The 230686-nt window shown below is 42.1% G+C and carries 220 protein-coding genes, 2 tRNA genes, 1 other RNA gene, 1 riboswitch and 2 other annotated features (2 of these 226 only partly in view); of the genes, 47 read left to right on the top strand and 176 right to left on the bottom strand.

Annotation, left to right across the window (positions count from 1 at the left end; all coding sequences use genetic code 11):
• From UE46_RS08020 to UE46_RS07940, 17 genes are all read right to left on the bottom strand, one after another.
• Positions 1-283, bottom strand: partial view of a hypothetical protein gene (locus UE46_RS08020; RefSeq protein WP_036062201.1) — the 5' portion only. Its footprint begins 38 nt before the window's first position; only the first 283 of its 321 coding nucleotides appear in the window; it begins with the start codon at positions 281-283; its stop codon lies off the left edge, out of view.
• An 18-nt stretch (positions 284-301) separates the two neighbouring features.
• On the bottom strand, positions 302-721 hold the full coding sequence (locus tag UE46_RS08015; protein WP_036062198.1) for an acyl-CoA thioesterase: 420 nt from the start codon (positions 719-721) through the stop codon (positions 302-304).
• 96 nt (positions 722-817) lie between these two features.
• Positions 818-1597: a GTP-sensing pleiotropic transcriptional regulator CodY gene (codY, locus tag UE46_RS08010; protein WP_036062197.1), complete on the bottom strand. Its 780-nt coding sequence runs from the start codon at positions 1595-1597 to the stop codon at positions 818-820.
• A 21-nt stretch (positions 1598-1618) separates the two neighbouring features.
• Positions 1619-3016, bottom strand: coding sequence for an ATP-dependent protease ATPase subunit HslU (gene hslU, locus UE46_RS08005; protein ID WP_036062195.1), 1398 nt, complete (start codon positions 3014-3016; stop codon positions 1619-1621).
• A gap of 14 nt (positions 3017-3030) precedes the next feature.
• Positions 3031-3564: an HslVU peptidase proteolytic subunit gene (gene hslV, locus UE46_RS08000; RefSeq protein WP_036062193.1), complete on the bottom strand. Its 534-nt coding sequence runs from the start codon at positions 3562-3564 to the stop codon at positions 3031-3033.
• A gap of 21 nt (positions 3565-3585) precedes the next feature.
• Positions 3586-4518 carry a tyrosine recombinase XerC gene (gene xerC, locus UE46_RS07995; protein WP_051493023.1) on the bottom strand — a complete coding sequence of 311 codons (933 nt, stop codon included), beginning with the start codon at positions 4516-4518 and terminating at the stop codon, positions 3586-3588.
• Positions 4519-4742: 224 nt separating this feature from the next.
• On the bottom strand, positions 4743-6047 hold the full coding sequence (gene trmFO / locus UE46_RS07990) for an FADH(2)-oxidizing methylenetetrahydrofolate--tRNA-(uracil(54)-C(5))-methyltransferase TrmFO (RefSeq protein WP_036062189.1): 1305 nt from the start codon (positions 6045-6047) through the stop codon (positions 4743-4745).
• Between the two features lie 125 nt (positions 6048-6172).
• Positions 6173-8251: a type I DNA topoisomerase gene (topA, locus tag UE46_RS07985; RefSeq protein WP_118907526.1), complete on the bottom strand. Its 2079-nt coding sequence runs from the start codon at positions 8249-8251 to the stop codon at positions 6173-6175.
• 278 nt (positions 8252-8529) lie between these two features.
• Positions 8530-9396 (bottom strand): DNA-processing protein DprA, encoded by an 867-nt coding sequence (gene dprA / locus UE46_RS07980; protein ID WP_036062188.1) that lies wholly within the window; start codon positions 9394-9396, stop codon positions 8530-8532.
• Positions 9397-9551: 155 nt separating this feature from the next.
• Positions 9552-10328: a ribonuclease HII gene (locus UE46_RS07975; protein WP_036062187.1), complete on the bottom strand. Its 777-nt coding sequence runs from the start codon at positions 10326-10328 to the stop codon at positions 9552-9554.
• Positions 10303-11196, bottom strand: coding sequence for a ribosome biogenesis GTPase YlqF (ylqF, locus tag UE46_RS07970; RefSeq protein WP_036062186.1), 894 nt, complete (start codon positions 11194-11196; stop codon positions 10303-10305). Before ylqF ends, UE46_RS07975 begins: the two co-directional genes overlap by 26 nt.
• 11 nt (positions 11197-11207) lie before the next feature.
• Entirely contained in the window at positions 11208-11747 is a 540-nt protein-coding gene (gene sipZ, locus UE46_RS07965) for a type I signal peptidase SipZ (protein ID WP_118907525.1), read from the bottom strand.
• Positions 11748-11899: 152 nt separating this feature from the next.
• The gene (gene lepB / locus UE46_RS07960; protein WP_051493021.1) at positions 11900-12499 is read right to left on the bottom strand and encodes a signal peptidase I; all 600 of its coding nucleotides are present in this window, start codon (positions 12497-12499) and stop codon (positions 11900-11902) included.
• 206 nt (positions 12500-12705) lie between these two features.
• Positions 12706-13965 carry an ATP-dependent protease ATP-binding subunit ClpX gene (gene clpX, locus UE46_RS07955; RefSeq protein WP_036062185.1) on the bottom strand — a complete coding sequence of 420 codons (1260 nt, stop codon included), beginning with the start codon at positions 13963-13965 and terminating at the stop codon, positions 12706-12708.
• A gap of 441 nt (positions 13966-14406) precedes the next feature.
• Positions 14407-15702: a trigger factor gene (gene tig / locus UE46_RS07950; RefSeq protein ID WP_036062179.1), complete on the bottom strand. Its 1296-nt coding sequence runs from the start codon at positions 15700-15702 to the stop codon at positions 14407-14409.
• A 118-nt stretch (positions 15703-15820) separates the two neighbouring features.
• Positions 15821-16774, bottom strand: coding sequence for a tetratricopeptide repeat protein (locus tag UE46_RS07945; protein ID WP_118907524.1), 954 nt, complete (start codon positions 16772-16774; stop codon positions 15821-15823).
• A 250-nt stretch (positions 16775-17024) separates the two neighbouring features.
• On the bottom strand, positions 17025-17240 hold the full coding sequence (locus UE46_RS07940) for a helix-turn-helix domain-containing protein (RefSeq protein WP_036062176.1): 216 nt from the start codon (positions 17238-17240) through the stop codon (positions 17025-17027).
• Between the two features lie 149 nt (positions 17241-17389).
• Here UE46_RS07940 and UE46_RS07935 point away from each other — a divergent pair, with 149 nt between their 5' ends.
• The 4 genes from UE46_RS07935 to UE46_RS07920 all read left to right on the top strand — a co-directional run bounded on the left by UE46_RS07935 (position 17390) and on the right by UE46_RS07920 (position 21270).
• Positions 17390-17803: a helix-turn-helix domain-containing protein gene (locus UE46_RS07935; protein ID WP_118907523.1), complete on the top strand. Its 414-nt coding sequence runs from the start codon at positions 17390-17392 to the stop codon at positions 17801-17803.
• A 101-nt stretch (positions 17804-17904) separates the two neighbouring features.
• On the top strand, positions 17905-19095 hold the full coding sequence (locus UE46_RS07930; protein ID WP_036062173.1) for a PrsW family glutamic-type intramembrane protease: 1191 nt from the start codon (positions 17905-17907) through the stop codon (positions 19093-19095).
• Between the two features lie 103 nt (positions 19096-19198).
• A complete protein-coding gene (proB, locus tag UE46_RS07925) occupies positions 19199-20026 on the top strand; it encodes a glutamate 5-kinase (protein WP_036062172.1) in 828 nt (275 codons plus the stop codon).
• Positions 20023-21270: a glutamate-5-semialdehyde dehydrogenase gene (locus tag UE46_RS07920; RefSeq protein ID WP_036062170.1), complete on the top strand. Its 1248-nt coding sequence runs from the start codon at positions 20023-20025 to the stop codon at positions 21268-21270. Before proB ends, UE46_RS07920 begins: the two co-directional genes overlap by 4 nt.
• 62 nt (positions 21271-21332) lie before the next feature.
• Here UE46_RS07920 and UE46_RS07915 read toward each other — a convergent pair whose 3' ends face one another.
• Positions 21333-22253: an alpha/beta fold hydrolase gene (locus UE46_RS07915; protein WP_036062169.1), complete on the bottom strand. Its 921-nt coding sequence runs from the start codon at positions 22251-22253 to the stop codon at positions 21333-21335.
• A 155-nt stretch (positions 22254-22408) separates the two neighbouring features.
• On the opposite strand from UE46_RS07915, the gene UE46_RS07910 reads away from it, so the two are divergent.
• The gene (locus UE46_RS07910; protein ID WP_036062168.1) at positions 22409-22873 is read left to right on the top strand and encodes a hypothetical protein; all 465 of its coding nucleotides are present in this window, start codon (positions 22409-22411) and stop codon (positions 22871-22873) included.
• A gap of 124 nt (positions 22874-22997) precedes the next feature.
• On the top strand, positions 22998-23633 hold the full coding sequence (locus UE46_RS07905) for a DUF1361 domain-containing protein (protein WP_233231005.1): 636 nt from the start codon (positions 22998-23000) through the stop codon (positions 23631-23633).
• A gap of 237 nt (positions 23634-23870) precedes the next feature.
• Here the strand turns inward: UE46_RS07905 and UE46_RS07900 are convergent, their stop codons facing one another.
• Together UE46_RS07900 and UE46_RS07895 are read right to left on the bottom strand one after the other, a co-directional pair.
• Positions 23871-24194: an AzlD domain-containing protein gene (locus UE46_RS07900; protein ID WP_036062166.1), complete on the bottom strand. Its 324-nt coding sequence runs from the start codon at positions 24192-24194 to the stop codon at positions 23871-23873.
• The gene (locus UE46_RS07895; protein WP_036062165.1) at positions 24191-24895 is read right to left on the bottom strand and encodes an AzlC family ABC transporter permease; all 705 of its coding nucleotides are present in this window, start codon (positions 24893-24895) and stop codon (positions 24191-24193) included. The genes UE46_RS07900 and UE46_RS07895 overlap by 4 nt, the downstream gene beginning before the upstream one ends.
• 167 nt (positions 24896-25062) lie before the next feature.
• Between UE46_RS07895 and UE46_RS07890 the strand changes: the two genes are divergently transcribed.
• The 3 genes from UE46_RS07890 to UE46_RS07880 are packed head-to-tail and all read left to right on the top strand — an operon-like array spanning position 25063 to position 26726.
• Positions 25063-25638, top strand: a complete 576-nt coding sequence (locus tag UE46_RS07890; RefSeq protein WP_118907522.1) for a TetR/AcrR family transcriptional regulator — start codon at positions 25063-25065, stop codon at positions 25636-25638.
• 3 nt (positions 25639-25641) lie between these two features.
• Positions 25642-26283, top strand: coding sequence for a FusB/FusC family EF-G-binding protein (locus tag UE46_RS07885; RefSeq protein WP_118907521.1), 642 nt, complete (start codon positions 25642-25644; stop codon positions 26281-26283).
• A 44-nt stretch (positions 26284-26327) separates the two neighbouring features.
• Entirely contained in the window at positions 26328-26726 is a 399-nt protein-coding gene (locus UE46_RS07880; RefSeq protein ID WP_036062161.1) for a VOC family protein, read from the top strand.
• Between the two features lie 48 nt (positions 26727-26774).
• On the opposite strand, the gene UE46_RS07875 is transcribed toward UE46_RS07880, so the two are convergent.
• Positions 26775-27248 (bottom strand): hypothetical protein, encoded by a 474-nt coding sequence (locus UE46_RS07875; RefSeq protein ID WP_036062160.1) that lies wholly within the window; start codon positions 27246-27248, stop codon positions 26775-26777.
• Between the two features lie 257 nt (positions 27249-27505).
• On the opposite strand from UE46_RS07875, the gene UE46_RS07870 reads away from it, so the two are divergent.
• On the top strand, positions 27506-27778 hold the full coding sequence (locus UE46_RS07870; protein ID WP_036062159.1) for a zinc ribbon domain-containing protein: 273 nt from the start codon (positions 27506-27508) through the stop codon (positions 27776-27778).
• An 86-nt stretch (positions 27779-27864) separates the two neighbouring features.
• Positions 27865-27954 (top strand) — tRNA-Ser (locus UE46_RS07865).
• 59 nt (positions 27955-28013) lie between these two features.
• On the opposite strand, the gene ybaK is transcribed toward UE46_RS07865, so the two are convergent.
• Positions 28014-28493 carry a Cys-tRNA(Pro) deacylase gene (gene ybaK / locus UE46_RS07860; protein WP_036062158.1) on the bottom strand — a complete coding sequence of 160 codons (480 nt, stop codon included), beginning with the start codon at positions 28491-28493 and terminating at the stop codon, positions 28014-28016.
• Positions 28494-28558: 65 nt separating this feature from the next.
• The gene (locus UE46_RS07855; RefSeq protein WP_036062157.1) at positions 28559-29005 is read right to left on the bottom strand and encodes a YslB family protein; all 447 of its coding nucleotides are present in this window, start codon (positions 29003-29005) and stop codon (positions 28559-28561) included.
• A 203-nt stretch (positions 29006-29208) separates the two neighbouring features.
• On the opposite strand from UE46_RS07855, the gene racE reads away from it, so the two are divergent.
• The 5 genes from racE to UE46_RS07830 all read left to right on the top strand — a co-directional run bounded on the left by racE (position 29209) and on the right by UE46_RS07830 (position 32155).
• Positions 29209-30024: a glutamate racemase gene (gene racE / locus UE46_RS07850; protein WP_036062155.1), complete on the top strand. Its 816-nt coding sequence runs from the start codon at positions 29209-29211 to the stop codon at positions 30022-30024.
• Complete coding sequence (rph, locus tag UE46_RS07845; RefSeq protein WP_036062153.1) at positions 30025-30774, top strand: ribonuclease PH; 750 nt, start codon at positions 30025-30027, stop codon at positions 30772-30774.
• A complete protein-coding gene (locus tag UE46_RS07840; protein WP_118907520.1) occupies positions 30771-31376 on the top strand; it encodes an XTP/dITP diphosphatase in 606 nt (201 codons plus the stop codon). Before rph ends, UE46_RS07840 begins: the two co-directional genes overlap by 4 nt.
• Positions 31377-31408: 32 nt before the next feature.
• Positions 31409-31933 carry a metallophosphoesterase gene (locus tag UE46_RS07835; RefSeq protein ID WP_036062151.1) on the top strand — a complete coding sequence of 175 codons (525 nt, stop codon included), beginning with the start codon at positions 31409-31411 and terminating at the stop codon, positions 31931-31933.
• A 148-nt stretch (positions 31934-32081) separates the two neighbouring features.
• Positions 32082-32155, top strand: a tRNA-Arg gene (locus UE46_RS07830).
• Positions 32156-32574: 419 nt separating this feature from the next.
• Here the strand turns inward: UE46_RS07830 and UE46_RS07825 are convergent.
• The 7 genes from UE46_RS07825 to zapA form a co-directional block, all read right to left on the bottom strand.
• Positions 32575-33789, bottom strand: coding sequence for an aspartate kinase (locus UE46_RS07825; protein ID WP_036062148.1), 1215 nt, complete (start codon positions 33787-33789; stop codon positions 32575-32577).
• Positions 33790-33800: 11 nt separating this feature from the next.
• Complete coding sequence (gene uvrC / locus UE46_RS07820) at positions 33801-35600, bottom strand: excinuclease ABC subunit UvrC (RefSeq protein WP_036062146.1); 1800 nt, start codon at positions 35598-35600, stop codon at positions 33801-33803.
• A gap of 143 nt (positions 35601-35743) precedes the next feature.
• Positions 35744-36058 carry a thioredoxin gene (trxA, locus tag UE46_RS07815; protein ID WP_036062144.1) on the bottom strand — a complete coding sequence of 105 codons (315 nt, stop codon included), beginning with the start codon at positions 36056-36058 and terminating at the stop codon, positions 35744-35746.
• 81 nt (positions 36059-36139) lie between these two features.
• Positions 36140-38497, bottom strand: coding sequence for an endonuclease MutS2 (locus UE46_RS07810; protein WP_036062142.1), 2358 nt, complete (start codon positions 38495-38497; stop codon positions 36140-36142).
• A gap of 28 nt (positions 38498-38525) precedes the next feature.
• Entirely contained in the window at positions 38526-40238 is a 1713-nt protein-coding gene (polX, locus tag UE46_RS07805; RefSeq protein ID WP_118907519.1) for a DNA polymerase/3'-5' exonuclease PolX, read from the bottom strand.
• A 121-nt stretch (positions 40239-40359) separates the two neighbouring features.
• Positions 40360-40899 (bottom strand): CvpA family protein, encoded by a 540-nt coding sequence (locus UE46_RS07800; RefSeq protein ID WP_036062140.1) that lies wholly within the window; start codon positions 40897-40899, stop codon positions 40360-40362.
• The gene (zapA, locus tag UE46_RS07795) at positions 40900-41166 is read right to left on the bottom strand and encodes a cell division protein ZapA (protein ID WP_036062139.1); all 267 of its coding nucleotides are present in this window, start codon (positions 41164-41166) and stop codon (positions 40900-40902) included. It abuts the gene before it with no gap.
• Between the two features lie 186 nt (positions 41167-41352).
• Here zapA and rnhC point away from each other — a divergent pair, with 186 nt between their 5' ends.
• Positions 41353-42279 carry a ribonuclease HIII gene (gene rnhC, locus UE46_RS07790; RefSeq protein ID WP_077912581.1) on the top strand — a complete coding sequence of 309 codons (927 nt, stop codon included), beginning with the start codon at positions 41353-41355 and terminating at the stop codon, positions 42277-42279.
• Between the two features lie 16 nt (positions 42280-42295).
• On the opposite strand, the gene UE46_RS07785 is transcribed toward rnhC, so the two are convergent.
• The 7 genes from UE46_RS07785 to UE46_RS07755 all read right to left on the bottom strand — a co-directional run bounded on the left by UE46_RS07785 (position 42296) and on the right by UE46_RS07755 (position 52231).
• Positions 42296-42970, bottom strand: coding sequence for a uracil-DNA glycosylase (locus tag UE46_RS07785; RefSeq protein WP_036062137.1), 675 nt, complete (start codon positions 42968-42970; stop codon positions 42296-42298).
• 32 nt (positions 42971-43002) lie between these two features.
• Positions 43003-43977 carry an HD domain-containing protein gene (locus UE46_RS07780; RefSeq protein WP_036062135.1) on the bottom strand — a complete coding sequence of 325 codons (975 nt, stop codon included), beginning with the start codon at positions 43975-43977 and terminating at the stop codon, positions 43003-43005.
• A 121-nt stretch (positions 43978-44098) separates the two neighbouring features.
• On the bottom strand, positions 44099-47323 hold the full coding sequence (locus UE46_RS07775) for an MMPL family transporter (RefSeq protein WP_118907518.1): 3225 nt from the start codon (positions 47321-47323) through the stop codon (positions 44099-44101).
• A gap of 17 nt (positions 47324-47340) precedes the next feature.
• A complete protein-coding gene (locus tag UE46_RS07770) occupies positions 47341-47787 on the bottom strand; it encodes a MarR family winged helix-turn-helix transcriptional regulator (protein ID WP_036062133.1) in 447 nt (148 codons plus the stop codon).
• 107 nt (positions 47788-47894) lie between these two features.
• Positions 47895-50303: a phenylalanine--tRNA ligase subunit beta gene (gene pheT / locus UE46_RS07765; protein ID WP_036062131.1), complete on the bottom strand. Its 2409-nt coding sequence runs from the start codon at positions 50301-50303 to the stop codon at positions 47895-47897.
• A gap of 15 nt (positions 50304-50318) precedes the next feature.
• On the bottom strand, positions 50319-51359 hold the full coding sequence (gene pheS, locus UE46_RS07760) for a phenylalanine--tRNA ligase subunit alpha (protein WP_036062130.1): 1041 nt from the start codon (positions 51357-51359) through the stop codon (positions 50319-50321).
• Between the two features lie 45 nt (positions 51360-51404).
• Positions 51405-51637, bottom strand: a binding site (T-box leader).
• 267 nt (positions 51638-51904) lie between these two features.
• Entirely contained in the window at positions 51905-52231 is a 327-nt protein-coding gene (locus tag UE46_RS07755) for a winged helix-turn-helix transcriptional regulator (protein ID WP_036062128.1), read from the bottom strand.
• A gap of 174 nt (positions 52232-52405) precedes the next feature.
• On the opposite strand from UE46_RS07755, the gene UE46_RS07750 reads away from it, so the two are divergent.
• Positions 52406-52750 (top strand): DUF6054 family protein, encoded by a 345-nt coding sequence (locus UE46_RS07750; RefSeq protein ID WP_036062127.1) that lies wholly within the window; start codon positions 52406-52408, stop codon positions 52748-52750.
• Positions 52751-52865: 115 nt separating this feature from the next.
• Here UE46_RS07750 and UE46_RS07745 read toward each other — a convergent pair whose 3' ends face one another.
• The gene (locus tag UE46_RS07745; protein WP_036062126.1) at positions 52866-53624 is read right to left on the bottom strand and encodes a TrmH family RNA methyltransferase; all 759 of its coding nucleotides are present in this window, start codon (positions 53622-53624) and stop codon (positions 52866-52868) included.
• 154 nt (positions 53625-53778) lie between these two features.
• On the opposite strand from UE46_RS07745, the gene UE46_RS07740 reads away from it, so the two are divergent.
• Positions 53779-55125, top strand: coding sequence for a sodium-dependent transporter (locus tag UE46_RS07740; protein WP_036062125.1), 1347 nt, complete (start codon positions 53779-53781; stop codon positions 55123-55125).
• 29 nt (positions 55126-55154) lie between these two features.
• Here the strand turns inward: UE46_RS07740 and UE46_RS07735 are convergent, their stop codons facing one another.
• The 10 genes from UE46_RS07735 to rplS form a co-directional block, all read right to left on the bottom strand.
• The gene (locus UE46_RS07735; RefSeq protein WP_036062123.1) at positions 55155-56153 is read right to left on the bottom strand and encodes an NAD-dependent epimerase/dehydratase family protein; all 999 of its coding nucleotides are present in this window, start codon (positions 56151-56153) and stop codon (positions 55155-55157) included.
• Positions 56154-56187: 34 nt separating this feature from the next.
• Positions 56188-57267, bottom strand: a complete 1080-nt coding sequence (locus UE46_RS07730; protein ID WP_036062122.1) for a M42 family metallopeptidase — start codon at positions 57265-57267, stop codon at positions 56188-56190.
• A gap of 145 nt (positions 57268-57412) precedes the next feature.
• Positions 57413-57820 (bottom strand): cupin domain-containing protein, encoded by a 408-nt coding sequence (locus UE46_RS07725; protein ID WP_036062121.1) that lies wholly within the window; start codon positions 57818-57820, stop codon positions 57413-57415.
• Positions 57821-57843: 23 nt separating this feature from the next.
• Complete coding sequence (locus UE46_RS07720; protein ID WP_036062120.1) at positions 57844-58155, bottom strand: carboxymuconolactone decarboxylase family protein; 312 nt, start codon at positions 58153-58155, stop codon at positions 57844-57846.
• Between the two features lie 140 nt (positions 58156-58295).
• Complete coding sequence (gene rplT / locus UE46_RS07715; protein ID WP_036062116.1) at positions 58296-58655, bottom strand: 50S ribosomal protein L20; 360 nt, start codon at positions 58653-58655, stop codon at positions 58296-58298.
• Between the two features lie 64 nt (positions 58656-58719).
• Complete coding sequence (gene rpmI / locus UE46_RS07710; RefSeq protein ID WP_036064633.1) at positions 58720-58920, bottom strand: 50S ribosomal protein L35; 201 nt, start codon at positions 58918-58920, stop codon at positions 58720-58722.
• Between the two features lie 21 nt (positions 58921-58941).
• On the bottom strand, positions 58942-59457 hold the full coding sequence (gene infC, locus UE46_RS07705; RefSeq protein WP_077912576.1) for a translation initiation factor IF-3: 516 nt from the start codon (positions 59455-59457) through the stop codon (positions 58942-58944).
• Between the two features lie 45 nt (positions 59458-59502).
• Positions 59503-59641, bottom strand: a sequence feature (ribosomal protein L20 leader region).
• A 112-nt stretch (positions 59642-59753) separates the two neighbouring features.
• Positions 59754-60026 (bottom strand): hypothetical protein, encoded by a 273-nt coding sequence (locus UE46_RS07700; protein WP_036062112.1) that lies wholly within the window; start codon positions 60024-60026, stop codon positions 59754-59756.
• The gene (locus tag UE46_RS07695) at positions 60023-60418 is read right to left on the bottom strand and encodes a VOC family protein (RefSeq protein WP_036062110.1); all 396 of its coding nucleotides are present in this window, start codon (positions 60416-60418) and stop codon (positions 60023-60025) included. Before UE46_RS07695 ends, UE46_RS07700 begins: the two co-directional genes overlap by 4 nt.
• A gap of 110 nt (positions 60419-60528) precedes the next feature.
• Entirely contained in the window at positions 60529-60873 is a 345-nt protein-coding gene (rplS, locus tag UE46_RS07690) for a 50S ribosomal protein L19 (protein WP_036062108.1), read from the bottom strand.
• 209 nt (positions 60874-61082) lie between these two features.
• Here rplS and UE46_RS07685 point away from each other — a divergent pair, with 209 nt between their 5' ends.
• Complete coding sequence (locus UE46_RS07685) at positions 61083-61787, top strand: MBL fold metallo-hydrolase (protein WP_118907517.1); 705 nt, start codon at positions 61083-61085, stop codon at positions 61785-61787.
• A 52-nt stretch (positions 61788-61839) separates the two neighbouring features.
• Here UE46_RS07685 and UE46_RS07680 read toward each other — a convergent pair whose 3' ends face one another.
• The 10 genes from UE46_RS07680 to UE46_RS07630 all read right to left on the bottom strand — a co-directional run bounded on the left by UE46_RS07680 (position 61840) and on the right by UE46_RS07630 (position 72744).
• Entirely contained in the window at positions 61840-62184 is a 345-nt protein-coding gene (locus tag UE46_RS07680; RefSeq protein ID WP_036062105.1) for a hypothetical protein, read from the bottom strand.
• Between the two features lie 2 nt (positions 62185-62186).
• Complete coding sequence (gene trmD, locus UE46_RS07675; protein ID WP_036062103.1) at positions 62187-62927, bottom strand: tRNA (guanosine(37)-N1)-methyltransferase TrmD; 741 nt, start codon at positions 62925-62927, stop codon at positions 62187-62189.
• Entirely contained in the window at positions 62928-63437 is a 510-nt protein-coding gene (gene rimM / locus UE46_RS07670; protein ID WP_269467372.1) for a ribosome maturation factor RimM, read from the bottom strand.
• Positions 63438-63457: 20 nt separating this feature from the next.
• A complete protein-coding gene (locus UE46_RS07665) occupies positions 63458-63844 on the bottom strand; it encodes a YlqD family protein (protein ID WP_036062100.1) in 387 nt (128 codons plus the stop codon).
• A gap of 831 nt (positions 63845-64675) precedes the next feature.
• A complete protein-coding gene (locus tag UE46_RS07660; RefSeq protein WP_036062097.1) occupies positions 64676-64906 on the bottom strand; it encodes a KH domain-containing protein in 231 nt (76 codons plus the stop codon).
• A 14-nt stretch (positions 64907-64920) separates the two neighbouring features.
• Positions 64921-65193 carry a 30S ribosomal protein S16 gene (rpsP, locus tag UE46_RS07655; RefSeq protein ID WP_036062095.1) on the bottom strand — a complete coding sequence of 91 codons (273 nt, stop codon included), beginning with the start codon at positions 65191-65193 and terminating at the stop codon, positions 64921-64923.
• A 78-nt stretch (positions 65194-65271) separates the two neighbouring features.
• The gene (locus UE46_RS07650) at positions 65272-66921 is read right to left on the bottom strand and encodes a poly(glycerol-phosphate) alpha-glucosyltransferase (protein WP_118907516.1); all 1650 of its coding nucleotides are present in this window, start codon (positions 66919-66921) and stop codon (positions 65272-65274) included.
• 69 nt (positions 66922-66990) lie between these two features.
• Complete coding sequence (locus UE46_RS16295) at positions 66991-70428, bottom strand: Lmo1799 family Asp-Ala repeat surface protein (RefSeq protein ID WP_233231004.1); 3438 nt, start codon at positions 70426-70428, stop codon at positions 66991-66993.
• A gap of 612 nt (positions 70429-71040) precedes the next feature.
• Positions 71041-72399, bottom strand: a complete 1359-nt coding sequence (ffh, locus tag UE46_RS07635) for a signal recognition particle protein (RefSeq protein WP_036060167.1) — start codon at positions 72397-72399, stop codon at positions 71041-71043.
• A 12-nt stretch (positions 72400-72411) separates the two neighbouring features.
• A complete protein-coding gene (locus UE46_RS07630; RefSeq protein WP_036060166.1) occupies positions 72412-72744 on the bottom strand; it encodes a putative DNA-binding protein in 333 nt (110 codons plus the stop codon).
• Between the two features lie 442 nt (positions 72745-73186).
• Between UE46_RS07630 and UE46_RS07625 the strand changes: the two genes are divergently transcribed.
• Positions 73187-73714 carry a dihydrofolate reductase family protein gene (locus UE46_RS07625; RefSeq protein WP_036060163.1) on the top strand — a complete coding sequence of 176 codons (528 nt, stop codon included), beginning with the start codon at positions 73187-73189 and terminating at the stop codon, positions 73712-73714.
• A gap of 81 nt (positions 73715-73795) precedes the next feature.
• Here the strand turns inward: UE46_RS07625 and ftsY are convergent, their stop codons facing one another.
• The 13 genes from ftsY to UE46_RS07560 form a co-directional block, all read right to left on the bottom strand.
• Positions 73796-74785 carry a signal recognition particle-docking protein FtsY gene (gene ftsY, locus UE46_RS07620; RefSeq protein WP_036060162.1) on the bottom strand — a complete coding sequence of 330 codons (990 nt, stop codon included), beginning with the start codon at positions 74783-74785 and terminating at the stop codon, positions 73796-73798.
• A 16-nt stretch (positions 74786-74801) separates the two neighbouring features.
• Entirely contained in the window at positions 74802-78362 is a 3561-nt protein-coding gene (gene smc / locus UE46_RS07615; protein WP_118907515.1) for a chromosome segregation protein SMC, read from the bottom strand.
• Between the two features lie 19 nt (positions 78363-78381).
• Positions 78382-79071, bottom strand: a complete 690-nt coding sequence (gene rnc, locus UE46_RS07610; protein WP_036060160.1) for a ribonuclease III — start codon at positions 79069-79071, stop codon at positions 78382-78384.
• Positions 79072-79272: 201 nt separating this feature from the next.
• Positions 79273-79506: an acyl carrier protein gene (locus tag UE46_RS07605; protein WP_036060159.1), complete on the bottom strand. Its 234-nt coding sequence runs from the start codon at positions 79504-79506 to the stop codon at positions 79273-79275.
• A gap of 424 nt (positions 79507-79930) precedes the next feature.
• Complete coding sequence (gene fabG / locus UE46_RS07600; protein WP_036060145.1) at positions 79931-80674, bottom strand: 3-oxoacyl-[acyl-carrier-protein] reductase; 744 nt, start codon at positions 80672-80674, stop codon at positions 79931-79933.
• Positions 80674-81618, bottom strand: a complete 945-nt coding sequence (fabD, locus tag UE46_RS07595) for an ACP S-malonyltransferase (RefSeq protein ID WP_036060144.1) — start codon at positions 81616-81618, stop codon at positions 80674-80676. Before fabD ends, fabG begins: the two co-directional genes overlap by 1 nt.
• A complete protein-coding gene (plsX, locus tag UE46_RS07590) occupies positions 81611-82651 on the bottom strand; it encodes a phosphate acyltransferase PlsX (RefSeq protein WP_036060143.1) in 1041 nt (346 codons plus the stop codon). Before plsX ends, fabD begins: the two co-directional genes overlap by 8 nt.
• Positions 82652-82657: 6 nt before the next feature.
• Positions 82658-83239, bottom strand: a complete 582-nt coding sequence (gene fapR / locus UE46_RS07585; protein WP_036060139.1) for a transcription factor FapR — start codon at positions 83237-83239, stop codon at positions 82658-82660.
• A gap of 112 nt (positions 83240-83351) precedes the next feature.
• Positions 83352-85400 carry an ATP-dependent DNA helicase RecG gene (recG, locus tag UE46_RS07580; RefSeq protein WP_118907514.1) on the bottom strand — a complete coding sequence of 683 codons (2049 nt, stop codon included), beginning with the start codon at positions 85398-85400 and terminating at the stop codon, positions 83352-83354.
• Positions 85384-86283: an L-serine ammonia-lyase, iron-sulfur-dependent, subunit alpha gene (sdaAA, locus tag UE46_RS07575; RefSeq protein ID WP_036060135.1), complete on the bottom strand. Its 900-nt coding sequence runs from the start codon at positions 86281-86283 to the stop codon at positions 85384-85386. The genes recG and sdaAA overlap by 17 nt, the downstream gene beginning before the upstream one ends.
• A gap of 571 nt (positions 86284-86854) precedes the next feature.
• Positions 86855-87517: an L-serine ammonia-lyase, iron-sulfur-dependent subunit beta gene (sdaAB, locus tag UE46_RS07570; RefSeq protein WP_036060132.1), complete on the bottom strand. Its 663-nt coding sequence runs from the start codon at positions 87515-87517 to the stop codon at positions 86855-86857.
• A 179-nt stretch (positions 87518-87696) separates the two neighbouring features.
• Entirely contained in the window at positions 87697-89355 is a 1659-nt protein-coding gene (locus UE46_RS07565; protein WP_036060123.1) for a DAK2 domain-containing protein, read from the bottom strand.
• 16 nt (positions 89356-89371) lie between these two features.
• Positions 89372-89737 (bottom strand): Asp23/Gls24 family envelope stress response protein, encoded by a 366-nt coding sequence (locus UE46_RS07560; protein ID WP_036060119.1) that lies wholly within the window; start codon positions 89735-89737, stop codon positions 89372-89374.
• 750 nt (positions 89738-90487) lie between these two features.
• Between UE46_RS07560 and rpmB the strand changes: the two genes are divergently transcribed.
• Entirely contained in the window at positions 90488-90676 is a 189-nt protein-coding gene (rpmB, locus tag UE46_RS07555) for a 50S ribosomal protein L28 (RefSeq protein ID WP_036060116.1), read from the top strand.
• A gap of 376 nt (positions 90677-91052) precedes the next feature.
• Here rpmB and UE46_RS07550 read toward each other — a convergent pair whose 3' ends face one another.
• The 15 genes from UE46_RS07550 to UE46_RS07480 form a co-directional block, all read right to left on the bottom strand.
• The gene (locus UE46_RS07550; RefSeq protein ID WP_036060115.1) at positions 91053-91547 is read right to left on the bottom strand and encodes a hypothetical protein; all 495 of its coding nucleotides are present in this window, start codon (positions 91545-91547) and stop codon (positions 91053-91055) included.
• A complete protein-coding gene (locus UE46_RS07545) occupies positions 91547-91906 on the bottom strand; it encodes a hypothetical protein (RefSeq protein WP_036060114.1) in 360 nt (119 codons plus the stop codon). Before UE46_RS07545 ends, UE46_RS07550 begins: the two co-directional genes overlap by 1 nt.
• A 15-nt stretch (positions 91907-91921) precedes the next feature.
• Positions 91922-92557 (bottom strand): thiamine diphosphokinase, encoded by a 636-nt coding sequence (locus UE46_RS07540; RefSeq protein WP_036060107.1) that lies wholly within the window; start codon positions 92555-92557, stop codon positions 91922-91924.
• Positions 92558-93097: 540 nt separating this feature from the next.
• Entirely contained in the window at positions 93098-93754 is a 657-nt protein-coding gene (gene rpe / locus UE46_RS07535) for a ribulose-phosphate 3-epimerase (protein WP_036060098.1), read from the bottom strand.
• A 1-nt stretch (position 93755) separates the two neighbouring features.
• Positions 93756-94643, bottom strand: a complete 888-nt coding sequence (gene rsgA, locus UE46_RS07530; RefSeq protein WP_036060176.1) for a ribosome small subunit-dependent GTPase A — start codon at positions 94641-94643, stop codon at positions 93756-93758.
• Positions 94644-94651: 8 nt separating this feature from the next.
• Positions 94652-96607, bottom strand: a complete 1956-nt coding sequence (pknB, locus tag UE46_RS07525; protein WP_036060092.1) for a Stk1 family PASTA domain-containing Ser/Thr kinase — start codon at positions 96605-96607, stop codon at positions 94652-94654.
• Positions 96604-97362: a Stp1/IreP family PP2C-type Ser/Thr phosphatase gene (locus UE46_RS07520; RefSeq protein WP_036060089.1), complete on the bottom strand. Its 759-nt coding sequence runs from the start codon at positions 97360-97362 to the stop codon at positions 96604-96606. Before UE46_RS07520 ends, pknB begins: the two co-directional genes overlap by 4 nt.
• A 68-nt stretch (positions 97363-97430) precedes the next feature.
• The gene (gene rsmB, locus UE46_RS07515; RefSeq protein ID WP_036060086.1) at positions 97431-98759 is read right to left on the bottom strand and encodes a 16S rRNA (cytosine(967)-C(5))-methyltransferase RsmB; all 1329 of its coding nucleotides are present in this window, start codon (positions 98757-98759) and stop codon (positions 97431-97433) included.
• The gene (fmt, locus tag UE46_RS07510; protein WP_036060085.1) at positions 98756-99700 is read right to left on the bottom strand and encodes a methionyl-tRNA formyltransferase; all 945 of its coding nucleotides are present in this window, start codon (positions 99698-99700) and stop codon (positions 98756-98758) included. Before fmt ends, rsmB begins: the two co-directional genes overlap by 4 nt.
• Positions 99701-99712: 12 nt before the next feature.
• Complete coding sequence (gene priA, locus UE46_RS07505; protein WP_036060081.1) at positions 99713-102115, bottom strand: primosomal protein N'; 2403 nt, start codon at positions 102113-102115, stop codon at positions 99713-99715.
• Position 102116: 1 nt separating this feature from the next.
• Positions 102117-103319: a bifunctional phosphopantothenoylcysteine decarboxylase/phosphopantothenate--cysteine ligase CoaBC gene (gene coaBC / locus UE46_RS07500; protein WP_077912487.1), complete on the bottom strand. Its 1203-nt coding sequence runs from the start codon at positions 103317-103319 to the stop codon at positions 102117-102119.
• 236 nt (positions 103320-103555) lie between these two features.
• Positions 103556-104092, bottom strand: coding sequence for a hypothetical protein (locus UE46_RS07495; protein WP_036060079.1), 537 nt, complete (start codon positions 104090-104092; stop codon positions 103556-103558).
• Positions 104070-105428, bottom strand: a complete 1359-nt coding sequence (locus tag UE46_RS07490; protein ID WP_036060078.1) for an AAA family ATPase — start codon at positions 105426-105428, stop codon at positions 104070-104072. The genes UE46_RS07495 and UE46_RS07490 overlap by 23 nt, the downstream gene beginning before the upstream one ends.
• A gap of 279 nt (positions 105429-105707) precedes the next feature.
• A complete protein-coding gene (locus UE46_RS07485; RefSeq protein ID WP_036060077.1) occupies positions 105708-106337 on the bottom strand; it encodes a nitroreductase family protein in 630 nt (209 codons plus the stop codon).
• Positions 106338-106341: 4 nt separating this feature from the next.
• Positions 106342-106635 (bottom strand): putative quinol monooxygenase, encoded by a 294-nt coding sequence (locus tag UE46_RS07480; RefSeq protein ID WP_036060075.1) that lies wholly within the window; start codon positions 106633-106635, stop codon positions 106342-106344.
• Positions 106636-106745: 110 nt separating this feature from the next.
• Here UE46_RS07480 and UE46_RS07475 point away from each other — a divergent pair, with 110 nt between their 5' ends.
• Entirely contained in the window at positions 106746-107030 is a 285-nt protein-coding gene (locus UE46_RS07475; protein ID WP_036060175.1) for an ArsR/SmtB family transcription factor, read from the top strand.
• Positions 107031-107218: 188 nt separating this feature from the next.
• Here UE46_RS07475 and UE46_RS07470 read toward each other — a convergent pair whose 3' ends face one another.
• The 3 genes from UE46_RS07470 to UE46_RS07460 form a co-directional block, all read right to left on the bottom strand.
• Positions 107219-107959, bottom strand: a complete 741-nt coding sequence (locus UE46_RS07470; RefSeq protein WP_051492866.1) for a WxL domain-containing protein — start codon at positions 107957-107959, stop codon at positions 107219-107221.
• Between the two features lie 62 nt (positions 107960-108021).
• Positions 108022-108762: a WxL domain-containing protein gene (locus UE46_RS07465; RefSeq protein WP_051492865.1), complete on the bottom strand. Its 741-nt coding sequence runs from the start codon at positions 108760-108762 to the stop codon at positions 108022-108024.
• Positions 108763-108836: 74 nt separating this feature from the next.
• The gene (locus UE46_RS07460) at positions 108837-111860 is read right to left on the bottom strand and encodes a pectate lyase-like adhesive domain-containing protein (protein WP_118907512.1); all 3024 of its coding nucleotides are present in this window, start codon (positions 111858-111860) and stop codon (positions 108837-108839) included.
• Positions 111861-112319: 459 nt separating this feature from the next.
• Here UE46_RS07460 and UE46_RS07455 point away from each other — a divergent pair, with 459 nt between their 5' ends.
• The gene (locus UE46_RS07455) at positions 112320-112859 is read left to right on the top strand and encodes a Crp/Fnr family transcriptional regulator (RefSeq protein WP_233231003.1); all 540 of its coding nucleotides are present in this window, start codon (positions 112320-112322) and stop codon (positions 112857-112859) included.
• A 56-nt stretch (positions 112860-112915) separates the two neighbouring features.
• On the opposite strand, the gene rpoZ is transcribed toward UE46_RS07455, so the two are convergent.
• From rpoZ to UE46_RS07440, 3 genes are read right to left on the bottom strand one after another with little or no spacing between them, the layout of a single operon-like run.
• Entirely contained in the window at positions 112916-113119 is a 204-nt protein-coding gene (gene rpoZ, locus UE46_RS07450; RefSeq protein ID WP_036060073.1) for a DNA-directed RNA polymerase subunit omega, read from the bottom strand.
• Entirely contained in the window at positions 113120-113737 is a 618-nt protein-coding gene (gene gmk / locus UE46_RS07445) for a guanylate kinase (RefSeq protein ID WP_036060072.1), read from the bottom strand. It abuts the gene before it with no gap.
• A gap of 42 nt (positions 113738-113779) precedes the next feature.
• On the bottom strand, positions 113780-114655 hold the full coding sequence (locus tag UE46_RS07440; RefSeq protein ID WP_036060070.1) for a YicC/YloC family endoribonuclease: 876 nt from the start codon (positions 114653-114655) through the stop codon (positions 113780-113782).
• Positions 114656-114793: 138 nt separating this feature from the next.
• Between UE46_RS07440 and UE46_RS07435 the strand changes: the two genes are divergently transcribed.
• Positions 114794-115228 (top strand): hypothetical protein, encoded by a 435-nt coding sequence (locus UE46_RS07435; protein ID WP_036060069.1) that lies wholly within the window; start codon positions 114794-114796, stop codon positions 115226-115228.
• 24 nt (positions 115229-115252) lie between these two features.
• Complete coding sequence (locus UE46_RS07430) at positions 115253-116953, top strand: Rqc2 family fibronectin-binding protein (RefSeq protein ID WP_036060068.1); 1701 nt, start codon at positions 115253-115255, stop codon at positions 116951-116953.
• 59 nt (positions 116954-117012) lie between these two features.
• Here the strand turns inward: UE46_RS07430 and UE46_RS07425 are convergent, their stop codons facing one another.
• The 8 genes from UE46_RS07425 to UE46_RS07390 form a co-directional block, all read right to left on the bottom strand.
• Entirely contained in the window at positions 117013-117273 is a 261-nt protein-coding gene (locus tag UE46_RS07425) for a TfoX/Sxy family protein (RefSeq protein ID WP_036060067.1), read from the bottom strand.
• 108 nt (positions 117274-117381) lie between these two features.
• Entirely contained in the window at positions 117382-119079 is a 1698-nt protein-coding gene (locus UE46_RS07420; RefSeq protein ID WP_036060065.1) for a phospho-sugar mutase, read from the bottom strand.
• Positions 119076-120143, bottom strand: a complete 1068-nt coding sequence (locus UE46_RS07415; RefSeq protein WP_118907511.1) for a BtaManbiosPhlase — start codon at positions 120141-120143, stop codon at positions 119076-119078. Before UE46_RS07415 ends, UE46_RS07420 begins: the two co-directional genes overlap by 4 nt.
• A 14-nt stretch (positions 120144-120157) precedes the next feature.
• Positions 120158-121081, bottom strand: coding sequence for a DUF1861 family protein (locus UE46_RS07410; protein ID WP_036060063.1), 924 nt, complete (start codon positions 121079-121081; stop codon positions 120158-120160).
• An 11-nt stretch (positions 121082-121092) separates the two neighbouring features.
• A complete protein-coding gene (locus UE46_RS07405; RefSeq protein WP_036060170.1) occupies positions 121093-122616 on the bottom strand; it encodes an alpha-amylase family glycosyl hydrolase in 1524 nt (507 codons plus the stop codon).
• 16 nt (positions 122617-122632) lie between these two features.
• Positions 122633-123466, bottom strand: coding sequence for a carbohydrate ABC transporter permease (locus UE46_RS07400; RefSeq protein ID WP_036060062.1), 834 nt, complete (start codon positions 123464-123466; stop codon positions 122633-122635).
• The gene (locus tag UE46_RS07395) at positions 123453-124331 is read right to left on the bottom strand and encodes a carbohydrate ABC transporter permease (RefSeq protein WP_036060061.1); all 879 of its coding nucleotides are present in this window, start codon (positions 124329-124331) and stop codon (positions 123453-123455) included. Before UE46_RS07395 ends, UE46_RS07400 begins: the two co-directional genes overlap by 14 nt.
• Entirely contained in the window at positions 124328-125650 is a 1323-nt protein-coding gene (locus UE46_RS07390) for an ABC transporter substrate-binding protein (RefSeq protein ID WP_036060057.1), read from the bottom strand. Before UE46_RS07390 ends, UE46_RS07395 begins: the two co-directional genes overlap by 4 nt.
• A gap of 244 nt (positions 125651-125894) precedes the next feature.
• Here UE46_RS07390 and UE46_RS07385 point away from each other — a divergent pair, with 244 nt between their 5' ends.
• Positions 125895-126896, top strand: coding sequence for a LacI family DNA-binding transcriptional regulator (locus UE46_RS07385; protein ID WP_036060056.1), 1002 nt, complete (start codon positions 125895-125897; stop codon positions 126894-126896).
• A 45-nt stretch (positions 126897-126941) separates the two neighbouring features.
• On the opposite strand, the gene pyrE is transcribed toward UE46_RS07385, so the two are convergent.
• From pyrE to UE46_RS07320, 13 genes are all read right to left on the bottom strand, one after another.
• Positions 126942-127571: an orotate phosphoribosyltransferase gene (gene pyrE, locus UE46_RS07380; RefSeq protein ID WP_036060055.1), complete on the bottom strand. Its 630-nt coding sequence runs from the start codon at positions 127569-127571 to the stop codon at positions 126942-126944.
• Complete coding sequence (gene pyrF / locus UE46_RS07375; RefSeq protein ID WP_036060054.1) at positions 127568-128272, bottom strand: orotidine-5'-phosphate decarboxylase; 705 nt, start codon at positions 128270-128272, stop codon at positions 127568-127570. The genes pyrE and pyrF overlap by 4 nt, the downstream gene beginning before the upstream one ends.
• The gene (locus UE46_RS07370) at positions 128269-129183 is read right to left on the bottom strand and encodes a dihydroorotate dehydrogenase (protein ID WP_036060053.1); all 915 of its coding nucleotides are present in this window, start codon (positions 129181-129183) and stop codon (positions 128269-128271) included. The genes pyrF and UE46_RS07370 overlap by 4 nt, the downstream gene beginning before the upstream one ends.
• A complete protein-coding gene (locus UE46_RS07365) occupies positions 129180-129944 on the bottom strand; it encodes a dihydroorotate dehydrogenase electron transfer subunit (protein WP_036060169.1) in 765 nt (254 codons plus the stop codon). Before UE46_RS07365 ends, UE46_RS07370 begins: the two co-directional genes overlap by 4 nt.
• 18 nt (positions 129945-129962) lie before the next feature.
• A complete protein-coding gene (gene carB, locus UE46_RS07360; protein WP_036060052.1) occupies positions 129963-133166 on the bottom strand; it encodes a carbamoyl-phosphate synthase large subunit in 3204 nt (1067 codons plus the stop codon).
• Positions 133159-134247 carry a carbamoyl phosphate synthase small subunit gene (locus tag UE46_RS07355; protein WP_036060051.1) on the bottom strand — a complete coding sequence of 363 codons (1089 nt, stop codon included), beginning with the start codon at positions 134245-134247 and terminating at the stop codon, positions 133159-133161. The genes carB and UE46_RS07355 overlap by 8 nt, the downstream gene beginning before the upstream one ends.
• A 3-nt stretch (positions 134248-134250) precedes the next feature.
• Positions 134251-135528, bottom strand: coding sequence for a dihydroorotase (locus tag UE46_RS07350; RefSeq protein WP_036060050.1), 1278 nt, complete (start codon positions 135526-135528; stop codon positions 134251-134253).
• The gene (locus tag UE46_RS07345) at positions 135516-136427 is read right to left on the bottom strand and encodes an aspartate carbamoyltransferase catalytic subunit (RefSeq protein ID WP_036060049.1); all 912 of its coding nucleotides are present in this window, start codon (positions 136425-136427) and stop codon (positions 135516-135518) included. Before UE46_RS07345 ends, UE46_RS07350 begins: the two co-directional genes overlap by 13 nt.
• Before the next feature lie 89 nt (positions 136428-136516).
• Positions 136517-137812, bottom strand: coding sequence for a solute carrier family 23 protein (locus tag UE46_RS07340; RefSeq protein WP_036060048.1), 1296 nt, complete (start codon positions 137810-137812; stop codon positions 136517-136519).
• A gap of 322 nt (positions 137813-138134) precedes the next feature.
• The gene (pyrR, locus tag UE46_RS07335) at positions 138135-138677 is read right to left on the bottom strand and encodes a bifunctional pyr operon transcriptional regulator/uracil phosphoribosyltransferase PyrR (RefSeq protein WP_118907509.1); all 543 of its coding nucleotides are present in this window, start codon (positions 138675-138677) and stop codon (positions 138135-138137) included.
• Between the two features lie 752 nt (positions 138678-139429).
• Positions 139430-140332 carry an RluA family pseudouridine synthase gene (locus tag UE46_RS07330; protein WP_036062940.1) on the bottom strand — a complete coding sequence of 301 codons (903 nt, stop codon included), beginning with the start codon at positions 140330-140332 and terminating at the stop codon, positions 139430-139432.
• Positions 140329-140796: a signal peptidase II gene (gene lspA, locus UE46_RS07325; protein ID WP_036062947.1), complete on the bottom strand. Its 468-nt coding sequence runs from the start codon at positions 140794-140796 to the stop codon at positions 140329-140331. Before lspA ends, UE46_RS07330 begins: the two co-directional genes overlap by 4 nt.
• A gap of 77 nt (positions 140797-140873) precedes the next feature.
• On the bottom strand, positions 140874-142157 hold the full coding sequence (locus UE46_RS07320; protein WP_036062932.1) for an NCS2 family permease: 1284 nt from the start codon (positions 142155-142157) through the stop codon (positions 140874-140876).
• A 207-nt stretch (positions 142158-142364) separates the two neighbouring features.
• Here UE46_RS07320 and UE46_RS07315 point away from each other — a divergent pair, with 207 nt between their 5' ends.
• From UE46_RS07315 to UE46_RS07305, 3 genes are all read left to right on the top strand, one after another.
• On the top strand, positions 142365-143717 hold the full coding sequence (locus UE46_RS07315; protein WP_036062929.1) for an MATE family efflux transporter: 1353 nt from the start codon (positions 142365-142367) through the stop codon (positions 143715-143717).
• A gap of 73 nt (positions 143718-143790) precedes the next feature.
• Complete coding sequence (locus tag UE46_RS07310) at positions 143791-144303, top strand: hypothetical protein (protein ID WP_036062926.1); 513 nt, start codon at positions 143791-143793, stop codon at positions 144301-144303.
• Positions 144300-145601, top strand: a complete 1302-nt coding sequence (locus UE46_RS07305) for a glycosyltransferase family 2 protein (RefSeq protein WP_036062923.1) — start codon at positions 144300-144302, stop codon at positions 145599-145601. Before UE46_RS07310 ends, UE46_RS07305 begins: the two co-directional genes overlap by 4 nt.
• 81 nt (positions 145602-145682) lie before the next feature.
• Here the strand turns inward: UE46_RS07305 and UE46_RS07300 are convergent, their stop codons facing one another.
• From UE46_RS07300 to UE46_RS07205, 20 genes are all read right to left on the bottom strand, one after another.
• Positions 145683-146591, bottom strand: a complete 909-nt coding sequence (locus UE46_RS07300) for a metal ABC transporter substrate-binding protein (RefSeq protein WP_036062921.1) — start codon at positions 146589-146591, stop codon at positions 145683-145685.
• Complete coding sequence (locus UE46_RS07295) at positions 146588-147427, bottom strand: metal ABC transporter permease (RefSeq protein ID WP_036062919.1); 840 nt, start codon at positions 147425-147427, stop codon at positions 146588-146590. Before UE46_RS07295 ends, UE46_RS07300 begins: the two co-directional genes overlap by 4 nt.
• Positions 147427-148146 carry a metal ABC transporter ATP-binding protein gene (locus UE46_RS07290; protein WP_118907508.1) on the bottom strand — a complete coding sequence of 240 codons (720 nt, stop codon included), beginning with the start codon at positions 148144-148146 and terminating at the stop codon, positions 147427-147429. Before UE46_RS07290 ends, UE46_RS07295 begins: the two co-directional genes overlap by 1 nt.
• Positions 148147-148668: 522 nt before the next feature.
• Positions 148669-149076 (bottom strand): MarR family winged helix-turn-helix transcriptional regulator, encoded by a 408-nt coding sequence (locus UE46_RS07285; RefSeq protein ID WP_118907507.1) that lies wholly within the window; start codon positions 149074-149076, stop codon positions 148669-148671.
• 12 nt (positions 149077-149088) lie between these two features.
• A complete protein-coding gene (locus UE46_RS07280) occupies positions 149089-150588 on the bottom strand; it encodes a lmo1851 family serine protease (RefSeq protein ID WP_036062917.1) in 1500 nt (499 codons plus the stop codon).
• A 177-nt stretch (positions 150589-150765) separates the two neighbouring features.
• Positions 150766-150975 carry a heavy-metal-associated domain-containing protein gene (locus UE46_RS07275; protein ID WP_036062915.1) on the bottom strand — a complete coding sequence of 70 codons (210 nt, stop codon included), beginning with the start codon at positions 150973-150975 and terminating at the stop codon, positions 150766-150768.
• A 54-nt stretch (positions 150976-151029) separates the two neighbouring features.
• Positions 151030-151725 carry a nicotinamide riboside transporter PnuC gene (gene pnuC, locus UE46_RS07270; protein ID WP_036062913.1) on the bottom strand — a complete coding sequence of 232 codons (696 nt, stop codon included), beginning with the start codon at positions 151723-151725 and terminating at the stop codon, positions 151030-151032.
• Positions 151691-152965 (bottom strand): multifunctional transcriptional regulator/nicotinamide-nucleotide adenylyltransferase/ribosylnicotinamide kinase NadR, encoded by a 1275-nt coding sequence (gene nadR / locus UE46_RS07265; RefSeq protein ID WP_051493059.1) that lies wholly within the window; start codon positions 152963-152965, stop codon positions 151691-151693. Before nadR ends, pnuC begins: the two co-directional genes overlap by 35 nt.
• Before the next feature lie 128 nt (positions 152966-153093).
• Positions 153094-155292: a heavy metal translocating P-type ATPase gene (locus tag UE46_RS07260; protein ID WP_036062911.1), complete on the bottom strand. Its 2199-nt coding sequence runs from the start codon at positions 155290-155292 to the stop codon at positions 153094-153096.
• A 24-nt stretch (positions 155293-155316) separates the two neighbouring features.
• Positions 155317-155613, bottom strand: a complete 297-nt coding sequence (locus UE46_RS07255) for a metal-sensing transcriptional repressor (RefSeq protein ID WP_036062908.1) — start codon at positions 155611-155613, stop codon at positions 155317-155319.
• A 121-nt stretch (positions 155614-155734) separates the two neighbouring features.
• Positions 155735-160246: an immunoglobulin-like domain-containing protein gene (locus tag UE46_RS07250; protein ID WP_051493058.1), complete on the bottom strand. Its 4512-nt coding sequence runs from the start codon at positions 160244-160246 to the stop codon at positions 155735-155737.
• A gap of 175 nt (positions 160247-160421) precedes the next feature.
• Positions 160422-161243 carry a M15 family metallopeptidase gene (locus tag UE46_RS07245; RefSeq protein ID WP_036062905.1) on the bottom strand — a complete coding sequence of 274 codons (822 nt, stop codon included), beginning with the start codon at positions 161241-161243 and terminating at the stop codon, positions 160422-160424.
• Positions 161244-161294: 51 nt separating this feature from the next.
• On the bottom strand, positions 161295-161996 hold the full coding sequence (gene deoD, locus UE46_RS07240) for a purine-nucleoside phosphorylase (protein ID WP_036062904.1): 702 nt from the start codon (positions 161994-161996) through the stop codon (positions 161295-161297).
• 2 nt (positions 161997-161998) lie between these two features.
• Positions 161999-162235: a YozE family protein gene (locus UE46_RS07235; RefSeq protein WP_036062943.1), complete on the bottom strand. Its 237-nt coding sequence runs from the start codon at positions 162233-162235 to the stop codon at positions 161999-162001.
• 22 nt (positions 162236-162257) lie between these two features.
• Complete coding sequence (locus UE46_RS07230; protein ID WP_077912598.1) at positions 162258-163166, bottom strand: Gfo/Idh/MocA family protein; 909 nt, start codon at positions 163164-163166, stop codon at positions 162258-162260.
• 96 nt (positions 163167-163262) lie between these two features.
• Positions 163263-163706: a peptide-methionine (R)-S-oxide reductase MsrB gene (gene msrB / locus UE46_RS07225; RefSeq protein ID WP_036062900.1), complete on the bottom strand. Its 444-nt coding sequence runs from the start codon at positions 163704-163706 to the stop codon at positions 163263-163265.
• Positions 163707-163712: 6 nt separating this feature from the next.
• The gene (gene msrA / locus UE46_RS07220; protein ID WP_036062898.1) at positions 163713-164234 is read right to left on the bottom strand and encodes a peptide-methionine (S)-S-oxide reductase MsrA; all 522 of its coding nucleotides are present in this window, start codon (positions 164232-164234) and stop codon (positions 163713-163715) included.
• A gap of 18 nt (positions 164235-164252) precedes the next feature.
• Positions 164253-164858 (bottom strand): YpmS family protein, encoded by a 606-nt coding sequence (locus UE46_RS07215; RefSeq protein ID WP_233231002.1) that lies wholly within the window; start codon positions 164856-164858, stop codon positions 164253-164255.
• 15 nt (positions 164859-164873) lie between these two features.
• Entirely contained in the window at positions 164874-165665 is a 792-nt protein-coding gene (locus UE46_RS07210) for an SGNH/GDSL hydrolase family protein (protein WP_036062894.1), read from the bottom strand.
• A gap of 16 nt (positions 165666-165681) precedes the next feature.
• Positions 165682-166518: a DegV family protein gene (locus tag UE46_RS07205; RefSeq protein WP_036062892.1), complete on the bottom strand. Its 837-nt coding sequence runs from the start codon at positions 166516-166518 to the stop codon at positions 165682-165684.
• A 355-nt stretch (positions 166519-166873) separates the two neighbouring features.
• Here UE46_RS07205 and trhA point away from each other — a divergent pair, with 355 nt between their 5' ends.
• Positions 166874-167503 carry a PAQR family membrane homeostasis protein TrhA gene (gene trhA / locus UE46_RS07200; protein WP_036062889.1) on the top strand — a complete coding sequence of 210 codons (630 nt, stop codon included), beginning with the start codon at positions 166874-166876 and terminating at the stop codon, positions 167501-167503.
• Positions 167504-167554: 51 nt separating this feature from the next.
• On the opposite strand, the gene UE46_RS07195 is transcribed toward trhA, so the two are convergent.
• Positions 167555-168643, bottom strand: a complete 1089-nt coding sequence (locus UE46_RS07195; RefSeq protein WP_036062886.1) for a low temperature requirement protein A — start codon at positions 168641-168643, stop codon at positions 167555-167557.
• A 160-nt stretch (positions 168644-168803) separates the two neighbouring features.
• On the opposite strand from UE46_RS07195, the gene UE46_RS07190 reads away from it, so the two are divergent.
• From UE46_RS07190 to UE46_RS07175, 4 genes are all read left to right on the top strand, one after another.
• Positions 168804-169421 (top strand): helix-turn-helix transcriptional regulator, encoded by a 618-nt coding sequence (locus UE46_RS07190; RefSeq protein WP_118907505.1) that lies wholly within the window; start codon positions 168804-168806, stop codon positions 169419-169421.
• A gap of 13 nt (positions 169422-169434) precedes the next feature.
• Positions 169435-170238, top strand: a complete 804-nt coding sequence (locus UE46_RS07185; protein ID WP_036062884.1) for a pyruvate, water dikinase regulatory protein — start codon at positions 169435-169437, stop codon at positions 170236-170238.
• A gap of 48 nt (positions 170239-170286) precedes the next feature.
• Complete coding sequence (gene ppdK / locus UE46_RS07180) at positions 170287-172926, top strand: pyruvate, phosphate dikinase (RefSeq protein ID WP_036062882.1); 2640 nt, start codon at positions 170287-170289, stop codon at positions 172924-172926.
• Positions 172927-173374: 448 nt separating this feature from the next.
• Complete coding sequence (locus UE46_RS07175) at positions 173375-174748, top strand: L-cystine transporter (protein ID WP_036063246.1); 1374 nt, start codon at positions 173375-173377, stop codon at positions 174746-174748.
• Positions 174749-174808: 60 nt separating this feature from the next.
• Here the strand turns inward: UE46_RS07175 and UE46_RS07170 are convergent, their stop codons facing one another.
• The 7 genes from UE46_RS07170 to mntR all read right to left on the bottom strand — a co-directional run bounded on the left by UE46_RS07170 (position 174809) and on the right by mntR (position 182382).
• On the bottom strand, positions 174809-176059 hold the full coding sequence (locus tag UE46_RS07170; protein WP_233231001.1) for an MFS transporter: 1251 nt from the start codon (positions 176057-176059) through the stop codon (positions 174809-174811).
• Between the two features lie 139 nt (positions 176060-176198).
• Positions 176199-176492, bottom strand: coding sequence for a hypothetical protein (locus tag UE46_RS07165; RefSeq protein WP_118907503.1), 294 nt, complete (start codon positions 176490-176492; stop codon positions 176199-176201).
• Entirely contained in the window at positions 176492-176977 is a 486-nt protein-coding gene (locus tag UE46_RS07160) for a dihydrofolate reductase (protein ID WP_036063241.1), read from the bottom strand. The genes UE46_RS07165 and UE46_RS07160 overlap by 1 nt, the downstream gene beginning before the upstream one ends.
• A gap of 11 nt (positions 176978-176988) precedes the next feature.
• On the bottom strand, positions 176989-177933 hold the full coding sequence (locus tag UE46_RS07155) for a thymidylate synthase (RefSeq protein WP_036063238.1): 945 nt from the start codon (positions 177931-177933) through the stop codon (positions 176989-176991).
• 20 nt (positions 177934-177953) lie between these two features.
• Complete coding sequence (locus UE46_RS07150) at positions 177954-179843, bottom strand: ABC-F family ATP-binding cassette domain-containing protein (protein ID WP_036063236.1); 1890 nt, start codon at positions 179841-179843, stop codon at positions 177954-177956.
• Between the two features lie 140 nt (positions 179844-179983).
• The gene (locus tag UE46_RS07145) at positions 179984-181666 is read right to left on the bottom strand and encodes a formate--tetrahydrofolate ligase (RefSeq protein ID WP_036063234.1); all 1683 of its coding nucleotides are present in this window, start codon (positions 181664-181666) and stop codon (positions 179984-179986) included.
• 287 nt (positions 181667-181953) lie between these two features.
• Complete coding sequence (mntR, locus tag UE46_RS07140; protein WP_036063231.1) at positions 181954-182382, bottom strand: transcriptional regulator MntR; 429 nt, start codon at positions 182380-182382, stop codon at positions 181954-181956.
• A gap of 256 nt (positions 182383-182638) precedes the next feature.
• On the opposite strand from mntR, the gene UE46_RS07135 reads away from it, so the two are divergent.
• On the top strand, positions 182639-182839 hold the full coding sequence (locus tag UE46_RS07135) for a cold-shock protein (RefSeq protein ID WP_036063228.1): 201 nt from the start codon (positions 182639-182641) through the stop codon (positions 182837-182839).
• Positions 182840-182867: 28 nt separating this feature from the next.
• Positions 182868-183254: a ribonuclease HI family protein gene (locus tag UE46_RS07130; RefSeq protein WP_036063226.1), complete on the top strand. Its 387-nt coding sequence runs from the start codon at positions 182868-182870 to the stop codon at positions 183252-183254.
• A gap of 66 nt (positions 183255-183320) precedes the next feature.
• On the opposite strand, the gene UE46_RS07125 is transcribed toward UE46_RS07130, so the two are convergent.
• The 10 genes from UE46_RS07125 to UE46_RS07080 form a co-directional block, all read right to left on the bottom strand.
• Positions 183321-185867 (bottom strand): MSCRAMM family protein, encoded by a 2547-nt coding sequence (locus UE46_RS07125; RefSeq protein WP_118907502.1) that lies wholly within the window; start codon positions 185865-185867, stop codon positions 183321-183323.
• Positions 185868-186289: 422 nt separating this feature from the next.
• On the bottom strand, positions 186290-187168 hold the full coding sequence (locus UE46_RS07120) for a 5'-3' exonuclease (protein WP_036063222.1): 879 nt from the start codon (positions 187166-187168) through the stop codon (positions 186290-186292).
• Positions 187169-187235: 67 nt separating this feature from the next.
• Complete coding sequence (locus UE46_RS07115; protein ID WP_036063219.1) at positions 187236-188540, bottom strand: nucleobase:cation symporter-2 family protein; 1305 nt, start codon at positions 188538-188540, stop codon at positions 187236-187238.
• A gap of 4 nt (positions 188541-188544) precedes the next feature.
• On the bottom strand, positions 188545-189123 hold the full coding sequence (locus UE46_RS07110) for a xanthine phosphoribosyltransferase (RefSeq protein WP_036063217.1): 579 nt from the start codon (positions 189121-189123) through the stop codon (positions 188545-188547).
• A gap of 170 nt (positions 189124-189293) precedes the next feature.
• Positions 189294-189395, bottom strand: a riboswitch (purine riboswitch).
• Positions 189396-189451: 56 nt separating this feature from the next.
• Positions 189452-190972 (bottom strand): carboxypeptidase M32, encoded by a 1521-nt coding sequence (locus tag UE46_RS07105; protein WP_118907501.1) that lies wholly within the window; start codon positions 190970-190972, stop codon positions 189452-189454.
• Positions 190973-190996: 24 nt separating this feature from the next.
• Positions 190997-192136, bottom strand: coding sequence for a THUMP domain-containing class I SAM-dependent RNA methyltransferase (locus UE46_RS07100; protein WP_036063215.1), 1140 nt, complete (start codon positions 192134-192136; stop codon positions 190997-190999).
• Between the two features lie 172 nt (positions 192137-192308).
• Positions 192309-192693: RNase P RNA component class B (rnpB, locus tag UE46_RS07095), an RNA gene on the bottom strand.
• Positions 192694-192715: 22 nt separating this feature from the next.
• Positions 192716-193048, bottom strand: coding sequence for a cell division regulator GpsB (gpsB, locus tag UE46_RS07090; protein ID WP_036063213.1), 333 nt, complete (start codon positions 193046-193048; stop codon positions 192716-192718).
• Positions 193049-193159: 111 nt separating this feature from the next.
• Positions 193160-193708: an SLOG family protein gene (locus tag UE46_RS07085; protein WP_036063211.1), complete on the bottom strand. Its 549-nt coding sequence runs from the start codon at positions 193706-193708 to the stop codon at positions 193160-193162.
• Positions 193705-194055 (bottom strand): YppE family protein, encoded by a 351-nt coding sequence (locus tag UE46_RS07080; protein ID WP_036063208.1) that lies wholly within the window; start codon positions 194053-194055, stop codon positions 193705-193707. Before UE46_RS07080 ends, UE46_RS07085 begins: the two co-directional genes overlap by 4 nt.
• A 317-nt stretch (positions 194056-194372) precedes the next feature.
• Here UE46_RS07080 and recU point away from each other — a divergent pair, with 317 nt between their 5' ends.
• Both recU and UE46_RS07070 read left to right on the top strand, forming a co-directional pair.
• Positions 194373-194975 (top strand): Holliday junction resolvase RecU, encoded by a 603-nt coding sequence (gene recU, locus UE46_RS07075; protein WP_036063206.1) that lies wholly within the window; start codon positions 194373-194375, stop codon positions 194973-194975.
• A gap of 39 nt (positions 194976-195014) precedes the next feature.
• Positions 195015-197600: a transglycosylase domain-containing protein gene (locus UE46_RS07070; protein WP_051493071.1), complete on the top strand. Its 2586-nt coding sequence runs from the start codon at positions 195015-195017 to the stop codon at positions 197598-197600.
• 62 nt (positions 197601-197662) lie between these two features.
• Here UE46_RS07070 and UE46_RS07065 read toward each other — a convergent pair whose 3' ends face one another.
• The 17 genes from UE46_RS07065 to UE46_RS06985 form a co-directional block, all read right to left on the bottom strand.
• A complete protein-coding gene (locus UE46_RS07065; protein WP_036063205.1) occupies positions 197663-198154 on the bottom strand; it encodes a YpoC family protein in 492 nt (163 codons plus the stop codon).
• Positions 198147-198806, bottom strand: a complete 660-nt coding sequence (gene nth, locus UE46_RS07060) for an endonuclease III (RefSeq protein ID WP_036063204.1) — start codon at positions 198804-198806, stop codon at positions 198147-198149. The genes UE46_RS07065 and nth overlap by 8 nt, the downstream gene beginning before the upstream one ends.
• Before the next feature lie 4 nt (positions 198807-198810).
• On the bottom strand, positions 198811-199536 hold the full coding sequence (locus UE46_RS07055) for a DnaD domain-containing protein (protein ID WP_036063203.1): 726 nt from the start codon (positions 199534-199536) through the stop codon (positions 198811-198813).
• A 420-nt stretch (positions 199537-199956) separates the two neighbouring features.
• A complete protein-coding gene (gene asnS / locus UE46_RS07050) occupies positions 199957-201249 on the bottom strand; it encodes an asparagine--tRNA ligase (protein ID WP_036063202.1) in 1293 nt (430 codons plus the stop codon).
• 11 nt (positions 201250-201260) lie between these two features.
• Positions 201261-202445 carry a pyridoxal phosphate-dependent aminotransferase gene (locus UE46_RS07045; protein ID WP_036063201.1) on the bottom strand — a complete coding sequence of 395 codons (1185 nt, stop codon included), beginning with the start codon at positions 202443-202445 and terminating at the stop codon, positions 201261-201263.
• Positions 202446-202473: 28 nt separating this feature from the next.
• Positions 202474-202998, bottom strand: coding sequence for a cell wall elongation regulator TseB-like domain-containing protein (locus UE46_RS07040; RefSeq protein WP_233231000.1), 525 nt, complete (start codon positions 202996-202998; stop codon positions 202474-202476).
• A gap of 80 nt (positions 202999-203078) precedes the next feature.
• The gene (dinG, locus tag UE46_RS07035; protein ID WP_118907500.1) at positions 203079-205856 is read right to left on the bottom strand and encodes an ATP-dependent DNA helicase DinG; all 2778 of its coding nucleotides are present in this window, start codon (positions 205854-205856) and stop codon (positions 203079-203081) included.
• Positions 205857-205912: 56 nt separating this feature from the next.
• Positions 205913-206296, bottom strand: coding sequence for an aspartate 1-decarboxylase (gene panD, locus UE46_RS07030; protein WP_036063200.1), 384 nt, complete (start codon positions 206294-206296; stop codon positions 205913-205915).
• On the bottom strand, positions 206293-207147 hold the full coding sequence (gene panC / locus UE46_RS07025) for a pantoate--beta-alanine ligase (protein ID WP_036063199.1): 855 nt from the start codon (positions 207145-207147) through the stop codon (positions 206293-206295). Before panC ends, panD begins: the two co-directional genes overlap by 4 nt.
• 1 nt (position 207148) lies before the next feature.
• Positions 207149-207982: a 3-methyl-2-oxobutanoate hydroxymethyltransferase gene (panB, locus tag UE46_RS07020; RefSeq protein WP_036063198.1), complete on the bottom strand. Its 834-nt coding sequence runs from the start codon at positions 207980-207982 to the stop codon at positions 207149-207151.
• A 236-nt stretch (positions 207983-208218) separates the two neighbouring features.
• On the bottom strand, positions 208219-208641 hold the full coding sequence (locus tag UE46_RS07015) for a thioredoxin family protein (RefSeq protein ID WP_036063197.1): 423 nt from the start codon (positions 208639-208641) through the stop codon (positions 208219-208221).
• A gap of 18 nt (positions 208642-208659) precedes the next feature.
• Complete coding sequence (locus tag UE46_RS07010; RefSeq protein ID WP_036063196.1) at positions 208660-209178, bottom strand: GNAT family N-acetyltransferase; 519 nt, start codon at positions 209176-209178, stop codon at positions 208660-208662.
• 184 nt (positions 209179-209362) lie between these two features.
• Positions 209363-210337 carry a biotin--[acetyl-CoA-carboxylase] ligase gene (locus tag UE46_RS07005; RefSeq protein WP_036063195.1) on the bottom strand — a complete coding sequence of 325 codons (975 nt, stop codon included), beginning with the start codon at positions 210335-210337 and terminating at the stop codon, positions 209363-209365.
• Positions 210324-211499 carry a CCA tRNA nucleotidyltransferase gene (locus UE46_RS07000; RefSeq protein ID WP_036063194.1) on the bottom strand — a complete coding sequence of 392 codons (1176 nt, stop codon included), beginning with the start codon at positions 211497-211499 and terminating at the stop codon, positions 210324-210326. Before UE46_RS07000 ends, UE46_RS07005 begins: the two co-directional genes overlap by 14 nt.
• A 10-nt stretch (positions 211500-211509) precedes the next feature.
• Positions 211510-211914 carry a methylglyoxal synthase gene (gene mgsA, locus UE46_RS06995; protein ID WP_036063192.1) on the bottom strand — a complete coding sequence of 135 codons (405 nt, stop codon included), beginning with the start codon at positions 211912-211914 and terminating at the stop codon, positions 211510-211512.
• A gap of 15 nt (positions 211915-211929) precedes the next feature.
• Complete coding sequence (dapB, locus tag UE46_RS06990) at positions 211930-212718, bottom strand: 4-hydroxy-tetrahydrodipicolinate reductase (RefSeq protein ID WP_118907499.1); 789 nt, start codon at positions 212716-212718, stop codon at positions 211930-211932.
• A complete protein-coding gene (locus tag UE46_RS06985) occupies positions 212719-213048 on the bottom strand; it encodes a nucleotide pyrophosphohydrolase (RefSeq protein ID WP_036063616.1) in 330 nt (109 codons plus the stop codon).
• 194 nt (positions 213049-213242) lie between these two features.
• On the opposite strand from UE46_RS06985, the gene UE46_RS06980 reads away from it, so the two are divergent.
• The 5 genes from UE46_RS06980 to UE46_RS06960 all read left to right on the top strand — a co-directional run bounded on the left by UE46_RS06980 (position 213243) and on the right by UE46_RS06960 (position 219321).
• Positions 213243-214109, top strand: coding sequence for a YitT family protein (locus UE46_RS06980; RefSeq protein WP_036063614.1), 867 nt, complete (start codon positions 213243-213245; stop codon positions 214107-214109).
• A 703-nt stretch (positions 214110-214812) separates the two neighbouring features.
• Entirely contained in the window at positions 214813-215508 is a 696-nt protein-coding gene (locus tag UE46_RS06975; RefSeq protein WP_036061261.1) for a response regulator transcription factor, read from the top strand.
• Positions 215508-216488 carry a sensor histidine kinase gene (locus UE46_RS06970; protein ID WP_036061262.1) on the top strand — a complete coding sequence of 327 codons (981 nt, stop codon included), beginning with the start codon at positions 215508-215510 and terminating at the stop codon, positions 216486-216488. Before UE46_RS06975 ends, UE46_RS06970 begins: the two co-directional genes overlap by 1 nt.
• Before the next feature lie 99 nt (positions 216489-216587).
• Positions 216588-217358 (top strand): ABC transporter ATP-binding protein, encoded by a 771-nt coding sequence (locus tag UE46_RS06965; RefSeq protein WP_036061263.1) that lies wholly within the window; start codon positions 216588-216590, stop codon positions 217356-217358.
• Positions 217333-219321, top strand: coding sequence for an ABC transporter permease (locus UE46_RS06960; protein ID WP_036061264.1), 1989 nt, complete (start codon positions 217333-217335; stop codon positions 219319-219321). Before UE46_RS06965 ends, UE46_RS06960 begins: the two co-directional genes overlap by 26 nt.
• A 49-nt stretch (positions 219322-219370) precedes the next feature.
• Here UE46_RS06960 and UE46_RS06955 read toward each other — a convergent pair whose 3' ends face one another.
• Entirely contained in the window at positions 219371-220486 is a 1116-nt protein-coding gene (locus UE46_RS06955; RefSeq protein WP_233230999.1) for an NAD(P)/FAD-dependent oxidoreductase, read from the bottom strand.
• A gap of 133 nt (positions 220487-220619) precedes the next feature.
• Between UE46_RS06955 and UE46_RS06950 the strand changes: the two genes are divergently transcribed.
• From UE46_RS06950 to UE46_RS06940, 3 genes are read left to right on the top strand one after another with little or no spacing between them, the layout of a single operon-like run.
• On the top strand, positions 220620-222248 hold the full coding sequence (locus UE46_RS06950; RefSeq protein WP_118907496.1) for an NAD-dependent malic enzyme: 1629 nt from the start codon (positions 220620-220622) through the stop codon (positions 222246-222248).
• Between the two features lie 16 nt (positions 222249-222264).
• Positions 222265-223257, top strand: a complete 993-nt coding sequence (locus UE46_RS06945) for a serine hydrolase domain-containing protein (RefSeq protein ID WP_036061266.1) — start codon at positions 222265-222267, stop codon at positions 223255-223257.
• Positions 223254-223706, top strand: coding sequence for a DUF1801 domain-containing protein (locus UE46_RS06940; RefSeq protein WP_036061268.1), 453 nt, complete (start codon positions 223254-223256; stop codon positions 223704-223706). Before UE46_RS06945 ends, UE46_RS06940 begins: the two co-directional genes overlap by 4 nt.
• A 28-nt stretch (positions 223707-223734) precedes the next feature.
• Here the strand turns inward: UE46_RS06940 and UE46_RS06935 are convergent, their stop codons facing one another.
• The 7 genes from UE46_RS06935 to aroA form a co-directional block, all read right to left on the bottom strand.
• Entirely contained in the window at positions 223735-224991 is a 1257-nt protein-coding gene (locus tag UE46_RS06935) for a BaiN/RdsA family NAD(P)/FAD-dependent oxidoreductase (RefSeq protein ID WP_118907816.1), read from the bottom strand.
• A gap of 60 nt (positions 224992-225051) precedes the next feature.
• Positions 225052-225735 (bottom strand): zinc metallopeptidase, encoded by a 684-nt coding sequence (locus UE46_RS06930; RefSeq protein WP_036061269.1) that lies wholly within the window; start codon positions 225733-225735, stop codon positions 225052-225054.
• A 69-nt stretch (positions 225736-225804) separates the two neighbouring features.
• A complete protein-coding gene (gene lhaT, locus UE46_RS06925; protein WP_118907495.1) occupies positions 225805-226401 on the bottom strand; it encodes a lipoprotein heptaprenylglyceryl N-acetyltransferase LhaT in 597 nt (198 codons plus the stop codon).
• Between the two features lie 629 nt (positions 226402-227030).
• Positions 227031-227558: a ReoY family proteolytic degradation factor gene (locus UE46_RS06920; protein WP_036061275.1), complete on the bottom strand. Its 528-nt coding sequence runs from the start codon at positions 227556-227558 to the stop codon at positions 227031-227033.
• Between the two features lie 31 nt (positions 227559-227589).
• Positions 227590-228840, bottom strand: a complete 1251-nt coding sequence (locus UE46_RS06915; protein WP_036061276.1) for a tetratricopeptide repeat protein — start codon at positions 228838-228840, stop codon at positions 227590-227592.
• An 88-nt stretch (positions 228841-228928) separates the two neighbouring features.
• Positions 228929-229993, bottom strand: a complete 1065-nt coding sequence (locus UE46_RS06910; protein WP_036061278.1) for a Fic family protein — start codon at positions 229991-229993, stop codon at positions 228929-228931.
• A 119-nt stretch (positions 229994-230112) separates the two neighbouring features.
• Positions 230113-230686: the 3' end of a 3-phosphoshikimate 1-carboxyvinyltransferase gene (aroA, locus tag UE46_RS06905; protein WP_036061279.1), read on the bottom strand. It continues 701 nt past the right edge of the window; the window shows 574 of its 1275 coding nt (coding positions 702-1275); the start codon falls outside the window, past its right edge; the stop codon is at positions 230113-230115.

Genomic DNA, 230686 nt, shown 5'->3' with positions numbered 1-230686 from the left:
TTTGGTCCCATATACCCTCTTTTTTTAGTACGTTCCATTGTATTTCTCCAAATAAATCATAGTGAGGATAGCCTTCATGGCGCTTATCAATCCATTCCGGTTTGAAGCCATAGGACGCGCCCCAAGCCTCGAGTTTCTCTAGATTTGCACAAGCAACCTTTGTCACCGTTTTTGAGTCAGGAAAGCGCTCATCAAGCCAGTAATGCGTTAAAAAAGCTATTTCACCACTATCTGCTCGCTTTTTCCACGCTTCGAGCTCTGCACGTTTCACGCCAAAAGCCATATCTCATCACCACCACTCTTATTTCATCGCCTCTAAATACGCCTCATGCCATGCAGGGAAAGTACGCCTTGTACTTACTGGCTTAAAATCTTCTTTTCGAACAGCGATATGCTCCGTCTCACCAGAAATATGTATACGCTCGCCGCCTTCTTCCCTAATTTCATAACCATAAATGATTCGAAAACCATCATACGACTTAATCCACGTCCTCACAACTGCTTTTTGACCATATTTCATCGCTTGTTTATACGAAATATGCACATCCAGCACCGGTGAAATATAACCCTCTTGCTCCATATCGAAATAGCGCAGTCCGATACTTTCCAGAAAATCAGTACGTCCAATCTCCATCCACACGAGGTAGTTCGCATGATACACAATCCCCATTTGATCTGTCTCGGCATAACGCACAACAATGGTTGACTCATGATACTTCATTTTACTTCCCCTCCTTATCACATTCCCATTCTACCACGCAAAAAAGACTTCCACAATTATAATAATCGCAGAAGTCTCTATATTTATTTTTTCAGATCAATGGTTTTTTAATTTTTCTAATTCTACTAAGAATTTATCATTTAGCACACGGATAAATGTACCTTTCATTCCTAGAGAACGAGAATCAATAACGCCAGCACTCTCTAATTTACGAAGTGCATTTACGATAACAGAACGGGTAATACCGACACGATCCGCAATTTTAGACGCTACAAGAAGTCCTTCTTTTCCGTTTAATTCATCAAAGATATGCTCAATCGCTTCCAGTTCACTATAGGATAACGAGCTGATCGCCATTTGAACAACCGCACGACTACGCGCTTCTTCTTCAATCTCTTCTGCTTTCTCATGTAAGATTTCCATTCCAACAACCGTTCCGCCATATTCAGCAAGTAACAAATCGTCATCTGTGAAATCATTTTCTAAACGAGAAAGAATCAATGTACCAAGACGTTCTCCGCCACCAACGATAGGAACGATTGTCGTTAAACCTTTGACAAAAAGATCACTATTTTCGATTGGGAAAGCGGTGTATTGGCTAGAAACCTCTAAGTTAGAAGACGTTTCATTTACATTGAAAAGACTGTTCGTATATTCTTCTGGGAATTGGCGCTCTACTAACATTTGTTTCATACGTGCGTTTTCAATTGGTAAAACTTCAGAATAACCTAAAAGTTTACCTTTACGGCTGACAACATATGTGTTTGCTTCGATAACGTCTGCTAACGTGTCCGCCATTTCTTTAAAGTTTACCGTTTTTCCTGCTGCATTTTGTAACATTGAGTTAATCTTTCTTGTTTTTGCTAATAAATTCATTATTAGTCCTCCTAAAAATTTTTATAAAATGAATTGCGTCAAATCTTTATCCATCATAATTGTAGCTAATTTATCATTCACATAACTTTCTGTTACAGTTATTGATTCGAGTGTAATCTCAGGCGCTTCAAAAAGCAAATCTTCTAGTAGTTTTTCTAGAATCGTATGCAACCTTCTGGCACCGATATTGTCCGTCTCTTGGTTGACGTGAAAAGCGATCTCAGCTAACCGCTCTACGGCTTCCTTCGTAAAAATAAGTTCAATATCCTCTGTCTTCAGCAATGCTTTATATTGTTTAATTAGCGCATTATCCGGCTCCGTTAAAATTTTAACGAAATCTTCTTGGGATAATTTATCTAACTCAATCCTAATTGGGAAACGCCCTTGTAGCTCTGGAATAAGATCCGATGGTTTAGACATATGAAACGCCCCAGCCGCTATGAAAAGAATATACTCCGTGTTCACCGTTCCGTATTTAGTCGTCACTTGCGACCCTTCTACGATCGGTAAAATATCACGCTGCACGCCTTCTCGAGAAACTTGCGCATTGCCCCCACCTTGACCACTTGCTATTTTATCCATCTCATCGATGAAAATAATACCCATTTGTTCTGCCCGTAAAATACCCTCCGAAGATACTTCGTCTTGATCGATCAGCTTCGAAGCCTCATCTTCAAACAAAATTTTGCGGGCTTCTTTCACCGTAACTTTACGCTTCTTCATTTTCGCAGGAAAAAGTCCCGAAAAAGCATCTTGCATTCCGCTCATTTGATCCATGCCACTGCCTTGGAACATACCTGCCATCGGACTTTGCTGTTCTTTGACTTCTACGGTCACGATATCATTGTCCAGATCACCATTCTTCAATTGCCATTCAATCTGACTTCTTTTAGAGCGTACTGTATCATCTTCTGGTTCCGTTTCTTCCTCTTGTTGCTGATTTCCACCACCAAAAAGCATCTCTAGCGGATTTTGCGTCGCTTGTTTTTCTTTTTTCTTGCTTGGAGCTAGCAACTTGACGAGACGTTTCTCTGCGTTTTGCTCAGCTTTCACTCGAACCAGTTGCATTTTCTCCTCTTTAACAAGGCGAACCGAAACCTCTACAAGATCGCGTACCATTGATTCAACATCACGGCCCACATAACCAACCTCTGTAAATTTAGTCGCCTCTACTTTTGAAAAAGGCGCGCGGACAATCTTCGCGATTCGGCGGGCAATCTCTGTTTTCCCGACACCAGTCGGCCCAATCATCAAAATATTCTTAGGAATAACTTCATCTCGTATATCATCAGCCATTAAAGAACGACGATAGCGGTTCCTTAAAGCAACAGCAACAGATTTCTTTGCACCAGTTTGTCCGATAATGTATTGATCTAGTTTCTCAACGATTTGGCGCGGTGTTAAATTAGTGTTTGACAAATTGAGTCCCTCCTCTACACTTCTTCTACAATAATGTTATCGTTCGTGAACACACAGATTTCCGATGCAATATCAAGTGCATTCCGAGCGATGTCTTTTGCCTCGAACTGATTGCCATTAAATCGCACCATCGCACGACCTGCTGCTAACGCATAATTCCCACCAGATCCTATTGCTAAAATACCATCATCTGGTTCGATCACTTCTCCTGTACCTGAAACCAAGAGTAATTTCTCGTCATTCATCACAATAAGCATGGCTTCTAATTTACGCAACACGTTGTCACTGCGCCATTGCTTAGCAAGCTCGACCGCCGCACGTTCTAAGTTCCCATTATATTCATTTAATTTACCCTCAAATTTCTCGAAAAGTGTAAATGCGTCGGCAACAGAACCCGCAAAGCCTGCCACGACTTTATCATGAAAAAGACGTCTTACTTTCTTGGCTGTATGTTTCATCACGACTGAATTTCCGAGAGTCACCTGACCGTCTCCTGCCATAGCAGAGTGGCCATTATGACGAATTGCAAATATAGTTGTCAAAGTCAATACGCCTCCGTTTCTAATATACTAAGCTCGGGGATGATGCTTCATGTAAGTTTCCTTCAAATGTTCTTTCGTAACATGTGTATAAATTTGCGTTGAAGAAAGGCTGGCATGTCCCAAAAGTTCTTGCACCGTTCGCATATCGGCACCATTATTAAGCAAGTCCGTCGCAAAAGTGTGACGCAACATGTGCGGGTGAATTTTTCTCGTTAATGCCGCTTTTTCAATCACTCTACTTAAACAATAACGAATTCCTCTCGCCGTCAATGGATCACCATAATGATTAATAAGTAGCGATTGATGATCCTTACCAAAATGAGACATCAGAATCTCTCTACTATCTTTTGTATAATCATTCACAGCGTCTAGCGCAAACGCACCGAACGGAACGTACCTCTCCTTGTTTCCTTTTCCCCTAATTAAAATGGCTTGATAGGTTTGATCAATGTCAGGCAATAGAATTCCAGCACATTCACTCACACGAATTCCAGTAGCGTATAATAACTCAAGCAAAGCTCGATCTCGCAATGTAAGCGGCTCATTATTCTGATAAACTACATCAAATAATGCTTCCATCTCTTGCGAATAAAAAAACTTTGGCAAGCGTAATTGCTTCTTCGCATGTGTTACCGATGCAAAGGGATTCTCATCTATAACTTTTTCTCGCAATAAAAAGGCATAGAAACTGCGCAAACTTGAAATTTTCCTAGCGACTGTTGTGCGAGCAAATTCCTGTTTGCGTAGGCGCGTGAGATAAAGCCTAACGTCCATATATTTCACATCTGTAAAGTTTTTAATAGCTTCTTCCACCATGAAAAGAGAAAATTCATGAATGTCATGAAGATAATTAATATTGGTATGTTCTGAATAATTGCGCTCAGTGCTTAAGTAATCGCTAAATTCCTGCTCCCAATTTCGCCCTGTCGTCACATTTATACACCTCTCAAACAAGTCCATCGTATCACACATGGTGTGATGTTGCAATAATTTTATACATTTTTCGCAACCTTTCGAATTGAACCTAGAAAGTGTAAATTAAAGGATAGAACCTATAGGTATGCGCTTCTGTAAAATATCCCATTATTTAGTTTGTTCATAATATATCAGTAATTATTTCCCTTAACTGCCAAAAACAAGACGATATGGCTTTATTATACCAGAAAGCCATATCATCTATTTTATTAAATATTGGGAATAACTTTCTTCACTGCCTCGATAGCGCGATTCGCATGTTGCTCATTTCTTTCTTGTTTAGCACGAATTTTCGTAGGCAAATCTGGAAACAGTCCAAAATTAACATTCATCGGTTGGAATGTTTTTGTATTCGTGTTCGTAATGTAATATGCCATGCTTCCAATCGCTGTTTCTGGAGGAAACACGACCAAATCTTGCTCAAGAACGAAACGTGCTGCATTTATCCCTGCAGTTAGACCACTTGCCGCTGACTCAACATAACCTTCTACCCCTGTCATTTGACCAGCGAAGAATAAATCAGGACGTGCTTTTAACTGATAGGTTGGCAGGAGCACTTTTGGCGAATTAATAAATGTATTACGATGCATCACGCCATAACGTACAATTTCAGCGTTTTCAAGACCTGGGATCATTTGGAACACACGCTTTTGATCGCCCCATTTTAAGTGTGTTTGAAACCCAACCATATTATAGAGCGTTCCAGCCGCATCATCTTGGCGTAATTGCAAGACAGCATACGGACGTTTACCAGTTTTAGGATCTTCTAAGCCTACTGGTTTCATAGGTCCGAATAGCATCGTTTTAAAACCGCGTTTCGCCATAACTTCAATCGGCATACATCCCTCAAAGAAAATTTCTTTTTCGAATTCTTTAAGCTCTGCCGTTTCAGCAGTCACAAGCGCCTCGTGAAAAGCATAAAATTCATCTTCCGTCATCGGGCAATTAAGATAGGCCGCTTCTCCTTTATCATAGCGAGATTTCAAATATACCTTGTCCATATCAATACTATCTTGCTCAATAATCGGTGCTGCAGCATCATAAAAATACAAGTATTCTTCACCAGTTAACTCTTTTATTTTATTAGCTAAAGCTTCACTAGTCAAGGGGCCCGTAGCAATAATTGTTGGCCCTTCAGGTATTTCCGTAATTTCTTCATGATGAACCGTTACATTTGGATGTTCCTTCACTTTTTCTGTCACATAGCTTGAAAACTCATGACGATCAACTGCTAATGCCCCACCCGCAGGAACCGAAGCTTGATCCGCCGCCTCGATAATAATGGAATCCAGTAAACGCATCTCTTCTTTAATAACCCCGACAGCATTTGTCATTGTATTGGCTCTTAGCGAATTACTACAAACCAATTCTGCAAATTTATCTGTATGATGTGCTGGCGTTTGCTTTACAGGACGCATTTCATATAAATCTACCTTAATTCCACGTTTTGCTAGTTGCCATGCCGCCTCACTACCTGCAAGTCCTGCTCCAATTACATTTACTTTTTTCTCCATATTATCCTCCCAGCAGAACAATAGAGTCTGGGACATACCCAACCAAATAGGCGAAAAATACGCACATTCGGAAAAAAAGTATAGCCCAGCCTCCATTGACTCTATCTATTTATAATTTTTTGTTTCTATTGTTGTGGCTGTTCCTTGTAATCACAGTTTGTACATTGAATCTGAACACCTTTTTTGAGTTTTTTCTCAACAAGGGCCTTCTCATTACATTTCGGACAAGGACGAGCAATTGGTTTATCCCATGACACATAATCACATGCAGGGTAACGATCACAACCGTAGAAAATACGTTTTTTCTTACTCTTACGTTCGATGACCTGCCCTTCATTACATTTCGGACAAGTAACCCCAATTTCTTTGACGATTGGTTTTGTATTACGACAATCTGGGAATCGACTACATGCTAAGAATTTACCGTATTTGCCCATTTTAAAGACCATTGGCGCACCACAAAGATCACAATCAATACCCGCAGGCTCATCTTTAATTTCAATTTTTTCCATTTCTTTGTCTGCGCGTTCTACATTCTTCTCAAAACCCTGATAGAATTGGTCAATAACCTGAACCCACTGCATATCACCATGTTCTACTTCATCCAATTCTGCTTCCATATTAGCTGTAAACTTCACATCTAATATTTCTGGGAAATAATCACGAATCAATTCATGGACAATTTCACCGAGCTCTGTTGGTATGAAACGCTTATTATCTAAAGAAACATAGTTACGACGCTGAATCGTATCCAAAGTAGGTGAATACGTAGAAGGTCTTCCGATGCCTACTTCTTCTAGCGTTTTAACTAAACGAGCCTCCGTGAAACGTGGTGGTGGCTGTGTGAAATGTTGGCGCTGTTCGAGTGATTGTGATTCCACTTTATCGCCTTTTTTCAAATCTGGTAAAATATTTTCTTTCTCTTCTTTATTATCATCATTACTTTCAACGTAAACTTTCATAAATCCGGCAAATTTAATCTTTGAACCATTTGCTCGGAACATCACGCCATTGTTATCTAGATCGACACGCATTGTATCTAAAACAGCTGGTGCCATTTGGCTCGCTATAAACCTTTCCCAGATCAAACGGTATAACCTTAGTTGATCACGTCCAAGGTATTCCTTCACTTCTTGAGGCGTTCTCATGGCACTTGTAGGACGTACAGCTTCATGGGCATCTTGAGAGCCTTTTGCTTTTTTATCATTTCGTTTTTGTGTTCTGCCAAACTCTTTACCATAAGTTTCGGTAATAAAATTAGAAGCTTCCTGTACTGCAGTATCAGAAATACGCGTGGAATCTGTACGCATATACGTTATTAAACCTACAGTTCCTTGTCGGCCTAAAGCAATACCTTCATACAATTGTTGCGCCAACATCATCGTTTTACGTGTACGGAAATTCAGTTTACGAGCAGCTTCTTGTTGTAAGGATGAAGTTGTAAAGGGAGCAGCTGGATTTCGTAGTCGTTCCTTTTTCACAACATCGATAACTTCGAATTCTTTGCCTTTAATGGTTGACATCACTTCTTTGACATCATCCACATTCGATAATTTTTTCTTCTTGCCATTCACACCATAAAAATTGGCTTGGAATTCTTTCTTGCCTTTTTTAAAATTGCCATCAATTGTCCAATATTCTTCTGGTATAAAGGCTTTAATTTCATTTTCACGATCAATGACTAGCTTTAAAGCAACGGATTGAACTCTGCCTGCGCTTAGTCCTTTTTTAACTTTCTTCCATAGAATAGGACTAATATTATACCCAACAAGACGATCTAATATACGACGGGCTTGTTGCGCATCTACTAAGTCCATATCAATTTTCCGCGGATGTTTGAAGGATTCTTTTACAGCATCCTTGGTGATTTCATTAAAGACAACACGTAGTTCTTCTGTTTGGTCGAGTCCAAGGCTATTCGCAAGGTGCCAAGCAATTGCTTCACCCTCGCGATCTGGATCGGCTGCGAGATAAACTTTTTTCGCTTTTTTTGCCGCTTGTTTAAGTTCCTTTAAGACAGGACCTTTACCACGAATCGTAATGTAGCGCGGTTCATAATTGTTTTCTGTATCGACACCCATTTGACTCTTCGGTAAATCACGAATATGTCCCATCGATGCTTTCACTTTGTATTTCTTACCTAGATATTTCTCGATTGTCTTTGCTTTTGCTGGTGACTCTACTATTACTAAATAATCAGCCATTGTTAATTCCTCCCTCATTTGGGATACGCATTTAAGACAGCGGAGCGCGTCAGAACATTTCTTTTCCGACATTCAGCTTCCGATTTTAAATAGTCTCCAACTCCAATTACAAAAATAGAACATGTAATCAGTAGTAAATGTTATCCTTAGTTGTGCTATTTGTCAATCCATTTTTATTCCAACTTGTTTTTTTATATCTTTGGAATAATGTTGATTCTTTAGCCAACTTATCTCAAATACGGGAGAAATGCAAGTCTAATCACTTAAAAAACAGAATTTTATCCATATTGACGCAGTTCTTCCATTATATCCGTTACTTCTGTTACCAATTTTGCTCCTTGTTGAATAAGATTATTTGTTCCCATAGACACAGGTTCAAAAATATTTCCTGGTACAGCAAAAACTTCACGATTTTGATTAAGTGCAGCATCTGCTGTAATCAGCGAGCCACTTCTTTTCTCCGCTTGAATAATTAATGTCCCAACAGAAAGTCCACTAATAATACGATTTCTCTCGGGAAAGTGCCATTTTCTTGCCGTTATATGTGGTGCATATTCACTAAGAATTAAGCCGTTTGCTGCAATATTTGCGAAAAGCGCTGTATTCTCGAGTGGGTAAAATTGAAGGAATCCACTCCCAATAACAGCTATTGTTCTACCACCAGTTCGAATTGCTTCCTTGTGAGCTTGTGCGTCAACGCCTAATGCTAAACCGCTCACGATGACAAAAGCGTTCTGACATAACGGACCAACTAATTTTGAAATTATTTCTTTTCCATGTTCATTCATTTTACGTGTTCCTACTACCGCAAGCATTTCATATGCTAATAAATCTAGATCTCCTTTCGTAAACAGCAGTAACGGCGGATCATATATCTCGCGTAATAACGAAGGATAGCAAGTATCTTCAATAGAAAGAAGTCCAATTTGATGTTGTTCTAGTTCTTTGATTACAGTGGCCAAATCAAAGAGCGCAAATTCTCTTTGAAAGCGTTCATGTTGATCCGTTTTCATTTCTAAAAAAGCCGCTATATCATGAGCAGATAATCGTTTCAACCTATCTTTTTCGATTTCACGCCACAGTTTTCCCAACTGTTTTACTGATAGGGAAGGGCAATATTTCATGTGCAATAACCAGTTTTTCATATGCTGTTATCTCCTTTATTTTTAACTTATCGTACCCCTCCATCTCCTTTTTGTAAATTGTATCAAAAAAACAAAAAAAGCCGTACTACATATGAAAATTGACTTTTCTTCTTGGGAAAAGGAAAATTCATAGGCTACTACTGCTTTTTCAACTACTATTTAGTTGCTAAAAAAATATTTTTAACTGGGGCAAAAGTGAGTCGGTGAATAGGACAAACGCCCTGTTTTTCTAAGCCTTCAAGATGAATTTTGGTGCCATAACCCATATTTTTAGCAAATCCATAACCTGGGAAAGCAGCATCAAAATCTACCATCATGCGATCACGTGTCACTTTTGCAATGATAGAGGCCGCCGCAATCGACACGCTCTTACTATCGCCTCTTATCAAGGAAAGTTCGTTTTCACAATGCTTTAAGGGCATGGCATCGATTAAACAAAAATCTGGTGTCACCGGAAGCGCATCGATAGCCTCTGCCATAGCCAATTTTGTCGCCTCATAAATGTTAACATCATCAATTACTTCATGCGATTTAATCCCGATTCCGACCGCAATCGCTTCCGCCATAATCGCATCAAATAACCGGTCCCGATTCGCCTCATTTAGCTGTTTCGAATCATTAACACCAATTATATTAAAATTCTCTGGCAACACCACGGCTGCAGCGACTACCGGCCCAGCAAGCGGCCCACGACCGACTTCATCAATACCGGCAATCACTTTAAAACCGTTTACTCTAGCTTCATTTTCGTACTGTTTCATTGTTTTTAATTGCTCATATAGCATCTCTTTTTTCGCCTGTTCTCTGCGAAAAGATGCAATTAATTTTGCAACACCTTTGCGTTCATCTAATAAACAAGCTTGGAAAAAAGGATCATTTTCAGACTCAATATGTTGCAACTTTTCTTTAATTATTGCTATCTTTTCCGTCATCTGCTTCATCCTCCACTAACAAATCACTTGGAAAATCAAACGAGACTCGCCCCATTTTTTCCTGCCGCATCTCCCTGACTAACAATTCTGCAGCTCTTGAATAATCTGGATCACGATAACGATCAAATATACCTCTGCGCTCGGCAATCATCGCTAAAACTTCTGTTGTTTCTTCAGGTAAAGCTTCAATTTGTAGCCAGTGATGTAATTTTTCGGGATAAAATTCTTCTAGAAAACGTAAACCGTATCCTGCAACATCCTCCATGTGTAGCAAATCATCTTTGATTGCTCCTGTAAGTGCTAATTTATATCCAACGCGCTGATCTTCAAACTTTGGCCATAAAATCCCAGGGGTGTCCAAAAGTTCTAATGTCTTACCAACTTTGATCCATTGTTGCGCTTTCGTTACGCCTGGCTTATTCCCAGTTTTAGCGATATTTTTCTTAACCAAACGATTAATTAATGTCGATTTTCCAACGTTTGGAATGCCTAAAATCATTGCTCGAATGGCTCTTGGTTTCATACCACGACTGCGTTGCCGTTCAAATTTCTCTGCCATTAGTGCCTCTGCGGCGCGTTCAATTTTGTGCATTCCTTTACCTTCTTGAGCATTAACCGCAACAGCAGGTAAACCACGCTCAGCAAAATGATCGATCCACTCCTGCGTTATTTTTTCATCTGCTGTATCTGCTTTATTTAAGATAATCACCCGTCTCTTTTGATGAATAATTTCTTCTAACATGGGATTAGATGAGGAATACGGAATACGCGCATCCACTAATTCAAATATCACATCTACCAATTTTAATTTCTCTGTTACCTCACGACGGGCCTTTGCCATGTGACCCGGAAACCATTGTATTGTCATAATTAACTCCTTCATTTAATAAACTTTGCATGTTCAAGTGGCCAATAACATATCGGGGTTGTTCCAAGTATTTTTGACTCTGGAATTGGCCCCATAATACGGCTATCCTTGCTAGCTCGACGATTATCTCCTAATACAAAAACAGTTCCTTTGGGTACAACACCACTTGGAATGAGATCTTTTGTACTAAAATCATCGGTTAGCAAACCATTCCCCAACTGCTTTTTATACGTATCTAAATATGATTCATTCTGCTTCTTCCCGTTAACGTATAGCTCATCATTTTTGTAGGTTATCTCATCACCAGGCAAACCAATAACGCGCTTCACGTATTCCCTGCCTTCATCTTTAAATATAACCACGTCAAAACGATCCACGTTGCCAAATCGATTTATAATGACGCGATCCCCGTCATGCAATGTGGGCATCATCGACGAACCATCCACCATGACTGGTACAAATAAGTAAAACCGGATAAGCAACGTAATAAATAGCCCTAGTACAATAGCCCAAGTCCAGCTCCATACTAATTTTAATTTTTTTTCATTCAATATACCATCTCCCTTAAGCCTCTTGTTGGTCTTATCACCCTCTGCTTTTCATTTTCGCTATTTTTAAGTATACACTACTCCAACGCAAAAAGCTTGCACATATTGTACAAGCTTCCTGATAAAATCACACTATTAAAGAAACAATTGCGTCCTTATTTTTGTAGCGATTTTCCGAACGAAATAACTTTTCCAAGTACCTTATCCTCGTCTATAAAGCCTATATAACGGCTATCTTTACTAATTGGACGATTATCACCTAAAACAAATAATTTGCCTTCAGGAACCTTTGTTGCCCCTCCGCACGCTGGAATCGTTGCTAAGGAGAAGTTAGGATTACCTTGTGCGCCATCATTTAGTGTCGTTAAGTATCCATTAGTTAAGTCTTTCTTTTCTTCATCCAAATACGGTTCATCATATTTTTTACCATTGATATACAGTTGATCTTGCTTATACTCTACTGTATCACCTGGCAAACCGATAACGCGTTTAATATATTCGGTATCTTTTTCATCTGGTGCAGGGAATACAATAATGTCAAATCGATTTGGACCTGTTACTTTATTAATAAATAAGTGCTCTCCATCACGGAGTGTTGGGTACATTGAATCTCCAAATACTGTAACCGGTGAAATCACAAAATAGCGAAGTCCCATAGAAAGAATAACAGCGACCAGGATTACTTGCACCCATCCCCATATCGCCTTACCCTTGCCACGACCAGTTTTTTTAGTCTCATTAGTCTCACTATCCATATCCTCTAGTTCCTCTCTACAATTACTACTAAATACTAATTGAGTATAGCACGAAAAGCTTTAGAAAAAACAGCAAAATATACTGATTAGTAGCAATTCTAATCTATTTCTAATAAATTTGGTTTAACTTACATACTATTTACCCCATTTACAAAAAGAAAAACGCTAAGATCCAAATTCTGGACTTAGCGTTTTTATGCATTCCATCATGCGGATGTTTTTATTGGTATAACGGATCCATCTTCTAGTTGTAATTGTGGCTCTGCCTCGCCCGTAACCGCTTCTTTTGTAATGATACATTTCTTGATATCATCGCGAGAAGGTATCTCAAACATCACTTCTAGCATAATATGTTCAATGATAGAACGAAGTCCACGTGCCCCTGTTTTACGAGCAATCGCTTCTTTCGCAATTTCAGATAACGCTTCAGCCTCAAATTCGAGCTCTACATCATCTAATTCTAGCATTTTCTGATATTGCTTCACAAGTGCATTTTTTGGCTCTGTTAAAATGGAAACTAATGTCTCTTCATCTAACTGCTCCAACGTTGCGATAACTGGTAAACGTCCTATGAATTCAGGAATTAGACCAAATTTCAACAAATCTTCTGGAACAACTTTAGAAAGATACGTTTCATCTTCTTTTAACTGTTCGTTTTCCGTACCAAAACCGATGACTTTTTCGCCTAGACGGTTTTTGACGATTTGCTCCACACCGTCAAATGCTCCACCAACGATAAACAGAATATTTCCTGTATCGATTTGGATGAATTCTTGATGAGGATGTTTACGCCCACCTTGTGGAGGAACGCTAGCAACAGTACCTTCTAAAATTTTGAGTAAGGCTTGTTGCACTCCTTCCCCAGAAACATCACGAGTGATAGAAGGATTCTCAGATTTACGCGCAACTTTATCAATTTCATCAATGTAGATAATACCTTTTTCAGCACGCTCTACATCAAAATCAGCCGCTTGAATGAGTTTCAAAAGAATATTCTCAACATCTTCCCCGACATAGCCCGCTTCTGTTAAACTTGTAGCGTCTGCAATAGCAAACGGAACATTTAAAAGTCGTGCCAATGTTTGAGCAAGCAATGTTTTACCACTACCTGTTGGTCCGATTAGACAGATATTACTTTTAGAAAGCTCTACCGCATCATCAGATTTTTCATTGGAATTGATACGCTTATAGTGATTATAAACCGCTACTGCTAAAGCTTTTTTAGCACGATCTTGCCCAATAACATAATCACTTAAAATACGACGAATCTCTTGAGGTTTTGGCACATCACCAAAGTCAACAAATTCAGACACATTTAATTCTTCTTCGATAATTTCGTTGCATAATTCGATACACTCGTCACAAATATATACGCCAGGTCCTGCAACTAATTTGCGAACTTGGTCTTGCGTTTTGCCACAAAAGGAACATTTCAAAGATCCCTTTTCTTCATTGAATTTGAACAAGGTTTTCACCCCTTCTAATTAAGTGTTTTCATAAGCGTTATGCCTTTAAAAGTCCAAGCTTATGTCTGTTTATCATATCACTAGTTTGTGAGAATTGCCAACAGAAAAGCTGAAACAGCCCGTTAGATCCGAAAAAATTTGTTAGAGGGCGCAGACAAATCCCTCTTTTGGATTTTTCGGAGGCCACGAAAATTTCGAGGGGCTGGCTGTTGAAGCTGGATCCGAAGGCAGTAAGCGCCAATAAACGCAAGAATTAGAGATCACATTATCTATATATTCCATACTTCACGAAGAAACAAAGCAATAATTCCAAAACCGGCAGATAAGCTCCATTGATGGGTTACATGATTACTTATCTCACATGATAATCCCAGCGAAAAGGAGCATAAGTTAAACTCATGCTCCTCCCAAACATACTAGTAAACTGTAAAACTGCTCTTATTACTCTGCTGCTTTGACTTCTTTAGCATTTTCTACTAAAAGATCAATGGCTTTACGGATTTTAAGATCAGATTTCAATTCGTTCATATCGCCTAATGCTGCACGAACTGCATCTACTTCCATGCTGTACTTGTCAGCAAGTGTTTTAACTTCTTCGTCAATGTCTGCTTCTGTTGGCGTAATGCCTTCAGCTTCAGCAACTGCTTCTAAAACTAAGTTTGTTTTAACGCGTTTTTCTGCGTCTTTTTCCATTTGCGAGTGCATCGCTTCTTCTGTTTGACCAGTGAATTGATAGTAAAGCTCAGGAGTTAATCCTTGTGCTTGTAGATCTTGCGCGAAATGTTCCATCATGTGGTCCGCTTCGTGATGTACCATTGAATGTGGAATGTCCACTTCTGCATTTTCTACAGCTTTTTCAATCGCTTCGTTTTGTTTTGCTTGCGCTACGCTATCTTCTTTTGCTTCTTGTAAACGTTTTGCAACTTTTTCTTTTAGTTCAGCAAGAGTTTCCACTTCTTCGTCGATGTCTTTTGCAAGCTCATCATCAAGTTCTGGAACTTCTTTTGTTTTAACTTCGTGTACTTTGATTTTGAATACTACCGCTTGACCAGCAAGATCTTCTGCGTGATATTCTTCTGGGAAAGTTAACTCGATGTCTTTTTCGTCGCCAGCTTTAAGACCAACAACTTGCTCTTCGAAACCTGGAATAAACGATCCAGATCCTAATTCAAGTGAGTGGTTATCTGCTTGGCCGCCTTCAAAAGCAACACCGTCTTTAAATCCTTCAAAATCAAGAACAACTGTATCGCCATCCTCAGCTGGAGCATCTTCGCGAACGACTAATTCAGCTTGACGTTCTTGCATGCTCTTAAGTTCAGCATCCACTTCTTCGTCTGTTAATTTAGAATCACGCGCTTCGATTTCAACGCCTTTATAGTCGCCTAATTTCACTTCAGGTTTCACAGTAACTTCTGCTGTTAATACCCAAGCAGCGTCTTTTTCCATTGATTCGACATTGATTTGTGGGTTATCCACTGGATCGATGCCAGATTCTTCAATCGCCGCAGCATAAACTTCTGGCAACATGATGTCCAAAGCATCTTGATAAAGCGCTTCTTCACCAAAACGTTGGTTGAAAATTTGACGAGGAACTTTCCCTTTACGGAAGCCCGGTACGTTTAGATTTTTGCGAACTTTTTGGAACGCTTTGTCCATTCCTACTTTAATTTGATCTTGATTGATTTCGAAAGTTAATGTACCAACATTACCTTCTTGTTTTTCCCATTTCACTGACATGGTATTCCCTCCATACATCTATTTACTGGTTAATAGTCTTGATTACTCAATACTTATTTCAGTCACACTCATACATAATAACATAAAACTTATCTACTTGAAAACAACAATCCTCTTCTTAAAGCAGATAATTTTGCTGCACCTTCTCCATTTTCTCGATAAAGCGCTTAGCTTCTAATAATTCATCTGGGTTTATCGCTACATTCTCACTGGGTTCTTCACCATACAATTGTGATAACCAACTGCTATACGCCTCACTCCAAAGTGCTACGTCTTTCGATGGCATCTGAAATGGATACATAATAAATAAATGCAATTGAACGATCACGAGTAACTGTTCTAAAAAGCTTGGGTTGTCATGTTCCCAACGCTTTGTTAGCGCCCCTGTTAGCTCCTTTGTGAATGGATCGTCAGTTAATACCGATACCTTACTCGGATTAAAATCCCCCTCTAATCCCAATTTTTTCACTCGAAATACAGTATCAACGTTCTTTTCTTGCAAAAGTTCAAAGACCATTGATTTCACGTAAGGTGATGTTTCTGCGTCTTTCAAGAATATCTGAAAAGCTTCCAAATACGAATCAATATCGTGGAATCTAGCCTGTTGCAAAAATTCCAATTGCTCCGCAGTTCCCCATTCTAAAAAATTCTGGATGTTGCGACGCGGTTTTATTTTTTTAGGGAAAGGGATAACATTGCTTTCCTCTGAAAAATCATCATTTGGAACATCCTCCAATTGAGCCTCTTTTTCTAAATGCTGCTTAACTAGGCTAAAATAAGTATCCATTTGGTTTAGCGAGAGAAACGTGATGGATAATTCGCCTAGAATATCTTTATTATAGCCATCCATCATGATAAAAGACTGCCCAATTTCTTTTGCCTGCTCAAATTCTTTTTTAGCATTATAAATTTTAATTAATCCATAGACAGCTTTTTCATTACATGGTTGCTCCGCATATACCATCTCTAAAAATTGATGAATATCTGCTGCTTCTTGCTCATCGATGCTGTTCATTCCCTGTTTTAAAAAGGTCTCAACTATAGAAGGGAAAATAATATCTGACTCTTTCATAACTAAAAACTCCTCACAATAGATCCATTTTGTAATACTAGCTACAGAAGTTAGTATTGTTATTTGTTTCTATTCTACACGATTTCACTCTCATATAGTATGCTTTTTTGAATTTAAGTATTATAATTTTTAGCGCACACAAAAAACGCGGCTACCCACCACGTTTTTTGTGTACTTTTTTGAAATAACCTTCGTAATGATAGCACCTACTTCTAATATTCCCAAGAGAAAACAACACAAATCGAGTTATTTATTTAAAGAAATCTTCTTGTTTACAGTGAAGAATATCAGCTAAAACGGCCGCTTTTTCAGCTGATAACCTTACCATACCTTTTTCCAAGTTGCTATAGCCCGAACTATACTTGTAACCCATTTTCCTTGAAATAAATGCTTGCGAAATACCTAGTGATTCTCTTCTGCTTCGAACTTTTGCCCAATTGATTTTCTTCTCTACAACCGCTGTCATAACCATCGCTCCATTCTACTCAATTTGTGTTTACTTGACAATAGTATCAACTCTTTAAGAGGCTGTCAAATCAATAAGAGTCGTTTTGTGTAAGAAAGTATCTGTTTTGTGTAAGTTATGGTATACTAACTTCTAAAAGGAGTGATATAATGCCGAAATTAAACAACCGACTAACTGTTTTAAGAGAAGAAAAAGGTTGGTCAAAAGCTGAAACTGCGAGACGACTCGGACTTAACGCAACATCAACCTATGGCAACTGGGAATATGGTATTCGGGAACCAGATATCGACATGCTACGACACATTTCTATCATTTTTGATGTTTCCGTAGATTATTTGATTGGTCAACGGAATGATTCTGATTACAAACCAAGTGAAATTGAAAAACGCCCAGACATTGCGAATAAATTAGAAGATATAAGAGAAAGTCTCCGTTTTGAAAATGATTTGCAATTAGATAAAAAAATGCTGCATTCAGAAGTTATCAAATATCTAGATGACTCCATCGTTTTCTTATTAAATCAAGCACGTAGTCTTAATAATAGTTTAAATAGAAATGACTAGAATTTATATAGTCTGTTTTTTTCTCTCTTTTTAAGTTTCAACTTGATCATTTAGTGGAATTAGGTAGAGACTATAAATATAAAATAAGGGAGGCGATCCTTTTGTCTCATTGGTTTTTCAAAAAAAATGACAAGACAATTGGTCCATTAACAGATTACGAAGTACGAACGCTTTACAAAAGAAAGGAACTAACTGCCGAAACGACGGTGAAGCACCTTGAGGACGGGGAATGGATGCTTTTAAAAGATAGCGAAATTTTTCTAAAGATTCACGATGCTCATGATCCTAAATCAAGTAGTACCAAAGCTCCGAATCATCATCCTCATGAAAAAAATGGGGCGCAACATTTAGGGCTGGGTGATGTTTTCGCCGATGTCTTCAAAAAACATTCAAAATCGGATAGTGAAAAAGTTTTTATTGCTGGAACGACTTTTACAACACCAAAGGAGGAAGATATTGCTTCTAGTTGGGCTAGGCCTTTTCTTTTCTCTAGAGTTTTCTTTGCCTTAACAATTACTTATTTTCTTTTATTCGCTTGTACTTACATTTTCGCCAATTCAAACACGATACCTGGTTTGATGGTTATCGGATCTTTCACGGTTCCTTTTTCGGTACTTGTTCTGTTTTTTGAAGTCAATGCCCCGCGGAACATCAGCTTTTTCGACGTGTTAAAAATGTTCTTTATCGGTGGTGTAGCAGCACTTGTCGCGACTTTAATTCTTTATGATGTTATTCCAGTTGGTAAATTGAACTATTTTAACGCTTTCTTAGTTGGTATCATTGAAGAAACTGGGAAAATGGTCATCGTTGCACTCTTCATTGTTGCTTTAAAACCGAAATACATTTTGAATGGATTATTAATTGGTGCCGCGGTTGGCGCTGGTTTCGCAGCATTCGAATCGCTTGGTTATGCGTTTAACTATAGCCTTGAAGCAGCCGCTGTATTTAAAAATATTCATTTCGCCGGAGATACGATGTTAAATATTATCTTCTCTCGTGGTTGGCAGTCGATTGGTGGTCACGTTGTTTGGGCCGCAATTTCTGGTGCTGCATTGATGATTGCAATGGGCTCTGATCCAAAACTGAGAATGCGTCATATTTTTAGTGGTAAATTCCTCAGCTTGTTCATCATTCCAATTGGACTTCATTTCCTTTGGGATTGCCCGTGGGATCCACTTCCACAATTCGCATTCAAACAAGTGTTACTTATCATTGTTGTTTGGATCGTTATCTTCTCTCTTATCAATAAAGGTTTACGCCAAATCTCGGCTAAAAAACCTGCCAAAGCATAAAGTTAGCGCCTATTCTATCTTTTTTGATAGAATGGGTTTTTTTGTCCTCGGAAATAGTGTACAATGAATGAAATATAATTTGAGCTAAAAGGAGAATCATCTTATGCGGGAATCTTTAAAAAATTGCAAGCGGATTGTCATCAAAGTTGGGACTAGTACGCTCATGTATCCGAATGGCAATATAAATTTACGCACTATTGAAAAATTAGCGATGGTTCTGAGTGACCTTTGTAATGAAGGCAAGGAAGTTGTGCTCGTATCTTCTGGCGCTATCGGTGTTGGCTGTCATAAATTACAACTTGATACCCGCCCCACTACGATTCCTGAACAACAGGCAATTGCTGCGGTCGGACAAAGTGAACTAATGCATATTTATAGTAAATTTTTCGGTGAATACGGGCATATCGTTGGACAAGTATTGCTTACGCGTGATGTGATCGATTATCCAGTAAGCCGTAAAAATGTCATAAATACGTTCAATAAATTACTTGAAAACGGCATTGTTCCTATCGTGAACGAGAATGACACGGTCGCTATTGAAGAAATTGAGCATTTGACTAAGTTTGGAGATAATGATCGATTATCTGCAATTGTGGCAGGGGTTATCCAGGCCGATCTATTGATTATGCTCTCTGATATTGACGGCTTTTATGACAGTGATCCAACGGAAAATCCTAATTCGACTATGTTTACTGAAATCGCTGAAATCACACCAGCTTTACAAGCACTCGCAGGTGGAAAAGGATCTGAATTTGGAACTGGTGGGATGCTCACTAAACTCACTGCTGCCCACCGAGTCCTGAAAAACGGAGGGAAAATGATTTTAACAAACGGAAATAATCCTAGCACTATTTTTGATATTATGAATGGGGATCCTATTGGTACTTTGTTTGCTGCTAGGAACATGGTAAAGGGGGAAAATAAACGATGAGCTCACTTATTCAAATGGGAAAACAAGCGAAGGCTGCCTCTTTTATCTTAGGGCAAGCAAAAACGAAGGCAAAAAACGAGGCCTTACAAGCGTTAGCTACTGCATTAATGGCGAACACGGACATAATTTTAGCTGCAAATGAGAAGGATCTAGCTACGGCTTCTGATAACGGTGTGCGAGACGCCATGCTTGACCGGTTACGACTAACGCCTGAACGAATCCAGGATATAGCGAAGGCAGTGAAGCAAGTAGCCGCTCTCGCTGACCCGATTGGCGAAGTTGTGCATATGTGGAAAAATGAAGCTGATCTAACCATCGGAAAACAGCGCGTCCCTCTTGGTGTCATCGGGATTATTTATGAATCGCGCCCCAATGTTACTGTTGATGCAGCTGTTCTTTGTTTCAAAACTGGAAATGCAACGATTCTTCGTGGTGGTAGTGAAGCATTTCATTCTAACCTCGCACTCGTGAAAGTCATTCGTGAGTCGCTGAGTGCTTCTGATTTCCCAGCTGATGCTGTCCAGATTCTAGAAGATACGTCACGAGAAACAGCACAGCAATTGATGAAATTGAACGCTTACCTTGATGTACTGATTCCGCGTGGCAGCGCGCGTTTGATACAGGCTGTTCTTGAAAATGCGACGGTGCCGGTTATTGAAACTGGAACTGGTAATTGCCATGTATATATTGATAAAGAAGCGCAACAAGAAATGGCGACAAAAATCATCGTCAATGCAAAAGCAAGTCGCCCATCGGTTTGTAATGCTGCGGAAACATTGCTCATTCATGAAGCTGTTGCCGGTGACTTTTTGCCTACAATTATTGCACGTCTTCGCGCAGAAAATGTCGAAGTTCGAGGTGATAAACACGTCGTAGCCATTTCGCCTGATGTGATTCTGGCAACAGAGCTCGATTGGGAGACGGAATATGCCGATTATATTTTAGCGATTAAGGTCGTATCTGACGTGGACGAAGCGATTCACCATATTAATACGTACGGAACAAAACATTCCGAAGCTATCGTGACGGATAATTATTTTACAAGTCAAAAATTCTTGCAACAAGTCGATGCGGCTGCTGTTTACGTGAACGCCTCCACTCGATTTACAGATGGTTTTGAGTTCGGTTTTGGCGCTGAAATTGGCATTAGCACTCAAAAACTGCATGCTCGCGGTCCAATGGGATTGAACGAGCTAACTTCTACAAAATATATTATTTATGGCGAAGGGCAGATTCGCGAATAAGTAGCAAAGAAGCGTGGACTATAGAAATCCACGCTTCTTTGCTATATTCGTCGTTGATACAGTCATTCGCCTAATTGTTTCTTATACCAAGATACAACGTCTTCAAAAACTTGTTCTTTGTTTATCTCATTTGTAAGTTCATGTCGCGCATCTTCGTAAATTTTTAATGTCACATCCCCAACGCCAGCTTTTTCGTATTTTACAGCTAGTTTGGGTACGTCTTTACCGAAATGCCCTACTGGATCTTTACTTCCAGAAATGAGTAATAGTGGTACGTCTTTTGGCGTTTTTTCTATCGTCTCGATATTTTGTGATTTTTCAATGCCGAATAATAAGCTATGATAAAATCCTAACGAACCAACCACTTGCCCGCAAAATGGATCTTCTGTATAGGTTTTGTGAACTGCTTTGTCTCTTGAAAGCCAGCTGAATGGGTGTTTCTCAGAGGCAAATTCGCGATTGAAACCGTAAAATGATGCTTTGTGTAAAATAGCACTACGTTTTGTCTCGTGGTTCTTCGCTCTTAGTTTTGCGTAGAAAAGACCGGCTTTTAAAATAGGATCTGGTTGCAGACCGCTTCCGGCTAATACTGCGGCGCCTACTTTATATCTCGTAATCAGTACACGCGTAATAAAACTACCCATACTGTGCCCGAAAATGAAGTGTGGTAAGTTAGGATGGCGCTCTTTAATAAAGGCAGCAACAACTTCTTCGTCTGCTACCATTGCTTCAAATCCATCTGGAAAAGCTAAATGACCTAACATCGAAGCGTCTTTCGCACTCTTACCAAAACCACGATGATCATCTGCTATCACGATAAAGCCTTGACCATTCAAATAATGAGCAAAATCTGCGTACCTCGCGCCATGTTCAGCCATTCCGTGCACAATTTGTACAATGCCAACTGGTTTTTGAACTTCTTCCCAAATATGAACGTGTAGCGGTGATTGATCATGTGTTTCTATTTTTAATTCTGTATGCACCCGTGATCCCTCCTCTTCCAATATACATTTATTATACCTTAACCATCATAGATTTCCCAAATGATGTCCTCTATTTTTTACTGGTATATAGCACTTTCTACACTTGTTCAACGACTCACAACATGTTAAAATAGAAACATGAAGGAGATGTTGACATGACAACGGATATCGCGCATTTACAAATGTTTGATTATGTTTTGAAGAAATACGGTAACAAAGAGCTCTTTGCTAAAACACGTATGGTCGTGGAGATCGATGGCAAACTTTGGACGGGTGATTTTTTAATTTTGGAGGATTGTCATATTATTGAAATCGATTGGGCAGACAATGGTTATACGCAAGTAGAGTTAACTCGTGAATCCATCAATGCTGATTTTGATGAAGCTATCCAGATTTCCAATGTGAACGTTAGCCAAAATCGAATTGATGCTAAAATTGCTTCTTTAAAGCATCCTGAAACTCTATATCAAGAAATTAAACGGTTTATTGGCACGATCGATAACACAAACACATCGTTGAAACCACTCTTATATAACGCATATTGCTTGGATACACGTGTGAAGTTACCTTTCTTGGATATTTCAAATAAAGATGTTCATTTAGCTTCATTAACGGTATAATAGTTAGGAACGGTAGTTTATTCTTGCTACCGTTCTTTTTTATGTACTACTTAGAGTTTTGTCATCTGGATCCATGTTTTCAAAACAACTCCGATTGATAAAATGACTTGCGAAGGAGTGATTCATGATGATGAAATGGTGCAGGATTTTCCTGGTTATGTACTTTATATATATTATTTTCGTATTGGACGGCTATTATTTTTTAATTTTAAATGTAACGCTCGCTTATATTCCACTCGAATTAGCCGCCTTACTTTACCAGAAGAAAAGAAAGGCTTATGTTTTTTGGCCAATCGCCTTTTTGTGGTTGTTATTTTTCCCCAATGCCCCTTATTTGCTAACGGACTTCTTTCATTTGGAAGGATTACGGATAAATGCAGCTCAAATTGGGATATTTTCTAATAATCCGCATATTTGGGAACGTTTTACAGTGCTTACGGTGGGCGTTATTTTTGGTTTATATACTGGCTTTGTTTCGCTGAAGTGGATGCTTGATGAGTGGATGCTACGATGCAAGACCTCACGCGCTCTTGTTTACTGGGCTTCCTTTAGTGGTATCGCGATTTTATCTAGCTACGCCATTTATTTAGGCCGATTCGCAAGACTTCATTCGGTGTATCTTTTTACGGATCCGATTTACTCTATCCAGCAAATGATGGCAGCCTTCTCGTATCGCATGGTTTATTTTATGATCTGTTTCGTGATAATTCAAGTAGTTGTATACCTCTCATTCGTAAAATTTCCAAATAAAAAAGGCTAGTGATTTGATTCACTAGCCTTTTTTATTTGATCATCGGGTGTGGATTTGCACCACACAAACTCATATTTAAATTGTAATTTGTTTAAATGTATTTTATATATTGTTGCTTTGCTTCGAAGTTCTTTGCAACTAAATGCGTCTACCTATTCCGCCACCGATAATGATAAATTACAACGTTATCTATCTTACCACGGAATCAGATGAAATGCAAGGAGTTTTTCATTTTTAATGAACTAGCTACAGAATTAATCGCAAAATTGCCATCATCGCAACTCCAAGAATAACAGTCCACAGCAGACTTCGAGTTAGTAGCGAGATCAACAGCGTCGCAATAACCGCAACGAGTTCCAGCCAATGAATTTGGAAACCGCCTGCCCCATTTGTCATGAAACTTTCAATAATCAGTGCACTAAAAATGCAGATCGGGATATAGCTTAACCATTTTAAAATTGGCTCCGATATGTTCATATTCCGCATAACGAGAAATGGTAGCATCCGTGGAATTGCAGTGACAAGAGAACAGCCTAGTAACATCAAAATAAACGCGTAGCTTACACTCATCGATCTGTCACCACCCCAATTGTTGCAACGATGAGTGTAGATAAAACCACCGCAACGTTCATTGATACGATAAATGAAAGGCCTATCATGAAAATTAGCATGTATAGGATCAAAAACATAATGTGGCGCAATTTTGATTTAGGGACGCTTTGTAACTGAAAAACAAACAAGGCAACAAACATCGCGGTGAGTGCGAAATCGAGTCCAAAGATAGCAGGATTAGGGATTAGTTTGCCAATTAAGCCCCCTACTGCGCACGAAATGATCCAAACAATGTAGGCAGTAATGTTAAGTCCGTTCATCCATGCGCTGTAAATCGGTTCTCTTTTTGCTAATTTCATCGATGCGACCCCAAACGATTCATCTGTAACGAGCAAGCTAATCCCAATATTTTTGAGCATCGAATCTTTTTGGAAAAGTGGCGCTAATGTGGCTCCTAGTAAGAAATGACGAAAATTAACAATGAATGTCGTCACGATAATGGCGAGCGTCGTGCTGTTTGTAAGTAACATGGCACAAATAATAAACTGCGCAGCGCCAGCATAGACGAAGATAGCCAGCAGCGTTACTTCCAAAACACTTAAATCAGCAGCAACCCCTGCGACTCCAGCGGCAATTCCTATACTTATGTATCCTAAAAGTGTCGGGATGCAATCTTTAACGCCCTGTTGAAACGTTATATTCCCAGCTTGATCTCCCATATTTCAAAATCCCCCTTTTATACTATCCTATCAAAATTCGTGTTTGGTGAACAGGGGTGTATTGACTTTTCATGCTTTTGACTTTATAATTACTAAAAATGACTCCGAAGTCAAAAAATGACCATGATTATAAAATGGTTTCTCGGAGCGTAAAAGGAGGCCTCTAAATGAATTGGAAGGAACAGCAAAAGTACGACCGAGAACAACTTATACTTGCGCAAGCAGAAAGCATGTTGTTTCAAACAAAAGAAGGTACTCTAAATATGGATGAATTAGCTGTTGCGGTCGGTATTTCCAAAGGGACCCTTTACAATCATTTTTCCAATAAAGAGGCAATTGTTACTCGAATTATGGAACGCAATGCGCACAACTTTTTGCAGATGATGCGCGAGACAATGATTAATGTAGATGACAGCTTGATGAAGCTTAAAACACTTATTCGTACCATTATTCGGAACCCCTATTTTATATTAGTTTTGCAAAATAAGCCGGATAGAAATACTGACTCGGAATTGAAGCAACTTTTTGAGCGGATATACGAGGAATTGGCTATTCTTTTTAAACATTTGCAGAAACAACGAATACTCGATCCCGTCTACCCCACTCCTTTTTTAGTATCTTATTTTATTCATTTGTTCGACCCTGATATTTTTGATTTTTTATTGAAAGAAGGCGTTCTGGAAGATCAGATCGTGGCACTTACGGAGCGGTTCTTTTTTCAAGGAACACAAAAGGAGATGTAAATAATGCAAGCTTTTATTACCAATGCTAATTATCACTTTATTCTTAAACAGGCGGCTAATGCTTTTTATGGCGCGCAAAATACCAATGACGAAGGTGTTAAGAACGCGCTTCGTTTCTCGTGTATAGACAAAGCTAATGGCGTTTTTGACATTCTAGATAGCGAACAGGAAAAACTTATTGCTGAGATATTTCACATTCATTCAGAGGAGGAGCTTGCAGAATTCGACCAGAAACTGCAACCCTATCTACTGCCCTTTCCACTCGTGGATGACGCCGTTGTGAAAAAATTATTTCCTAAAGTAAAAAAATTAAAGGCCCCTCACCTCGAAAAAGAGGACATGGAACGCTTGGTTTTTCTCGGTTGGAATGATACTGGCGCTCAGAAAAAATTCATCATCGCACCTCATAAAGGCCAGCTAACTGGTGTCCAAGGCAATTTTACGCCTTCCTCTAAAAAAGGAATTTGCGCTTTTTGCCATCAGGATGAGCGCGTTGGTTTGTTTAAAGCGGATATTAAAGCGCGAGGCAATACAGATAACTTCCGGGCGATTGGTCAATATGTATGTGCCGACAGCTTAACGTGTAGCGCCAATACGAAAAGCACCGCTCGTTTAGATGCTTTTATTGAAGAGTTAAAATCATAAAACTGGGTATACTAGAATGTAGGAAATAAGAGGAGGTTAAAGAAATGGCGACACAGCCAAAAATGCTTTTTGTCAATTTGCCAGTGGATGATCTTGATAAGTCGGTCACCTTTTTCACAGCCCTTGGTTTTGAATTTAACCCACAGTTTACGGATCAAAATGCGACATGTATGATATTGAATGAAAACACGTTCATTATGCTACTCGTCAATAGTTTTTTCCAAAATTTCACAAAAAAGAGTATTGCAGACGCAAAAACGATCACAGAAGCGATCATCACTATTTCGGCCGATAGTCGCGAGGAAGTGGATCAAATTGTAGAAAAAGCGCTCGCTGCTGGCGGAACAACGTCTAACCCGAAAATGGATGAAGGCTTTATGTATAGCTGGAGCTTCCAAGATATTAATGGGCATTTATGGGAAGTTGTGTACATGGACCAATAAATAACGTAAAAACGTCTGAATGCAAGAGCTTATTGGCTCCGTTTGCATTCAGACGTCTTTTTTATTATTGCTTTTCCCCGCATAATCAGTATAACCTTGGATAATAACTGGCATAATAACATCATGAAACTTGCTTAGTTCATCCAGATAAAAAACAACTTCCCTATCCGAAATAGCCATTTCCCCTTCTGATATCCGTTTCTTTAAAAATGCTTTTGTCGCCGCTTCAAAAGAATTGCGATTTCGATGTGCATCTGTAACCGTCAAACCATTTTGTGCTTCTGTCAAACCCAAACGATAGTATGCTGTCTGCGAGTATTCACCGCCGCTAACCGCTCTATGTCCATTCGCTACCGTCGTGACAATTTGAGGACGATAGATTCGAATAAAATCCGGATGATCTACCAGAATCTCACTATTCATATCTTGCTTATAATAGTTATCAAACCAAAACTCTGCAAAAACAAAAATTTCTTTGGCAAAAAGCTTCGTTATCTCATTCGATATCAGCTGGTTATGCATCGTTTTTCACCCTTTTATAATCAAAGTATGTTTTTATTGTACTGTGATTTAGATTAGGTTGCAATCGACCTTTTGTAATATATTTTGGTAATGTTTGACCGTTATCTGCTTACATGTTATGTTTAAGTAGTTATAATTTCCTGTTCAAATCAGGAATATTCGGTTCTTTTGCCATTGGAGCAACCTTGTAATTTACGATGAAATCACTTTTAACCTAAACATTTTTGATATCGAAAAAATAGAGGAGCTGATTTATCATGAAGAAATTTTGCCAGAGTTGTGGTATGCCATTAGTAATGAATGGATTGGACGTCCGTGGCACAGAGAAAGATACGAATAAATCCGATCTATACTGCCAATACTGCTATGAAAATGGTGCTTTTATAGATCCAAAAATTACGTTTGAGCAAATGAAGGAAAAAGGTATCGCTACAATTAATGAAGGCGACGGGAGCACTGCGTCAAAAGCAATTATGAAACTAAGCTATCCGATTCAATTAAAACAATTTGATCGTTGGAAAAATAAATAAAGCTATTTCTGTGATTTTTAAAAAAAATTTTTCATTTAGGTATTGGCAAATAAAAAAAATCATGATACAATAAGTCTTGTGCTTTTGGAGGAATACCCAAGTTTGGCTGAAGGGATCGGTCTTGAAAACCGACAGGCGGGTAAGACCGCGCGGGGGTTCGAATCCCTCTTCCTCCTTCAATAATATTTAAAAGATCCAAATCTGTTTTTAGGACAGATTTGGATCTTTTTTATGCTTATTTACTTATAATGGCGAACTGACCTCGCACGACTTGCGCTAATTCTACTGGGTCTATTCCAACTTGAAAGCCTCTTTTCCCAGCTGAGATTAAAATGCTTGTTTGCGACTTCGCTTCGTTCGCAATAAATGTTGGGAATTGTTTTTTCATGCCAATCGGCGAACAACCACCTCGTATGTAACCTGTCGTATTCTCCAATTCTTTCATTGGCAGCATTTCGATTTTCTTATTCCCACTCACTTTAGCAAGCAATTTTAGATCTAACTCTTGATTTCCTGGAATGCACGCGACGACAATACCGGTTTTGTCACCTTTTGTTACTAACGTTTTATAGATTTTGTCAGGTGGTAAATTTAAATCTTCTGCCACGGTGACAGCGTCCATATGCTTGTCTTGAAACGGAATTTGATAGAGTTCATAGGCTATTTTTTTCTGATCTAAAATCCTACCCACGTTTGTTTTCGTTATTTTCTTCATTTTTTACACCTCCAACTAAAACAGGTATCCTGAATAAATTTCCAGAATACCCATCCTAATTAAATTTAATGCACGATTTCGTCATCGGAGACAGTTTCTTTACGATCCCATTTTACGATGATTTTAACTACTTTTTTGCGTTTGTCTACTTCCTCGTAACTTTCTGTGTACAGTCTTTTTTGGTGTTGTATTTGTTCTGCGATAAAACCCGCTTCTAGCTTGAATGTCGCGTTCGCATCATTGTTTAAACGCAATGCCACGAGCTCACCGCTGAGCGAGATGATCATTTCATCTTTTTTCTCACTGCTTACTTCTAGATCACCGAACGATGCTTTTTCAAAAAAGTCCGCCAGTTCATCCATCGTTTCTAGTGGATATTTTCGCGCGAGTTCTTTGCCTGCCCAATATAAAATGTGTGGCGTCTCTTCACCTAGCACGTTTGGTATCAGCGTATCGCGAATTAACTCGTAACCAAAAATCGGTATCATCATAACTTCTTCATTTTCTGCCATTTACAGTACCCCGCTTTCTTCTCCATTTCATTATACCCAGAAAACCTCTAAAATTGAAACATGAACCTGTAAATTTTAAAAAAAAGGGTGAAAACCATCAAAAAACTTGCGAAAACCGATAAAAAATAAGAAAATGGGGAGTATAATGTAAAACTGTAGTATACTTATAGGAACATTAATATAAAGAAATCGAGGCGAAACGTGTGAAAAGAGCAATTGGTTTTATTGATTCGGGCGTTGGCGGCTTGACTGTTGTAAAAGAAGTTTTAAAGCAACTGCCCCATGAGCAAATATATTATCTTGGTGACACCGCACGTTGCCCGTATGGCCCACGTGATAGTAGTGAAGTGAATCAGTTTACTTGGGAGATGACAAATTTCCTCGTAGATCGCAATATAAAAATGCTAGTTATCGCTTGTAATACTGCAACCGCGGCGGCGTTAACCGACATTCGTGCTACATTAGATATTCCCGTTATCGGCGTTATTCAACCCGGTTCTAGAGCGGCATTAAAAGCAACTCAAAATAATCGTATTGGCGTTTTAGGTACGATTGGCACGGTCCAAAGCATGGCCTATCCTCGCGCTTTAAAAGGACTAAATCGACGCGTTGAAGTGGATTCCTTGGCATGTCCAAAGTTTGTGTCTGTTGTTGAAAGTGGTGAATATAAAAGCGCGATTGCTAAAAAGATCGTCGCTGAGTCCCTGCTTCCTTTAAAAAGTACCAAAATTGATACTATCATCCTTGGCTGCACGCATTATCCCCTACTGAAAACATTAATTGAGAATTTTATGGGCGAACATGTTGCCGTCATTAATTCTGGTGAAGAAACCGCCAGTGAAGTCAGCGCTTTGCTTGATTATCATGATCTTTTAGACAAAGATGACACCGATGTCGCGCACCGCTTTTTCACGACTGGTTCCGTATCCATTTTTCAAGATATCGCACAAGATTGGCTGAATATACCAGAAATGCTAGTAGAACATATAAAATTAGGAAATGAAAAGGGCGTGCATTAAATGAGATTTGATGAAAGAGAACGAGATGAACTGCGTCAAGTAGAAATGATTCCAGGATACATTAAACATCCGGAAGGCTCGATATTAATCACAGTTGGCGATACGAAAGTCATCTGTTCTGCATCTGTGGAAGACCGCGTACCGCCGTTTATGCGCGGAGAAGGACGTGGCTGGGTATCCGCTGAATATGCGATGTTACCACGAGCAACGGAGCGTCGCAATATTCGTGAATCTTCTAAAGGAAAAGTGACTGGCAGAACCATGGAGATCCAACGCCTTATCGGTCGTTCTTTGCGTGCCGTTGTCGATCTGGAATCGCTTGGTGAACGTACGATTTGGTTGGATTGCGATGTGATTCAAGCGGATGGCGGCACTAGAACCGCCTCCATTACCGGCGCATTCGTAGCCATGGTGATCGCGATTGCAAAACTACATGCCGTTACCCCTTTCGAAACATTCCCAGTCAAGGATTTTCTCGCTGCGACAAGCGTTGGTTTACTAGAAGATGGCGCGACCGTTCTTGATTTAAACTACGTGGAGGATAGTGCTGCTGCCGTGGATATGAACCTTGTCATGACAGGCGCTGGACGTTTTGTAGAACTACAAGGAACTGGCGAAGAAGCCACTTTCTCAGAAGAAGAACTGGCCGAACTTTTAACATTAGGTAAAAAAGGAATTCAAGAATTGATCGCATTACAAAAAGAGATACTCGGTATTGACGCCACACTGATTGAAGGTGCCGCTCAATGAAAAAATTAGTCATCGCAACAAATAATATTGGTAAAGCGAAAGAATTTGAAAAGCTATTCGGCGCACACGGCATTGAAATTTTGACGCTTGCTGATTTTCCTGAAATAGGTGAAATTGAAGAAACTGGTACCACATTTGCCGAGAATGCGGCGTTAAAAGCAGAGACTGTTTCAAAACAAATTGGTCAAGTCGTGATTGGTGATGACTCTGGCTTAATTGTCGATGCACTAGACGGCGCGCCTGGCGTCTATTCTGCCCGTTATGCAGGAAACCAGCATAATGATGCCGATAATAATAAAAAGCTGTTACAAGAGCTCTCTAGCGTTCCAAATGACGCCCGCCAAGCGAAGTTCCACTGCACGTTAGCCATCGCGATTCCTGGTCAAACAACACAATTTTTCACCGGTGAGTGTGAGGGTTCCATTTTGACAGCGCCACAAGGAGAAAATGGCTTCGGTTATGATCCTCTCTTCTACGTTGCGGAATTCGACAAATCGATGGCCGAAATAGCACCTGAGCAAAAAAATAAAATCAGTCATCGCGCAAAAGCTCTAGAAAAAGTTTCAAAAAATATAGACCAATTGCTTGAAAAGATTGTATAATAGAAAAGTAATAACAGATGGGGGAGAATAATTTGAAATTACTAGTAGTCAGTGACAGTCATCACGAACGCGACTGTCTCATCCATTTAAAAGAGAAATATGAAGGTCAAGTTGACGCTATGATTCACTGTGGGGATTCAGAACTTGAGAAAGACGATCCAGCCATTCAAGGTTTCCATACCGTTCGAGGGAATTGTGATTTTGGTTCCGATTATCCGAATGATTGGGTTGGCGAAGTAGATGGTTATCGTATTTTCACGACACACGGCCATTTATACAATATTAAGATGACACTTATGAACTTGCGTTATCGTGCTCGCGAGTTAAATGCTGATTTTGTTTTCTTTGGACATTCGCATGAGCTCGGCGTAGATATGCTTGATAACACGATTATTTTAAACCCAGGAAGCATTTCCCTTCCAAGAGGTCGCGTGCAAGATAAGACGTATGCACTTATTGAAGCCAATGATAACGGCGTAACAATTCGCTTTATGACGATTGATGATATCGAACTAACCGAGTTAACGCAAACATTCCCGCTTGTGAAGAACAATTAAGTTTTTCAAGCGGGTAAGATAATAATGGGTGCTAAAAATGGATAAACTTGCAGTAATATGAATATTTTTTAGAAATATTGCTAAAAACCATTGACAAATCGGCGAAAAAATCATAGAATGATACTTGGCTGTGAAAATTGTATAGCACGTCTTGATAGCTCAGCTGGATAGAGCAACGGCCTTCTAAGCCGTCGGTCGCAGGTTCGAATCCTGCTCAGGACATTTTGAAACAACTCGAACACATTGCGGTATAAGCATTTCATTTCTATAGATGAAAGAACGGTATTCGAACATAGACGTTTGCCTCACTTGGATACGAACGCAATGAATTAAAAAAATCCTCTTCCTGATTTTTGGAAAGAGGATTTTTTTGTCGCAAAATTATAGTATGAAATCATTTTTGTTACTATATTCTATAAAAAAACAGCCCTCACTTCCACAAAGGCTGTTCTCTCCTACTCATTTTCCTCGTCGATTCCCAATTACCCTCACAGCAATATATATCAAAACCGCCAAAGTAATCGTCAGTATCATCCCCATTTGCTGAGGTACAACTTCCAACACAAATATCACATATGACCACACGGACGCAATCACAAATATAATCAGAAATTCGACCACGCTAAACCAGTTTCTTCTACTCAATCTTCCAACTCAAACGTATCGTGTAACACTTGCGCAGCTTTGATCATCTTCTTCTCATCTACAACTGTCGATACTTTGATTTCGGACGTACTGATCATTTTAATCGCAATATCATTATCCGTCAGCGCTTCAAACATATGCGCCGCTACTCCTGGGTTCGAGACCATGCCTGAGCCGACGATTGATACTTTTGCCAAGTTCTGCTCGGATTCTAGTTTTGCGTATTGCACGGCATCTTTATACTCTTCTAGAACGGCCAACGTTTCGAGTAACGCTTTTGACTTGATTGTAAACGAAAGATTACCGTGGCCAAGTCCTGTAATACCCTGAATAATAATATCCACATCGATATTGTGATCGGCAAGCGTTGTAAAAACTTTCGATACGCGCATATTTTCTTTTTTATCCCAATGAATCGTGACACGGGTAATTTTATCTTCAAAAGCGATTCCTCGCACAACTTTCGTACTTTCCAAACTCATTTCCTCCTCAATCATCGTTCCGGTTTCGGTTTCATGACTCGCTCGAACTTCAAGTGGAATGCGGTAATTTTTAGCGTACTCCACAGCTCTCGGGTGCAAAACGCCTGCGCCTAAATTAGCGAGCTCCAACATTTCATCATACGTTACTTGCTCTAGTTTCCGCGCTTTTTTAATGTAACGTGGATCCGTGGTAAAAACGCCCACAACATCGGTGCAGATACTACATTTATCAGCTTCTAATGCGGCGGCAAGTGCTACGGCTGTTGTATCGGAGCCACCTCTTCCAAGTGTCGTGATTTCGCCGTCTGCGCTAACTCCTTGGAATCCAGCGACAATGACTATTTTACCTTTTACTAGTGCGTCTGAAATCGTTTCTGTATCGATATCTAAAATTCGGGCGTTGCTTGCAATCGGTTCCGTTGTGATGCCAGCTTGCCAACCAGTGAAAGATACTGCTTCATAATTCTGTTCATGAAGTGCCATCGATAACAAGGAAATCGTCACTTGTTCACCTGTCGACAGTAGCATATCCATTTCCCGTTTGCTCGGCTGTTCACTGATTTCTAACGCCATATCCACCAATCTATCGGTCGATTTCCCCATCGCTGAAACGACAACGATCACTTGATTTCCTTTTTTAGATTCGCGAATGGCTTGTTCTGCGGTTTTCTTGATTTTTTCGATTGTCCCAACGGATGTTCCGCCGAATTTTAAAACTACTCTTCCCAAAAATACCACTCCTATTTCGGTTTCTCTTCGTTCATTTTTGCAAATTTTTCATGTACAGCTTCAGCAACAGCGATTGGTACGCCAGCTTCTTGTATTTCTGCAACGGATGCTGCTTTTAATTTTTTCATCGAGCCGAAATGTTTCAAAATGGCTTTTTTGCGACCTGGGCCGACGCCTGGAATACCGTCGAGTAACGACTGGAATCCTGTTTTGCTTCGTAGTTGGCGATGAAATGTGATGGCGAAACGATGGACTTCATCTTGAATTCGCTGTAAAAGATAGAATTCTTGGCTGTTGCGGTGAAGTTGGACTACAGCCAGCGGATCGCCAAATAGAAGTTGACTCGTTTTATGTTTGCTATCTTTTGCGAGACCTGCAACGGGTATATCAAGTCCGAGCTCATTCACAAGGACGTCTTTTGCACTGTCGATCTGTCCTTTCCCACCATCGATCAAAATTAAATCTGGTAGTGGTAGCCCTTCTTTGAGAACGCGCCAGTAACGACGGCGAATAACTTCTCGCATCGTGGCGTAATCATCCGGCCCAACAACGGTTTTGACTTTATATTTTCGGTAATCATTTTTGCTTGGACGCCCATCAAGGAACGTAATCATCGCAGAAACTGGGTCCGTTCCAAACGTATTCGAGTTATCAAAAGCTTCGATGCGGTTCGGCGTTGGAATTCCCATCGCTTCGCCAAGTCGTTCGGTAGCGCCGACCGTTCGCTCTTCGTTTCGTTCTAGTAGCAAAAATTTTTCGTTCAGCGCAATTTTAGCGTTTTTATAAGCTAGTTTGACAAGATCTTTCTTGTTCCCACGCTTCGGTACGAGGATTTTCGTATCGGGCAATAACGCTTGAATCGCCTCTTCATCCACATCATCAGGCAGAAAAATTTCTTGAGGCGGAATATGATTGGCTTTTTGATAAAATTGACCGATAAATGTGAGGAAATCATCTTCTGCGTCGCTATAAAACGGAAATTGTGAAACATCGCGTTCAATCAATTTGCCTTGACGAATGAAGAAAACTTGCACGCACATCCAGCCTTTATCAATTGCATAACCAAACACATCGCGATCTACGAAATCATTCATTGTCATTTTCTGTTTTTCCATCGTTGTTTCAATCGCTGTGATTTGATCACGAAATTCTGCTGCTTTTTCGAATTCCATGGATTCTGCCGCAACTTCCATTTTCGCTTGCAAATCATTTTTAACATCCTTGTATCCACCATTTAAGAACTGAACAATTTCATCTGTCATCGTTTTATACGTTTCGGGCTCTACTTTGAGCACACACGGCGCAAGACATTGTCCCAAATGATAATATAGGCATACTTTGTTTGGCATTGTTGTACATTTACGAAGCGGATACAGCCGATCAAGAATTTTCTTCGTTTCATTGGCTGCATAGACATTCGGATAAGGACCAAAATACTTCCCTTTATCACGCTTTACTTTGCGCGTAATAATCAATCTCGGATAGCGCTCGTTTGTAATTTTGATAAATGGATAGGTTTTATCATCTTTTAGCATGATATTATAGCGCGGATCATGCTTTTTAATCAAGTTTATTTCGAGTAACAACGCCTCCACGTTCGAGGATGTCACGATATATTCAAAATCACGAATTTCTTGCACTAATCGCTGGGTTTTCCCATCATGCGAGCCCGTAAAATAAGAACGCACACGATTTTTCAAAATTTTCGCCTTACCGACATAAATAATCGTTCCCTGCTGATCTTTCATCAAGTAACAACCAGGCTGATCAGGCAAAAATGCGAGTTTATTACGGATATGTTCTGTCGTCATTTTCTATCACTCCAAATTGCGTGCTTTACTTCTTCTTAAGTTTAGCATAAATCGGCTTTGTTGCAACAAAAAAGCTGGGAAAATGGAGCAGAAACGTGTCATTGACAGCGCCTCGTTCCATTTTAAACCAGCTTCAAAGTTTTTTAAAGGTATTTTGCTAGAACTTCATCTAGTTCTTCTTTTGGACGGTAACCGATAATCGTATCTACTACTTCGCCATCTTTTTTGATTAGCAATGTAGGAATACTCATCACACCGAATTTACCTGGTGTTTCTTGGTTTTGATCGACGTCCATTTTTACGATTTTCAATTTATCGCCTTGTTCAGCGGCAATTTCTTCTAAAACCGGCGCAACCATGCGGCAAGGACCACACCATGTTGCCCAGAAATCTGTAAGCACAAGACCTTCGTTTGTCTCTTGTTCAAAGACTGCATCTGTAATTTCTTCAATAGCCATTTCTCTACCTCCTTACACATATTGTATCGTTAGTATAGCACTGTGCCTATGCGAGGAGCCAATTATCTGCTCAAAATGATGCTATTTTAGTTCGGCAATCGTGACGCCATTACCGCCTTCTGCTGCGGCTCCAAAGCGGATTTTTTTCACCATTCGATGATTTTTCAGAAATTCCGTCACACCTTGACGAAGCGCTCCGGTTCCTTTACCGTGAATGATGCTGACTTGGTGATAACCGGCAAGCAAAGCTTCATCAATATACTTATCGACTTGCTGCAACGCATCTTCATAACGAACACCACGCAAATCGAGCTCTGTTTTGACAATCGAATTATCACTTTTCACGGTAGTAACATGGCGCAGTTTCTTCTCTTGTTCGGGCTTCATGTATTCAAGATCGGTCTCTTTGACTTTGGTTTTAATAATCCCAATTTGCACGTTCCATTCTTTACTATTCACGCGATTTAAAAGAACACCTTTTTGTCCGAGGGATAGAATCCGAACTTGGTCCCCTTCAGCAAAAGTATGAACAACTTTAGGTACGTCATGGATTACTTTTTTCTGAATAGTCTTAGGTTTTACTTGATTTAGGCGGTGTTTCATGTCGATCAATTCATGTTCCTTTAGTCCAGCTGCACCTTGAAGTTGCATTTGACGCAACTCTTGAATGATCTCGTCTGCCTCGACTTCTGCCTTTTCGATGACACTTGCCGCTTTTTCATTTGCTTTTTCAAGCAGTTTATCTTTTTTATCATGATACGCGATAATTTCTTTTTGCAAGTCTTTTTGCAGTTTTTCAGCATCTTTACTCATTTGATACGCTTCTTCATATTCGAGTTCTGCTGCTTTTCGCTTCTCTTCCAAACTCGAAATCATGTCGTTTAAATCGGCGCTTTCTGTGTCGACAAGTCCGCGAGCCGCTTCGATCACGTCTTCATTTAGACCTAGACGACGCGAAATCGCAAAAGCGTTACTACGCCCTGGTACGCCGATCAATAAACGATACGTCGGGCTAAGCGTTTCAACGTCAAATTCAACCGATGCATTTGTCGCAAAATCGCGATTATACCCGTATGCCTTTAATTCAGGATAATGAGTCGTCGCAACAACACTCGCTTGTTTTTTGGCAACGGCATCTAGAATTGCGATCGCAAGCGCTGCACCTTCTTGTGGATCTGTTCCTGCTCCCAACTCGTCAAACAAAATGAGCGAATCGGCATCCATTTTATCTAGGATCGAAACGATATTTGTCATATGAGAGGAGAACGTACTCAGACTTTGCTCGATTGACTGTTCATCACCAATGTCAGCGAAAACTTGTGAGAAAACAGCAATTTCTGATTCTTCCTCAGCTGGAACTTGTAAACCGGCTTGTGCCATCAACGTAAGCAATCCCAATGTTTTTAGCGTAATCGTTTTACCACCTGTATTAGGCCCTGTAATTAGCATAGTTCGGTAAGCACCGCCGAGCAAGATATCATTGCTGACAACAACGTCTGGATCAATCAATGGATGGCGCGCACTTAGCAATTTGACCACACCATCTTGATTAATTCTCGGCGTAATTCCCTTCATAGACTTTCCAAATCTTGCTTTTGCAAAAATGAAGTCAAATCTGGCTAGTACATATGTGTTTTGTCTAATCTCATGGATAAATTCTGCTAAAACGGCTGATACTTCTGCTAAAATCCGCTCTATTTCTTGTTTTTCTTTGGCTTGTAACGTACGGCGTTCGTTATTCATATCCACGACACTTTGTGGTTCAATAAATAACGTTTGGCCTGACGCAGACTGATCGTGCACAATACCGCCATAATGATTTTTGTACTCTTGTTTAACTGGAATAACATAGCGATCATTGCGGATCGTGATAACCGAGTCGCTCAGCATTTTGGAAGCATTTTTATCGCGAAGATACTGTTCAAGACGTTCCCGAACACGGCCTTCTGTGCGACGCAATGTCTGGCGAATATTCCGAAGCGCCTCACTTGCAGTATCTAAAATTTCGCCAGCTTCGTCTACTGTAAGCGCAATCGTTTCTTCTTCATCGCGCATTGGAACTAGTTTTTGTGCTAGATCATCCAACAACTCGATTTCAACGCCTTGCTCCACTAGTCCGTCAATAAATTGCTTCATCACACGACTTACGCGCAAGTTGCTCCCCGTTTGATACAATTCCAAACCGCTTAAATCTCCGCCTATTTCGAGGCGTTTCATATGCCCTGACACATCATAGATACCAGAAATCGGTGCTGTGCCACGTAAACGGATAACTTTTGCCCCTTCTTCGGTTTCTTGTTGCGCAAGTTTGACCTTATCGATATCAGAAGTTGGTTGTAATGCTCGAACTGCCTCTTGTCCTAGTGTAGAAGAAGCAAATTCGAGTAGTTGCTGTTTTATTTTATCGAATTCTAAAATTGTTTCTACTTTTTTACTCATGCTCATAACTCCAAGTAACGCCCTATTTCTAGGAACGATTATTTTTTATAAATGCGAGAAAATCCTCTTTTTCCATCGTGTTTAGGATATTCTCTTTCGATAGCCAGCCTTTTGTAGCCGCCCGCACACCAATATCCATGAAATCTAAGTGTTTCGTATCATGTGCATCCGTGTTTATCGCGATTGGAACATTGTGCGCTGCCGCTATTTCTAAATATTTTGCTGATAAATCCAGTCGCTGCGGATTAGCATTCAATTCAAGCGCCGTCCCTGTTTTCGCCGCCATTTTGATAAGATCTTCCACATTCACATTGTACGGCTCACGTCGACCAATAACTCGGCCAGTTGGGTGCGCAATTAAATGTACATAAGGGTTCTCACAAGCCGTTTTAAGACGATTCATAATTTCTTCCTCTGATTGTGAAAAACTCGAATGAATCGATGCAATAACAAAATCTAAGTCTTTCAATAGATCATCCGAAAAATCAAGCGTTCCATCTGGTAAAATGTCCATTTCAATACCTGAAAACACTTCAATTTCCGAATATTGCTCATTATACGCTCTAATTTCGGCTTGCTGTTTTCTGATTCGCTCTTCTGTCAAACCATTCGCCACTTTCAAAAACTGCCCATGATCTGTAATTACCATGTACTCATATCCTTTGGCAATACAAGCTTCAATCATTTCTGGTAAAGAATAGGCACCATCCGACCACGTAGTATGCATATGCAAATCACCTTTTATGTCTGCACGCTGCACAAATGTTGTTTTCGCCGTAATTCGGTCAATCTCTGTGCCATCTCGCCGAACTTCTGGCGGCAAGAAAGGAATATTAAAATGTGCGAAAAAACGTTCTTCTGTATCGAATTGCTTCACATTTCCATCCGCATCTTCTACACCGTACTCATTAATTTTTTCTTCTTGTTGCTTAGCGATTTGGCGCATTTTAATATTATGATTTTTAGAACCTGTAAAATGATGTAGCGTACTAACAAATTCTTCTGGCGCCACCATTCGAAAATCTACGGAAATTTTGATTGTATCATCGAGTTCTACCGAGACTTTCGTATCTCCTGCCGCAATAACTTGATCAATCGTCTCAATCGCGAGTAATTGTTTTGCAACTGCCTGTGGATCCTTTGTAGCGATCACAAAATCTAAATCTTTCACGGTTTCGCGCAATCTTCTAAAACTACCAGCATGCGAAAATCGGTCAATTTCAGAAATTCCAGCCAAATACGCTTCTAAGCTTTGCGCAATCGGTAAAACATCATTTAATGGATAGCGATCTGGCCGGTCTCCCATTTCCCCAACAGCTTCCACCATCTTGTCTACAGATTTTTGTCCGAAACCTTTTAGCGCTGAAATACTGCCGTCTGCCGCTTTTTCAAGCAAGGTTTCGCGATCAATCACACCTAATTCTTGATACAGGCGTGATAATTTTTTCCCGCCAAGTCCTGGAACTTTTAAAAGTGGGATCAAACCTTCTGGTACTTCTTGCTTCAACGAGTCCAATTCTTCCGATTCACCCGTCTCGATATAGTTTTGGATAATAGCCGCAGTCGATTTACCGATGCCGCTAATTTTTGTGAAATCCTCAATCTCCGTTAGGCTTCGTTCATCCTGCTCCAACGCTAATGCAGCTTTGCGAAAAGCAGATATCTTAAAAGAATTTTCACCTTTCAACTCCATATATAACGCGATTGTCTCCAGTAAATTAATAATTTTCTTTTTATTCATCCTTCACACTCCCAACTTGAAACATACAGAAAAGAGGCAGGAAATAACCCTAATAAACCGGCGACAAGCGCTCGCATTCAAGGAGTTTTACCCAACCTCTTTTCGCTGCTATCAAAAATTACTACGGTAACATTCCTGTCATCCACTTATAAAATGACTCCGATAACAATGGCGTATTTTCTAATATCCATTCAGCAACCGATGAGCCAACAATCGCATTTTGTGCCCATTCTGCTGGGAAAATTGCACCGATATAAAGAATCAAGAAAATAACCAAGTACGTTTGTAATACGCCGAGAACAGCTCCAATTAAGCCATTCACTTGTCGTAAAACAGGTATTTTCGTCACACCTTTAAACAGAGTTGCAATCATGTGTACCACAATAATAGCCACGATGAAAATCATCAAAAATGCCAGACTATTATAGTAAGCATTCTCCGTATGAAGCGCATCTAGTAACGCATATAGATCATTCGACTTATCCAACTGCGGATATGGGATAAACGTAATATGTGGCGCTAAATCCTCATAATATTTGTAAGCGACAAAGAAAGCTAGTAAATAACCAAGCGTAATTATTAGTTGGCGTAAAAAACCATTTCGATAACCATTAGCAAATCCGCCGATTAATAAAATTAATATAATAATATTTAAAATCATCTATTCTCTTCCTTTAATTCGAGCCAGTTCATTCTCAAGCTCCTGGTATTTTTCCTCTAATTTTAGATAATCATGTGTGGCATTAACAGCAGTCAATACAGCCAGCCTACCACTATCAAGCGTCCTATTTTGCACACCGATCTCATGCATTTTCTCATCCACTAGGCGCGCAACATGACGAAGGTGATCGATAGGTTCTACGCCAACAATCGTATATTCTCTTCCATATATTGTTGTCGTCAGCTTATTTCTGGTATTATCCGCCATCTGCCTTCCTCCTCATTAATATCTCACACATATTCAGCCTACTTGTATCTCATCTTATCACGAAACGCAAACGAAGAAAAGCGCAAATGTTCTAATCCTTGACGATTTCAGCCTTAAGTATGAAATAATGCCACCAATTATGGTAAAATAAAAGGCAGTGAATCTTAAAGAAAGAAGTTGATCCCAATCGCAAACATTGTTATAAAAGCCACACCAAAACAAATAGAAGCAATGCAGACCGCGTATTTATCTCACATGTCCGCCAATATTCCAGCAGGCGCTATTTTTGCCGCTAAGAAACCAGGACTTTCCATCACCGCCTATAAATCTGGCAAAGTAATGTTCCAAGGTACTGCTGGCGAGCGTGAAGCCGCTAAATGGGGGACGGCGACAACACCAAAAGCAAAAACGGCAAAAGTAACAACCGCGAGCCTCCCTGTCGGTTTCTCATCCAAAAACGTCGCTGGTTCTGATGAAGTAGGAACAGGAGACTATTTTGGCCCAATGATTGTGAGCGCCTGTTATGTAGATCAAGCAATGATGCCACTTCTAAAACAGCTCGGTGTCAAGGATTCTAAAGCCATGACAGATCCCGAAATCTGCAGTATCGCCAAAAAAATCATTCCTGTCGTGCCACATAGTACGCTTGTTTTGCCAAATCCGAAATACAACGAACTTCAAGCAAACGGAATGAACCAAGGTCAGATGAAAGCCATCTTGCATAATCGCGCTTTGGAAAATGTACTTACTAAAATAGAGCCGATAAAACCTGATGCCATTCTGATTGACCAATTTGCTGAAAAAAATACGTATTATCGCTATCTTGCAAAAGAACCTACTGTTGTCCGTGAAAATGTGTTTTTTGCAACCAAAGCAGAAGGTCTCCACTTAGCGGTTGCAGCAGCCTCCATTATTGCCCGCTCAAGATTTGTAGAAGCATTCCGCGAAATGGAATTAGAACTAGGTCTTTCTATACCAAAAGGAGCTGGCGCGCGAGTTGATCAAGTAGCTGCTGATATTTTGGATAGTAAAGGCGAAGTTACCCTTCAAAAGTATACGAAATGGCATTTTGCGAATACGACGAAAGCGAAAAATTTATCACGAAGAAGCTGATGTATCTGTCAGCTTTTTAAATATCAGGGATTTGCCAATCTATCGCTTTTTCTCCGTTTGTTATCAAGTATTGGTTCGCTTTTGAAAAGTGTTGACATCCCATGAAACCTCGATTTGCCGATAATGGGCTAGGATGAACTGATGTTAACACAAGATGACTGGGATTACGCAATAGTGCTTGTTTTGATTTAGCATTGTTCCCCCATAACAAGAAGACAACTGGCTCACTTTTCTGGCCTAATAGCGAAATAACAGTATCTGTTAATTGTTCCCAACCTTTATTAGCATGTGAGTTCGGCTTCCCTTCTCGTACCGTCAGAACCGTATTTAAAAGTAAGACGCCTTGCCTGGCCCAAGAAAGTAAATAGCCATTATTCGGTATTTGCAATCCAAGATCATCCGCTAATTCTTTATATATGTTCTGAAGAGATGGTGGAGTCCTTACGCCCGGTTTCACAGAAAAAGACATGCCATGTGCTTGCCCAGCACCATGATAAGGATCCTGCCCTAAAATAACAACTTTCACATCTTGAAAAGCTGTTGATTTGAATGCATTAAAAATATCATACATATCTGGGTATACTGTTTGATTCCCATACTCTACCTTTAAGAATTCCCGTAACTTCGAATAATAATCCTTCATAAATTCATCTTCTAACAAGGCATCCCAATCATTTCCTAATTGAATCATGATGTTCCCTCCACTTATTCTTGATACCACAATTATACATGTATCAGCTGAATAAATGAACCGTTTTCATAGCGTTTTGTTAAAAATTGAATGATCGTACGCGCTTCTTCGTTTATTTTGGAGATAGGTAGTACACCCTCTCCGCTCGCTACTAAGGGATCTATAATTCTTGTCTTTCCAGTCATATGAAAATCATATTTCTGCTCATTTAAAGTTACACTCACCCATGGATGTAGTGTAGCCAAAGCATCCATTAATGACTCATCGCCCACCGATTTTAAATGTGCCATCATTTCTGAATCCGTACTTACCTGCAGCATATTTAATGTTATATAGTTATGATCAAGTGCATATCGCAAAATTCTCGTCATTCGCCAAGCACTGTAAATGTTTCGTGTATCTAAAAGAACATTTTCAACGTAAGCTTGATATTTTCTCATATACCAAATACCTGCTTCTTCTGTTTTTACAATAAATCGACCGTCCAACACAATAAGATTATCTAAAAAAGAGGCTACTTCTCCTGAACTTATATAGCCATACACTTGCATATCACGTAAGAAATAATCGATACGATCAGCGCATAAAAAAGGGCTCGGCTGTTCCAATAATGTGTATTTTTCTAAGTTGCTCCATTCCACCCTATATTTAGACGAGCTGATGACGTCCAAAATATCACTTTTTTGTATGGTATCCATAAAAATTTGATCATGATAACTCTCCTTCTTATCACCGACCAAGTAATCAACCACATGCGAAAAACTGGTATGGGAAACATCATGTAATAAACCTGCGATTTGTTCCTCTATAGTCCCTCCAAATCGGCGAATAAGAAGCATCACACCAATAGAATGTTCGAGACGATTTACCGTCCAATTTTCGTGAACTAAGTACGCAGCACCTGCTTGATGAACTCCTTGCAACCGTTGCATCGCTTTTGTTTGAATTAATTCTGCTAACATATCTTCTAACTCGAATTCCCCAAAAATAATGTCTTTATATATCATTTCCCAGCACACTCCCAAAACAAGAACTTATGTTCGTGTTTTATAATATATAAAAACATTTGTCAACTATTTTCCAAACCAAAAAGCTGAGCAGTTTTCACTACTCAGCTAATTTTGATGCTTATTTTAAATTATGGTCTTTTGGATCGATATTTTCTTGATGATCGTTTTTTCGTGTCACGAATGGCCACCAGTTTGCTTTACCAAATAGGCGAACCATCACTGGAACGAAGAGTGGTAACACGATAAAAGCATAAAGCAGTAAGCCAATCAAGACGACGGACGCGATTTCGAGGAGTGACAACACCCCGGCTGGCATCATCGCAGCGAAGGTTCCACCGAGAATTAGAACAGCGGAGAAGATAACGCCTCCCATATTTTTCATTGTTAATATCATTCGTTCTCGAATCGGCATGCCGTGATATTCATTGAATCGAGTCATTAGGAATATCGAGTAGTCGATTCCGAGCGCGACGAGTACAACAAAGCCGAAGAACGGTGTCGCCCATGTCAGGCCATCGTAACCGATAATTCGTGCGAAAATGATTTCTGCAATGCCGATCGATGCAAAATAGGTTAATACGAGCGATGCAATCAGGTACAGTGGCATTACGAGTGATCTTAGGACGATGACTAGGACGATGAAAACGCCTGTTAATACAAACATTAATACGAGTTGGTAATCTGCGCTTGACATGTCACGGGTATCATAGTTGATGCTTGTCATACCGCCAATTCCAATGTTTGCATTTTCTAGTTTCGTACCTTTGAGACTTGATTTTAGTTGTGCGTTAATACCGTCAATGACATCCATTGCTTCATCGGAATATGGATTTTTTGTTAGTACTAGGTTGAGTGAAGCGAGTTTGCCATCGGATGACATGTATTGGTCTAGTACTTTTTGATAGTCCGCGTTTGTAAGGAGTTGTTCTGGGATGTAGAGACCTGATTCAGAATATGGGACGTTGGACCAGTTTTTTACGAAATCATTGGCGCCTGTAAGTCCAGATTGAATTTGTCCTAAACCGTCAGAACTTTGTTTTAATCCTGTTGTTAGTTGTCCAATTTGACCTGTCATCGCTGTGAAACCACTTTGTAATTGGCCTTGACCTGCCGCTAATTGTGCTAGTGCGGATGTGATTTCAGGCATTTTAGCAACGACTTGATCTTGACCTGCTGATGCTTGATTTAAGCCTGTTTCGAGTTGCGTTAAGCCTGTTTCAATTTCTCCTAAACCATTATTAAATGCGCCTAATCCTTGTGTTATTTCTGCGTTTTTAGCATTTAATTGTGCCATATTGCTGGCTAGTGTTTGGATTCCTTGATTTAAGGCTGTCATTTGTTGTTTTGCTTTTGCCATTTCTTGATCGATGCTCGCTTGAATTTTTGGTCCGAGTGCTTTTGTTGCTTGGCCTAGTTTAGCAAAATCAGCCATAATCGCTTTGAAATCTGGATCGGCCGCTGCTGCTGGATGGTTTGCAATGTATGCTTTCAGTGAACCTTCCATATTGCTGAATAGCTGATTTAATGCCGTTGTGTCGATCGCAGGTTTCGCTGGATCTTGAAATTGTTTCGTTTGATCGGCTACTTTTTGCAAGGCTGTACCAATTTGACTGTAACCATCTTGAATTTGTTTTTGACCGTCTTGTAGGGTTGCGAGTTGTGTGCGTGCCTCGGCAATTCCTTTTTCTAAATCGCCTGCACCTGTTGCGCCTGCTTTTATACCAGTTGAAATTTGTTCCAGTGCTGCTTGTAATTGATCTACGCCTTGCTTGGTCGCTACGGTACCAGATTGAAGCTCGCCAACGCTTTTGACTGCTTCATTTAATTGCGGTTCTGATTTAGCCATTTGTGTGCTGGCATCGGAAAGGCCTTTTTGAATCGTGCCAATTCCTTGTCCTGCCGTGTCTAGACCATCGCCAACTTTTCCTGCTTGATCTTTGACATAAATATCATCCAAACGTTTACCAGTAGGTCGTGTGGCACTTAAAACTTTATCGACACCGTCTACATGTGATAAATCAGTTGAAATTTGTTCGAGTAAGGCTAAATATTCCGTTGTTTTCATGGAATCATCATTTTCTAGATAAACGGTAGTTGGCGCGACTTCCCCAGCCCCGAAACTATCTGAAACGACGTCGAAGCCTTTTTTGGAGGGATATTTGTCGCTGATTTCATCGAGTGAGTTGAACGACAAGTTGCCGGTATGCATAATGATTGGAGGGACAGTGACCGCAGCAACTACTAGGAGTGCTAGAAACGGTCGAGCGAAAGCGAATTTACCTGCTGCGCCCCATAGTTTATTTTCTTTATGACCCACATTTTTATTGAGCGGCCAAAAAAGTCTGGTTCCGAGTGTTGCCATGAAAAATGGAACAATAGTGAAGAGTGCGGCTAGCAGAACGACGATACCTACTGCCACAGCAACGGCGGAGCGATATAATTCGAACTGTACAAAACTTAGGGATGCAAAAGCTACAAGAACGGCGATTCCGCTGTAAATAACGGTTTTACCAGCTGTGCGGTACGTTGCAAATAAAGCTTCTTTGCCTGTGAGCCCATTTCCGATTTCCTCTTTAAATCGACTCATGAGTAATATACAGTAATCGGTTCCGATCCCGAACAAAATACAGACCATGAATATCTGGGTGTAGGTCGATACGGGGAAATTCATCTTATCAACGAGAAAAGCGACAACGGCTTGACTTGTTAGGTAACTGACACCAACCGTAAGTAGCGGAATGAACGGCGCAACAACAGAGCGGAATACGAGTACTAAAACAACTAAGATGAAGACGATTGTAATTCCTTCTGTTTTATGTAGACCATCCTCAGAGCTTTGAACAACATCTTCTTGGATTAATGCGTTTCCGGTTAAATAGGTATCGACACCTTTGACATCCATTTGTTTATCGATATCTGCGCGAATTTCTTTGACTGGTGTGTCCCCTGCATCTACGTTAAAAGTGGCGACCATTGTTTTGCCATCTTTCGACAAAAACTTATCTTTTAATTCTGGTTGATTGAAGCTATCGACAACACTTGTGATGTGCAGTGATTTCTTGTCTTTTTCGATGTTTGTAAGTGAGTCTTCGATGTCGCTTAATTCTTTTTTCGTTAACTTCTTGTCGGATGTATAAACGGCGATGTATGCTTGCCCTTGTTTATCAGGATTGTGCTTCTTTTCCATTTCGGTTGCAAGCGATGACGGATAACCGTCTGGAAGTTTAATTTCTCCCTTTTCGCGAACAAGATCGGCCATATTTGGTGCGGTGAAAATAAGTACCGCCATGATAACAATCCATGCTGCTACAATGGGCCACTTAAATTTTACGATCCATTTCATTATTTTTACTCCCCCTCTTATTTTCGGATGACAGATGCTGTAATTTTTTTATACAATGCTAAAAATTGTTCGCTATCTTCTTCTCCCAAAATTTCTACCCAGCTTGATACAAGTTCTTCTAATTTTTGTTCACACGCCTGATATACCTTTTCCCCATTTTCGGTGACATTTAACACAAAACTACGCTGATCTTGCTGATTTTTTTCTTTATGGATTAAATTCTTTTCAAGCAAGCGATTTATTTTCGTTGTGATCGCACTTTTGTGTACATGTAGAACTGTTGCGAGATGATTTGGACTGCTTTCTCCATTTTCTGCTAAATAACGTAAGACTAAAAATTGCTCGAATGATATGCCTTCTTTTCCGAGTATTTGTTCCGCGATGGCATCGTGAAGTTGACGTGTCGCAAATATGTATGTTTCCTCGTAGCTTTTAATTAGTTGTTTAATCTTTTCACTTTCCAAAACAAGTTCACCCCCTAAACTATTTGTTTATTGTACTCTAATTTCTCAAAGTACACAAAAAAACTGCTCTTTTCAGATTGGAAAAGAGCAGTTTTTATAAATTCGTATTATCTAACAGTCGCGTCGAATTTGGTTTCTAGTGCGCTCACGATGGCTTGATTTGCTTTTGCAACTTCTTCATCCGTAAGCGTGCGTTCTGGATCGAGGAATGTTAGTGTGTACGCCATTGATTTTTTGTCAGCACCAAGTTTTGCACCTTCGAAGATATCGAACAATTGGATATCCGTGAGTAGTTTGCCCGCTTGGGTTTTAATCTCGTTTTCAAGAGCGGCTTGGCTTACTTCTTTGTTCACGAGTAAAGCGATATCTCGAGTCATCGCTGGGAATCTCGGGATCGTGTGGTAAGCTACTTCTACTTTTGGCGCGGCTAAAAGTGCAGCTGCATCAAGTTCGAAAACGTAGGTTGCTTTTAAATCAAGTTTCGCCGCAAGTGTTGGATGGATTTCAGCTAAATAGCCAATTTCCGCGCCTGCGAGTGAAATCATAGCAGTTCTACCAGGATGCAAGTCTTTTTTCTCTGCTTGCTTCCATTCTAGCGACTCTTTCACGCCTAGTTTTGCGACTAAACCTTCCACGATTCCTTTTAGTAAGAAGAAGTCTACAGGTTTGGTTTGCTTTTGCCAATCTGTTTCGCGCCATTCCCCTGTGATTAACCCTGCTAAATGTTCGGTTTCAAGCGGTAAATTATCACCTTCTGTTGCGTAAAAAACGGTGCCCAATTCGTATAGCGCCACGTTTTTATTTTTGCGAGCCACGTTATAACTGGCCGCTTTTAGTAACTGAGGTACAATACTCGTGCGTAAGTGACTGTGTTCTTCACTCATCGGCATTGATAAGGCTACCGCTTTTTCCTTGGAAAGTGCCAGTTGTGTAGCCGCTTCTTCGGTTGTAAGCGAATAGGTCAGCGCTTGGTTGAGGCCAGCACCTTCAAGATATCGGCGAATCGTTCTTCTCGCTGTTTGCTCCGTTGTTAAGTGCCCCGCTGCAACGCTATCTGGCAAAGTCGATGGAATTTTGTCGTAGCCGTAAATGCGCGCAACTTCTTCTAAGATGTCGGCTTCAATTGTAATATCCCAACGGCGTGAAGGTACAATGATCATCAATTCATCACCGTTCACTTGCAGCTCAAACTGTAATTTTGCAAAAATAGTTTCGACTTCTGGTTGGGTAATTTCTGTCCCAAGAACGCGATTAATTCGTGTCAATGTCGTTGTGATACTGTTTATGTTTTTCACGCGGTGATCGACTTTTGCCATACCACCAACGATCGTACCACCTGCAAGTTCTGCGATCAGCGCAGCGCCTTCTTGTAGGGCTTGCTCCACTTTCCACGCGTCGCTACCTTTATCATAACGAATGCTTGCCTCGGTTCTAATACTCAGTTCACGTGATGCTTTTCCAATGTAACTACTGCTAAAAATAGCACCCTCTAAAGCAACGATAGATGTAGTTTCGATGACCTCGGATGTTTCACCGCCCATAACACCCGCAATCGCAATCGGATTAGTGCCATTTGTAATAACTGCGTGACCTTCATTTAGCGTACGTTTTTCACCATCAAGCGTCACAATTTCTTCTCCATTTTTAGCGAGACGAACAAGAATTTCTTTGCTACCAAGACGATCATAGTCAAACGCATGTAACGGTTGTCCATATTTCAAGCAAATATAGTTCGTAATATCGACCACATTATTATGCGGACGAATCCCTGCTTTCATCAATTTCGTTTGTAGCCAAAGCGGTGACTCTTTAATTGTCACATCTTTCATGACCTGCATACCATAAAATGGCGTCGCATCAACGGCTTGCACATCTACTTTGATATAATCAGCAATATCGCCCGCCGTTTCTGGTTGCGGAATCGTTTCGAATACTGGTTTTTCAGCTACGATTGCCCCAACTTCATAGGCAACTCCTGTCATGCTAAGCGCATCGGCACGGTTTGGTGTAATCGCCATATCTAAAATAACGTCATCCAAACCGAGTAAAACAGTCGCGTCTACTCCAACTTCAACTTCTCCTGGCAATACAAAAATACCATCGGCAACTGCTTTCGGGATTGTTTTCCCTTCAAAACCTAGTTCTTGTAGCGAGCAGATCATCCCTTCTGAAACTTCGCCACGTAATTTAGCGCGTTTAATTTTCATTCCGCCTGGCAACCTAGCACCAACACGTGCGACAACGACTTTTTGACCAGTGGCAACGTTTGGAGCACCACAAATAATTTGAATTGGCTCTTCTTCGCCGACATTCACCGTACATTTGTTTAATGTATCCGCGTTCGGATGTTTTTCACAGCTGATCACTTCTCCGACAACAACATTTTTAATATCCGCATTTAAGCGGTCTAAACCGTCTATTTCAATACCGCCACGCGTGATGCGCTCGCCAAGATCTTCAGCAGAAACAGTTAGATTTGGAAAATATTCTTTTACCCATTGATATGATACTAACATCTTTTTCTCGCCCCCTTATTCTTTCACCGAAAATTGATTTGTAAACCGCAAATCGTTCGTGTATAGGTGACGAATATCGTCGACCGCATATTTTAACATCGCGACACGCTCTGGACCCATTCCAAATGCAAAACCGCTATATTTTTTAGAATCAATGCCCGACATTTCAAGTACATTCGGATGTACCATGCCTGAACCGAGAATCTCGATCCAACCGGTGCCTTTACATACGCGACACCCTTCGCCGCCGCAGCTAAAACAAGAGATATCCATTTCAACGGATGGTTCTGTGAACGGGAAGAAACTTGGACGTAAACGAACATCGCGCTCTTCGCCGAACATTTTTTTAGCAAGTACGGTTAATGTTCCTTTTAAATCGGCCAATGTAATTTTTTCATCCACAACAAGTCCTTCGATTTGTGTGAATTGATGTGAATGTGTCGCGTCATCATTATCACGGCGGTACACTTTTCCTGGGCAAATAATTTTAATTGGACCATTTGCAAAATCGTGTTGCTCCATTACGCGAGCTTGAACTGGAGATGTTTGTGTACGTAATAACGTATTTTCTGTAATGTAGAAACTGTCTTGCATATCTCGTGCTGGGTGATCTTTTGGTAGGTTTAGGGCTTCGAAGTTATAGTAATCTTTCTCTACTTCTGGGCCTTCTGCGATCGTGTAACCCATGCCGATGAATAGGTCTTCAATTTCTTCGACGACTTGCGTTAATAGATGTGCTGTTCCTTCTTTGACAGGTGTTCCTGGTAATGTCACATCGATCGTCTCATTCGCAAGTTGTTTCTCGATTTCTGCCGCGCCCAGATTGTCTTGCTTTTCCTGGATGGCGTTCGTTAATTGTTCCCGAACCTGGTTTGCGATCACGCCTACTTTTGGACGTTCCTCCGCGGTTAGTTTACCCATCTGTTTCATGATTTCTGTCATTGGTCCCTTTTTACCTAAGTACTTCACACGTAGGTCGTTCAACGCTTCCAAATTTCCTACAGCCGCTATTTTCTTCACAGCTTCTTGTTTCAATTGCTCCAACTGATCTAACACGCTACTTCACTCCTTATTTTTAGCCAAAATAAAAAACCTTATCCACAAAGGGACGAGGTTATAATCACGCGGTACCACCCTAATAGACAGCAAAAAGCCATCCACTTCATTCCGATAACGGCTTCACACCGATCTGCCTTTCATTCAAAAAAATCCCGACAGCGACTCCAGAGCTGAACTTTTCGCAATTACGTATCATGTGAGGTTATTTGCAGTCTAAGATAACCTCTCCCTAAAAATGAATCCGTAAAGCTACTTGTCTCCTTCAACGTCTTTAAGCATATTTAGTTGATACGTTCCATTATAGTATGTTTGGCTAACTTTTTCAAGGTAAAACAGAAATGTGGCGCATAAACATTGTTATGCGCCTTCGGATCTAGCTTTGTTGTGGTTCTAAAAAGCGTAATGTGCTTTTTTAGAACCACAATATGCAGTTGAATGAAATGAAACTGCCTTCCTTCTCTGTGCCCCTCAAAATTTTCGTGGCCTCCATAACAATTAAAAGGTTGTCATTTTCACTTTGTGCATCAACATAACGGGCTTCCTCAGCTTTTCAGTTCTACCCAAACTTCGGCCCATTCCTGAACCTGAATCATGACTTTCTCCAAGCCTTTACCTTTTTCAGTTAGTACATATTCAATGCGAACAGGTGTCTCTGGGTACACATGGCGCACGACTATTCCGGATTCTTCTAACTCTTTTAAGCGCTCTGCAAGGACACGATCACTCATTTGCGTAATCTCGCCTGCAATTTCCTTAAAGCGTTTCGGTCCATCAAGCAAAACATTAATAATTAGACCAGTCCAACGCTTACCAAGTAGCGAAAAGGCATTCTCGAACTTCGGACACATTGTATGCGTTTCTTCTTTCATTGTTCTCACCTCTAAAAGTATTGTACCATATTCCTAGCTAGAAAGTAACTAATTTAACCTCTGATACTTACAATTAATAAGCGCATAGATACATTGAAAATTCACTCATTTAGGCGTAAAATGGAAGTATCAAATATGTCCGTACCTAAAAAATACTAGGAGGGATTGCGAATCATGACACAAAAAAGATATGTCGTAAAAGGCAGTGTCGCCGAAACAATGGATTTAATCAAATTCTCCCAACCTGCGAATGATCTCGTTTTTGAAGAGCTTCGGTCGTTTGGGGAATTTCAGCAAGGTATGTTAACCTATGAACAGTCCGCCTTACGTCCTGGAAGCCACACGTCTTTATTCATTGTGGTGCATGACTTTAATCATGTTACCGAGGTTACGATGATTACAACAGGAGGATCTGGCACGCTATTTAATATTGATTGGGGCGCTGCAAAAGGAATTGTTAGCAGTGTGAAATCTTCTTTAAAACCGGTGCTAATCAACGAAGTGAAAATGCCAGATTAAGAAAAAGCCGTGAGCGATTGCCTGCCAAACCTCAATATAGTACGTGTTTTTCGACAAACTAAAAACAAGCATCAACCTGGATTTCAGGCCGATGCTTGTTTTGTAATCGGAATATTTACTTTCTCAACCCATACATCAAAATTCCAGCGGCTACCGCAACATTCAACGACTCGCTAGCACCATATATCGGTATGTACACTTTATGCGTTAATCGTGTTTGCAGCTCTTCTTGGATACCGCTGCCTTCGTTACCAACCATTAAAGCCAATGTTTCGCGTGGCTCCACATCCTGTAATTTCGTCGCTGTATCATCTAAAACAGCTCCAAAAATCGGTACACCATCCTCTTCCAAACGCTCAATCCAGTTCAGCAAATTCCCTTGTAAAACAGGGATATGAAAATGACTTCCTTGCGTGGAACGAATCACTTTTGGATTGTATAAATCGGCGCTTCCTCGGCCAAGGATAACAGCGTCGTAACCTGCTGCATCGGCTGTACGAATCAGTGTTCCGACATTCCCTGGATCTTGCACGCCATCAAGCATTAAGAACTTCTTGCCAAACAGCATCATAATCTCAGGATCTTCCATTTTGACCACAGCAAAAATACCTTGATCTGTGATCGTTTCGCTGATGCTCGTCGCGACTTCTTTATTCACATAAAATACAGGGATGTTCGCGGTATTCCACTCTTCAGGTATTTTCACGTTCGGCGCTATAATTAGCTCTGTTACGAGTCCATCTTGACGCAACGCTTCTTCCACAAGATGAAAACCTTCTATTAGATAGGAGAACTCTTGCTGTCTCCCTTTTTTTGTTTGCAATTTACGCCAATTTTTGACGCGGTCGTTTTTCGTTGATTTGATCATTTCCACGATTATCACGCTCCCATTCTTGTCTATTATAGCATAATCAAGTTGTTTAAATACCCATTTTGCGAAAAGCTTCTTTTTCAGGTTGTTATGTTCTACGCAAAACTGTTATAATACGTTAAAGGTAAAACGTGTTAAAGGGGAGACAAAGATTATTATGCAGACAAATCGGGAACAATGGACTTCAAAATTAGGATTTATTTTATCGGCGGCGGGCTCGGCCATTGGGCTTGGCGCTTTGTGGAAAATGCCTTATGTGACGGCAAATGCTGGTGGTGGAGCATTCTTCCTCATCTTCGCGATTTTCACAATATTTATTGGACTGCCTGTATTGCTCGGCGAATTCGTTATCGGTCGGAAAACGCAGAGTGGAACTATTTCGGCGTATCAAAAATTAGCGCCGAATACAAAATGGGATTGGACGGGACGCATTGGTGTTATTACGTGTTTCTTGATTCTCGCTTTTTATTGTGTTGTTGGTGGTTGGGCTTTGCTTTACATATGGAAAGCAGTGACCGGAGCGCTTCAAGGCCTTTCGGTAGGCGCTTTGACGGATCTGTTTGTAACCACTTCGAATGATCCGTTACAGGTGATTTTAGCAACCGTAATCTTTATTGCGATTAATCTTTTCGTGCTATTAAACGGTATTACAGCTGGAATTGAACGCGCGAATCGTTGGATGATGCCTGCGCTCTTTATTTTCTTGCTGATCTTGATTGTCTATTCATTGACATTGCCGAATGCGATGGATGGCGTATCCTACTTTTTACAGCCGAAATTTGATGATTTAACCTCGGATGCTATTTTACAAGCGCTTGGCCAGAGTTTCTTTTCACTTGCAGTTGGCGTTGGTGGTATGATTACGTATGCTTCTTATTTAAAGCGCGATGTTTTCTTGCCAAGTAGCGCGCTAACGGTGGCTTTGATGAACTTGCTTATCTCATTGTTTGCAGGTCTTGCTATTTTCCCTGCTGCTTTTTCATTCGGGATTGAGCCGCAAGCTGGACCGGGTTTACTTTTCATCGTGTTACCAGCGATCTTTAACCAAGTACCGTTTGGCATTGTATTCTTACTGCTATTCCTCGTGTTATTTTTGTTCGCCGCATTGACATCTAGTTTCAACTTATTCGAAGTTCCTGTCACGGCATTCCTAGAAAAACGTCCAGCAGCTAGAAAACGTGTTTTGTTGATTGTTGTGGCGATTGTGACATTGCTCGCCGTCCCTACTTCGCTCAGTACTGGCGTTCTCTCAGATGTAACGATTTTCGGGAAAAATTTATTTGGCATCGCAGATTATCTTTCTTCGAATATCTTGCTTCCAATCGGCGCCTTTCTAATCGCGATTTTCGTTGGATTCAGGATGCCCCGACAGATGTTGCTGGATGAAATTACGTCGGATGGCGCTTTTCGCTTCAAACTTTTCGCGACGTGGTTATTACTTTTAAAATATATATGCCCAGTCGCGATTTTCCTAGTGTTTTTGCAACAGTTGGGTATTTTATAGAAAGAAAAACGATGATGCAAAAAATAGCATCATCGTTTTTTGTTGTCCAAACTTGCGAACACATTGTGAATTTCCTGTTCTACGTTATCTGCATGATAATCTAGGACATCGAGCGCTTCTATTGGATCAATGTAGAGTGCTCTCGTTAGCAACTCCGTATAAGCAACCGGCTCAAGTCCTGCCTCTTTACCCGCAAGTTCATTTTCGTGCGCTTCTTTTCTAGCCTTTGCTTGAAGTTCACGGAATGTCATCGGTTTTATTTGGATATCTGCTCCTAAAGCCTTGCTCGCATGCATAAGAAACGATTCATTGGATATGTTGCTCCATCCGAGTGTATAACTTTTGGATATCACCGCATCATCGGCAGCACCTACCAACGCTTGGCCAACCTGCTTCGCCGTCATATAACATGATCCGCCTGTCGCTTCGTTATGATGATTCACGTAAAGCGGAAACTCAGCCTTATGCAAACGCCTAGCATAGTTTACCCAAGCAGAAACCCGATTCGGAACAAGACCAACCACGTAGGGCAGTCGAAGCGCAATCGTTGTCAGCCCATTTCCGTTCTCATTCAACAACCGCATTTCCTGTTCCACGCTTGCATAAATATACGGATGAATCCCCGTCAATTGCAATTCTGGCCACAACGCATGAAAATAGTTATAGAATGAGGTACAGAGGATAAATTTCGAAACCCCAGCTTGTCTAGCCAATTGCGCTAAATGCACGACCGGTTCCACATTCACCTGAAAAAAGAATTCCTTCGCTGGTTTCTTAGGCATAAAGTGTGAATTAACCCCACCCGCAAAAATAAAAATATCCTGTCCTTTTAAAAGTTTCACAATTTCTGCATCAGACATCTCATTTATATTGCCAAAATGATGGCGAGCACGCAGATCAAGTACACCAACTTCTGGCACTGGTGGTAAAGAAAATGTCGTGACATGATAGTCCTCCGTGGCAAGAAAAGCGCTAGTTGCAGCATGACCTATCAGTCCTGTTCCACCGAGAATAAATACGGATTTCACTGCTGTAAACCTCCTCTAGGTTACCCTTGTTGTCTTAGCCTAAACGAATTTCACTTACTTTATCAGCATCCAAACGTTTTACAACTTCTGTAATAAGCTTCACGGCGTTGGTAAAATCGTCACGGTGAAGCATGGAAGTATGTGAATGAATGTAACGCGTCGCAATTGTGATGGACAGCGATGGGATACCGTTCCCAGTTAAGTGAATCGCACCCGAATCTGTTCCACCAGCTGCAATAGCTTCAAATTGATACGGGATTTCTAATTCATCCGCTACGTCCGTTACAAAATTGCGCAATGGTGCGTGACTGATCATCGAAGCATCGTATATAATAATTTGCGGACCTTCCCCCATTTTGCTGACTGCTTCTTTTGCTGTAACGCCTGGTGTATCGCCGGCAATTCCTACATCAACACCAAATGCGATATCTGGCATAACTTGATGCGCAGATGTTTTAGCGCCACGCAAGCCGACCTCTTCTTGGACTGTTCCAACGCCATAAACGATATTTGGATGTTTTTCTCCTTTTAAATTACGCAACACTTCGATCGCGATAGCAAGACCAATTCGGTTGTCCCACGCTTTAGCAAGAAGATATTTCTCATTTTTCATCACAGTGAATTCAAACGCAGGAACGATCATATCCCCCGGTTTAATTCCCCAACCTTCTACTTCTTCTTTATCCGCAGCACCTACATCGATAAACATGTCTTTAATGTCAAACGCCTTTTGACGCTCAGCGGCACTCATTAAGTGTGGTGGCTTAGAACCAATAACGCCTGTAATCTCTTCACCAGAACGCGTGACAATCGTTACACGTTGCGCTAGCATCACAGAACTAACCCAGCCACCGATTGTTTGGAATTTGATGAAGCCTTTATCGTCAATTCGTGTAACCATGAAGCCAACTTCGTCTAAATGGCCTGCGATCATGATTTTTGGTCCATTCGCGTCGCCAGTTTTTGTTGCAATCGCGCTACCAAGACCGTCCGTTTCAAATGTATCTGCTAGTGGCTCTATGTAATTCTTAAAAACTTCGCGTACGGCGCGCTCGTTTCCTGAAATTCCTTTTGCATCCGTTAGTTCTTTTAACATTTCTAATTGTTTATCCATGTTACGCTCCTCCTTGAATTGCATGTTTTTCCTTCTATAGTATACGTTATTTCCGTTAGCAAAACCACTTACAACGTTGCCACTACAAAAAAAGCATAGTAATCACCCGCGAAAATAGGCGATGAGACTATGCTTTTAAGCGATTTTATAGAGCAGCATACCATTCCTCTTCCACAGGCTCTAGCCACTCAGGCGTTCCCGTCGTAATAGCGATGTGCTCAAACCAACTGTCTTTCGTTGCGCCGTGCCAATGCTTTACGCCATCATGCGTCACAATCACATCTCCAGCTTTCAACATTTGTGCGTCCTTGCCTTCTTCTTGATACCATCCTTCACCACCAGTTACGAGTAACAACTGATAACCGTCACGATGAATATGCCAGTTATTACGACAGCCCGGCTCAAATGTCACATTACCCACACCAACGTTAACAGCAGGATCCGCGACGAGCGTTTTCAAATAACTTTGGCCGATAAAATACTGCGCAAAAGCATCGTTCTTTTCTCCAACTGGAAAAATAACACCATTCTTCACTTCTTCATTTTTCGCCATAACTTACTTCCTCCTAGTTTCAATTAGTACAGTTCTTTTGCAATGTTAAAAGCAGACGATGCTTTCGGCCAACCAACATAAAAAGCTACGTGCGTGATAATCTCCGTCATTTCTTCTTTTGTTACTCCGTTTTCTTTTGCTTTCTTCATATGAAACGGTAATTGTTCAAAATTCCCACCAGTGATAAGCGCTGTTATAGTCACGATGGAACGATCTCGAGCTGGTAACTCTGCTTCACGTGACCAGACCTCACCAAATAAAATATCATCATTTAGTTCCGCAAATTTAGGAGCGAATTCTCCTAGTGCATCTCTTCCTGCAGTTACTTTTGCCATGTTTCGTTACCTCCCTTCGTCTATGTCCAGTATAAAGCTTTGAGTACGCTTCAAGGCAAATGATATGCTTTTGCTTCCACAACAAAAATAAGCGGTAAACAAGAATTTAACTCCTTGTTTACCGCTTATGTAACGTTTTATTATTTAGCTAAAGCGTCTTTTGCTTGTGTCGCGATTTGCGTGAAAGCTGCTTCATCGTGAACGGCAAGGTCTGCTAGCATTTTACGGTTCATGTCAATACCGGCTAATTTCAAACCGTGCATGAATTTGCTGTAAGAAAGATCATTCAAACGAGCTGCCGCATTGATACGTGCGATCCATAATTTACGGAAATCACGTTTCTTTTGACGACGATCACGGTAAGCATATTGGTAAGATTTCATTACCGCTTGGTTTGCTACTTTATATAGTGTATGCTTCGAGCCATAATAGCCCTTCGCTAATTTAATTACTTTTCTCCGACGTTTGCGTGTTACTGTTCCGCCTTTTACGCGTGGCATATAAATTACCTCCTAATGGGTTTTCACAAAAATAGATTCTGTGTTTTTCCGAATTAAAACTTGCTTATTTCATTTTAGCGACCATTTGGCGAATACGCTTGAAGTCACCTTTTGAAACTAACGCACTCTTACGTAGTTTACGTTTTTGTTTTTGAGATTTGTTTGCGAACATATGACTTGTGTAACCGTGCGAACGTTTTAATTTACCAGAACCTGTTCTTTTGAAACGCTTAGCAGAGCCACGGTGAGTTTTCATTTTTGGCATGAATTTTTCCTCCTCAGAACTTTACTTCTCTTGAATTGGCGCTAGGACTAAGAACATTGAACGTCCGTCCATTTTTGGTCTTTGCTCAATTGTACAAAGGTCTTCGCACTCTTTCGCAAAACGGTCAAGCACCTTCTGACCGATTTCTTTATGGGTAATCGCACGCCCTTTAAAGCGGATAGAGCATTTTACTTTATCGCCTTTTTCAAGGAACTTGCGCGCGTTACGTAGTTTCGTATCGAAATCGTGTTCGTCAATCGTAGGACTTAAACGAACTTCCTTCATTACGATGATTTTTTGATTTTTGCGAGCTTCTTTTTCTTTCTTCTGTTGCTCGAAGCGGAATTTACCATAGTCCATAATACGGGCTACTGGCGGTTTCGCAGTCGCTGCAACTAGAACAACGTCCAAATTGGCTTTCTCCGCAATTTCAAGTGCTTCAGCTTTTGTTTTAACACCAAGCTGTTCGCCGTCTTGATCAATTAATCTTAATTCACGTGCACGAATCCCATCGTTTACCAACATGTCTTTGCTAATGGTGAGCCACCTCCAATAAATTATTACTCATAACAAGTGAAAGTACGCATAAAAAAAGCGCCGGTTTCATTACAAACCCGCACATCAGAAAATTCACATACTTCATACGTGAACCATAATTCCAATTCTTTGCCTGCAAAAATACATTTACGAGGCGAGAAGCGGGATGCTCCTTCTTTCTTGTCATTCATTAACCAGAAGTAATTGTACCATGGCTAGACTGCATATGTCAAATCACCTACTCATCTGACCACGAGATTTATCATACCAAAGTTTTGAACGCTTTTCAAGGCTTTTTATGAAAAACTTTCAAAACCTGGCTCTTCGAAAATAATTTTGAACGGACTTTGGATAGTTTGTTGCATGATTTGTGTCATGATTTCGTCCTTTTCGGATTGGGAAATGGGGATAGTTTCGTCGATGGTATGCCATGCCTGGATGGATGTTGCGTCAGCGATGAAGCCGCCTCGAATAAGAGTTCCATCTAGTTTGAAGTGTTGTCCTGATTGGTTTTCGACAATGATATAGTTATCATGACCTGTGAGCGTTAATTTTTTGCTCTTCGTCATTTCTCCCAATTCAACTCCCAGCTAAATCCAAATTTATCAACAACTTTGGCGTGAACTGCTCCCCAAAATGCTTCTTGCAACTCCATTTCGACGCTGCCTTCTTCTGCAAGTGCATTATAGATATTCGTGATCTCCTCTTCCGATTCGAATTCCAATCCTAAAATGACACTATTACCTTCTGTGACTGGTGTTTGGAAAATATCATTGAGATAGAGCGTCAAATTCGCGTTAATGACTAACTCTGCGTGAAGCACTTTATCAGGATATTGTTCAAAACCTGGAATCCCGTCTGACATTTGGAAGTTTTTGATTTCTCCTCCGAAAATAGCGTGATAATAGCTGACGGCTTCTTTACAATGATCGGTTGTTAAATATGGAATAAGTTGTTTCATTGTTTAACTTCCTTTCCATGATTTGATATCATCAGAATACGCGATACGCCATCTTTTTGCAAGCGATACATAAAAAGACGATCAGCGTAATGCCGACCGTCTTTTTATAATTAACGAATTTCTTTAATACGAGCTGCTTTACCACGCAAGTCACGTAGGTAATACAATTTCGCACGACGTACTTTACCACGACGTAACACTTCTAATTGTGCAATACGTGGAGTGTGTACAGGGAATGTACGCTCAACGCCAACACTATAAGAGATTTTACGAACTGTGAAAGTTTCGCTGATTCCTGCTCCACGGCGTTTGATTACAACACCTTCAAAAAGCTGAATACGTTCGCGAGTTCCCTCGACAACCTTCACGTGAAGGCGAACAGTATCACCAGGACGGAAGCTAGGTACGTCTGGATTTAATTGACTTTTAGTAATTTCATTGATTAACAAATTCATTACATTTCATCTCCTTCCAACAGACATTCTTTCATTCAACATATGTAATGAAGCGGAACGTCGTTATAAAACTGGATCTGTCCAGTTACTAATCTAATTTATCACATTTATCATAGCGTGTAAAGGGTTTTTTCTTGATGGCTAAAATATGGTATGATAAACCTCAGAAACGGGTATGTATTTCTATGAGGAAAGGAAGTATCAATGCCATGAGAAATGTATCGCAAAATTATATCACGCAAATCACCACATTACCATTTTTATTCCCTGTAAACTGCTATCTTATAACGGATGGAGATAGCCTGACGCTCATTGATGCTGGCCTGCCAATGAGCGCTAAAAAGATCTTGTGGAATATCGCAATGATTGGTTTACCGCTCCGCTATATCGTGTTGACCCATGCACATGGTGATCACATCGGAGCGCTACAAGCCATCACAAAAGCACATCCATATGCTCAAGTGATGCTTTCTGCGCGAGAACTACAACTATTAAAAAATCCCGAACCGTATGCTTTTGAAGCGCAAAAACCGACGAAAGGCTCCTACCCTAAAGTGTTTCCAGTCAAGGTTACGAAAACGATCGGCGAAGGTGACATGGTTGGTTCTCTGTCTGTTATAGAGACCCCAGGACACACGCCAGGAAGCATTTCTTTTTTCGATAATCGTACAAAAGCCATTATTGTCGGCGATTTGCTCCAAACCAAAGGCGGTCTCGCTATCGCTGGTGATACGCGCCCACTTTTCCCGTTTCCGACAATGGGCACTTGGGATTTAGAAACGGGGATTGCCTCCACTGAAAAAATCATGCTGCACAACCCAAGTATTCTGGCAGTTGGTCACGGACAAATGATTCCAGAACCAATGCCATTACTTGAAAAAGTAGTGACGCGCGCCAAAAATAAGCTAAACTAAAAACGAATGGAGATTCATCATTTCTGGTGCAGACTCCATTCGTTTTCTATTTTTAAAATCTAGTAATCTTTGTCATCACGACTGTACCATAACCAACTTGGCTCAGTAGTAGTTTGCCGTCTTCTTCGCGAATAAATTGTTCGTCGAAATGACAGTTAAGTACCGCATCTCCACCAAGTTCATGCGCTTGTTCTTGTAATCCCCGAACCAATCCCGCAAAATCAGATGTCGCAGTCCATCCCGCTTTTGCCTCGACTTGAATATAATTTCGAACAAAAATAACCTGTACTACATCATGATTGACTGCTGTCGGTCCAGTCGAGATAAGTATCGAATCCACATCACGATTCAGTACATCATCGCGATTTTCCTCTTCTTCATTTTTAAAAATTCCCATGCCTATTCCACTCCTCTTTGTATCTCCTCTAACCATTTTTGTTGCTGATCAGATAAAGTATAGTTCTTAAGTAAGTCTGGCCGGCGTTCCCATGTGCGGCGCAATGATTCACGTTCCCGCCATTCCTCGATCAACTTATGATTCCCATTTAAAAGTACTTCAGGAACCTCCATATCGCGAAATTGCGCAGGTCTCGTGTAATGCGGATGCTCGAGTAACCCTGTAGAAAAAGAATCCGTAACAGCTGAATCGGCATTTCCAAGCGCCCCTGGGAGCAATCTGATAACGCTATCCATCATCGCCATTGCCCCGATCTCACCACCAGTTAATATATAGTCGCCAATCGACACTTCATCCGTCACCAGAAATTCCCGAATCCGCTCATCGTATCCTTCATAATGGCCACAAATAAAAATAAGATGCTCTTCCTTGGAAAATTCCTCCGCCATTTTTTGGTCAAACCGTTTCCCAGCCGGATCCATTAAAATGATACGCGGCCTCGTGTCTGGCGTTCTTTCCCGTAGTGCCTCCACAGCCGAAAAAATCGGTTGCGCCTTCAAAAGCATCCCAGCGCCGCCACCATAAGGGTAATCGTCTACCGTTTGATGCTTTCCTTCTGCATATTCCCGAAAGTCGATAATAGAAACATCCACAAGGCCTTTTTCAATTGTTTTTTTGACAATCGAGTTTCCAGTCATGCCATCAAACATCGTCGGAAAAATCGATAAGACATCCATTTTCATTTAGTCAAACAATCCTTCCATGACAGAAATCGTGATTTTTTTATCCGAAACATTGACTGATTGCACAACATCCGCGATATAAGGCACAAGCTTGTCTTTTTGACCCTTCATTTGTACAACCCAAACATCATTCGCACCAGGCGTCAAAATATCACTGATGGTTCCCAAAAGTTCGCCCTCTTCTGTGTAAACTTCGCACCCGATAATTTCGTGAAAATAAAATTCATGCTCACCCAAGTCTCCTAATTGAGATTCTGGAACTTTAAGTAGACCATCACGCATTCTCTCTACGTTATTAATACCAATGATCCCCTCGAATGTTAACAAATCAAAGTTTTTATGTTTCCGGTGCGTTTTAATCACCAATTTTTCCGGTTTCTTACTATCTTTCGCAAATAAAAATAATTCATTTCCAGGCACAAACCGCTCATCCGCAAAATCAGTCAGCGAAATAACGCGTACTTCTCCCATTAAACCGTGTGTATTTACTATTTTTCCAACATTAAACATCTGTTCCAATGAATTCACCTCTAGCGTATTTCTACTATAATATCGTCTTTCACTACAATTGTCTTCGCAAAAATGTTCTCATTCCACGAATCCCCAACAGAAACATCAAGAATAGCTTCTAATTCTTGTTCTTTAATCTCACTTCCAAGTGGCAACATTTCGAGTTGTTCCGCTTGAAACTCAATCAACTTCACTTTTTCATGACGCATATCAATTTCTTTCGCAAAATAACTAGTCACGGATTCCTGATTAAATTTACTTTTACGTTCCATCTTTTTTTGTTCAAAATGGAGTTGATCACTTTCTTTTTGCAATTTTTGTCGCTGATCAATATAGAATTGCACCAATTTCAGCTTACTTTTTTCCGTTAACACTTGCATTACAGTCACTTTTTGGATAATTTTCATGAAAATCACTCCTTTATCCGTGTGGGGGGGTTATTTTATTGTAACACATGAAAAGCAGAGGACGCCCGTTAGACCCGAAAAAATTTGTTAGGAGGCGCAGATAAATCCCTCCCTTGGATTTTTCGGAGGCACCGAAAATTTCGAGGGGCTGGCTTCCGAAGCTAGATCTCATGAAAAGCAGAAACAGCCCGTTAGCCTCGACAGAATTTGTTAGAGGGCGCAGTGAAAGTCCTCTCTTGACTTTTGCGGAGGCCACGAAAATTCCGAGAGGCTGGCTGTTGGAGCTAGATCACATGAAAAGCGAAAACAGCCCGTTAGCCTCGACAGAATTTGTTAGGGGGCGCAGTGAAAGTCCTCTGTTGACTTTTACGGAGGCCACGAAAATTCCGAGAGGCTGGCTGTTGGAGCTAGATCCGAAGACACTAAACATAAACAAACACCTGAACTTGAGACAACGGCTTTACTGGACTCCGAAACTTCAAGAAAGAACATGACGCTAACTCAAAACCTGGCGTATAAGAGTCATCGATTACATGTTCACTCCACTCTCATGCATACTGGGGTTGTAATTTTGGCGGTTCCCACCTAGTCCGCACTCGTTCACGGCATAAAACCCACTGGTGGTTTACCTGCTCGCTTCGCTCTCATGCATATTGAGGCTCCCTTAGTCTGCTGGCTCCTTATTTGCCTACTAATTTTTCTGGAGCCAGCGTATAAGAGCACCAATGGATTACCTGCTCGCTCCGCTCTCATGCATACTGGGTTTGTAATTCACTTCGTTCAAACAATCCCAGCAACAAAAAAACCACCGCACATTCTAGATGTGGGTGGTCATTCAATGATTTCAAGACGTACTTTCTTCTCATTACGAGATCCAGTAGCATAGACAAGTGTACGAATCGATTTCGCGATTCGTCCTTGCTTGCCTATGACACGGCCCATATCATCTTTGTTTACTGATAACTTATAAAGAAGGCTTGTAGCACTCTCTTCTACCGAGATAACAACGTCATCTTGATGATCCACGAGTGGCTTTACGATGGTTAGAATTAAATCCTCCATAGCCATAACCTCTATTACTTACCTAGTTTTGAATTGTGGAATTTTTCCATAATGCCTTCTTTTGACAACAAGTTACGAACTGTGTCAGATGGTTTCGCACCGTTATGCAACCATTTCAAAACTGCTTCTTCGTCGATCTTCACTTCTGCCGGATTGAGTAGTGGATTGTATGTACCCACTGTTTCGATTGAACGGCCATCACGAGGAGAACGAGAATCTGCTACTTGAATACGGTAGAAAGGTTTCTTATTAGAACCCATACGTTTTAAACGAATTTTAACTGCCATTATTATATACACCTCCATAAAGTCTTACACAAGTATATATATTACCAGTAAAGGATTTGTTTGTAAAGTGTTTTTTCTTTACAGCTGCATTTTTTCTTTATTTTTTTCGAGAAAACCTGCTTTCATTCTGTTTAAATACCGACAATAACCTGATATATTGTGCTCCACATCATCAATTCGCACGCGGAAGGAGTGGTGGCGAATGAAGAAACTGTTCTCAATTCGGGCTGGATTTTTAAAGTACATTGCTAATTCGGGGTAGAAAAAACTATTTAACTGATGATCCGCTCGTTTATCAATTGTCCGTTCCAATTGTTCGCGATCATATCCTGCTAGTAATGCGGATTTTCCCAGCTCATCCATGCGGTTGCACATATCATGTGTCGCGACGGTCAACTCTAAAAAAGTAGGAAATGCGGTTTCTCGTTCATACATAAATTCTAAACGTCCAAACCCATTTTTGAGCCCAAATTTAAAATAGCGATCCTCTGGCAAATATTTCGTAATTTCATTCGTGCAATAGCTCAACCAATGATCGTGATTTTTCCAATATTTTTTTGCGATAAAATGGTCAAAAGCTTGTACCGCAGCATCTAGCCAATCTTGATTTGCATCGATTTCGTATAACCTCAAGAGTGCAAATACAGCCTCTCCGTCATAATAAATAATTCGAAACGGATCTTTTACTTCCAGAGAAGGATAGGATAAAACATGAACAAATTGCCCGTTCTCCTGCTGTAGATCGCAAATTGTGCGCGCCAGCTTTGTGCATAGCGCTGTATAATCGTTTGTTTCAGTCACTTTCATGTATTTTGTGAAAGCTAGAATAGCCGCCGCATTGGCACCAAGTTTGATTTCATTGGAATCACGCTCGACCACATAAGCTCGGTCTTCCGTTTCTCGAATTAGATCCACAGCTAGAAATTGCAACGCGCGTTTAGCAGCTGTAATGATTGTAGCATCTCGCGAAACCTCAAACGCCTCGACCATCGAATACGTTGAACTGGCGTGACGCAAGCTGTTATAGTGTTTAATTTTTTTATCAAAACAAGCAAAATAGCCATAGACAAATTCGCCGCTAGTAGCTACTTGATTTGCTAAATAACTACCCGATTGATGAATAACCCTCTCAACCTCAGGTGTATCCATCGAATCTAGTATCCGGCGCCCATTGTTTAATCCCTCACTATAAAGTTTGATAATCTTTTCTCCATCAAAATAAAAACCTAGCGTTTCAAATAAAATCAATTCTGAATCCACTTCTATTTCAAATTTTCTGCGGCACTTATCAGCTTGTAATAAGTACCTATTCAAATTCTCTAAATTTAACGCCAGACCTGATTCTCCTGGCTGAATCATCGCATTTCCATTGATTTCTTGTTCCATAAGCGCCGTTTGAAAACCCTTATCAAATGAAATCCCTGAGCGACAATAGTTCTTTCTTGTATGTAGCGCTTTTTTATTCCATTCCTCAAAAATAATCTTCCTGAAATCGTAAGCAATATCCACTTTAAACGTCTTCGTATTATTTTTTTCCAGCACTTTTTTTATTTGCGTAAAAATATAATCTAACGAAGCATTTGAATAATTAATAACAGTAGCGCGCTTTGTTTGATGATCTATAGATAAAAAGGCCTTCCATTCTCCATTTAAATTATAATTTGGTAAATCTCCAGTCATCCTTTTAACATTTCCTTTTATTTCTTCAAGTGCCGTGTTAAAAATCATTCTAATCATGCCCCTTTCTAATTTTAATCCTCTGCTCCAGCCTATGACTAGAGCAGAGGATCTAACTTTTTATTCCTGTGGTTTTCTTCTAAATAGATTCAATAAGAAGCCACCAGCCAAGAGTAACAATCCTCCACCAAACCATTGAGCGGCGGTCGAGTTTTCATCACCAGTGGACGGTAACATCGAATCTGAGGAGCCGCTAGTAGTAGGACTAGTACCAGTAGAAGTACTGATTGGCGTTATGGTTGGACTACCACCCGAGCCAGATGCAGTATTGATTGGCGTAACAGTTCCACCCGTTGTTCCAGTACCTGAGCCTGAGCCACCGCCAGCATTTCCCGTATTAATCGGTGTGCTTGGATCGTCGTCGGAGTCAGAGTCAGCATCGGCATCAGCATCCGTATCATCGATTGCTGGTAGTACTTGCGTTGAAGCAACTGCACTGGTTTTCGTTTGGTCTCCTCGTGTAGCAGTAAGGAATGCGGTAACGATATCGCCAGCTTTTAGTACATGACCATTAACATTAACAGAATAACTTCCATCTGGATTCAAGGTAATATTACCGATCACAGTGCCATCAGGGAGTTTTAACGTCAATTTAAAAGTTGTCCCAGCAGGAAGCGCAGCCGCATAAGCTTGGACTTCACGCAGTAAACTTACCATGCTACTGCTTCCATAATTAGTGCTACCTTTAATGATTTTATCCCCTGCATAGATAGGATTAATCATTGGACGATCCACATTAAAGCCTACCCAATCAATGTCTCCGTCTGAATCTGAGTCTGCATCGGCATCCGCGTCGGCGTCAGCATCGGCGTCGGCATCAGCATCCGCATCCGCATCGGCGTCAGCATCCGCATCCGCATCAGCGTCGGCATCGGCGTCGGCATCCGCATCGGCATCCGCGTCAGCATCCGCATCGGCATCAGCGTCAGCATCGGCGTCGGCATCCGCGTCGGCATCCGCGTCGGCATCCGCATCAGCGTCAGCGTCAGCATCGGCGTCAGCATCGGCGTCGGCATCCGCGTCGGCATCCGCGTCAGCGTCAGCATCAGCGTCGGCATCCGCATCAGCGTCTGCATCGGCGTCAGCGTCAGCGTCAGCATCCGCATCGGCATCAGCGTCAGCATCCGCATCAGCGTCGGCATCCGCATCAGCGTCAGCATCCGCATCGGCATCCGCATCGGCATCTGCGTCGGCATCCGCATCGGCGTCAGCATCCGCATCAGCATCCGCATCAGCGTCGGCATCGGCGTCGGCATCAGCGTCAGCATCCGCATCAGCATCAGCGTCGGCATCCGCATCAGCGTCGGCATCGGCGTCAGCGTCAGCATCCGCATCGGCATCCGCATCGGCATCAGCGTCAGCATCCGCATCGGCATCGGCGTCAGCATCTGCGTCCGCATCGGCATCGGCGTCAGCATCTGCGTCAGCGTCAGCGTCAGCGTCCGCGTCAGCGTCAGCGTCAGCGTCAGCGTCAGCGTCAGCATCCGCATCTGCGTCGGCATCCGCATCAGCATCCGCATCGGCGTCCGCATCGGCATCAGCATCCGCGTCGGCATCGGCGTCGGCATCCGCATCGGCATCAGCGTCAGCGTCGGCATCTGCATCGGCGTCAGCATCGGCGTCAGCGTCGGCGTCGGCATCGGCGTCGGCGTCGGCATCGGCATCGGCGTCAGCATCGGCATCCGCATCGGCATCAGCGTCGGCATCGGCATCGGCATCAGCGTCAGCATCGGCATCAGCGTCGGCGTCGGCATCCGCATCCGCATCCGCATCAGCGTCAGCATCGGCATCGGCGTCGGCATCAGCGTCGGCATCAGCGTCGGCATCCGCATCGGCATCCGCATCGGCGTCAGCATCGGCATCCGCATCGGCGTCGGCATCCGCATCGGCGTCAGCATCGGCATCCGCATCGGCATCAGCGTCAGCATCGGCATCCGCATCGGCATCGGCGTCGGCGTCGGCGTCAGCATCCGCATCGGCGTCGGCGTCAGCATCCGCGTCGGCGTCAGCATCCGCGTCGGCATCAGCATCCGCGTCGGCATCAGCGTCAGCGTCCGCATCGGCATCGGCATCCGCATCGGCATCAGCGTCAGCATCCGCGTCGGCATCGGCGTCAGCATCTGCATCAGCGTCAGCGTCGGCATCTGCATCTGCGTCTGCGTCGGCATCTGCGTCGGCATCCGCATCCGCATCAGCATCAGCATCGGCATCAGCGTCAGCATCCGCATCGGCATCAGCATCAGCATCCGCATCGGCATCCGCGTCCGCATCGGCGTCGGCATCTGCATCTGCGTCGGCATCCGCATCGGCATCCGCATCGGCATCCGCATCCGCGTCAGCATCAGCATCAGCATCAGCATCAGCGTCGGCATCGGCGTCAGCATCAGCATCAGCATCAGCGTCGGCATCCGCATCGGCATCCGCGTCCGCATCGGCGTCGGCATCGGCATCAGCGTCGGCATCCGCATCCGCATCCGCATCAGCATCCGCATCGGCATCAGCGTCAGCATCGGCATCGGCATCCGCATCGGCATCCGCGTCGGCATCCGCGTCAGCGTCAGCATCCGCGTCGGCATCAGCATCCGCATCGGCATCCGCATCGGCATCAGCGTCGGCATCGGCATCCGCATCGGCGTCAGCATCGGCGTCGGCGTCAGCGTCGGCATCGGCGTCAGCATCCGCATCGGCATCGGCGTCAGCGTCGGCATCGGCGTCAGCGTCGGCATCGGCATCGGCATCGGCGTCAGCATCAGCATCTGCATCGGCGTCAGCATCCGCGTCAGCATCGGCATCGGCATCGGCATCGGCATCGGCATCGGCGTCAGCCTCCGGCGCCTCAATAAACGCACGAGCCGCATCCGAATTCAACAAATCCACATCCAGCAATCCATCACTAACACGCCCAGCAAAGTCCAGTCTATCATCACCAATCCCCGCTGGTAATGCGGTCAATCCCAAAGCCATTAAATCGATGGTCAGCGTAAATGTCGTCGATCCAGCTAACGAGAGTCCTAAGCCATTCGCAACAGTCGCGCCTATCGTTCCTTTTGTGGCATCATATAATAAATCTTCCCCAGCTACCGTACCTTTATTTGATAATTGCGCCCCAAACAAACCCAAGTATGGTATATCATACGCAACACTTGAATTAGCCTTAATAGCTGGATTTGACAATAATGTCTTTAGTTCATCTGGAAGTTGAAAATAAGGATGATAATCTTGAAGTAAACCAATGTTAGCAATCTGCGTCCCCTTAATTTGAATAATCAGCTTGCCTCCAACATAGCTTGGCGTTAAAGTCGTATTACCAAGCAAACTAATCGTTGCAGCTTCCGCCTGCGTCCCGCTTAATGAAAAACTACGATCTAACCCGCTATAGTGAATAGTCACTGGTGAAGCCACAATAGTAGCAGCTGTAAACAGAGTCGCTAACATTTTTGCTTTTTGCTTATTTTTCGAATTCATTCTGCGCTTATAATCCACCTGTTGTTTTTTCATTTTTTTATCCCCCTCGAACCTTACCCTCATAAGGTTTAATAGAAATCAACAAGTATCTATCAACTGATAAACTAAAAAAATACACCTCCAACTATTTCCCACTGCGCATAACCCCCTTTTAATCACCCCCTAATGATTCATATGTAAGAAATTATTACTTAAAAATGAGTGACTCATCCCTGTATCCTTACAAATGCTTCTTTACCCCAATATGATAAATAATAGACAAAAAGACTAAAAGAAGTTTAATTTAAATAATAGACATAAAAAACTCCTGATAAATAGCTACTAATTACCTTAATTTCAAATTAACGAACTATTAAGAAAAAACAATCTCGTGTATAAAGACTGAATCAAAAGCTATAGCCCTATTAATGGTTACATTGTTAACAAAAATGCAATTAGACCTTTTGCACCTATATATACTACTAAAAAACTACCTCTCTTATATTTTTCTAACAAAACACAATCCAAATCTATACATTTGCTTCCAAATAAATAATTCTTAATGGATCGATTTCTCTTCCGTTCTATGTAACAATTATTCTTTATCTACACAAAAAAGCATAGCAATCACAAAAGTGACCACTACGCTTCTCCTATTTCATTATTTTAAAACGGTAATTTAAAGTTTCCCATACCGCCACCACGTTTCTTCTTGCCCTTACCACCTACACCAGACATTTGTTTCATCATTTTCTTCATCTCATTAAATTGCTTTAACAAACGATTGACTTCTTGAATTGGACGACCAGAACCTCGCGCAATTCGTTTCCGTCTATTCGCGTTAATAATATCTGGATGATCTTTCTCAGCCTTAGTCATCGATTTAATGATCGCCTCAATATGCGTCAATTGCTTTTCATCGACATTCATATTATCGAGACCTTTCATTTTATTAGCACCTGGCATCATTTTCAAAAGTTCATCAAGCGGCCCCATTTGGCGTACTTGTTGTAACTGCTCCAAAAAATCGTCCAGCGTCATGGACATATCTTTCACTTTTTGTTCCAATTCGCGCGCTTTATCCTCATCGACAGTAACCTGCGCCTTTTCAATGAGTGAAAGCACATCTCCCATACCAAGAATACGCGATGCCATGCGATCCGGATGGAAACTTTCAAGTGCCTCCATTTTTTCACCCATACCAACAAATTTGATCGGTTTTTGTGTCACAGAACGGATAGAAAGCGCCGCACCACCACGAGTATCACCATCTAATTTTGTCAGCACAACGCCCGTAATATCTAGTTGGGAATTGAAGCTCTCCGCTACATTCACAGCATCTTGCCCTGTCATCGAATCGACAACGAGTAAAATTTCAGACGGATTAGCTATTTCTTTCACAGCTACCAATTCATCCATTAATTCCGTATCAATATGCAGACGACCCGCCGTATCAATCAACACATAATCTAGATGATCCTCTTTCGCCTTCGCAATCGCCTGTTTCGCAATTTCGACAGGACTCACTTGATCGCCTAAAGAAAAGACTGGCATATCCAGCTGATTTCCCAACGTTTCCAATTGTTTAATCGCCGCTGGACGATAAATATCCGCCGCTACGAGAAGTGGTTTACGATTGTATTTTTTACGTAGTAAGTTTGCAAGTTTACCAGTCGTTGTTGTTTTACCAGCACCTTGCAGACCAACCATCATGACAACAGTTGGCGGTTTATCAGCGACAGCAATCTTACTTTCCTCGCCACCCATCAACGTTGTCAGCTCTTCTTGCACAATTTTAATGACCTGTTGACCTGGCGTTAAGCTCTTCATGACCTCACTACCAACCGCGCGCTCACTCACTGTTTTAATGAATTGCTTCACGACTTTAAAGTTAACATCCGCCTCTAGTAAAGCGAGTCGCACCTCACGCATCATTTCTTTTACATCCGCCTCATTCACTTTCCCTTTTCCGCGGATTTTGTTCATCGTTTCTTGTAAACGGCCAGCTAATCCTTCAAATGCCATATACGCCGCCTCCTAATCCATATTTTTAAGTTGTTGAAGTAGACCCGCCACTTCATTATCTACTACATTTTTTTCGATCAAGCGTTTCTCAAGCAATTCCACCAAATCTTCCCGCGCCTGATACTGCTTTAAAATACCTAACTTCTGTTCATAATTCTCAAGCACAGCTTCCGTACGCTTAATATTATCATATACCGCCTGCCGACTCACCTCATACTCCTCAGCAATTTCCCCAAGCGACAAATCCTCCAAATAATAAAGTGAAACATAGGACTTCTGCTTCTCCGTCAAGAGCGAATCATAGATGTCAATTAAAAAATTCATACGCGTCGTTTTCTCAAACATATCAAACATCGCCCCTCATTTTATCGTTCACTTATACTATACAAGAATACGTGTAAAAATGGGGAATGTCAAGCATCGAAAGGCTGAAACGGCCCGTTAGCCTCGACAGAATTTGTTAGAGGGCGCAGTGAAAACCCGCACTTGGTTTTTGCGGAGGCCACGAAAATTCCGAGAGGCTGGCCGTTGAAGCTAGATCCATCGAAAGGCTGAAGAAGCCCGTTATGTTGATGAGCTTTCAAACCGTCGTTTGGTTTGATTTAGTGAATCAATAGGCAGTGGAGCAAAGCGAGACTGACAACCTTTTTATTTTTAGGGGGCGTAGATAAATCCCGCACTTGGATTTTTCGGAGGCACCGAACCCACACACCCATCTTACACCTGTCTTCCACACCCAATCCCTGCTATAATAAAAACATCCCCAAACAAAAGGAGCGACTAAAACATGAGAAAAGTAGTTTTTTACGGTGCCATCACATTAGACGGTTACCTATCAGACGATACAAACAGCTTAACCTGGCTATTTGAAACAGATACAGGCGGAGAAACAACCTACGAAAAATTCATCCAAAACATCGATACCGTCATAATGGGAAGAGTAACCTACGAAGAAGTTCTAAAAATACAAGGCAACGAACCACTCTATGCAGATCAAGACGTCTTTGTTTTCAGTAGAGACACCTCTACGAACTTTCAAGATGTCCAAACAATACATCAAGATCCCGTTTCCTTCGTCAATCAATTAAAAGAAAAAGAAGGAAAAACAATCTGGATCGTCGGTGGCGGCAACTTATTAAAACCACTTTTAGAAGCAAATATGATCGACGAATGGTGGATTCAAATTACGCCAGTCATGCTCGGCAAAGGAAAACGCCTATTTGAAGAAGGCGACTATGCCGAACGCCTCGAATTGGTCGATACTACTACTTTTGGTCAATTTGTGGAACTACATTACAAGAAAATAAGTGACTGAAAGAACCTGTCCGCATGAAGACACACGCTCAATCGCGTAGAAGTTTTCATGCGGACAGGTTTCTTTATTGACAAAATAAAATTATTCCTTCGCGCTATCGATCACATCAGCGAATAAACCATATACATATTCGTTCGCATCAAAAGCTTGTAAATCGTCCATTTTCTCGCCTAGCCCAACAAATTTAACAGGAATATGCAACTCGTTACGAATCGCAATCACAATTCCACCTTTTGCTGTGCCATCTAGTTTAGTCAGTACAATTCCACTCACATCTGTTGCTTCCTTGAACTGTTTCGCTTGAATAAACGCATTTTGTCCAGTCGTAGCATCTAGAACGAGCAACACTTCATGCGGAGCATCTGGTACTTCACGCGTGATTACACGTTTCACCTTCTCTAGCTCGTTCATGAGATTGACTTTATTCTGTAAGCGTCCAGCCGTATCACAGAGTAGCACGTCCACACCGCGCGCTTTCGCAGCCTGAACCGCGTCATACATCACCGCCGCAGGATCGCTTCCCTCGGCTTGTTTAATAACGTCTACACCGACGCGCTCGCCCCAAACGTCTAGCTGATCAATCGCGCCAGCTCGGAACGTGTCGCCCGCCGCAAGCAATACTTTTTTGCCTTCTGATTTCAAATGATGCGCTAATTTCCCGATCGTCGTTGTTTTACCGACACCGTTCACGCCTACAAATAAGATCACCGTTAAACCTGTTGCTTGGATATTAAGCTCTGGTAATTCCTCGTCTTCCCCTTGATAAATCGCCACAAGTTTCTCAACGATGACCTCTTGTACCGCTTTTGGATCTTGAATGTTGCGCAATTTCACTTCTTCACGTAACTGATCCACAACTTCAAGCGCCGTATCAAAACCAACATCCGCTTGGATCAAAAGCTCTTCCAATTCTTCAAAAAATTCCTCATCTACTTTGCGATAACGAGCAACGAGTTCATTCATTTTACCCGAAAAATTGTCCCGTGTTTTAGATAAGCCATCTTTGAATTTCTCTGTTACCGAGTCCGTTTGCTGTGTTAATTTATCTTTCATTTTCTTAAAAAATGTCATCGGATTGCAACTCCTCTTATTTGATTAATTCGGCGGTCTCTTCCAAGCGTACCGAAACGAGCTTAGAGACACCGGATTCTTGCATCGTTACACCGTATAAAACATCAGCTTCTTCCATCGTGCCTTTGCGGTGCGTGATCACGATAAACTGAATATCGCGTTCAAATTTCTTCAAATAGCGGCTGAATCGCGTCACATTTGCTTCATCAAGCGCTGCCTCTACTTCATCTAAAATACAGAATGGCATCGGTCGCACGCGAATAATCGCAAATAATAAAGCGATCGCTGTTAACGCACGTTCCCCACCAGATAGCAAACTCAAATTTTGGAGCTTCTTGCCTGGTGGTTGGGCCTCAATATCAACGCCCGTTGTCAAAACTTCATCTGGATTTTGCAAGATCAATCGTGCTTGTCCACCGCCAAAAAGTTCAGGGAAGACAATCGCGAATTCCGTCTGAATCGCCGTGAAAGATGCGTCAAAGCGTTTTTTCATCTCTTCATCCATCTCATCCATGACTTGGAAAAGCGTCGTTTTCGCCTCCAATAAATCCGTTTGTTGCCCATTCAAGAATTCAAAACGTTCTTTAATTCGCTCAAATTCATCAATGGCGCCGATATTCACAACACCTAATTCATCGATCGAGCGTTTCAGCAAGCGAACCTTAGAACGCGCGTGGTCGATATCTAAATCAGCCATAGCGCGTGCTTTAGCAGCCTCAAAAGTGAGCACATATGTCTCAGATAAACGCTCTAAGCGATTGTCGATATCCGCATTGAGCCGACTCATGCCAACTTCTGCGGAGGTCTTTTGTTCCATATAAAAACTAGCTTGATTTTGTTTTTGTTGCAGTAATTCTTCCGATTCTGCTAAATCGTCCTGTATTTGAGCGCGATCTTCTCGTAATTTCTCACGTTTTATCGCTGTTTGATCTTTCGTTTCACGAGCCTGTTCAATTGCTTCTGCCAACGCTTCTGTACTCGTGTGAACAGTTTCTATGTTCGATTGTAACATCGCGAGTTTGGATGACAAGGCTTCTTTTTCTGCGTAATACTCACTGATATCCGTTTCCAGATTTCGGAGTGCTTGCTCCGCTGTTTGGAGCTGTTCTCGTCCCACTGCGGCTTGAGATTTGATCGTAGAATAGCTCTCTTGATCGCTGACACGGTTATTCTCTTGCTCTTTTCTTTTTTGCGTCATCTCCTGGATTTGCTGATCTAGTGCCTCAATGGTAACGAGTAACGCGGCTAGCTCTTGTTCTAGCGTAACTTTACGTTCAGATAGCTGGCCTAGCTCGGTCGTACCTTCTTCTTTTTCCATATCATAAATTTGAAGTTGTTTATTCGCAACAACGAGACGCTCTTGGGCACGTTCTTTTTTGCCAAGCAGTTCCGTTTCTTGTAAGCGGAGTGTTTCCCCGACAGAACGCGCTTCTTCCAGCTGTTCACGTGTTTCCTTCACTTCATTTTTGAGTGTTGCATATTGTTTTTCCGTTTTCTCGACGGATACGGCCATCTGCGCGATTGTTTTGCTCAGATTTTCTAATTCATGTTTTCGTGTCATAATAGACGATTTGCCTTGCGCTGTTGCCCCACCAGTCATAGAACCGCCCGCATTAACAACATCGCCTTCTAATGTCACCACGCGATATCGGAAATTCACCATTTTTGCGAGTAAATTCGCGCCCTTTAAATCCTTTGCCAAAATTGTCGTTCCAAGCGCATTCAAAATAACATTCTCGATCTGAGAATCATACGTCAAAACATCACTTGCCAAAGCAACAAAAGCTGGTTGCTGCTCGATGGCTTGTTTTGTGGCTGTAGGTATTTGGCGTGGTTGCATCGTTGTCAACGGTAAAAATGTCGCCCGCCCTGCCCGCGTATCTTTCAAATAACGGATGGCATCACGCGCCGCTTGATCATCTTTCACAATCACGTGCTGCGCATTCGCACCAAGCGCGATTTCCAATGCTTTTTGGTAATGTTCCGGAATTTCAACCAGTTCCACAAAAGCGCCTAAAATCCCGTTCAACTTCTTCTTGGCCTTCAAAACTTCACGAACACCTTGGAAAAATCCAGCGTAATCATCTGCAAGTTCCGCTAACGTATCCTGACGCGATTTCGCTTGTTGGATCAGTTCATATTGACGATACATTTCCTGTTCCTGCTTGGTAAAAACTGCTTCTTGCTTTGTCAATGCTGCTTGAATTGCTTGGTAATGCGCCATTTGTTCCGCGAGTTTCGCTTGTAGTTCGGCTAAATGCTTCTCCAGACTTGCTACGTGCGCATTAATTTCGTTACGCTCCGTGATATGTTGCTGATTCTCCTGGTCCAATTTCTCCGACCGGCCTTGCATTTGCGATAGCTGGCGTTCCAAATAACCGATATCATTTTTCATCGTTGTTTGTGTGTGGCGTAATTCGATATAATCACTTTTCATGTTCTCGATTTTTTCTTCAGACAGCGTGTTATATTCCGCTAACTTGGCTTCGAGCGCTTTCTTTTCCTTTATGAAAACCTCGAGGACAGCTGCTTTTTCTAACTTATCCTGCAATAAAACTTGTTTTTGCGTTTCCAGTGTTGCAATTTTCGCCTCGACTTGTTGCAAGTTTTCATTTAAGCCCTGTTCGTTCTCATTACTATGTTTTTTGCGCTCCAATGCGACATTGCGTTGTCCTTCTAGCTGCTCCAATCGCTCCGTTGCATCCAATAACTCGGCTTGCATCACCTCTATTTGTTGATCGAGTGCTGCAAGTTTTTGCTTTTGCGTATAAATCTGCGTTTCTTCTGCTTTAATTTCTGCCTGCATCTTCACTAAAATATCGCCAGTCTTTTCAAATTCTGCTTTTTGCCCCGCGATTTTTTCCGTGAAGGCCTCAATCTCCGCAACAAGAAGCGTGACTTCGAACTTCTCCAATTCCTCTTGCTGGAATAAGTAGTCCTTTGCTACGCTCGCCTGAATTTCAAGCGGCTCCATCTGATTTTCTAGCTCATACAGAATATCTTGTACCCGATTCAAATTCTCTTCGGTCTCGAAAAGTTTATTTTCAGCCTGTTTTTTGCGATGTTTATATTTAAGTACACCAGCAGCTTCTTCAAAAATCGAGCGCCGTTCTTCTGGTTTACTATTTAAGATCTCGTCAATTTTCCCCTGACTAATAATCGAAAACGACTCGCGCCCAAGACCTGAATCCATAAATAAATCCACAATATCCTTCAAGCGACACGATTGCTTATTAATCAAATAATCACTATCTCCATTTCGGAAAATACGTCTTGTCACCGACACTTCACTATAATCCAGCGGTAAAAAGCGATCCTCATTTTCAAAAACGAGTGAAACTTCCGCAAAATTGATCGGTTTTCTCGTATCACTCCCTGCAAAAATAACATCGCCCATGCGTCCACCGCGAAGGCTTTTGGCAGATTGCTCTCCAAGTACCCAGCGAATCGCTTCGGTAATATTGCTTTTTCCACTTCCATTTGGACCTACAATCGCCGTAGTGCCCGGCACAAAATCAATTACCATCTTGTCAGCAAATGATTTGAAACCATTCATTTCCAGTCGTTTTAATAACATGTCCGGACTCCTTTACCGCTTAGTTTTGGCGCAACGCTTCAATGGCACTTTTAGCAGCATGTTGCTCCGCTTGTTTCTTCGTTTTTCCAGTACCATCACCACGTTTTACTCCGTTAATAGCAACAACAGCCTCGAACGCCTTGCTATGCGCAGGTCCTTTTTCATCTAAAATCGTATAGGTGATCACAACATCGCGATCCTTCTGCACGATTTCTTGTAGCTGCGTTTTATAATCCACAGTTTGCTCATAATAGCCCGCATCGATCTTAGGAAAGACGACACGTTCCAAAAAGCGCACCACTTTATCCAGCCCCTGATCTAAAAAGAGCGCACCGATAAAGGATTCAAAAACATCAGCAAGCAGCGCAGGTCTCGTTCTACCGCCCGCACGCTCTTCCCCACGCCCAAGTCTAACGTAGCGCGAGAAGTTCACCATCTCCGCAAAATCAACGAGTGATGGCTCGCAGACGATGGACGCACGCATCTTTGTCATCTGACCTTCCGCCATATCTGGGAATTTCTCAAATAAATAACGCGATACGGTCACTTCAAGCACCGCGTCACCAAGAAACTCCAAACGTTCATTATCCTCAATCTTTTCCTTGCGATGTTCATTGACGTAGGATGAATGAGTAAAAGCCGTTTTCAAAAGATTAATATCCGTAAAAGTAAAGCCTACACTTTCTTGTAGTTCTTCCCAAAGATTCATCTGTAAAGCCCTCCGTTTCTATTGACACACCAGAGCTTTATTTTCTAAACAGCTGTAAATCAGACTCTGCTTAGAAAATAAACTTTAATGTGGAAAAAGAGGATGTCTAGACGTGCGACAGAATTTTTTAACCGGATTAACCGTCTAAAACAGTCTGTGCTACCTAGACACCCTCGTTCATTTGCTTAAAACAAGTCGGAATTATGCGTTCGCCTCTATGTACTTCACAGCGTCCCCAACTTTTTCAATATTTGCTGCATCATCATCAGAAATTTCTACACCAAATTCATCTTCAAGTTCCATAACCAATTCAACAACGTCTAGTGAATCTGCACCTAGATCGTCTTTGAAGGAAGCTTCTAAAGTCACCTTAGATTCTTCAACGCCTAAACGATCGACGATAATCTTAGTTACTTTCTCTAATACTTCTGCCATTGTTTACTTCACCTCCCTCCAAGTATTATATAGGATTTCTCCCATTTCGTAAACTATTAATTAAAAAAAGACACAAAAACGAGTGCTAGACTAGCATTCTAATGAGATCAGGATACACTTATTCGATGCGAAAAAGGGAATAATTAGCATTTTAAAACTAATCCTTAACGCAACTCACGACCTCAACCACAAAACCTCAGCGGGGCGAGAGCTGCTCATTTGTCAACTCAAATGATATTCTGTCCACTCCTAGCTAAGCCTTGACTAACTTCCAATCCAACTCCGTGCCTCCAAACTGCTGGGCGACGAGAAATGCCCAGATTCTAGGCAAAGTCGAGCACCGAAGCGGAGCGTACTGAGGTACGAGAGCATCGGAGCGCAGACTTTAACGACGAAGATGGGTATTTCTCGTCGCCCAGCAAGACTACATTGTCATGCCGCCGTCAACCGCGATTGTCTGCCCCGTCATATAACTTGATACATCACTCGCTAAGAACAACACTGCATTCGCAACATCTTCCACCGAACCATATTTACCAAGCGGAATTTGAGCTAACATCGCTGTTTTCGTCGCTTCGTCTAGTTCATCCGTCATTTCTGTTGCGATAAAACCAGGAGCTACCGCATTCACATTAATACCGCGCGCCGCTAGTTCACGCGCTGTCGTTTTTGTTAAGCCGATAACGCCCGCTTTACTCGCCACATAATTTGCTTGACCCGCGTTTCCAATCAAGCCAACAACAGATGTGATATTAATAATTTTGCCATAGCGCTGTTTCATCATCGTACGAGAAACGGCTTTTGTGCATAGGAATACGCCTTTTAAGTTTGTATCAATAACCGCGTCCCACTCATCCACTTTCATACGCATTAATAAGTTATCGCGCGTAATACCAGCATTATTCACTAAAATATCGATGCGACCATATTTATCAACAGCTTCTTTAAAAAGAGCTTGTACGTCCTCTTCAATCGCTACGTTTGCTTTCATTGCCGCCGCTTCTCCGCCTGCATCCGTAATTTCTTTTACAATCGCTTCCGCCGCTTCTTGGCTCCCATTATAATTAAAAAATACTGTCGCGCCTTCTTTTGCAAGTGTCATTACGATTTCGCGACCAATTCCGCGTGAGCCGCCTGTTACAAGCGCTACTTTACCTGTTAATGTCATTATTCTGCCTCCTTCAATTGTTCCGCAACTTCTTTCACAGAAGCAACGTCGCCTGCCGCTAAAATTGTTACATCGCGGTTTATTTTCTTGATTAGGCCTGAAAGTACTTTGCCTGAACCGATTTCAACAAAAGTATCCACACCTTGTTCGATAAGATTTGTCACAATATCTTCCCACAAAACAGGAGAATAGATTTGTTTAACTAGTTTTTCAGGAATGGCATTTTTGTCCGTTGTTGCTTCGGCATCCACGTTATTCACCACTGGGATTTTGCCGTCTTGGAACGCGATATTATCCAGTTCTGCTTGGAATTGTTCTGCTGCTGGGATCATTAATTTAGAATGGAATGGTCCACTTACCGCCAGTGGTAACACACGTTTCGCACCAGCTTCTTTTGCTTGTTCGCCTGCTTTTTCAACGCCCACGACAGTTCCTGAGATGACGATTTGGCCTGGGCAATTTAAATTTGCGAGTTGGACATCGTCGCCTTCTGATGTCACGGAGTCTGTGATCGCGCCCAACTTTTCACGGTCTAGACCGAGTACCGCTGCCATCGCGCCTTGTCCGTTCGGTACCGCTGCTTCCATTAATTTACCGCGACGATGCACTAAATAAATAGCGTCTTCTGCCGTTAGGAAACCACCTGCTACAAGCGCGCTATATTCGCCTAGGCTATGACCTGCCACGAAATCCGCTTTCACGCCGTACGTTTCAAGTGCTCTCAAAATGGCTACACTTGTCGAAACTAACGCTGGTTGTGCATTTTCCGATTTTGTTAAAAGTTCCATTGGACCGTCGTTAATTACATCGGTAATCGAATAGCCTAATTTGGCATCAGCGGCTGTGTAAACCGCCTGCGCTTCTTTATATTCGGCAGCAACATCTTGTCCCATACCTATTTTTTGTGACCCTTGACCAGGGAATACGAATGCTATTTTACTCACTCTTAGTTCCTCCTTCACGCTCTGCTTTCTCTTTTTCTGCTTGTAAATGACCGCTTGCAACTTCTGTTTTAATCGTTTCTACCACTTGTTTTTGAACCATTTCACGTGCTTGACGGACAGTTGAAAAAATGGCACTAGCGTTGGATGAGCCATGCGCTTTAATAACGGGCGCTTGAACACCGAAAAGACAGGCCCCGCCATATTCGCTATAGTCCATTTTTGCCTTCAATTCCATCAGATCTTTTTTCAAGAAAGACGCGGCGATCTTATTTTTAAAGCCATTTAGAAGGCTCATTTTCATTAGACTAAAGAACGCGCCTGCTGTTCCTTCGATAGATTTCAGTACCATATTACCTGTGAAACCGTCTGTTACGATAACATCTGCCACATCCATCATAATATCGCGCGCTTCTACATTACCAACAAAATTATATACATTTTGGTTCTTCATTAATTCAAAAGTACGCTTTGTTAGATCGTTTCCTTTGGTTTCTTCCGTTCCGATATTCAGTAATGCGACACGTGGGCGCTCAATTTTGCGTACTTTCTCCGCATAAACCGAACCCATTAAACCAAATTGTAATAAATGTTCAGGCTTCGCTTCGGAATTCGCACCTAAATCAAGCATGACAAAACCTTTGCCTGTAACTGTTGGAAGTGTTGGCGCCAAAGCTGGGCGATCAATACCTTTAATACGACCGATAACAAACAATCCCGTTGCCATTAACGCTCCCGTGTTCCCAGCTGAAATACAAGCGTCTGCTTCCCCATCTTTTACAGCTTGTGCGGCAAGAACCATTGATGCTTTCTTTTTGCGTTTTACAGCACGAACTGGCTCGTCATCGCTTTCGATCTTTTCATCCGTATGTACAACCCGAATGCGTGTTTTATCAGCTAAATATTCATTTATTTTAATTTCATCACCAAAAAGAATAAATTCTACATCTTTATATTGGGCTGCTGCTTTCATTACACCAAGTACAATTTCTTTTGGCGCATGATCGCCGCCCATTGCATCAATTGCAATTCTCATTATTTCTCAGTCCTTTTTACTTTTTTCCGTCGTATGGTACATCTCGAATTTGCCTTTTAATACCATTTCTTCGCCGACGTAGCTGTTTACATCCACAATCGTAATAGATCTGCTATTCCTTTGGTCACGAACTTTCGCTTTAGCAATTACACGTTCTCCTTCTTTTACAGAATGGATAAAGCGCACCGTTGCTTGAGTTGTTAAGGCTAGGTCATTCGGAATAATCGCTGTTGCCAGTGAGTTCGCTTGCGCAAATAAATGATGACCACGCGCGATTTTATTCCGCTTAAAAACATGTTCTGGCCCAACTTCAAAAATCGAAATCGCGCCTTTATTTAATTCAATATCAATGATTTCTCCAATAACTTCTTCAATCGGAAGGGAGCGAACCGCATCAGCATAGTTTTCAGAAGCTACATGTTTAATACGTTCGCGCAGTTCTGGAATGGCGAGTGCAACCCTGTCTAATCGAATGGTCTGCACACTTACGTGAAACTTTTCAGCCAATTGTTCATCCGTAATAAATGGATTTTCTTCAATCGCATCGACCAATCGTGCTTGCCTTTCTTTTTTAGGATATTTCTTCATGCAAATTCCTCTCTCTTCCCCTGTCATTTTTGAAATTTAATACCAGATACTAAGAGTAATATATAAAAAATGCTTCGAACATGCAAGTTATAAGGTTAGAATTTTTATTGTATTAGTCTAATTTCTGTTCACTAAATACGCCGCTAGCCTCAAAAAAGCTTCGTAATGGCGCGTATTCTTCGGCTTCTAAAAAATGATCTTGGTAAATGATTTCAACGGCATCTTGGCGAGCAATTTCTAACACTCGGTAGTCATGCACCATATCTGCCACTTTGAATTCCGGGATACCGCTCTGCTTTTTCCCGAAGAAATCGCCTGGACCTCGGAGTTCTAAATCGCGCTCACTCACAACGAAACCGTCGTTTGTTTCCGTCATAATCGTCATGCGCTCTTTCCCAACTTCTGTTTTCGGATCCGCGATGAGCACGCAAAAAGATTGCTCTGCGCCACGACCGACACGACCACGAAGCTGATGAAGTTGCGCAAGACCAAACCGATCCGCATCATAGATCACCATCATGGTAGCATTTGGAACGTTGACACCGACTTCAACCACCGTTGTAGAAACAAGACAGTCAATTTTGTGATCATTAAAATCACGCATGATTTGATCTTTGTCAGCGGATAGAAGTTTCCCATGCATGAGTCCTGCTGTGTGCTTGCCCTGCCATTTACCGTTTAAAATATTATACATGTCAATCGCATTTTGGACATCGAGTTTCTCCGATTCTTCAATGAGTGGGCAAATAACATACGCTTGCCGACCTTTCGCAATTTCCTGTTCGATAAAACCGATGACGCGATCAAGCATTTGATGTTTCACCCAATATGTTTCGATTTGTTTTCGTCCCGCCGGCAGCTCATCGATGACCGAAACATCCATTTCACCAAAAGCCGTGATTGCAAGCGTCCTAGGAATTGGTGTCGCTGTCATAAATAACACATCAGGGAAAGCACCTTTTTCGCGTAATACCCGTCGTTGCTCTACACCAAATCGATGCTGCTCATCCGTTATCACGAGGCCTAATGTCTTGAAAATCACCTCATCTTGAATCAGTGCGTGCGTCCCAACGAGTACATCAATCTCGCCTGCTTCCAGTAATGCCAGCATCTCACGGCGTCGCTTACCTTTCACACTACTCGTCAGAAGTCCCACTGTGACATCAAAGGGTTGTAACAAATCTACCAATGAATTCGCGTGCTGCTCCGCTAAAATTTCTGTCGGTACCATCAGCGCACCTTGAAAACCACTTTTTGCTGCGGCATATAAGGCGATAGAAGCTACGACCGTTTTTCCTGATCCGACGTCTCCTTGTAGCAAGCGATTCATATGATAATGCGATTTCATATCACCACATATTTCGTTGACCACACGCTTTTGCGCGCCAGTTAACGGAAACGGCAGGCTATCGATATAGTGGCGTAACTCATTGACATCGTAATCAATCGAAACACCGCCCGATCGCTCTCGTTCTATTTTTCGGAACAACTGCATTTTCAATTGAAATAGTAGGAATTCTTCATAAACCATTCGGCGTCGCGCTTGCTTCAAATCTTCTGGACTTTTTGGGAAATGCAAAAACTGAACCGCTTCTTTTCGCGAAATCAGTTGATATTTCTGCAGCCATTTTTCAGGTAAAATCTCAACAATTTGATCTCCATATGCATCGAAGGCAGCCGTCATGAATTTCAAAATCGTCTTATTACGAATGGTTCCTTTTAGTCGGTAAACGCCTTCTAGCGCTTCTTCTGAGGTTTGGTGACCTAATTTATACTTACTCGCTGTGATTTGCGCGCGGCCTTTATCCCATTTCCCAGAAACTGTTACTTCATCTCCAACAGCCAACTTTCCTTTTATGTACGGCTGATTGAAGAAATCGACTTTAACCACTTGATTTCCTGAGGCAACGCGAAAAGACAGCTTCGATTTTTTTCTTCCGTAGTAGGCGAGTGTGGGCTCCGTTAGGACTTCTCCTTGTACCGTCACCCGTTCCTCATGCGCTACTTCGGATAAATCCCGCAATCGATAATCTTCATACCGATACGGGAAATTAAAAAGTAAATCTGCTACTGTCTCTATATCTAATTCTTTTAATGTTTTTGCCGTTTCAGCACCGACGCCCTTGACATCAGTTACTGGAATATCATTCAGATTCTTCACGTTCCTCTTGCGGCGACAAGCCAAAGATCTTTCTTTGTACTGCCCTTCCAGTAGGCGTGGCCGCTAGACCTCCTTCACCCGTTTCACGTAACGAACTCGGCATTTGTAAACCAACGCGGTACATTGCCTCAATAACTTCGTCACACGGAATTCTACTTTTAATACCTGCCAGTGCCATATCTGCTGAGATCATCGCTTGTGAGGCTCCAAGGGCATTACGCTTCACGCACGGTACCTCGACAAGCCCTGCAACTGGATCACACACAAGTCCAAGCATATTTTTCATCGTCATCGCCATTGCTTCGGCTGATTGTTCCGGCGTTCCACCTGCAGCTTCAACAATCGCTGCTGAGGCCATTGCGCTTGCTGAACCAATTTCCGCTTGGCAACCACCTGCAGCACCTGAGATGAAGGCTTTATTCGCAACAACGAACCCAAAGGCGCCCGCTGTGAATAAAAAGTTCAACATAGCTTCGCGGTCCATGTTCAAGCGATCCTTCACTGCGTACAAGACACCAGGTACAACACCTGCACTACCAGCAGTTGGTGTGGCACAAATAACGCCCATTGCAGCATTCACTTCATTTGTTGCGATAGCTTTTGCGACCGCGTCAAGAATCGTTTCACCTGACAGAAGATTGCCTTTTGCGATATATTCTCGCATTAAAACAGCATCGCCGCCAGTTAGACCAGTCGTTGATTCAACGCCTTCTTCACCTCTTGCAATAGCTTCTTCCATGACGGTTAAATTGCGATCCATTACTTCTAGAATGGTTTCGCGTGTATTATTGGTAACGCTCATTTCGCGCTCAATCATGATTTCGGATATTTTTTTATTGTCGCGCTTAGCGATATCTATTAGTTCTGCTACTGAGTGGAACATTTTGTAACCTCCTTGTTTCTTACTGGTGGTGCAATTTTTGTGAGTGTAGCTTGGTGGTTTATCGTTTTAAGGTGTGATCCATATGTTGAATCTTGAACGGCTTGTACGAATAATATGAAGCTAAAAATTTAGTGGGCAATAACCTATTAGGCGCTCTTACATTCAACGTTTGGAAATGCTGTCTTGTTTTTGTTGAAGTTTTGAGTTTAGAGACGGTGAGATCCCAAATTTATGCGTTTGTTGCTGTTTGGCGCCTTCGGATCTAGCTTCAACGGCCAACTCCTCGAAAACTTCACGCCCTCCATAAAAAGCAAGAGCGACTTTTTACTGCGGCCGCTCCAGTTTTTTTCGGAGCTGAACGGGCCGTTTCAGCTTTTCATTCGATCTAGCTCCAGAAGCCAGTCCCTCGAAATTTTCGGTGCCTCCGAAAAATCCAAGAGAGGGATTTATCTGCGCCCCCTAACAAATAAAAAGGTTGTCAGTCTCGCTTTGCTCCACTGCCTATTGATTCACTAAATCAAACCAAACGACGGTTTGAAAGCTCATCAACATAACGGGCTTCTTCCGCTTTTCAGAGTACAAAACTCGCTACCTGGTACACATCTGGTAATTTCTTTATCTCATCCAAAATTGTTTGTTCCGCGAGTTGATCTACTTCGATTACCATCAGGGCTTCGTCGCCTTTGATTTTGCGGGATACTTTCATTTGACCAATGTTTATCTTGTTTTTCGCAAAAATGCTTGAAACGGCTGCAATTGCTCCAAATTGGTCTTTATGTAGTACTAATACCGCTGGTGACATGCCTGTGAACTCTAATTCGAATTCGTTGAGGCGTACTATTTCCACTTTACCGCCACCGATAGAAGCTCCAACCAGTGTTGTTTGTTGCATACCGTTTTTCAGTACTAATTTTACCGTATTGGGGTGAGCTGCTTCTTCTACTTCCTCGATGAAATTAATATGCATGCCCCATTCTTCCGCCAAATTAATCGCTTCTGGCATCCGCTCGTCGTCTGTTTCAAAACCGAGCAATCCACCGATCAGCGCAACATCCGTCCCATGACCCTTATACGTCTTCGCAAAAGAGCCATACAAATGAATATCCACCTGCATCGGCATCTCATTAAACACACTCCGAGCAACCGAACCAATCCGACAAGCCCCCGCCGTATGTGAACTCGAAGGCCCAATCATCACCGGTCCAATAATATCAAACACACTATTAAATTTCATCTCACTTCACCCCTCATGTTTTTTATAACAAAGCCGTAGAGCACCAAACCGATAGAGGCACGGCAAATGCTTAGTTTCTAGGCAAAGCCGAGCAACGGAGCGGAATGTACGATTTGTACATGAGCACCGTAGCACAGGCTTTAACGACGAAAATGAGCGTTTGCCGCGCCTCTATCGCCTCACTCGACGGAGAAAATGTACGGATAAACTGGCTGTCCACCCGAATGAATCTCAAATTCAATATCTGGGAATTGATTAGAAACCTGTTCTGCGATGTGTTCAGCATCTTCTTCTGTAACGCCCTCTCCATATAACAATGTCACGATTTCACTGTATTCATCCGTCATTTCAAGCAATGTCGCAATCGTCGTTTTCTCTAAGCTTGGATTGCTGACTTTGATATTATTTTCTATGATCCCAATGTAATCATCTTTTTTAATCACAAGACCCTCGACCGTTGTATCGCGTACAGCAGTTGTTACTTGCCCGCTTGAAATATCTTGAATTGCCGCGATCATTTCGTTCGCATTGTCTTCAAACGTAAAGTCAGCTCGGAAAACAAGCAATGCCGCTAGACCTTGTGGAATCGTTTTTGTCGGGATAATTTTGACCTTATCTTCGCCTAAAATAAGTGCAGCTTGATCTGCAGCCATTTGGATATTTTTATTATTCGGCAAAACAAACACATGCTCTGCATTCGCTGATTCAATCGCTTTTATAATATCTTCTGTGCTCGGATTCATCGTTTGTCCTCCAGAAAGAACAACGGTTGCGCCGACACTTTCAAATAACGTTTTGATACCTTCACCAGCAGACACTGTTACGATGCCATATGGGGTTTTTTCGGAAACGGCAGGCTCTTTATCACGCATAACTTCACGATGTTGTTCCCGCATATTTTCAACCTTCATCTTGATGAGGCTACCATATTGTTGACCATAATTGAAAACTTGGCCTGGATATTCGGTATGCACGTGGACTTTAGCTACTTCATCATCTGCTACTACTAGCAGTGAATCGCCCATTTCAGCAAGATCATCGCGGAACTTCTCTTCGTTAAATTTCTTTTGCCCTGGTTTATTTTCGTTGATTTGAACCATGATCTCCGTACAATAGCCAAACTCGATATCCTCTGTTGACATCACATCTTGAACGTGACGATGGTGCTCGGCATTAATAAGCTCACCCATAGAAGCTGAATAGTTCGTCAGCCCTTCGTGTTCGCCTGTTAGTGCAGCATAAAACCCTTCATAGATAATAATGAGGCCTTGACCGCCACTATCTACTACGCCAACTTCTTTTAAAACTGGTAGCATTTCTTGCGTTTTGGCAAGGACGATTTTTCCTTTTTCAAGGATTTGTTGCATTACGAATTCAATATCATCGGACTCATTTGCAGCAAGTACGCCAGCTTTTGCAGCTTCACGCGCCACAGTCAAAATTGTTCCTTCGACGGGCTTCATGACTGCTTTATAAGCTGTTTCAACGCCTGCAGTAAAGGCCGCTGCTAGTTCTTTTGTATTTAACTCGGTTTTTCCTTCAATTGATTTCGAGAAGCCTCGGAAAAGTTGCGATAAAATAACGCCTGAATTTCCACGAGCTCCCATCAGTAGTCCTTTGGCAAGGCTTGTACCGACTGCTCCCACCGTAGACAGGCTGTTTCTATTTACTTCTTCGGCACCACTCGTCATAGACAAGTTCATATTTGTTCCAGTATCACCATCTGGCACTGGGAAGACATTTAATGAATCGACATAATCTGCATTTTTTGCTAAATTTTCTGCTCCTGCTATGATCATTGCTGCTAATTTTTCTCCATTTAATTGATACATACTCACGATTACGTATCCTCCCTTATGCTTCGTTAGTAACACGAACACCTTGGACATAGATATTCACAGAATCAACTGTGATGCCCAACGTTTTTTCTAATGTATATTTGACACGCTCCTGCACATTATGCGCAACCTCAGAGATTTTCGTCCCAAAACTAACAATGATGTACATATCAATATTTAAACCGTCATCTTCCTGACGAACAATAACACCCTTCGTATAGTTCTCACGGCGCAAAATATCCGCCAAACCATCGCGTATTTGATGCTGGCTAGTCATTCCTACAATACCGAAATTTTCTTCAGCTGCACCACCCGCAAGTGTAGCAATAACTTCCGTTGTGATATCAATTTTGCCGAGTTTTGTTTCCATTTCAATTGTCATCTTTTAAGTTCCTCCTTAGTTTAAGTAAGGTTTTCTAAGAGAAGCTACTAAATTCGCATTAGCCGACTTCCGCTCTAATTTTATTGAAAAACATTCTAACATTTCTGTTCTCCTCTATTCTACTATATTAAGCAGGGGTTGGGAAGGGGTTTGATGTTGTTGAGGAGTCTTATGAAGCATCTTCTGCTGAATTAGTGCCTCCATATGATAGTGAATGTGACGGGACTGCCTTTTGTTTAGGAAATTCCTCGGAGATTTCTTGCCCTCCGCAAAAATGAAGGTTTACTCCTAACTCAGCGTATGTCATGTTCTGCGTTCGTTTGGAGGCGTATTCACGTTTTGTCTAGCTTCAACAGCCAGTTCCTCGAAATTTTCGTGGCCTCCATAAAAACCAAGAGCGGGTTTTCACTGCACCCCCTAACAAATTTTGTCGGATCTAACGGGCTGTTTACGCTTTTCGGGGTTGTCTAGCTTCAACAGCCAGTCCCTCGAAATTTTCGTGGCCTCCGAAAAATCCAAGGGAGGGATTTATCTGCGCCTCCTAACAAATTTTGTCGGATCTAACGGGCCGTTTACGCTTTTCGGGGTGTCAAGTAAAAATTCTTTGCAGGTTTTTCGCTTAAGAGGTTGCAATTGGAAGCAGTTTATGATAAATTGTTGTAGTGTATGAAAAACAAAAAGCTATTTTTATGCGATATATTAGTAATTAACAGCTTTTTTGAAGTAGCTCTTGTAAGGAGGGAAATAACGATGGCAAAAGTATGTGTAATCACTGGTCGTAAAACTCGTTCTGGTAACAAACGTTCCCACGCGATGAACGCAAGCAAACGTACGTGGAAAGCAAACTTGCAAAAGGTTCGTATTTTAGTAAACGGCAAACCTAAAAAAGTTTGGGTTTCTGCTCGTGCTCTTAAATCAGGCAAAGTAGAACGTGTTTAATAAGAAAATGGATGCAGGGTCTCCGGATCGCTGCATTTTTTTCTTGTTAGAGAATACATAATAGTGAAAAAAGATGAGCTTGAGACAAAACTCAAGATAAAGCAAAAGCGCCCTCCCATTTCTTCGGGTAGGGCGAAAAATTCTGCTTTATACAAATCGAGCGAAAGCGTTTGTATTCAGGGGATTTGGTGGAAGCCGGAGAGCTGCGTGTACGACTGTACATGATGACTGAAAACAGGGAGGGAGTAGCTTCCCCGACCATGTAAGAAGTTAAGCGAAACTGCTCTTGTGTAGCAGAACCGGAAGTCCGCCACCCCCCCTGAATGCGAGCGCTTTTCGCCGATTTATCGGGGGCATGTCCCAGACCCATCTTTTTTCATATGCGCATAAATGTGGCGCCTCGTTCAAAAATACGAATATCATCACCCGTACCTTTGCCGATTTTATTGTATATTTCTTTTTCAGTTAAGTCGGTACCTTTTGTGTCCCAAGGCGTTAAGGCGATTAATTGCCAGCTACCGTCTTTTTTCTGTAATGTTAATTCAAGCTTTTCTGGTTTTTCGTTATCAATGAATGTGAATAGATAGCAGATTTTATTTTTTTGGTAGTACGCGCCATACAAATAATCTTTGCTGTCTAGCACCTCTTTATAACTGCTTTTGTAAGTTGGTATCTCTGTTTTCGCATCTAACTTGATATATTCGCTTAAATTCCCATTAAAAACATCCTCGATCGCCTGTGTCGCTACCTTGTCTGCGTTTTTATCTGGGCTCGCGCTTTTATTATCGTTCAACCCATTTGGCGCTGTGGAGCAAGAAGTCATAAGGAAAAGCAAGCCTACGATCAGAAATAGAGAAAATCTTCTCATCATTAGCGTTCGCCTTTTTCTAATTTATCGACGTTGGAAGTAATCACGCCACCAACTAAGATTGCAATTCCTGGAAACGGGTTCACGAAAATAGCGCAGGCAATTCCTGTAATCGTCAACGTCAAGCCAGCTTTATAGTAGCTTTTTTTAATTAGGAAAATAAGGCCAATAATCGCAATAACCATGAAGAAAATACCGATATATGTCATGCTAAGCATTGCTTCACGCAGCGGATTAGCTCCGTCTTTATTTAAATTAATGAAGGTTTGAATTTGTACTAGTACACCTAAAACTAGACCGATGATGATGACAATTAAGGCGATTTTTGATCTTTTGGCAATTAGAGCTGTATTATCTTTCATTTTTGAAACTCCTTTTTAATCATTACTTTGTATAAATAAAATTAAACCTATATTGAATGAAAATGTACCTTGATCTGCTAAAAATTCATTGCTTGAAAGTGCAGCTCCGAACGGATAGGTCGCATTGCTTAGCGGATATTTGAATCCTTTTAGCGTGAGACCGGTCACGTCTGCCATCGTTGTAAACGCGACATATTTTTTGTCTGGTATGCGTGATACTGTATATTTTCCGGGAGCATACATTTTGACGTAATTGTAGCGATCAATCAGTTCGATTTTGGATATAGCGTCTTTAAATTTCGGCTGCATTAGCATCATGATATTGGCAAACAAATGGTCTAAACGGCCACCTGTTGCGCCAAAAATACGAATTAAGTCTGGTTCTTGATCTAGCGCCCATTTCAGACCGATTTCTGTGTCTGTTTCGTCTTTTTCAGCAGGGAATTGGATGACTTCTGTGATGGTTTTTAGATGCTCAAGCTCAGAACTGGAAAGGGAGTCGAAATCGCCCATTGCAATTGTCGGTGTTATGCCACGGTCTGTGAGTCGGACTGCGCCACGGTCGACGCCGACCCATGTTTTTGATTCGTGATTTGAAATATCAGGTAGCTCCGATTCTGGGCCACCTACCATGATATGTATAATTTTCATTGGATTTATCTCCTTTGTTGAGGGTGTTATGAGGCATCCCTTACCGATTTAGAGCCTCATATGCATGAGAGCCTAGTGATCATGTAATCCCCGTGGAGCTTATACACCAAATTTAAACTACTGCGGAAGCCATAAGAAGCAGATAGCTCAACAAGCCTCTATATGCACGAGCACCAACTCCACCTGTGTGATTTAGACGGCACTTTTGGCAGTAGCACTTGGCTTTTTAATGAAGTTTTGGAATCTAGAGTTGTTTCGGTCTCGGGTTCATGCGTTTTTTTATGCTCTGCGCCTTTGGATCTAGCTTCAACAGCCAGCCTCTCGGAATTTTCGGTGCCTCCGAAAAAACCAAAAAAGGGTTTTCACTGCGTCCCCTAACAATTTCTGTCGAGGCTAACGGGCTGTTTACGCTTTTCAGGTGATCCAGCTTCAGAAGCCAGACCCTCGAAATTTTCGTGGCCTCCATAAAAGTCGAAAGAGGACTTTTACTGCGCCCCCTAACAAATTCTTTCGGGTCTAACGGGCTTCTTCAGCTTTTCTTTATTCCCCCACAATCTCCCTCAACTTGTCCATCGCTTTTTCTCGATTCTTGTTTCCATAAATATAAGATCCAGCAACGAAAACATCGGCTCCTGCTGCGACGCATAGTGGGGCTGTTTTATCATCCACGCCGCCATCTACTTCGATCTCAATTTTCAAGCCTTTTTCATCGATTAATTTTTTCGCTGCAGTGATTTTCGGCAATACTTCTTTAATAAAATTTTGTCCGCCAAATCCTGGGTTCACTGTCATAAACAAAATTAAGTCTACTTCTTCTAACACATGCTGAATCATCTCAATCGGTGTTGCTGGATTTAAAACAACGCCTGCTTTCACGTCAAAAGAGCGAATTAACTGCAATGTGCGGTGTAAATGTGGGCACGCTTCAACATGCACTGAAATGTAGTCCGCGCCTGCTCTAGCGAATTCTGGAATGTATTGGTCTGGATTCTCAATCATCAAATGAACGTCTAGTGGCAATTTTGTAACGGGGCGTATTGCTTTGACAACGCTCGGTCCAAATGTAATGTTAGGTACGAAATGACCGTCCATCACGTCTACATGGATATAGTCCGCGCCGTATCCTTCTACCTCTTTAATGTCGGCCGCTAAGTTTGCAAAATCTGCGCTAAGTATTGATGGAGCTATTTTTCCCATATTAATACCTCTCTTTTTTGTTTTTGACTTCGTTTAAAATTTGAATGTAATGTTTATATCGGAATGCGGCGATTTCTCCGTTTTCTACGGCTACTTTAACGGCGCATTTCGGCTCGTTTTCATGAACGCAACCGCGGAACTTGCAGTCTCCGCGACGGCGATCTATTTCTGGAAAACAAAACTGGAGATTTTCGGTTGTTAATTCGTCCATTTCGATAGAACTAAAACCTGGTGTATCCGCGATGAAACCTTGGCCGATCGTCATTAATTCTACATGACGGGTCGTATGTTTTCCGCGCCCAAGTACGAAAGATATCACGCCTGTTTCAATGTCTAAGTTCGGATTCAGTGCATTGAGTAGTGTCGATTTCCCAACGCCAGACTGGCCTGCTATCACTGCAATTTTTCCAGCGATAACATCGAAAATCGCGCTTTTATCGATATCAGTATTGGTTAATAAAACTTGATAACCCGCTTCTTCATAAATCGCTTTATACTCAGCAATTTCGGCTTTACGCGTGTCATCTGCCAAGTCCATTTTGCTAATGCAAATCACAGGTTCGACATCTTCAAGCTCTATTGCAACGAGAAAGCGATCGGCTAAGTTGGCAGAGAAATCTGGTTCTACGGCTGAAAATACGAGCAGTGCCAAATCTACATTTGCGATTGGCGGACGTACTAAGGCGTTTTTCCGTGGAAGTAGCTCCATAATGTAGCCTTCTTTTAGATTATCTGCCTGAAACACGACATGATCGCCAACTAGTGGTGTGAGTCCTCGATTTCGAAAATTACCTCGCGCGCGACACTGATAGGTTTTGCCATCGCTATAAACGTAATAAAAACCGCTTAGAGCCTTCATAATTTGTCCTTCCAGAAAAGTCACCTTCATTTCTTTTATCAATTTGGGTATTCAATGGTTTCTTCTAATATGACGGTATTGTCGCGAACGACTTTGTAACCGCCTTGCGTGCCTTCTTCAATTTCAAACGAGAGATTTTCGGTCGTATTTTTTGTGATATCCATTTCTTTAAAAGCACTCGTCATACTGTGTGTCTTGTCTTGAATGTAAATTTGGATGTGTTGCGCGACTGGTGGTGTTGCGTCTGGATCTTCTGGTTCATAAGGGATACTGATTGTCCGTTTGACCGTCTTCACTTCTTTTTCTTTCGGGCCTTTACTCATAACAACGGTAACCTTATCGCCTTTATTAATCGTCGCACCAGCTTCTGGTTTTTGAGAGATAACTTGTCCAGCGCCTACTGTGTCGGAATAGTCTTCGCTGCTCGTGGTAATGGTGATATCATTGGAACTTGCGTAATCATCTAGCCCAACTTGATTGAATCCAGATAGATCCTTCAATGTAAGCGGTCGCTCGCCTTTACTGACGACGAATGATATTTCTGTATCTTCTACAACGACTTCGCTTCCTGCTGTTGGGTCTTGCGAAATAATGACGCCTGAATCAACAGAATCACTGTACTCTTCGGTGTAGCTCACTTTTTTGTAGCCTTGCTGGTCGAGTACTTGTTTGACTGTGTCATAGCTCTTGCCTGTATAATCGGTGACGGTAATTTTCTTCGCGCCAATGCTGACGTACAGATTTACCGTGGAGCCTTTTTCTTCTGCTGCGCCAATTTCTGGATCGGTCTCAATGACTTTACCTTCCTCGATTTTATCGCTATTCTTCTCGAAGGATTCGCCAACATTAAAGCCCGCGCTTTGCAATTTCTGAACAGCAGTTTCTTTTGTATCATTGGCGACATTCGGTATTTTCACGGTCGCTGGAGGCCTTCCAAAATACCAGAGCAACGCAATAATGATCACGAATAAAATGGTAATCCCCGATATAATCCAAATTTTCTTCTTGTTACTCTTTTTCTTTTTCGGTTTTTCTGCGGGCGCTTCTGGCTTTTCTTCCGTTGCTACGACAGTATTATCCAAGTTTTGCATCATATTTTTAGCCGCGATAATCGGAATTGTTTTTGTCTCCCCATCGTCCATCGGAAAAACATATTTTTCTTCATTTCGACGCTCTGGATCAAGCGCAGTTTTTAGGTCGCTCTCCATCTCTTCTGCCGTTTGGTATCGCAAAAATGGATCTTTCGCCGTCGCGCGGATGACGATATTTTCTAGACTTTGTGGAACCTCTGGATTTTGTTCACGAATCGACGGGATGCTAGCTTGCAGATGTTTGATTGCAATAGAAACTGCCGATTCGCCGTCGTAAGGTACTTTACCAATCAGCAGTTCGTAGAGAACAATGCCGAGTGAGTAGATATCAGATTTCTGTGTAGCCATGCCGCCGCGTGCTTGTTCTGGTGATAAATAATGCACCGATCCTAGCAAGGAGTTGGTTTGTGTAATTGATGTTTCAGATAGTGCCATCGCGATACCAAAATCGGTTATTTTAACAACGCCGTCATGGTCGATTAAAATATTTTGTGGCTTTAAATCACGATGAACAATATGTGCACTGTGGGCTACCGCAACTGCTGAAACAATTTGGAGCATGATATCCACAGTTTTTTCGAACGGAATTGGGTGATTCTCATGGATGTATTGTTTCAAATCCATTCCTTCTACGTATTCCATCACAATATAGTGAAGATCATTTTCCTCGCCTACATCGTAAATGCTAACTATATTGGGATGCACCAGGCTTGTCGCGGATTGGGCTTCGCGCTGAAAACGACGAATCAGGTTGCTCTCGTCTGCTAGATCAATACGCAAAACTTTCACGGCAACGTTGCGATCAAGAATCATGTCATGTGCAAGAAATACATTGGCCATTCCGCCGCCGCCAATTGCGCTGACGACTTTGTAACGGTCATTAATACGCTTGCCGATCATCATGATGCATCCCTACCTTTCTCTACCAAATTCCGCTCTAAAAGCAATACTGTGATATTATCTTCGCCACCGTTTGCATTCGCTTTTGTGATAAAAATGTCTGCTTTTTCGGCGAGCGTTCGTTTACTTGTAAGTATTGCTTCGATTTCTTGCTCGGTTAGCATGTTGGATAAGCCATCGGAGCAAAGTAGCAGCTGGTCTTGTGATTGAAATGGCAAAATAAAGACATCTGTTTCCACATTCCCTTCGATACCAAGCGCGCGCAGTAAAATATTTTTGCGGGGATGGTTTTCGGCATCTTCTTTTGAAATTTCCCCTTTTCGAAGGAGTTCATTGACAAGCGAATGATCTTCTGTGAGCTGCTCAAGCACACCATTTTTCAGGATGTAACCGCGACTATCGCCTACGTTTGCCACGATAATTTGGCTATTCGAAAAAACGGCTGCAACGAGCGTCGTGCCCATACCTTGGAGGCTAGGATCTTGCTTGGAATGCGCGACAATCTCTTCGTTAACTGCTTGAATAGCCTCGCGGAACCAAGCATCGATTTGAGCAGCGCTTTTCATGTCGGAAACGCCTTGCCACATATCACTAAGCAAACGCACCGCCATTTCACTCGCGACATCGCCCGCTCTGTGTCCACCCATGCCATCTGCGACAATAACTAAAGGGTTACCCAGTTTATTTTCAAAAATACCGCCATTGTCTTCATTATGATTTCTAATTTTTCCTCGATCTGTTCTAAATTCTGCATGCATCTTGCGCTACACCTCACTAAAAGTTGGAACGGCGGGATAATTGAACCGTCTCTTTACTTATTTATTGGTTACTTTTTTCGGAATGATGCGATGAAAAAGCCATCACTTCCAATATCGGTTGGAACTAACTCTAAATACTTGTTTTTCACGTAAGGCGTTATTTTTTCAGGAACGTGAACCGTTTCTAATTGGAATTCTGGATGATTTTCAAGGAAGTTTTCCACGACGCCACGATTTTCTGTTTGATCAATGGTACAAGTACTGTATATTAATATACCATTTTCTTTGAGCAACGCGCCAACTTCAGCCAAAATTGCTTGTTGGATTCGTGCCAAATTGTCGATATCAGATTCTGTTTTGCTGTATTTAATGTCTGGTTTACGGCGCAGTACACCGAAACCTGAGCACGGCGCATCGACTAAAATACGATCAAAACTTTCATCAGCAAATAGTTCACTCGCTTTTCTAGCATCGAGTACTTCTGTTGTAATATTTGTTAAATCAAGACGTTTTGCTGCTTTATTTACTAATTTTGTTTTGTGTGGGTGGATATCTAGCGCAACGATTTCACCGGTATTATGCATTTTTTCAGCGATATGTGTTGTTTTTCCGCCTGGTGCCGAACATGCATCGAGCACTCGCAAGCCATCTTCTAACTGTAACGCATGGGCAACGAGCATTGAGCTTTCATCTTGAATCGTGCAACGGCCATTGTGATACGCTTGTGTTTCGGCGATCGAGCCGCGTTCCATCATCAGCGCTTCTGGAATATATTCGTTTTGTTCCGTTTCGATGCCTTGCGCGGAAAGTTCTTCTTGCAACTCGGCAACGGTCACTTTATTTTCATTGACACGAATACTTTGTGACGGTACTTCCAGGAAAGAAAGGCCGATTTCAAGTGTTTTTTCAGCGCCGAATTGGGCGATCCAACGTTTGACAAGCCAAGTCGGTAAGCTCGTCTCTACAGCAATTCGTGTCGTTTCGTCTGCGATGCTCACGATTTCTGGAACTCCTTTACGGATCACATTTCGTAAAACACCATTTACAAATTTCGTCACGCCGTCATGTCCGCGTTCTCTCGCAATCTCGCCCGCTTCATGCAAAATCGCATGTTCTGGTACTTTATCTAGAAATTCTAACTGATAAACAGAAAGACGTAACAAATTTAATACCCAATTTTCCGGTGTTTGGCGCAAAAACGGCTCTAAATAAAAGTCGAGTGTGATGCGTCGCTGTGTCGTTCCGTAGACAAGTTCTGTCAGAAGCGCACGGTCTTTTTGATTTAGATCGCTATTTTTGAGGGCGTCATTGATAAGTAAATGACTAAAGGATTGATTGTTTTCTATTTTCTCGATTAAGTCCAGCGCAATTTCGCGGACTGTTTCTGGTTTTTTCATATTTCACCGAACCTTGTTTCTAGATTTAGATGTTGCCCAGCTCCCGCCATATAGTCAGCAACAGCCATTTTTTGTTTCCCTGCTGGTTGCACGATTTCCGGAATAATCACCGTTTTATCGCCAGTTGCGATGGCAAAATCGTGTTTTGTCGTACGAGCAACTTGCCCTGCTGGTAAAATTTGATCTGACTCCTCGATCCGTGCTTTCCAGATTTTAAAAGGATTTCCTGCAAGCGTTGTATAAGCGACTGGCCATGGGGAAAGTCCGCGGATTTGGTTGAAAATAGCGCGTCCTTCTTTGGTCCAATCGATTTTTTCTTGTTCCCGTTTAATGTTTGGCGCAAATGTCACTTTTGAAGCATCTTGTGGTTCTGGCGTAATTTTCCCTGCTAGTAAATCGGGCAACGTATCCATTAATAAAGACGCGCCGACTTCGCTTAGTTTTTCAAACATCGTCCCAACGTTATCTTCGTCAGTAATTGGAATACTGCGGCGCGACAACATATCACCAGCGTCCAATTTCTCGACCATATACATAATCGTCACGCCAGTTTCTTTTTTACCATCCAAAATCGCATAATGCACAGGTGCCCCGCCACGATATTCTGGCAAAAGAGACGCATGAACGTTGATACATCCGTGTTTTGGCGCTTCGAGTAACGAGTTCGGCAAAATTTGGCCGTACGCTGCTGTCACGATTAAATCTGCGCCAAGTCCGATTAATTCTTCTAATTCCGTGGAAGTTCGTAATTTTTCTGGTTGGTACACCGGAATTCCACGCGCAACTGCTGCTTCTTTTACAGGTGGTGGTGTCAGTACGCGCTTGCGTCCAACCGCTCGATCTGGCTGCGTCACAACAGCGATGACCTCATATTTATCTGCTACTTGATTTAAAACGGATACGGAAAATGCTGGTGTACCCATGAAAATTATCTTTGTCATCCTTTTTCTCCTTTACATCATCACAAACGGCTGTACGTCCATCGTGATCGTTAATCCTTTGACTTGTTCTTTTTGATAGTGTAGTAAAATATTTTTCAGTTCAGCCTTCAAATTCGGCTCCACTTTATATTTAATGATGCATTGGTAGCGATATTTATTTTTGATTCGTGCAATCGAGCTTGGAACTGGACCCAGAATAATCGCGTCCTGCCCTAGTTTCCCGTGCAAAAATTGCGATATTTCCTGAATCGTTCGTACCGCCTTCATCTCATCCTCATCGCTCACATTGATCAGTGTTAAATAATAGAACGGCGGGTATGAACCCATTTTTCGAACACGCATTTCGTGATTATAAAAACCGATATAATCATGCATTTTCGCATATTGGATGCTGTAATGTTCAGGATTGTAACTCTGCACAATCACTTCCCCCGTCAACTCATGTCTTCCCGCACGGCCACTTACTTGCGTTAACAATTGAAATGTTTTTTCAGACGCTCGGAAATCCGGTAAATGCAGCATCGTGTCAGCATTCAGCACGCCAACGAGTGTTATATCTGGGAAATCGAGCCCTTTTGCGATCATCTGCGTCCCTAACAGTACATCTGCCTCTTTATCGCGAAATTGATTTAGCAGTTTTTCATGGGAACCCTTTTTTGTCGTTGTGTCCACGTCCATCCGAATAACCCGCGCCTCTGGAATGAGTTTTGCCAAACTTTCTTGGACCTTTTGCGTCCCTGTTCCAAAATAGCGAATCTGCTCGCTTTCACAGCTCGGACACTTGTTTGGCACGCGTTCTTGATGCCCACAATAATGGCATTTCATCTGATTATGCGCCTGATGATACGTGAGCGAAATACTACAATTCGGGCATTCCACCACATATCCGCAATCACGACACATCACAAACGAGGAATAACCACGCCGATTTAATAGCAAAACAACCTGCTCTTTTTTCGCAATCCGATCCTTAATCTTCTCCAACAATTCCATCGAAAATTCCGTCCGGTTCTCATTGCGCAATTCCTCACTCATATCGACAACTTTTACTTCGGGGAGCGCTGAATCATTCACACGCGTTGGCAATTCCAGCAACGTATAGCGATTCTTCCCTGCCCTAGCAAAAGATTCCAGTGATGGCGTTGCACTTCCAAGAACAACAGGGCAACCATAACGCTTCGCCCGCTCAATCGCGACATCCCGCGCATGGTACCGCGGATTATCTTCTTGTTTATAGCTCGTTTCATGCTCTTCATCAATAATAATAATGCCTAAATTCAAAAATGGAGCGAATACCGCAGAACGCGCACCAACCACGACTTTGGCTTTGCCTTGCTCGATTTTGCGCCACTCATCGTATTTTTCGCCTGCCGATAACGCACTGTGAAGTACCGCGACCTGTTTGCCGAAGCGACTTTTAAACCGCTCGACCATTTGTGGCGTCAATGCAATTTCAGGAACGAGTACAATGGCTTCTTTCCCATCTGCAAGTACCGCCTCAATCGACTGTAAATAAATCTCGGTTTTCCCGCTTCCAGTCACACCGTGCAGCAAAAACGTTTCCTGCTGCCCAGTTCTTGCCGAAGTCACAATCGCATCGCACGCCGCCTGTTGATCTGGCAATAAAGGTAACGGAATGCTTGGTTTGAAATCATGGTTTTCATACGGATCGCGTCCCACATGTTGATCTTCTATTTTAATCAAGCCTAGTGCCGCCACTTTTTGAATCGATGCATCTGTCGTCCCAAGCGTCGTCCGCAACTCTTTCACCGCAATATATTCCCCATCAAACACCTGGAAAAACTGCAAAATTTTGATCTGCGCTTTCGCTGATTTCGGTAAACTTTCGATCGCATCTTCCAACTGTTGCACGGAGCAAAGCGGTTTTGCCACGCGTATCGTTTTTTTCGTAATCTTCGTTTTCACTTGATAGATCAGCTCGACAATGCCCTCTTTCATCCATTTTTGGAGTGTTGGTAAGGCTCCGAGTTGTTCTGCTTTTTCCCAATCCATCGTTTCATGACCTTCAAAAAGTTGATCCGCCTCGTCATTCGCTGTATCAAGCAAGCTAAAATATTTCTCATATTTCGCCCGAAGCGCCGCGGGGAGCATCGCTTGGTACGCTGTGATCCGATAAGCAAGTGTTTCCTCGGCTATCCAATCACCCAGTTCAAGCAATTCCTCATTTAGAACTGGCGCCAAATCCATCATTTCTCTGATCTCTTTTAACTTTGCAAATTCACTCACGTCTGATATCCCAACGACGAATCCTTGCAACGCTCGATTACCAAAAGGTACCGAAACCCGCATTCCAGGACGAACAATGTCGCGCCACGCTTCTGGAATGAGGTAATCAAAAGCGCGGTCGACTTGCATCGCTGGTACATCGACAATGACTTGGGCTACTCTTGCCATCTTATTTTTCCTCCAACAAACGCGCCGCTTGTTCGATAATTTCGCGCGCTACCTCTTGTTTAGATAACAACGGGAAAACCCGCTCTTCATCTTCGTGACCGTAAAAAGTAACTTGATTTGTATCGACACCAAAACCAGCACCAATTTGTGCTACGTTATTCGCCACGATCATATCCGCATTTTTAGCATGCAGTTTTTTCAGTGCATTTTCTTTGACGTTCTCTGTCTCAGCCGCAAAACCAATCACGACTTGCTCGGCTTTTTTCAGTTGACCGATTTCGGCCAAAATATCTTTCGTACGCACCATTTCGATCGTATAATCGCCGGGTTGTTTTTTAATTTTATGTTCATGAATGACTTTTGGCGTATAATCCGCAACCGCTGCACTCATCACGAAAATATCCGCGGAATCTTGATGCTTCATGACTTCTTCGTACATTTCCTGCGCGGTTTCGATATACACAGCTTCGACACCATGTGGCACAGGTAATTTTGTGGAAGACGTGATCAACGTCACATTAGCGCCATATCGCGCCGCTGTTTCCGCAATCGCAAAACCCATTTTTCCAGTCGAGTGATTCGTAAAGTAGCGAACGGGGTCCAGTTTCTCCATCGTCGCACCAGCCGTCACAACAACTTTCCGTCCAGCAAGCGTCGTGTTCTTCTCCGCAAAAAAGTTCGTCAAATGTCCAACAATCCGTTCAGGCTCCTCTAAACGCCCCCGACCAACGTAACCACACGCGAGATATCCCTCACTCGGCTCAATAAAACGAACACCGTCCGCGTAAAGCTGATTAATATTTCGCACCACAGCTGGATGCGCAATCATGTGCACATTCATCGCTGGCGCTACCCAAACCGGCGCTTCCGTCGCAAGCAGCGTCGTCGTCACCATATCATCCGCAATCCCGTTCGCCATCTTCCCAATCACATTCGCCGTCGCCGGCGCCACAATCACAAGATCCGCCCAGTCCGCGAGATTTATATGCGCCACCACGCCCGAATCTTTCTCATCAAACGTATCCGTATACACATCATTCCGCGACAACACCTGAAACGAAAGCGTTGGTACAAATTCCTGCGCACTTTTCGTCATCATCACCTTCACGTTCGCGCCCGCCTGCGTCAATTTACTCGTAAGCGCTACAGCTTTATAAACAGCGATTCCACCAGAAACCGCGAGTAAGATATTTTTTCCATCCAACATCTAGGTCACCTCTTTCACCTTCCTATCAATTATACCGTTTTAACGCGGGAAAAAACAGTGTTGAAGGTTATAAAGGTAAAGAAAAAGCTAGGAATCAGATTTTCACATCTAATTCCCAGCTTGAGCTAAAGGTACTATGAATATTTCAGTCATCAGTATACTATAATAAATCGTTTCTCAAACAATAATCCATTAATTGTATTAATAAAATCTCCTGTACACACAATAGTTTCTCAATTCCGTAGGTTTAAGTACTCCAAAAACATTTTCGGACTATGCACCATTGGTTCAATACCAGTGTACTCATGGATAAATTTTAACCATTTGGGGATTCTTACGGATAAATCTGCTCGTGATACACCTCTGTGTGTAGGAATTTCTTCATTTAAACAAACTAGTATAAATTTAATATTATTCATATCATTTGTAGTCAAAGAAAATTCCTTAACAAAGAACAAAATAGTTTCATAGATTTTTAATTTAATATCTCGTTTCTTAGATCTCCCACTAACAATAGTATTTTTAAATTCGATTATATGTAGAATACCATCTTTATATAACAAGCTATCCACAGAACAAGGAACATCGCAGCCACAGCTTATCTCCTTTTCAATTATATCATCAAAATTAAAAACATCTAAACTTTCATCCTCTACTAAAAAGAAATCTTTCTCACCACTTGTATCCTTTGAACACTCTTTAAGAGTACTATAACCGTGTCCCTTAAGCAAACTCTCGATTATAGAATTAATCATCACCATTGACATCATCCCTCAACTCTTCCAAAGTTATATACGGCTTAGCCAAACTATTATAAATAAGAACGAGTTGTTCAGTAACATCCAATATTTTAGCACTCCTTTTTTCCACAGCAGTTTGGTAAAACCTAACTGATTTAGATATATTATGTTTCTTTGAAAATAATTCAATTGCTTCAACAAAATATGGACTATGCGAAGTTATCAATACTTTCAACCCATAATTCACCTGTAAAAGAACTATTAATTCTGCGTATCTCAATTGCCACTCTGGATGTAGATGAATCTCGGGTTCATCTAGGATTAACATCTCTGTGTCAGCCAGCTCACCCGATGCAAGTAGCATTTTTATTATTGCAAAAGACTTTAAACCTGTCGCTAGATTTTCAGCATCGAAAGCATAATTTTTAGATGAGTCACCGTAGACGAGATTTCCTTCTGAAAATACCAAGTCTTCATCAAGAATTCCATCGAATAGTTCTTGAAATTTAACTCTGTTATATGTTTCTTCAAATAGATTGATTTGTTCTTCATTCACATTTAATCGAGACAACAAAACATCTTTATGGCTATATCTTTCTGATTTTCTTCTAAAACGGTCAAAATTAATATCATCTAATATGAATGGATTATCGATATATATAACACCTGATTCATTTTTATGTTCAATTTTCAGTCCTTTCTCGGAGACCTTGTTCTCAACAAAAGATATTTCACTGCTAATACCATCTGAAAAAATTTTCACAAAGGAGTCCTCAGAACCTGCAAAAATTGAGGATATTTTCCTACCAAATTCGCTATCAAAAATTCTTTGTAACGATCTCTGTTTGATAGATATATGCTTAGCATCTATTTGTAACATTTCTAACAAATTCTCTACTAATTGAATTGCTCTGCTATATAGATCATCACCTAAAACACCTTTTTTATCATTCAAAATCCGTTCTATTTCTTGAGCCTCACTAATCATTTTTTTTATGTTTTTCCCGGAAACTGAATCTATCAAATCGCCAGTGTATTCTAGCTCCCTGTATATACTCATCTCTAACTTATCAATATGTTCTGCAACCTCTAATAATGCTGATTGCTTCTTATTATCATTATTTTTATTTCGACCAAATCTAGCATGTACAACCAGACTATCAAGAGGAGCTAACTGTCTGCGTATTGATATTATCTTGTTAGTCTCCGCATTTTGTTCCACTAATCTGAGTCCTTCTAAAAAAGCATATATGGATTTACCAATGGTACTTTTTCCAGTATTATTTTCTCCAGCAATGACAGTAATTGTATCTACGACAACATCTGCTTCCGAGACCATGCCAATATTTTTCATTAATATTCTCATTTAATATCCTCCTCCCAAAAAAATGAATTACTTTTTTATCATTATACACTATAAGACGAGTTATTAATAGGATTACAAGTGTCCTATACTCTTATTTCAAAATATACATTTACTTACTACTTAATCATACACAGAGCTATTATATTACCAGGCAAAAGCTGACTTCTACTCTCTCACCTCAAAATGCTATGTTTAGACAATTAAAAAATGCTCCATATAAATATTAAAGCAGATTATTCTCCACCAAAATATTTATATAGAGCATTATTTGCACCTCTTTTACTTCCAAAAAACAGTATCGTCCGTACTCAATCGATACGAGCCATAACCCGCGTCCGTTGCTTTCCCAATCGAGACAATCATCACCGGCACAAAACGCTCCGTGTCCATGCCGAACGTCTCAGCAACTTTCTGTCTCTCAAATCCACCGATCGGATTCGTATCATAGCCGTAAGCCCGCGCCACAAGCATCAATTGCATCGCGACCAAGCTACCATCAATCAACGCCACCCGTTCCAATTCCTCGCGTGGTGAATTCGCATAATACGGTGTCAACGCTGACATTTGCTTCTCTTTCACATCAGCCGGCATCATTCCTTGCTCCACTGCGCTACCGAAAATTTTCTCCGCATTATCAAACGCGTCCACATCGCCAAAAATCACAATCATCGCAGCGGACGTATCATTTTGCAACGTATTAAAGCGCACAAGCGGGCGCAATGTTTCTTTTCCTTCTGTGCTCGCTACCACCACAAAACGCCACGGTTGCATGTTTACCGATGAAGGTGCACGCATCGCATCTGTCAAAATCTGCTCCATCTCTTCTTGACTAATTTTCACCGTATCGTCGTACCCACGAATCGAACGGCGGTTTTTGATTATATCTTCAAAATCATTATTTTTATACATAGTATTACTTCCCTTCTACTTTACTAAGTACTTGTATCGCTGGCGGTGCGCTCAATAAACTGCCAACGCCTGCCTGAAACGCTTGAAAATGTTCGCTTTTATTATGTGCTTCAATGGCAGCCACATCTTCCCACTGCTCTATCATGTAAAACTCGGTTGACTTCTCAACAGAACGCGTCAATGTGTAACCAGCATTCCCTGACTCGGCTTTTGATGCTTCAATCAACGGCTCTACTTCTTTTAGAAATGCCGCAATCTTATCTTCTTGGACTTCTAACTTCGCTTGAATAACTAGCATTTATTTGCCCTTCTTTCTGTGGTCGTATCGTTCGATTTTTTTCGAACAAACACACTATACCATATCAAATTTTACTAGGCAACTAATATGTAATGTGCTATGATATTTTTATGAAAAACAATAATCAAGATTCAGAACAGTTGCTACTTTTATTCCAAGCCTTGAGTGATCCAATTCGCCTCGACGTCTTTCGTTGCTTACTGCAAAAAGGAGAACAGCGCGTCACAAACGGCACCTACGATATTTCCAAATCAACCATGTCCCACCATATTAAGTTGTTAAAGGAGGCCGGTTTAGTCGATGTTCGCAAAGAAGGCACCGCGCATATTTATTCACCAAACAAAGAAGTGATCGCTAAATATCCCGGGTTCTTCGACATCTTCCAAAATAAATAAGCGATATAACTCCGAATCCCGGAATTGTATCGCTTATTTATTTGGAACCGCCAAACCTCAGCGGGACGACAAATGCTTAGTTCCTAGGCAAAAGCGAGTACCAGCGCGGAGTGTACTAGGGTACACGAGCACTGGAACGGAGCTTTTAACGACGGAAATGAGCGTTTGTCGTCCCGCTGAATGATAAATTAGTCAGGCGTATCTGTAAGCGTCCAAGTCAATGTCGCCACATATTTCGCATCTTTATCTTTCTTCGTTTCACCAGGAACTTTCAGTGTTACGCTCGCATTTTCAGCATTAGCATCCGCACCAACTGTGTTACCAAACGCGTTCGTCCAAACACCCATCCCAGAATCAACCGGTGCGTTGACGACATCTTGCATCGCGCTGTCACCGTTCAACACAACGTTCTGATTATTCATCGGTTTCGCCGCATTCGCTGAGTTCAACTCCGCATCTTTCAACGTCAATACCGCACCCGTAAGCTCGCTTGATCCAGCTTTAAATTGATCATTGCTCACTTGCAATTTCCAACCAGCGTTCGTCCCACGATTATCCGTCACCTGCGCAAAAGTCGGTACATATTTCGTGCTGCCGTCACTTTTTAGCACAACTTCATCATACTTCGCTTTGTATGTTGTATCGCTACCAGAAATCGTTTGTTCACCGAAATGAATATTCGAAACGTAATCCAAACGTAGCGCACCTGTTGTTGGCGTTGGCGCATCTGGATCTGTTGGCGTTACATCATCGCCAGGATTCGTCGGATCAATCGGATTTGTCGGCGTCGTGCCATCATCCTCTTTAAAAATAATATCCGCTTTCGAAGTCGTCGAACCAACTACCGCTGCTTGTGACGGTGCTGCATAAATCGCTAAACTACTCGCTGCCAAAATACCTACTAGTGCTACTTTACTTAATTTCATCATATATTTTTTCTCCTTCATATTTCGAATTTTTTTGTTATCACTTTATTAAAACGTTATTACAATCAGTCAGGTGTGTCAGTTAATGTCCAAGTCAATGTTGCTACATATTTCGCGTCTTTATCTTTCTTCGTTTCACCAGGAACTTTCAATGTTACGCTCGCATTTTCAGCATTAGCATCGGCACCGACTGTGTTACCAAAAGCGTTCGTCCAAACACCCATCCCAGAATCAACCGGTGCGTTGACAACGTCTTGCATGGTACTATTTCCACTCAATACAACGTTTTGATTATTCATCGGTTTCGCCGCATTTGCCGAGTTCAATTCCGCATCTTTAAGCGTCAATACCGCACCCGTAAGCTCGCTTGATCCAGCTTTAAATTGATCATTGCTCACCTGTAATTTCCAACCAGCGTTCGTTCCACGGTTATCTGTCACCTGCGCAAAAGTTGGTACATATTTCGTACTGCCATCACTTTTTAGCACCACTTCATCGTATTTCGCTTTGTATGTTGTGTCGCTACCAGAAATCGTTTGTTCACCGAAATGAATGTTCGAAACGTAATCCAAACGTAGCGCACCTGTTGTTGGCGTTGGCGCATCTGGATCTGTTGGCGTTACATCATCGCCAGGATTCGTCGGATCAATCGGATTTGTCGGCGTCGTGCCATCATCCTCTTTAAAAATAATATCCGCTTTCGAAGTCGTTGTGCCAACTACCGCTGCTTGTGACGGCGCTGCATAAATCGCTAAACTACTCGCTGCCAAAATACCTACTAGTGCTACTTTACTTAATTTCATCATTATATATTTCTCCTTCTTGTTCTGAATTTTTTATAATAAAAGAGTCAAGTCTTACTAAAAACTGAACTCGAGTATCAAGGGGCATCTTCTAAGGTCCATCTAACATTCGTACGGTATTCTTTATTTGCCATAGCAGTTCCTGGTTTCACGTTCATCACTAAAGATGCTTCGTTCGAATTTAAGTTGATTTCCGTTAAACCGCGTTGTAATGCATCATTGGAGTAAACTGGAATGGCGTTTTCCGTGCTAAGTGATGTTTCACCTTCTGTTGTCTGAATTGCTAATACATCTTCTAAAACTTTGCCATCTGCTGTTTGTAATGGGCTTTCTAACTGAGCATTCACTCGCCAATTAGAAGGCTCGCCTCTTGTGTCACTCACAAAGAGTTGAACGTCATCAATAGGCTTCACTGTTTTTGCTTTTGACGTAATCATTTGTTCACCAAACGAGATGTTTTCTGTCGCGGTTCCAAGTGATAAAGAGCCATCTTGCACCGTTACTTCGATTCGTTTTTCGAGACCGTTAACGGAAAAACTTACGTTATATTTCCCAGGTGTATTCGGCAAGCCCATTTTATCAAGGGTAACTTGGCTCGTAATATCTGCGCCACTTGGGATCGCCCAAGCTTTGACACCAGAACGAGTTTTGATAAGTGTGTTTAATTCGGCTTCATTGTCTGGATACTCGGCTACTTGTATCGTGATGTCGGTTGCCTGTAACATCGTTTGCTCGTCGCTTACGGTCCCAGCGTCTTTCACAAAAATCGGAACAATAACCGTCATCGTGTTTCCTGCTCGGTCACAGATAGTCGTTTGAGCCGTCGTATAACCAACTTTACTCAAATCTGGTTGCGTGTCGATTGTATATGTGAGGTTGTCGTCACTAGTTCCAGCGTTATCATAAACATCTGTAACTAAGCTCTTTGCATTTGTTGTAAAAGTATCACCAACTGTTGCATATTGCGTCACTGCCGTCGCTGTTGGTTTCGTTGTATCGGTTACGATCACGTCCGCCGAATGTTCACTCGTGTTGGAAGCAGCGTCTGTTGCTACCGCGTAACATGCAATGTAAGGTGTAATTGGACGTTCGGACACTGGTATTGTGATGCTATAATGACCACTGCCATCTGCTTTTCCAGTCGCTAAAATTGTGTTGTCTGCTTTTTTGTAAACCGTCACTGTGGCATTCGCTTCGGCGTCACCCGTCACAGTAGTTGCCTTATCACTAATCGCATTTAGCGTCGGTGCATCAGGTGCTACTACATCTTTTACAATCGTGCTGGCCGTCGCTGATTTACCATTCAAATAGGAATAAGCGGTCACTTGATTTCCTGCTGAAACATAACTTCCTGCTGGTAAAATGAAGCTGTACTTACCTGTTGCGTCCGCAATCGCGTGATACATATTCGCGTCGTTGAAATCTTGAGAAGCAATCGTTCCCACTGGAATCGCTGGGTCACCAGTCAGTTTGACATAAGCGCCCGGATTCGTCACACCCGTAATAACATGGCTATTTTCAGCCGTCTTGTCATCCGTTAAAGTATTGATAGAAACCGACACATCCGGAATCCCTTCAAATAACACACGTCGGAAATTCTGCGTCCGGAAATTTTGAATGAAACTTGATTGCGTTGCCTCATTTACCGAATTCGCCGTCACCGAACTTACATTTGAACTGCTGAATTTAATATTCATGCCATACATCGGATTCCAAAGGTATGTTTCGTTCCCGTCATCTCTCCAATCCGTTCCAGTCCAAGCCTTCACCGACTGAACGTCGACATTAAGTTTCCCAGACGTACCATACATATAAATCAGTCGGCTACCCGTATTCGTATTATTCAGCTGCAAATTCACCCGTTTAGCATCGGCAAATTGGAAAGTTGACGCGTTACCGATCCGAATCAAGTATTTAGAACCAGTTCCGTCTGTTTGAACATCGAATGTACCGTCCTTAGCGACGATAAAGCTACTATTATCACCCGTATAAATCGCAGCACCCGTCGATGTTCCAGTACTTTCAGCGCGTATATTCAATTTAGCGCCAGAATCAACTTTTAAAGAAGCTCCAGAAGCAATATAAATCGGGTTTCGTGTATCAGATGTAGCGCCTAATGTATTTACCATTAATTCTGCATTTTCGCTAATATGCAACGAACTTCCACTACTATTCAGCTTAATACCACCAGCTGTACTTCCTGGCTCCGTACGAATCTGCACAAATGCGCCATCATTAATATTCAAATTCCCATCAATTTTAAAAGTACACGTTCCTTCTTCACCAGCACTACCACCACGTAGCAAGTACACTTCAGCATTCTTGCCAACCGTCGCTGTTCCACCATTACCGAGATTAATCACCGTCGCATTCGTCGTGGAACCTGTATAAATCGAGTTCTCATAGAAATTAATATTCGTGATTTCAAGGTTTACTTGGTTTGTCAAAGCCGCGTAGGTAACCCCATCAAATGGTGAGACATACGAATTCACCGAACTATTCGTGACATGTCCAATAATATTTACATCAGCCTCATATGAACATGTCAACTGAGCACCCGTGTATTCAATATTTTGATAGGTGAGCTGCGTACCTTTACCAGCCGTTCCCGATAAGCGTAATGGACCCCAGTAATTTCTACCGAACATCTTGATGTCCTTTATCACAATATCGACCTTATTCGATCCGAATGACATTAAATAACCACGACTTCTAAAATCGACCGTATTGCCATTCCCGTTGATAGTTATGCTTCTTGTCGGAATGCTAAGATTCGATTCCGCCGCACTTCCTGTTGTATAGTTCGAAAAGTTAATATCATTCATAATGTTAATCTCTGTTATCGTAACATCTTTCATCGCTGCTTCTAGTTGTAGATAATCTGTCACGTTGGCTACATTCGCTGTTGCTTGTAATCGCGAACCTTTGACCACTTTCTTTTCAGGCGTTTCAGGTGTTGTTTCATCTGCTTTACTCTCCGTCTTTATTTCCGAAGTTGTTTCTACCGAAGTTTCTGCGCTACTCATTACTGGCGCCACACTCGCTACTACAAAGCTACAAACAAGTGTTACTGCCATTGTACGTCTAAGAAGTTTCATCATTGCCACCTCCTATGTGGTAAACTTTCATCTAAACTTGTTTACCTCTTTTCCATGGACTAATCATACCACGCACTCTAATTTCAAGTTTTTTGTGCTTACAGGTATATATGTAGACAAATGAGGGTAAAATAGATATATAGATGCTCATTTTACGTAAAAATGTTCATGAAAATGCGTATAATAGCGTTTTTTGACATCTTTATGAACATTTTAAAAAAGCCAATTTCTAATGTTTCCGTCTTAAATGTACCGAAAACCCATCATTATAGGTACATTTATACCTACATAAAGGAGTGAAAATCAATGTATCATGAATCAGAACTACACGCCTTTTTTTCTGTAGAGCAAGTTTTAAAGCTATTACGAAAAAATCCTGCCTTCAGTAAGTACTGCTACCAACGCACACTAAAAAAAGGCGAAAGCATACAGCTAACACCCTTAACTCGCGGTTCGTTTTATATGGTGGAGAAAGGAGATTTCTCTGGTTACTACGAATCTAGGCTCACAGGAAGAATGCTCATTTCCTTTTTCCAGCACGATGATATTTTCAATTTCCCTCTATTAAAAGAGAGAATGCATCCTGTTCTTGATTTTATCGCACTAACAGATGCTCAAGTATGGGTAGTCGACTTTAACTTTATGCTATCGACCGTTAAATTAGAAGACCCTAGAAACTATTTACAGCTCAATTTCCTTTCCACTGTCCAAATACACCTCGGCAATGCGCTCATACGAAAATCACTCGACTCGAAAAAAAGGATTTTACATGCTCTAGTCGAGTTGACGGAAAAAATGTCGTTGCTAAGTTCGAACCAAGCGTATGAGTTACCAAATTTCATGACGTATGAATTGCTAGCTGAAATTGCGGGGACTTCACGGGGGTACACGTCTCGGATTTTAAAAGAGTTACGTGATATGAACGTCATTGATTCTTCCAAACGTCCATGGGTTGTGAAGGATTTGAATCTTTTAAATGATTTATTATATGAAGGAACATAAAAATAGAGGAGTAAGAATCCAAATTGCGATTCTTACTCCTCTATTTTTAGCAGTACTTATTTAGCGTCTTTCCCCATAACTAAGTTCCCTGCATAAATTTCTTCTAACGCTTTCCCTACCGCTTTATGCGATTTGAAATCATCCATTGTACCTGGGTCGTGGTCTTTTTGCATTTGACGGGCACGACGCGCAGCTACGGTTACTAGCGAGTATTTTGAGTCAATAACTAACAACAAATTATCAATTGATGGATATAACATCTATTCCAACTCCTCTAACATTTTTTCATACTTATGAATGACGCGCTCTGTTTTTAAGTGCTCGGTCTGAACGATTCCCTTAATTTTTTGAACGGCATTATCTACTATATCATTAACGACGGCATAATCATAGGCGTTCATCATCTCAATTTCATGGCGAGCCTCACGCATCCGCTCTTCGACAACGTCCATAGACTCTGTACCCCGCCCTATAATGCGGTTTTTCAGCTCACTCAAGTCTGGCGGCGTTAGAAAAATAAATATTCCTTCTGGCATCGCCTTGCGTACTTGTAACGCTCCTTGAACCTCGATTTCCAGAAAAACATCTTTTCCCGCTACCAAAATTTCTTCTACATATTCAAGCGGCGTTCCGTAATAATTACCGACATATTGCGCGTATTCTAGCATTTTGCCATCCGCAATCGCCTGCTCAAATTGTTCCTTCGTGCGGAAATAATAATCCACGCCATCCACTTCGCCTTCCCGCGCCTTACGGGTTGTCATCGAAATAGAATATTCAAATGAAGTTGTCGGGTCGTCAAAAACTGCTTTTCTAACCGTCCCTTTCCCAACTCCAGAAGGACCAGATAAAACGATGAGAAGTCCTCGATCTGTCATGTTTGCGTTCCTCTTTTCTAAAATATCATACTGCTTGAAAAATTATTCCACGTTCTGGATTTGCTCGCGCATTTTTTCAAGTGTCGTCTTTAATTCTACCACACGATTCGTAATTTCTAAATGGCTAGCCTTCGATCCAATCGTATTTATTTCACGATTCATCTCTTGAATGAGAAAATCGAGCTTTCGGCCAATCGGTTCTTCGAGTAAAAGTATATGCGAAAACTGCTTCACGTGGCTGCCCATTCGTTCGAGTTCTTCATTGATGTCTGATTTCTCAAGTAAAATCGCAATTTCTGATAAGACAAGTGCCTTATCGAAATCTTCGCCAACATAGCCAAGTAACCTACTTTCTAGGCGTTCGCGGTAAGTCGTTTCCATTTCTGGAACAAAGGCTTGTATTTCTTGTAAGTATTTGGAGATCATATCAAGGTGGTGTTTTAGATGAAGCGCAAGTTCATTGCCTTCTACTGCGCGCATCTCATCTAAACGTTTGGAAGCAGCTGTTGTAGCACCAAGAAGTAGGTTTTCCAGCTCCGAATCGGGTTCGTTCCCTTCGACAATCTCAAGGAACCGCGGATCAAGTAGAAGTTCCTGAATATTTAACGGTTCGGTCATTTGATAGCGCTCCGTTGCTTGACGCATAAAACGGATATATTCGTCCGCTAAATCCCAGTTCACCACTAGTTTTTCTTTTGTCGCTTTGTTGCCTTCAATCGTGATGGCGCACTCAATTCGGCCACGTTTTATCTGCTCGGCAACACTTTTTTTCAGTTTACTTTCCAAATAGGCAAATACCCGCGGCATCCGGAATAAAACTTCCAAATAGCGGTGATTTACTGCTTTTAACTCAACGGTTACTTTGAAATTCTCTGATTGCTTTCCCGCTCGCCCGAATCCAGTCATACTTTTTACCATCTCGATCAGCCTCTCGCATTCTAATTTCACCTCTTCATTATAACAAAAAACGGGAGATAATACATCTAAAAGCGTGATTTAGACACAAGTTTTGTCATTCTTATGGTACAATAAAAGAAAAAAGGAGACTTCGACTGCATGAAGAAAAATTTATTGATATTTAGTTTGGTTTTAGTTCTGATTTTAGTGCTTAGTTTGCTATTCCGCTTTATCATTTCACCGCCAAGTAACGACTTTGCTGTTACTGCTGATAATTATAGTGGGGATGCGTCATCAGAAATAACAATAACTAATGGAGGAAACACGATTGCGACGATTCCGGCGCTCAAAAATGAGGAAACAAAAGAGATTAAAAAATCGCCTGTTGACTTGACGTCTGGCGGTTTAACTTTTAGTTACACAGATATGCTGGGTAAGAAACACGAAGAGAATTTACAAATTGATGGTGAGAGTTCAACAATGAATAGTACAGTTTACATCAGCATTCTAAAAGTGAAGAAAGATGGCATACTAGAGCTAGATATTTCCTATACATCTGGAACTATGGAAAGCTCGCTAAATACGCAAGAATAATTTTTTTGAGGGAATGATTTAAAAATGGCATTTGATACAATGTTCTTAAGAGCAATGACCGAAGAACTGACCGAACAGTGCGAAACTGGGCGGATAATGAAGATACACCAGCCGTTTGCGCATGAACTCGTGTTACATGTTCGCAAAAACCGGGAAAACCAGCGCATCTTAATCTCAGCGCACCCAAGCTATGCACGTATTCAACTGACGAAAGAAACGATGGAAAACCCTGCACAACCGCCGATGTTTTGTATGTTATTGCGGAAATATATGGAGGGCGCGATCATTGAATCGATTCGCCAAGTGGACAATGATCGGATTTTGATTTTTGGGATTCGTGGGAAAGATGAGATTGGCGAAACGCGTTTTTGCGATTTATATGTCGAAATCATGGGACGCCATAGTAATATTGTGTTGGTTGATCGTGAGAAAGAAACGATTGTGGACTGCATTAAGCATGTTTCCCCAGCTTTTAATAGCTATCGAACACTTTTACCTGGGGCTGCTTATATTTTACCGCCATCTTCTGATAAGCTCGATCCGTGGAACGTGACGGAAGAGGAATTATTGGCGAAACTTGATTTTAACGCTGGCAAAATGGCAAAGCAAATTGTAAGCGCAGTTGCTGGATTTAGTCCGTTGCTTGCGAATGAGGTGTTAGCGCGCGCGGAATTAGTGAATCGTGAAACACTGCCAAAAGCTTTTTTCAGTGTGATCGAGGATTGTGCGAAACCGGCAGAACCTAACCTTTTTAACAAAAATGACAAAGAGGATTACTATTTTATGCGTCTTTCTGACACGGAGATCACTGCGGAGTCGGATTCTTTAGGCGCTTTATTAGATCGTTTTTACGGTGGAAAAGCGACGCGTGATCGGGTGCATCAAGTGGCGCATGATTTGGAACGATTGCTTGCGAATGAGTTGGATCGCGATCGTTTGAAGATTGAGAAATTAAAGCAAACGCTTGTGGATACGGAGCGTGCTGATGAATTCCGCGTTTTTGGTGAGTTATTGACGGCAAACTTGCATTTGGTTTCTCGTGGTATGACGGAGATCGAGGTTGCGAACTTCTACGATGAAAATATGGGAACGGTAACGATCCCACTCGATATTCGGAAATCGCCACCACAAAATGCCCAATTTTTATTTAATAAATATCAAAAGTTGAAGAAAGCGGTTCGGTTCGTGGAAGAGCAAATGCGTCTGACCACGCAGGAAATTGCTTATTTGGAGACGGTCCAACAACAATTGGAAGATGCCTCGCCAGAAGACGTGCAGGAAATTCGGATGGAGTTGGCTGAGCAAGGCTACATCAAGTATAAACAGAAAAAAGGAAGTCGTAAGCCGAATAAAAACCCTACGCTAGAGCAATATACATCCAGTGCTGGTTTGCCGATTTTAGTTGGGAAAAATAATAAACAAAATGATTATTTAACGAATAAACTCGCGCGAAATTCGGATTTATGGTTCCATGTGAAAGATTTGCCTGGTTCTCATGTCGTGATTCAAGATCCTGATCCTGACGAAACATCGATCATGGAAGCCGCGATGATTGCTGCTTTTTATTCGAAAGCCAGGTTATCTGGATCTGTACCAGTGGATGCCACTCTGATTAAACATGTGAAAAAGCCAAGTGGTGCAAAACCCGGATATGTGACATACGATAATCAAACGACTTATTTCGTAACGCCTGATGAGGAAACGGTTAAAGGTTTGCGAAATTAAAAAATGGTTGGCACGCACCCGGTTTCTACCGAAAATGCGATGCCAACCATTTTTTTGTATTACCTCATTTTATGATCTTCATAAAGTTGTCGAAGTTCTTTTCTTCTTTGCTCCGAGATTTCTTTTTTGGGGATATCTTGAATGGCTCCTTCTAAGGCGTATAAAAAATGCATACATGCGCCGTCATCAACTAGCTCTTTCACACGCAAATACGCTTTTTCTGTTCCCATTTCTCTAAGTTCTTCTGCCGATTCAATACCCACTATATTCAGGTTCTTCTCGTTGACCTTGCCAAGATTTTTCATATCAGATATTTGCATGGGGTCGCCCTCCTAGTTAGGATTCTCGTTTCACTGAATATGATACCACTTTTGTGAATAAAAGAACAAGAGGTGAGAAATCTAATGACGATTCCCCACCCCTTATCACTATATTTGCTGTATTTTATCCAAGATCAGTTGTTCGAGCTGATTTAAACGTTGCTTAGCTTCATTTGATGTCTCTCCGGCGCAACTAAAATAAATTTTGCATTTTGGCTCCGTGCCTGATGGTCTGATGCAAAACCAAGAGCCATTTGTCATATGGAATTTTAGAACATCTGATTTTGGCAAGGTTATTTCTCGTTCCACCTTTGTTGGGTAGGTTGTCGTTACACTTGTCTGGTAGTCTTCTTTGCGCTCGATCATATCGTTCATCGTTGTATCTGCTCGCATCGTTTGCATGATTTTCTGAATATGCGCGACACCTTCTTCTCCTTTTGCCGTGATCGTGTGTAGCGATTCTTCGTAGTAGCCGAATTGTTCATAGATTTCTTGTAAGCCTTCGAATAGTGTTTGATCTTTTAATCGGTATTCTAGGGCTACTTCTGCTGTTAAAAGTGCTGCTTGTATCGCGTCTTTATCACGTACGAACGGCGCGATTAAATAGCCATAACTTTCCTCATATCCGAAAAGAAATTGTGCTTCTTTTGTCGCTTCCCATTCCGCTATTTTTTCACCGATAAATTTGAATCCTGTCAATGTATTGTATGTTTTAACACCATATCTACTGGCTATTTTTTCGCCAAGATCGCTCGTGACAATCGTTTTTATGAGCGCACTATTGGTTGGGATGGTTGGCTGTGTTACTAAATAATGTAGCAATATGGCGCCTAGTTGATTCCCCGTTAAAATTTGATATTCACCCTGCTCATTTTTCACCGCAACACCAATTCTGTCGGCATCGGGATCTGTCGCCATCAGAATATCGGCATCATCACTTACTTCTATTGCCATCGTGAATGCCGCATGATCCTCAGGATTTGGAGAAGTCACCGTCGGAAAAGCACCGTCTGGAATGGCTTGTTCTTGAACAACGCTAACGTTAGAAAATCCGGCCTGCGCCAAACTTTTGGTTACGAGTTTTTCACCAGTTCCATGTAGTGGCGTGTAAACTATTTTCAACTTCGCGCCATGTTTTTGCGTCATTTCCGGATTTTGAGTCACAACGCGTACGTTATTTAAATATGCCTCGTCTGCTTCTACGCCAATTTTAGTGAGCAAACCAGCCTGTGAAAGCTTATCCTCGTCTGCAATTGGAATCGCAAATAGGTCTGAAACATCTGCCAAATATGCCGTTATTTTCGCAGCGACATCGAGCGTGATCTGGCAACCGTCTGCCCCGTAAACCTTGAAACCATTATATTCTGCTGGATTATGACTCGCGGTGATGACAATTCCTGCAGCCGCCCCCAACTCGCGAACCATGAAAGATAATTCTGGCGTTGGGCGTAGCGTGTCGGACAAATAAACCTTGATTCCTGCTGCGCCAAGTACTCGCGCGGATTCTAACGCAAACTCTGCGGAAAAATGCCGGGAATCATAAGCAATCGCCACACCATCCGCCTGCCGTCCTTGCTCCGAAATGTACGCTGCGACACCACTCGTCACCCAGCGAATCATATATCGATTGATCCGATTCGTACCACAACCAAGCTCCCCGCGCATTCCGCCAGTTCCAAATTCCAAATACCGATAAAAATGTTCGCGCTTCAATTCGTCGTTTGATAATTCAGTCATTTGTTGTTGGAGCGCCGCATCGTCCTCCGACGCCGCGCTCCATTTCAGCCAATTTTCCTGCCAAGTCATCGGCTCTCATCCTCCAACTGCTGCAAAATCTCCGCCAAACTCATCTCGCAACAAGCCATCGACGTATCCGCAACACCGTAGTACATTTTAACAATATCGCCTTCCACAATCGTTCCGCAACCAAAAACAACATCGCCAAAAAAGCCGTTTTTTTCATAGCCTGCTTCTGGTTCTAAAATTGGTGTTTCGGTCCGCGCTAGAACTTTCATCGGATCATCCAAATCAAGCAAAATCGCGCCCATGCAATAACGATGGTCTACTGTAGCGCCATGATACAGCTCCAACCAACCTTTTTCCGTCTTAATTGGTACTGCACCGCCGCCAATACGACCGCTATCCCAATAACCATCACGGATTCCGAGTAAATGCCTGTGATCCCCCCAGCTATGTAGGTCAGGTGAAGATGCAATCCAAATATCCAAATTCCCAATACTCTTCAAACTTGGACGATGTAACGCGTAATATTTCCCGTTTATTTTTTCAGGGAAAATGAGAACATCCTTGTTTTCTGGTGCAAAAATATTACCTTCATATTCATAACTCACAAAGTCCTTCGTTGAAACCATTGCGTCTGCTACACCCATCTCCGAAACCGCGCTGAAATTCACATAATAAACGTCGCCGATTTGCGTCACACGCGCATCTTCAATACCAAACGTTTGATATTCATTAAACGGATACAAAAACGGTTTTTCATCGACCGTGAAATTATGGCCATCGGTGCTCCGCGCAATTCGAATATAAGATAGCGACGTCAAATACGAAAAGCCTTCCATCTTATCTTTCGTACGAATCATGCGCGGATCTTCAAAATCATACGCAGGATCATCTAAACGGAACTCTAAAATATCTAATTTTTGCGTTTCCACATTGAAAACTGGTGCTTTCACAATATTTGGATCCTCACTGATTGGTTTTTCAGCCACACGTAAAAGCAATAATGTCTCCTCTTTATACTTCGCAACACCTGCATTAAACGCCCCTAGAACCTCAAAATCTGGACGATGTGGCGCCACATCAGCCGGTGTAATTAATGGATTTTCCTCATAACGATAAACATTCATATTCCCTAGTCTCCCTATCCTTCAAATTTCATAAACGGATCGCGAATTGTGCGTTTCTGCGCATCCGCATCACTTATTCCTACATATAAATCAGCAGTTCCATCGACTTTTCGAATCAATCCACCACTGAAAACAACATCTTCCAAATCAGGTCGCTTGCTCGGTCCAGGCAGAAAATCCGCGCGTTCCGAAATAATCTCCATTGGCGTCATCATCGCCATGGTCACTGGATCTATCACACAAGCTGCCGCATAATAATGTCGATCACCAGCCCCATCAAAATTAGCAATATGACAAAGTACGCCTAATTTACCGTTTTTCAAAATGTGAGCCTCGTTCGCGCCACCCCATTCATCCTCGGCGAAATGCGGTGCTAAAAGTGGTGCATCTTCTACCAATTTCACCGTTAGATCAGTTAACTTTTCTATCATGCAAAAGCCGATTTTACCCCGACCTCCCTTTTCACCTTGAGGCCTTGTTAACACGGCGATTTCACCACTCGGCAGCTGTTTCAAACGCAAATCCTTCATCCCGACCGGCCCTTCAAAAAACAGCGTCAAGTCCGTCAGATCCTTGCCACGATACAAACTAGTCCGCCATGCCAATTTTTCTGGATCCGCTTCACTTGGGAACACTTCCACACCGCCGATCACTAAATCACCATCGATCCGCGTCATAAATGGATCTTGTAACGCAAGTTTTGCCGTATTAGCAAGTAAAACCCACACCAAATCCTGTTTTTCAAAAAAGCCGATTTCCGCCATTTCACTATCCCGTGATTCGATTCGTCCCGCGATCACTTCCGCTCCGTTCACAATAAACGGCGCCGTGATATTATACACGTCCTTATCCCCCGCGCCAACAAACGCCAAACGCTCCACTCGCGACAACGTATTCTCCGCACGATAAGCTTCCAATAAAACTGTAATATCGTTCATAATAAACTCCTTTATATCTTAAAAATTACCGCCGCAAACGCTGGTACCGCTATTATTTCTTCGCTTACAGCCACTTCCATATTAGCTAAAACAAGCGTCAAATTTCCCCACTTGTTTGGAACCTCACGTGCTTTCCCGAAATTAAGGCAAACGAGATGCTCGCCGCGAACATACGTCAAGAATTCGCCGTCCACTTCAAAATCACGATATCCAGACTCACAAAAATCCGCCGTTTTCCGCAATTTTATCAACGCTTGGTAAAAAGCAAACATGCGTTGGCCACGATCAAAATCAGGCGTCACCTCACCAATCCAAGCATTCGCTTTCTGTGAAAACCCTTCTGGCCAATTCATCGGCGCCCTTGCTTTATCGCGCGTCTTCTCTTGCGCCAACACCAATGCTTCCTGCTCCGATTTCCCCATTTGAAGTGCCTGCTCATACGCATAAACGCCCTGTACATCACGCATCTCACGCATCGATTCTGGCACAAAATCAGCCATCCCGATCTCCTCACCAAAATACACAAAAGGAACACCGTATGCCGTCAACATCAGCGTCGCCAGCAACTGCGCCACATCCTCGCGCCCGTCCGCCAACCGATTCCAAGATCGGCTCATATCATGACTCCCGACAAACAACGTCGGCATCCGGCCATCCGCATATACCTGCTGCATTCGCGCAAGCTCGGCAACAATCCCGTCACGACTCGCCACACTGCCAAAATTAAAGTTAAACGTCACATCCAGCCCGTCAAGCCCCGCGTACTTTTCAATCTCCGCTAGCTTATCCGAACTAATCTCGCCAACCGTAAAATAATCACCGCGTGTCCGAATCCGCGCACCAATTTTCGCCATCATTTTTTGCATTCCAGGCTGATCCTTATCAAAGAGATGTCGCTGCTCCCCGTTCTCCGTTGGGTTATCCGTAAAGTCCCGCGTCAACGTCAAATTATTAATCACATCGAGCCGAAAACCGTCCAATCCCTTATCCAACCAGAAATCGAACACCTTCCAAATCTCACGCTCGACAGCAGGATGATGCCAATTCAAATCCACCTGCTCCTCCGCAAAACTGTGATAATAATATTGTTTCGTTACGTCGTCCCATTTCCAAGCTGAACCACCGAAAAACGATTCCCAATTATTCGGCGTATCTCGCCACACAAACCAATCACGCTTCGGATTATCCCGCGACGAACGCGCCGCTTTGAACCACGCGTGCTCCGTCGACACATGATTCACAACCATATCCGCAATCACCCGAATCCCGTGCCGATGCGCCTCCTCGACAAACGCCTCCAAGTCCGCCATCGTACCATAATCCGGGTCCACCGCATAATAATCACTCACATCATAGCCATTATCCACTTTCGGAGACGGGTAAAACGGCGTCAACCAAATGCCACCAACACCAAGCTCAGCCAAATAAGGCACTTTTTCAAGCAATCCCTTAAAATCACCAATTCCGTCCCCGTTACCATCCTTAAATGACGGCATATAAATCTCATAAAAAACCGTTTCCTGCCACCATTTCAACATCTTTCAAAACTCCTTATTTCAATGTAAACTGCATGCCCTCTTGGAATTTTTTCGAGAAGAAGAGGAACAGAATAATCAGCGGTAAAGTCAGCACAACCGACGCCGCGTACATCGGACCTGGATACGTTGCATACGGTCCAAACATTTGCGATATCAATACGTTCAGCGTCACCGTACTATCACTTTTCGTCACGATTAAATCCCATAACAGGTTCGTCCAGCGATCCGTGAACAAGAACAAGAAGATAACCGTACTAATCGATTTCGACATTGGTAAAACAACGCGGAACAAAATTTTCAAATCGCTCGCCCCGTCCAATTTCGCCGCCTCAATCAACGTATCCGGAATCGCCTTGAAAAAGTTCGTGTACATAAAGATCGCCCACATACTCATCATCGTTGGAATAATCATCCCAGCATACGTATCGAGCAAACCAACATTTGTAATCATTAAAAATTGCGGAATCAATAAAATAATCGCTGGGAAAAACATTTGGAACAAAATCACGTTATTCACGAACATTTTCCCTTTAAATTTCACTTTTGCAAGTGCGTAACCGACCATAATCGCGAATAATAACATGAGTCCCGTCGCAATCGTCGCCACAATAATCGTATTGATAAACGCTTGAATCCAAGGTGCTGGCGCTGAAACCGATGCATTACCGAACAACCAACTCCAAGAACGCGTCGTGAATTCAGTCGGAATCAATTTCCGATCGACTTGATCCCATGCCGCAAACGAGTTGAGTACGAGATAAATAAACGGATAAATCATGACTAATAGAATCAATGTGGTTAACGTATAGCGAACCGTCATGCCCCACTTACTTTTACGACCAACCATTTCTCTCGCCCCATTTCTCTAGTCCTTTTTTAATAACACCAATCGATGCAAACGTCACAACGGCCGCCACAAGCGAGATTGCTGAAGCATAACCTGATTTCAAGTTTACAAAGGCTTGGTTATAAATCTCCATTTGCCACGTATTTGTCGCAAAGTTTGGCCCACCGCCAGTTAGCTGGTAAACCTCTGTGAATATCCCGAAACTCACGCCTACCGCCAAGACAATCACCGTGAAAAGCGCAGGATACATCATCGGAATCGTAATTTTCCAGAAGGTGCGGAACCGGCCCGAACCATCCATCGCCGCCGCCTCGTAGATTTCTTCGTTAATACTAGATAATCCTGATATCAAAATCAGTGCGTAATACCCTGACATTTTCCAAGCAATCATTAGCGAAATAACGAATAATGAAGTCATCGGGGTTCCTAACCAATCAATATTTAAGCCAAAATTGTCACGCAAAAAGATGTTTAGCGGACTGTTATAAGATAGCAAACCTTTCACAATCAAAGACGTAACAACGCCTGATGACAGATAAGGCAGGAAAAAAGCAACTAAGTATAGACCTTTGAATTTCGGTAACCCGTTCACAAGTACCGCAACGACCATCGACATAATAATCGCGAGTGGTACGAATACAATCAAGAACTTATATGTCACCCAAAACGATGCTTTCACCGCTGGGCTTGCAATTGCCTTTGTGAAATTATCTAGCCCGACAAAATTAATATCTGGACTCATCATGTTCCAATCCGTCACGGAGAGCCAAATCGCCCAAACGAGTGGGATTAGAAAGAAGATAATCGTAAAGATAACATAGGGGCTGGTGAAAGACCAGCCCAATTTATTGTTTTGCTTCTTCATTTCTGAAGCACCTCATCCTCAGCTTTCTTCATGTCGTTCCAAGCTTTCGCAGGTTTCTTCTCACCACGAACGACTGGATTCCATGCTTGTTCACCGATGATTTGTTGAATGTCATTATAGTCAGCATTGTCCATCGCTGGAATCGCGTATGGTACGTTTTCTGCATATACTTTTAGCGCTGGATTTGCTTTGAAGAATTCAGTGAATGTTGCATTTTGTGTCGCATCATCACGCGCTGGAATTAAGTTTGTTGTTTCTAAGAATTTCAAGTCATTTTTATCGTTGCTGTAAACGAAATCTAGGAATTTAACTGCGGCTTTTTTCTCCGCATCTTTCGCTTGTGCGTAGAACACGATTCCTTTTGCATCCGAATACGTATTTACATTTTCAGCGTCTTTTAAAGCATCTGGAACTGGCGGTGTTGTAACCGTGTATGTTTCGCCATTTTTTAACTCTGGGAATTTCTCTGCCCAGTTTGGGAATGACCATGGACCAAGATCAGCCATGATGCTTGTTCCTGTTTCGAATGGATCTGTTGCTTGTCCTGCTAGTAAAAGATCATTTTTTTGCAGTTCGGACATGAATGTTAGCATTTCTTTTCCTGCTTTATCGTCCGCTACGAATTTGCCATCTTTTACGAAAGCATTTCCTTTAGATGCTGCATTGTACAATGGGAAGAAGTCAAACCAACGCATCCAAGCTGTTGGATCAGCCAAGTCTGCTTTTGCCCACATCACTTTGTCGGGATATTTCGCTTTTAGTTTTTTACCAGCAGCGAGCACATCACTATATGTTTTTGGCGTTTCAGTCACACCAATTTCTTTCAAAATATCAGTACGCCATGCGAAAAGAATCGGGTTGGAGTAAACTGGGAACACATATTGGTTACCGTCCGAGAATTTCCAAGCGTCAAGGCTATCGGTCATTTTACGTTTTTCAGCTACTTCTTTCATGCCGTCGATTTCATTGATTGGCACGATCGCTTTACTATCCGCGAGTTGTGCGGCGAAGCTACGATTTATATTTTCCGAAATAGTTGGTGCTGTTTTCGACGCGATGGCCGCTTGCACCGTTGCTTCAGAAGATGGACTTTCTTTCATTTGTGATACTTCGATTTTAATATCTGGATTTTCTTTCTCAAAAGCTGTTGCCATTTCTCCCCAAAACTTCATCTGTGTTGGATTTGGCGCGGCCCAAAATGTTACCTTCGTCTTGCCATCAGCCGACGCGTCATCCTTACTTCCCGAACCACATCCCGTCAGCAAACTCCCTACCATTGCTACGGATAAAACAGAAAACACCACTTTTTTTAATTTCATCTTTCATGTCCTCCTAGTTAGATCATATTGTAATTTTGTAAGCGCTTGAATTACAATTACATTATTGCATTACATTTTTGTAATGTCAACAATTACTTTTTCATATTAATTGCATTATAATACTTAAACAGCAATAATAGCGGTATTGGCGATTACATTACAAATAGAATTACTTTTCAATTGCTTTCTGTCACCATTACTCTTATAATGAAATGAGAGAAAGTCCCATCTAGGAGGAAAATGAATGAAAAAAGTCACAATGCAAGATATCGCGGACGCTTTGCAGATTTCAAAAAACTCGGTATCGCAAGCCTTAGGGAATAAGAACGGCGTTGGCGAGCAAACAAAGCGGCTCGTTTTACAAAAAGCAGATGAAATGGGCTACCAATACAAAAAAGACGTGGTTTACACGCCTACGGATAATCAATTCGCGCTTGTTGCGACGGAATTCGCCTTATCACAAAAAAGTTTTTTTGGTGAAATTTGTTTGAGTTTGGAGCAGGAAATGACAGCGCGAGGCTTTTATTTAACAACGCTTGCGGTGGGACCAGAAGCTATCGCTACGAACCGTTTACCGCGTGAATTAGAAGAGAAAAATTGGCGGGGAATTTTTATTTTATCGCATATTAGTGATGTTTTTGTGAAGCAGATTTTGGAATTGGGCGTACCGACTGTGATGATTGACCACCACGATCCACATTTGCGGACGGATACGATTTTGTCGCAGAATAAAGATGGTGCGTTTGTTGCGGTGGAGCATTTGATAACGCTTGGGCACGAACGGATTGGCTTTGTTGGCGATGTTGATTTTTCGCCGAGTTATGAGGAGCGTTTTGAAGGATATTGCAAGGCGATGCGGCATTATAAGTTGCCGGTAAATTCGCACTATACCATTACGAGTATCAAAGAGGAGCAGGCCGCGTTGTTTCAGGCGTTGGAAGGCTTGGAGGAATGGCCGAGCGCATGGTTTTGTGTGAACTCAGGGCTGGGATTTATTTTGAATTCATATTTTCAGTCGAAAGGATTTGCGATTCCGGAGCAGGTGTCGATTGTTTGTTTTGATAATACGGAATTTGCAATTTTAGCACAACCACCACTGACGACGATGTGCACCGATTTGCGATTTATGGGGAGAAAAGCTACGGAGACGATGGAATGGCGATTGCGAAATCCGAGTGCACCGATTGTGAATGTGGCGATCGGGACGGAGTTGGTTTTGAGGGAGTCGACTGGGGAATTAGTTTAAAAAATAGAGAAGAAATCTCTTTAAAAAGGGACTTCTTCTCTATTTTTAATTTCCCCACTTCTCAGGGTCTTTATTCCACTCTTTCAACGTTGACATGTCACCTTCTGATACATAACCTTCATCCAGCGCGACCTCAAGCAGCGTTTCATAATTCGTAAGTGCTGCAACTTCCACGTTCGCCGCACCAAGCAATGTTTTTCCTTTTTCTAATCCGTATGTAAAAATAGCAGCGATTCCCAAGACTTCGCATCCGGCTTCGCGCAAGGCTTCTACGGCTGTAATCGAGCTTCCGCCAGTCGAAATCAAGTCTTCAATCACGACTACTTTTTGGCCTTTCGCGATTGGTCCTTCGATTTGGTTGCCTTTGCCGTGTTCTTTCGCTTTGGAACGGACGTACACCATTGGCAGGTCTAGGATATCGCTTGCCCATGCTGCGTGCGGAATGCCTGCTGTTGCGGTTCCTGCTAGTACTTCCACATCAGGAAATGCGGTTTTGATTTTTTCTGCGAGTGCTTTTGCGATGAATTGACGGGTTTTTGGGAATCCTAATGTTAGGCGATTATCGCAATAGATTGGTGATTTGATGCCGGATGCCCATGTGAATGGATCGTTTGGTTGAAGGAATACGGCTTTGATTTTTAGTAATTGTTCGGCTACTTGTTTTTCGGTTGTCATTTGTTCCACTCCTTTAGAATCGTTTCGTATGCTTGGTACGGGTCGCTTGCTTTGGTAATCGATCTCCCGACGACGATTGCGGTTGCGCCAATTTCGCGGGCTTGATGTGGCGTTACGACGCGTTTTTGATCGTCCTTTGTGTCGGTGTCTAAGCGAATTCCTGGTGTCACACGTAAAAATTCGGGACGGGTGATTTCTTTAATTTTTCCAGCTTCAAGCGCAGAACAGACAACGCCATCGAGGCCGGCTTCATTCGCCAAATTGCTGTAATGTAACACGGAATCCATTAGGCTTGCTTGGATGAGTTGATCGGACTGCATTTCGGCTTCACTCGTACTCGTTAATTGCGTAACGGCGATAAGGCGCGGACGGCGAGAGGAGCTGGAACCGATTTCGAGACCTTCGAGCGCGGCTTCCATCATCGCACGACCTCCTGCTGCGTGTACGTTGACCATATCGACACCCATGCGAGCGAGGCCGATCATTGCGCTTTTGACGGTGTTCGGGATATCATGCAATTTGAGATCCAGAAAAATTTCGTGACCTTCGTGTTTGAGGCGCTCGACTAAGTGCGGGCCTTCTAAGTAGAAAAGTTCCATGCCGACCTTGACGGACAGCGTGTCTCCTTTTGGAAATCGTTTTAAAAATGCTTCGACTTGACCGTATGAGGCGAAATCGAGCGCGATAATTGGTTTTGTCATGCGTTTGTTCTCTCCTTTTTTAAGTCGGCTAAAGTCGTGATTCCTAGTTCGTCCATGCGGGCTGGCAAGGCATCGATTAGGTTCGGGCAAATATATGGCTCGGTAAAATTGAGCGTGCCTACTGCGACGGCATCTGCGCCTGCGATTAGAAACTCGAGGACGTCATCTACGGTTTGGACGCCTCCCATGCCGATAATTGGAATATTCGAAACGGCGCGGACTTGGTGAATCAGGCGAATCGCAACGGGCTTGATCGATGGTCCTGATAAGCCGCCAGTGCCATTTGCCAAAATTGGTTTGCGCGTTTTGAGATCGAGACGCATGCCTAGAAGTGTGTTAATCATTGTGAGTCCGTCGGCGCCTGCTTCTTCGATCGCCTTCGCAATGGGGACGATGTCGGTTACGTTTGGCGATAGCTTCACGTAGATTGGAACGCTCGCCACAGCTTTGACTGCTTTCGTGAGCTGATAGGCTACTTCTGGATCGGTACCGAATGCGATGCCGCCATGCTTCACGTTAGGACACGAAATGTTGAGTTCGATTGCCTTCACGTTTGGTGCATCGCCGATTCGCGCGCAAACTTTGACGTAATCTTCTTCGGAGGCGCCGGCCACATTTGCGATAATTGGCGTGTCAAAGCGCTCTAGCCATGGCATTTCGTTCGCCATCACGTGATCAAGGCCTGGATTTTGGAGGCCAATCGCGTTTAGCATGCCAGATGGTGTTTCCGCCACACGCGGCGTTGCATTGCCGTAACGCGGTTCTGGCGTCACCGCTTTTGCCATGATTGCCCCGAGTTTGTTCAAATCGTAAAACTTGCTGTATTCTTTGCCGAATCCGAAACAACCGGACGCGGGCATGATTGGATTTTTCAAAGATAAGCCTGGAATTTCAACGGCTAAACGGTTCATATGACTACCTCCCCAGCTCGGAAAACCGGGCCTTCATCGCATGCTTTATAGCTTTTCGTCGGATCATCGGTGCGCTGACAAACACAGGCGTAACAAGCCCCGACGCCACACGCCATCCGTTCCTCTAGCGACAAAAACGTCCGCTTATTCGCAAATCGTTCGGAAACAACGCGCAACATCGCAGTTGGCCCACAGCTGTAAACCGTATCTGGCGCAAAATCAAGCGCATCGGTCACCGTCGTTACAAAACCTTGCGTGCCTCGCGTTCCGTCCACCGTCGCAACAAAACAATCTCCCAGTTTTCCCATTTCTTTTTCATAAAAAACATCTTTCGCCGAGTTAAAACCTAAGACAAACGTCACGGTCGACCCTTGCGCTACCAGATCTTTTCCGAGCTGGTAAAGCGGCGGAACCCCAATTCCACCACCGATTAATAAGGCATGTTCACCCAGCTTCGTTTCTGTTGGTGCAAAGCCATTTCCGAGTGGGGCAATGACATCCATCGCGTCACCGCTCACCAGTTCCGCAAAATCCGCCGTCCCTTCCCCGTCCACGCGGTACAATAATGTACACTGCTCCGCCTCCTTATCAATCGCACAAATACTAATCGGGCGTCGCAAAAGCAAATCCGCTCGCCGAGGTTTGAGCTGCATAAACTGCCCCGGATTCATCTCCAGCACAATATCCCCTTTTAAAACAAGCTCAAACACCCGATCCGCGATTAACTTTTGACTGACTACTTCCATCTTTGTTTGCCTCACGTTCTCCACCCCGTTCTCTTAAACTGTTTCGCTCACTCGAGCAGGTTGCATAGCTTCCATTTCAAACGACCGTGATTCGAGCACCCGCAAAATTGCTTCTGCTGTGTCTAGCGATGTACAAACCGGCACACCATTTTCGACTGATTCCCGACGAATTTGGAAACCGTCACGCTCTGGTTGTTTTCCAGTCGTTAACGTATTCACCACAAGCGTTACCTGTCCATTGCGAATGTAATCCATGAGCGTTTCTTGATTTTCGCCGATTTTCTTCACTTTGGAAACCGGAATGCCCTGCTCTTCTAAAACAAGCGCCGTTCCAGCTGTCGCCATAATCGTGAAGCCGATATTTTTAAAGCGTTGCGCCAGTGCGGTTGCTTCTGCTTTATCACGATCCGCGACCGTCAATAACACCGTTCCGTAATCAAGCATTTTCACACCACTCGCCACAAAACCTTTGTACAGCGCCTTTTCAAGCGTGCGATCTTTCCCCATTACTTCTCCGGTTGACTTCATTTCAGGGCCAAGCGATGTGTCGACGCTACGCAATTTCGCAAACGAGAACACTGGCACTTTAACAAAAATCTCTTGTTTCTCTGGCGCCAAACCTTCTTTATAGCCAAGCTCCAACAACGTTTTTCCTAAAATGACTTTCGTCGCCACATTCGCCATCGGAATATCGGTAATTTTGCTCAAGAAAGGTGCAGTACGGCTTGATCTTGGATTGACTTCAATCACGAAAACCTCTTCATCCGCCACAACGTACTGGATGTTCAGCATGCCGATGATCTTCAGGCCTTTCGCAAGTCGCGTCGTGTAGTCAACAATCAAATCCTTGACGTGTTGCGACAAACTTTGTGCAGGATAAACCGCAATCGAGTCACCTGAATGGACGCCGGCACGTTCGATATGTTCCATAATGCCTGGTATCACGACGTTCACACAGTCACTAATCGCGTCCACTTCCACTTCCTGACCTTGGACGTAACGATCGACAAGGACCGGGTGTTTCGGATTCACTTTGACCGCATTGTTCATGTAATAACGCAGCGCTTCTTCGGATTCCACGATTTCCATAGCACGGCCGCCGAGCACGTAAGAAGGGCGCACCAAGACTGGGTAGCCAATATTCGTTGCAACTGCAATCGCCTCATCAATCGACGTCGCTGTTTTTCCAGCAGGTTGCGGAATGCCAAGTTCCACAAGCGCTTTTTCAAATTTATCGCGATTTTCCGCACGATCGATGTCCTCAAGCGATGTTCCAAGGATTTTCACGCCGCGTTCTGCCAAACCATCTGCCAAATTGATCGCCGTTTGACCACCAAATTGAACGACAACGCCTAGCGGTTTTTCCAGTTCAATCACATGCATCACGTCTTCCAGCGTCAACGGTTCAAAGTATAACTTGTCGGAAATACTGAAATCCGTCGATACTGTTTCCGGGTTATTATTGATGATAATCGCTTCATATCCCGCTTGCTGAATCGCCCAAACCGAATGCACCGTCGCGTAATCAAACTCGACACCTTGTCCAATCCGAATCGGCCCAGAACCGAGCACAATCACGCTTTCCTTCTCTGTGCGAATCGATTCATTTTCATCCTCGTAACTACTGTAGAAGTATGGCGTTGTCGACTCAAATTCCGCCGCACACGTATCTACCATTTTGTAAACTGGAATAATTCCCGCTTCTTTACGAATATCGTACACTTCAAAAGTCGTCATGTCCCAAAGTTTCGCGATAGCTCCGTCACTGAAACCGTTTCGCTTCGCCGCGCGCAATACTTCCAAATCCCCAACATTCGCCGCAATTTCCGACTCCTGTTTGATAATTTTCTCCAACTTATAAAGGAAGAACAAGTCAATCTTCGTTTTCGCGTGCAAATCCTCCATCGTCCAGCCTTTACGAAGCGCCGCGGCTAAGTAGAATAACCGGTCATCTTCAGGGAAACAAATTTTGCGTTCCAATTCTTCTAAACTCGCATTTTCCGCCTCATCCAAATACAGATGCGTCGTCCCAATCTCAAGCGACCGAACCGCCTTCAAAAGTGACTCCTCCAAATTCCGACCAATCGCCATGACCTCGCCAGTCGCCTTCATTTGCGTACCTAAACGACGGTCCGCTTTTTCAAATTTATCAAAAGCAAAGCGTGGAATTTTCGAAACAACATAGTCCAGCGCTGGTTCAAAATGCGCATACGTTGTTCCCGTTACAGGATTCTTCATCTCATCCAGCGTCAAGCCAACCGCAATTTTCGCAGCAAGTTTCGCAATCGGATAACCCGTTGCTTTCGATGCAAGCGCCGACGAACGACTCACACGCGGATTTACTTCAATCACGAAGTAGTCGTAACTATCCGGATCAATCGCGAGCTGCACGTTACAGCCACCCTCGATTTCAAGCGCGCGGATAATTTTCAGCGACACATCACGAAGCATTTGATATTCGCGATCCGACAACGTCTGACTTGGCGCCACAACGATTGAATCCCCCGTATGAATCCCGACCGGATCGATGTTTTCCATATTACACACGACCATCGCGTTATCATTCGCATCGCGCATCACTTCATATTCGACCTCTTTAAAGCCAGCGATACTGCGCTCTAACAAGCATTGCGTCACCGGACTCAGTTTCAATCCGCTCGCTACAATCTCCGCTAAATCCGCATCATTCAAGCAAATCCCGCCGCCAGAACCACCGAGCGTATAAGCTGGGCGAACAATCACCGGGTAACCAATTTTTGCAACAAAGTTCTTCGCTTCTTCCAAGCTATGGATAATGTCACTTTCAGGAACCGGCTCCCCAAGCTCATGCATCAAATCACGAAACGCCTCGCGATCCTCCGCCTTCTTAATCGCGACCAAATCCGTTCCCAGAACTTCCACACCGCACTCTTCCAAAATACCCGCTTCGGCAAGCTCCATCGCCATGTTTAGGCCAGTCTGACCACCAAGCGTCGGCAAAATTGCATCTGGGCGTTCCTTCCGAATAATCCGCGACACGAAATCGAGCGTAATCGGCTCTATATAAACCTTGTCCGCCATCTCTACATCCGTCATAATTGTCGCCGGATTCGAGTTCACAAGCACCACCCGATACCCTTCCTCTTTCAAACTCAGACACGCTTGCGTCCCCGCATAGTCAAACTCCGCTGCTTGTCCGATGACAATAGGGCCAGAACCAATTACTAAAATAGTTTGAATATCTTCACGTTTAGGCATTTTGTTCCGCTCCCTCCTTCTCCATCATTGCTATAAATTGGTCAAACAAATAATTCACGTCACTCGGTCCAGGATTCGCTTCTGGATGATACTGCACCGTATAAGCAGGAAACTCCTTGTGCGCCAGACCTTCTACCGTTCCATCGTTCAATTCAACATGCGTCACCACGATGTCTTTCCCAGTTAGCGAATCCGCATCCACCGCATAGCCATGGTTTTGCGCCGTAAAATCAACACGCCCCGTCGCCAGCTCCTTCACAGGATGGTTCGCCCCGCGATGTCCGAATTTCAGCTTAAACGTATCCGCCCCATTTGCTAAAGCGAAAAGCTGATGTCCTAGGCAAATCCCGAACAACGGCACCTTTCCTTGCAAACCACGAATCATCGTAATCGCTTCTGGCACATCTTTCGGGTCTCCCGGTCCATTCGACAGCATCACGCCATCTGGATGCATCGCTAGAATCTCCTCGGCCGTCGTATTATAAGGCACCACTGTAATATCGCAATCACGTCTGTTCAACTCACGCATAATGCTACTTTTTACGCCATAATCCACCAGCACAACCCGCTTGCCTTCCCCCGGATTCGTAAATGCCTTCGAACAAGAAACTTCGCGCACTTGGTCCACTGGCAAGCGCACCGAACGCAGATGATGCAATAAATCTTCCCGATTCGCCTTTTCCGGAGCCAAAATCCCTTTTAACGTCCCTTCCTTGCGAATAATTTTCGTCAATTTCCGCGTATCAATTCCCGCAATTCCAGGAATATCTTTTTCCTTCAAAAACTGGTCCAGCGTCAATTGGTTGCGCCAGTTCGAAGCAAATTCTGCCGCCTCACGTACCACCACGCCTTTTACAGCTGGGTGAATCGATTCAAAGTCGTCACGATTCACGCCATAATTCCCAACGAGCGGATATGTAAACGTGATGATTTGCCCGTAATAACTCGGATCCGTAATCGTCTCCTGATACCCCGTCATGCCCGTATTAAAAACAACTTCCCCAATCGTTTCGCGGTCACTGCCAATTGCCTCACCGATAAAAAAGTTCCCATCTTCCAACATCAAAATCCGTTTCGCCATGCGTTATTCCACCCCTTCTTCAAAAACAAGCGTTCCTGCCGCAAACGTCGCTACAGGCCAACCAACACAATCCCAACCAGTAAACGGTGTATTTCTACCTTTTGATGCAAAATTTTCTGGATCAATCTTGGCTTCTTTTTCCAAATCAATGACTGTCACATCCGCGATACCTCCGATTTCAAGCACACCGTACGGAAGATTAAAACACTCCGCAGGCTTCACTGTCATCCAGTCAATCAATTGCTTCAGCGTCCACTCACCCGTTTTCACAAATTGCGTGTAAAGTAGTGGGAACGCCGTCTCCAAACCAACGATTCCAAACATCGCTTTTTCCATCGGCACGTTCTTTTCCTCCGCTGAATGTGGCGCATGATCCGTCGCGATAAAATCAATCGTCCCATCAAGCAACCCTTCCAAAAGCGCCGCATGATCCTCTTTCGAACGAAGCGGTGGGTTCATTTTCCAATTCCCAATATTACCCGGAATATTCGTCTCATTTAGAATCAAGTGATGCGGTGAAACCTCCGCTGTTACCCGAATACCAGCCCGTTTTGCATCACGAACCGCACGAACCGATTCCTTCGTCGAAATGTGGCAAACGTGATAATGACAGTCCGCCGCCTCAGCTAACAACACATCGCGTGCAATTTGAACCGACTCCGCAATATTCGGAATCCCCGCCAGACCTTGCTCTGCCGCAAAAATCCCGTCATGCACGACCCCGCCATACACAAGCGAATTATCTTCACAATGCGCCACAATCGCCATGTCTAGCGCTGCCGCTTCCTTCATCGCCTCATACATCATGCCCGCCGTCTGCACACCCACACCATCATCCGTGAATGCGAACGCACCAGCCGCCTTCAGAGCCGCAAAATCCACCAACTCGTCACCCTTCAAACTCGACGTAATCGAAGCGTATGGCAACACACGAACCGCGGCCGTTTCCTTAATCCGATCCACGACCTGCGTCATCACTTCCGCCGTATCCGGCACCGGTTTCGTATTCGGCATCGCACAAACCGTCGTGTACCCGCCACGAGCCGCAGCCGCCGTCCCAGTCGCAATCGTCTCCTTATGTTCCCCACCTGGTTCCCGCAAATGCACGTGCACATCCACAAGCCCTGGTGCGATCAATTTTCCAGCCACATCGATCACTTTTGCGTTCTCATTTTCAATCCCGTCACCAATCGCCGTCACACGACCGTCCTCCATCGCCACATCCTTCACTACCAATTCCCCAGTTTCCGTCAACACTTTTCCATTTTTCAATACGTACATGTCGTCACCCTCGTTTCTTTATCTTGGCAAACTGCCTCTAAAATAGCCATCCGAATATATACACCATTCGTCATCTGTTCCACAATTCGCGATTTCTCGCATTCCACCAAACTATCCGCAATCTCCACATCCCGATTCACAGGACTCGGATGCATGATAATCGCGCGCTCCTTCATCAATGCCGCCCGCGCTTCCGTCAAACCATACTTCTCGTGATAATCCGATTTCGTAAAACTAAGCAACCCATCATGACGCTCCTCCTGCACACGCAAAAGCATAATCACGTCCATCTGCTCCACCAAATCATCCATCGGCATATACGTCCCAAGCTCCGAACAACTCTCACGCATCCACTCTGGCGGCCCAGCGAAAAATACCTCAGCCCCAAGACGTTTCAGCGCCTGCATGTTCGAATTCGCCACCCGACTATGCACGATATCCCCCACAATCGCGACCTTCAAGCCCTTAAAACCGCCAAACTCTTCCTTGATTGTGAACAAGTCCAAAAGCGACTGACTCGGATGCTGCCCACAGCCATCGCCACCGTTCACCACCGCGATCCCTAATTTGCGAAGTGGCTCATAATACTCCTCATCCGAATGCCGGATAACCGCCACATCCACGCCAATTGCCTGCATGGTAAGCGCCGTATCGTATAACGTTTCCCCTTTTGTCACACTCGATTTAGAAGGATCAAACGAAAGAACATCGATGCCAAGCTTCTTCTCCGCCATTTCAAAACTATTATGCGTTCGCGTACTTGCCTCAAAAAACATATTCACCGCATACATTTGCTTTTTCGGAGTCCAAATTTCTCCTTGTTTGAAACGCCCAGCTTGGTCTAATAACTCACCAATTTCCGCTACAGAAAGCTCTTCCATCGACACTAAATCCTTCATTCGAACCGCCACCTTTTCTAAAAATTAGATACTATTTATAGGAAAACCTCCAAAAAATTGCGCTTTTTCAGAGGTTTTCTTAGATGTTTTTATTTGTGTGTTTTAGCTTCTGGTAAAACTAGATTCAAAATTATGCCAAGCAATGCTGCCATCGCCATACCTTCCAATTTGAAGTTACCCATTTCAACCATTAAACCACCGATTCCGACAACCAGGACAACCGACGCGATAATCATGTTGCGATTCACGCTAAGGTCAACCCGACTCTCAATCATCATCCGCAAGCCACTCGTTGCGATAACTCCGAACAAGAGTAAGGAAATCCCGCCAAGCACCGCTGTTGGTACCGATGTAATCACCGCATTCACGTATCCGATGAAGCCGAACGCGATGGCAAACACCGCCGCACCACCGATAACGAACACACTATACACTTTCGTAATCGCCAGCACCCCGATGTTCTCACCATAAGTCGTCACAGGCGGTCCACCGATGAGCGAAGCAATAATCGACGCCGTCCCATCCGCCGCAAGCGAACGATGCAAACCCGGATCTTTAAAAAAGTTACGATTCGTAATTCTATTCAAAAGCAACTGATGCCCCATATGCTCCGCCATCGTGACAAAAGCAAGCGGCGCCATCGAAAGCACAACCGTCAGCGTCACCACCGGATCCATATTCACAAACGGAATCGTGAAGTCCGGTACTTGGAACAAACTCGCATTTTGAATCAATGTATAATCAACGAGCCCAAACGCCATACTTACTAAGTAGCCAATAACGAAGCCGCATAGTATCGGAATAAGTCCGAAGAATCCTTTGAAAAACATCATCGCGACAATCGTTACGACCAAGGTGATGAGCGCTACCAACAAAATTTTGTAATCATACTCGCCACCATTATTCGTCCCCATCGCCATCGCCGCAGCGCTTGGTGCAAGTGACAAACCGATAACCATAATCACTGGCCCAACCACGATAGGCGGTAACACACGTTGAATCCATTCGATTCCCACGTAATAAACAATAAGCGCCACAATCGCGTACACAACCCCGACCGAGAATGTCCCGACCATCACCGCTCCAGGCCCCCCGCCAGATTTTGCCGCAAGCAACATCGTTATCGGCGCTATAAACGCAAACGATGAACCTAAGTAAGCTGGAATTTTGCCTCGCGTTATAATTAAGTAAGCAAGCGTTCCAAGCCCACTCGATATCAGCGCCACACTTGGATTCAAACCCGTCACAGTTGGTACAAAGATCGTCGAGCCGAACATCGTGAACAGATGCTGAATGCTAAGCACAATCCATTTATTCCAAGCCGGCTTCTCGTGAATGTCTAGTACCGGTTTTACGTAATTTTCAGGTGTCGTTTCTTCTGTCATTATTCTCCCTCTTTCCGACTCTAAGTCATAAAAAATACCCCTTGCCAAATTCCGACAAAGAGCAGTTATGTACTGGATTATAGGCTAGACCTATTCCCCGTTCATCACCCTTTATCAGCCTCTCTGGACTGTTTTAAAAAAGCGTTCTTCCAGCGTATCGACAAACACTCAGCTCCGTCGTTAAAGTCTGCGCGCCGTTGCTCACATACCCAAGTATGCTCCGCGCCAGTGCTCAACTTTGCCTAGGATCTAAGCATTTGTCGACACGCTGGGGTTCGGCGAATAGTCTACGAAAACTGGTTTTTCAACATTCTGGATTATCCTATTTTATTATTGTAACAGCATCCGCCGCATGATCGACGTCTGCCAAATGTACCTCTACTCGTTCCTCACTCGAAGTCGGAATATTTTTACCAACAAAGTCCGCTCGAATCGGTAGTTCCCTGTGTCCCCGATCTGCCAAAACCGCCAACTGAATCCCAGCCGGGCGTCCTACATCCATCAGCGCGTCCATTGCGGCACGCACCGTTCGGCCTGTGTACAGCACATCATCAACCAAGACAACTTTCTTCCCACTAATATCAAAAGGAACATTCGTACCATTTAGCGACGGCTCAGAAGACTCATTTTTAAAAGTTAAGTCATCTCTGTAAAGCGTGATATCAACGTCACCGACCGGAATCGTTACATCCTCAATCTCCTTGATACGCGCCTGCAAACGATTGGCTAGGAAAATACCTCGTGTCTTGATACCAACAAGCGCCAAATCTTTCGTTCCCTTATTACGCTCGATGATTTCGTAACTCACCCTCGTAAGCGCCCGTTTTATCGCCGCCTCATCCATCACAACAACCTCTTCTGGCATTCTCTTCCCCTCCAAGCATCAATTAGACAAAATAAAAACCCTCTGCCAAGAGCACGGCAAAGGGTATACGTACAGAATCCAATTGGGTATAGAAACACCCAAATCACGTTACCTTCTTAGCCTCTCTGGACTATGTTAAAGGACTGTTATTTAACTAGGTTTAGTTTATCGTAGTATTGGGGGTTTGTCAACTAGTTTTATCGAACACCGTAAAAAGTTCATATCAGGGGTTAAAAATCCTTAAAATCAATTAAAATACGACTTTGGAAATAAGCCCCTTTTCTATTAATTCCTATGCTATAATAGGCGCACGGAAGTCTTTAGGGCGGAAAAACGTTTTCTTAAGAAAGGAGGCGTTGTCGTATGACAGTATCGGAAACATTGGCACTTCTTGCTTTGCTTTTCACGGGTGGACTTTTTCTACTCGCACTGTTGATCCAGCTCCACACGCCAGACTCTCGAAAATTTCGTGACCTCTGCAAAAACCAAAGGAAGGTTTTCACTGCGCCCCCTAACAATTTCTTTCGAGCCTAACGGGCTTGTTCCACTTTTCAATCTGACATTTTTCTTGCATTTATTTGGGCAAAAAAAAATAATCCCCCTAGGCCTGCAAACTTAGTGGATTATTTCTCATCATGAAACGTTGTCCGCCTTAAAGCGGATTCCGTACCGCTAGTCGAAATCTGGACTAGCGGTTCTTTTTATTTTCTCTACTATACCACATTTCTCAAAAAATGAATACCTCAACAACTTCATTCTCTCAAACTTTCTAACGCTTCCTGAAAGATAGCAGGCAAAGGCGCTTCAAACTTCATACGTTCCCCAGTTGTAGGATGCGTAAACCCAAGCTCAGCCGCATGTAAAAACTGACCATTACCTTTAATTGTATTCTTCAAACCATATTTCGGATCTCCCGCAAGTGGATGCCCAATATACTTCAAATGTACACGAATTTGGTGCGTACGCCCAGTTTCTAAACGACACTTGATCAGCGTATATCCTTTAAATCGTTCCAACACTTCAAAATGCGTCCGCGACTCTTTCCCATCATTCACAACACCCATTTTTTGACGATCTTCTTTAGAACGGCCAATCGGAGCGTCAATGGTTCCTTTTTGATGCTTAATCACGCCATGTACTAGCGCAATATATTCACGATCACTTGTTTTATCGTAGAGTTGCTCTGCCAATGATTCATGTGCTTTATCATTTTTAGCAACCATCAATAAACCAGACGTGTCTTTATCAATACGGTGGACAATTCCTGGACGAATTTTGCCATTGATGCCTGAAAGATCGTCACAATGGAACAACAAGGCGTTTACAAGTGTACCAGACGTGTGGCCCGCTGATGGATGAACGACCATACCTTGCGCTTTATTCACGACAAGTACATCCGCATCTTCATAATAAATATCAAGCGGGATATCCTCCGCAATAATGTCAAGTTCTTCTGCTTCGCGAACGATATATGTCACTTCATCACCCGTTTTACATTTGTAGTTAGCTTTCGTTTTTTCACCATTGACCAGAATCGCATCATCTTTTAGCAAGGTTTGTACAGCAGAACGGGTAATTCCTAAAATTTCAGAAAGCCCCTTGTCCAAGCGTTCGTGATTTAATTTCTCTGGAATAATTATCGTATTTTGCGTCATTTTTTCGTTCCTTTCGATTTGCGATCATCCAAGAACACGTAGACAATGAGTAAAATCACGCCTATCGTCAGACTTGCATCCGCGACATTAAAAATTGGGAAGTAATAATTTCCCCAAATTGTTTGTACAAAGTCGACCACTTCTTGATGGAGCAGACGATCGATAAAATTCCCAATCGCGCCCCCTAAAACAAGCGCTAAACTTACACCTAAAAGTTTACTATTTTTCGCGTAACGTTGCATGAAGTAAATAAGTACTCCGATAACAACGAGCGTAATCAGATAGAAAAACCACATTCTTCCTTCCAAAACACCCCAAGCAGCACCCGAATTACGATGCGATGTGATATTTAAGAAACCCGGAATGATTTCCACAACTTCCCTTAGGTCTAAATTTTGCACGATTAGCCATTTTGTGAACTGGTCAATTACAATAATTACAAGTGCTATTAAGTAATAATAAATCACATGAATTCCTCTTTTCCTTGTTTTATGTAGATAATCTAGGCCCAGAATTTTTTCTAGACCCAGATTACACTGTATCACTGCACGATAAATTGTATCAAAAATAGCGCGGCAATGATATACATGAGTATCGGTGTACGCGTGCGATTTTTTGAAAATAATCTCAAAATCGGGTACGCGATAAATCCGACTGCAATTCCGTCGGCGATACTGTACGAGAATGGGATAATAATCACGATTAAGAGTGCTGCAAATGTGTCAGCTGCGTTGCCAAAGTCCATCTCTTTGATTTCCTGCAACATCGAAATACCGATAACAATTAGAATCGGTGCGATCGCGCTGTTCGGAATAAACGAGATATACGGCATCAATACGAGCGAACCTAAGAAAAAGATTGCGACCGTTACAGATGCCAGACCTGTCTTCGCCCCACTTGCCGACATGGAACCACTTTCTAATGCCGAGATCGTTGGGCTTGTCCCAAATAATCCTGACAAGAAAGCTGTAAAACTACTCGCTTGTAATACGCGTGGTAATTTCTCCATCTGGTTTAGTTGTTTCATTTGGCCATGCGTTAGGCCCACAGTTTCAAACACGAGTACCATTGTCAATGAGAACACGCTCGTCCAAAATGCCACTTGGCTCATACCCGTGAAATCCGCCTGAAAAAGTACATCTTTCCATGGTGCCAAACTTAGTGAGTCTTTGGAAACCTCGCCGTGAACTCCGAAAAGAACGCTGACAACCGTTCCAATCACAAGGCTCCACAAAAAAGCACCAGGTACTTTGCGCACAAGCAAAATCATCGTTAGCAAAAGCGTAATCAGCGTCGCGAGCACAAATGGATCATGCATATCGCCAAACGCTAAGATGGAATGTTCTCCGCGCGACACGATTTGTCCTTTTTCAAGACCTAGTAATACTAGAAAAAGCCCTAAACCGACTGTAATTCCTTGTTTTAAGATCAATGGAATCGTGTCGTTTAACTTTCTAGCTAGTGGTGTAAATGCTAAGATCATGAATAAGAAACCACTGACGACAACGACTGCTAATGCTTGTTGCCATGACAATCCAAGCGTCTGCACGAAGTTGTACGCAAACAGCGCGTTGATTCCCATTCCTGGCATCAAAATAAGCGGTGCATTTGCCCAAAAACCCATCACCAAACAACCTACAACCGATATAAAAATTGTCGCAAGAATGGCGCCTTGATACGGTACTCCCGCTTCTGCCAAAATAGAACTATTGACAACAATAATGTAGACAACGGTGAAGAAACCTATCATTCCAGCTAAGAGCTCCGTTCGAACCGATGTCCGATGCGCTTTCAACTGAAAGATTTTGTCCAAGAATTTTTGCATCATAATTCCTCTTTATTCAATTATCCCTCTCCCAACCCGTAGAGTCTCGCCCCTACCACGAACCCTTATTATAACAGACGCAAGTGGATTCGCATAGAGCTTTACGTTCTAGTCCAGAAAAAAACACTAACTTTCCGTGACGATGCCCTATTTCCTATGCTATAATCGGGTGTCGAACTATACATAATTAAAAGGAGGTTCACCATTTTGGAACAAACATTTACGCCGAGTGAGAAATGGCGCCAATTCTTCGTTATATTTACACCTGTCGTGATTTCGCAATTAATGCTGTTTTCGATGGCTTTAATTGATACGATGATGTCTGGGCATTACTCGAACGAAGCGCTCGCTGGAACTGCCATCGGGAATTCCTTATGGGGTCCCTTTAACGCGAGCTTATCTGGCTTACTGATGGCTGTGACGCCGATTATTTCGCAATTGATTGGACGCGGAGAAAGTCATGATATTAAAAGAACCGTGAGTAACGGGTTGTATATAGCAGTCGGTTTGGCCGCTCTACTGCTGGCGCTTAACTTTCTATTCGTGCCTTCGATTTTGAGCGCAATGGGACTCGATCCTGCCGTTGCAGATATTGCGAAACATTTTTTAAATGGGATTTGTTTTGGTATCCCAGCTTTTTTCTTTTATTCCGTTTTGCGTGCTTTCATTGATTCGCTTGGCCTAACGCGGGTTACAATGATGATTACACTAATTACGGTACCGGTGAATATCTTCTTAAACTACTTATTGATTTTCGGAAATTGGGGTTTTCCTGAGATGGGTGGTGCCGGAAGTGGCTATGCGACGGGAATTACGTATTGGATCGTACTCCTTGTAACGATTATTCTCATTCAAAGTCAAAAACGGTTGCACGACTACCATATTTTTTCTGGATTCGCAAAATTAGATTGGGGAAAAATAAAGGAAATAATCAAACTTGGCGTACCGAACGGTTTGACAATTCTTTTTGAAGTCAGTATTTTCTCGGCGGTCACTGTTTTTATGGGGCGCTTTGGGACAGACACGATTGCGGCGCATCAATCCGCTATTAGCGTGCCAACTTTGCTTTACGCATTTCCATTAAGCATCGCGGCGGCATTGACGATATTGGTCGGATTTGAGACAGGAGCAAAACGCGTGGCAGATGCTAGAAAGTATCGCCATATTGGTATGATTTCAGCGATTTCCATCGGCATATTGAATGGTATACTATTGTTCCTTTTCCGCGATCAAATCGCATTGCTATATACCTCAGATCCAAAACTTGCGGATTTGATTACACATTTCTTAATTTACGCTATTTTATTCCAGTTTGCAGACGCCCTGTTATCCCCAGTACTCGGCACTTTGCGCGGCTACAAAGATGTGACAGTCACATCCATCGTTGCCTTTATTTCTTACTGGGTCATCGGTTTACCACTCGGACTCGCATTATCATACACCCAACTCGGACCATTTGGGTTCTGGATTGGACTCAGCGCCGGCCTATTCATCGCCGCGTTTATCCTATCCATTCGCGTCCGAATAACAGAAAAACGATTACTAATCCAACTTAAATAACGTTTACGCTCACCTTTTTAGGGAAAAAGTATACTAATCTTAGTATGCTTTTTTGCATAGGAAAGGCAGGTTCATGATGGTACAAAAAGCAGTTCGAGACGAGGTTAGTGAACAGTTTATTGAAGATAAATTTTTTGAAAAAGGCAATGTTGGTTTGAAAATACGACAAGTTCTGATTACGATATTAGCGTGGATTGGTTTCTTCTTACCGTTCTTACTCGTCCTATTCCCCATTTTATTTTGGCATAATTGGGCCATTGTTTTTGATGTTTTTGATTTGGCTATTCGGATTTTCAAAATCATGGATGACTTCCTATACATTGCATTGCCGATTATTCTCATTTACTTGATTCTACTGACATTCAAAAACAACCGGCGCTACAAAAAGGTGTTACAAAAAGAAATAACGTATGATGAGGAAACTTTAGAAATCAGAAAAGAAGTTGTGGAAGCCTTTATGACCGAGCGTTTTGGAGATAAAGCATTTCGCCAATCTCAAAAATTCGTTTCTATACCCGAAGAAAAAAATCTGAGCGACACGTTCATCAGAGATTTGTATAAAGATAGTGGGGTTGATTTGAAATGACAATTATCGATACAGGCATCCCCCTTTTAAACACTATCATCACGTTCCTATTTGTCATCCTCCTTACTTATCCAATTTTAGGCGGCTTTGCTTGGTTTGTCGGCGCTTTCTGCTATACTTTTCTTTTCAAATATAGACAGAAAGGATGGACGGATATTCCAACTGAAATAGAGCCACTTATCACTATAATGATTCCTGCACATAACGAAGAGATTGTTATTGAGGACACCATTGAATATTTGATGAATAAGTTGAACTATACGAATTACGAAATCCTTGTCACAGATGACGGTTCAACCGATAGCACGCCTGAAATTCTAGCAAGGCTCATGGGAAAATACGATAATCTGCGTGTGGTTCGTATCGAAAAAAATAAAGGAAAGGCTCATGCATTTAATATCGGCGTACATTTTGCGAAAGGTGAGTTGATTCTTAGTAACGATGCAGACACAGTTCCAGAGCCAGATGCATTGTGGAAATATGTGAATTATTTTATCAATCCTGAGTCAAGAAATATCGCTGCTGTCACATCAAATATGGACGTTCAAAATCGTTCCACACTTGTCGGAAAATCCCAAACCGTCGAATTTTCTAGTATTGTCGGCATCATTAAGCGCACACAAGCTAGCGCCTTCGGTATTATTTATGCATACAGTGGCGCCAATACGATGTATCGAAAAGACGCTTTAATCGATGTTGGCCTATTCCGTCAAGATCGCGCAACCGAGGATATTAGTATCGCTTGGGACCATCAATTCGAAGGTTGGCTCTCGATTTTTGCAGCCGATATCATTTTCTTTATGGAAGTTCCTGAGACGATGAATATGCTCTATAAACAGCGAAAACGCTGGGCAAAAGGCGGCACCGAAGTATGGCTGACCAATTTTCGCCGAGTCGTAGCGCACCCCTTCAAAAACATCGGTCGGACATCGCTATGTATCGATCAAACGTTAAGTATTTTCTGGACGTGCTTTTTCTGGATTTCTAGTCTATTCTTTATTCTCAAGCTTTCGTACCACATTTATTTAGGGGATAAACAACAGATTTTATTTATGGTTGCTGTGGCTTTTGTGTTTGTCTGCTTTGAAATGCTCGCCGGGGCTCTCCAATTACTCGCAGCACTAGCGATAGATGATAAGGGCAAGAAAATGAAATACTTCCTGTTCGCGCCACTCTACTTGCTTTTCTATTGGATGATGAATGCGATAACCATTTTGATGACCTTTATCCCAGCAGTAAAAACAATTCTCGGCTTCGGCACAGGTGTGTGGGTCAGCCCAGAACGACGGAAAAAATAGTAATCGAAAAAGGCGTATCAAAAATCTGCTAGAGAGTTTTGATACGCCTTTTTTTGTTGCGCTCCAAAAGAACGACTTTTCTTAGTTTTTTAACCCATCATAAATCTTATTCAAATTCCAACGCATCATTTCCAAATACGAATCTCCCACCTTGCCAGTTTTTGCAGTAGAATCCGTGAATAGTTTGGCCGAAATTGGCACATCCGTCTCGCTTGAAACGCTTTCCATACTTCTCGGATCAACACTTGTCTCAACGAATAGAACCGGCACTTTCTTCGCTCGAATCGTCTCAATAATCTGTTTCATCTGATCTGGTGTCCCTTGGTTTTCCGTATTTATTTCCCAAATATACGCTGCCTCTAGCCCATATGCCGCGCCAAAATACTTAAATGCGCCTTCACTCGTCACGAGCGTTTTATGCTCCAAATCTGCAAATTTTGTCTTCGCTTCCTTGTCGAGTGTATTCAGCTTTGCGATATATTTCTCAGCGCGCCCATTATAATAATCCGCATTATCCGGATCTTTTTTTGCCAACGCATCTCGCGCATTTTCCGTATACTTGATACCGTTCTGCAAATCCAACCAAGCATGAGGGTCCGTCTCACTTTCCTTCCCCTTCGCCGTTAAAAACTTCGGTGCCACACCTTCACTCAGAGCTATGGCCTCTTTTTGACCAGAGGAAGCCATCAATCGATCAAACCAGCCATTTCCAGTCTCCAGATTGAGCCCATTATTAAAAACTACATCCGCGTCCGCCATTTTTTGCACATCTTTTGGCAACGGATCGTACTCATGCGGGTCCGTCCCAGTTGGCACAATGCTATATAAATCAATTTTATCTCCGCCTACCTGTTTCACAATATCATACAAAATCGAATACGTCGTCACCACTTGCAACTTGTCCGAATTCGCCTTCTTATCGTTCCCACCACAAGCCACAAGCAAACAGATACACAGACCAATCACACACGCTAACATGGTTTTCTTCATTGTTTCACGCTCCTTCTTCCAAAAATAATGCCTTGTTTCGGTGAAAATAAAAACACGATAATAAATAACGCTGTTGCTGCGAGCACAATCGATGCTCCCGATGCCAAGTTGTAGATATAGCTAAAATACAATCCAATAACCGCACTCACCGCTCCGAATCCCGCCGCCAGAAACAGCATGACAGAGAGCCGATTCGTCAATAAGTACGCCGTCGCTGCCGGTGTAATCAACATCGCGACAACAAGAATTATCCCCACGGTTTGTAGCGACGCAACCGTCACCAGCGTCAACAACGTCATTAGAAAATAATGCAACATCCGCACTTTTAAGCCATAACTTTCTGCCATCGTCGGATCAAACGAACTAACCAACAATTCCTTATAAAACAACCCGACCAGCAGAATAACGAGCGCACCGATTCCAAACGTGATCCACATATCACTACTCCGAACCGCAAGCACATTTCCAAACAAAATGTGGTATAAATCCGTCGAACTCTGCGCCAGCGAGATCATAATAATCCCAAGCGCAAAAAATGAACTAAACACAATCCCAATTGCCGTATCATTTTTAATCCGACTATTTTGATTCACAAAACCGATTCCAAGTGCTGCCATAATGCCAAAAGCGGTGGCACCTAGAAAAAAATTGATACCCATCATATACGAAATCGCAACCCCCGGCAGGACCGCATGAGAAATCGCGTCCCCCATCAACGACATGCCTCGTAAAATAATAAAACTCCCGATCACGCCCGAGACAACGCCAACAACGACCGAAGTTAACAACGCCTTTTGCAAAAATTCATACTGCATCAAACCTTCTAAAAATAACATCACTGAGCACCTCCCCATCCAAATCCTTGTCCGTACGTTTTTAAAATATTAGCTTCTGTAAATGTTGCTTGCGTTTCGCCATGTGCCATTAATTGTTGATTCATTAATATCACTTCATCAAAATAACGCGCCACCTTGTGAAAATCATGATGAACAACAATAATCGTCTTGCCAGCATCTCGTAATTTTTTTAATACTCCGACAATCAAAGCTTCACTCGTCATGTCAATACCGACAAATGGTTCGTCAAGCAGAAATATATCTGCCTGTTGTGCGAGAGCACGCGCAATAAAAACCCGTTGCAACTGGCCACCTGAAAGCTCACCAATCTGTCGTCTTGAAAAATCTAGCATTTCCACTTGTTCTAGCGCTTTTCGTGCAATTTCGCGTTCTTTCTTTCTCGGCAGCTTGATGAGGCCAAGTTTTGGATACGTGCCAATCAGAACTGTATCACGCACTGTTATTGGGAATGTTAGATCTACTGTATTTCGTTGAGGTACATAGGCTATTTTACTGCGTATTGCCTCAATCGATTGTCCCTCCCACGTTACCCTGCCAGATTCACAAGGGATTAAACCGATTAATCCTTTTAGAAATGTTGATTTTCCTGCGCCATTTGGTCCAATGATTCCTGTCATTTTTCCTGGCGATATTTGAAGGGAGATGTTCTCCACAACGGTTTTTTGTCCATATGAAATAGATAGGTTTTCGACTAACATGGTATCACCTGATTTCTAATATATTATTTTAGCTACAACTAAAAATGTTTCCTATGAGCAACTTTATGATTAGTATAGCCTACTTTATTTGGTTTGTAAAGGGGATTTATTTAGAAGATAAAACAGGGGGAATAGGATGGTTTCATCACATTCCGCTTTTCCATGAGTTTTAATCCAGCGTTCGATTTACCGAAAACACGCATAAAAATAGGAATGCTGTATAACACCATTTTTCAATGGGAAATACAGCATTCCTACTTTTTTGAGGAACTTATGAGATTTATAGAGCCCCAAATGATAAGAGCATAGTTATAGTGAGTATGAAATCCATCAGCGGCTCTAATGATACTACGTTTCGAATTAGCTCTTTGTTAGAGGATTGAAGTTGGGAATCCGAAACAACTACAGTATCAACATTTTTAGGGTAGTTGATGGGGTGGCGCCTCCGCAAAATCCAAGTGCGGGATTTGTCTGCGCCCCCTAACAATTTCTGTCGAGGCTAAACGGGCTCTTTCAGCTTTTCTAGTTATCTGCTAATTTCTTCAGCAATACCTGAAATTGCTCGCGTTCTTCGTCGGTGAACACGGAGAAGCGGCGGACAATCATTGCTTTTTTTTGTTTTTCGATAGATGCTACGAAGGTTATGGCTTCTTCTGTTAGTTTTAACTCGATCATCCGGCGGTCTACTTCTGAGCGGTGGCGGGTGATGAAATTATTTGCTACGAGTGAATCGGTTATAGCGGTAATATGACTCGCAGATACGTTTAATTTTTTTGCTAGATCTGTCGTTCGGCTCACACCACTTGCTATCAGACTCAGAACGCGGAATTCCCCGCCTGTCATTTTACGATCTAAAATGGAGTCTACTTCATGGCGAAAACTGTTGAAAACTCGCTTCACTGATGTTTCGATCTCAAGAAAATTGTCCATGTAAAGCCCTCCTTACTTCAATTGTTCTTTTACTAACTCGATTGCTTTTTGTTGCTGTGGATCGTTCGCTTTTAGTTCTTTTTGAATGGCTGTGATCAAGGCGGTTGTCGTTGCACCAGTCACAATGCCATCTGCTTTTATTTTGCTTGCTGTTTGGAATGCTTTAACGCCAGCTGTTGTGTCTGCATCGAACAGGCCATCTATTTTACCAACGTTATATTTTAGCGCAGAAAGCATCGATTCGATTGTTTTAACGTCATCACCAAAACTGCCTTCTTTATAGGTTTTAGATGCATCAGGAATCGCCATCGTTGCATAAGCTGGCAACGCAACTGCTACGTCTGGTTTAATACCTTTTTCATGAATCCATTCGCCATCTGGTGTTAGCCATTTCGCTACAGTCAGTTTCAAAAGAGATCCATCGCTTAGCGGCGCCGCGGTTTGAACAGTACCTTTACCGAATGATTTCGCACCAACAAGCTTGATACCTGCTGATTCACGGGCTGCTGCTGCCAAAATTTCAGATGCACTTGCGCTCCCCTCATCAATTAGCATCGTCACAGGAACTTTCACTTTGTAACCATTGTGCGCGCTGCTGTCTGCTTTAATGGACTGTTTCGTACCATCTTTCGCTTCTTCTTGCACAATCACTTTACCATCTGGCAAGAACAGGCTTGCGATATCCACTGCTTGATCGAGTAAACCACCTGGATTCCCACGTAGATCAACGACTAAACCTTTCATGCCCTTCTTATCTAATTCTTTAAGCGCTTTTTCAAGTTCGCTATACGTATTTTCAGAGAAAGTAGTAATTTGGACGGTTGCAATTTTATCAGCGCCCATTTCTGAATACACGGTTTCTATCGGAATTTCATCGCGGACAATTTTCACGTCAAATGGTTGATCTGTACCTGGCCGAGAAATCGTAAGTGTCACGCTCGTTCCTTTTTTACCGCGAATCTTCGTTGTGGCGTCCGTAGAAGAAATACCCTTAATCGATTTACCATCCACTTCGACAATCTTATCGTTTGGACGCAAGCCCGCTGCTTCTGCTGGAGAATTCTTGATTGGCGACACCACTGTGATATAGCCATCTTTCTCTTGAATTTCTACACCAATACCAGAAAAACTAGAAGAAATCGTACTATCAAAGTCTTCCGCTTCCTTTTTTGTCATAAAACTAGAATACGGATCGCCAAGAGATGCTACCATCCCTGTAATTGCGCCTTCCATCATCTTATCAGTATTAACGTCTTTGTAATATTTTTTCTGAATTTCATCATAGACATTATAAAGCTTCGTAAATTCCTTCCGATCGGGAATGGAGACTTTTACTTCCTTATCCCCGCCAACAGACATAACAACTGCTGTTACTAATGCCGTTGCAAAAACACAACCTAACAATAGCATCACAAACGGGAAAATTTTCATTTTAATAAAGCCTTTTTGTGGCGTGACTTCTTTTTTGTCCTCACTGTTCGGCTCATTTGAGTTCGTTGGTCCTTCTTCCATTCTTCTGCTCACCGCTTCCTCACTAAACAACCTGCTAGTATTTTTTATTTCTAACTTCTTTTTATTCTATCAGCTTTTGACGAGAAAAGGTAGCTTTAGTTGCTCAAACGACATAGAAAAAACCAAGTAAGGCAAGCGCGGTGAATGGCTTCTTGCTCTTACTTGGCTTCACTAAACTTAAACAACGACTTCATAACCTGCTTCATCCACGGCTTCTGCGATGGCGTCTTGTACCTTTTTACCATCATCATACGTTACTTCTGCTGTTCCAGCGTCTAGTGAAATAACTGCTTTTTCAACACCTTCAACAGACTCAATCGCCTCGCGCACCCGTTTTTCGCAGTGCTCACAGCTCATACCTTCGACTTCCACTACCAATTTGGCCATTTTTATTCACTCCTTCGTTATTCGTCTCTATTTCATTATACCCTACCCAGGTAATCATTGCACGGATAATACTCGCTTTTTCTCCGCCTCGTGCCATTCCAATAATCCATACACCGCATTAAAAAGGTAAATAGCATATTGTGTCGCGATAATCGGATTTTTCGTATAGATATTAAGCGAAATAACAAGGATGTTCATGATAATCCATAAATACCAGTTAAAACTAAATCTGGTAATCATCAGAAATTGAGCTGTTACGCCGAGTGCGAAAATGAAATTATTCAACATCAACTGATAAGGATCGTTGACAACGCCCAGAATACCAGTTAAAAACATATTCACAAATGAAGCACCAACAATAAAAAGGATCGCGATGCCAAAATGACGCTCCGTGAGTTTACGCGGTTCCAACGTTTGATTGACACTCATATGTTTTCTCCACGTCACCAAACCGAAAATATGCGTCACAAAATAATAAATACTCGGTAGCGCCGCGCCAACATTTCGCCCTAAAAAGTTGCCGCTCATTTCTCCAAAAGCCGCCAACATACCGAAAAAGTTCCCACTATTTTTCCCCTTCGCAAGTAAAATAACGCAGATCAAACCACAAACAGCTCCAAAATAGGATAATAGGTAGCGCCACTCAAAGTTCGTGAGCGGATTCGTTGCTAAAAACGCAAGCGTGACAAGTAAAACACAAATATACGGATAAACCTTATTCCGACCAATCTTCATAATGACTGATTTCATTTGAATGCTCCTTTTTATCGTTCAATAGTTGTTCTACCAATTGAATACTCTCAAGATATCGCTCCTCATAATTTCCAGAAGTAATCGCAATATAAGGAATATCATTTTCCGTTAACAAACGCTCCAATAAATCTTGAAAATCTTTCCGTTTTGCCTTACTTCCTAAATGCCGCAATCCATCATTGACCCACGGCGTATTATTTTCGAGCAAAATAACGAGGTCAAAGCGCTGCGTCTCCATCATTGCCTGTACAAAAGGATGTTTTTTCCCCTCATAAGTCATACAAAATGCTTGCGTGGTCACATAATCCGTATCAATAAAAGCTACTTTATTGGCGTATTTCACAGCAAAATCTATATATTGCGCCTGCCCAAGTGATATTTTGTCATAATCGGAAAACTGTAGTGCTTTCTCATTCCCACCTAGATGAGAGAAAACATAATCGCGCCCATACTCCCAAGCACTCGTCGTATTGAATGTGTTTGCCAATTTATTAACAAGCGTCGATTTCCCACTCGATTCACCACCTAGAATTGCCACTTTCCGAACAAAAAATGGCTTGACTTCTGTCGGTATATAATCCCAATAATGAAACGGCTCTTGCCTGATTTGCGTGGCACTGATGTTCATAAAAGAACGTTCTGCATCAATAACGATCGTATCTACACCAAGTAATTCCTGATATTTAATCGCATCTTTCGGCTCACTTGAGTAAATCGCATTAGCTTGAATATGATTATCTGCGAGCAACTTCTTCGCCCGAATCGCCCATTCATCCCAACCATCTGGATAGGGTGGAATCCCATTCTCTGATAAATCATGAATCTTAATATTTTGTTGGTATTTAAAAGTCTGCAACAACCAACGCCAGCGATCCTCCACTGTTGGCTGTTTCGTCATCGAACTCTTTTGAAACAACTCAAAATCGCGTTCTTGATCATGGCAAAGAATGATGTGAAGCTCGTCCACCTGACTTGCCGCCCGCTGAATCAGATAAATATGCCCCGTATGTAGCGGATAAAACTTACCAAAGACGACGCCGATATTTTTCTCTTTCGGTGGATATTCTAAACTTAGTATCTCATGTAACGCTTGTAATTTTTGGGCGCTTGGTTCCTTGATTTTATTATTAACGAGTTGGCTCAAATATCCTTTTGTCACACCAATCCTGTCTGCGGCTTGTTGTAGCGTCATGTGATTTTCTTTCAAAGCCAATTTTAAATATGTATATCGTTGCATCTCCAACCACTCCTTACATCTATTTGTTTATTATATTAAACAAAAATGAACGCAATGTCAATAAAAAGACAGGAAAATCTTAAAAATGAGTCCTTTTAACCTCACTTCCAAGACTCCTGTCCTAGTTTTTATTTTAATTTGATCCGTTTTAAGCGTAGCGCGTTAGCCACAACCGATACGGAGCTACCCGCCATCGCAAGACCCGCTACCCATGGAGCTAATAATCCAAGCGCCGCAATCGGAATTCCAGCACAATTATAAGCCAGTGCCCAGAAAAAGTTTTGTCGAATATTACGCATCGTTGCTCGGCTCAGCTGAATCGTCTGTGGAACGAGCGTTAACTGGTGTCCAACAAGCGTGACATCCCCCGTTTCAATCGCAATATCCGTACCAGTCCCAATACTAATTCCTGTATCGGCCGTTGCAAGCGCTGGTGCATCATTGATTCCATCCCCAACAAAAGCAACAACACGGCCTTGTTTCTGTAATCCAGATACGAGTTCACTCTTATCATTCGGCAACTGTTCCGCGTAAACAGCATCAATCCCGAGCTCTTTTGCAATATTTTCAACCACAACACGCTGATCTCCCGATGCGATCGCCGTTTTGATACCCATGTCCCGAAGTCTCGCGATCGCTTCTTTCGCTTCTTTTCGAGGAGTATCTTGCAAGCTAAACGCTCCTGCAAAGTCGCCATCTATGCTCATCGCCACAATCGTTCTGCCCGCTTCCATCCATACTTTCATCTCATCGTCGGCATCTTTTGGGACCGCCGCAGAAGAACTTATAAAGCGATACGAGCCTAGCGATACTTTCGAGCCGTTTAGCAAACCAACGACACCGTGCCCCGCTTTCGCACGAATCTTTTCAGCCTGAACTGCTGGCACCTCCTCATTTTCCAGATGCGCCAAAACAGCTTTTGCAATCGGATGTTCCGACTGACTTTCCAGCACCACCGCAAAAGCTTTAAAATCAGAATGCCCGTCCAACATGTTTGTCACTTTTAGCTTGCCTTCCGTAAGCGTCCCAGTTTTATCAAAAATCACTGTATCCACTTTAGAAGTACGCTCTAAATGCTCGCCACCCTTAAAAAGAATCCCTGTTTCCGCACCTTTTCCCGTTCCCGACATAATCGCAGTCGGTGTAGCAAGTCCGAGCGCACATGGACAGGCAATCACGAGCACAGCAATCGCAACTTGCAATGCTTGTTCAAATCCGCCGCCCGCAAGCATCCAAATTGCGAAGGTCACGACCGCAATCACAAGCACGATCGGCACAAAAATACCCGAAATCTTATCCGCCAACCGTTGAATCGGGGCCTTCACGCCCTGCGCCTCTTCCACAAGTTGAATAATCGTCGAAAGCACCGTCTCGTCCATCCGTTTCGTTACCTTTGCCTGAAATGCCCCATCAAAATTCACCGTCGAGCCAATCACCGTATCCCCAGCCTTCTTCTCCACAGGAACCGGCTCACCCGAAATCATCGACTCATCAATGCTCGTTTCACCAGAAAGCACCAGCGCGTCAATCGGCACTTTTTCACCTGGTCGAACTAGAATCACATCTCCAATCGCGAGTTCATCGACAGGAACCTTCCACTCTTTGTCCTCACGAATCACGACCGCTTCTTTTGATTGAAGTTTTAATAGTCCCGCAATCGACTGCGTGGTCTTCGATGTCGCATGACTTTCAAGTAATTTCCCAAGTAAAATCAGCGTAATCAAAATGGCACTCGTCTCAAAATAATAATGCGCCACAACATTCGGATTGAGCAGCTGCCTCACATACTCCGCAACACTATAAAAATATGCTGCAGACGTTCCCAGCGCAACGAGCACATCCATATTCGCACTCTTACCACGAAGCGACTTATACGCCCCATCATAAAAGCGCCAACCAATATAAAACTGAATAACCGTCGCCAAAATCAGCTGTATCGTCGGACTAATAATCGCATCCACACCCATCGCAAAAGCCGTATGATGTAAATATGGAATATGCGTCACCATCGTTAATAGTAGCGGTAACGCCAAGATAGCCGACAAAATAAACCGTCGTACTTCCCGCTTAAACTGCTTATCCAAAACGGCATCTTTCTCTTCTTTGGACATTTTTTCTGCGGCATCGTAGCCCGCGTGCTTCACAATATCGATCAATTGTTCCGCGCTTATTTGATCAGGATCATAATAGACCGCTGCACTTTCCGTCACTAAATTAACATTGGCCTTCTCCACTCCAGCCGCCTTATTCAACGACTTCTCTACACGCGTTGAACAAGCCGCACACGTCATGCCAAATACATTCAAATCTTGTCGTTTTGCTTCCATTTTGAAAAATACCCCCTTTACAAATTACGTCTTTGAGAATTGACGAATCACTTTTAGCAAATCATCCATCACTTCGTCTGATTCACCGTTTTGCGCAGCATCCACCACACAATGTTTCGCATGATGTTCTAGCACCTGCAAACCTACTTTCTTAAGCGCTGAATTTGCCGCTGAAATTTGCACTAAAATATCCACACAGTAGCGATCCGCTTCCACCATTTGCTGAATACCACGAACCTGTCCTTCCACGCGCCGTAAACGATTTAAAATCTGTTTCGTATCTTCATCCGAACGAGGTATAATCGGGTTATCATGTGTCATTACCAACCACTCCTTTTTTTAATTATAACCCTATTATACCTACAGGGGGTATAAAAGTCAACTCATTAAAACATAAAACGAGAAACCCCTCAAATGCAGGAGTTTCTCGTTTCCAATTTATCTATTTCTTTCTACGCAAGAATAATGCACCTAGAGCAGCTAATAGTCCACCAATAACAAGTGTATTAGTTTCTGATTCGTCTCCTGTTTTTGGTAAAGCTTTACTTGGTGTTATTTGCGCTACTTGATTTGCCACCGGTTGAATTGTTTTACCTGGTTTGGATACAACTGGTGTACTTGTAGCAACTGGCACTACAGGTTTTGCTGGCTTAACTGGTTCCACTGGTACAACTGGAACGATTGGCTGTGCACCGACAAGAACAGTAATCGTGTATTGTGTTTCATTACCATCTGAATCGACGACACTGTAAGTCACATGATAAATCCCAGCTTGATTTGGATTCACATCATTTGAAATAATTGTAATGCTCCCTGTGATGTCTCCGTCTTCTAAGTCAGACGCGGTAACCCCTGCCATCGGATCAAATGCTTGCCCGTATGTCAGCGTTTGGTCACTTGCATGGATAACAGGTTTTTCGTTTGTTAGAACCGTTACCGTGTAAGTTTCTTCTGTTGTGTTTCCATCGCTATCGGTAACGCTATATGTCACATGATAAACACCTGCTATTTCTGGATTCACATCATTCGATACGACTGTAATATTGCTTGTAATATCGCCATCTTCCGCATCATTCGCACTAATACCCGCTAATGGATCAAAAGTACGGCCAGCTTTAAACTGACTATCTTGTCCTGTGATAACTGGTTTTTCATTACTTAAAATTGTCACAGTAATTGTTTTTTCTGTTACATTGCCATCCGAGTCAATAACACTGTACGTAACATGATATTCTCCAGGTACGTCTATGTTTACGTCATCTGCAACAACTTTGATACTGCCTGTGATATCTCCATCTTCTAAATCAGATGCCGTTACATTTGCCATCCGATCGATTGGACGATGCGCTTTACGCGTTATATCGTTAGCATCGATAACTGGTTTTTCATTCGTCAACACAGTCACAATAATAGTTTTTGTGGTGGTATTATCATCAGAATCTGTAACGCTATAGGTGACATGATACGTACCGGCTTTCGTTGCATCAACATCATCAGCTATAATTTTTATCTCATTTGTGATATCACCATCTTCTGTATCACTTGCGGTAATTCCGGCTTTCACATCAAATACAGCACCTGCTTTAAACGTGAGATCATTTGCATGAATGACTGGCGCATCATTCGTACGAACATAAACGTGACGGGTGATCTTGGTTGTATTATTATCACTGTCCGTTACGCTGTACACGACTGTATACATTCCAGCCTTCGACATATCAACATCATTACTGTCCACTTTAATTTTGCTAGTTAAGTTACCATCTTCCGTATCATTCGCAGTAATTCCGTCCATTGGATTGAATACATCTCCAATTTTTAGATAGATATCACTTGTTGTTAGAATTGGTGCGTCATCAGTCAAAACTGTCACTGTGATTGTTTTCGTTGTTGTATTACCATCAGAATCTGTCGCTCTATAGGTGACATGATATACGCCAGCTTTCGCGATATTCACATCATTTGCGACGATTTCTAGTTTATTCGTAATGTTACCATCTTCTGTATCTGTAACAACAACCGCTTCTTTAACATTGAACGGTTTGTTCACACGCATTGTAATATCTGACGCCTGGATAACTGGTGCATCATTGCTCGTTACTGTTACTGTAATCGTTTTTGTGGTTGTATTTTTATCGCTATCCGTCACGCTATACGTGATATGATATGTGCCTACTCGATTCATGTCTACATCAGTAGCCGTAATACTAACCTTAATGGAAATATCACCATCTTCTGTGTCCGTTGCGGTTACACCAGCATAAGGATCAAAGCTCATACCTTTTTTCATCGTTTTATCTGTTGCATGAATAACCGGAGCATCATTGCTTGTTACTGTAACCGTGATTGTCTTAGTAGTCGTGTTATTATCACTGTCCGTCACACTATATGTTACATGATACGTACCAACCTTCGACGTGTCCACATCATTTGCTGTCACCTTAATCTGGTTAGTAAGATCACCATCTTCCAAGTCAAATGCGCTCATACTTGTTAATGGGTTAAACGCCGTACCCTTTTTAAGCGTCTTGTCAACCCCTGTAATAGAAGGCGCTGCATTACTTGTTACTGTAACTGTGATCGTTTTTGTCGTTGTATTGTTATCACTGTCGGTTACGCTGTAAGTTACATGATATGTGCCTACTTTAGTAATATCGACGTCGCTGGCCGTGATTTGAATTTTGCTCGTTACGTCACCATCTTCTGTATCATTTGCCGTCACCCCAGCCATTGGATTAAATGTCAAATCCTTTTTCACTGTTTTATCCGTAGCTGTAATAACTGGCGCATCATTACTTGTTACTGTAACCGTGATTGTCTTAGTAGTCGTATTCTTATCACTGTCCGTCACACTATACGTTACATGATAGGTACCAACTTTGGATGTATCTACATCATTCGCTGTTACCTTTATACTGCTGGTTACATTACCATCTTCCGTGTCATTTGCAGTAGCCCCTGCTAAAGGCGTAAATACAGTGCCTTTTTTGATGGTTTTGTCTGTCGCTACAATAATTGGCGCATCGTTACTTGTTACTGTGACTGTAATCGTTTTTGTGGTGGTATTATTATCCGAATCCGTCACACTGTATGTTACATGATACGTGCCTACCTTGGATGTATCTACGTCATTCGCCGTTACCTTAATGCTATTAGTCACATCGCCATCCTCTACATCACTAGCTGTTACACTAGCCAGCGGGCTAAATGTGCCACCTTTTTTGAGTGTCTTATCGCTTGCAGTTATTGTCGGTGCATCGTTACTTGTTACAGTGACAGTAATTGTTTTTGTAGTAGTGTTGTTATCTGAATCGGTTACGCTGTATGTCACATGATACGTACCCACTTTGGATGTATCTACATCATTCTCTGTTACTTTCACTTTACTTGTTACATTACCATCTTCTGTATCAGTCCCACTTACACCTGCCAGCGGATCGAATATTATACCTTTTTTCACAGATTTATCTACTGCATTAATAATTGGTGCATCATTACTTGTTACTGTTACTGTAATTGTTTTCGTTGTTGTATTATCGTCACTATCTGTCACGCTATATGTCACGTGATACGTCCCGATCTTCGATGTGTCTACATCATTTGCCGTAATCTTAACATTATTCGTCAAATTACCATCTTCTACATCTTCCGCACTAACGCCAGCCATAGAATCAAATGTCATACCTTTTTTCAGACTACTATCACTAGCCGTAATGACTGGTTTTTCACCTGGAATTCGAAGGACAATAGATCCAGCTGCTGTATATTTTACGCCATTCACTTTACCTGTAGCAGAAATTTCTAACTTTGTGCCTTTTGGACTAGCATCTGGTCGGACTTTCACATCATATGTTAGTGTGAACGTGTTTGATGGATCAGCAAATGGTAATTGTACTTCATTATTTAATAGCTGCTCTTTCGTCACCGTATAAATCTGGCCATCATTCCGTTTCAACTCTATATTGGACACAGTATCTGCATCAAATAATGGATCGAGTTTCACACCATATTGTAAATTAAAAGGAGATGCATCGTTTGTTTCATTTGAAATAGTAGTGGCTACGCTAACCATCTCAGATGGCTCTGCTTTTCCATTATTGTTTCCGTTTTTATCACTTATTTCCATCTTCATTTTTGGGGAAATACCGTTCACTTGAAGTTCTGTAATCTCCACTTGTTGCAATGTTTTATATGTTCCAGTGGAACCTGTAAATCCAAAAATAACCTCTGTTCCACCAAAAGTGGCTTGCAAGTCATTGACAACATAACTTCCAGTATATGCGCCATATGCATAGCTTAATGTTTTCGTTTTCGCATCCCAATCAAAGCTAATAGGATGATATTGTCCATCAGCAAAAATTTCATCTGTCCCTAATCGGCTCACCGCTTCATGAACAGGTCTAGCTGCTGTTGGTACAGTAATCGCAATATGGTTAGCCTTGCCTAACCCGTAATCAAAAGTATCTGCATTATCATAGCTATCGACTTCTATTGCCAATGCATTTTTAATGTAATTTTGTCCATAGACGCCCAGTCCGCCGCCGTCTTGACCTAAAGCATTTTTACCACGACTATCATTCTGCATGACAAAAGCAATACCATCTGCACTTTGTGGGCTATTCCCCATATAGAGGTCAGCAGCTAAATGAAAGTTTTTCGTTAAATCTACTTTATTTTCTTCGCTTGACCATAAACCACCTTTTTGCCAAGAAGCATCTGGTGTGATTGTAACGGTGTTTTTATCAACGAATGAATTAGCTCCTGGAACCACCGAAAAATAGTCTGTCACATCAGAAAAGGATCCTTCATTATCGCTCTGACTAGCTTTTAGTTTATTTTCTGCTTTCATTGAATAATTCTGCGGGTTTTCTGCTGCCGTCACGTACGTTTGTAAGGGTAAGCTCACACACATAACCAAAGCAGCTGTTGCAACACCCATTTTTTTAATTACCATTTTTTAATTTCCTCCTAAAGTATCTTTCATTTAAGACCACTTTAACAGCCTACCATCTTATACAATAATAAAAAATACAGTACTTCCGATTTTGAGAGTTTATTTATGACTTTTTCGACATATTTAAAAATAAACCACAAAAAAGAACCCCCACATCACGTGAGAGCTCCCTATCTTATTTCGCCGTTCCACCATCAATTTTCTTTTGCAAAGCCTGCACATGCTGGAAAAATTCCTCAAGCGTCCAATCATTTTCATAAATAATCGTCGCTGCATCCTTGCCAACATAGCGATAATGCCAAGATTCATATTGATATTGCGTCACAGCTTCTTTGCCTTTCATGTATCGCAAAATAAAGCCATAATTATGGGCATTCTTTTGTAACCATTGCCCTTCAGGGGTATCGCCAAAAGCTTCCGTTAAATTTAAATCAGCTGACAGTGATGATATATCCATCGCAAGTCCTGTTTGGTGTTCACTTGTTCCAGGAACAGCAACCGCTTCTTTCGCTTTTGCCTCACCCTTCGCTGCAACCTCCGCACCAAAAACCTCTTGTTGACGTTTATAAGAACGATATCCCGAGACAGCATGTAACGCAAGCCCATCCTGTTTCGCAGCTGTAAACATGGCACCTAATTGTGAAGCCGCTTCTTCACGCATGTGTGCTTTTTCAAGCGACTCATCACCGAATGAAAAAGAAACATTTGGCACGACTAAGTCTGGTGGCACATACGTTGATTGAAGAGAGTACTCTTTATTCGCCAACACCAATATGTTCTCTGGATTCGTGATGTACTCCACACCATTTTTCTCCACCAGCTTATTTTGCATCGCGATATACGGATACAGTGGATCTTTTTGATAATCTTTACTTGCCGTCGTCCCACTATTTTCCGTCGTCGTTTGCGCCTGATCAATATTTCCAGCAAGATAATCAGCCGACGTATGAAAACCAGCTAAACTCAGCGCTATCATGAATGAAATAAAATGCATCATCTTGTTTTGTAACCTTCCTTCGTTAGATTCTCCCCCGTATTTAGCATATCCCTACTTTAACGTGGATTCTAACGCAACAACAATCATGTCATTAAATGTCGTTTGTCGCTCTTCGGATGTCGTTTCTTCGCCTGTAAAAATATGATCACTTACTGTCAAAATAGCCAGCGCTTTACGTCCAAATTTCTGCGCAATCGTGTATAAAGCCGCTGCTTCCATCTCGATTCCAAGCACGCCATGATCCGCTAATTGTTGCTTATCCAGCTGCTCATTATAAAAACGGTCCGCCGAAAAAACATTCCCCACACGCATTGCAAGGCCTTTTTCAATACCGGCATCGTACGCGTTTTTCAACAATTCAAAATCAGCCACCGGTGCAAAATCAACACCAGCAAACGTATTGCGGTTTATCTGTGAATCCGTCGAAGCCGCTTGTGCAATAACCACATCGCGAACCTTCACGTCTTTTTGAATCGCACCCATCGTACCAACGCGAATCAAATTTTTCACATCATAGCTTTGAATCAGCTCGTTTACATAAATCGAAATCGACGGAATCCCCATACCAGTCCCCATCACCGATACTCGTTTGCCTTTATACGTTCCAGTGTAACCAAACATGTTACGAACCTGATTAAAACAAATAACATCCTCTAAAAAAGTGTCCGCAATGTACTTCGCGCGTAACGGATCCCCTGGTAAAAGAATCGTTTCTGCAATCTCGCCTTGTTTTGCCTCAATATGAATACTCATTATTAACGCCTCCCATTTTTTTCTTCATCCAAAATATATTGACTCCATACATCATCAAACAATGTCATACTCGGAATATACGAAGCATTTAGCTCCAGATACTCGCACAACTCATAATAATCAGTAGACTGTTTAGGAAAACTATGATCTTTAAAAGCATCATTCGCAAATTTTGTCGCCGCATCACGCTTAATCGTATCGCGGTATGTCATTAAATAGTGATAAAACGATCTTGCCAAGTTGTCCATTCCTCTCTTCTTTTCAGCCCTCTACATGTTGCAAAATTTCTTCGCAAATCCGGTGTGTTTCCAATGCTGAGTGTTTCGAAACCGGTTCTTTTTTTCCATGTCGAACAGCATCAATAAACGCCATAATAATACTCTCAAAACCGCGCTTATAAAGCGTTGTCTCCCAATCACCGAAACGAGCAATGTTGTGACCCGTTCCCTCATATACATGAAGTTCCGTCACATGCTCGACTTCCAATTTCGCCTCAGAAGTAAACACCGTTAAGCGTTCCTCACTTGTCCCACTATCGCGGTTCATAATCGCCGTTGCAGTCTTCCCATTCGCAACAAATTGAACCGTAATCGCCGAAAGTAGCTTCCCATCCATCGTTGGCACAACATGCATTTGTTCCACGGGAGCATCCAGTAGATAAAGAACCGTATCCACAACATGAATGAAATCATCAAATATAAACGTCCGCGCTTCACTTGCTTGCGCCTTCCGATGTTTTTGCATCAAGATCATATTAATATCGACCGATTTTTGCGCAATTTCCGCATAACGAGGAGCAAACCGCCGATTAAAACCGACCATCAATAACGTATCTTTCGCCTCAGCGAGATCTATTAATTCCTTCGTCACTTCATAATTATCCGCGACCGGTTTATCCACATAAACAGGTATTCCTGCTTCCAAAAACGCGCGTACAATTTCTGGATGGCTCGCCGTTGACGTATGTACAAAAGCCGCATCAACCCGCGCACGAATCATCGAATCAATCGAACCATGCGTATTATGAAACCGATATTTCTCACTAATCGCCTTCAATTTCTGCGAATCCCTCGTAAACAGATGCACTTCCACGTTATCTAAATGCGCGAACACTGGCAAATAAGCTTTCTGAGCAATCCCACCTAAACCAAGCACAGCAATTTTAAGCACCGTCATTCCTCCTCTAAAATCACAAACTAGAACTTTTACCGATTCTAATTCTATCATAAACCAGTAAGGGTCATCAAACATTGTTCGTATACTATCCTATTTTCCTTCAAAAAACGGCAAATACTCGCCGAAACCTTCTTTTTCAAGCGCTTCTTTCGGAATAAACAGAAGCGCTGCAGAATTGATGCAATAACGCATCCCACCAGTTTCACGCGGGCCATCTGGAAAAATATGTCCTAAATGTGAATCCGCCTCGGCTGATCTTACTTCCGTTCGAATCATACCATGCGACAAATCGCGTTTTTCCAATACTTCAAGCGTATCGATTGGCTTCGTAAAACTCGGCCAACCACATCCCGCATCATACTGATCAAGCGATGAAAAAAGCGGTTTACGCGAAACAATATCCACATAAATACCAGGCTGATTATTATCCCAGAATTCATTTTCAAATGGGCGTTCCGTTCCTTTTTCCTGCGTCACTTTATATTGTAAATCATCTAATTCCTTCAAACGTTTTTCTTTATCTTCTTTATTCACAGTACATCATCCCTTCCAATTCGAATCGATAAACGGATCTCTTCCCGAATGACTGCGATAGTTTTTATAATGGTTCGGATCTTTTTTGTAAAAATCTTGATGATACTCTTCCGCTACATAAAACGGCGCTGCTTTCTCAATTTCCGTCACAATCGGACGCTTAAAACGACCGCTAGCATCCAAATCCGCTTTCGATTTTTCAGCGATAACGCGTTGCTCTTCTGATGTATAAAAAATGACAGGGCGATATGATGAACCACGATCTACAAATTGACCACCAGCATCCGTCGGGTCCGTTTGTTGCCAATAAACTTCCACTAATTTCTCGTATGGAAAAACAGCTGGATCAAACGTAATTTCAACAGCCTCTGTGTGCCCGGTTGTCTCACTACATACTTCTTTATATGTCGGATTTACCGTGTGACCTCCAGTATAACCTGCCACAACACTCTCAATACCAGGTTGCGTATCAAACGGCTTGATCATACACCAAAAACAGCCACCCGCAAAAATTGCTTTTTCACTCATACTTTTAGCCTCCCAATCTTATTCTGTCGGTACTAACAGTGTAAACGAAATATCGTCTTTCTTCAAATCAAGCGCATCAACACGTACTTTCATACCACCTTTAAGCTTCAATTTGTTCATGTCTAAATAAATTTTCTCCTGCTTCGGCGAAATCGTCACCCAATTCGGCAACTCGAACTGGCTTTTCACATACTTCATCACATAAGAAACCGGAAGTGGCAACGCACCAACCCTCATATCCACTTGCTGCAATACTACGACACCGTCTTTTCGCAGTGTCGGTGAGAAATTAATACTAATATCAACCGGCTGCCCTAGAAATTCTGCTTCTGCTTTAAAAACAACATCATCCGCTAAATACACATCATAGGCGATATCCGCATCCTGATCTTCCTGAAATTCCTGCAAATAATGCGCGATCAATTTATTCAAGTCCGCCTTGTTTGTTTGCGTTGGAAACTCCACCATATCCTTCGTGCTAACTAATCTGCCCGCGTCTTCTGGAACGTTCGGTGAAAACCAGAAAATCGACATATAAATCCAGGCAAAGCTAGCTATCACAATCGCGATAAAACCTAAAAACGCCCATTTCCAGTAGTTTGTTTGCTTATCTTTTGACCTCAACAGCCGTCACCTTCTCTATTTTATATTTCCATTATGAATTGCTGTCACTATTTTTTGATATAAAGCATCCGCCATTTTCGTGTAACCACTGTGGTTTGGATGGAAAAGATCCCCCGACAAATTCGGATTTGCTTTTCCCTCACGCGTGGATGAACGTTCTTCCAACTGCTTGTTCACCGAAATAAAATATGTGTCATCCATTTTTGCAAGTATCTCTTTTGTTGAAGTATTCCACTCCGAAATAATCTCATCAAAGACTTTCATTTCGCTAAAATAAGTCGTATAAGGGTTATAAATACCGAATACATAAATAGGTGCCTTCGGATTCAGCGTGCGAATCTCCGCCAACAACTGTTTCAAATTGGTTTCAAAGGTTTTATTCGCCGTCGTGAAATCTTCCTTCTTTGCATCCAGTAGCTTCGCACGAACGATTTTCATGACATCATTACCACCGATTGTAATCGAAATTGCGTTCGCTTTTTTCACATCTTTTTGAAAATCAGGCTGGGTATCTAAACGCTTCATCAACTGATCAATCCGATTACCACCAACGCCATAATTTTCCGTCGTTACACTTTTGACATCCTCCCGTTTCGCAAGCTTCGTTTCAATGATGCCCACGTAACCACCATTTTTATCCTCATCACCAGAGCCTTCCGTCAGCGAATCACCCATTGCCACCAGTTGGACCGCAACACGCGCTTCTTCCCGCTTTTTCTCCTGCTCTTTCTGGATAAAATAAAAGGTAAGAATGGCCGCGAGGATAATGATAGCGATCCCCGCGAGCCAGAATTTTTTCTTATTCAACTGTCTTCACCTAACCTTATTCTGTATAATAAATCACCGCAAAAGCACCGTTACCAGCGTGCGTTGAAATGACTGAATCTGCATTTAACAACAATACTTCTGGTAAATGGAAAATTTCTTTTGCTTGTTCTCTGATTTCTTCGGCCATCTTCAAACCATTCGCATGTACCACATTCAACTCTTTAACCTTATTCGTTTCTGCTTTTAAAACATCAACCAAGTAAGCCATCGTTTTTTTACTGCTACGAATCTTAGCTTCTTCTACTAAAGCTCCATCCGTTAATTTCGCGATTAATTTAATATTTAAAAGACTACCAATGATCCCTTGCATTTTGCCGACACGTCCACCTTTAATAAGGTTTTCAAGCGTAACGACACAAATGTAGAGCTTTGTTTTCGCGCGAATCTTGGATATCTTCGTCAAAATTTCATCCACCGACGCTGTTCCTGCTTGCGCCATTTTCGCTGCTTCAACCACTTGGAAAGCAAGTCCACGCGCGATATAATCCGAGTCAATGACCGTTACTTTTCCATCCACCATATCTGCTGCTTGTTGGGCCGTTAAAACAGTACCGCTTAACTTCTCTGTCAAATGAATCGCCAGAACTTCGCTGCCATCCGCCGTTAATTCCTCAAATAAAGCTACAATATTGCCAATCGCAGGTTGTGATGATTTTGGAAGTTGTTTAGAAGCTGCCATTTTTGCCATAAAATCTGCTGGCTCAATGTCTGTTGCATCGTATGTTTGTCCGTCAATTTCAACGGTTAATGGTAAAATATGAATGTCATATTTCGCTACTTCTTCTGGCGTTAATCCCGCAGTTGAATCCGTTACAATTTTGATTTTTGTCATTATTTCCACATCCAATTCTATTTTTAGTACATCGACAAATGCTTGATTAATAGGTAAATCGGAGCATCTGCTACTCCTCATTTCTATATTTCGGCGTCGTAGTTCCTTCAATTACTCAACATGTTCCCACCGATGCACTGTGTACCTTTTCTCCATTATAACAAGAAAAAGTTAATAGTACTATTCTAATACATAAATATCAGGCGTAGGTTGTACCTAGAAACCCCATGTTCTCAGTATTCTTTACCTTATCTTAAACTTTGCGCGCCTCAAACCCCTTCCAATTTTCAGCAAAAGAGCGTATGATAGAAAAATGAAGGAAATTTAATTTTTCAGAAAAGTTTGGTGATAAAAAATGAATGAGACGTACAATTGGAAAGAAGAAATTGCAAATGCCGTCACACACGGAATCGGTTTTTTACTTAGTATCCCAGCACTCGTGATGCTCATTGTTTTTGCGGTACAACGAGATAATCCGATTTATTTAATTAGTTTTTTGATCTACGGTATTTCATTAGTGTTGCTCTATTTTTGCTCCACGATGTTGCACAGTTTTAAACCAGGAAAGGCAAAGCAATTATTTAACATCTTAGATCATGTCGCCATCTATGTGCTGATTGCAGGATCATACACACCACTCGTTCTCATCACACTACAAGGCTCGCTCGGCTGGACACTGTTCGGCATCATTTGGGGATTAGCAGCAGCGGGAATCGTCTACAAATGCTTCCTACTCGGAAAATGGCAGCTGATTTCGACGTTATTCTACTTATTGATGGGCTGGCTCGTTATGATCGCGATTAAGCCACTTTACCTAACACTCGAACCTGTTGGATTCTGGTTGCTCGTAACTGGCGGCATCATGTTTACCGTTGGCGCCGTGTTCTATAGCATTCCAAAAGTTCCTTACATGCACGCGATCTGGCATCTATTCGTCATCGCAGGAACCGGTTTTATGTACTTCTGTGTTTTGTTTTACGTATAATTTTAAAAAGGCATCCTAACACACGCTGGGGTGCCTTTTTTGTTAGCTCATTTATTTCGAGGTTACTGTTCCAAAAACGAGGAAAAACAGACATAACGTAAGCAATACGAATACTGGAGATAAGATAATAAACCAAGCCACTAAAAATAGGACAATTAATAACCCCAAAAAGAAGGCTAAATGTACCCAAGCAAGGCGTTCCCCAATAACCCTGTACAGATGAAACGTCGCGGAAAATGCCAGTACATACACCAAAACAGAACTAAACAAAAAGAATAGAACAAAATGATAAGACACATCCGGTAAAACAAGCATTTTAATCCCAGCTGCCATTGTCGAAAGTGACAAAAAGATAAATAAATGGCCATAAATAATGAGTTGTCCTGCTGTTTGGAGTTCTTTGTCTAATTTTTTCTCTAAGTTGTCAAAGTATTGCCACCAAATAAGTAACACGAGGACAATGGCACACGCCGCGTAAAAAATCAGGCTGAGATCCATTACTTCTGTTGATAATACAGAAATAACAGACACGATCGATTCGCCCAGCAAAATAATCGTAAATAAGCCAAAGCGTTCCAATAAATGCTCCGTATTAATCGGTACTTGTCGCAATTTCTTTCTCCCAATTAAAGGAACAATAATATCAAGTGCAATACCAAGGTAAAGCACAATATAGCGCCATTCTGAATCTAAAAATAGCGATAAAGAAGAAACGATGATACCAATCCAAAAATATTTACCAAGAAAAAGTGCCGGACCTCTGCGTTCTGCGCTTTCTTTTTTCGCCGCAAAAAGATATTGAAGCGCCGTAATGATCCGCAATCCTATATATCCTATAAAAAAGGTGAGATATGTTTCATCAAAATTAAGATTAAAGCTCGCTATCATAAGCAATACGAACATAATTTCCAATCCTATTAACAATCTCTGCGGCAACAAATCATTGCCATAGCGGTTGATGAATAACGTCTGTCCCGTCCATGCCCACCAAAGCGGTATAAACATCAAAACAAATTTCCAAAAGACATCGATTTCAATGGCACCATCTTCTATATGCAGTAAAACGTGTGTCACAGAAGAAATCGCCCCAACAAACAATAAATCAAAAAATAGCTCTAACCAGGTTACTTTCTTTGCCATAAAAACCCTCTTCCCCACTTTATTCCACTAGTATAACGAAGAACCGTATCATAATCAATGGAAAATCCACGTATCTTTTTATATAGTGTGACACATTAATCATTTGCATTTAAATATGTCATACTATATAATAAACAGCGTAACCTATATATGAAATGAGGTGAGCCAAATAAAACTCTCAGCACGACAACTCGAAATCATCAAATTTGTGAAAAAAAACGAGCCCGCAACTGGTGATCAAATTGCGCGTTCTCTTGATTTAACACGTGCTACGATCCGCGCCGATCTCTCCATCTTGACCATGACTGGTATTTTAGACGCACGTCCGAAAGTGGGTTATTTTTATTCAGGACTCGAGCTTAATCCTACTATTTACGAAGATATGCGCCAGCTTAAAGTCGATGCCATTATGACGACACCTGTACTTGTAACGAAGGAAACCTCTATCCACGATGCGATTGTCACCTTATTTTTAGAGGATACTGGTAGCTTATATGTTATCGAAGCAACCGAGCTGATCGGTATTGTCTCTCGCAAAGACTTGCTAAAAGGCGCGCTTGCCGACACCGACAAAAAAGCTACACCTATCGCAACAATTATGACACGCATGCCGAATATTTTAACCGTCACACCGACAGATACGATCCTCTTTGCCGCACAACAGCTCGTGATTCATCAAATCGACTCTCTGCCGGTTGTTGACGACAAAAAAGCAATCGGCAAAGTTTCCAAAACACGATTGGCACAACTTTTCGTAGATACGTTTAAAAATGAATAAATCGGAGGTAAAAATGAATTCTACTGTCATCATTTACGTTATTTCAGACGCTATCGGGGAAACCGCACAACATCTCATCCGCGCTTCTACCGCACAATTCACACTTGCGGGCGGTGCTGATATTCGCCGTCATCCCTTCGTTCGCGATAAAGAATCCCTTCTTGAAATTTTAGAAGAGGCAAAAAAAGCGAACGCCATCATTGTTCAAACACTCGTTCAAAAAAAATTGGCCTCGATCTCAAACGATTACTGCCTTCAAAATGGCTTACCGTGCATCGACCTCGTGTCTAATTTAACCGAAGCAATCGAGCAAAAAACAGGACAACAATCCAAAGAAGACCCCGGAAACATGCGCCGTCTTGATCAACATTACTTCGACCGAATTGCCGCTATAGAATTCGCCGTCAAGTACGATGATTGCAAAGATCCACGCGGTTTACTCGAAGCCGATATCGTTCTCATCGGTATTTCGCGTACAAGTAAAACGCCGCTTAGCAGCTATCTCGCAAATCAAAATTACAAAGTGGCCAACGTTCCGCTTGTTCCAGAGATCCCAATTCCAGCAGAACTGACCCAAATCCCAAGAAATCGTATTATCGGCTTAACAAATAGCCCAGAAAAATTATCAGCCATCCGCAAAGTTCGCCTAAAATCCATTGGTTTAGATGAATCCAGCAGTTATTCCAGCGAAAATCGTATTTTAGAAGAACTTGATTACGGTTATCGCATTTTCAAACAGCTTGGGTGCCGCGTGATTCAAGTGGAAGATAAAGCGATTGAAGAAACAGCTGCCCTCATCATTGAAAAAGTAAAATAATAGCTTAATTTATGGTGAAAGCCAAATCCTATAGTAGAGGTGACTATTTTGAGAAAATTTGTGTATCATTTTAATGAAGGTTCAAAGGAAATGAAGTACTTACTGGGTGGAAAAGGTGCTAATTTAGCAGAAATGACGAATATTGGTTTGCCTGTACCACCTGGCTTCACGATAACAACAGAAGCATGTAAAGATTATAATGATCATAATCAAATTTTATCCGATGATATCTACGCCGAAATGATGACCCATCTGCAAATTTTAGAACAAGAAACAGGGAAGAAATTTGGCGATGCGACTAATCCCCTGCTTATCTCTGTTCGTTCCGGTGCACCTTTTTCGATGCCAGGCATGATGGACACGATTCTCAACTTAGGGCTCAATGATTTGTCTGTACAAGGACTTGAAAACGCAACCAATGATGCCCGTTCCAGCTACGATTGTTACCGCCGATTTATCCAAATGTTTGGTGATGTGGTTTATAATATTCCAAGCTATCGTTTCGAACAGGCGCTTACTGATTTAAAAAATGAGAACGATTACACACTTGATACGCAACTTACAGCAACCGACTTACAAAAATTGATTAACACATATAAAGACTTGTACATCAGCGTTTCTGGCCGTGAATTTCCGCAAAATCCTTTTGAACAACTGCGTCTTTCTATCACCGCCGTTTTTGATTCGTGGGAAAATCCGCGCGCGGCTATTTATCGCCGGCTACATCATATTGATAATCAACTTGGAACCGCTGTCAATATTCAATCGATGGTGTTTGGAAATACTGGTGAATCGAGTGGCACTGGCATTGCGTTTACGAGAAACCCTTCGACGGGCGAAAATCTCTTTTTTGGAGAGTACTTACTTAATGCACAAGGCGAAGATGTTGTAGCTGGAATCCGCACGCCTGAGCCAATCTCACACTTAGAAGACACGATGCCAGAAGTTTATCAAAAGTTACTCGATGTCGCCGCCCTACTTGAACTACATTATTTAGATATGCAAGATATTGAGTTTACCATTGAAAAAGGAGAATTGTTCGTGCTGCAAACGAGGACTGGGAAGCGAACCGCGCAAGCAGCGATTAATATTGCTGTCGACCTCGTACATGAGGGGAAATTATCAAAAGAGGACGCGATTATGCGCATAGATACCTCTCAAATCGATCAACTTTTGCATCCGTCGTTTGATGAAGCGAGTCTTAAAGCAACGACTTCACTGGCAACAGGCTTACCCGCTTCACCAGGAGCTGCCACAGGTCAAATTTATTTTAACGCGGAAGATGCTGTACTTGCAGCAGAGCGTGGCGAAAAAGCGATTCTTGTGCGCAACGAAACGTCCCCAGAAGACATCGAAGGCATGGCGAAAAGTGTCGCGATCCTCACCGCACATGGTGGTATGACATCACACGCCGCCGTAGTTGCTCGCGGGATGGGGAAATGCTGCGTCGCTGGTTGTGATGCTATCGCAATTGACGAATCGCAAAAAACTCTGCAAACCGCAACATTCACACTAACAGAAGGCGATTTCCTATCTTTAAATGGCTCCACGGGAAAAGTTTACCTAGGACAAATACCGCTCGTTGAAAGCGAAATTGGCGGTCACTTCGAGGAATTGATGAGCTGGGTCAACGAAGCGAAAAAACTAGTAGTTCGAGTCAATGCGGATTCTCCAAACGACCTAGAAGTTGGAGTTCATTTTGGCGCAGAAGGTGTTGGTTTATGCCGAACGGAGCATATGTTTTTCCAAGATGATCGCATCACTTACGTCCGCCAAATGATTATCGCTGAAACGCTTGAAGAACGCCTGATCGCTCTAGCCCATTTAAAAGAGATGCAAAAAGCTGATTTCGCCGGCATCTTCCGTGTCGCAAATGGGAAACCCGTAAATATTCGTCTACTCGATCCCCCACTTCACGAATTTTTACCGAAAACAACACAGGATATTGAAAAATTAGCTGGAGAGCTTGGCAAGCCTGTTGTAGAGTTAAAGCAACGTGTTCAAGACTTAGGCGAAACGAACCCAATGCTTGGCCATCGCGGTTGCCGTCTTGCTATCACCTTCCCTGAGATCTATATAATGCAAGCCGAAGCCATCATGGAGAGCGCCATTCAGATTCATGATGAAGGCATTGCCGTTTTCCCAGAAATTATGGTTCCACTCGTTTCTAGTAAAGAAGAAATTGCAATTATTAAAAAGCAGTTAAAAGAAGCGATCCAAACGATTTTCCGCAGAGAACAACTCGTATTACCGTTTGATATTGGAACGATGATCGAAATTCCGCGTGCTTGCGTGACGGCTGACGAAATTGCAGAAGAAGCACAGTTTTTCAGTTTTGGTACGAATGATCTGACACAATTGACGTTTGGCTTTTCACGCGATGATGCGAATAAGTTCTTATACGCGTACCAAGAGCAGAAAATTCTACCTATAGATCCGTTCCAATCCATCGATCAAAAAGGAGTTGGTGCGCTTGTAACGACGGCTGTCCAGCGTGGTAGGATGACAAATCCAGCGCTCAAAATGGGGGTTTGTGGCGAGCATGGCGGAGATCCAGCTTCGATTCATTTCTTTCATAAATTAGGATTGCAGTATGTTTCTTGTTCGCCATACCGAATTCCAATTGCACGAATTGCTGCAGCTCAAGCTTCGATTTTGGAGGAAAGGCAGGAGAAAGTGATGGTTTAGTAAGACTAGTTACACCTAATCAGAGCGGAAAAGACGCTTTGGTTGGGTGTTTTTTTTTGAGGCGTCCCTTGTCGACTTAAGGCCTCAATATGGGGGAGAACGAAGTAAGTGTGTCATCTATCAGTGGCTATTATACCGCCACGTTATGCGTTAGCTCTGGGTTTAAATTGAAGTTTGGAATCTGAAGGATGTAGTGTTTAGATGTTTTTGTGTTCGTGGTAGTTTGCGCCTTCGGCCAACTCCTCGAAAACTTCACGCCCTCCACAAAAAGCAAGAACGGCTTTTTATTGCGGCCGCTCCAGTTTTTTTCGGAGCTGAACGGGCCGATTCAGCCTTTCTATCTTGACAAATTCCATTTTCCCCTGTAATCTAATACCAACAAATCTTGTCGGAATTATATAATATAATGATTTCTAGATTTAATTGGTTTAAAGGGAGGATTTTTTACATGGATACAGCATTTTTAATTATTAACTTAATCGTAGCCGCTTTCGTCATTTTCATTTTTGTGTGGCTTACGAAACGTCATGTTTCTTTTTCTAAGCGTGTACTACTCGCTCTTGGTATTGGGATTGTCGCTGGTTTTGTATTGCAATTTATTTACGGGGCAGCGTCTGATGTCACGAAACAAACGACGGAATGGCTTGGAATTATCGGTGGTGGTTACATTAAACTACTACAAATGATCGCGATTCCTTTGATTTTCATTTCTATCGTGACCGCATTTACACGCCTTCAACTCAAAACTAATATTGCTAAAGTGGGTATCTGGATTATCGGTACACTTGTTGTAACTGCTGCCATTGCTGCTTTTGTCGGTATTGGTGCGGCACTCTTGTTCCATCTTGATGCAAGTAATATTTCACAAGGTGCAACGGAAGCTGCTAGAGCAACGGAACTTCAAGATAAATTCGCAGGTATCAGCGACCTATCTTTCCCACAAAAAATCGTGGAGCTATTACCCGCTAATCCGTTCCTTGATTTCACTGGCGCACGCGCTACTTCGACAGTTGCCATCGTTATTTTTGCTGCCTTTATCGGCGCCGCTTTCCTTGGTGTACAGCGGAAGCAACCAAAAGAAGCCGCCATTTTTGCCAAAGGAGTCGACGCGATTTATGCGATCGTATTGCGCATCGTAAAACTCATTCTACGCTTAACGCCATACGGTGTTTTTGCGATTATGACAAGTACAGTGGCGCTCAGTGATACGTCTGCCATTTTAAAACTTGGAAACTTTGTCCTCGCTTCTTACGCGGCACTTATCGCTATGTTTATCATTCATTTGGTAATTGTAGCTTTCACAGGAACAAGCCCAATGACATATATTCGTAAATCGATGCCCGTTCTCACGTTAGCTTTCACATCTAGAACGAGTGCTGGAGCTATTCCGCTGAACATCGAAACGCAAAAGAAATTAGGCGTTCCTGAAGGTATTGCCAATTTTGCCGCATCGTTTGGCTTATCTATCGGACAAAATGGATGCGCCGGAATTTATCCTGCTATGCTTGCTATCATGATCGCGCCAGCTGCCGGAATCGATCCATTCTCAATAAACTTTATTTTAACTGTTGTGCTCGTTGTCGCTATTAGCTCTTTCGGAGTTGCCGGAGTCGGTGGTGGCGCAACGTTTGCCGCGATCATCGTACTCTCCACTTTGAACTTGCCAATCGGGCTTGCTGGTGTTCTAATTTCAATCGAACCGTTGATTGACATGGGACGTACAGCGCTTAATGTAAGTGATAGCATGGTTGCAGGGATCGTAACGAGCAAAGCCACGGGGGAATTAAAACAAGAAGACGACCAAACATTGGTTGAAGCTTAAAAGTATCAAAAAAGCGCTGTATCCAGGTTTTCAATTCCTGAATACAGCGCTTTTTCTCGCTTAAGATACGCCTAATTTCTTCGTTTTTAAAGATGGAACAATCACCCCTGCTAAAACGAGGCAAATCGCTAAATAAACAAATGTGGTTGCGTAAGACCCACCTGAAATGTCCAACAATTTTCCGATCACAATCGGTGAAATAACGCCTGCAATCGATCCTAGACAATTGACGACAGATGACCCAGTTGCCATTTGGTTTGTTGGTAAAATATCCACAACTATTCCCCAAAAAATACCTTGTGACAAAAATAAGAAAAAGGCCGTCATACACTGTAATAAAAGCGCCATTTCAATCGATGGAACTTTGATAATGAAAAATAGGGATATTGCTGCAACAAGAATCGCAATCGCAAAAATAAAGCGTCGTTTCTCCTTGAAACGATCAGACATCGCGCCACCAATGAGCATGGCAACAGTCCCAACCAAGTACGGTAAAGCATTGAAAAAACCTGTTGCCTGTAAACTCAAATTCCGCTCATTCATTAAATAGGATGGGAGCCACGACGTAAATCCCCAAAAAGTCAGGTCAAAGAAAAACCAAACAAGCCCCGCCTTCCAAACCAAACTATTTTTAAAGATGGTAGACGCCTTTGCTTTTGGTGCCGTCACGTTGACAGTGGGTTCATCTTCTTCCAACTCCTGCAATGCCTCAGCACTCATTCGTGGGTTGTCTTTTGGATTATCACGAACTAAACGATAAAACAAAAAGGCAACCACAAAACCTGGAATCGCAAGAAAAACAAATAAATGCCTCCAGCCGAATACACTAATAAAATAAGCTGCTAAAATACTTGCAAAAGCTGGCCCAAGTGTATTGACCGTCGATTGAATACTCGTCATTCGCCCTCTTAGTCGTTTTGGATAATACGTCGCAATCGCTTTATAAGACGATCCTGGTAATGGTGCTTCGCCAAGTCCGAAGAAAAAACGAACACCTAGAAATAACGGATAATAAAAAATGAGTCCTGTTAACATCGTGAAAAGTGACCAGAAACCGACAGCGATACTCGTCATTTTTCGAAATCCAAATCGATCTGCTAACATCCCTCCTGGAATTTGAAATAACGCATATCCCATGAAAAAAGTACTAATAATGAGGCCTTGATGTGTTGAAGTAAGCTGGAAATCCTCTGCTATGTATGGCAGTGCTACCGTGATTACCATCCTATCTAAAAAAGATAATAACCAACAAACCCATAGTAGTGCTAAAACCGTCCCACTTGCTCGCCATTTTGAGTTTTTAAAAAACATTTTACGAATCATCCCCTATTCTGATTTATTCATTAAAGTTTGTTTTCGATATATTCTTATAATTTAGCACAAAAGCATGACGTTGTAATTATCTATTTTGAATAATATTTTTCGACTCGTTAGCCAAAATAAACAAGAGCTACAGATGAGCTCTTGTCAGAATAACGATAATTAAAAAAACAGCATACGCGAAAGGAATCACGATAAACCATCCAAAAAAATAGCGGGAAGACCTCTCTTTGGAACGCCAAACACCGATGACCCCAACGATAAGTAGAAGCAATACATACTTAGAGAATGATAACAAAGTCGCAATCATGCCACTCGATACACCGCTTGCGCTCAACGTAATTCCCGCGCCAATAAATAAGAAGCTAATCAAGAAATAACCTAATACGTGGAATCTAGCAACGACTTCCTCCGTCTGATTCATTACACTTCCTCTTTTTGATACCAGCCATACCAAAAATCAAGATCATTTTTCGCATCACGTACCCCGTCTTCACGCTTTATGAGACGCCACTTTTCCCATTTGATATCTGGAAACCGTGTATCACCGCCACAATGTTCTTCTACATGCGTCACAACTAGCGCGTCTGCCTCATCTAAAAATAATTGATAGATTTCGGCCCCACCTGTAATATACGCATCCTTGTCTTGCGCCAAATCCAATACATCTTGCTTCGTATGAACAACCGTCGCGTCTTCTAAAGAATAATCAAGATCTCGTGTCAACACTACATTTTCGCGATTCGGCAATGCTTTTCCAATCGATTCATACGTTTTACGACCCATCACGATCATATGTCCATTTGTCTCTCGTTTAAAATGTTGTAAATCTGCTGGCAAACGCCATGGCATCGTATTATCTTTTCCAATAAAACCATCTTTATCCTGTGCCCAAATAAAAGTTAGCATCCTTATCCTCCTCAAACAGAAATTGGCGCTTTAATCGCAGGATGTGGATCATAACCTTCCAGCGTTATATCGGCCACATCAAAATCAAAAATTGTCGCAGGTTTCTCAGATAACACCAGTTTTGGCAACGTACGAGGTTCACGAGTTAACTGCTCCTTCACTTGATCCATATGGTTGTTATAAAGGTGCGCGTCCCCCATCGTATGAACAAATTCACCAACATCAAGTCCCGCTTCACGCGCAATAAGATGCGTCAACAAGGCGTACGAAGCAATATTAAACGGCACACCCAAGAAAATATCCGCACTCCGCTGATATAACTGACAACTCAGTTTCCCATCCGCCACATAAAATTGAAAAATCGTATGACACGGTGGTAATGCCATGGTTGGCACGTCCTCAGGATTCCACGCAGATACCATCAAACGACGCGAATTTGGATTCTTTTTAATCATCTCAATCACATCCGCCAATTGATCAATCGTTTCTCCCGTTGACGTCCGCCATTCCCGCCACTGTTTCCCATAAATATTGCCCAACTCACCGTACTGTTTCGCAAAAGTCTCATCCGCCAAAATTCGTTCCTTAAAGCTCGTCATCTCTTCTAAATAAACCGCTTTAAAGTCCTCATCCTGCTCCACTCTCAAACCAAAATCCGTCATGTCTGGACCTTTATAATCGTCGCTCTTCACCCAACGCTCAAATGCCCATTCATTCCAAATATTATTATTATGCTCCAAAAGGTAGCGGATATTAGTATCCCCATGTAAAAACCAAAGCAATTCACTCGCAACTAGTTTAAATGGTACGCGTTTCGTCGTCATAATTGGAAAACCTTCCGCAAGATCAAAGCGCATTTGATAGCCAAACGTACTAATCGTGCCAGTACCCGTCCGGTCTCCCTTTTGCGTCCCATTTTCAAGTACAAATTTCTCCAAATCTAAATACTGTTTCATTTCATGCCCTCTTTTCTACCTTAATCCGCATACTCCGATAAATATTCCCAACGTGCCATCAAGCGTTCCAACTCGGTTTCTGCCTCTTCCAGCGCCGTATTGAGTTCGCCCGCTTTTGTGAAATCTGAGCCCACTGTTTCAAGCTCCGCATTAATCGATGCAATCTTAGCCTCTTGCGCCTCGATCAAGCCTTCAATCTCCGCCCACTCACGCTTTTCTTCAAACGTATGCTTCACTTTCTCTTTCGGTTTTTCCATCACAACTTCTTCTTGCTCCATCTCCGCTGCAAACATTTTTGACTTTCCTTTTCGCGATTCATAGTCCACTAAGAAATGACTATACTCACCAAGATACGTCTCAATTTGACCAATTCCAGTGAACACAAGCAGTTTCCGCGCAATTTTATCCAAGAAATAACGATCATGGCTGACAGTAATAACCGTACCATTAAACGTCTCCAAATAATCCTCCAACACGGTCAACGTCTGCGTATCCAGATCATTCGTCGGCTCATCTAACAAAAGAACATTCGGCCGCTCCATCAAAATTTTCAGTAAGAACAGACGACGCTTCTCGCCACCAGATAAACTCGCAATTTTCTTACCATGCGTAATTGGTGGAAATAGGAAACGTTCCAGCATATTCGAAACAGAAACCACTTCTCCATCCGAGGTTTTTACCGTTTCACTCGCCTCTTGTAGATACGCAATCATCCGCTGATCTGGATCCATTTCTTCATTTTGCTGCGTATAATAACCAATCCGAACCGTTTGGCCTGTTAAAACTTCACCAGCGTCAGGCTCCAAACGCCCAGCCAGCATATTCAAAAGCGTCGACTTCCCGGTACCATTGTTACCAGTAATACCAATCCGTTCACCCGGCTGAATAATCAAGCTAAAATCTTGCAACACATGTTTCTCGGCGAAGCGTTTATCGACATGATCTAATGTGAAAACCTGTTTCCCAAGACGCGATGTTGCAAAATCCAGTTGCAATTCCGTATCATCCGTTTTCGATTTCACTTTACCTTCCAAATCAGAAAAACGATCTTGGCGCGCTTTTTGTTTCGTTGACCGGGCTTTCGCACCACGGCGCATCCACGCAAGCTCTTTACGATACAAGTTCAAATTCTTCTCGCCTTCACGCATCTCATTATCCATCCGAATTGCTTTTGATTCCATAAACTTCTCGTAGTTACCGACATAACGATAGGCCTTGCCACGATCAATTTCAAGCATATGATTCGTCACTCGATCTAAGAAATACCGATCATGGGTTACAAGTAAAACCGCTCCACGAAAACGGTTCAAATAATCTTCTAAAAAACGAATCGATGTGAAATCAAGATGGTTAGTAGGTTCGTCCAAAATAAGCAAATCAGGCGTCTCAATCATGATTTTTGCGAGACCCACACGCTTACGTTGTCCACCTGATAAAGATCCAACTTTTGCCGTCAAATCAGTAATTCCCAGACGATCTAAAATAGTCTTGGCATCCGTGTTCACATCCCAAGCATTGGTAGCATCCATCTCATGTTGCGCGATTGTAAAGCGATCATGCAATTTCGTATCATCTGGATCAATCGCCATTTCAAGCAAGACCTGCTCATAGTTGCGAACCGCTTGAAGCGCACGCGTCTCCCCTTGGAAAACCTCTTCTAAAACGGTGTGTTCATCCGTTAAAACAGGATCTTGCGCTAGAAATCCGATCGTATAATCCTTCGCTTTTGTAATCACGCCTTTATCGCCTTCTTCAATTCCAGCAATAATCGACAGCAACGTTGATTTACCAGTACCATTGACACCGATAACACCAATTCGTTCCCCTTCCGTGATTGCAAAAGTGACATCTTCAAAAAGGCTTTTTTCGCCATATGTCTTCGTTAAATTCTCAACTTTTAATTGTTTCATTACTTCCCATCCATTCTGTGTATCTCTAGTCTATTCTATCGAAGTTTAGGCCTTGACGCAATAGAATTAGAAAGAAGTATTAGAAAATCCAGATACAGATTCTCCAATACTTCTTTCTCACTAATGTCACTTATTTCATTTTAGAATAAACCGACTGCGTTTCCTTTTTCATCCACGTCCATGTTTAACGCCGCTGGTTTCTTCGGTAAGCCTGGCATTGTCATCACGTCACCTGTTAAGGCAACCACGAATCCAGCACCAAGTTTCGGAATAAACTCGCGAATATGAATCACAAAATCAGTTGGACGCCCAAGCATCGTTGGGTCATCGGTTAATGAGTATTGTGTTTTCGCCATACAAATAGGATAGCGATCCCAACCGTATTTTTTAAACTCCGTGATTTGCTTTTGCGCCTTACTTGAAAGCTCGACACCAAGTCCGCCGTATACTTTTGTCACGATAGCTTCTAGTTTTTCTTCCATTGAATCTGCATCATCGTACATCCGCGTGTAGTTTGCTTTGCCACTCTCCACAGCTTCAATTACTTTTTCTGCTAGCTCAAGTCCACCGTTACCGCCTTTTTCCCAAACCTCCGTCAAGGAGAACGGAATATTGTATTCTTTGCACAGCGCTTCAAGTTGCGCCACTTCTGCGTCTGAATCTGTAATGAATTTATTAATCGCGATAACATATGGTAAGCCGAATTGTTGCACTGTATCCACGTGTTTTTGTAAATTGGCAAAACCTTTAATCAACGCTTTTACATTCTCCGCACCAAGTTCCGTTTTCGCCACACCACCATGCATCTTAAGCGCACGAATCGTCGCTACAATCACGACACAATCAGGAGCTTTTCCAAGCGCCGGAACCTTAATATCAAGGAATTTCTCCGCACCAAGATCCGCACCAAATCCAGCTTCTGTCACCACATAATCGCCAAGTTTCAGCGCTGTTTTTGTAGCTGAAATACTATTACAACCATGCGCGATATTCGCAAAAGGACCACCATGTACGATCGCTGGTGTATGTTCTAGCGTCTGTACTAAGTTTGGTTTCAAAGCTTCTTTTAAAAGCAATGTAAGCGCACCTTCATAACCCATTTCACCAACTGTTACTGGCTCACGTTCATAATTATAGCCAATAACGATTTCACTCAAGCGATGTTTCAAATCTTTCAGGTCACTCGCCAAGCAAATAATGGCCATGATTTCGGAAGCAACAGTAATATCAAATCCGTCCTCACGCGGCACACCTTGAATCGGCCCCCCCAGACCAACAATCACTTTACGCAACGCACGGTCATTCAAATCAACGACACGTTTCCAAACAATTCTACGTTGGTCAATACGCAATTCATTTCCTTGCTGCATATGATTATCAATGAAAGCCGATAGCGCATTGTTTGCCGCCGTAATCGCATGGAAATCACCAGTAAAATGCAAGTTAATATCTTCCATCGGAATAACCTGTGCATATCCGCCACCCGTCGCACCGCCTTTAATTCCCATTGTAGGGCCAAGCGATGGTTCACGAAGCGCGATCATTGTCTGCTTACCTTTTTTTGAGAGCGCGTCTCCAAGTCCAACTGTAACGGTAGACTTACCTTCACCAGCTGGTGTCGGATTGATTGCTGTTACAAGAACAAGTTTTCCATTCTCCTTACCTTCTAGCGAACGGATCGTTTCATAGCTCAATTTAGCCTTGTACTTACCGAATAACTCCAATTCATCCACGCTTAATCCAATTGCCTCAGCAACCTCCGTGATTGGTTTGATTTCTGCTACAGATGCGATTTCAATGTCAGACTTTACTTTGTTTGCCATTTAAATTCCCCTCTCAATATGTAGATATAAAAAATTCCTATTAATGCCTTGCGCACCGACAAACACTCATCTCCGTCGTTAAAATCTGCGCGCTGGTGCTCATATACACAAGTATACTCCGCTCCAGTGCTCAACTTTTCCTAGGATCTAAGTATTCGTCAGCACGCAATGTAACGGCTTTCTTTTTGTTGCACCGGAAATAAACCGGCTTAGTACTTATCTTGAGCCTTCTACAAAAATTGCGCGTAAAAGCCATTAGCACTAACAGGAAATCTTTTCAAAAAAAATTAATCTTCTGGATACCGCGACACGTGCTGCATCCCTTGAAGTTTAGCAAGGGCATCTGGATTCTCTTCAAAAAACTGGACAACATCGCCAATTCGGTTGATCGAGTTCCAACTCAAATGATGCTCAATTCCTTCTACATCTTCATAAATACGCGCTTCTTCCACACCGATAATACCAAGAAAATTCTCAAGTAAAGCATGGCGTTCTACCAAGCTCTTCCCAATTGTCTTTCCTTTTGGCGTTAAAATGAGACCGCGATATTTCTCATACACCAGATATTCATCTTTATCTAGTTTCTGAACCATTTTTGTAACAGAGGACGGATGTACAAGTAGTTCCTCCGCGATATCTGATACTCGAGCGTAACCTTTTGATTCAATCAATGAATAGATTTTCTCGATATAGTCTTCCATGCTTGGTGTTGGCATTTCTGTTTTCCTCCAACCTTGATTTCTTTCACCTCTTCATTCTACCACACCATGCCAGAATTCGCCTCTCCAAAGGGTTGCTTTTTTCAAAAATGCCGAATTAATGTAACCGCTTTATACTAACTTGACGAAAGAAGCCTCCGCGGTTTATTATTAATGTATCTATTCTATGCATCTTCTTGCCCCACTATACGAAAAAGGTCTATCCTAGTTTATTTTAGCTAGCCACCTGACCAAAACGAGGAGGAACTCATTCATGCAACAAGCACAAGTAAAATGGTTCAGCAACGAAAAAGGCTACGGTTTTCTAGAAGCAGAAGATGGTCAGAATATCTTTATTCACTTTACAGCCATCCAGGGTGACGGTTACAAATCACTCGATGAAGGTCAACAAGTCACATTTGAAATAACAGAAGGCAACCGAGGACCACAAGCAACAAACGTTCAGAAAGTGTAAAAATTTACATAAAGGAGGTCTCTTAGATTTGGAAATATACGCAGATGGCTCTAGCGCAGGGAATCCAGGGCTAAGCGGTATCGGCATTGTGATTATCGCAGATGGCATTTACGAACAAATCAGCCTCCCACTTGGCATTTTAAGTAACCACGAAGCTGAATTCATAGCGATTAAAACCGCCCTCACAAAAGCGGTCACCTACAAACCCATCCTTGTTAGACTCTATTCCGATTCACGCGTTGCCGTAGAAGCTATCGAAAAGCGCTATGCGAAAAACCCTTTGTTCAAACCACATTTAGATGTTATTCTTGATTTGATTGACTCCCTAGAACTGTGCTTCATTCAGTGGATTCCGAGCACTTCTAATAAAAAAGCCGATCAATTGGCACGACAGGCGATCCAAAAACAAAAGTAAAATCTACATTCAAATATATAAGAAAAAATCACTTCCCATTTCTGGAAGTGATTTTTCATGACTTTTTTAACGTTTTTTACGGAATGCATAAAGACAAAGTAGTAGTCCAGATGCTACTAAAACAATATTCTCAGAAGTTGAATCGCCAGTATGAGGTAATGTTTGTTGAGATACTACTTTTGTAGGCGCTACCTCTTTTGGCACATCATTTTTCGTTGGTGCTATCGGTACATTTATTGATGTCTTCGGTTCATTTCCATTTGTTGGTGATTTCGGCGTATTTCCTGCATCTGCTGGCGGATTTACTGGTGGTATCACCGGTGGATCTACTGGATCTACAGGTGGTGTTGGCGGTACAATAATTATTTTTGCTTTCTTCTGATTTAATTTCTCTACCTGTACATTTGCCTCGTCTCCAAACATAATTTGGAATGATATAGGATCACTATCAAGTACATACCCATCTGGCGCGGACGTTTCAATGAATTGGTATTCACCTGGTAATAAGTTTGTCACTGTAATTTGACCTAACTCATCTGTTGTTAATCCTGTTTTTATAACAAGGCCGTCCGAGCTTTGCAATGTGAACGTAGCACCTTGCAATACTTCATTCGTATCCTTATCACGCTTTGTTAAAACCACGCCACCTGTTGAGGCTTTGTTTGTGATTGTTAACTGAATCTCTTTACTTTCCGTCGCTGAAATTTCCACATCTTTGGTCACATTCGAAAGTAAATATCCTGTTGGCGCGATTGTTTCGGTTAACGTATATTTCCCAGGAATCAGGCTGCCAAAAGTAAGATTACCATCCTCATCCGTTGTGCCCTTTTTAATATTGCTTGGATCATCCTTCGACACCAATTCAAAAGAAGCACCTGCAAGTTTTGATCCTGTTTCCGCATCCACTTTATGAATCACAAGCGTTCCGCGTATTAACTTCTCATTTGCGGCCGTTAAAGCAATCGTTTGATACGTATTTGCTGCCACTGAAAATGGAATCGGTGTCGCATCCAATTGGTAACCATCTGGCGCTTGTGTCTCCACTAATTGATAACTGCCTGGAGCCATGCCGTGTAAAGCTAATTTCCCAGCTGTATTTGTCGCTCCCGTGTATAACGTTTTTCCAGTACTATCTAGAAGTTTGAACTTGGCTCCTTCCAGTACTTTCGTCGGATCAGCTTTATCTACTTTATTCAGAACCACTTCTCCGCTAATTTTTTTCGTATTCACAATATTGGAATCATAATTTTCCCCATGTAGACTGATGGAGGACGTATTTGGAACAGTATCTCCAATCGCAAGTCCTGTCGGGTCCACATTAAATACAACCGTTCTACCTTCTCCAATTGGAATATCTTTATTCACCGTGATGGTCAGTACGTTATTTTTTTCTTGAATATCGAACGTACCATCCGCATCATCCACCGCATTTTTATAACTTAATCTACTATCTAATGTATCGCTAAACGTTTGTCCTGCCTTAATCGTTCCTGTAATTGCATTTAGCGTCAAAGAATATTGTAAATTTTTATCATTGGTCGTGATTATATTTTTGTCTACTGTCTTTTTTAAAACTTTATTAAAATTGGCATTACCGTCAATTCGTAGTGTATCGCTACTCGTTTTCGTATATTCATCACTCGTCATTGTCGCTGTATTAACATACGTATCATACACATGTGCCACGCTAACTTTATATTCAATAAGCAGCATTTCATCTTTCGCAATATGATCAAAATGCACCGTCAGCTTTTGTGTTTTCGCATCAAACTTAATATCACTGGCATATTGCGATGTCACATAGGTCCGGTCTCCATTAGCATCATATTTAATAATCCGAATACCATCCACCGATATTTTATCCGTCGCATCTACACCTGTCGTCAAAGCTGGATTAGGATCTACTTCCAGACCATCAGGCATTTCATCTACAATCGTGACATTATTTATTTCTACGTCTTTATATATGTTTAGCGCTAATTGGAACGTATTGTATTGCGATTCAACAGGGTTAAGCAAACAGATCCCATCCGAATCTACACTAGAGTGCCACCATTTCTCGAAAAGCGTCGGCGTTCCGTTTTGTTGTGGCTGTATTTGCAACGTTTGCGAAACATCTTGTCCTGCGTAAGAAGCCTTAAAAATTTGATCCGCAGCAACCGTCGTGTTCGCACGCATTAATACCGCTTGGAAAGAAATCGAAAAAGAAGCCGACCATGCTTGCCCTACATTGAAACTCGCATCGGGTTTTACATAGACAAGAATTCGATCTGGATCTGTCGTCTTATCTGTATGATCATACGTGAAACTATCACTATTCAAATCTGTCAAATTTCCTGTAGAATATATCTCTTTTGGAATACTAACTTCAATGAGTCCATTCGAATCTACAATCGCATCAGCCGAAGCGTCCAACGTAAAATCCATCGTTACTTTTCCTGAACTAACAATTGGATTATCGTGTACCTTCATACTCAGGGTAAATTTACCTGTTGACGCTCCCACACTCGTTGCTTTCGTCTGTGGCTTCGCTGTATCTGCCTTCGTTATCATACCCATGAATACACCGCTCACCATCAAAATAATTGCTAATACATATACAAATTTTTTCATCTCGCATCTCCTTTTATGTCTCTTATATAATTTAGAAAGAAAATTATAATAATATTTTGTCCTGCTGCCGAAAAATTGTTACCTTTCAAAAAACACCTGACATTAAACGAAGTGTTCCTTAATTGCTACAACCCTCCTTCTTTTACCATAGTCCGTTTCGCTATTTAGTCTATCATATGAAAATCATAATTCCTAGTCCGTTTTTTTACGTTTTATAACAAAAAAATCTCCCATTTTCTAATAAATTATAAGTATAAACTCCATCGGGTTTTAAACGTTAAATTTAGCACATTAACTAGTATTCCATGTAGAATTTAACACCTAAAAAAACATGTGAAGTCATTCTTGACATATGCCTTATTTCTATAATTTCGCTGAAACAAAGTAAAAAGCCATACGAAAAATCGCATGACCTTCAATCTTTATAACATAATATCACGACGTAATGTCTTTAAACCATGTGCCTCTACAACATCGATTGCCTCAGGAAGGATCCCTCGATAAACACACTGTTCAATATCAAACGCGAGCGGGACACTCGTGTGAATTTCCGCTAGTTGCCGTGACAAGTGCAACATCTCCAAGTCTTCTTTTAACTTCGTCTGCTGCCCTGGTTTCAACTGATCCACATTCGCTAAAATACCGTCGATTGTCTCGTACTGTTGAATCAATTTTAGTGCCGTCTTTTCACCGATGCCACGAACACCAGGATAGCCATCACTCGTATCACCCATCAGCGCCTTCACATCAATAAATTGCTCTGGTGTGATGCCCCATTCTTCCATGAAGGCTGCCTCATTATATTGTTTATAATTCCCGTAACCTTTTTGCAAAATCCAGACATCGTTCGTCGGTGCAATCAGTTGCAATAAATCCTTATCCCCACTTAAAACGGTCGTCCCGATTCCAGTTCCAGCCATTTGCACCGTCACCGTACCAATACAATCATCCGCCTCATATCCTGGAACACCCACATTGATAAAGCCAAAAGAAGCTGCAACTTCCTTCACGAGATCAAATTGCGGTCTGAGCTCCTCTGGTGGTGCCTTACGCTCCGCTTTATAGCCACTATACAGCTCATTACGAAACGTCTGCGACCCCATATCCCAACATATCAATGCATGCGTCGGGTGACTCTGATCGATCGCTGCAAATAAGTGTTTCATAAATCCTTGTACACCATTGGTCGGAATACCGTGTTGGTTCACCATAAACTGCTTCGAGACAGCCGTTGCAAAAAAAGCGCGAAATAATAAAGCCATGCCATCCACGACTAATAGATTATCTTTTTGATTCGTCATTTTCGTTCCTCCTAGCGTTTCTATGTAAAAAATAATTATACCATAGAACGCCAAGTCAAACGAGTCTCTACAACTGGGTACGCGCTGGTTCTGTGGCTTCTTTTTCCTTACGATGCGGAATAATGTTAAAAATAATATTTAGCGTAATTGCCGTCACACTTCCAGCCACAATACCATTACTTGTGAAAAGTTGGATAAAATCAGGGAACACTTTGAAAAGGTCAGGAACAACCGTCACACCAAGCCCGACACCAACCGAACACGCGATAATCAACAAATTTTCTTGTGAAGTGAAATTAACTTTTCCAAGCATCTTAATGCCTTGCGCTACCACCATACCAAACATCGCAACCATCGCACCACCAAGCACCGGCGTTGGAATAATCGTTGCCATTGCGCCCACTTTCGGCAATAATCCAAGTACGATCAGAATACCCGCCGTCACGTAGATCACTTTTCGTGTCTTAATGCCCGATAACTGAACTAACCCAACGTTTTGCGAGTAAGCTGTGTACGGAAAAGTATTGAAAATACCGCCTAAAATAATTGCTAAACCTTCCGCGCGATATCCTTTTGTTAAATCCGATTTTTCTAACTTACGTTTCGTAATGTCCGAAAGCGCGAAATAAACACCGGTTGACTCCACCATGCTCACAAGTGCGATCAAGATCATCGTCACGATTGCCGCCCAGTTAAAGGTTGGCATCCCGAAATAAAACGGCGTAGGCATATGAAACATTGGCGCCTCAGCAACTGGCTGCAAAGAAATACCACGGTAAATCGCCGCAAATAATGATCCGGCAACAAGCCCAATTAAAACCGCGATTGCCTTACTAAAACCACGACCAAAACGATACACTAAAATAATCGCAAACAGCGTCCCAAATCCAAGTCCTAAATTATACAGCGAACCAAAATCAGCCGCACCTTGCCCACCAGCTAAATTATTAATCGCCACTGGAATCAACGTCAATCCAATAATCGTAACAACCGATCCCGTCACAACAGGTGGAAAGAATCGCACAACCATCGAAAAGAACGGCGCAATCAACACGACAAAAATACCAGAAACAATGATAGAGCCATAAACCGCCCCAATACCGTACTGCTCTCCAATCAAAATAATCGGTGCAATCGCCTGAACCGCACAACCCAAAACAACCGGCAATCCAATTCCAAAGAAGCGATTCATCGTCAACTGTAGTAACGTCGCAATCCCGCACATGAAAATATCAATCGAAACCAAATACGTCATCTGTGCACTCGTAAACCCAAGTGCACCACCAATCAAAAGCGGTACAATAACCGCCCCCGCATACATCGCGAGTACATGTTGAAAGCCAAGTGCCGCAATTCGTCCTTTTCCTAGCATCGCATTACTCCCCTTCCACAAAACGAATTTGCTCATTTTCAAGAGATGCAATCCGAGCTAGGGAATAAATCGGATAACCTGTTTTCTCAAGCAATGCACGACCTTGTTGGAAGGACTTTTCAATCACAATTCCAATCCCAATCACTTCTGCTTCCGCCTGTTCGGCCACTTCAAGTAATCCCAGAACCGCCTGGCCATTCGCCAAGAAGTCATCGATCAATAAAATTTTATCCTCGCTACCAAGAAAATGCTTGGATACCGAGATATCATTCGTCTCCTGTTTCGTAAAAGAGTATACACTACTCGTATATAAATTATCCGTTAACGTTAACGATTTCTTCTTTCTTGCAAAAACGACTGGCACACCAAGTTCAAGCCCCGCAAAAACGGCCGGTGCTATACCTGAGGATTCAATGGTAACAATTTTTGTAATACCTAAATTTTTAAAACGATTTGCAAACTCCTGCCCCACCGCTTGCATCAGAACAGGATCAATTTGATGATTCAAAAAAGAATCGACCTTCAATACATTCCCCTGCAATACCGTTCCTCGTTTTTCGATGTGCTCTTCTAATAATTTCACTGCTTATGACCCCTCTCTCGATTTAAGGAGTGTGGGAATACAAAAAAACGCCCACCACTCATACTAATAATGAGAAGTAGACGAAAAAACAGAGTGCAGATCCTAAAAAATAGGTGCCGAAAATACTCGAAATCATCCATCGCAAAAATAGACACCTGCACTCCTGATTATTCAACGTTACTCTCACTCATAGTCCAATTATTTACGGTAATTGGGTAGAAACTCGCTGTCCATATTACAGCCTTTATATAAGTGACTTAAAATGTTATAAAATAAGTATAGCTTTCCTTACAGAAGTGGTCAACCTTATTTTTCAATGTAACCGCCATCACGCCTCATTTAATTTATAAATAAAGTCGTAACGGTCATTTAGAAGTTGAATGAGGTAATCTGGATTTAGTCCCTCACACGTTGTATCTTGCAAAATATCAAGCGGTTTTTTCAACATGCCATACTGATGTACATGCTCCGTTAACCAAACTCGAATTGGCGAATAATCATCACTTGCTAAGATCTCAGGCACATTCGGAATCGCTGTTGACATCGCCTCAAATAACTGCGCCGCATACATATAACCGAGCGCATAGGAAGGGAAATAACCGAAATCGCCACCTGACCAATGAATATCTTGTAAAATACCATCCGCGTCATTCTCCGGTCTCACACCAAGATATTCCTCATATTTAGCATTCCACGCATCACGCAACTCGTCCACGCCAATCTCGCCATTCATAATCGCTTTTTCAAGCTCATAGCGAATCATGATATGAAGCGGATAAGTCAGCGTATCTGCCTCAATCCGAATCAGCGAACTCTCTGAAATATTCACCGCACGATAAAAATCTTCGACAGAAACAGCATCAAACTCAGGCGCCGTAATCTCTTGAAAATCCTTATAATTGCTTTGCCAAAACTCAAAACTCGAGCCTAAAATAATCTCATAAAATAGCGATTGTGATTCATGGATTCCCATTGACGCTCCATTCGCAAGTGGTGTCCCCGCAAGTTTTGGATCAATATTCTGCTCATAAATCGCATGCCCGCCTTCATGAATAATGCCGAAAATCGCCATTTTGAAGTTATCCCCATCATAGCGCGTCGTAATCCGTACATCTCCAATATTCAGCCCAGTAGCAAACGGATGCACCGTATCATCCAAACGCCCCGCTTCAAAATCAAAACCCATTTTCGCTAAAATACGCATGCTGAATTCTTTTTGTTTCGCTTTTGACACATGTTTATGAAGTAACGTTGGATCAGGCTGATAATTCGCTGCCTCCACCTTCTTACGCAACGTTAAAATCGCTTCTCGAAGTTTAGCGAATACATCATCCAAAACCGCCACCGTCATTCCTGGTTCATATTGATCAAGCAGTGTATCGTATGGATTCTCATCATAGCCCCAATACGACACAAATTTACGCTTACTCGCAATGATTTTTTCGAGGTAAGGTTTAAACGCTGCAAAATCATTATTGGCGCGCGCTGTTGCCCACATGGTTTCCGCCTCCGCAACGAGTTTAGAGTATGCCTCATACTCTTTCGCTGGAATTTTTTTATTCAAGTCATATTCCTTTTTACATTCTTTCAAAGAACGGCGCGTCACGTCAGAAAGGTTCGCTTTTTCAACCCAAAGACCTGCAATAAAAGCTGCCATTTCCTCCGAAACCTTCATTTTGAAAATTTCAGCACTTAACGTCCCAATAACTTCCGAGCGCCCAGCCATTCCTTTTTCTGGTGCACCAGTCCGTAGATCCCAATAAACTAAGCTAAGCGCTTCTTCAAACGCACTAATTTTCTTCATATAATCCAAAAATTCTTGTTCTAGTTTTTGCAAATTCTCCGACATCCTGATTCCCCACTTTCGTTACTATTAATCTCTACGTGGCGGTCTCGGTCCCCAATATTGATACAGATCCGTCCGTAAATAACCATTATACAATTTACGTTTCTTCGTCGCCCGTTTCGCATAAACTTCTTCAAACATTTCATAGCTTGTCAACACGTAAACCGACCATGTTGGCATATTACGATACACCGCACGCATTTCGCGATACAACTCACGAACCGACTCTTCATCTTCCAATCGTTCTCCGTACGGCGGATTCGCGACAATTACACCATACTCTTTTTCCGTAGTGAAATCAGCAACTTGCATCTGCTTAAATTCAATCACATCTTCCAGCCCAGCTTCAATCGCATTTTGCTCCGAAATCTCAATCATACGATGGTCAATATCTGTGCCCATGATGTCTAACCACTGATCATGATTCGCCTCTGCTTCAGCTTCTGCGCGCGCTTGTTTCCAAATATCCGGTGACATCCAGTCCCACGTTTCGCAGACGAAATCACGACGCAATCCGGGCGCAATATTTCGCCCAATAAGCGCTGCCTCAATCGGAATCGTACCAGACCCACAAACAGGATCATAAAACGGACGATCTGGGTGCCAACTTGTAAGCAAAACGAGCGCTGCAGCCATCGTTTCTTTGAGCGGTGCCCCACCTTGTCCAACACGATATCCACGTTTATGTAAACCCGCACCACTCGTATCAAGCGTAATCGTTACCTCATCCTTTAAAATCGATACCTCTAACTTAAAAAGAGCTCCCGATTCCATCAAACGTCCTTGACGACGGTACTTCTCGCTCAAACGGCTAACAATGGCTTTTTTGGTGATCGCTTGACAGTTTGGTACACTAAACAGCGTTGATTTCACCGATTTACCCGCAACAGGAAAATTTGCATCCAACGGCAAAATGTCTTCCCAAGGTAGCGCCTTCGTTTGTTCAAATAAATCATCAAATGTGGTTGCCGTAAATCGACCCACTACAATTTTCACACGATCCGCAACACGAAGCCATAAATTCGCCTTTGCAATCGCCATCTCGTCCCCTTTAAAATAAACTTTCCCATTATCTACTTCACAATCATAACCCAGTCGACGTACCTCTTTTGCTACAATCGCCTCAAGTCCAGCCGCAGCTGTTGCTACTAACTCAAATTCCCTCATAATCGCCATCCTCATCTTATAGTAATATCTAAAAAAAGAACTGTCCCAAAAGACACACGCTTCTTAGTTACACAAATGTGCACTAAGTTATGGCATCTCTTAGCATAAGAAACTAGCCATACGTCCGACTTTGAAACAGCCCTCACTTTTTTAATTCATCCTGATAATAGCGTTTTGTAAGCCATGTTCTGTACTTTTGTGATTACAGGATCACACAAAAGTGGTAATTATCTATCTGCACATAACGGTGAAGCTATGTACCTCGTCCCTCGTTGTTATTCCTCGGGAAAAGTGCCCCTACCAATATTTGGGTTTCTCGCTCGTGGGGTTTACCTCGTTCCACTTCCACCATTTCTGATGAAACTTCGTCACTGTGGCACTTTCAAGGTTCGAACACCATATCTAAAAGACTTAGGTGGGTCACCTGCCGTCAAACCGGTAAACCGGAATGCCCTGGCTTATTGTTTGACCAGGCACGATCACTACGGGCATTTCAGCGCCGTGCGAGCATGGACTTTCCTCTGTTTTCATAGGGAAAACAGCAATTACCCAAACGCTACCTCAATCATTCTACCATGTTTACTGGTTGTCGTCCAGCTTATTTCCAAAAACGTGTTTTTCAAGATTGCTCAAGCGTTTTAAAATATCGAAATTAGTCGATCCCGCCGGCTGCGTCGTTTGTTGGAAGGTCGGTGCTACAACCGCTTTTGGCGCATCCTCTAGTTCAGAACGCAAGCGCAAGTTTTCCTGTTGTAAAGCTTCAATTTCTTGAGAAAAAGTACTGTAGTCATTGATCACTTTATCTAGAAATTCATCTACATCTTCAGGATTATACCCGCGCAGACCTGTTTTAAATTCTTTTTCTAAAATTTCTTTGCCAGTCAAATTATATTCAAATTGTTCAGAAGCCATTTAACTTCACCTCTACATCTAGTTTCATGTTAACTTTACGTTACATAGTTCCATTTTTTCAAAGTTTGCCCCGTTTGTCAATTTATAATCCTTCATTCCAGCAAAAATACGCTAAAAGTCTGAGTTTAGCGACTCCACAACCTCTTGCAATTCATAGAAATCCACCAAAAATATCGTGTAATCTCCATTCTCAGCATAATCCTTCGCTTTTTCATAAAAGAACTTCGGCGCGCCTTCTCGTTCTGTATCATAAACAAGCAATGTCCCGTCTGTGTGATCCAATATAAACTGATCCTTCAATTGAAATTGGCGCGGGTTCTCATACTCCCGCTTCGTCACAGCCGCCACATAATCCGCCGAACTCACAATTTCGCTATACCAAAGCGTATTCCCTTCATTCCAATTACTCTCTTGATTTAAAAACGGCGTTATAACAGCCAATTTCAGCGCGTACTCCTCTTTTTTCAGTTCTGCCACAACCTCACCAGCCCATAGTTCCACGCCCATTTGACCCGAAATAATGACCCATTCCAGCCCTTCATCTATGAGCCCGAGCAAACGCCTTTTGATCGCCTCTTTAATAAATGTCGCTTCTGGTGCATCACGCTTAAATATCCCCAATTCAAAATTCTTATACCCCGACACAAAAATCGATTTCATGGCGCTTTCTCCAATACCCGTTTTAGCGTGTATTCTACAGATTGATAATGATCATTAAAATGCTTATAAAACGATTTTCCGTTAAATGCACTGACTGCAATCATCTGAATATTATCCGCCACCTGCTGCAATTGCGCTTCTCCCAGATACGTCGGTCTCGCTGTATTCACCCATGGAATAACGAGTGCAAGCCACGCATCACACGTTTCCTTCACACCATCCACAAACGGTTTCATATCTTTATAAAAATCAAATTCCTGTTGCTCCTCCCGATTCGCTAAATAAAGTTCCCAAATAGCCTCGTTATGTTGCAACATCTCGATTGTTTTCCCTTGTACGTTACTCATTAAAACCAATTCCTTCTATATAAAAGTATGATAATAGCATACCATATTTTATGGCAAGCGCCTATTTATCGAATTAAAAAAACATTACAAAATGCGGAGAAAAGGATAAAACGAAAATATTTTTGATTTTTTTACACCAAATGTGAAAGGATGCGAAGGTACGTTCTATCTTGCTTTTGGGCTATTTCGAAAGAGGAACTAGATTAATATAGGGAGATTTCCCCTATCATTTTCATTTTTATTTGTTATAATAGGTGGTAGTCCAAAATTCAGAGTGGCGGGTTCTGTCATTCTAACCAATTAGAAGGAGTGAAAAAATGGCCATACGCTATCCAAATGGAAAAAAGTATCAGCCAAATGAACTTGCTCCGGCTAAACCTCCACAAAAAACGGTCTCGTATGGAAATCGTGGTATGTCATTGGAGCAGGACCTCAATGACACAAATACCTATTATCTAACGCACGAACGAGCCATCATTCACAAAAAACCTACACCAGTGCAAATCGTTGGTGTCGACTATCCAAAACGGAGTAGTGCAAAAATAAAAGAAGCCTATTTCAAAACACCATCAACCACGGACTATAACGGTGTCTATCAAGGAAAGTATATTGATTTTGAAGCAAAGGAGACTAAAAATACAAGTTCATTTCCTCTTAGTAACTTCCATCAGCATCAAATGACACACATGGAAGGTGTCCTAAAACAAGGCGGTATCGTCTTTGTTATTATTTCATTTAACACACTTGGAGAGGTTTATTTTATCTCCTATGAGCATTTCAAGCCCTTTTGGCAAAGAATGTTAGATGGTGGGAGAAAATCAGTAACCCTTCAAGAATTAAGACAAGTAGCAGACCTAATTCCTTATGGTCTAAATCCGAGGCTAGATTATTTAAACATCGTTCATAAGCATTATTTCTAGGTGATTCGAAACCTCAACATTAAAGGAGAGAAATTTTCTATGGCAGATAAACCGCAGACAAGATCTCAGTACCGCAATAGCCAAGCAAAGCAACCTGAGACTCAAAAAACAACTGGGAAAGGTCGTCGCATCACAGGCAACATCTTCAAAATAGTCTTCTTTACGGCACTTTTCATGGCATTCTCTGGCATTGCAGTTGGTGCAAGTGTCTTTTATTCCTACGCAAAAGATGCACCAAAACTGACAGATTCCAAATTGCGTGATCCCCTATCTTCTAAAATTTTAGATAAAGATGGGAAGGTCTATGCAGAAATCGGTAAAGAACGCCGGGAATATATTGAGTATAAAGATATCCCTAAGCAGCTAGAAAACGCCGTACTTTCAACCGAGGATTCCCGCTTTTATGAGCACAACGGAATAGATCCAATCCGTCTCGTAAGTGCCGCAGCAGGAAATGTAACTGGTGGCTTTGGTTCTCAAGGTGCCAGTACATTAAGTCAACAAATTATCAAGATGTCATATCTTGACTACACAAACAAAACGTTAAAACGTAAAGCACAAGAAGCATGGATGGCCGTTCAACTGGAGCAAAAATACAGTAAACAAGAACTGCTTGAAATCTACATCAACAAAGTTTATTTATCCGATGGTATTCACGGCATGGAAACTGCTGCGGAACACTACTACGGCAAGAAGCTAAAAGATCTGAACTTGGCACAAACAGCCCTAATCGCTGGTATGCCGCAAAGTCCTAACCGTTTCAATCCATTTGAGAATCCTGATTTAGCAAAAAAACGTCGAGATATCGTACTAACGCTTATGTACAACAACGATAAAATCTCTAAAAGCGATATGGAGGCTGCACAATCTGTTGCCATTGCTGACGGACTAGTAGATGAAACAAAACGCAAAGAAAAAACATATGCATATGACACGTATGTCGATCAAGTAATTGATGAAATTGGTGATAAATACGATCCATTTACTGATGGCTTAACGATTTACACAGCTCTTGATCCAGACGCTCAAAAATATACCGAAAAAATGTTAAACACAGATGAAATCATTAGCTATCCAGATGCAAAATTCCAAGCTGGTGTCGTTGTCATGGACACAGAAACTGGTCGTGTTCAAGCACTCGGCGGTGGTCGAGATACTGGCACGAAGAAAGTTTCCCGTGGCCTTAATCGCGCAACAGATATCAAGCGTCAACCAGGTTCTACGATGAAACCAATTTTAGGGTATGCCCCTGCTATTGAATATCTCGATTGGTCAACAGCACACATTTTGGATGATTCACCATATCAATATTCGAGTGGTCAAGAATTGCGTAACTACGATTCTGGTTACTTAGGTGACATTTCCATGCGTCGCGCTTTATATTTATCTCGAAATATTCCTGCTGTAAAAGCATCCAAAGAAGTTGGCTACGAACGTGCGCGTGATTTCGCAAACAATCTTGGTCTGAACTATAAAGAAGTATATGAATCTACGGTTATCGGTAGTGGAGAAGCTTCCCCAATCCAAATGGCTGGCGCATATGCCACTTTTGGTAACGGTGGTGTATACAACAAGCCGCATACAGTGACTAAAATTCTTCTTTCTGATGGCGAAACAGAGATAAATATGGAACCAGAATCCGTTGTAGCGATGAAAGCCTCTACCGCCTATATGATTAGCGATATGCTAAAAGATGTTTTAACACAAGGAACTGGTACACGAGCAAATATTCCTGGCTGGAACATCGCCGCTAAAACTGGTACAACAAACTACGACGAGAGTATCCGTTTGAAAAATGGTATTCCAAGTAATGGGACACCCGATTCATGGTTTGTTGGTTACTCTCCTCGCTATACCGTCTCCATCTGGAACGGCTATGACGAACCTAATAAAAACTATCTAACACCAAGCGACACACGAATTGCAGCCTATATGTTTAAATCAATGATGGAACATCTCGTTTCTGGCGAGAAGAATCCAGATTTCAAAAAGCCAAGCAACGTCAACGAAATTCCAATCATCATTGGTTCTAATCCAATCACACGTGCTGCCTCAGGAGCAAGTGGTTCTAATGTTTCGTATGAGTTATTCTTAGACGGTACAATTCCTACAAGATCTGCAGCCGAGAAGAAAACAACTGATACCAAAAAAGAGGACGAAAAAACAGACGAAGAAAAGACAGCAGCAGAAAAGGCTAAAAAAGAAGCCGAAGAAAAAGCTAAAAAAGATAAAGATGCCGCTGAAGAAACAAAGAAACAGCAAGAGGAAGCAGCTAAAAAAGCAGCTGAAGAAGCAGAACAAACAGCCTTGCAATCTCCTGCTGGTTTAAATGGTTCTTATAATGCAACAAGTAAAACCGTATCAGCAAACTGGGCATCTAACGGACCGGGTGTTACCTATGACGTTACAGTTAATGGCCAAACACAGAATTATGGAACCACCTCTATTACGGTTAGCGGAGGTTCTCCAGGATCAAGTGTTGTTATTATTGTTGTTCCAGTGAAGGATGGTAAACGTGGCTCACCAGCATCAACAACCATTACAATTCCTGCAGAGCAAACACCAGAAACTACGCCACCCGCAGGTTCTACAGATGATGGCGCATCAACACCACCAGCCACATAACGTGACATAACAAAAAACGTATTTTCCTCTTCATTAGTGAGGGAAATACGTTTTTTGATGTTTTATAATCCTTTTAAAACAAGTTTTCGCTGTTCTAGGACGAGTTCGTTTAGTTGTTTAAAAGCAGGATAGCTATCCGGTCTTTCCATAATGAACGCCAGTCTTTCCTGTAAATTCATCGGAACCAATTTTAAAGTTTCTAAGTGGTTGTCTAGCTGATTAAGCTGTACAGGCCTCTTATTGCTCCAAAACAGCATGGAAATGTAAATACCTAAGCCATCACAAATAACGCTCTCTTCAGGCTTCTCACGCAGTTTAAACGCCGCATCCAGTTCTTGCGCAACATTCTTCCATTGCTTCGCTAAACGCCGGCAAGCTTGCTCTGGATCAGTATGCCAAGGCATCTCTCCTCGCCCACGCGTATAAAAAAGCTGCTCCTGCCAAAATGGTAACCCTGTAACAAAAATAGATCCTTCATCAACCTCTTCTACTGCCACATTGGGCGTTTTGAATAAAGGATGTTCTAACTCTTTCGCATACTGAAAATCAGCCATCAAAACCTCTCGCTTTCGCTTGTTTTTTACCTTCTCGGCAAAGATATAATAACGGGCATGTGGAGCATTCTGGTTTTCTTGCTTTACAATGATAACGACCAAAGAAAATCATATCATGATGCGCATCCGACCACATCTCTTTTGGAAGTTTCCGCATTAATGTATTTTCTACTTCTGTCACAGAATCTTTCCAGCGACAAATCCCGAGCCGCTTTGAAACACGTTCTACATGTGTATCGACTGCGATAGCTGGAACGCCAAATCCAACAGATAGCACAACATTCGCCGTTTTGCGACCAACGCCTGGTAAACTTTCTAATTCTACATGTGATTGAGGCACTTTTCCATCAAATTCATCTCGAATTTTGCGAGATAGCGCTTGAATGTTTTTTGCTTTATTTCGATATAACCCGATAGAACGGATATCATTTTCTAGTTCCTCAAGGGGTACTTGAATATAATCCTCAGGTCCATGATACTTCTCAAAAAGTGATGCTGTCACACGGTTGACTAATACATCTGTACACTGCGCAGACAGCACAACAGCGATAAGCAGCTCAAACGTATTCTTATGCTCTAGCTCACAGTGGGCAGCAGGAAACATCTCTGCCATCATCTCAATACACGTCACTGTTTGTTTGTTCGTTAACATCGCTTCACCCTTTTCTCTTATCTAGCCAATCATAGAGCGGTATCGAATTTTCACTTTTCTTCACCCGCGTCGTGTTGCTTTTATCAGCTGTATTTGTTGTTATATTCTCATGAAAAGCCGCGGATGCCACTCTTGCTTGCTCTGGCGTTTTAATATTTTTACGATTCCAGTTTAGCAAAATTCGGTCCATGTAGCGGAAACTTAATTTTTGAGAAATAACGGCTTCTTTCAAAGCCTCACGAATCAGTTCTGGTGTATTATGGTCCTGATCAACCCAAGCGGATAACATTTCAGCCTCCATTGGAGATAAAGGACGACCAAACTCTTGTTCAAATTGCGAATAAAGACTGACCTGCTCTGTTTCACGTAAAGCAAATTGTTTTTCCTGATGAAGATTTTCAAAAAAGAGCATTAATTTCTCCCAGAGCGGGTCGAGTGAGTAACTCTCAGTAAAAACTTGTTCTCCTTCATTTAGCTGTTTAATCGTAATTATTTTTTTGTTGACAAGTGATTGAATGATACGGAATGTTTGCTCTGTACTAAGCGTCGTTCGGTCAGCAATTTCCTCCATTGATGGGAAATACACACCCTTTTCAAGAAAGGAATGTAGCTGTAAAACAATAATAAATTCCTGTTCATCCATACCGATCTTGGCATAATTTTCAACCAATACGTGTGGTAGCGTAACATTCCCCGCATTCAACCATTTTTGCATTATTTTATTATCCATCATGTAACACCTCATTAGAAATTATACCATGAAAAATGAGGAAATCATGATGAAAATGCTTTTTTGGGCGATTTTTCAGGTTTTTAAGTGGGGATGATGAGGTTTTGAGTGGCTATGTAGGGATAAAAAAACTTCAAGCTTCCGAGGGAAATCTTATGGAAGAATTCCCTTGGAAGCTTGAAGTTTTTGTTTAGTATAGATTGCTGATTTAGAGGTTTTGCTTTGTTCTGATTGAAGTTAGGAATCTGGAAGAATTGGGATCTTAAAATTTGTGTGTTGATTGTTGGGCTGGCGCCTTCGGATCTAGCTCCAACAGCCAGCCTCTCGGAATTTTCGGTGCCTCCGCAAAAACCAAGGGACGGTTTTCACTGCGCCTCCTAACAAATTCTGTCGAGGCTAACGGGCTGTTTTCGCTTTTCTTTATGGATACAATCTATTCAACAGTCTAGGGAACGGAATTGTTTCACGCACATGCTCTGTTCCTGAAATCCAAGCAACCGTGCGCTCTAGGCCTAATCCGAAACCGGAGTGTGGGACAGAGCCGTAGCGTGCTAAGTCTAGATACCAGCTGTATGCTTCTAAATCTAAGTCAAATTCTTTCATCCGGGCTTCTAAAATCGCTAGTTCATGAATACGCTCGGATCCACCGATAATTTCGCCGTAGCCTTCTGGTGCGATCAAATCGGCACAAAGAACTACTTCACTGTTATTCGGATCTTCTGGCATGTAAAATGGCTTGATAGCTTTCGGATAGTGTGTAATAAACACCGGTTTTTCGAAGCTGTCTGCGATTGCTGTTTCGTGTGGTGCACCGAAGTCATCACCCCATTCGATATCTTCAAAGCCTAATTTTTTGAGTAATGTAATCGCTTCTGTGTATGTGATGCGTGGGAAAGGTGCTACCATCTTCTCTAAATGAGACACATCACGTCCTAAACGGTCTAGTTCTAGGCGGCAATTCTTAAGAACCGTTTCTACTAAGAAAGCTACATAATTTTCTTGTACTTTCAAACTATCCTCTAATTTATAAAATGCCATTTCAGGTTCGATCATCCAAAATTCGATTAAATGACGGCGTGTTTTTGATTTTTCTGCACGGAAAGTTGGGCCAAATGAGAATACCTTCCCAAATGCCATTGCTGCTGCTTCCATGTATAATTGACCACTTTGTGATAAAAAGGCATCTTCTTCAAAATATTTCGTATGGAATAATTCCGTTGTACCTTCTGGCGCACTACCAGTAAGAATTGGCGGATCGATTTTCAAGAAACCTTCTTGGTTAAAGAATTCATATGTTGCACGAATAATCTCATTACGAATTTTCATGATTGCGTGCTGACGATTGGAACGCAACCATAAATGACGGTGGTCCATCAAAAATTCGGTACCATGTTCTTTCGGTGTAATCGGATAATCCACAGATTCACTGATGATTTCAATCCCTGTAACCGCCATTTCATAACCAAATGGAGAACGTGTGTCTTCATGAATTGTACCAGTTACATAAAGGCTCGTTTCTTGCGACATGCTTTTCGCTGTTTGGAAAATTTCTTCGCCTACTTCTGCCTTCACAACCACGCCTTGCATAAAACCAGTACCATCACGCAATTGTAAGAAGGCAATTTTACCGCTAGAACGTTTATTGCTTAGCCAACCACCGATTTTCACTTCTTTGTCTACATAATTTGCTGCTTGATTAATCGTAATTTGCATATTTACACTCCCTAATTTTTCATAAAATCTTTCATTCGATCTAACGCCTGTTCAAATAATGCTGGATCTGTCGCATAAGAAATTCGGATATAATTTGGCATCCCGAATCCTGAGCCTGGCACGACTGCTACAAAAGCATCGTCTAACAAACTTTTCGCAAAAGCATCCACTGTTGCGAAACCTTTTTGTTTCGCGGCTTCTTCTACATCAATGAAGAAATAGAAAGCACCACTTGGTTTTTTCGGTTTAAATCCAGGTATTGATTCCAAAATAGGATAAAAACGCTCCATCCGATCTTGGAAGGCTTGATACATACTTTCTGGTATTGCCTGATCGCCAGTATACGCTGCCACTGCGCCATATTGCGCGTTAGCAGTAGGATTACTCGTCATGTGGTCTGCTAACTTTCCCATACCTGCAATAATTGGTTCCGCCGCGGCCGCATAACCAATACGCCAGCCAGTCATCGCGTAAGCTTTTGAAACACCATTAATCACGATCGTCAGCTCATAAAGTGCATCACTGAGAGACGCAATGGACACTAGATCACTTTTATCACCGTAGTATAATTTCTCGTAAATTTCATCGGAGACAATATAAACGCCATGCTTTTTAGCAACTTCACCAATCGCCCGCAACTCTTCTTTTGTATAGGTCATTCCAGTTGGATTATTTGGAGAATTTAGCACAATAGCACGTGTTTTCGGTGTGATCGCCTGTTCAAAATCAACAGCCGTCATTTTAAAATCCGCATCGAAACCTGTCTCAACAAAAATAGGAACACCGCCGGCAAGCTTAATTTGCTCTGGATATGTTACCCAATAAGGCACTGGGATAATCACTTCGTCCCCAGGATTCAGAATCGTTTGAAATGCACAGTACAAGACGTGTTTCGCACCTGTTCCTACAAAAATTTGGCTCGGTTTATACGTCAAAAACTGATCTTGTTTCAATTTATCGATAATCGCCTGCTTTAATTCAGGTATTCCAGTTGTTGCCGTATACTTAGTGAACCCTTTATTCATAGAATCGACTGCTGCATCAATGATATTCTGCGGCGTATTGAAGTCCGGTTCCCCGGCTCCAAGGCCAATCACATCGACACCAGCCTGCTTCATTTCTCTTGCTTTTGCTGTAATCGCGAGTGTTGGCGATGCAGCAATTTCTTGGACACGTCTCGAGAGCGGTAGGTCCATGGCTATTCCCTCCTATTTTTAAAAAGTGTTATAAGTTTTCAATGGCACGATACCATTCGCCCGTTTCAAAATCTAAATCATAGTAATTCAAGCTGTTCGAACTATCTAGATACGAAACTTCCCAAATCGGCACGCCTTTATCCATACCTAGTGTCACGTTTAGAATCTTTTTAGGATTCTTTTCTTGCTTCACTTTTGCTATGGCTTCATTTTTTGAAATACCATCGGATGCATATTTAACGACAACGGTTCCTTTCTTGCTTTTAGGAACCCATACGATGATATTCTTTGATTTACTATTCTTTCCTGTCAACACGTAATACACACCATTGGCCCCATTATACAAATAAAAACCATCCTGCTGCTTCAAATCTACTTTACCGTCGATGCGTGCTAGTGCCGTTTCTTCATCAGCGCGAACTGGTTTCTGGGCACTGTAGAAAAAGATGAAAACTCCTGCTATCACAGCTACAAACGCTGCTACGCCGATCCAAATCCACTTCCAGTAACTTTTCTGATTACGTTTTCGCAAAATATCTACTCTCATTTCCATAGCCATTACGCTGTAGTTGCCTAATTTAGGCCTAGATTCATTATAGCAATACCAACAACATATTTGAAGTAAAAAAACGGTTATTCAAAAAAATTCTTCACTTCTTCAAGTAATTCAGCCTCTTTCGCTTTCACGATGGGCACTTTCGGAATGGAATGCAGGAACGCTTTGCCAAAATTAGTCGTATCCACACGATTATCAAAAATAAAGACAATACCTCGATCTTCCTCGCGTCTAATTAACCTTCCGAACCCTTGTTTAAAGCGAAGAACAGCCTCTGGTAGAGAGTATGTCTGGAAAGCATTTTGTCCCATTTTTTTACGTAGAGCTATCTGCGCTTTTGTATAGGGATCTTCCAACGATGCAAAAGGGAGGCGGACTATCACAAGACAGGATAAATCATCACCTGGAATATCAATACCCTCCCAAAAACTCATCGTTCCGAGTAAAACTGCCTTATCAAACGCGAGAAATTGTTTCGTTAATCTTGCAGGACTTCCCGATGAAATTCCTTGTCCCAAAATACGATACTCTGCAATCGAAGGATCTTGATTCATTTTGCGATACGTCTTCTGTAACATATCATTCGCTGTAAACAACACCAGCATTCGCCCTGACGTCTCTTTTGCAATTGCGCTTAAGTAGGCAGCCAGTTTATTCGTATATTGCTCCATCGGCGTTCCTTTTACAGGAAGCATATCTGTTGGGATCAAAATTCGTGCATTCTCCTCATAATGAAACGGTGACTTAATTTGCTGTGTCACTATATCCTCATCTAATCCTAAATCAACTTGCATATAATGGAATGAATCATCTACCGTCAATGTGGCCGAGGTCAAAATCACACTCTTCTTCGTATCAAAAAAATCATGCTGCAATGTATGACTCACCTGTATGATATTCGCCCTCAAACGCATGCTGCCACGCGCCTTATTTTTATCTGCCTCGATATATAGTGTCATCGCTTCTTCTTTTTCATAGAGCATTACCGATAATTGCTTTTCCACGCGTTTCCAATCTAATCCAAAAGAATAAACTTCTTCTAAAAAAGCGGATTCTCTTTCACTGAATTTGCTTGTCACGTTCTTCCCTTGTTCCAAAACATAATCCAGCGCTACACTAATCTCTCGAATGAGTAACAACACCTTCTCGCCAGCAAAAAACAAGGCCTCATCTAGTTTTTCGTCAATAACATTCTCGACCAATATTAATTCTGTTACGTTTTTAGTGGCCCGATTCAACTTTTGCGCCAGTTGTGAAAAGAAATCTTCCAGCGCCTCCTCTAACTTCACAACAGCAATCTCCACATCAAAAAGTTGGTGTTGTTCTGGAAAAAGTACTTCTAGCCTTTTTAACATCCCGTCTTTTGTGCGCATTCCTAAGCGATTCATAAAAAATTTCATACGCTGATAAGAAAATACAAAGCTTTGTTGTGACTTCGCAGCATCGGTGAAATGGTGCGCTTCATCGATCACAGCATACTCATAATCAGGTAATAGTTTTGTCTCAGAGAAATGGTCTTGTAATAGTAACGCATGGTTTACAATAATTAAGTCCGCTACATTGGCCTGTTTTTGATTAAATAAATAAAAATCATACAACAACCACGGATCTTTTTTTTGCGATAAGAACCAGCCAGTATGCTTCATCCGATTCCAAAATAAATAGCCCCCACCTGAAAGATTTACCTCATCGATATCCCCAGTTAACGTTTCTGTTAGCCAAACAAGTAATTGCATTTTCGTAAGTACCACATCATGTGTCTTGTCCACCTCGGAAAGTAGCTGCTCAAATTTAAATAAATTAATGTAATGCTCGCGCCCCTTTAACACGACTGCCTGAATATCAAAATCCGTTAATTTTTGAAGCAACGGTATGTCTTTATGAAATAGTTGTGATTGCAACAGGTTCGTATATGTACTAATCACGATTGGAATTTGTCGTTCCTTCGCAAAATAAATAGCAGGTAAAAAATACCCTAACGTTTTCCCAATTCCAGTACCTGCCTCAATAAGCGCATTATTTTCATTTTCCCATGACGTCATCACTGTATCCATCATTTGGAATTGTCCTTCTCGTGGTACAAGCGTAGCATCCGTCTTTTGAAATAACGCTATTTTCTTTGCATCACTTTCTGGATAAATCGCATGTTCAGCGCGACTATACTGCGCTTGTTGCACTTCCTTATTGCAAATCACAATCCCTCGGTGCTCGATCCATTTAGATTCTAATGGTTGTAATGCTCGTTCTTTTCGCATTTCAATATCAAAGAGTAACTCTGAGAGATATCCAGGTAAATGTTGCGCTAACGTGGTCAGTTTTCGAATAGTCGCAAGAGGCAACGTTTCTAGCTTTTCTATAAATAATAACATCAATTCCGCTGTCACTCGCGCGTCACTATCTGCTCTATGCGGCGCATCATGACCTAAACCAAATTCGTCTGCTAAATCTTGCAATTTAAAGCTGTCCACAGTCGGATACATTATCCTCGCCAGTTCCACAGTATCCAGCAATTTCATTTTTAATGGGGCTTCACCAGCTTCACGCATTTCTTTTTGAAGAAAGGTCCAATCAAAGCTCACATTATGCGCGACAAAAATACCACCATCAATCAACGAATGAATAATAGATGACACATCCTCAAACAAAGGCGCATCCTTCACATCTTTATCGGTAATCCCTGTTAGTTCTTTAATAAACGGAGGGATGCGTTTTTCCGGATTTAAAAAAGTAGAAAACTGATCTACAATTTGGCCGTTTTCAACAATACATGCTGAGAACTGAATTATTTTATCTGCCTTCGTTGCCTGATTTCCAGTTGTCTCTAAATCCACTACAATATATCGCTTATTTTTCACGATTGTCCCCTCTTTTCAAACACGGGAGCTAGCCCCAGAAAACTAGCCCCCTTATTCTACAATGTCGTTTGCGCCTTTTCTTCTGGTAAAAATTGCGCAATCCGATTCTTTTCATCCAAAACGACTATTTTAGGTTGATGCTCGCCTGCTTCCTCTTTTGAAAAAATACCGTAAGACATAATGATGACAGTATCCCCAACTTGTGTCATTCGAGCCGCAGCACCATTCAAACAAATAATACCACTATTTCGTGCACCAGGGATAATATAAGTCTCCAAACGCGCACCATTATTATTATTTACAATCTGAACTTTTTCATTAGGCAACATATCAACAGCGTCCAATATAGCCTCATCAATCGTTATACTACCAACATATTGAAGATTTGCTTCGGTCACTGTTGCCCTGTGAATCTTGCCATTCATCATCGTTCTCATCATGTTAAAGCCCCCTCTATGATTTCATTATCAATGAGTCGTGCTTTTGCGTACTGCACACAAACCGCAATAATAATTGGTTTTCCCCAATCTGAAATTTCCTCAAAAGATGGAAACTGATACATATCGAGATAAGCAATTCGTTGATGCGTTGATTTTTCGTTTATAAAAGCTTCTGTTTCCTTCAAAATAAATGCTTTATCACGCTTTTGCGCTATGAGCTCTCGTGCTCTTAATAGGGCGGCATGAATCACTGGGGCATCTGCACGTTCTTGCTCCGTTAAATAAACATTTCGCGAACTTTTTGCCAAACCATCATCTTCTCTAACAGTTGGAATCACTCGAAGCTTTATTGGGAAAAAATAATCTGCTACAAAACCCTGTACTACCGCCACTTGCTGCGCATCTTTTTGCCCAAAGTAAGCATGTGTTGGTTGAACTAGATGGAATAATTTCGCCAACACTGTCAGGACCCCGTCAAAATGACCAGGTCGCGCTGCCCCGTCCAAGACAGAAACCCGTTTTTGAGCTTGAATGAATGTAGTCAAACTTTCTGGATACATCGTTTGAACTGTTGGCAAAAAGAGAATCTTCACACCTTGTTCTTTCGCTAATTCAATATCTTTGGTCTCATCTCTCGGATAACTTTCAAAATCTTCATCTGGTCCAAATTGCGTTGGATTCACAAATAAACTCATAACTACCACATCATTCTCTGCCTTAGCTGCATGTACAAGCGCAAAGTGCCCATCGTGCAGATAGCCCATTGTCGGTACAAAACCTATTGTTTGTTGTTTTCGTTTTATATTTTCAATTTCAGTCATTAATGTATCCCGGTCACGTATGATTTGCATCTCATTCGCCCCCATATAGACCACTTAATACTTCGTCACTCATTGTAAACGTATGTTCTTTCGCTGGAAATACCCCCATTTTAACATCGCTCACATAGGCATTCAGAGCCGAATGGATGGTTTCGTCAACAGCTGCATAGGTTTTCACAAATTTTGAAACCCGATCAGTGCCATATTGAATCAAATCATGATAAACAAGTACTTGTCCATCTGTGTCGACACCTGCGCCAATACCTATCGTTGGAATAGACACACTCGCTGATACTTCTTTCGCAAGCTGTCTTGGTATTGCTTCAAGCACGAGTGCGATAGCTCCTGAGGCCTCTGCTTGACGCGCATTCTCCAAAAGTTCACGTGCGGCCGTTAGAGATTTCCCCTGTACTTTATAACTTCCTGTTAAGGCTACGGTTTGCGGCGTTAGCCCTAGGTGCGCGACAACTGCTACACCGCCAGCACTTAGATATTCTATTTTTGAGAAAACATCTCCTGCGCCTTCGACTTTTAGCGCATTGGCACCACTTTCTTGGATAATATCCCGTGCATTTCGAATCGTTTCTTCCACAGAACCGTGATAACTTAAAAAAGGCATGTCCGTTACAATAAATGTGTTTGGTGCGCCTCTTTTCACAGCTTTGGTGTGATGAATCATATCAGAAACCGTCACTGGAATAGTAGAATCATATCCAAGGACAACCATACCCAATGAATCCCCCACCAAAATCATGTCCACTTCTGCTTTTTCAGCACTTTTCGCAGACGGATAATCGTATGCTGTTACCATCGTGATCTTCTCCTGCTCTACTTTCATTTGCAAGAAATCAACTGGTTTTTTCATCATTATCTTCTCCTTTTGTCTCTGTCCAATACGTTGGATCAAAGCAAAATATTTTTTGATAAGAAAAGCTTGTGTCGCTCCATTTCAGATACAACCAAATACGCGCTTTCCTTCATGCTATAGTAACATATTTCGCGTTGTTTCGAAAGTTCTTAAACTGGCTTGGGTTGCCATCATAAATAACAAAAAACGCATAGCTCTTTCCAAGATAAAGCCACATGCGTTTTTCGACTAATTTATTTACTATACTTATTAAACCAAGCCTTCAATGCTTTTTTATCTTCATTCCCATCATATCGCGCTACTTCCTTACCATTTTCCAGATAAAAGATAACTGGTACCGTCTTTACTTTCAAATCTTGTAGGAAGGTTTTTGTTTTTTCTTCATCGTCTTTCCTTGCAGCATCTGTATCAAAATAATCCAAGCGCATATCTTCGGATTTCAAAACTTCATCTAAAGTTGGCTGAAATGCTTGGCAATCTGGGCATGTTGGTCGGCCAATGTAGACAAACCCACTTTCTTTATTATCCAACTTCGCTTGAAAACTTGCTAACGTTATCTTATCTAATTGCTTGCTATCTTCTGTATCTTTCGTTTCTCCACACGCTGCCAGTAATAAGATGACACCGACTATTCCTATAACTAATAATTTCTTCATGTCTTTCATTCTCTCCTTTTATATCGGTAAAATCAGATGCACATCTAGTGGTTCTAGTTCGAATAAATAAATATCTGGTGGATTCGCTAATTCCGCACCCAATCTCAAATAAAAATCAACCGTATTGCGCACAGGAGTCGCAGATATATACAGCTCTTTTGCCCCAAGCTCACTCGCCTCTTGCGAAATAATATCAACAAGACGCCTGCCAAGTCCTTTTTTTCGGTAGTCATGACTGACGTATAACATATCTAGTTTCATTGTTTTTCCATCGATTAAATAACTTTCCAACGAAACGATGCCAATCAGAATATCTTTATCAAAAGCACCAATTATAACACCATCACGATCAAAAATAGAGGTCAGACGTTGTGTATAGAGTGCCAGCTCACTTGGTAGCCACCCTTCTATATCATAGTATTCTTTGACCAATTTAAGCTCTTGATCCCGCACATAATATACCTCTTCTATCAATTCCTTGCGGTCAATATTTTCTATCTGCGTTAATTCCTTGCGAGTCAACCATCTAAATTCCATATTCATGCGCTCCTTTAACCTGTTTTTCCTAGTATACCTAAGTATCCTCCAAAAGAAAAAAGACTAAAAAGCGTTTTTGAATACAGTTTCTAGCATGCATATTTGAAAATGATCCCTTCCGTTACACTTTTAACGGCTGACGATTCATTTTCTAACCATACTCTCGCTTCAAAAAACAAATTTACTATCCCAGCGAAATATCTGCCGAAAAAATCGCGTGCTCAACGCCAACCGCATCTCTAACAATGAGCACACCCTCATCGGATATTCCCTTCACCGTTCCTCTGATCTCACCTTGCAACGTTTTAGCCACTATTTTTTCCTGAAACGGAATCGCTCTTGCTTCCCATAATAGCTTAATCGGCGCGAACCCTTGATCAAGAAATAGTTGATAATACTTCTCTAATTGCACAACGATTTCTCCATATAAGGCGCCTCGCGAAATCGTTTTACCCGCTAAAATAGCAAGAGATGTGGCTTTATCGCGTAGTTCCTCAGGAAATTCTAGCTGATTCACATTTATTCCAGTACCGATAATAATCGCGTGAACTCGTTCTGCTTCGGCCTGCATTTCCGTTAGCACACCACAGACTTTCCGCTTATCGATATACAGATCATTCGGCCACTTGATTTGCGCGTCTAGCCCAGTTACATTATCAATCGCCTCCGCAACAGCTAAAGAAGCTATGAAAGTCAGCTGAGGCACTTGTTGCATTGGGATATTTGGCCGTAAAATCGTACTCATCCAAATTCCTGTCCCTTTTTGTGAATCCCAAGGTCGCGCTAAACGTCCTTTTCCGGCTGTCTGTTGGTCCGCAATAACGACGGTTCCATCAACAGCACCTTCTCCGACAAGTTGGTGCGCTATAATTTGCGTGGAGGCTACTTCCTTATAAAAAGCCACCTGTTGTCCAATAAATTCCGTTTTTGCTCGAAAATAGAGCATTTCTTCTGTGAAAAGTTCTTCGGAAGGTTGAATCGAGTAGCCACTTCCCCGTTTCGCCTCGATTTCAAATCCTGCTTTTTTTAGCTCCTCTATATGTTTCCAAACTGCGGTTCGACTGCATTCCAATGCATCCGCAATTTCTTGACCAGAAACAAGTTTGCCATCCGCTGCTCGAAAAACATCTAATAACTTGCGACGATTACTTGATAACATCATTCACCCATCCTTTGATTTCTTCTGGTATGTTCGCAATTGCGCCAGTCACAATTGCCTCGTCCAACTTAGCCAATGCTTCTTTTAACCAAGGGCCACCAGTCTTCCCAGTCCAAGCCATAATATCGTTTCCACTTACTTGAATAGCCTTTCGCGACTTAATAGGTAATGCTTCAAATCGTTCTTGTAGCGTTTCCCAATTCGTTTTCCCTGTTCGAATAAGCCAACCTTTTTCAATCAAAGCCACCGTTTCTTCACCCGTCTCGAATAATTCATAATCGGTCCATGTTGTTTTTTCAGCCAGTCCGTATGCTGTTGCTACGTCTCTCATTAACTTATTCGGCAATTTCCACGCACGCAAAAAGGATGTCACATTATTTGGACGAACGGCAAGTACAACGGCGAACCAAATTATTGTATCGTCCGAAGCTTGGTCTAAATGCCACTTTTGTAGTGTCGCGATCGCCTCTTCTTCTCCTGAAAATCCTGGTAAAAACGGTAGCATTTTGAGGTCTACAAGTAACCCCAAACCCGCTTGTACCGCCTCACCTTTCATTAACTTGATAAATTCTACTGCTATTCGCTCCACTGCTATGTTTTCCAATAACGCAACATTTTGCTGCATCGCCTCATATGTATGCTTTTCTAACTCAAAATGCAACTGGCTCACAAAACGTACACCTCGCATCATCCGAAGTGCATCCTCATGAAATCGTTCCCAAGGTTGTCCAACTGCGCGAATCTGCTCTTTTTTCATATCATCTTTCCCGTGAAAAGGATCAATAAAACGACCATCAAGCCCCATTGCAATCGCGTTCATTGTGAAATCACGACGTTCTAAATCTTTCTCTAACGAACGAATAAAAACCACTTCATCCGGTCGTCTAAAATCAGCGTACGTGCCCTCTGTACGAAACGTTGTTACTTCGTAGATTTCGCCAGCCTCTTTCACCGAAACTGTGCCATGCTCAATTCCTGTATCAAAAGTACGCGGGAAAATCTGCTTCACTTCTTCGGGAAAAGCGCTGGTTGCGATGTCAATATCCGCAACTTCACGCCCTAAAATCGTATCTCGGACAGAGCCACCAACAAAATATGCTTCAAACCCCGCCTGTTCTAATTTTGCTAAAACAGGCACGGCTTTCTTAAAAATCGCTTTCATGCTTTTACCCCTATTCTTCGTTGCGTCTTAAATCGCGCCAATCCATGAATCCTTCTTGCAGACCGCGCAACAATACTTCTGCTGTTCCAATATTCGTTGCCAGTGGAATTTCATAAACATCACATAACCTTATGAGCGCGGTCACATCTGGTTCATGTGGTTGCGCTGCGAGTGGATCACGTAAGAAAATCACCAAATCCATCTTGTTCTCCGAAATTCGGGAACCAATTTGTTGATCGCCACCAAGCGGGCCCGACTGGAAACGGTGTATGCTAAGCCCAGTCGCCTCCATAATTCGCAAACCAGTCGTTCCTGTCGCGAATAACGTATGTGGCTCTAAGATAAGTTTATAAGCTAGCGTGAGCTCTATCATCAATTCTTTTTTGCGATCGTGTGCGATTAAGGCAATGTTCATGTCTACCACTCCTCATCAAATTAAGTTTTCTAAACCATAAACTAACGTATCCAGCTCTGCCGTCTTACGAATCGAAAAAGCAACACCAGACATGAATGAAATCCGGTCATAAGAATCATGGCGTATCGTCAAACCTTGTCCTTCTGCGCCAAATTGCACTTGTTGATGCGCAACCAAGCCAGGTAAGCGAACACTATGAATCCGCATTCCTTCAAAGTCAGCACCACGCGCGCCTTTCATTGTCTCTTCTTCATTTACCGCACCTTGCTGTTTCTCAGTACGAACTTCCGCCATCATTTCTGCCGTTTTCACTGCCGTACCACTTGGCGCATCGAGCTTATTATCATGGTGCAGTTCAATAATCTCCACATCTGGGAAATATTTCGCCGCTTTTTGCGCAAATTGCATCATCAAAACCGCGCCCACCGCAAAATTAGGAGCAATAATCGCGCCAATTTTTTTCGATGTTGCAAGTTCCGTTAATTCGGTAATTTGCTCTGGTGTAAAACCTGTCGTACCAACAACTGGACTCACACCGTGCGCTAATACCAATTTCGTATTAGAATAACCAACTTTAGGTGTTGTGAAATCAACAACTGCATCTAGCTCCACTTTTGTAAGCAACGTTTCTAAATCATCAAATACAGGTACATCCATATCCGCAAATTCCGCAATCTCGCGGATATTTTTTTCTTTTGGTTGATGATCAAGAACAGCAACCAATTCCAAATCAGCCTCACGAATCACCGTTTTTACGACCTCATGCCCCATTCTACCCTTAAAACCCAATACAGCTACTTTCATCTAATTGTCCTCCTTCTTCGTCCATCTATCGGCGTCACGTTCCTTGAATTTCTTCATAACCGCATCGTGGGCCTCTTCTAAGCTAATATTTAGCGAATTTGCCATACAAATGAGAACAAATAATACATCCCCAAGCTCAGCGGCTACCGTATTTTCTGGTTCACTCGCTTTCTTTGGTTTTTCACCGTAATAATGATTAATTTCCCGAGCCAACTCTCCCGTTTCTTCTGTCACGCGCGCCATCATCGCTAAAGGAGAAAAATATCCCTCTTCAAACTGGCCAATCAACGCGTCTACCTCATCTTGCAATTGTTGCATCGTCTTTGCCATGCTTTATTTCGCTCCTTTTGTGGTAAACTAATGTGAGGGTTTATTTTACCCAATTTTTGTTCGCTATAATCATTATAGCTAAGAAGTCCTTGTTACGTCTATAAAAAAAATCGAAGCAAACACCAAGTGAAGTCATTCTTGCGTTTAAAATACTTGTTTCATCCTAGCATGTTATAAAAAAGGAGTGATGCTCAGTGTGGCGTGATATTCGTGTGAAAAATATTTTATTTATCCTACTTGGAACAACGATTTACGGATTTGGTCTTGTTAATTTCAATATTGCAAATGATCTTGGAGAAGGCGGTTTAACAGGGATTACACTGCTCTTACTTCATTTCACCGGCATTGATCCTGCCTACTCCAACTTAGCTTTAAATATCCCTTTATTTTTCGTCGGTTGGCGAATTTTAGGGAACCGCGCTCTTATTTATACGATCATCGGAACCGTTGGACTTTCGCTCTCATTATGGATTTTTCAACGCGTGCCCTACCGACTAGATCTCCACGATGACTTGCTACTTGTCGCCTTATTTGCTGGTGGTTTTACTGGGATCGGCCTTGGATTCGTATTTCGCTATGGCGGAACAACAGGCGGCAGCGACATCATAGCCCAAGTACTCCATCGTAGAAAAGGAATCAGCATGGGACGTACACTTTTTGCAATTGACGCCGTCGTTTTGACACTATCGCTATCTTATCTAGACGTACGCCAAGTAATGTATACCTTAGTTGCCGTATTTATTGGTGCGCGCGTCATTGATTTCATGCAAGAAGGAGCCTATGCCGCACGCGGAGCCCTCATTATTTCACCGCATAATGACAAAATTGCCGAACACGTCATGCTAGCCATGAATCGAGGCGTGACCATACTCGAAGGTCGCGGCGGATTTTCAAAAAAAGACCAAGACGTCCTCTACATCGTCGTCGCAAAAAACGAACTAATTCAACTTAAAAATATAGTAAACGCGATAGACCCCCACGCCTTCGTCTCCGTCTCCGTCGTACATGATGTGATGGGAGAAGGGTTTACGCTGGATGAAGATAAGAAACCGTTGATATGACGAAAAGCGGAAACAGCCCGTTTAGCCTCGACAGAAATTGTTAGGGGGCGCAGGGAAAACCCTCCTTTGGTTTTTGCGGAGGCACCGAAATTTCCGAGAGGCTGGCTGTTGGAGCTGGATCACCTGAAAAGCGGAAACAGCCCGTTAGATCCGACAAAATTTGTTAGGGGGCGCAGTAAAAGTCCTCTTTCGACTTTTGCGGAGGTACCGAAAATTTCGAGGAGCTGGCTGTTGGAGCTAGATCACCTGAAAAGCGGAAACAGCCCGTTAGATCCGACAAAATTTGTTAGGGGGCGCAGTAAAAGTCCTCTTTCGACTTTTGCGGAGGTACCGAAAATTTCGAGGAGCTGGCTGTTGGAGCTAGATCACCTGAAAAGCGGAAACAGCCCGTTAGATCCGACAAAATTTGTTAGGGGGCGCAGTAAAAGTCCTCTTTCGACTTTTGCGGAGGTACCGAAAATTTCGAGGAGCTGGCTGTTGGAGCTAGATCCGAAGGCGCGGAACATGACTCAAGCACGAATCTCGATATTCTTTATCCTCGAGATGCCCAAACTTCCATAAAAAACAGGAGGCAGTTTCCGAACTTGGCGTCTAAGAGCCACTGATGGATTACATGCTCACTACGTTCTCATGCATATTGAGGCTCTAAATCGGCAAGGGATGCCTCATAAGAGCCTCAACAAAACCCAGAAAGGACCAACCCATGGAAAAAATACTAATAATAGAAGATGACAAAAAAATCGCGACTCTCTTACAAGATTACCTCAAAAAATATAATTTAAATGCACACATAACAACAGACTTCGATGACATCATGCCTCTATTCAACGAGCTATCCCCACACCTCGTCCTACTAGACATCAATCTACCCAAGTATGACGGTTATTTCTGGTGCCGCAAAATCCGTGAAGTTTCAGTGTGCCCAATCATCTTCATTTCCGCGCGCGACGGAGAACTCGACCAAGTTATGGCACTTGAAAACGGTGCCGACGACTATATTACAAAGCCATTCTCCTACCAAGTCGTTATTGCCAAAGTCCGTGCCCAATTGCGCCGTGTCTATGGTGATTTCGCAAACCCCTATCAAGAACCAGAATTTCACGAAGGCAGCCTATCTTTCTATCCCTTAAAATTCACCATAGAACGCGCTGGAAAAGCCATTGAACTCAGCAAAAACGAGGCCAAACTTTTAGAAGTTATGTGGCGCAGCGCTCCAAATGTTGCTAATCGCGATTTGCTTTACGAAGAAATTTGGGATGAAATCTCGTTCATCGATGACAATACACTCAGTGTAAACGTTACAAGATTACGCAAAAAATTGCTTGATCTCGGCGTCAAAGATTCTATCAAATCAGTTCGAGGCTACGGCTATCAGTGGGTGTATAAGGAGGAATCGTAATGCGTTTATTCATTCGAAGTCACCTCTCATTTCTACTATACACCCTGATTCTCGTCCTATCTACCATCGCTATTTTTTGGCTGGATGGCTATAAAAATCATCGTTTAATTCTCTACGTAATCTTTTTGTGGGCTGTTCTCACGATTCTATTCTTAGCTGTGCGTTATATCGCTTATCGTCGCGTTTTCGAGCGATTGACACACCCAGATAAAATTGCTTCTGAATTTCGCTTGGATGAAGGGTCACCATTTAGCCAAAGCTTCGAATTATATTTATCAAAGCAATATCAAGCATACCAAATAGATTTACAGAAATGGCGAGCAAAAGATGCCGATCGTAATATCTTCATTAATCAATGGGTTCATCAAATGAAAACACCCGTTTCCGTTATTGAACTAATGACCCAAAACCAGTCTGACACTATACTTCGGAGCATCCAAGAAGAAACAGATAAAATACAACAAGGCCTCGATACCGTACTTTATACATCGCGCCTCGAGACGTTTGAAAACGACTTTGTTGTCGAACATATCGATTTAAAAACACTCGTCACAGAAGCAGTCAACGATCACAAACGATTATTTATCAGGCAACAACTCTATCCGAAAGTTCAGATTGAGGATACGATTTTCCTTGAAACAGACAAGAAATGGTTTATCTTTTTGCTCGGTCAACTTATTTCTAATGCCATTAAGTACTCCCCGCAAAAAGGAAATACAGTCGAAATATCGGCGGTCACAAGCGCAACAACCTATGAATTAACGATTCGCGATCATGGAATTGGCATCGAAAAAGCTGACTTACCCCGCGTATTCCGTCCCTTCTTCACAGGTGAAAATGGTCGGAAATTTCAGCAATCAACAGGAATGGGACTTTTTCTAGTGTCCGAAATCTGCAAAAAATTAGATTATCAGCTGTCCATAGAATCTGAAATTAACGTTGGTACGACTATTCTTATCCGTATTCCTATTAGGAACTAACAAAACTTACACCACTGTAAGACTTTGTCATCCCATTCGATACTTCCCGTTCCTACCTTTTGCTAGAATAATAGCATAGACAACAAAGGAGGCAAAAACATGACACTTCTAAAAGTGGAACAAGTCAATAAAATATATACAGGAAATGTAAACTATCAAGCCATCTCAAACTTGGATTTAGCCGTTGAAAAAGGTGAATTTGTAGGTATTATGGGACCTTCTGGTAGCGGAAAAACGACGCTGCTGAACATGATTGCTACAATTGATCCGCCAACTAGCGGGACAGTAATGATAAATGGAGCCAATCCGTATTCCCTCAGCTTCAATGAATTAGCAGCATTCAGGCGTAAAGAGCTGGGGTTCATTTTTCAATCTTTTAATCTGCTCGATACATTGACCGTACGAGAAAATATTCTGCTCCCGCTAACGTTAGATGGTACTTCACTTGACATAATGAATGAAAAATTAGCGATTATCGCTGAAAAACTTGGCATTTCGCACATTCTTCCCAAACGAACATATGAGATATCTGGCGGTGAATCCCAGCGTACTGCCGTTGCCCGAGCCGCAATACACGAACCAAAATTATTTTTAGCCGATGAGCCTACGGGAAATCTTGATTCTAAAAATAGTGAGGAAGTCATGCAGTTACTGAGCACTTTAAACAAAAAAGAAGAAGCAACAATCCTACTTGTTACCCATGATCCACAAGCCGCCTCTTATTGTGACCGTGTCGTTTTCATTAAAGATGGTTCGCTTTACAACGAAATTTACCGCGGCGATAATACGGCTGTTTTTTATCAACAAATTATGGATACATTGACTTTACTAGGAGGAAAACAGCATGTCATTCCGCCAGTTCGTCATTAATAATGTACGCCGTAATCCGAAAGTTTACGGCCCTTATTTTTTCACTAGTTTTTTTGCAGTCACGATGTTTTTCGTTTACGCACTACTCGTTTTTCATCCAGAGTTCAAAGATAATATCGACTCTACCAGTGAAACGATGAGCTACTTTGCAATGGTTGGTTTTCAAATTTCACAGGTAATTATCGTTATTTTTTCCGCTTTTGCGATTTTTTATGCGGTCAGTACCTTTTTAAAAACGCGAAAAGCTGAATTTGGCCTACTTCTAATACAAGGTATAAACAAAAAACAACTCGTAAAATTGATCTTTTGGGAGAATATGTTGGCCGGTCTTGCTGCCGTTTTTTGTGGTATTATTTTTGGCTTTATTTTTTCAAAAGTTATTTTATTAATTTGTTCAAACATCCTTTCCTTAACAAAAACATTGCCTTTTTACTTACCATGGAAGCCAATGTTACTCACACTTCTCGTTTTTGGTCTGATGTTTTTAATTATTTCTTTCGTGACCTCGTTTACGGTTCGCGTTAATAATTTGAAAGCTCTACTTGCATCACAACAACAGCCAAAAAAAGAAATTAAAGCTGCTTGGTATATTGCACTACTTGCCGTCGTTCTAATTGTCACGGGATATGGCGTCGTGCTAGTCTTTGCAAACCGAACGTCTTTCTCACTCTTACCGCTTTTTTCTGGTGTGATACTCGTCGTTGTTGGTACTTATTTCTTCTTCAGCCAGCTGCTTGTTTTCGTTCTTAATCGGTTGCGCAAGAAAGAGCACTTCTTCTTCAAACGGACCAATTTGCTTACTTTTTCAGAGCTTATCTATCAGATGCGCGATAACGTTAGCACTTTTTTTATTGTCGCCGTTATTTCAGCAACAGCGATCACTGCGATGGGCACGAGTTCAGCGATTGGTAGTAGCGGACTTGCAGAAATGTCACAAAATCCATATGCGATAACCTATACATCTTTTGGGAAAAATTCGGTGAGCCCAGATTTAATCCAGTACACGGAAAATGCTTTTAAAAAGGAGAGCTACAAAGAAGCCAGCGGGCGTTTTCATCAAATCAGTGCTGGTGATTCCTACTATACGTTGCTTTCGGTAGATGATTACAATAAATTAATGGTCTTGCGCGACGAGCCACATCTCAGTACACCAAAAGGCAGCGTCATATTGCTTCCAAGCAGTAATCCTAGCCTAGATGAACTCTCCGCCAACAAGCCAAAACAAATCGATTTCCAATTTGAAAATGGGGAAATAACGATGCCTGTTGATAAAGTAGCACCACTCAATCGATTTGCGTTCAACTATAGTATGAGCAGTATAGAAGACGTAACCATCATCGCCAATCAATCGGATATTGACACGCTTGTTCGGAATGCAGAGATTCCTTTCAAAAATCCAGAGGAAAGTCCGAATTCTGAGATACACTACGCTGTTTTCCATATGGCTGATTGGGAAAATACGGTTGCCACTGCAAAAAAACTGCGAGAACACGTGTATCAATGGAATGAAAAGAAGCAAGATTCAGAAACAAACGAGTATGCGAGCTTCGAATCACTTGCTATGGAGTGGAAGAATATGCAACAAGTTAATGGATTACTATTGTTGCTAACTGTGCTTTGTGGCGCCGTTTTCTATACTTTTTCCGCTGGGTTTATCTACCTTCGCTTACACAGCGACTTAAAACGAGACGAGCAGCAATATAAAATGCTTTTCAAAATTGGTTTAACGAAGCCCGAATTGCATAAAATTGTGGCACGACAACTTCGCGTCATGTTCTTTTTACCACTTCTCGTTGCGATCATTCATTCACTCGTTGCTTTCATAGCTTTGCAAAACCTTCTAGACTTCCAAATTTGGAAAAATGTTGCTATCGTCATTAGCATTTTTATCCTTGTACAAAGTCTCTATTATTTCCTAGTGAAATATCAGTATTTGAAGCAATTGCGTAGGATTATGAAGTAACACATAAAAAGACATCGTGCCGAAAAAATGGCGAGATGTCTTTTTAATTTTATGACGTGATGGCGTTACTCGGATCAAATCCTGAAATATCGGTTTTTGGAGTCTGGCCTGCGATTAACTCTACAAGAATTTTAGCGACGTATGGCCCAGTTGTTAGACCCGATGAACCTAAGCCATTCGCTACAAAAATATTTTTAGTCGTTGGTAAAACACCAATAATCGGCGTGAAATCAGGCGTGAACGGCCTTGTTCCGACACGAATTTCTGCTAATTTCGCTTGTTTGACAGCTGGAGCAAAACGAGCAATATCATCCAATATCTCTTTTACAGCAATATCTGTCGGTTCTAAATCAAAACCGCCTTCATTTTCATGAGTAGCGCCAATAATCATCCGTCCATCATCAAACGGGACAATACTTTTAGCGCTTGGTGGCAAGACGACAGGCCAATTATTCGTATCCATCCCTTCTAATTCGAGATGGAGCAACTGTCCTTTTTGTGGATGAATCGCTGCTTGAAGGCCCAATGGTTGTAGTAATTCTGGAAGCCATGCGCCCGCTGCAAGAATTATTTTATCTGCGGAAAAACGCGTATCATTTGTAACAACTGTTAGCGTTTCGCCGTTTTTTTCTAAGCGTGCTTTGTCTTTAATAATCATAGCGCCCTGTCTGGTTGCTGCATCCGCAAGCGCCAAAACCAAGGATTCCCCGTCTACTCGTGCGCCGCCGCTCACATAAACACCGCCAAATGCTGGGTCTACCAACGGGAACTTCTCTTTTGTTTCTGCGCGTGATAAACGTTTAATATCTCCAATTTCTGGAGCTTCTTGACATCTTTCTATCGCGATTTGTTCTAATTCCATTAGTTTTTCCTCATCTTCTCGTAAACAAAGCGCCCCAAGCATTTTATAACCCGTATTTTTCGCCGTATCTTGCGCTAATTCTGCCATTATTTGAGGGTAAAAACGAGCGCTATCTTTTGCAAGTTCATACCATATTTTATTTCTTCGTTTGGAAAGCCACGGACAGATGATTCCTGCTGCGGCAATTGTTGCTTGACCAGGTTCTTTTCGATCGATCAGAATCACTTCTTTTTGTTGCTTGGCAAGTAAGTACGCCGCGGTCATGCCGACGATTCCCCCACCGATAATTACGATTTTTTCCATGTCATTCATCCCACCTAACTCCTCCCATTATACAAATTCCGAACATTTATGACAAGTGGGATAGAATTAGTCGATTTTTGTGCCCTATCTAGTGTAGAATATAGCTAGGATAACTAAAGGAGTGGGATGGAAAATGAAGAATGGATACGCCCGATTACAAGATCCTTTTCAAAATAAAGGAACTGCTTTTACAAAAGAAGAACGCGACTCGTGGGGACTAAATGGCTTGCTACCAGCTACGATTGAAACATTGGAGGAACAAACAGAGCGCGCTTACATAGCTTTAAATAAAAAAACGACGGCGCTTGAAAAACATCTATTTTTAATGTCGATGTATAGCGATAACCGAACATTATTTTACAAGTTAGTATTGGATCATGTTACAGAGTTAATGCCAATTATTTACACACCAACGATTGGCGATGCTGTTATGAGCTACCATGAAAACTGGGAGAAACCGCAGGATGCCCTCTTTTTACAGGCTGATTCTGAAATAGATCTCGTCTCTATTTTTACAAAAAACGTGCCTTCTCCTGACAAGATAAAAATGATCGTAGTCACGGATGGTGAGGGTGTTTTAGGAATTGGCGATTGGGGGTTAAATGGAGTTAGCATTGCGATTGGGAAGTTAGCCGTTTATACCGTTGCTGCAGGACTTGCACCTGATTGCGTCCTTCCAATCGTCATTGATGCTGGTACAAATAACGAAGCATTACGTGAAGATTCACGCTATTTAGGCGTTCCGAAACCGCGACTTGAAACGGCGACTTATGATGCATTTATTGCTAAATTTGTTGATGCTGTAAAAGTTTCATTTCCAAAGGCTGTTCTTCATTGGGAAGATTTCGGGCGTGCCAATGCAAGTCGAATTTTAGATACGTATCGTGATCAACTGTGTACATTTAATGATGATATTCAAGGTACTGGTGCAATGGTTGTGGCTGCAGCGCTTGCGACAACGCGTGTTTCAAAGCTACCTCTCGGAGAACAACGAATCGTCATTTTTGGTGCTGGCACCGCTGGGATCGGTATTGCGGATCAACTGACGGCGGAGATGGTCACGAATGAAGGGTTAACGGCAGCAGAAGCTAAAAAACGTTTCTATCTTGTCGACCGACCAGGACTTGTGACAGATCTCTTACCTAACCTCACTTCTGGACAGAAAAAATTTGCACGTAATCACAAAGAATTTAGTGAGCCCCTAACGACATTGTCTGCCATTGTTTCGCATGTCAAACCGACGATGCTAATTGGTTGTTCTGGCGTGACTGGCGCATTTTCTGAGGAGATCGTTAGTGAAATGAACCGCCATGTAGAGCGACCTGCTATTTTGCCATTATCAAACCCTACGAAGCTTGCTGAGGCGACAGCGCATGACATCATCACTTGGACAAAAGGACGCGCTCTCGTTGTGACTGGCAGCCCTTCTGCACCTGTCGTCTATGATGGTAACACCTATGCGATTGGGCAAGCCAATAATGCGTTACTCTATCCGGGTCTTGGCTTGGCCGCCGTTATCACAGAAGCCACAGCCATTACCGACGAAATGTTAGCCGCGGCAAGTCATGCTGTAGCAACGCAAGTCCGTGATATCACAAAAATCGGTGCTGCTTTATTGCCACCAGTGGAAACATTACGCGACACATCGCATGCTGTCACATTGGCAGTTGTGAAAAAAACGCTCGAACTCGGTCTAAATGGGCGTGAAATTAGCGATCCACTAATTGCTGTCAATGATGCGATTTGGACACCTAAATATTAAGGAATGAGGGAAGCCAATGTTAGATACGTTATTAAAAAAACTAGTCGCCGATGAGATTGTTCCGGGCATTTCCTACGCACTTATCACGCCGCATCGCACAAAGCAACACGTAATCGGCCTAAAACAATATATTCCTGAAAAAATAACGCTGGAACCAGAAGCAGTCTACGATATTGCCTCCCTAACAAAAGTGATCGCCACAACAACGCTCCTTTTACAACATATGGAAGCGGGTAAAATCGCTATAGTTGATAAAGTTTGCGATTACCTCCCTGATTTCCGCTATCCTGAGGTTACTATTTTGCAACTTTTAACGCATAGTTCTGGATTAGCGAAAAATATTCCTGGGTTTCAGATTGATACAAAAGAAGACGTCTATCGTTATTGCATCGAGACGCCTCAACGGATGCCTGCTGGGACGAATGTCTCGTATGCTGATGCCAACTTTTTACTTTTAGGATATATCGTGGAACAACTCGGTGGTAACCTTGAGCAGCAAGTCCAAAGCAGTATTTTGGACCCGATTGGTATGACGGATAGTTGTTTCCATCCGAGTAACCCTTATTCTTGTGTCCCGACAGAGCTTCATCCCGAGCGCGGGCTGGTTATTGGCGAAGTACATGATTTCAAAGCTTGGAAAATGCGTGGCGTCGCGGGTCACGCTGGATTATTCAGCACATTGCCCGATTTAATCCGTTTTGCAAAGGCGATTATCAATGATGGCGGCCCAATTTTAACCAAGGAAACCGTTACTGCAATGCGTCAAAATTATACGCCTACTTTGAATCGATCACGCGGTCTTGGATGGGATCTCGTTCCATCAGGCGATCATTTTGCCCTCTATCACACTGGTTTTACTGGAACTTTTATCGTGATAGACGTACCGCAAAAAACGGCGCTAATCGTGCTAACAAATCGTGTTCATCCCCGTCGCGATAATCCTATTTTTCTAGAACGACGCGACGAAATTGTCCAACAATTTATACAAGACATAGGAGGAAAATCATGACTATTGAAGAGTATATAGAAGACATCGATCCTGAGAAAAAAGCCGCTTTCATACAGTTGATGCAAGTTATTGATGCCAATATTCCCGAAGGCTTTGAAAAAGAAATCCAATATGGCATGCCGTCTTACGTTGTTCCAAAATCGCGTTATCCTGACGGCTACCATTGCGATACCAGCCTTTCTCTACCATTTATCGCGATTGCTGCACAGAAAAGTAATATCGCTGTTCATCATTTGGGAATATACGCAGATTCAGAGCTACTTTCTTGGTTCCAAGCGGAGTATCCAAACTATATGACAACGAAACTCAACATGGGTAAAGGCTGTATCCGATTCACCAACCCAAAGAAAACCCCCTACGAACTCATCGGTGAATTGGCTAGTAAAATTACCGTGGATCAATGGATCTCGCAATATGAAAGTTCATTCAAACCAAAAAAGTTGAAGTAACCTCTCTCTTGAGGCACTTCAACTTTTTTTATCTTAGCGCGGCGTTTATACCAGCCAGACGACCGGTTACAAGCGCACATGTAATATTGTAACCACCTGTATAACCGTTAATATCTAAAATTTCACCACAAAAGAATAATCCTGGCATCATTTTCGACTGCATTTCTTTTGGCATAACTTCCTTGACAGAAACACCGCCTCCCGTCACAAAAGCTTTTTCAAAGTCAAGCGTCCCATTCACACGAAAAGTGAATTTTTTCAACGAATCAACGAAGGTTTGCCATTTTTTTTGTGAAACGGAAACACAATCTGCATCGATATCAATTTCTGCTCGTTCTAACAGGAATACAAGCATCCGCTCCTGCATCACTGATTTCAGCGCATTTTTTACCGCTTTTTTAGGATTGTCTTTCACGAGTTCCATCACTTGTTGCTCTATCTCACTCTTTGAAAGATCTGGGAAAAAATCTATCATCATCGTTAATTCTGGTACGTTAAATTTTTTAAGACCTTGAATCACGAATTGGCTACAACGAAGAGCTGCTGGTCCAGAGATACCAAAATGCGTAAAAATCATATCCATTTGATGCGTGATAATCGCTTTTCCTTTTGGATTCAACACAGAAAGCGCCACATCACGAAGAGAGATGCCTTGTAAGACTTTACTTTTGATAAAACGTTCGGCAGATGTGATCGGAACTTCTGTTGGATATAGCTCGGTAATCGTGTGTCCTGCCTCTTTTGCCCATGCATAGCCGTCACCTGTTGATCCTGTTCGCGGTACGGATTTCCCACCAACTGCCACGATCACGGAACGCGCGCCGATTTCTTGACCATCGACAAGTGTAATTCCAACCACTTCACCATTTTCATAATTCACTCGCTTTACCGGTGTTTTCATGTAAATTTTCACACCAAGCTTACCTAGTCTTGAAATCATCGCATCTGCGACCGAACGTGCGCTGTCCGTTACTGGGAACATGCGCCCGTGATCCTCCTCTTTCAAAGCAACACCAAGCTTCTCAAAAAAAGCGATAATATCTTCATTGTTAAACTCCGCAAAAGGACTGTACATAAAACGCCCATTTCCTGGTATATTCTTAATAATTTCCTCCGCAGGTTTGCGATTTGTTACGTTACAACGTCCCCCACCCGACAAAATCAATTTTCGGCCTAGTTTCGGACCTTTTTCAACGAGTAGAACCCGTTTATTCTTCTCTGCTGCAGCGATTGCCGCCATTAATCCCGATGGCCCACCACCGATAACGATAACATCAAAATCCACCTTATATCCCATCCTTTATTCCATCAAAAAACGCCCATTTAACAGAGCGTTTTTCGACAACTAATTTCGATTCATACCTGTAAAAATTAAGATCAATCTCAAAAGTTCCAAAACAGCAACAGCCATGGCTGCAACATATGTCATTGCGGCTGCACTAAGTACCTTACGAGCTTGTGGTAATTCGTCTGCTTCGACCAAGCCTAATTGATTAATTTGTACTAGAGCCCGTTTGGAGGCATCAAATTCGACTGGTAACGTAATTAACTGGAATAACACGCCGATAGCCATCAGAACAATACCAATTAACATTAAACTCGGAATTGTCGCTAACATCCCGATGATTAAGAACACCCAAGAAGCGTTCGAACTGAACATTGTAATTGGAACAAGCGCGGAACGAAAACGCATAAACGTGTAGTCTTGTGCATCTTGTATCGCGTGCCCCACTTCATGTGCCGCTACCGCCGTTCCAGCAATAGACCGACCATTGAAGTTTGCGGAAGATAAGAAAACCGCTTTTTTACGTGGATCATAGTGATCGCTTAATACGCCACCTGTTTCTTGAACTGGAACATTGGATAAGCCGTTTGCATCCAAAATTTGGCGCGCCACTTGTGCTCCTGTTAAGCCAGTACGTATTGCCACCTTCGAATAGTGCGAATATGTGCTTTTGACACGATACTGCGCCCATAAAGGTATTAATGCCACGATCAGAAAATAAACAATATACATTTGAATACTCATATAAATCCCCGTCCTCCTACTACTTATTACTTTAATTATAAAGGAGAAAGCGCCAAACCTCAACCGTTTTTAAGCTTCATGAGGAAATTCTAATTTAAACGCATCCTTTTTCAGTGTTTTTTCATAAACGGTCCATAAAACGAAGATTGTTAACCAGAAGGTGCAGTAACCGATCGTCGTGATATATTGATCTAGCCCACCATAAATTGGCATTTGACCAAATAAATAATCAATGACATCATTATGTAACACCCAAATTGCTGCAATCGCGAAATGTTCGAATTTGATACGGTAAAATGGGGCGTACAAAAGTCCTTGAACAGCCATTAAACCATGCGAGCAAAGTAACATTAGGCTCATCATATCCAAATATCCCAGATTTATCATGTAAGCTACATTCATTCCAACAGCCCATAATCCGTACTTAACCAAACAAACGAATGCTAATGCTTCCATTAAAGGCCAATGTTTTTTTGCAAGCCAAGCCATCAATACAAATACGAAAAATAGGATCGCCGTAGGACTATCTGGAACAAACAGCCAATAGCGTGGCTCTGTAATTTTAAGTTGAGGCAAGTACCAAATGTATCCGTACACTGCTCCTAATAAATTGACGATGAACAGTAATCTTAAGAAAGATCTGTTCGCTAAGTATCGATACATTATGCTCCCCCTCTAAACTCTCTTTTTCTATGATACCAGACTTGCTGTTAAAAATTAAATAAAAACATCCGTCAGCTTGTGGCGGATGTTTTTTGGGCTGGTTTGCCTAATTTTCCTAAGGCTTTCAAGAGTTCGGCACCTGAAAGCTTAGAAATCTCCAATGTTTGAGTTGATTTAGGTTCGGCGCCTTCGGATCCAGCTTCAAGAGCCAGCCTCTCGGAAATTTCGGTGCCTCCGCAAAAACAAAAAGAGGGTTTTCACTGCGCCCCCTAACAATTTCTGTCGAGGCTAAGCGGGCTCTTTCAGCTTTTCAGGCGAGCCAGCTTCAACGGCCAACTCCTCGAAAACTTCACGCCCTTCACAAAAACCAAAAACGGGTTTTTCCCATCAAATTTGGAGACTAAAAAACTGGGATCTCTAATTCTTTGTGTTAATTCATGTTTGCGCCTTCGGATCCAGCTTCGGAAGCCAGACCCTCGAAATTTTCGGTGCCTCCATAAAAGTCGAAAAAGGACTTTTACTGCGCCCCCTAACAGCTAAATAGTTGTCAGTTTCGCGTTGCTCAACTGCCTATTGATTCACTACAACAAAGCACACTACGGTTTGTAAGTTCATCAACATAACGGGCCGTTTCAGCTTTTCATTTGTTCCATCAAGCTCTGAAATCTCTCTTCATCGTGTGCATCTAGTGCCTCATCAATTTCTTGTAGTAATTTCTCTTTTGAAAAATGTTCTACAACAGTATCTAGGAACTGCGCTGCAACTTTCTTATCTTTTTCAGTAATAAGCAAATCTTGGAATGGATTATCTTCGCGTACAAAGGCGTATCTTGGGGAGGTGAGCGCCTCTGGGAAATGCAATTGAATATATATATCTTCGTCCCAATTCAAACGGATATCATGAAATGCCTTCTCCGGATCGGTCGTTACAATATCGCCTTTAAAGAAACGAAACGGTTCGTCATCCACTCCTAGAGAAGTGAGCACAAGTCCACGAGGGCACCCTTCTGCATTATCAACGAAGTGAACGTATTTCATGATTTGATCGTGACCTGCAATATAATTTAGAATCCACATTGATTCTCTGATCTTCATTTGGTGCTTATTCAACAACCATCTAACAAATTCCTTCTTGTCTTCAATACTGATCGATGCTTTCATTTCTACTCACTCCTTCCCATCAAAATGGGGATTAATAATCTAATAAACTTAAAACTTCCTCATCACCTGGCTCAAACGTCAAGTAATGTGCTAATACTTCTTTTGATTTCGCAATATCGCCGTCTTCTCGCAAGAATAAGCCATATTCCTTCAAGAAAGTTGCATTCTCACTAAAATGTGGATGCGCTAAATCATAGCTTTCTTTGGCTTTATTATAGTTATCTAATTCCTGATATGCAACACTTACGTCCCAGAAAATTTGTGGTTCTGTTAAAATTTCACGTTCTAGCGACTCCACAAGCTCAACAATACCTTCATAATCTGCTTTCTTGAGCAAAATTTTATTCACTTCTAAAATCGCATCAACGAACTCTGGATCAAGCGCAATCGCCTGGCGGAAGTAATGTTCGGCATCCTTTGCCTGATCGTTTTTCCAAGCCAATTTTCCAGCTTCAAAAAATAGCTCTTTATTAAACTCATCTTGTTTCAAACCATCGACTAAAGCCTCCAGCGCCTTATCTGCTTCCCCGTTTTCTTCATAACTTTTAGCAAGATACGTGTATAGCGTCGTGAATCCTGGATCATGCTCCTTCAATCGCTCCAAAGCATCAATCGCCTTCGTGTAATCCTTCGCTTGAAAACTCGTCAAACCAAGTCCAAAGAGCGTATTCACGTCTTCCTGTTCCGCAAGAGCCTTCTCATAATAACGGATCGCTTCCTCAAAAGCACCACTGCTCGCCAAACTTTCCGCAATACGCTCGTAAATTTGACTACCAGCAACTTCCGTCACACCAGCGTCTAAAACCGCTTGATAACTCTGTACCGCCGACGCAAATCGCGCCGTAGACAAATAAAATTCTCCGAGTGCAAAATCAATCACAGCCTCATTTGGTAGTAAAGACTTCGCCTGCTGCAACTTTGCCTCCGTCACTTCAAAAAGTCCTTGCATTTGATACAGGTCGGCCAGCACCAATAAACTCTCAGGATAGGCATCGTCCTGCGCATTTACCTGCTCCAAATACTCCATCGCGCTCTCGATATCATCTTTTTCAATCGCAACCTCTGCAGCACGAACAAGTAGCTCGCCCTCGTCCTTATATTTCGCAAGCAAAAGTTCATATAAATCTTCCGCTTCCTCTAAAAAACCTAGTTGCATCAGTTGTTCAGCCAACCAATACTGTTCCTCATCCGTTCCATCTTGTAAGGCTTGCTCAAAATATTTCTGCGCCTCAGGCAAATTTTCTTGCTCTAAAGCCGCTAACATCTGCTCTGCAAATTTCATATTCAATCTCCTCACATCTATCCTAGTTTCGTAGGCTTATTATAACGGAAAGGTCAAAACAAGTCAAACAGTCTTTCTTAAGCACTGCTCATTCATTGTGTAACTTAATCAGATTAAATAATATTTCATTCTTGTACACTCGTTCCCGACCGATCATTTCCGAGGTTAAAAATCCATTTTCCTCCAGCTTCTTCAAATAAGTCACAGCCGTTCTCCTAGAAATCCTCAAATCCCGCTCCATGTATATTGTTTTCGTATAAAACTCAAAAAACAGCGCCTCCACCAATTCTTTAGAATAAATTTTCGGCAACTTTTCTCTGAGTTCGATACCGTAACCATCCATAGCATCTGTGATAGAACGAATGATCTTCAATGTATTCTTCGCTGTTTCCTCTACCCCTTTCAAAATATAAACAATCCAGCCTTCAAATCCACTTATGTCTTGCTGAATCCCTTGGAGTAAGGCGTAGTATTCCTTCTTCGTCCGTAAAATATACTTACTAAGATAAAGTACAGGGCTATCTAACAAATCCATTAAAACTAGATACAAAATATTTAAAATCCTGCCTGTCCGACCGTTCCCATCATAAAATGGATGAATCGCTTCAAATTGATAGTGAATCAACGCCAGTTTAATCAAAGGATCTGTATCATCTTCGGTGTTAATATAAGTCTCGAGATTAGCAAGCAACCGTCTAATTTCCTCTTCTGTTTGCGGTGGCGTATAAATTACCTCACCTGTTGTCATATTCCTAATCTCCGTACCTAAAACCTTCCGAATACCACTTTTATTATTTTCAATCACACGCTGAATATGCGCTAATAAGTTCGTACTGATAAAACCTCTTTTTAAAATAAATTGATAGCCTTCCCATACCGCGTGCCGATAACTGAGCACTTCTTTCGTCGCCGCATCCAGTACCTTGTCCTTAGACATCGCTTGGTATAAATCATCATGCGTCGTAACGATTTGCTCAATTTCCGAGCTATCCTTCGCCTCATTTAATGTCATCGCATTGATCAGCATATGTTTATTAGGTATTGTCGCTGAAAAGCCTTTTAATTCTGCTAAGGCACGATTGGACTTCGCTAATTGTTTGTAAATGGGGATTGTGTCTGTGTTTATTGCGTTAGTTGGAAATTCTAAAAGCATGCCAATCACCTCTTTTCGATTCTACCTCATTATAGCACACACTTTTTATCCTGTGCAATATACCCCTTTTTTTGCACACATAATAAAAACGTGTGCAAACTTTGCACACGTCTTCCAATCTAATATAGCGAACGAACATCCTCAAAAAAAGTAGGATACGACACTTTAATTGCCTCCGCATTTTCCAGTTCCACATCTGAATCTGCAAGTAGGGCTGCGATTTGAAGCATCATTCCCATACGATGATCGCCGTAAGACTTCACTTTGCCACCGTGCAATTTTTGATGTCCTTCAATAATCATGCCGTCGTCAGTGCCCGTAATCTGAACACCGAGTTTGGATAATTCGGCTACAACAGCATCGATACGATTCGTCTCTTTCACTTTCAACTCCGCCGCATCTTTAATCACCGTTTGCCCTTTGGCTTGTGAAGCAAGTAAAGCGATAACCGGCAGCTCATCAATCAGGCGTGGTATAATATCTCCACCTATTTCAGTCCCAACTAAATCACTCGTTTCAACGGTAATCGTTCCCGCCGCCTCGTCGCCTACCGCATGAATTTCTTCTACGGTAATTTTTCCGCCCATCGCTTTTACCACGTCAATAATGCCCGTTCTCGTCGGATTGATGCCCACATTTTCAAGTCTAATTTTACTACCTGGAACGATAAGCCCCGCGACAATGAAAAATGCT

The sequence above is a fragment of the Listeria weihenstephanensis genome (assembly GCF_003534205.1).
Lineage (GTDB): Bacteria > Bacillota > Bacilli > Lactobacillales > Listeriaceae > Listeria_A > Listeria_A weihenstephanensis.
Note: the sequence above shows the minus strand (reverse complement) of the source record. Positions and strands in the feature narration are given on the sequence as shown.

What these genes read in the sequence shown, in the direction of transcription:
- deoD (WP_036062904.1), bottom strand. Translation starts at nt 161,996, where the DNA reads ATGAGTATTCATATTGAGGCAAAACAAGGCGAGATTGCAGAAACGATT.
- UE46_RS07145 (WP_036063234.1), bottom strand. Translation starts at nt 181,666, where the DNA reads ATGGCAAACAAAGTAAAGTCTGACATTGAAATCGCATCTGTAGCAGAA.
- trmFO (WP_036062189.1), bottom strand. Translation starts at nt 6,047, where the DNA reads ATGGAGAAAAAAGTAAATGTAATTGGAGCAGGACTTGCAGGTAGTGAG.
- UE46_RS07740 (WP_036062125.1), top strand. Translation starts at nt 53,779, where the DNA reads ATGCAGACAAATCGGGAACAATGGACTTCAAAATTAGGATTTATTTTA.
- rpmI (WP_036064633.1), bottom strand. Translation starts at nt 58,920, where the DNA reads ATGCCAAAAATGAAAACTCACCGTGGCTCTGCTAAGCGTTTCAAAAGA.
- UE46_RS07560 (WP_036060119.1), bottom strand. Translation starts at nt 89,737, where the DNA reads ATGACAATTGAAATGGAAACAAAACTCGGCAAAATTGATATCACAACG.
- UE46_RS07330 (WP_036062940.1), bottom strand. Translation starts at nt 140,332, where the DNA reads ATGACGCAAAATACGATAATTATTCCAGAGAAATTAAATCACGAACGC.
- UE46_RS07065 (WP_036063205.1), bottom strand. Translation starts at nt 198,154, where the DNA reads ATGGCTGATTTTCAGTATGCGAAAGAGTTAGAACATCCTTTATTCAAA.
- nth (WP_036063204.1), bottom strand. Translation starts at nt 198,806, where the DNA reads ATGTTAACGAACAAACAAACAGTGACGTGTATTGAGATGATGGCAGAG.
- pyrF (WP_036060054.1), bottom strand. Translation starts at nt 128,272, where the DNA reads ATGACAAAACCAATTATCGCGCTCGATTTCGCCTCATACGGTCAAGTC.
- UE46_RS07120 (WP_036063222.1), bottom strand. Translation starts at nt 187,168, where the DNA reads ATGACGAATCAAAAAGATAATCTATTAGTCGTGGATGGCATGGCTTTA.
- UE46_RS07105 (WP_118907501.1), bottom strand. Translation starts at nt 190,972, where the DNA reads ATGTCGGAGAATTTGCAAAAACTAGAACAAGAATTTTTGGATTATATG.
- UE46_RS07695 (WP_036062110.1), bottom strand. Translation starts at nt 60,418, where the DNA reads ATGAAACAACTTATTCCATATTTAACAACCGATCATTGTAAAGAAGCC.
- UE46_RS07415 (WP_118907511.1), bottom strand. Translation starts at nt 120,143, where the DNA reads ATGAATGTTTATCGTTATGAGGAAAATCCATTAATTACACCGGCTGAT.
- pnuC (WP_036062913.1), bottom strand. Translation starts at nt 151,725, where the DNA reads ATGAAATCAGTCATTATGAAGATTGGTCGGAATAAGGTTTATCCGTAT.
- UE46_RS07435 (WP_036060069.1), top strand. Translation starts at nt 114,794, where the DNA reads ATGAAGAAAAATTTATTGATATTTAGTTTGGTTTTAGTTCTGATTTTA.
- fabG (WP_036060145.1), bottom strand. Translation starts at nt 80,674, where the DNA reads ATGACATTAACAGGTAAAGTAGCGCTTGTAACAGGCGGCTCACGCGGA.
- rpe (WP_036060098.1), bottom strand. Translation starts at nt 93,754, where the DNA reads ATGGGAAAAATAGCTCCATCAATACTTAGCGCAGATTTTGCAAACTTA.
- trxA (WP_036062144.1), bottom strand. Translation starts at nt 36,058, where the DNA reads ATGGCTATTGAAGAAATTACAGATGCAGTCTTTGAACAAGAGACAAAC.
- UE46_RS07160 (WP_036063241.1), bottom strand. Translation starts at nt 176,977, where the DNA reads ATGCTAACTTTTATTTGGGCACAGGATAAAGATGGTTTTATTGGAAAA.
- ffh (WP_036060167.1), bottom strand. Translation starts at nt 72,399, where the DNA reads ATGGCATTTGAAGGATTAGCTGGCCGTTTACAAGAAACGATGAACAAA.
- UE46_RS07430 (WP_036060068.1), top strand. Translation starts at nt 115,253, where the DNA reads ATGGCATTTGATACAATGTTCTTAAGAGCAATGACCGAAGAACTGACC.
- polX (WP_118907519.1), bottom strand. Translation starts at nt 40,238, where the DNA reads ATGAATAAAAAGAAAATTATTAATTTACTGGAGACAATCGCGTTATAT.
- UE46_RS07165 (WP_118907503.1), bottom strand. Translation starts at nt 176,492, where the DNA reads ATGAATCAGACGGAGGAAGTCGTTGCTAGATTCCACGTATTAGGTTAT.
- panD (WP_036063200.1), bottom strand. Translation starts at nt 206,296, where the DNA reads ATGATGAGAACGATGATGAATGGCAAGATTCACAGGGCAACAGTGACC.
- UE46_RS07045 (WP_036063201.1), bottom strand. Translation starts at nt 202,445, where the DNA reads ATGGACCTACCGCTCTCGAGACGTGTCCAAGAAATTGCTGCATCGCCA.
- carB (WP_036060052.1), bottom strand. Translation starts at nt 133,166, where the DNA reads ATGCCTAAACGTGAAGATATTCAAACTATTTTAGTAATTGGTTCTGGC.
- recU (WP_036063206.1), top strand. Translation starts at nt 194,373, where the DNA reads ATGGCCATACGCTATCCAAATGGAAAAAAGTATCAGCCAAATGAACTT.
- UE46_RS07285 (WP_118907507.1), bottom strand. Translation starts at nt 149,076, where the DNA reads ATGGACAATTTTCTTGAGATCGAAACATCAGTGAAGCGAGTTTTCAAC.
- mntR (WP_036063231.1), bottom strand. Translation starts at nt 182,382, where the DNA reads ATGCCAACACCAAGCATGGAAGACTATATCGAGAAAATCTATTCATTG.
- UE46_RS07300 (WP_036062921.1), bottom strand. Translation starts at nt 146,591, where the DNA reads ATGAAGAAAACCATGTTAGCGTGTGTGATTGGTCTGTGTATCTGTTTG.
- UE46_RS07935 (WP_118907523.1), top strand. Translation starts at nt 17,390, where the DNA reads ATGCCGAAATTAAACAACCGACTAACTGTTTTAAGAGAAGAAAAAGGT.
- UE46_RS07000 (WP_036063194.1), bottom strand. Translation starts at nt 211,499, where the DNA reads ATGAAAGCGATTTTTAAGAAAGCCGTGCCTGTTTTAGCAAAATTAGAA.
- UE46_RS07125 (WP_118907502.1), bottom strand. Translation starts at nt 185,867, where the DNA reads ATGAAAAAATTTGTATATGTATTAGCAATTATTTTGATGGTGAGCGGT.
- UE46_RS06960 (WP_036061264.1), top strand. Translation starts at nt 217,333, where the DNA reads ATGTCATTCCGCCAGTTCGTCATTAATAATGTACGCCGTAATCCGAAA.
- UE46_RS06930 (WP_036061269.1), bottom strand. Translation starts at nt 225,735, where the DNA reads ATGAGTATTCAAATGTATATTGTTTATTTTCTGATCGTGGCATTAATA.
- UE46_RS07170 (WP_233231001.1), bottom strand. Translation starts at nt 176,059, where the DNA reads ATGTTTTTTAAAAACTCAAAATGGCGAGCAAGTGGGACGGTTTTAGCA.
- UE46_RS07725 (WP_036062121.1), bottom strand. Translation starts at nt 57,820, where the DNA reads ATGGCGAAAAATGAAGAAGTGAAGAATGGTGTTATTTTTCCAGTTGGA.
- tig (WP_036062179.1), bottom strand. Translation starts at nt 15,702, where the DNA reads ATGTCAGTGAAATGGGAAAAACAAGAAGGTAATGTTGGTACATTAACT.
- UE46_RS07890 (WP_118907522.1), top strand. Translation starts at nt 25,063, where the DNA reads ATGAATTGGAAGGAACAGCAAAAGTACGACCGAGAACAACTTATACTT.
- UE46_RS07545 (WP_036060114.1), bottom strand. Translation starts at nt 91,906, where the DNA reads ATGAAAGATAATACAGCTCTAATTGCCAAAAGATCAAAAATCGCCTTA.
- rph (WP_036062153.1), top strand. Translation starts at nt 30,025, where the DNA reads ATGAGATTTGATGAAAGAGAACGAGATGAACTGCGTCAAGTAGAAATG.
- UE46_RS07115 (WP_036063219.1), bottom strand. Translation starts at nt 188,540, where the DNA reads ATGCTAGGAAAAGGACGAATTGCGGCACTTGGCTTTCAACATGTACTC.
- UE46_RS07255 (WP_036062908.1), bottom strand. Translation starts at nt 155,613, where the DNA reads ATGACACATGATAACCCGATTATACCTCGTTCGGATGAAGATACGAAA.
- UE46_RS06920 (WP_036061275.1), bottom strand. Translation starts at nt 227,558, where the DNA reads ATGAAAGCATCGATCAGTATTGAAGACAAGAAGGAATTTGTTAGATGG.
- nadR (WP_051493059.1), bottom strand. Translation starts at nt 152,965, where the DNA reads ATGCAACGATATACATATTTAAAATTGGCTTTGAAAGAAAATCACATG.
- UE46_RS07400 (WP_036060062.1), bottom strand. Translation starts at nt 123,466, where the DNA reads ATGGTTGGTCGTAAAAGTAAGTGGGGCATGACGGTTCGCTATACGTTA.
- UE46_RS07195 (WP_036062886.1), bottom strand. Translation starts at nt 168,643, where the DNA reads ATGGCAAAGAAAGTAACCTGGTTAGAGCTATTTTTTGATTTATTGTTT.
- UE46_RS07305 (WP_036062923.1), top strand. Translation starts at nt 144,300, where the DNA reads ATGACAATTATCGATACAGGCATCCCCCTTTTAAACACTATCATCACG.
- UE46_RS07685 (WP_118907517.1), top strand. Translation starts at nt 61,083, where the DNA reads ATGAGAAATGTATCGCAAAATTATATCACGCAAATCACCACATTACCA.
- UE46_RS07480 (WP_036060075.1), bottom strand. Translation starts at nt 106,635, where the DNA reads ATGCTAGTTATTCAAGCGAAGTTAGAAGTCCAAGAAGATAAGATTGCG.
- UE46_RS07440 (WP_036060070.1), bottom strand. Translation starts at nt 114,655, where the DNA reads ATGGTAAAAAGTATGACTGGATTCGGGCGAGCGGGAAAGCAATCAGAG.
- UE46_RS07395 (WP_036060061.1), bottom strand. Translation starts at nt 124,331, where the DNA reads ATGAAGAAGCAAAACAATAAATTGGGCTGGTCTTTCACCAGCCCCTAT.
- rpsP (WP_036062095.1), bottom strand. Translation starts at nt 65,193, where the DNA reads ATGGCAGTTAAAATTCGTTTAAAACGTATGGGTTCTAATAAGAAACCT.
- UE46_RS07280 (WP_036062917.1), bottom strand. Translation starts at nt 150,588, where the DNA reads ATGGAAGAAGGACCAACGAACTCAAATGAGCCGAACAGTGAGGACAAA.
- UE46_RS07320 (WP_036062932.1), bottom strand. Translation starts at nt 142,157, where the DNA reads ATGCAAAAATTCTTGGACAAAATCTTTCAGTTGAAAGCGCATCGGACA.
- gmk (WP_036060072.1), bottom strand. Translation starts at nt 113,737, where the DNA reads ATGACAGATCGAGGACTTCTCATCGTTTTATCTGGTCCTTCTGGAGTT.
- UE46_RS07420 (WP_036060065.1), bottom strand. Translation starts at nt 119,079, where the DNA reads ATGACTTGGCAGGAAAATTGGCTGAAATGGAGCGCGGCGTCGGAGGAC.
- UE46_RS07175 (WP_036063246.1), top strand. Translation starts at nt 173,375, where the DNA reads ATGGATACAGCATTTTTAATTATTAACTTAATCGTAGCCGCTTTCGTC.
- UE46_RS07155 (WP_036063238.1), bottom strand. Translation starts at nt 177,933, where the DNA reads ATGAAACAGTATTTAGATTTGGAGAAATTTGTACTTGAAAATGGGACG.
- codY (WP_036062197.1), bottom strand. Translation starts at nt 1,597, where the DNA reads ATGAATTTATTAGCAAAAACAAGAAAGATTAACTCAATGTTACAAAAT.
- UE46_RS06945 (WP_036061266.1), top strand. Translation starts at nt 222,265, where the DNA reads ATGTTAGATACGTTATTAAAAAAACTAGTCGCCGATGAGATTGTTCCG.
- UE46_RS07460 (WP_118907512.1), bottom strand. Translation starts at nt 111,860, where the DNA reads ATGATGAAACTTCTTAGACGTACAATGGCAGTAACACTTGTTTGTAGC.
- UE46_RS07625 (WP_036060163.1), top strand. Translation starts at nt 73,187, where the DNA reads ATGAGAAAAGTAGTTTTTTACGGTGCCATCACATTAGACGGTTACCTA.
- UE46_RS07755 (WP_036062128.1), bottom strand. Translation starts at nt 52,231, where the DNA reads ATGAAAGAAGAAACGCATACAATGTGTCCGAAGTTCGAGAATGCCTTT.
- zapA (WP_036062139.1), bottom strand. Translation starts at nt 41,166, where the DNA reads ATGGCGGATAATACCAGAAATAAGCTGACGACAACAATATATGGAAGA.
- UE46_RS07340 (WP_036060048.1), bottom strand. Translation starts at nt 137,812, where the DNA reads ATGACAGAAGAAACGACACCTGAAAATTACGTAAAACCGGTACTAGAC.
- UE46_RS06975 (WP_036061261.1), top strand. Translation starts at nt 214,813, where the DNA reads ATGGAAAAAATACTAATAATAGAAGATGACAAAAAAATCGCGACTCTC.
- UE46_RS07490 (WP_036060078.1), bottom strand. Translation starts at nt 105,428, where the DNA reads ATGAGAATATTAATGAAAAATATTGGCATGGTCTCGGAAGCAGATGTT.
- UE46_RS07055 (WP_036063203.1), bottom strand. Translation starts at nt 199,536, where the DNA reads ATGGATAATAAAATAATGCAAAAATGGTTGAATGCGGGGAATGTTACG.
- plsX (WP_036060143.1), bottom strand. Translation starts at nt 82,651, where the DNA reads ATGAGAATTGCAATTGATGCAATGGGCGGCGATCATGCGCCAAAAGAA.
- UE46_RS07290 (WP_118907508.1), bottom strand. Translation starts at nt 148,146, where the DNA reads ATGTTAGTCGAAAACCTATCTATTTCATATGGACAAAAAACCGTTGTG.
- asnS (WP_036063202.1), bottom strand. Translation starts at nt 201,249, where the DNA reads ATGCAAATTACGATTAATCAAGCAGCAAATTATGTAGACAAAGAAGTG.
- pyrR (WP_118907509.1), bottom strand. Translation starts at nt 138,677, where the DNA reads ATGCCAGAAGAGGTTGTTGTGATGGATGAGGCGGCGATAAAACGGGCG.
- UE46_RS07495 (WP_036060079.1), bottom strand. Translation starts at nt 104,092, where the DNA reads ATGATGTCAATGGTGATGATTAATTCTATAATCGAGAGTTTGCTTAAG.
- rsgA (WP_036060176.1), bottom strand. Translation starts at nt 94,643, where the DNA reads ATGAAGGTGACTTTTCTGGAAGGACAAATTATGAAGGCTCTAAGCGGT.
- UE46_RS07840 (WP_118907520.1), top strand. Translation starts at nt 30,771, where the DNA reads ATGAAAAAATTAGTCATCGCAACAAATAATATTGGTAAAGCGAAAGAA.
- UE46_RS07920 (WP_036062170.1), top strand. Translation starts at nt 20,023, where the DNA reads ATGAGCTCACTTATTCAAATGGGAAAACAAGCGAAGGCTGCCTCTTTT.
- panB (WP_036063198.1), bottom strand. Translation starts at nt 207,982, where the DNA reads ATGAAAAAACCAGTTGATTTCTTGCAAATGAAAGTAGAGCAGGAGAAG.
- UE46_RS07905 (WP_233231005.1), top strand. Translation starts at nt 22,998, where the DNA reads ATGATGATGAAATGGTGCAGGATTTTCCTGGTTATGTACTTTATATAT.
- UE46_RS16295 (WP_233231004.1), bottom strand. Translation starts at nt 70,428, where the DNA reads ATGAAAAAACAACAGGTGGATTATAAGCGCAGAATGAATTCGAAAAAT.
- gpsB (WP_036063213.1), bottom strand. Translation starts at nt 193,048, where the DNA reads ATGGCTTCTGAACAATTTGAATATAATTTGACTGGCAAAGAAATTTTA.
- UE46_RS07070 (WP_051493071.1), top strand. Translation starts at nt 195,015, where the DNA reads ATGGCAGATAAACCGCAGACAAGATCTCAGTACCGCAATAGCCAAGCA.
- UE46_RS07040 (WP_233231000.1), bottom strand. Translation starts at nt 202,998, where the DNA reads ATGGAAATGAGAGTAGATATTTTGCGAAAACGTAATCAGAAAAGTTAC.
- priA (WP_036060081.1), bottom strand. Translation starts at nt 102,115, where the DNA reads ATGGCAAGAGTAGCCCAAGTCATTGTCGATGTACCAGCGATGCAAGTC.
- UE46_RS07185 (WP_036062884.1), top strand. Translation starts at nt 169,435, where the DNA reads ATGAATTCTACTGTCATCATTTACGTTATTTCAGACGCTATCGGGGAA.
- UE46_RS07245 (WP_036062905.1), bottom strand. Translation starts at nt 161,243, where the DNA reads ATGATGCATTTTATTTCATTCATGATAGCGCTGAGTTTAGCTGGTTTT.
- UE46_RS07205 (WP_036062892.1), bottom strand. Translation starts at nt 166,518, where the DNA reads ATGACAAAAATCAAAATTGTAACGGATTCAACTGCGGGATTAACGCCA.
- UE46_RS07295 (WP_036062919.1), bottom strand. Translation starts at nt 147,427, where the DNA reads ATGTTATTTTTAGAAGGTTTGATGCAGTATGAATTTTTGCAAAAGGCG.
- UE46_RS06985 (WP_036063616.1), bottom strand. Translation starts at nt 213,048, where the DNA reads ATGGCAAAGACGATGCAACAATTGCAAGATGAGGTAGACGCGTTGATT.
- UE46_RS06915 (WP_036061276.1), bottom strand. Translation starts at nt 228,840, where the DNA reads ATGAAATTTGCAGAGCAGATGTTAGCGGCTTTAGAGCAAGAAAATTTG.
- UE46_RS07945 (WP_118907524.1), bottom strand. Translation starts at nt 16,774, where the DNA reads ATGAAAGAGTCAGATATTATTTTCCCTTCTATAGTTGAGACCTTTTTA.
- UE46_RS07875 (WP_036062160.1), bottom strand. Translation starts at nt 27,248, where the DNA reads ATGCATAACCAGCTGATATCGAATGAGATAACGAAGCTTTTTGCCAAA.
- UE46_RS07880 (WP_036062161.1), top strand. Translation starts at nt 26,328, where the DNA reads ATGGCGACACAGCCAAAAATGCTTTTTGTCAATTTGCCAGTGGATGAT.
- dprA (WP_036062188.1), bottom strand. Translation starts at nt 9,396, where the DNA reads ATGAAAAACTGGTTATTGCACATGAAATATTGCCCTTCCCTATCAGTA.
- trhA (WP_036062889.1), top strand. Translation starts at nt 166,874, where the DNA reads ATGAATGAGACGTACAATTGGAAAGAAGAAATTGCAAATGCCGTCACA.
- rnc (WP_036060160.1), bottom strand. Translation starts at nt 79,071, where the DNA reads ATGAATCTTTGGGAAGAACTACAAGAAAGTGTAGGCTTTACTTTTACG.
- pheT (WP_036062131.1), bottom strand. Translation starts at nt 50,303, where the DNA reads ATGTTAGTATCATATCAATGGGTAAAAGAATATTTTCCAAATCTAACT.
- fapR (WP_036060139.1), bottom strand. Translation starts at nt 83,239, where the DNA reads ATGAAGAAATATCCTAAAAAAGAAAGGCAAGCACGATTGGTCGATGCG.
- trmD (WP_036062103.1), bottom strand. Translation starts at nt 62,927, where the DNA reads ATGAAAATGGATGTCTTATCGATTTTTCCGACGATGTTTGATGGCATG.
- xerC (WP_051493023.1), bottom strand. Translation starts at nt 4,518, where the DNA reads ATGGACTTGTTTGAGAGGTGTATAAATGTGACGACAGGGCGAAATTGG.
- UE46_RS07605 (WP_036060159.1), bottom strand. Translation starts at nt 79,506, where the DNA reads ATGGCAGAAGTATTAGAGAAAGTAACTAAGATTATCGTCGATCGTTTA.
- UE46_RS07080 (WP_036063208.1), bottom strand. Translation starts at nt 194,055, where the DNA reads ATGAGTAACGTACAAGGGAAAACAATCGAGATGTTGCAACATAACGAG.
- UE46_RS07465 (WP_051492865.1), bottom strand. Translation starts at nt 108,762, where the DNA reads ATGATGAAATTAAGTAAAGTAGCACTAGTAGGTATTTTGGCAGCGAGT.
- UE46_RS07455 (WP_233231003.1), top strand. Translation starts at nt 112,320, where the DNA reads ATGGTGGAGAAAGGAGATTTCTCTGGTTACTACGAATCTAGGCTCACA.
- sdaAB (WP_036060132.1), bottom strand. Translation starts at nt 87,517, where the DNA reads ATGAAATTTAATAGTGTGTTTGATATTATTGGACCGGTGATGATTGGG.
- UE46_RS07470 (WP_051492866.1), bottom strand. Translation starts at nt 107,959, where the DNA reads ATGATGAAATTAAGTAAAGTAGCACTAGTAGGTATTTTGGCAGCGAGT.
- smc (WP_118907515.1), bottom strand. Translation starts at nt 78,362, where the DNA reads ATGTTATTAAAACGACTGGAAATGAATGGTTTCAAATCATTTGCTGAC.
- ybaK (WP_036062158.1), bottom strand. Translation starts at nt 28,493, where the DNA reads ATGAAGAAAATAACGAAAACAAACGTGGGTAGGATTTTAGATCAGAAA.
- UE46_RS07660 (WP_036062097.1), bottom strand. Translation starts at nt 64,906, where the DNA reads ATGGAGGATTTAATTCTAACCATCGTAAAGCCACTCGTGGATCATCAA.
- UE46_RS07885 (WP_118907521.1), top strand. Translation starts at nt 25,642, where the DNA reads ATGCAAGCTTTTATTACCAATGCTAATTATCACTTTATTCTTAAACAG.
- rpmB (WP_036060116.1), top strand. Translation starts at nt 90,488, where the DNA reads ATGGCAAAAGTATGTGTAATCACTGGTCGTAAAACTCGTTCTGGTAAC.
- rpoZ (WP_036060073.1), bottom strand. Translation starts at nt 113,119, where the DNA reads ATGTTATATCCATCAATTGATAATTTGTTGTTAGTTATTGACTCAAAA.
- UE46_RS06940 (WP_036061268.1), top strand. Translation starts at nt 223,254, where the DNA reads ATGACTATTGAAGAGTATATAGAAGACATCGATCCTGAGAAAAAAGCC.
- fmt (WP_036060085.1), bottom strand. Translation starts at nt 99,700, where the DNA reads ATGACAAAGATAATTTTCATGGGTACACCAGCATTTTCCGTATCCGTT.
- UE46_RS07355 (WP_036060051.1), bottom strand. Translation starts at nt 134,247, where the DNA reads ATGGCGAAACGGATTTTGATGTTGGAAGATGGGAACTTTTTTATCGGT.
- UE46_RS07150 (WP_036063236.1), bottom strand. Translation starts at nt 179,843, where the DNA reads ATGAAACAATTAAAAGTTGAGAATTTAACGAAGACATATGGCGAAAAA.
- UE46_RS07370 (WP_036060053.1), bottom strand. Translation starts at nt 129,183, where the DNA reads ATGAACCGTTTAGCCGTTGAAATTCCAGGCTTATCTTTGAAAAATCCA.
- UE46_RS07085 (WP_036063211.1), bottom strand. Translation starts at nt 193,708, where the DNA reads ATGAAATCGATTTTTGTGTCGGGGTATAAGAATTTTGAATTGGGGATA.
- UE46_RS07975 (WP_036062187.1), bottom strand. Translation starts at nt 10,328, where the DNA reads ATGACGGAAAAGATAGCAATAATTAAAGAAAAGTTGCAACATATTGAG.
- UE46_RS07785 (WP_036062137.1), bottom strand. Translation starts at nt 42,970, where the DNA reads ATGATTCAATTAGGAAATGATTGGGATGCCTTGTTAGAAGATGAATTT.
- UE46_RS07100 (WP_036063215.1), bottom strand. Translation starts at nt 192,136, where the DNA reads ATGAGGGAATTTGAGTTAGTAGCAACAGCTGCGGCTGGACTTGAGGCG.
- rsmB (WP_036060086.1), bottom strand. Translation starts at nt 98,759, where the DNA reads ATGAAAAAACCAGAAACAGTCCGCGAAATTGCGCTGGACTTAATCGAG.
- UE46_RS06965 (WP_036061263.1), top strand. Translation starts at nt 216,588, where the DNA reads ATGACACTTCTAAAAGTGGAACAAGTCAATAAAATATATACAGGAAAT.
- UE46_RS07485 (WP_036060077.1), bottom strand. Translation starts at nt 106,337, where the DNA reads ATGTATAAAAATAATGATTTTGAAGATATAATCAAAAACCGCCGTTCG.
- UE46_RS07730 (WP_036062122.1), bottom strand. Translation starts at nt 57,267, where the DNA reads ATGGATAAACAATTAGAAATGTTAAAAGAACTAACGGATGCAAAAGGA.
- UE46_RS07870 (WP_036062159.1), top strand. Translation starts at nt 27,506, where the DNA reads ATGAAGAAATTTTGCCAGAGTTGTGGTATGCCATTAGTAATGAATGGA.
- topA (WP_118907526.1), bottom strand. Translation starts at nt 8,251, where the DNA reads ATGGCTGATTATTTAGTAATAGTAGAGTCACCAGCAAAAGCAAAGACA.
- uvrC (WP_036062146.1), bottom strand. Translation starts at nt 35,600, where the DNA reads ATGACGACAGAACATATCCGTAATAAACTCGCATTTTTGCCTGATCAG.
- UE46_RS07895 (WP_036062165.1), bottom strand. Translation starts at nt 24,895, where the DNA reads ATGGGAGATCAAGCTGGGAATATAACGTTTCAACAGGGCGTTAAAGAT.
- UE46_RS06910 (WP_036061278.1), bottom strand. Translation starts at nt 229,993, where the DNA reads ATGCTTTTAGAATTTCCAACTAACGCAATAAACACAGACACAATCCCC.
- UE46_RS06970 (WP_036061262.1), top strand. Translation starts at nt 215,508, where the DNA reads ATGCGTTTATTCATTCGAAGTCACCTCTCATTTCTACTATACACCCTG.
- UE46_RS08015 (WP_036062198.1), bottom strand. Translation starts at nt 721, where the DNA reads ATGAAGTATCATGAGTCAACCATTGTTGTGCGTTATGCCGAGACAGAT.
- panC (WP_036063199.1), bottom strand. Translation starts at nt 207,147, where the DNA reads ATGCAAATCATACGTGACCGGGATACATTAATGACTGAAATTGAAAAT.
- UE46_RS07720 (WP_036062120.1), bottom strand. Translation starts at nt 58,155, where the DNA reads ATGGCAAAAGTAACTGCAGGAAGAGATGCACTAGGAGAATTCGCTCCT.
- msrA (WP_036062898.1), bottom strand. Translation starts at nt 164,234, where the DNA reads ATGAGTGAAAAAGCAATTTTTGCGGGTGGCTGTTTTTGGTGTATGATC.
- UE46_RS07275 (WP_036062915.1), bottom strand. Translation starts at nt 150,975, where the DNA reads ATGGCCAAATTGGTAGTGGAAGTCGAAGGTATGAGCTGTGAGCACTGC.
- UE46_RS07345 (WP_036060049.1), bottom strand. Translation starts at nt 136,427, where the DNA reads ATGAAGGATTTAGTGTCGATGGAAGAGCTTTCTGTAGCGGAAATTGGT.
- UE46_RS07385 (WP_036060056.1), top strand. Translation starts at nt 125,895, where the DNA reads ATGAAAAAAGTCACAATGCAAGATATCGCGGACGCTTTGCAGATTTCA.
- UE46_RS07855 (WP_036062157.1), bottom strand. Translation starts at nt 29,005, where the DNA reads ATGGCAGAAAATGAAGAAGTTATGATGATACCGATTTTTGGTTACGAG.
- UE46_RS06955 (WP_233230999.1), bottom strand. Translation starts at nt 220,486, where the DNA reads ATGGAAAAAATCGTAATTATCGGTGGGGGAATCGTCGGCATGACCGCG.
- ftsY (WP_036060162.1), bottom strand. Translation starts at nt 74,785, where the DNA reads ATGACATTTTTTAAGAAAATGAAAGATAAATTAACACAGCAAACGGAC.
- UE46_RS07775 (WP_118907518.1), bottom strand. Translation starts at nt 47,323, where the DNA reads ATGAAATGGATCGTAAAATTTAAGTGGCCCATTGTAGCAGCATGGATT.
- UE46_RS07310 (WP_036062926.1), top strand. Translation starts at nt 143,791, where the DNA reads ATGATGGTACAAAAAGCAGTTCGAGACGAGGTTAGTGAACAGTTTATT.
- UE46_RS07800 (WP_036062140.1), bottom strand. Translation starts at nt 40,899, where the DNA reads ATGATTTTAAATATTATTATATTAATTTTATTAATCGGCGGATTTGCT.
- UE46_RS07475 (WP_036060175.1), top strand. Translation starts at nt 106,746, where the DNA reads ATGAAAAACAATAATCAAGATTCAGAACAGTTGCTACTTTTATTCCAA.
- pyrE (WP_036060055.1), bottom strand. Translation starts at nt 127,571, where the DNA reads ATGACAACCGAAAAACAAGTAGCCGAACAATTACTAAAAATCAAAGCC.
- UE46_RS07520 (WP_036060089.1), bottom strand. Translation starts at nt 97,362, where the DNA reads ATGCATGCAGAATTTAGAACAGATCGAGGAAAAATTAGAAATCATAAT.
- UE46_RS07350 (WP_036060050.1), bottom strand. Translation starts at nt 135,528, where the DNA reads ATGTACGTATTGAAAAATGGAAAAGTGTTGACGGAAACTGGGGAATTG.
- UE46_RS07425 (WP_036060067.1), bottom strand. Translation starts at nt 117,273, where the DNA reads ATGCAAATATCTGATATGAAAAATCTTGGCAAGGTCAACGAGAAGAAC.
- lepB (WP_051493021.1), bottom strand. Translation starts at nt 12,499, where the DNA reads ATGGATAGTGAGACTAATGAGACTAAAAAAACTGGTCGTGGCAAGGGT.
- rimM (WP_269467372.1), bottom strand. Translation starts at nt 63,437, where the DNA reads ATGTTTAATGTTGGAAAAATAGTAAATACACACGGTTTAATGGGAGAA.
- UE46_RS07650 (WP_118907516.1), bottom strand. Translation starts at nt 66,921, where the DNA reads ATGATTTTTAACACGGCACTTGAAGAAATAAAAGGAAATGTTAAAAGG.
- UE46_RS07940 (WP_036062176.1), bottom strand. Translation starts at nt 17,240, where the DNA reads ATGACAGCGGTTGTAGAGAAGAAAATCAATTGGGCAAAAGTTCGAAGC.
- UE46_RS07750 (WP_036062127.1), top strand. Translation starts at nt 52,406, where the DNA reads ATGACACAAAAAAGATATGTCGTAAAAGGCAGTGTCGCCGAAACAATG.
- UE46_RS07015 (WP_036063197.1), bottom strand. Translation starts at nt 208,641, where the DNA reads ATGAAGAAATTATTAGTTATAGGAATAGTCGGTGTCATCTTATTACTG.
- UE46_RS07550 (WP_036060115.1), bottom strand. Translation starts at nt 91,547, where the DNA reads ATGATGAGAAGATTTTCTCTATTTCTGATCGTAGGCTTGCTTTTCCTT.
- UE46_RS07260 (WP_036062911.1), bottom strand. Translation starts at nt 155,292, where the DNA reads ATGGAAGCAAAACGACAAGATTTGAATGTATTTGGCATGACGTGTGCG.
- UE46_RS07135 (WP_036063228.1), top strand. Translation starts at nt 182,639, where the DNA reads ATGCAACAAGCACAAGTAAAATGGTTCAGCAACGAAAAAGGCTACGGT.
- mgsA (WP_036063192.1), bottom strand. Translation starts at nt 211,914, where the DNA reads ATGAACATTGCCTTAATCGCACACGATCGCAAAAAAGAATTGATGATA.
- pknB (WP_036060092.1), bottom strand. Translation starts at nt 96,607, where the DNA reads ATGATGATCGGCAAGCGTATTAATGACCGTTACAAAGTCGTCAGCGCA.
- UE46_RS07005 (WP_036063195.1), bottom strand. Translation starts at nt 210,337, where the DNA reads ATGTTATCAAGTAATCGTCGCAAGTTATTAGATGTTTTTCGAGCAGCG.
- rplS (WP_036062108.1), bottom strand. Translation starts at nt 60,873, where the DNA reads ATGAATTTGTTAATCAATGAAATTACTAAAAGTCAATTAAATCCAGAC.
- ylqF (WP_036062186.1), bottom strand. Translation starts at nt 11,196, where the DNA reads ATGACAATACAATGGTTTCCGGGTCACATGGCAAAGGCCCGTCGTGAG.
- dapB (WP_118907499.1), bottom strand. Translation starts at nt 212,718, where the DNA reads ATGAAAGTAGCTGTATTGGGTTTTAAGGGTAGAATGGGGCATGAGGTC.
- UE46_RS07910 (WP_036062168.1), top strand. Translation starts at nt 22,409, where the DNA reads ATGACAACGGATATCGCGCATTTACAAATGTTTGATTATGTTTTGAAG.
- UE46_RS07630 (WP_036060166.1), bottom strand. Translation starts at nt 72,744, where the DNA reads ATGTTTGAGAAAACGACGCGTATGAATTTTTTAATTGACATCTATGAT.
- UE46_RS07700 (WP_036062112.1), bottom strand. Translation starts at nt 60,026, where the DNA reads ATGACGAAGAGCAAAAAATTAACGCTCACAGGTCATGATAACTATATC.
- UE46_RS07665 (WP_036062100.1), bottom strand. Translation starts at nt 63,844, where the DNA reads ATGAAAATTATCCAAAAAGTGACTGTAATGCAAGTGTTAACGGAAAAA.
- sdaAA (WP_036060135.1), bottom strand. Translation starts at nt 86,283, where the DNA reads ATGTTCCACTCAGTAGCAGAACTAATAGATATCGCTAAGCGCGACAAT.
- UE46_RS07390 (WP_036060057.1), bottom strand. Translation starts at nt 125,650, where the DNA reads ATGAAATTAAAAAAAGTGGTGTTTTCTGTTTTATCCGTAGCAATGGTA.
- UE46_RS06950 (WP_118907496.1), top strand. Translation starts at nt 220,620, where the DNA reads ATGAAGAATGGATACGCCCGATTACAAGATCCTTTTCAAAATAAAGGA.
- UE46_RS07810 (WP_036062142.1), bottom strand. Translation starts at nt 38,497, where the DNA reads ATGAGTAAAAAAGTAGAAACAATTTTAGAATTCGATAAAATAAAACAG.
- UE46_RS07900 (WP_036062166.1), bottom strand. Translation starts at nt 24,194, where the DNA reads ATGAGTGTAAGCTACGCGTTTATTTTGATGTTACTAGGCTGTTCTCTT.
- UE46_RS07780 (WP_036062135.1), bottom strand. Translation starts at nt 43,977, where the DNA reads ATGATATATAAAGACATTATTTTTGGGGAATTCGAGTTAGAAGATATG.
- UE46_RS07410 (WP_036060063.1), bottom strand. Translation starts at nt 121,081, where the DNA reads ATGAACGATATTACAGTTTTATTGGAAGCTTATCGTGCGGAGAATACG.
- UE46_RS07010 (WP_036063196.1), bottom strand. Translation starts at nt 209,178, where the DNA reads ATGGAATTTAGATGGTTGACTCGCAAGGAATTAACGCAGATAGAAAAT.
- UE46_RS07250 (WP_051493058.1), bottom strand. Translation starts at nt 160,246, where the DNA reads ATGGTAATTAAAAAAATGGGTGTTGCAACAGCTGCTTTGGTTATGTGT.
- UE46_RS07540 (WP_036060107.1), bottom strand. Translation starts at nt 92,557, where the DNA reads ATGAAAATTATACATATCATGGTAGGTGGCCCAGAATCGGAGCTACCT.
- proB (WP_036062172.1), top strand. Translation starts at nt 19,199, where the DNA reads ATGCGGGAATCTTTAAAAAATTGCAAGCGGATTGTCATCAAAGTTGGG.
- rplT (WP_036062116.1), bottom strand. Translation starts at nt 58,655, where the DNA reads ATGCCACGCGTAAAAGGCGGAACAGTAACACGCAAACGTCGGAGAAAA.
- UE46_RS07680 (WP_036062105.1), bottom strand. Translation starts at nt 62,184, where the DNA reads ATGGGAATTTTTAAAAATGAAGAAGAGGAAAATCGCGATGATGTACTG.